Raw genomic sequence first — 230,686 nt, 5'->3', positions numbered from 1 at the left:
GCACTACGCCTTCATTGTTGAGATAGTTCACAGATGCGCTGTAGCGGGTATTGTCTTTTCCTCCGCTCATCGATAAATTATGACTATGGCTGATACCTGTGCGGGTAATGGCTTTCTGCCAGTTGGTAGAAGATCCGAGGTCAAATGCAGATGCATCGATATTATTATCCTTCAGGTATTTGCGATAGTCTGGTGCGCTGAGCACATCGTAGGTGTTCGACATCTTCTCCATACCGATATAACCGCTGTAGGATACCTGCGTAACACCTTCCTTGCCGCGGCGTGTAGTTACAATGATAACGCCATTGGCGCCCCTGGAACCATAAATGGCTGCTGCCGATGCATCTTTCAAAACATCGATAGATACGATATCATCCGGCGGTACTGCATTGATGTCGATGCCGGGTATACCATCCACTACGAACAATGGCTGGCTGCTGGCGGACAGGGAGGAGGCGCCCCGGAGACTGATGCTTATTTTACCATTGGGGTTGCCACCGGGCTTGCTGATCACCAGGCCGGCAACTTTTCCCTGCAATACCTGTACGGGATTGCTGATAATGCCTTTGTTAAATTCTTTAGGGGTGATGCTTACAATGGACCCGGTGAGATCTTTTTTCTGTGCAGCGCCATACCCGATCACTACTACCTCCGTGAGGGCGCTGGAAGATTTTTTCAGCTGCACCTCCATCGATGCTTTCACCGGGAGCTCCAGCGGTTCATAGCCTACATAGCGGAACAGGAGTGTGCCGCCGGCGGGCGCATCAAGTGAAAAGTTCCCTTTTTCATCGGTAACAGTACCGATAGCGGTGCCTTTTACCTGTACCGTAACACCCAGCAGTGATGCCTGGTCATCGGCGCCGGTAACATGGCCTTTCACGCGGATATTTTCCCATGCGGTGTTTTCGGGGATGATCACCACCAGGTGGCCATCCAGTTCTTTCCAGGCAAAGCCGCTGCCGGAAAGCACTTTATCCAGTACCTTTTCCAGTGGCTCTTCCGCGGCGCTGATGCTTACCCGTTGCTGCAGGTCCACTTTACGGTTGCTGTAGAGGAAACGTACATCCGACTGCCCGGCAATGCGGTCCAGTACCTTTTTTATTTCCGTATCCTTTACATGGATGCTGATGCGTTGGGAGTACCCGGTGGCTGCCACCTGCATGCAGGAAAGTAAAACAATAAAGAATGATAGCTTCATAATGATCAAATACTTGAGCATGGGCGTTCTTCGCCGGCATGCATCCGATTGGTTGACTTTTTCCATAAATTTGTGATGATAGGTGATACAATAGCAAGGCCCTGCCATCCCGTCCAAAGGGGCCGGCGCTTTGCTGATAAGCCTTCACACAGGGAATGTTCGTAGCATTTCCTGTGCTTTTTTTCATTGAACTGTTTACAGGTTTTCTAGTTCTTCATAACTGATTTTTAGGTGAACGTGCTAATAAATGATGATCCGCGTGCTTTGATTATCGAAATGGAATTCTTCTGTTAGTTGCAGGGCCTGCAGCGCCTGGGTAATGCTTTCAGAAGCAAAGGAGCCGCTGAATACATAGTTTTTCACTGTTTCATTACGAAATTCAATTTTAACGCCGTACCAGCGTTCCAATAGTTTGGCCAGTTGATCAAACCGGAGCGCTTCAAACTGAAGACGGTTGCTCACCCATGCCGTTTCCAGCAGGGTGCTGTCTGCAGCCGGTAAGGCAGCGGCTTTTGCCATTGCTACTTTTGATACCACTGGTTTTATTATTAATTTTTTTTCCGGAGATGCCAGTGCAGCAGTGCTGCCGATGGCCAGTTTTTCGTACGGGCGTAGCCGTACTTTCTGTTCCGGCGTTTTATCGAGATATACTTCCACTGCGCCTTCCAGCAGGGTAGTTTCATATTGTGCGTCTTCCGGGTAGGCTTTTACGTTGAAAGCCGTGCCGAGGGCATGGATGTTCATAGAGGCAGCATGTACCACAAAAGGGCGCGCAGGGTCTTTAGCCACTTCAAAGAAAGCTTCTCCATCCAGCCATATTTCCCGGGTGCGGGCATTCAGCCGGCAGGTAAGATGGCTGGAGGCATTCAGGTGCACGGTGGTACCGTCGCTGAGGCGGAAATGACGGCGTTCGCCGTTGCGGGTTTCCACCAGCTGTAATTCTTTCTGCCGGTAGGAATGCTGCCACAGGTGGTAACCTGCTGTGCACAGCAATCCGGCCAGGGTGGCGGCAGCTGCCCATTTCCACCAGGCCACGACCTTTACGGTTGTTTTACCGGTGTGCTCCGCTTTTGCCATCATCTCATTAAAAACAGCCGCCGGAGGCGCTTCCTGTTCCTGTACTGAATTCCAGTATTGTTCCAGCAAAGCAGCCTGCTGCTCCCATTCCGGGTGTTGCAGCAATAAAGCCGCCAGTTCTTCCCGGCCGCTTTCATCCAGTGTGCCGCTGAGTTTTGCCGTTATTAGTTCATCCAGGCGATGATGATGCATACGTGCTGTTTAAATGTTCCCAGGGAGAGAGACACGAAAAAGAAGGCGATTACCTACAGCCGGTAAAAATATTTTTTTCAGGGAACGGGGATTTTTGGGCCGCCTCCCCTGCTATACTGTTGCAAGGCTTCACGCAGGCGGCTGGTAGCGCGTACCAGCTGGGTTTCAACGGTGCGCGGGGAAATTTCCAGGAGCAGGGCTACTTCTTTATATTTAAATCCTTCCTCCCGGATCAGGCGGAAAATAGTCCGGCCCTGGGGAGAGAGGGTGGCGATGGCTTTATCCAGCCATTGCTGCATTTCCTTCCATTCCAGCTGAGGATGTACATCTCCGGCAAGCGGGGCGTTTTCTGCTTCCAGTTCCAGCCACTGGTGTTTCTGCTCATCGCGGTGATGGTTGTAGCAGCGGTTACGGACAGCGGTATATAAGTATGTTTTGAGATACAAAATTGATCCGCCTTCCCTGCGGTTTTTCCAGAGCTGCACAAATACATCCGACACAATTTCTTCCGCTGCTTCCCTGCTGATGGCCAGGTCTGTTGCAAAACGCACTAAACGGGGATAATAATGATCAAACAATTGCCGGAACGATTGCTGATCGTCCGCCTTGCAAACCGCATCCCACAGTACCTGTAAATCAATTGCTGGCATACTTCCTTATTAGACGAAAAACATTCCCCGTCAAAATAGCTAAATAATTAGGATTTTCAAGTGCTGAAAAGTAAAGATGACATAAAGCCGGCCCATCAGATGCCAAAAAGGCATCTGGAATAAACTGGAGATAAATTTGAACCGCTGGTTTATTATGGATAACTCAATTTCATTTCTTACGCATCAGGCGTCGAACGATAGGAGTTTATTAGATGCCTATTCTCAAACCGTTACCGGTGTAGTGGGTACTGCAGCCGGATCGGTGGTACATATAGAAGTACAGAAAAAGGTAAGCGACCAGCGAACGCGGGAAAGGCGTACGCAGGGAGGCACCGGTTCCGGCTTCATTATTTCTTCCGATGGTTTTATTATTACCAACAACCACGTAGTGGAAAACGCCGACAGTATTAAGGTGTCGTTTGTGGACGGCAGGCGGGTAAATGCAGAGATCAAAGGGGCGGACCCTTCCACCGATATTGCTGTATTAAAGATCGATGAAAGCGGGTTAAAGGCCATGCCGCTGGCAGATTCTTCTACATTGCAGGTAGGGCAGATCGCTATTGCCATCGGCAACCCGATGGGATTGCAATATACCGTTACCGCCGGCGTGGTAAGCGCATTAGGGCGTACCCTCCGGGCCAGCAACGGCCGGCTGATCGATAATGTGATCCAGACCGATGCGGCGCTTAACCCTGGCAACAGCGGCGGTCCGCTGGTGAACTCGCTAGGACAGGTAATTGGTGTGAACACGGCGGTGATCGCCTCCGCACAGGGGCTTTGCTTTGCCATCTCCTCCAACCTGGCCGCACAGATTGCCGGTCAGCTTATCCTCCATGGTAAGATCCGCAGGGCGCAACTGGGAATTGCCGCGCAGCCGGTAAACCTCAGCAGCAGGATGATTGCTGCCAATAAGCTGAACATCCACACTGGCGTATACGTGTTTGAAACCGTACCCGATGGCAACTTCTATAACAGCGAACTGCATATCGGCGATATCATTATCGCATTCGACGGCAAACCGGTAACTTCTGTTGATGACCTGCATCTTTTATTATCCGATAAACAGATCGGCAGAAAGATCCCCGTAGAGATACTAAGGGGTGGCAGGAAACAGTTAGTGGAAGTGATTCCCGGCGAAATAAAAAATTAATAGTGGCACCTGAAAAATGAGGCTGTTCCGGAGCAGAAACGCTCCGGGGCAGCTTTTTTTATGCCTGTCCGGAAAAAATATTTTATAAGTAAACAAACATTTACTTACTTTGCAATAATCAACAACCGTATGCGACCTAAAAATCTAGAGAAAGAGGAAGCCATCCGCACCATAGCCCTGCAGATCATCGCAGAAGAGGGACTGGAAAACCTCACCATGCAGAAGCTGGCGAAAGCGGCCAATATATCGCCCAGAACGATTTATATAAAGTATAGAGACAAGGAAGATCTCCTGATAAAACTATTTATAGAAGAAGTGCTGGAACCTTATGAAAAGGCGGTGCTGGAAAATTTTCATGCAGGTATGGATTTTGCCACGGGCATAAAAAAGCTGTGGCAAAACAGCTTCCGCTACCTGTCCCGCAACAGGACGCATTTTGCGTTGCTCCGGAACGGGAAAACATCTCCCCTGCTGAACAAAGCATACCAGCAGGCAAACATAGAACAGGGGCAATACTTTAAGCCTATCCAACAGTTCTTTAAACAACAGGAGAAACAGGGCATGATCCGCAACTTCCACCAGGATATATACAGCGCCCTGTTATTTGCACCGCTGCTGGAACTGGTCAGTGAATATTTTGATTACACAGAAAGACCCAGACAGATCATCACGGAAAAAGTGATACTCGATTGCTGTGAAACCGTGATCAGGGGAATGCTGAAATAAATAAAACAAACAACATGAGTATCATTCAACACAAAAAAATAGCCATTATCGGCGGAGGCCCCGGTGGATTAACCCTGGCCAGGATACTGCAGATGAACCATGCAGAAGTGAAGGTATATGAAAGGGATGTAAACAGGCAGGCACGCGTACAGGGCGCCACGCTGGATCTTCATGAAGAATCAGGACTAAAAGCACTGGAAGCAGCAGGACTGATGGACGCCTTCAGGGCCAATTACCGCCCCGGAGCCGACCGGCTGCGCATTGTTGATAAACACGCCACTATTATTCTTGACGATCACGAAAGCAGCGTGGATAAAGGATCCCGGCCGGAAATTGACCGTGGCCCCTTAAAGGAAATACTGCTGGACTCCCTGCAGCCAGACACCGTTGTATGGGATAGCCAGTTTGTATCCATGCAGCCACAGAGAAATGGCTGGCTACTCTCTTTTAAAAACGGCAGCAATGCTTACGCAGATATCGTGATCGCTGCAGACGGCGCCAACTCGAAGATCCGTCCATATATCACACCCATCAGGCCTTTTTACTCAGGCGTAACAATCGTGGAAGGCAGCGTATATGATGCTGCTACCACCTGCCCCCGCATTTGGGCCCTGGTAAAAGGCGGGAAGGTATTTGCATTGGGAGATGATAAATCCTTAATTGCAAGCACCAAAGGAAATGGCAGCCTGGCCTTTTATACCGGTGTGAATACAGATGAAGACTGGTATAAAACCAGCGGCATCAACTTTTCGGATAAAACACAGGTGCTTGTCTGGTTTAAAGCCACCTTTGCCGGCTGGGACAATATATGGCTGGAACTGTTTGAAAATGCCAATACTGATTTTATTCCCCGCCCTCAATACTGTATGCCCTTTGATCAAACATGGGAGGCGCTGCCCAATCTCACTATGCTGGGCGATGCCGCCCACCTCATGCCTCCCTATGCCGGCGAAGGCGTAAATATGGCCATGCTGGATGCACTTGAACTGGGCCAATGCCTCACCGGGGATGATTATCCGGATGTGCATGCAGCCATTGCTGCGTTTGAAAAACAAATGCGTATAAGAGCGGGCGAAACCGCGAGGATAACAATGGAGTCGACAACAGCATTGCATTCGCCGGATGCGATTGGTTTTATTGTGGGGATAGTGGGATAGCAGGATTTTCCTATCTTTATTTTCCCGTAAGAAAATAATGCTATGAAAAACTACCTGTTACCAGTTGCCATTATTATTCTACTGCTGGCTGCCTTTCAGCCGGCCCCCACCGCTAAGGACATCCTGATAAAGGACATAACCCTGATAGATGGCAACGGCGGCACGCCTCTAACGCATACGGATATACTAATTAAGGACGGCAGGATTGCCGCTACCGGCAAAAACTTACCTGCCGGTAACGCCACGGTGATCGACGGTCGCGGTAAAACCGTGATGCCTGCTATCATCAGCAGTCATGTGCATATTGGTATGATTAAAGGTAACGATAACAGTACCGATCCGTATACACGGGAAAATATATTATCACAGCTAAAAAAATATGCAGACTACGGCATCACCAATATCCTGGTGATGGGCTCCGACCAGCCCATGCTGTTCAGCTCCGGCCTGCGTGATTCTTCTGTGCATGGTTTGCTGCCCGGTGCACGCCTGTATTCCGCCGGCTATGGTTTTGCAGGAACAAAAGGCGGCCCACCGATGAAGTATGTAAAGCACCCCGCCACAGTAGCACAAGCCATTACTGAATTAGATAGTGTGGCGCTTGTAAAGCCAACGGTAATAAAAATGTGGGTAGATGATTTTGGCGGATCCACACCCAAAATGGACCCCGCTATTTACAAAGCTCTTATTAAGCGTGCACATACCCATCATATTCCCGTAGCATCGCATCTGTTTTACCTTGCCGATGCAAAAAACCTTGTGACCGGTGGACTGGACATCATTGCACACAGCATCCGCGACCAGGAAATTGACGCTGCCTTACTGCAACAGATGAAGGCCAGAGGCGTGATCTATATTCCTACCCTCTCGCTCGATGAATATGCGTATATCTATGCCCGTAGGCCTGAATGGATCAACGATCCTTTCTTCAAAGCATCCCTGGAACCCGGCGTGTATGAGATGATCACCTCGCCTGCTTACCAGGAAAAGCTGAAGAACTCGCCCTCCTATCAGCGCAATATCCATGCGTTTGAAACAGCGATGAAGAATGTAAAAAAGATTGCTGACGCCGGCATCATCGTTGCGTTGGGTACCGACTCCGGCGCACAACCGGTACGTACACAGGGATTCTCCGAGCATCTTGAAATGGAGCTGCTGGTACAGGCAGGACTTACTCCCCTGCAAGCCATTACTATTGCTACTAAAAATGCGGCTACCGCCCTGAAAATAAATCGAGACTATGGCACTATAGAAAAAGGTAAAACCGCCGATCTCATTATACTCAATGCCAATCCTGCACAGGATATTAAAAATACCCGGAAAATAGCCGCAGTGTATAAAGCCGGTGAGCAGATAAGCAGAGGTCCACTGCAACCATAGTGCGCCTGCGTACACCGGGTGTTCATTTTTGATACACGTTTTTTTATTTTTAAATATATAAGAAGATAAGCGTTAAACCCGTGCCAAATGGCACCTTCTTAGGATAAGCTTGTTTCAAAAAAACAACCATGAAACAATTTATCCCGCTGTTCTTTCTATTCTTATCAACTGTTCATCTGCAGGCACAGGTGGCTACAGACAATCCCCGCAAAACAAAAGTGGACAGTATTGTGCAATCTGCACTCCTTACTTTTATGCAGGACACCAGCCGCGTTAATGCGGAAGTTGGAGTGTATACAGGCGGACAAACCTACATTTACCGCTACAGTAAAACATCCCTGCCTGATATCCACACGCCTTATGAAATAGGTTCCATCTCCAAAACATTCACCGGCTACTTACTGGCAAAAGCAGTGGTAAACAAAAAGGTGAAACTGGAAGACGATATACGGTTTTACCTGAACGGAGATTATCCCAACCTCCAGTATAAAGGCCGCGCTATCCAGCTGAAACATCTTATCACACATCTTTCCGGGCTGCCCTTCCTGCTCCCCGACAACCGTGAGCTGTTCCAACAACCTGAAGATTCCATCCCGGGTATTATCAACGCGCAACAACAGGATTATTCTACTGCCGCTTTTCTGAACGACCTTCACCAGGTACAACTGGATACCGTTCCCGGTTATCATTTCAAATATTCAAATGCCGGTGCTCAATTGCTTGGCATCATACTGGAACGCATATACGGTATGTCGTACGGGGAACTGGTAAGAAAATTCATCACCCGCCCCCGGCACATGAAACATACTACCGCCCTGTTGCCTGATAATGCCGCCAAAGGATATAACCAGCGGGGCCGCATCATGCCTTACAATCCCCCTATGCTGGCTGCCGCAGGAGGCATTTATTCTTCCATAGATGATATGCTGCAATATATCCGGCTGCATGCAGATGAAACCGATCCTTCAGCGAAATTAACGCACCAGCCGGCCTGGGGTGATATGAACAACTTTGCCATCGGCTTAAACTGGCAAATGAACAAAACCGGCAACGGTTTGCGCAGGATCTGGCAAAGCGGCGGCACCTTTGGTTTTGCCAGTTATTGCGTAGTATACCCCGAACGGAACACGGGTATAGTGATATTAACGAATGAAGCGGATAAAACTGCTCAGGAAGCACTGGGGGTGGCAGCAGGGAGGATATTTGAAGGATTGGAGTAGGATGAGAAGGTCCTCTCTTTTCCGGATAGCTGCTTATGCCTGATATTCCGAATAAAAAGTGCTGTATCAGGCTACGGATCAATTTTGACAGCTAGCCAAAACTATGTATTTTTGGATAGTTCTGGCTAGCTGTCAAAATCGATCCGCAGCCAAAGCTGTCTAAGATCGGAAGAAGAAAAAGGTCCTGTAAAATAAGCCTGGCAAAGTAACACCCGTGTATTATTCCCCTTAAATGATACCGTTATGAAAACACTGTTACTCCTGTTCCTGCTGCTCCCCCTGATATCATCAGGCTTTGCCCCTGATACCGTTCCCTACTTTTACCTCACGCCTGCAGATGCTGCAAAAATACTGGGCCAAAACGCGCTCCTTACCCTGAAAACAGAAAAACAGGGACGCGATGCCGTAAAGTACCGTTGCGCTTTTACGGCCGTGGAATCAGACCCTGTTTCAGGCGAAACCGGCAACGTGTTTTATAACTATGAACAGTATGACTCCGAAGCCGCCGCACAAAAAACCTATACCGGCATCCTGGACGATAACCGCCGCAACGGCAACATACAACTGCTCAACAATACCGGCGATGAAGGCTTCTTTCAGAATGATGCAAACAATTTCCAGCTGATCATGGTAAGAAAGAGAGATAAAATTATCAGGATGAAAGTGAATGGGGTAAGCAGCACCACTTCTTTATCCGCATTGAAAGAAACCGTCAACAGGATTGCCGCCACACTGTAAAACCAAAACCGGACAAAAACTGTACAGAAACGAACATATGTAAAATATCTCCACATCAAAAACAATTGAAAAACGCGGGCTTATTTATATGGCATCGTTTTTACGATACCAGGCGCAGATCGCATTACCATGATAACAAACTTCTTCTGGTCCGCCTGGCGGAATTTAAAGCGGCACAGTGTGCATTCCTTTATCAATATAAGTGGCCTGGCATTGGGCATTGCCTGCCTGCTCCTTATTTTTTCGCTGATCAGATATCACCTGGGCTTCGATAGGTTTCATGCGAACAATGACAGGATTTACCGGGTCATTACAGAATTCCATGAAGATAAAATACGCTTCAACACCGGTACACCTTCCCCGCTGGGAGAGGCCTTCGGCCGCGACTTCGCCGTAGCCGAAAAAGTAGCAAGGATAGCAAACCTGGGGAAACGGGTGATCTCCACAGCGGGCGACAGGCGGTTTGAAGAAGAGGTAGCTTTCGCCGATCCCTCCTTTTTCGATATCATGAATTTCCCTTTGGCAGCCGGCGACCGTACCTCGTTGCTGAAAGCCCCTTTTACAGCAGCCATCACCCAACAGCTGGCAGGGAAATACTTTGGAACAGCAGACCCCATTGGCAAGATCATCCACCTCGATGATTCCCTGCAATTCACGGTAACGGCTATATTAAAAAACATGCCGGTCAATACAGACTTTCACGCGGAGATCTATGTTCCTTTTAATAACCTGGAAAACCACTCGCCCTGGATGGTGGAAAAAGACTGGTGGATGAGCGTGAATAAAGACATGCAATGCTTTGTGCTGCTGAAACCGGGTGTTCGGGCGGCAGATGTAAATGACAAAGTATTAAGTGCCATCTCCACACAACACTACAATAAACAAATGGCTGAGATGTTCCGCTTCAAGCTGCAACCACTTTCTGATATGCACTTCAATGCAGCGCTGAGAGGGGTCATAGAAAAGAAAAGTCTCTGGGCACTGGCCTTCATCGGTCTGCTGTTGATCATCACCAGCTGTATTAACTTTGTAAACCTCAACATAGCACAGGCTTTGGGGCGCTCAAAAGAAATCGGGCTGAGGAAAGTATTGGGAAGCCACCGCGGGCAACTGTTCCTCCAGTTTATGATGGAAACCGGCCTGACAGTATTCATGGCAATGCTGCTGGCTATCATTATTTCCCTGCTTGCCTTGCCTTATATCAATAACCTCTTCGATGTGAAGCTGAGTATCAGTAACGCTTATGACAGCTACCTGTTGCTGTTCCTGCCTGCGCTGTTTCTCCTGATCGTTTTCCTCTCCGGTGTTTACCCTGGTGTGGTCATTGCCGGTTTCCAACCGATACAGGCGTTAAAGAATAAAGTGATGCAGCATAAAGCCGGCAGCATGCCTGTGAGAAAAGGATTGGTGATAACACAGTTTGCTATTTCACAACTGCTTATCATCGGCACTATTGTGATCGCCAACCAGATGCGCTATTCAATGGAATCGGACCCGGGCTTCCGGAAAGATGCCATCGTGATGTTGCCCGTGCCTGAACATAGTTCCGCCAAAATCAGCACCCTTCGTTCCTTACTGGCACAAATCCCCGGCGTAGAGAAGATCACCTTCTGCGGAAATGCACCGGCGGCATCGGTAACACCATCTACCGGTATACAGCTGGCATCACGCGCAGAAAATGAAAAATTTGCCATCTATTACAAAGCCGCCGATCCCGGGTATCTCTCTACCTTTGGTATCCCATTACTGGCAGGCCGTAACCTCTACCCTTCTGATACCATCCGCGAATTCCTGGTCAATGAAACCGCTGTAAAAAAATTACAACTGCCTTCCAACAATGATGCCCTTGGCAAAAAAGCGACTATCAACGGCAGTACCGGGCTGATTGTAGGCGTGGTAAAGGATTTTCATAACCGCTCGTTTCATGAGCCAATAGATGCCATATACATGACTACTTCTATTGAAAATTATAATAACTGCGCCATAAAGGTAAACATGGCCAACTACGCATCTGTTGCCCCTTCGCTGGAAAAAGCATGGCAGGAAGCCTTTCCGCAACACATCTACAACTATACTTTTTTAGATGAAAGCCTGGCACAGCTTTACAAATCAGATACCATGATCCTCCGGCTTATCCGGCTGTTTACCATCATCTCCATTGCCATTGGTTGCATTGGTTTATATGGCCTGGTATCGTTTATGGCTGCACGAAGAACAAAGGAAATGGGCATCCGTAAAGTGCTTGGCGCCAACGTGGAAAACATCATATGGCTGTTTGGCAAAGAATTCATTTACATGCTCATGATCGCCTTTATCATAGCAGCGCCTTTAGGCTGGTATATGATGACCCGCTGGCTGGATACTTTTGCCTACCGTATTCATTTTGGCGCAGGCATTTTTGCAATGGCTATCCTTATTTCCCTTGCCGTAGCTATGCTAACGGTAGGATATAAATCCATACAAACGGCTTTAATGAACCCTGTTAAAAGTTTAAGGTCTGAATAACGGGATCCTGTTTTGTGCTCCGCTAACACAGGCGCAAACAAAACGGTCAGCTACCCCAAAACGGAGTAGCTGACCGCAGATAAATAACCGGGAATTACAATCCCTTTCCAAAATCCGGTGCGGCTTTATCATACCAGATCCTTTGCGAACTGAGCGTCGGCAAATCCTGCGCATTAGGCGTAAAGCCCTGCTGCTGCATAGCCGCATTCCAGTTGGTCCTGTTTACCTCCCCAGGATCTGTGAGCCAGAACCGGCGCGGAATCAGCTCATTAAAAGTTTCCCTGCCGTAATAGGCGGACCCGGTTTTAGGATACCCTGTGCGACGGCAAAACACGTATGCCTCATTAGCCTGGCGGTACATGCTCAGGAAAGCCTGTATATAAATCCTTTCCAGGTTATTAACGCCGTTGAATTTCACCTGCACATTATTCTGATAAGCTTCTATTTCTGCCTGCCCCGTACCCGTATAAGCTGTTGTGGAACCCGCTGCTACGGCAATGGCATTCATGGTTTGAATAGAAGATGCGATACCTTTTTTATACCAGTCTTCCGCTGTTCCCCTGGTATCCACGCCACCTGCATATCCTTTCTGGATAAACTCTGCTATATAAAAACAGGTTTCCGCGTAAGTAACGGGTACATCCAGGAAGTTGCCGGTAGCCTGGTTCAGCTTAGGAGAAAAGAAACGTCGGTTTATGGGAGAAATTAAATTGTATTTGGTGTACTGGCTAACAATAAATCCATTCCCGATATAAGCAGCTACGGTAGGATTAGTGGTCCAGTCGGCCGGGCCTCCCTGGTACATGATCAGCGGATCATTGGGATCAATGAAAGCCGGCAATGTAACATTATACTTCGCCAGAGAATCCTTATAACTGCCCACCAGGCCGTTCTTTTCGAAGTACACCGGCAAACGCGGGTCTGCGCTCTTTTTCATGAACGCCATAATGGAAGTGGTGGCATAACGGCGGCTACGGTAGTCTATATCCCCGCCATTACCAAATGGCGTATAAGTGCTGTTAAGATATTTTACCTGTGATGCATCGTCATTAATAGGACCGGTAGCATCTTTCATCACTTCCTGGAAAACAGCCTGGCATTTTGCCTTATCAGCATTCTCTAACCTGGCGGCTATACGAAGTTTAAGCGTATTAGCCAGCTTTACCCATTTAATCCAGTCGCTCTGGTAAAAAATATCCGATTGCCCGTAACTCACCTGTGCAGGAAGCGAATTATCAGAGAGCACTTTAATGGCGGCATCCAGCTGGGAAAGCCAGTTATTCATCAGCGTTGGCTGCTCATCGTATACGGGCCCGTATTTCGACTGGTAACGCCCTTCAATGGCCTCTGAATAAGGAATAGAGCCGTTCATATCCGTTACCTTCAAACCGTGAAGCACCTGTAATACATAGGTGACCATGGCGATCTTCTGGTACTGGTCTTTATTGGGCATTCCATCTACCTGCCTCCTGATCTCGAACAAATTAGGTAAGATCTGGAGATAGTAATTATTGTAACGCGTATTAACGTTGTTGGTAATTTCGTACGGACTGGAGGTAACATGCTGTGTAAAGCGCATCAGCTGCTCCATGCTTTCCCATACCCATTCTGTGCCCTGGTAGGTAATGATCTTATCTTCCGAATAGCTGAGCAGGAACTTTACATCCGGCTTCGACACCAGGCTTGGATTGGTATTGATATCTCCGAAATTTTTAGAGCAGGAGCCCGATCCCAGCAGCGCGAGTAACAGGCCGGTTCTTATATATTGATGCAATGTATTTTTCATGATCTTGATTTTTTGTTTTGTACAATTTATTTTTCCTTAGAAGCCAACCCTGATGGTACCTGCAATGGAGCGAACCATTGGCAGAAATCCTTCTTCCCCGGAGAACGCCGTATTATTGGAGTTGTTGGAAGCAGGATTGTAATTATAAGGCAGTGAATTGTACAGGTATAACAGGTCGCGGCCTACAATCGCCACGCTGAGATTGTTCAACATCAGTTTCTTACAGAGTGCCGGTGAAAACTGGTATGCTAAAGACACCTGTCTCAAAGAAATCCATGAATTCTTCTTGATCCAGTAATCGGCCACACCGGTGGAAGAAGAACCATAGCGGTAATAAAACTGCGGCGCATGGGTAGGTTCTACCAGTCCTTTTTCATAAGCCTGCTGGTAGGTCATGCCGCCAACATTTACCTGTTGCCCACCGGGCAGGGTCACCATCTGTCCTTTGGCAAATACGCCATCGGGAATAAGGCCATCATCGTAAGTTTGCTGATCGTACTTGCTGGTCCAGGTGATACCGCCATGATCCGCATCCCTGCCCTGCAGGGTATTGGGAAATACGCCGGTATGCGTGCCATAACGGTAGGTGAGCAATACAAAGTCGCCGCCAAATTTACCATCCAGTAACACGTTCAGCGAAATATTCTTAAACCGGAAAGTATTGCTCCATCCTGCGCGGAACTTCGCATTGATATCCCCTACATCCTGCAGGGTATTACTGCGGGCGGGGAAACCGGCGCGGGCATCGGAGCGCCAGGCCAGTTCAGGCTTGCCATTGTTGGGATCATCTATCGGGTTACCATTGGCATCAGTGGCCTGGTAAGCTTTTGAATGGATGGTAGTGCGAAGGGTACCGTAGGATTTTCCTACAATAGCCCAGGTGCTGATCTCTCCTACATTGGCTTTCAGATCGTACTCGGTACGGCCGGGATATAAGGATTTGATCAGGTTCCTGTTAAGCGAGTAATTGACACTGGTATTCCATTCAAAGTTTCTGGATTTCACCGGTGTTCCATCTACCATTATTTCCAATCCCCTGTTCTGGATATTACCGGCATTGATGATAATGCCTTCCAGGCCGGATTCCGGCGGGGTGCCTATATCCAGGATCTGGTTTTTGGTATTATCCTGGTAAACGGATACGTCGAAGCCTATACGACTTTTCAGGAAACGCATTTCTATACCCAGCTCTTTGGCTACTTTTCTTTCAGGCTTCAGATCGGGTGCCAGCCCGATAAATTTACCGGTAAGCGGATCAGGATAGCGGCTGTAGGTGGAAATAGGAAGATCCAGCCCGCCGGAAGAAGTATACCCGTTAAAGGCAAAGCCCGGGTTGATGGTGAATGGCTCGGTATCATTACCCAATCCGGCTATGTTACCTCTTAACTTACCAAAGGTGATCCATGCGGGCAGTTTAAATGTTTCGGAAAACAGCCAGGAAACACTAACGGCCGGGTACTGGTAAAAGAAGTTACCGGTGCCATTGGTATAGGTAAGCGCAGAGGACCAGTCGCCACGGAAAGTACCCTGTACAAACAGCTGGTTCTTCCAGGCCAGGTCCACGCTGGCATAAACGGAATTAAATGCTTTTTTGCTTTTCAGCCCGCCTTCCGCTTTGGGCTTTTCAACGGAATTGGCCAGGAAGTAGTTGCCTGGATAACTGAGCCCTCCTACCGTTTCGCTGTAGTTATAGGTGGTTTGGAAACGTTGTGTTTCACCGCCTATGTAACCGCTGAGGTCCAGGTCTTTGGTAAGGGTCTTATTCACGGTAGCCATCCATTTAAAGAAGTAGCTTTCTTTACTGGTATGTCCCAGGCCATACAAGCCGCCTGTAAAGTTTTGTCCCTGTCCCAGTTCCTTGTTTTCATTCCTGGTGTACAGGTTATTCACGTTACCTTCCAGTACCAGGTTGGCCCAGGGGGTAAGTTTTGCGGTAATGGCAAGCCGGCCGCGGATGGTTTGTTCATTCTGTAAATAATCATTTTCAAACAGGTTGAACCAGAACCGTGACTCGGGCGCCTTATTGGTTTCATTGGGATCCGCCGGATTGGGCGTACCGCCGAATGCACTGGTATAATGTTCTTTTTGCATCCAGTACCTGGTGTCGTAGTTACGGGGCAACAACCAGGTGAACAGTTTACCAAAGTTATAGGAAGCAAAGGCATCGAGGCCGCCGAGGCGTGGCGGGTTCCTTCCGGAGAAATAAGTATAGTTGGCGCTCACGTCGGCACTCAGGAACTTATTGATCACATGGGTTACACGCGCTTCTACGCTGTTTTTGAGCAGGTTGTTTTTGGCAACGATGCCTTCGCTCTGATCGCGGGTGTAAGACACGCGGAAAGTGGAGCGGTCGTTACCTCCATCCAGCGATATATTGGTAGCCGATCCATGACCGGTTTGAAAGGCATCGAGAAAGTTGTTGGGTTGCGCAACATACTTTGTGGGGGTACCGTCGTAGTTGATCACATCCTGCCCTGCAAAGCGCGGCCCCCAGTTTTCCAGTTCGCGCCCGATCTGCCGGTCGATATATGGCTTGCCGGTAGCCGGGTCGGTGGGGAACACTTTTGTTCTCCATTGCTCATTGGGTTTATAGTTGGGATCGCGGATATCGGTAAAGAAGCCGCCTACAGTACCGCCGCCGTATTCGTTCTGAAAATCGGGGCCGGAGTAAGGGTCAAATACATTAAACGTCTGGCTAACGTTAATGCCTAAACCTTTTCTTTCATGTCCTTTTTTTGTAGTGATGAGAATAACCCCGTTGATAGCGCGGGAACCATACAGGGCGGCGGCTGATGAGCCTTTGAGCACGGTCACGCTTTCAAAGTCTTCCATGTTCAGGTTTTTCAGGTCGTTACCAAAGTCGCGCCCCGTACCATTGAACGTACCGTTATCCATGATCACGCCATCGATCACGAAAATGGGCTGGTTGTTATTCCTCAGCGTAGAGTTACCGCGGATCACTATTTTGGTGCTACCGAAAAGGCCACCGGCGCCCTGGTCTATCTGTACCCCTGCTACTTTTCCCTGCAGGGCGTTCACCGGGTTCACTTCGTTGGTGATGGCCAGGTCGGCGCCTTTGATTTCGGTGGCGGCAAATCCCAGGCTTTTTTTGGCTTTGGTGATACCTAATGCGGTTACCACTACTTCTCCCAGTTGTTTGTTGTCTTCCACCACGGTTACATTAATGGCGGTTTGGTTGTTGATGGGAATTTCCTGTCGCAGGTAACCTATGGCATTAAAGATCAGCACTCCGTTGGCCGGCGCATTGATGGAATAATTTCCCGCCGCATCTGATACGCTGCCTGTTGTAGTACCTTTCAGAAGTACAGAAACGCCCGGTACGGCTTCCTTTTTTGTGGAAGTAATAGTTCCGGTGACTTTAATGTTTTGTGCGAAGCTTGCTAAAGCGCAACATAGGACCAGGTATAAAGAAAGTATTCCGCGCTTGCAGGAATGTAAACATGTCCACATACAGGTGAGTTTAAAGGTTGATAATATTTATGCTATGACCGACTGAATTGCGTGCGATTTGTTCACTTACTGAGAATGGTTGATTTAAAATAAACGGTTGATGATCTGCTCCTAACTATAATGGCTGAACTGGTTATTTGTTCGTAACAGTGAAACTGTTTGATAAATTTGTATACAATCGAAAACCACTGGTCAGCCGTCAGCTTTTATCTATTCACTCTAAAATACAATTTGTCATGATTACAACCAATTCCGGCCTGGAACTTTACTGTCCTTATCCCCGGCGTTTGCATCCGCTGGTACATGAAGCCGATGCGCATACCACTTCATGGGTCCATGCTTTTAATCTTGCAACAAACGAAAGCACCTGGAATGCCTATCACGATCAGAAGTTCACCTGGATGGTGGCCAGGATGTTCCCGGATGCGCCGCTTTTCTCCTTATGCGTTGCAAGCGATTTTAACACGCTGCTATTCCTTTGGGATGACCACCTGGATGCGCTGGCACCCAATGAATTCAACACCGGGTTTGAGCGCATGGCCTATCAGATGATGCAGATCCTGCAGGCAGGCAAAACCTTCACCCTGGAAACTGGCGGACCGCTGCTGGCAGCCATGAGCGATATCTGGCAACGGATGCGCCGGATCAGTACCCGCGCCTGGCAGGCCCGTTTTGCCCGCAGCCTGAAAGATGCCTTTACCGCTAATTTATGGCGTATGCAGCATGTGAACAAGGCGCATAATATTTCCCTGAAAGATTACATGCGCTTTCGTCCGCAGATCGGTGGCGCCAACTTTTTCCTGGAGCTGGCTACGCTGATGGATGCCATTCACCTGCCGGCAGACCTGCGCGTACATCCGCAGGTAAAAAGCCTGGGCCTTTACTGCAGCCGCACCATTTGCTGGGCCAACGACCTCTACTCCTTTTCAAAAGAATCAGAACTGGGCGATGAGCTCAACCTCGTGATGCTCCTGAAACACCATCAGCAACTCACACTGGAGCAGGCGGTAGAACAGGCTGTAAAAATCCACAACTCGGAGGTGGCCTTATTTAACAATACTGCCGATGTACTCATCGCTGTATGCGCTGCCGCTGTAAAACCGGTACTGGAACAGTATATCTTAACACTGGGACAAATGATGAAAGGCAACATCGACTGGAGTGGCATAGACACAACACGGTATCAGTATGTGTATGCGTAACTACCGTAGCAATACTTTGTTCACGGTGCTGTTCAACAATTTCAAATCAATAGGTTTAGAGATATATTCCCTGGCGCCAGCGCCCAGCATATCATCGATCGATTCCTGGAAGGCATCGCCGGATACGGCGATCACCGGAATATTTTTCAAAGCAGGTATATCACGGAGCTGCTGAAGGGTGTCTTTTCCGCTAAGTCCCGGCATATAACTATCTATGAAAATAAGATCCGGTTTTTCATCCATTGCTTTGTTAATACCTTCAGCCCCGCTTCCTGCCACTACCGTGGCAAAGCCAAGCCTGCGCAGAAAATTGGATAATACCAGCTGGCTCATCTCATTATCATCGATCACCAGGCTTTTCTGTCCTTTGTGCAGCGTAAGCTCCATCCAGCCTCCCTGCGCCTGTGCCGGCGCCTGGGCCACGGCCAGCGGCAACCGTACAATGAAGGCGGAGCCTTCACCTGGCAAACTGGTCACGGAGATCTTTCCGCCCATCATCTCCACATATTTCTTCGTGATCGGCAAACCAAGACCGGTTCCTTCAAATTCACTCTTTCCCGCTTTAAACGGCGTGAATAATGTAAGCAGGTCGGCCGCAGCAATACCGTTTCCCTGGTCTTTTACCACAAACTGCCACTGCGCTCCTTCATGTAAAACATCTATCGAAATCACACTGTTGGTGCGGGTGAACTTGATCGCGTTAAACAACAGGTTGTTCAGCACCTGTGTCAGCTTGCCTTTATCGGCCAGGATATAAAGCGGCATATCTTCGGGGATATCTGCCCTGATCTTCACTCCCCGCAGATCAGCGATATACTGGTATACAATGATCTTATCTGAAATAAGCTCCCGGATATTAAATGCTTCCGGATGGATGGCATGTGCTGCCCCGTCTTCTATTTTTGAGATGGCCAGTACATTGTTGATGATCTGTAAAACATTGTGCGTAGCGGAATACAGGTGCTCTATTTCCGGGCGGATATCGTTGTAACGGTCTTCCTTATGCACCTTCATCATCAGGTCCTGGCTGATCCCGTAAATCGCATTCAGCGGGTTACGGATCTCGTGGCTGGTTTCCCTTACAAAAATTGTTTTTTCGTCGGTAGCTTTTGTCAGCTTTATATTAAGCGTTTTCAGTTTTCTTACATACAGGAAGATAGTAGCCACATCCAGCAGGAGGATGGCCGGAAGCGTGATCCAGCGGATAATGAATTGCTGGTTATGGCTCATGGCCATGGGAGTAATAAATGTATAATAATAATTGATCTCGCAGGCAATTACAGACAATACAGCCACCACAATGCTGGCCGTTACCAGGGCGCGGGTTCTGAAGATCATGAGCGATGCGCCCAGCAGGAACAGGAACAACAGGTGCACTTCTGTTAGCATGCCCAATATGGCGCTGAAATAAACAATGGCGATATTGTTGATCGCCACGAAGGAAATACTGGCTAAAACAGGCTTATTTGCAGCATTCAGGAGCAATACGCCGAGGAAAAGACCGGCTTCTGTCCAGGCGGGGATCAAAAGATCCGTTTTCCCGGTGCCTGCATAACAAAGTATGCCAAATAAAAGACAAAGGGAGGTGGTAATTACAGAAAAAATATTGACCATCCTGGTCACCTTTGCCAGTGATTCCTCCTGGCGGAAGGTTCCGGTGTTCACAACGTGGTGAAAAAGCTGACGGATGTTCATATGGTTATATTTTGAGGGGCATTCCCGGGATAGCCGACAAATCAATACAGTTGTAAATCAGTATATCACATGCATAAATGTACTGCAATTTACGGATTATTTACATCTGCGGGTCCTTCACTTTCAGAAGACTGGCATTAATTGCTACCACTACGGTGCTCACTGTCATTAATACCGCGCCTGCAGCGGGGCTCAGCACGATTCCTTCCTTATATAACACGCCTGCCGCCAGGGGCAGCGCCACTATATTATAGCCTGTTGCCCAGGCCAGGTTCTGGATCATTTTCCGGAAAGTGGCCTTGCCGAAAAGGATCAGGTTTACCACGTCCTGCGGGTTACTGTTTACCAGTACGATCCCGGCCGTTTCTGCCGCCACATCGCTCCCGCTGCCGATGGCAATACCTACGTTTGCCTGGGCCAGCGCCGGGGCATCGTTGATACCGTCGCCGGTCATGGCAACAAATTCACCCTGCTGCTGCAGTTCCTTAATCTTATCCAGCTTCTGGTGAGGCAGCACTTCGGCAATATAGCTGTCCATTCCAAGCGCTTTACTCACCCCTGCTGCCACTACTTTGTTATCGCCGGTAAGCAGCACTGTTTTAATCCCGTTTTCCTTTAAGGTGGCAACAGCGCCGGCCGATTCCGGCCTTACCTGGTCTGCCAGCGCAATAAAGCCTGCCACGGCATTATCCCGTACCACGTACACCAGGGTTTCCCCCGCCTCAATAGTAGCAGTGGCAGCATCTTTAAATTGCTCCGCCACATAACCCGGGCTTACCACCTGTACTTCCTTCCCCGCAATACGGCCGGTAATTCCTTTACCGGTAAGTGCGGTGATATTTTCTGCGGCCGGCAGTGTAAGCTGCATCTCTTTTGCCTTAGCGGTAATACCGGCAGCAATAGGATGCTCCGAGCTTCCTTCGAGTGCGGCAGCCATACCCAGTACTTCTTCTCCCGAAATACCAGGCTGCAATGATTCAAACCGCGCCACTTCAAAACGGCCCACGGTGAGGGTGCCTGTCTTATCAAAAACAAGAGTGGTGATCTTCCTGGCATTCTCAAAATCGGTCCGGTTCTTTATCAGCAACCCATGCCGCGCAGACAGGGCGGTAGACCGGGCAATCACCAGCGGTACCGCCAGGCCCAGCGCATGCGGACAACAGATCACGATCACCGTTACCATCCGCTCAATGGCAAACGATAACTCCCGCCCGCTTAACCACCAGTATAAAAAAGTGGCGATACCAGCTAAAATGGCAATCACCGTTAGCCAGCGCGCTGCTTTGTTGGCCAGCAGCTGCGTTTTTGATTTGGATTGCTGGGCATCCCGTACCAGTTTTACTACCTGCGAAAGATAGGAATCCGCGGCGCCATGCGTCACGCTTACCTTTATAGCGCCGTTGCCATTAATGGAACCGGCAATTACTTTATCGTTGCGTTGTTTTTGTACAGGTTTTGATTCGCCGGTGAGCATACTTTCATTCAGCGAAGTACTTCCCTCTTCAATGGTGCCGTCTGCCGCCACTTTTTCACCCGGCTTTACCAGGATCACATCCCCGGCTTTCAGGGATGCTGTTTTTACATCCATCACATGATCCCCATGTACCAGGTGCGCTTCATCGGGCATCAGCTGTACCAGCAGCTCCAGTTCGCGCGAAGCGCCCATCACCGACTTCATCTCAATCCAGTGCCCCAGCAGCATAATGAGGATCAGGGTGGCCAGCTCCCAGAAAAAATCCATACCAGGCAAACCCAATACAGTAGCCACGCTGTAGATATATGCCACGGTAATGGCAAAACCTATCAGCGTCATCATACCGGGATCCCGCCCCTTCATTTCTTCCCACCAGCCTTTCAGGAAAGGCCATCCTCCATAAAGAAATATAACAGACGATAATCCCAGCAATACCCAGGCATCTCCGGAAAAAGTAAAAGTAATACCCAGCCAGTGCCGGATCATTTGAGAGAGCAGCATTACCGGCACTGTTAGCACCAGCACCACATAAAAACGTTTCCTGAAATCGGCGATCATCATGGCATGATGATCATGATGTCCGCCGTGCTGCATCGCTGCATGGTCGTGCGCTGGTTTCATGGTGTGGTGCTGATGTTCCATAATTCTATATTTTAGTAGCTTAACGTAATACCGGCCCCCAGCCCCATATCGCTGTCGTAATGCGTGGAGAAGGAAAAATTCCTTGTAACAATGTACCGGAACCCTGCCATATATTCTTTATCTGTATTGAGCATAAAGCCAAAACGCAGCCTCCTAGTAACAGGCACATCTTCCCTGGTTAACTGTACGCGTACCTTACCATCGGTATCCAGTGAGGCATCTGCTACAATCAGCATGGGTAAAGTATATTCCACGCCTATGTGCAACACCTGCCTGAAGTCTTTTGTATTCTTCTGCCCAAAGATGTTCTTCTCCGGTTCATCCATTTTGCGGTAACGCACATCCCAGCCGATGTAGGGGAACAACCACTGATTCTTACCAAGGTATCGCCCGAAGTGGCTTTCACTCTCGTAGCCATGACGGTCGTTCAATCCTACGCGCCAATCGGTAGACAAACGGTAACGGCTATTCGCTACAATAATCTCGCCATCGCTGCCGGTACTTTCCAGTCCTACGCGCGCCATAGGATATAACATGCGGTCGTCTTTCTTCAGCATGCGATAAGCTTTTACCGGGTCGGGCACTTCCGGGTTGGGCGGTGACTTTTCATAACTGAATACCCGTCCCATGCCGCTCATCATATGATAAAGAATGTGACAGTGGAAGAACCAGTCGCCGCTTTCTGTAGCAGCAAACTCAATCGTGTCTACCTCCATCGGCATAATATCCAATACCGTTTTCAGCGGTGAATATTCGCCTTGCCCGTTCAGCACCCGGAAAAAATGCCCGTGCAGGTGCATGGGATGCCGCATCATAGTGTTGTTGAACAACACGATCCGTACAATTTCTCCTTTCTTTATTAAGATCTTATCCGTTTCGGACACCACTTTATTGTTGATGCTCCATACATAACGGTTCATGTTCCCGGTTAGTTCAAAATGCAGCAGTTTAACCGGGCCCTCCGGCAGCGTTGTTTTCTCCGGCGCCCGCAGCATACCATAGTTCAGCGTTACAATATCGCCGGCGGTGCTGTCCATCTGCATATTATGCATATCATGACCACTGTGGTCTATGGGCTTATCGCTGCCGGTAATTTCAGGATACATTACAGTATTCATATCCATTACCTGGTTGCTCATCTGCATACCGGTGCTGGTATCGAGGTTTCCATTCATCTTCATCATATCGTTCATCATCTTCATTCCCTCAAAATATTTCAATCGCGGCAACCGCTTTGCCGGCATCTTCATACCCTGTCCCAGCCACAGGGAAGTAGAGCGGGTACGGTCTTCCGCGGTGGCAAGAAATTCATACTGCATATTATCCGGGATGGTCACGATTACATCATAGGTTTCCGATACGCCTACCAGGAGCCGGTCTACTTCCACGGGTTCCACATCGGCGCCATCGTTGGCTACCACGGTGAGTTTTCCACCGGCATAGTTCAGCCAGAAATAAGTGGAGGAGCTGCCGTTGATGATCCTCAGTCTTACTTTATCACCGGCTTTAAACTGTGGTTGTTCATCTGTTTCTTTACCGTTTGACAGGAAGCGCTCGTAATATACATCGCTCACATCCATGGCATTCATGCGTTTCCATTCATTGGTCACCTTTGTTTTGAAATGCCTATGCTGTATGGCTTCCGCATAGCTCTGTACTGATCCTTTTTTGATGGCGAACCAGTCGTTTGCATTATGCAGGTACCTGTTCACCGTATGTGGGTGCATATCTGTCCAGTCGCTCAGCAACAACGTATATTCCTTACCGTTATCAGGCTTACGTTCATGAAAAACAATGGCGCCGTACATACCGCTTTGTTCCTGGAACATGGTATGACTATGGTACCAGTAGGTACCATGCTGTACAACGGGAAAACGGTACAGGTGCGTTTCACCGGCTTTCACCGGTCTTGTGGTAAGATAGGACACACCATCGTACTGGTTGGGTAAAATAAGGCCATGCCAGTGGATGGAGGTTTCTTCCTTCAGGATGTTGTGTACATAGATCTCTGCCGTGTCGCCTTCTGTAAAATGGAGGGTGGGCCCGGGGATAGTGCCGTTAATAGCGAGCCCGTGGCTCATTTTGCCGGAGTAATGCACCACGGTATCACTTACATACAGATCATAGCGCACTACCCTGGGAGCGGTATTTAAAGAAGCCTGTGCAACAACCATACTGCACAGGCTCATCAATGTTATATACAGGAATACTGTTTTCATACTAACGGTTAAAAACTACTGAATGGTATCGCTTACTTTACCACAGGTCATCATCTGGCTGCCGTAGTAAGGGTTTTTAATTGCATTGCTATTACTTAGCCAGTAAGCTTTTTTCATGGGACAGTACTCCTGGTACACCGGCCGGGCAGAAAGCGGTACTGCTTTGGCCAGCAGGTACAGGTTATCAGAAAGTGTTTTGAAATGTTCCCGTTGTTTGCTGATGTCTTTTGCTTCAGCGATGGCTTTGGCATCGGACTGCAGCTTTGCTGCCAGCGGCATGTAGGCATCGTGAACAGCAGGCGGCATGGACGACATATCAACGCCGGCAGCGGCCTTTACAAACTCATCTGCTTTGACTGCAGCCGCGCCTGCATTACCACCGGTCAGTGCGTCTTTAATATTGTAATATAAAGAAAGCAAGGGAGAGAGTTGCGGGGAAACGGTTTTACCCTGTGCCATTCCGGGTTGCGTAAATGCGGCTACCCATACGATGCCTGCCAGTAATATCTTTTTCATGTTTGTTGTTTTTAAATACTGATAATGTCTTTCCTGTTGATGATGTAAAATTACGATGTAAAAAAAGCAGGCCTGTTATACAATTCATGCTATGTTTTATATAATTCCTATGCCAAAAATTATAAAATACTGCCTGCGTTCATTACATTTATGCGCACATGATTCAACCGGGGCATCCCCATACACAATACCACTATTATGAAAAAAACAGTTTTATTCCTGGCGGCAACGATGATAAGCTCTTTCAGCTTTGCCGATGTTCGTTTACCCAATGTTTTCGGCGATAACATGGTGTTACAGCGCGATAAACCGATCCCGGTATGGGGCTGGGCCGATAAGAACGAAAAAGTGACCATACAGTTCAACCAGCAGGTGAAAACCATAAAGGCCGGTAAGGATGGCCGGTGGAAAGTATTCCTGCAGCCTGAAAAAGCAGGCGGCCCTTATACCCTTACTGTAAAAGGCAGGAACAATATCAGTTTGAAGGATATTCTTATGGGTGATGTATGGATCTGCAGCGGGCAATCCAATATGGAGTTCCATGTGAACGGCGTTACCAACGCCGGTAAGGAAATAGCGCGATCCGCCAACCCTGCCATCCGGCATTTTTATTTACCGAAAGATATCTCGGCCACTCCTAAAGAAGATGTAAAACAAAGCGCCTGGCTGCCGGCTGCACCGGAAAATACGGGCGATTTCACCGCGGTGGGCTATTTCTTTGCCAAAGCACTGAACGAGCAGTTGCATGTGCCTATTGGCCTGATACATACTTCCTGGGGAGGTACCATCGTGGAAACATGGATCAGTCGGGAAGGACTGGCCGGCAGCGACGACTTCCGCGATATGATGCAGGGGCTTCCCACGTTGAACCTCGACTCTGCGGCTGTTGCCTCCAGAAACAGGCAGCAACAGATTATCCAATCGCTGCAGGGCAGCCTCCCCGATGCCGCTGCGGTAGCTACCTGGCCGGCACCCGGTACTGATGACCAGTCCTGGAAAAAGATGAAAGTGCCCACCTTATGGGAGCAGCAACAGCTACCCGATTTTGACGGCATTGTATGGTTCCGCAAAAACTTCCAGGTGGCCGAAGCTGATGCCGGTAAACCTGCAGAGCTGAGCCTGGGCACAATTGATGATAACGACGTTACCTATATCAACGGCACACAGGTAGGCAGCACCAAAGGCTACGATGCCTTACGCACCTATCATATTCCTGCCGGTATTTTAAAGGCCGGTAACAATGTAATTGCTGTAAAAATAGACGATAATGCCGGTGGCGGCGGGTTTTATGGAGATGCAGAAAGCGTATTTCTGCAGACTGCCGGTCAGAAACAATCCCTTGCAGGCGATTGGGCTTTCCGTGTGGAGAAGGCAATTACTCCGGGCGCCAGCGTGGGACCTAACAGCTACCCTTCTTTGCTGTTCAATGCCATGATCAACCCTGTACTGCCTTTTGCCATTAAAGGCGCTATCTGGTACCAGGGAGAAAGCAATGCCGACCGCGCCTACCAGTACCGCAAAGCTTTCCCGCTGATGATCAGCGACTGGCGCCGCTTGTGGAAGCAGGGCGATTTTCCCTTTTACTTTGTGCAATTGGCCAGCTTCAACTCCAATAACGGCAACAGCCAGAAAGGCAGCAAATGGGCCGAACTGAGGGAAGCGCAAACCCTTACCCTGCAGTTGCCCAATACCGGCATGGCGGTGATCACAGACGTTGGCGAGCCTAAAGACATTCACCCGAAAAATAAACAGGATGTGGGGAAACGGCTGGCAGCAGTAGCCTTACATCAAACCTACGGACAGGATAACGTTTTCAGCGGCCCCGTGTACCAGTCGATGCAGGTGAACGGCAACAAAGTAACCCTCAGCTTTACCAGCACCGGCAGCGGCCTGGTGGTGAAAGACAAGTACGGTTACATCCGCGGATTTGAAGTAGCGGGCGCCGATAAACAATTCCACTACGCCAAAGCCTTTACCGACGGCAACAAAGTGATAGTATATGCAGACGAGGTAAGCAGCCCTGTCGCTGTCCGCTATGGCTGGGCAGATGATAACCTGGAAGACAATCTCTTTAACAAAGAAGGTTTCCCGGCTGCGCCCTTCCGCACCGACAACTGGAAAGGCGTTACTGAAGACGTGAAGTACAGCGTAAGATAATCGCCTTCGGCGATGCGGATTTTGTCAGACTCAGGATTATGATGATCCTCAGTCAGACAAAATCCGCTAAGATCAGAACAGCAACGGCGCCGGCAATAGGTCAGTATCTTTTCCTGCGGCTACGCCGGCGAGGGCACGGATGAGTTTTCGTACCTGCGTTTCCGTTAACTCGTCGGTAATAAGGCCGTTGCTGCTTACTTTTGTTTTTACGGATGGAATTACAAGCTGCGCATCTGCAGCGATCTTTGATTCTATGATCAGCAGGGTGCCCAGCAGCGACTGGTGTGCCTTGTACCCGGAGGTGCCTGCTGTGATCAGCGCTACCGGTTTTTGCGAGAAGTGCATGGAAGATACCATCCAGTCGATAGCGTTTTTAAGTGTCCCAGGCACACCAATGGCATATTCAGGCGTGCATATCAGCACTGCGTCTGCTGCCGCCAACAGAGCACGGAAATGCTGCACCGGGGCTGGCGCAGCGCCGGGATCCATATCCAGGTCGGGGTTAAAGTGTGGTATATCAGTGAGGGTTTCCAGCTGCTGCACTGCAAATATACCTGCCGACAGCTCCGTGATGGCCCTGATAAGATGATGATTGGAAGAGGATTGCCGGGTGCTTCCGCAGATAGCCAGTAGTTTTATTGGTGCCGTCATATTGTGATCGTTCTTTGGCTGCAAATTAAGCGGATTCCCTTTGTTGGCCAGCCGCCGCGCATCGATTTTATTGATGTGCCATAGAGCCTCTTGCATCTCCCGGAGATTTTAAAAAAATATTCTCCGGAAAAAAAATATATTTGTCTGACTAGGTTCCTGATATCAACTAAGAGAGAATTCCATGTATAATGAAAATGAATTGCTGGCCAAAATCGCGGCAGGAGATGAAGCTGCCTTTAAACAACTTTTTGAACAACACCGGAAGAAGCTCTATCATTACCTGATCACTATCACCAAATCAAGGGAGGTGGCGGAGGAAATTGTCATTGATGTATTCCTGAAACTATGGACAGGCAGGGAGCTGATCACCAATATCCAGCATATGGATGCTTTCCTGTACAAAGTGGCCTACAATAAAGCCATGGACTTCTTTAAACTGGCGGCCAGGAATGCCCGTTTACAAAAGCTGGTACAGGAGCAAATGGAAGCCCACCAGGAGCAAAGCGCCGATTACAGCCTGCTGAACAACGAATGCCGGGAGATCCTGAACAATGCGTATAAGCAGTTATCGCCCCAGCGCCGCCTAATGATCACCCTCAGCCGGGAAAAAGGGATGACCCATGAAGAAATAGCCACTGAGCTGAACCTTTCCCGTAATACCGTTAAAAACACCATCTCCGACAGCCTGAAAATTATTAAGCAGTACCTGCTGAATAACCATATTACCCATTTTGTGTACTTATTGCTGTTGTCAGATTTATTTTTGGACTGATTAGTACTACCCCCTTCTTTTTGTCGTCATAGCAGTTATATAACTGACATATGTCGTCTAATCCGTTAAGACTAAAACTATTACTGCGAAAATACCTGTCCGGCGAATGTACTCCGCCGGAGCTGGAAGAATTCTGGGCACTGATGGGGGAACTGTCGGAAAACGACCTGGTATCGCAGGAACTGGCGGCGCTCTGGGAACGCACGCCGGAGCAGGCGCAGGAGCCTATGTGGGAGCAATTATACACACGCCTGCAGGGGAAGATGTGGGAAGGCGAAATTGATATGCTCAAAGTGATGACGGTAAAGCGTAACCCGCTCTACAAAAGAATGACCATAGCTGCTGCGGTGATAGTGGCTGTTTTCAGCGCCTGGTGGCTGCTGCCGGTTTCAAAGCCCACCCCAGTTGTTACCGCTGCGCTGCCTGCAGCACAGCATACCTCCAATAAAGTGATCAATCTTCCCGATGGCAGCGTGGTTACGCTGAATGAAAACAGCCAGCTGGACTATCCCCTTGCTTTTGAAGGCCGCAGCCGGGAAGTATACCTGAGAGGGGAAGCTTTCTTTAACGTAGCGCCGGATAAGAACAAGCCGTTCCTGGTGCATACCGGCGCTATTGTAACCCGTGTGCTGGGCACTTCCTTCAATATCAGGGCGGCAGGAGATAATTCTCCTATAGCCGTTACCGTTACCACCGGAAAGGTACAGGTACAGAAGGACGATAAAGCCATACTGGCCGAGCTGCTGCCAGGAGATCAGCTGATACTTGATAAAGCCGCCATTGCGCCGCTGGTCACCAAAGCCAATATGAAAGAAGTACTGGTCTGGAAAAAAGATGAGCCGGTATTTGAAGACGTTTCCTTTGAAGCAGCCATTCCACTGATCAACAAATATTATGGCATTGATATCCGGTTCAGGGATGAATCCCTGCGGACCAAAAAATTCACCGGAAATTTTATCAACGATCCCATGAAACAGGCGCTGGACGTGATCTGTGAGCTAACGCATGCTCAGTGGGAAAAAGGACAGGACAGTACTATCTGGCTGGATAAACGATTTTAAAAAAGGCTATACTAAGGACGAGTTAGTATAGCCGGTTGTTTTAAACATTTAGGTAAACATTTAAAAACTACCCAAAGGTATGAAATTTCTTATCAGGGGAAGGCTACGCCTTTTCCCAAAGCGAACGTTTGCGTATTATATGAAATTAAGTTGCTTACTCGCCTCTGCTTTTCTTTTCAGCATCAATATGCTGATTGCTGCTCCCGGCAAAGCGCAGCGATTGGAAGAAGTGGACGTTACCGTGAACCTGAAACGGCAATCACTCAGGGAAGGGATCCGGCAGATCCAGCAACAAAGCGCTTTTAAATTTGCTTATGTGGCCTCCCAGCTCTCTCCCTATGATAACATTACTATGCCGGCAGAACGCAGATCGGTATTGCAAACACTCAACCTCCTGCTGGAAAATACCGATCTTGCCTGGTCGCTGAACGGCAATACGGTCGTGATCACTGAAAAACGGGGCACTGATCCCCCTTTGCTATCCGCACGGGTGATCACTGTAAGCGGAAAGGTGACCGATGAAAAAGGCAACGGGCTGCCCAATGTAACCATTACCATCAAAAATGGTGGTGGCGGCACTATCACTGATGTCAACGGTCACTTCACCGTCCGTGTACCCGATGAAAAAACCATTATTGTTTTCAGTATGATAGGGTATGCTTCCGTGGAAATAGCCGCCGGCAGCAGCACGCCGCTGAATATTATACTGAAGGAAGAAACCCGTTCCCTCAATAACGTGATCGTAGTAGGATACGGTACCCAGAAGAAAAGGAATGTAACCGCCGCCATCTCCTCTGTGCCCATGGCCGAAATGCGCGACATGCCCATTTCCAATGTGGCCACCGGTATGCAGGGAAAAATCCCCGGCGTAGTGGTACAGCAAACAGGAGGCGCACCCGGCGCTACGCCAGCCATCAAGGTACGTGGCTTTGGTTCTATCACAGCAGGTACCAACCCGCTTATTGTGGTGGATGGAAACATTGTAGATGCCAGTATTTTCAGTAACCTCAACAGCACCGATATTCAAAGCATTGATGTACTGAAAGATGCGTCTTCCACCGCTATCTATGGTTCCAAAGGTTCCAACGGCGTATTGATCGTAACCACCAAACGGGGTAAATCCGGCAAAACCAAGTTTAACGCCGACGTATATACGGGGTTCCAGGAACTGTCCAAAAAAATAGATATCCTGAACTCACAGCAGTTCGCCGAGTTCTCCAAAGAAGCTTCCAACAACGCCTATCTTGATAATGTACCCGGCGCCAGTATATCAGACCCCAACAGCGTAAGGCCTTCTTCGTTCCTGCGGTACCGTTATCCCCGCGGCGACCTGTTCAGCTGGTTCAACTTCGATGATCCGCAGAAGGTAGCGGCCATGCCTACCTACGATTACCAGGATATGATTTTCCGTAAGGGAATGATCAACAACTACCAGGTAACCGCCAGCGGTGGCAACGATAATGCGCAATACCTGGTTACCGGCGGCTACCTGAAACAGGATGGTATCATTGAAAGGTCAACACTGGACCGCTACTCTATCCGCGCCAATGTAGACATCAACGTGTCTGAGCGCTTCAAGCTGGGCGCCAACATCAACCCGGTATATAAGATCCAGAATGATGTGAACAGCGATGGGCACTGGGCTGACAACGGCATCATCAATGCGGCTTTATCTTCCGTGCCTATGGCGCCTATCTGGAACGATGATCATAGCGCCTACTCCTCACAAGCTGCACTGGCCGGTCCTTATGGCTGGGCCGGCGTTACCAATCCGGTAGCCAATATCACCGAAAATCCGAATGAGCTGATCACCACCAATTTGCTTACCAATGTGTACGCATCCTATAACTGGAAAGATTTCACTTATCGCGCTACCGGTAATTTCAACGTGGGCTCTACCAGGAGGAGCAGCTATAAAACCTCGCGACTGCCATTGAACCAGCTGCTGCCGCCTACACAGGCAGTGGGAGCAGATTCTTCTGATATGACCACCAGCTGGTTATTTAACCAGACCCTCAATTATAGCAAAACTACCGGTTCTCATAATTTTGATGTACTGGTGGGCATGGAAGCATATAAACTTCAATACCAGAAGAGCACGGCCGTTGGTACCGCTTATGCCAACGATGTAGTGCCTACGCTGAATGCAGCCGGGTTACCAAGCAGTGTATATTCGTTCAAAACCGCCAATACCTCCACCTCCTACTTTGGCCGTGCCACCTATAACTACAAGGAAAAGTATATTGCCAATGTATCCCTGCGCGCAGATGGCTCCTCTATCTTCGGTACCCGGAACAGGTGGGGCGTATTCCCTGCGGGGTCTGTGGGATGGGTGGTTACGGAAGAACCGTTTATGAAAAACGTACCGGTGATCTCCAATGCCAAGTTACGGGTAAGCTATGGACTGGCAGGCAATAACCAATTCTCCGGCGACTATCCATATCTTGCTACGCTTGCTGCAGATAACTACAGCTTCAACAACTCACTGGTGAATGGCCTTGGCGCCGCTTCGTTAGGTAACTCCCAACTGGGATGGGAAAAAAGCAAACAGTTTGATGCCGGCGCCGACATCGGGTTATTCCATGAAAGGATCGTGATTGGCATCGACTATTATAAAAGAAATACCGACGGCCTGTTGCTGGCGGTAAATGTGCCTACCCTCACCGGTTTCAGCACAGCCATTAAAAATATCGGCGCCATGGAAAATAAAGGCTGGGAGTTTTCAGTTGCCACCCGCAACCTCACCGGCGCTTTTACCTGGAACACCAATGCCGCCCTTTCCTTTAACCGCAATACCGTAACAGCGCTGGGCCCTACAGGAGATCCTATCCGCAGCAATTCAGGAGTGAATGAAACTAATATCACCATCATCGGCAAACCGATTGGTAATATCTATGGATACAAACAGATAGGCATATTCCAGAACCAGGCCGACCTTGACAAATATCCGCACGATGCCACTTCCAGGCCGGGTGACGTGAAGTTTGAAGATGTAAATAAAGATGGAAAGATCACTGCAGATGACCGTACGATAATAGGTAACAGTCAGCCTGATTTTATTTACGGCTTAACAAACACTTTCCGCTATAAGAACTTCGACCTGATGGTGGCCATACAGGGGCAGCAAGGCGGACAAATACTGAATCTCAGCCGCCGCTTTTTTGAGAACGTGGAAGGAAGCCAGAACCAGCTCACTACAGTGCTGAACCGCTGGCAATCGGAAGACAAACCAGGTAATGGTATTGTTCCACGTGCCAACCAGCGCACCACCGGCAACAATAATGCTATCTCCAGCCGCTGGGTGGAAGATGCCAGCTACCTCCGCATCCAGAATATAAGCATCGGCTACCAGCTGCCGGAAAAATTATTGCAGCATATCCGGATACAACAAGCCAGGATCTATTTATCCGCACAAAACCTGTACACCTTTACCAACTACCTGAACTACAATCCTGAAGTAAGTAATTATGAAGGCGCTTTAACCAGCGGCGTAGACTATGGCCGGTATCCGCTTGCCAGAACATTTGTGGTTGGGGTAAATATTGGATTCTGATCTTGCTAAAAATTTTAAAAACATGCGTACAAATTATATATACATACTACTGGCAGCCGCGGTTTCATTCACTGCCTGCAAAAAGAGCTTTCTTGAGCAGCTCCCTCCTTCTACCGCCACTACCGAAAACTTTTATAAAACGGCGGATGATTTCAAAAATGCGCTCAATGCCAACTACGGCTCATTGCAGTCCGGCGGCGTGTTTGGCAACGCATACATATACGGCGATATTCCATCCGATAATAACTTCCCTGTGCCTTCCGGTTCTGTAACAGACCAGGACGAATTTGACCGGTTCTATATCAAAACCACCAACCCGTTTGTGGCCGCACGCTGGAACGATAGCTACAAAAGCATCTCCCGCAGCAACACCATCCTCTCAAGGATTACACCCATAGCCATGAACGATTCGCTGAAGAAACGCTTCAGCGCTGAAGCACAGTTCCTCCGCGCACTGGTGTACTTTAACCTGGTACGTTCCTTTGGCGATGTACCACTGGTAGTTACCGAAATTACCAACGCCGACCAGGCATATGAATACACCCGCGATCCAGCCGCCACTGTGTATGCGCAAATAGAAGCCGATCTGAAAGCAGCTGAAGCCGTGTTGCCGGTAAGCTATACCGGAGCCGACATAGGCAGGGCAACCAGCGGCGCAGCCAAAGCCTTGCTGGGAAAGGTGTTGCTCACACAACATAAATATCCCGAAGCCGCCGCAAAGCTCAAAGAAGTGATCAGCTCCGGCGCTTATGCCATACTGGATAAATACGCCGATGTATTTGATGTGGCAAAGAAAAATAATAAAGAATCCGTTTTTGATGTGCAATACAAATCCGGTGGTGTGAAGGAAGGCAATCCCCTGCCCAATTCATTTGCTCCTGAAAACTCCGGCAATGCCGTGATCATGTTTGGCGGCGATGGCAACAACCAGCCCACTCCCGATATGGAAAGCGCTTATGAAACCGGTGATATAAGAAAGAACTTTTCTATGGCCACTTCTTATGTAAATGCCAGTGGCGCCACTGTAAATTATTATTTTGTGAAGAAGTACTTTGATGTGCCTGCCACAAAAAATGATAATGGCAATAACTTCCCGGTGATCCGTTATGCAGATGTGTTGCTGATGTATGCGGAGGCTCTCAATGAAGTGGGCTACCAGGCCAGCGGCGAGGCTTTCACTTACCTGAACAGCATCCGTAAAAGAGCAGGACTTGGAGAAAAAACAGCCACCGATGTGCCTAACCAGGCAGCGTTCCGGCTGGCCATAGAAAATGAAAGACGCGTGGAGCTGGCATTTGAGGGGCATCGCTGGTACGACCTGGTGCGCACCGGCAGGGCCATCCCGGTACTTAACAGTAAAAAGGCACAGATCAGGTTGGTGGCAGATCTTACTGCCGATAATATGGTAATACCTGTGCCGCAAAGCCAGATAGACATCAACAGGGATAAGATCAAACAAAACAAAGGATATTGATGATACGTAAAACCGTTTTTACTTTTTTATGTTTAACAGCTGGTATGGGTAGTGCTTTCGCACAAACCAGCCAGCTGTTGGCTTATGTAGATCCTTTTACCGGCACTTCCAAAAGCACCACACTCACAGCCCTGGTACACGGCGCCGGCACCGAACAGCTGGCCAATACTATTCCTGCGGTAGGCACGCCGTTCGGCATGACCCAATGGACGCCACAAACGCGGCTCACCGAACAAAAATGCGTAGCGCCCTTTTACTATACCGATTCCCTTTTCACCGGTTTTCGTGGCACCCACTGGCTCAGCGGCTCCTGTACACAGGACTACGGCAGCATGACCGTTATGCCGGTTTGCGGGGAGCTTAAAACCGTTCCTTCAGACTATGCCTGCACTTTTGTAAACACCAGTGCAAAAGCAACACCGGCTTACTACAGCGTTCTGCTGGGGAGAGATAACATAAAGGCAGAAGTAACCGCCACTGCGCGCTGCAGCATGATGCAGTTCACTTTCACTAAAGACGATGACTGCTATATGATCATCCGGCCCAACAGCGACCGGGGTAAGGGCGCCGTGTACATCGACCGGCAGCGGAAGGAGATCTCCGGTTACAATCCCGCGTTCCGTATTTACCAGGGACAGGGACAACCCGCTGGTTTCAGCGGTTACTTTGTAGTGCAGTTTGAAGAAGGCTTCAGCGATGCCAAAGTATTCCGGGACAACAACATACTTGCTGCCGACAGCATCAGGGACCAGCCGGGCATTGGCAGTGCGGTGAAATTCAACGTGCATAAAGGCAGCGTGATCAGGATCCGCATTGGTACATCTTTCACCAGTATTGAAGCAGCACGCGACAATCTAAATGCAGAGATCGATCATTGGGACTTCAGCGCACAAACCGCCACAGGCAGTGATGTATGGAATAAAGCACTGGGCAAAATTGAAGTAACTGGTTCTTCAGAAAAAGATAAAAAGATCTTTTATACTGCATTGTATCATACCATGCAGCACCCGCGCTTGTTCAGCGATGCAAAGGGAACCTATCCCGCCTTTGCGCAATCGTACCAGGTGAAACAGCTGGCATCCGGTAACTACTACGATGATTTTTCCATGTGGGATATTTACCGCGCGCAACTCCCCCTGTACGAAATACTGGACACCGCACTGATCAACGACCTGGTGCGTTCACTGATCCTGAAAGGACAGCAGGGCGGATGGCTTCCCATTTTCCCCTGCTGGAACAATTACACCGCCGCTATGATCGGCGATCATGCCATTCCTTTTATTGCATCTGCCTATAACAAAGGGATCCGCAACTATGATATCAGGGAAGCATACCGGTTGATGCGGCAGAACGCTTTTGACACGGCCGCTACGGCCGACTATAAAGAAGGTAAGGGCCGCAGGGCTTTATCTTCTTATCTGAAGTATGGATATGTGCCTTTGGAAGATAATGTGCCGTATGCCTTTCACAGCCGTGAACAGGTATCCCGCACACTGGAATATGCATTCGACGATTACGCATTATCCACCATAGCGAAAGCACTGCACCAGCAAAAAGATTACGCGGCCCTGAAGAAGCGGGCCGGCAACTACGCCAATGTATTTGACCCGCAGCTGGGTGATGTAAATGGCCGCTATGCATCGGGCAAATGGTATGAACATCCCGACAGGGACAGGAAAATGTTTTTTATTACAGAGGGCACACCGCGGCAGTATGGATTTTATGTGCCGCATGATATCCCCGGGCTTATAAAACTAACCGGCGGCAGCAAAAAGTTTGAGGCGGCGCTCGACAGCCTTTTCCTGCAACAGCAGTACTGGCACGGCAATGAGCCGGGTCACCAGATCCCTTTCCTTTATAACTACGTAAACGCCCAAACGAAAACCATTGCGCGCACCCGTGAAATCAGGGCTATGGAATACGGCGTAGGGCCTGGAGGTTTATGCGGCAATGACGATGCCGGGCAGATCAGCGCCTGGTATGTGTTTGCCGCAATGGGCTTTTACCCGGTGAATCCGGTAGCGCCGGAATATGCCATTACTATTCCCGCGTTTGAACGTATTGTTATCCATACCGGCGCTAATACTACTACCACTATCAACGTGGATAACAAACGTATGCCGGCGTTTATTGGCGTCATTAAAAAGAATGGTAAAAGATACAGTACCACCCGCTTATTACATACCGATTTGATGAAAGGCGGCGTATTTGATATTTACCCTACCGATGACGGGCAGTAATTAATCGCAGCGGAAACTGCTCCACAGCGTATCCATTTGCTGCCAGATAATATGTGTGGCAGGCTGCGGGGAGATTTCAAAGAAAAGGGCCGTACGCTGCTGCGCTTCACAATTTCTTACATGTATGGTACAGTGCAGCGTCACAGGGCGCTGTACCATATAATTTAGCATCCGGATGCTGCCTCCGTAAGTATCCGCATCTCCAGCTGCTGTTTTTATTTTTTTGATACTTACAACGGTGGGTACCTGCTTTTCCGCAGGTATCCGGCGGCTGGTAATATTGCGGTTTACAAGGCCATTGTAGTAAGCGGTGAGATAGCTGTTTAATGTGGGAACATCTACTACCGGCCTGTCTTTCAGCCACCAGAGAAAGGCATACGACCAGTGCTCCGCGCTGGTACTGTCGCCCCAGCCGGGAGCAAAGCGGATATCTTCCACTCCTTTATAGCGGATCTCCGGCGCAAAATCTACCGGCACCTCAAAATGTTCGGTGCCCCATCCTTTAGGCTTATCCAGTTTATAAGGCGGTTGCCAGTTCACCGGGTCAAAAATATCCAGGGTATGTTTGATCCATTGTATACATTCGGTTTCATCTGCAATAGAAAGTGCCTCGGGGTAGCGGGAGCCATTGATACGCCTGCCGGGTTGCCGTGCAGCAATGAATTCCGCTTCGGTGTTACCGGCCAAAAGTAGGCGGCTTACCAGTTCCGTAGCATCCGGTATATAGGTATCGTACAGGCTGTTGCGGCGTTCCTTCAGCAACCAGGCAACATCTGTATCATAATACACGCGCACAGGTATACGTTGCAGGTACCGTTCGTTGCCAACTGCAGTATCCTGGCTGTTAAAAGGCGTAAGCGCGCGATACCGTTCAGGCCTTACAGCAGGCGTCCCGATTTCACGGGTCATTTTATCTATAATATAACCCGCATCTCCTACCTGTCCGTCGTTCGGTTTCTTGCGGATCACCCGCTGGCACCAATCCCATAGCCCAAACAGGTCTACAGGGCCGCTCACAGTAAAAACAGCTTTAGGATGTATGGGATATGCAGCCGGGAACTGTTGGGTTAATTCCGTATAGCGCAGGGCGATGTTACTGGCATAATCATACCCGGCCAATACAAATTTCGATGTATCCGCTTTGTATTTACCGGCTATATGCTGCAACACAGTACTGATGCGGTTTACGGCAGCAGTATCTGCATACAGGTATTCCTTCATGGAAACGAAAACGGTGAGCAGGTTGTTGGCACAGGCCACATTATGCAACTTTGTTTCCGGTACCAGGTTATCCGGCTGGTAAAAATTATACAGGATCACCACTACACCTTTTATGTTGTGGGAAAGCGGCTGTACAGCAAGATAAGCATTGCCGGTACTGTCTTTTGTATCAAAAATCACTTTCTCCGGGTACTGCGCATAAGCAGTTGCTGCAAAGAAAACAGTTATAAAAAACAGGGCAAAGAAACGGGTGAGCATGATCGGGTAATGTTTAATACAGAACGAAGCCTGCTTACAGCTAAAAAAATGCCGTAATTATCACAGCTGGTAACCAGTGATTTAGCCATTTGCCGGTTGTCCGTTTCCGGACCATGGTGTTCATAGGCGAACGCGGATTTTGTCTGACGCGGATTTTAACTGATTTTTATCATATTCCGGAAAAAAATTTCCAGTTATTTTTGCTAAATTAAAGTAACACCAAAACACCTGGACTATGCAATACTGTAGCAGAATTTTTTACATGATCTGCTTATTGATGTGCATCAATATAGCAGCAGACGCGCAAAAGAAAATCACGGGTATTTACAGCACTATGGACGATTACCTGTCTGGCCGGCTGAGTTACACCAAAGACAACGGCAATAAAGCGCCCAGGCTTCATTTGTACACACTGGCGCCAAAAAGTCACGTCACCCTTCAGCACAATGGCAAAGAAATTCACATCAACAAAAATGAAATATTTGCTTATCAGCTGACAAATGGCGATGTATACCGGGTAGAAGGTAATCATAGTTACCAGATACTGAATAAAAACCCGCAATTATTGCTCTATAAGAGAAAAATACCCACTTCTCCCAAAGCAGGCCCGGAAGATCAGTACAAAACATACTTCTCCGCTTCCAATGGGAAAATACAAACACTGACAGCCTGGAATGTAAAACAGGCCTTCCCTGCCCATGAAACTCTGGCAGATAAGATGGACGCCCTGTTTAAACGGGATGCGGAACTGCTTACCTACGACAGGTTCCGTGGCATGTATAAACTGGAATGGCTGGTAAAATAAATAATTAAAGCAAAACGCCTTCGTCTGATGACCGAAGGCGTTTTACTTTATTACTTTGCCGCTTTAAGAATAAAATCCACTATGGGTGTGGGATCGGGGAAACTGTGCGGATGATGTGCGAAACCCGGTTTATGCATCACCGTTATATTCCCTTTCAGCGCCTTTATTTTCGCTTCAAAAGGTAGCGTGTTCTCCCCCGGAGGCACGTCTGTATCCGCATCCGCCAGTACATGCAGCATAGGATACCCCCCTTTCACAATTTCTTTCGTTTTGTATAACGGGCTTCCTTTAAAGTTTATCGCAGCACTGTCGGACGTAAACCCATAATCCTTCCTGAAAGTTTCCCATTCATCCCGTTTGGACAATTGCTTTCTGAACTGGCTTCCCGGCCAGCTGCACAGGTCTAACACTGGATTATCTACATACACCGCCGCTACTTTGTCCGGGTTTTCAGCCGCCCAGTTGTATACATATACCGCTCCCCTGCTCATGCCTTCCATTACTGCTTTCCGCGACAAACCGGCTTTATGTAGCAGCGAATAATAGCCATTCCATAATTGTACAGCTTCCCTGTTGCCAAATAACTCAGCTACGTCGCAATACACTACATGATAACCTCTTTCCAGCAAGGCGATATCTGTTTGCGGCTCATGGCCCCAGAAACGTGCACGCCAGATCCACGGGTGACCCACAGCTGCAAATTTTGGCGCTACCACTTTACAGGCACGGCCCCTGAAATCAAAATCCGCACAGCGGTAACCGTAAAAGGAAGATATTTTTTTATTACCCGGTAGACGAGTGATAAGGTCAAAAGCAGTATCCCTCACCGGCTGCAGCACTTCAAAAAGTGTTTTGGCCATCAGCGTAGTGCCTTCCAGTTCAGGGTGAATACCGTCCGGCATCAGCCCCGGCTTACCAATCAACAGCGCGTTCAAATTTACCAGCTCCACCTGTTCATCATAAGCTACCTGTCTTACTTTAGGTAAGATCCGTTCCCTGATCACCGGGTCCCAGATCTGCGTGGTGTCTTTTACAAATGAAACAACCGGCTGCAACAGCAGGATACGCGGATGTGAAGGCAGGGCCCGGAGCATATGGATCATATCGCGGTAGTCCGCTTCATACTCATCAAGATGCACCCGGTTCACCAGCTTGCTGTCGTTCCCTCCGAGGTCAATCAGCACAATGTCCGGATTACTTGCCAGCGCTGCCTTAAACTGCTGGGTGCTCCGGTAAGGATAATCACCCTTTTTCAGCAAAGTGGTGCTGCTTACGCCATAATTGGTCACCTCGTAACCTGGCCCCAGCAACCTTCCCAGCTGGGCCGGGTAAGATTCCGTTTCAGGATGCTGCAACCGGGCGCCCGCGCAGATGCTTGCTCCCAGGCAGGCAATCTTTACCCGTTGCGCAAATGATGGCAGATGATAAAAAAAGAGAAGAAATAAGATAAGATACCTGGACCTCATACATAGCAATTAAACGTGGAATAATGAGGCGTTAAGATAATATTTACTTTTGTTATTCCACAGATCCTGTTACAGCTGTTGCAGCAACAGCTGGGGCGCCGGGTGCTGCTACGTTGAATTTTGAAATGGCGCTGCGTTTAAGATTCCGGGAAGTGATAACCGCCAGGTTATTCCTGAACACAGGATCCCCTACTATTGGAGTGGCAGTCCCTTTGCCGGTGGCGGGGCGGGCGCTTACATAGTAGCCGGAACGGGGAGCGCTTTCCACCAGCCCTCTTAACAATAGTTCATCGTATTCGCTCTGTATGGTGCTCAGGCTGGTCCGGTATTGCTGTTTTAATGTTCTCACTGAAGGTAACCGGTGACCAGGTAAATACTGGCCACCGGTGATCTTACTTTCAATGTTCGCTGCTATTTCTTCGTATTTATATTGTTTCATCTGTTTATCCGCTGTTAACCCTTTAAAAGCAGGCGAATTTTAACATCTAATTAAACAACACCTCATCTGCAAATACCCATCCCCTGTTTCCTTTTCCAGGATGCCAGCCGGGTATTTTCAGCAATGGATCCAGCACCAGTTTCACGCAGGAAACATGCGTAACGGGGAAAGTTCCCGCTACTTCCATGGCGGCGGCAGGATCATCTTTTTTCCCTGCTGCAGGAATAATTCTTTTTAACAGTTTCAGGTGTTGCGCATCCGGGCCACCCCATATTTCCAGTTTGGCTGGAGGGAAAATATACCCGTTAATATTTCTTAAGATGCCTACCGAAACTGATTGCAGGGGCACGGGCTGTTTAAACAGCAACATAGCTATCATCGGCTCTTTTACATAACCCAGCCATTTCTGGTTGCCCTGGTCTGTACCGCCTTTCTGCCCGTCGCATAAAGTTTTGGCGCCGGAACCGGCGTAGCTTCCATCCGGTTGTGTAAGCAACACCACACTATCGGGCGTATACGCAGATTTATAAAAATTGAACTGCACCGGGTCGCTCGCATACCAGCCTTTTTTACAGGCAATAGCGCGGATAGTGGTATTGTCCTGCAGCAGGAGGCTGTCTTTAAACAGTGGGGAGCTCACGCTGTCTGGCACAGATCCATCAGTGGTGTAGCGGATCTCCACTCCTTTAACAGGGTGCTTCAGCAACAGTTGTGCAGTACTGCGAAAAACCGGTGAAGTGTTTGCCAGCAAAGGCTGGTTCAGTTTCAGCGATTCTTTACCATCATCTTTAAATCCTTTGATAATAGCTACCTGTTTAAATGCAGCAGGCAGCTGATCCAGTTCTGCTGCACTAAGCGATGTGTTCCACAGGTACAGCTCCTTCAGTGCAGGCGCAGCTTTCAAAGCCAGCAACTGCTGAAAGGTAACGGGTGTACCCGACAGGGAAAGGCTTTCCAGGTGCGGCAGCTTTGCCAGGGCCGACAGCGTTTGTCCCTTTACGTTAGTAAAGCTGAGGTTCAGCACCCGCAGCTCAGGGAACTGTGCAATGATATTCAGATCAGCATCCTGTACCGGCATTTTCTGCAGGTGCATTTCTATGATCTGTTTTTTCAGCGGCAGTAATTCTTCGATCGACTTACTATTGAACTGGTCTTTATTATAGCAGTTCACCACCAGTGGCGCTGCATTCAGCGCTACTGGGTAGATAACGCGGTAATTGTTGTTCAGCTTTTGTACCAGTTTTTCATCTGCCGCAGCAAAATGATACACAGGAGCGGCCGAGGGGCCAGGCTGCAATATGGCAGTTGCCAGCAGCCGCAGGCTGTCGTGCGCCGGCAATGCAGCTACTTTCATTTTGAAATCGGCGCCGCCTTTGATCCAGTAATAGAGAAGGTCCGCCTCTTCCGGGGTGAGCTGTGGTTTGCCGGCAGGCGGCATATGTTTTTTTGCATCCAGCGGTAAATGAAGCCTTTCCATTAAGAGGCTCATTTCCGGTTTTCCGGCTACAAACAACTTACCGCTTTTTCCGCCTTTCAGCAATTGGGCTGGCAGTTCCATTGCCAGTTCTCCTTTCGCTTTACCTGCGTTATGGCAGTTCATACATTTTTCTTCCAGTACCGGTTTCACAAGATGTTCATATACCAGCGCCTGGTCAAAAGGCACCTGTGGCCCTTTGCCTGCAGGCGTTACAGGCGCCAGTACAAAATTTTCGCCATGCGTGATGTCGGCTCCGAAGTGCCCGGTGATCACCAGCAAAACGGTTGTGATGAGCACGCCGCCTTTCTGCAATACAGGCCGGTTTATTGGCGACTGGCCCAGCCAGAATAATAAAGAAGCCAGCCAGCACATACTTACGCCGCTCCATTTATGCCATTGTAAAGTGCCGCTGCCGTTATATCCTTCTTCACCTGATAAGAACAATCCCATTATAACGGTAACGGCTGCACTGAGCGCACCGGCAAGCAATAATGCACCGGCCAGCTGCTGTTTCCATGCTTCTGCTGCCGGCTCACGTAAACGGATAAACGTTAATACGCCCGCTACCAGGATCAGTACAATGGGAAAATGCAGCAACAAGGGATGCATCCTGCCCAGCACCTGTAACCAGGGTGGTAATACTACCCGGTTGCCAAAGATCAGTAGGAAAAGGATAAAAATATTGCCGGCAAATAACAGGCTACCGCCTGCGCTTTGCCACCTGGATGGCTGTTTCACGGTCATTATACCCTCCTGAGTTTATATGGATACACTTTCCCGGAAGCCCATTGCGCTACATACAGATTTTCATCGTCGTCCACACATACATCATGCGGGTGCACAAATATTTTTTCTGCCTGTTGCATAGGCTGCAGTTTCCCGTTGGTATACACCGGTGCGGTGCCGCCAATATTGGATACTACCTTATTGTCTTTATCCAGTATGGTTACAAAGCCGCTTGCGTTTGCATCCATATTGGGAGATCGTAACACGGCTGCATACAGGTGATCTCCTTTTATCACAGCGCGGCATACGCATGCACCGGGCAGGGCTATTACTTCCTGTAACTGCCCGTCGAGGCTGAAGCGTTTAAAGCAATTCCTTGTTCTATCGGTAACAATAAGCGTAGGCGTGCCTTTGCGACGGTCTACCACGATACCGTGGGCATTGTCCAGGTGTTCATCTCCCTGACCCCTTCCTCCAAAATATCCCAGCAGCTTTCCATTGCGGTCATAGCGCATTACATATTGTGCGCCATATCCATCTGCAATATAAAAATCACCGTTATCTGCTACTGTGGTTTCCGTAGGTACAAATTCCTCCTTCTTTTTATATACGCCTGTTTCAGCGGGATAGTCAATAGTGAGCAGGATCTTACCATCCATAGTGGTTTTGTATACCTGGTGTTTTTCGGTATCTGTGATGAAAAGATACTCGGTACCGTTTTCATTGCTCAGCGTAAGCCCGTGTGCACCGGGGAATTCATGGCCCCAGTTATCCAGCAGTTTGCCCGACTTATTATAAACAAGGATATTATTCTTTGTTTCGTTGGTAAGCAGGATGATGCGACCTTTTTTGTCCTGCACCATCTCATGGCAGTCTTTCACAGGGTAACGGCTGCTGTCGAGCGTGCCCCATTTGGTGTCCAGTACATAGCGCATACCATTATGCCCGTATACCGGTCCTTTGGGTTTGGCAAAAAGATCGCGGGAAATATAAAACGAGGCAGCTACTAACGCCGACGACTGTATGAATTTTCTTCTTTCCATTATAACAATATTTTATCAGGCCATTAATCCGGGGATTACCTTACCGGCTACGTCTGTAAGACGATAACGGCGACCCTGGTGTTTGAAAGTTAATTTTTCGTGGTCCAGTCCCATCAGGTGTAAGATGGTAGCATGGAAATCGTGCACATGCACCGGGTCTTTTACGATATTATACCCGAATTCGTCGGTTTCCCCGTAAACGATACCAGGCTTAACACCGCCACCGGCCATCCAGATGGAGAAGCAGCGGGGATGATGATCGCGGCCGTAATTATCGGCGGTCATCTTACCCTGGCAATAATTGGTTCTTCCGAATTCACCACCCCATATCACCAGTGTTTCATCCAGCAGGCCACGTTGCTTCAGATCGGTGATCAGCGCTGCAGAAGCACGGTCCACATCCTTTGCCTGCCCTGCCATTTCATTGGGCAGGTTGCCATGCTGATCCCATCCCTGGTGGTACAGCTGGATGAAGCGTACGCCGCTTTCAGAAAGCTTCCTGGACAACAGGCAGTTTGCCGCAAAAGTGCCGGGCACCAGGCAATCCGGTCCATACAGCTTAATGATATCATCTGATTCCCTGGAGAGATCAGTAAGTTCGGGTACAGCAGTTTGCATACGGTAAGCCATTTCATACTGCTGTATCTTGGTATTGATTTCAGGATCGCCAAATTCCTTATACGACTGATCGTTCAACGCGGCCAGCTGGTCCAGCATCTGGCGGCGGTTGGCCATATCAATGCCTTCCGGGTTATTCAGGTACAGCACCGGGCTTTCGCCGCTGCTGAACTGAACGCCCTGGTGGATGCTATCCAGGAATCCATTGGACCATAATTTGGAATATACCCCCTGCCCGTTTCCCTTACCTCTCGACAACAACACGCAGAAGGCAGGCAGGTTCTTATTTTCACTGCCCAGTCCATAGCTCATCCAGGAGCCAAAACTGGCGCGATTGCCCTGCTGGGCCCCTGTCTGGAAAAAGGTGAGCGCGGGATCATGGTTAATGGCTTCCGTGAACATAGAGCGCACAATGCAGATGTCGTCCACAATTCCTGCCGTGTGAGGAAACAGATCGCTGATCCAGGCGCGGGCTTCGCCATACTGTTTGAAATCGAAGTGCGAGCCTACCAGCGGGAACGACGACTGCCCCGAGGTCATTCCAGTTAAGCGCTGTCCCATACGGATAGATGCAGGCAGCTCCTGCCCCATCATTTCCCGCAGCTTGGGTTTATAGTCGAAGCTTTCCAATTGGGATGGCGCCCCGTTCTGAAACAGGTAGATGACCCTTTTGGCCTTGGGTGCGAAGTGCGGCATGCCCGGGATAAAGGGTGCTTCTTCCCCGCTGCTTTTTCCAAAAAGATCGGGAACCAGCAATGAGCCCAGCGCCAGGCTGCCCACGCCTAAACTCAGGCGGGACAGGAACTTGCGTCGGTTCATGTTCAGGTGATGTTCTATGAATTCGTTTTTCATCGGCCATTATTATGCGTGACTTTACGATCGTTATGTTTTTGAAAGTGTTTCTTCCATGTTATAAATGGTGGTGATCACCTGCATCATGGCAGCCCATGAAGCATTGTCCAGGTGCTCTGCCATCGGGTACTCACCATGTTTCAGCAGCTTCACCGCATTATCAGGTTGCTGTTTATACAGTTGTTGTTGCTGATCATAATATTTCTGCAGCAAATCAACTTCACGTTTCTGCGGTGTGCGGCAAACAATTAAACGGAATGCCTTTGTTATGTTGCTGGTAGTATTGTTATCCTTTTGCATAAGGCGGGAAGCCAATACCCTGGAGGCTTCCAGCACAGTGGGATCATTGAGCATGATGAGCGCCTGCAGGGGCGTATTGGTACTGGCGCGCTTTACTTCGCACTGATCGCGGTTGCTTGCATCAAAGATCATCATGGATGGTGGCGGCACGGTGCGTTTAATAAACGTATACAACCCTCTGCGGTAAAGGCTTTTGCCATGATCCTGCCGGTAAGTGGCCAGGATGCCCCTGCCGGAGGTGGCCATTTCCCAAAGGCCTTTGGGCTGGTAGGGCTTTACACTTGGGCCCCCGATTTCAGGTACCAGCAAACCGCTGCTTTTCAGCACCAGGTCGCGCACACCTTCCGCTGTAAGGCGGAACCGTGGCCCACGGGAGAGATAAATATTTTCAGGATCTGCTTTCAGTTTCTCTTTAGAGATAGTGGCCGACTGCCGGTAGGTGGTAGTCATCACTATCTGTTTCATGAGCCGTTTAATATTCCAGCCATGCCGCATAAAATCAACTGCCAGCCAGTCGAGCAGCTGGGGATTACTTGGCAGATCGCCCTGCATGCCGAAATCGCCGGTACTTTTCACGATGCCCCTGCCGAATATTTCCTGCCATTGCTGGTTCACAAAAACCCTTGCGGTGAGCGGGTTCCGTTTATCGAACAACCAGCCCGCCAATCCGAGGCGGTTAGCCGGGTACTGCTTTATATCAAACGGCAATACGGCGTGCGGTGTTTCGGGCTGTACTTCCAGCGTGGGGTTATCATAGTTACCACGGCCAAGGATATACGTTTTCCGCGTAGTATCCTTCTCGCCCATTACAGATACGATGAGGCGGTTGGTATCCTGTTTGTTGATGAAGCTGAGCACTCCTTTGAGATCTTCTTTGGTGATCTCCATATAAGGCGTTTTGGCGTAGGTTTCGGGGCCGCCCACCACAGATTGCAGGCCTACTTCCTTTACATTGTTGAAGAAGGCAAACAGCTCATAATATTCTTTTTGTGAGAAAGGATCATATTTATGATCATGACAATGCGCGCATTCTATCGTGATGCCCAACATACTTTTTCCAAAGGTATTGGTACGGTCTGTTACATATTCTATGCGGTATTCTTCATCTATTACGCCGCCTTCTTCCGTGATCTTGTGATTACGGTTAAAGCCGGAGGCCAGTAGTTGTTCGCGGGTGGCGCCGGGGATCATATCCCCTGCCAGCTGCCAGGTAATAAAATCTTTATAAGACAGGTTTTCATTGAAGGCATGAATCACCCAATCGCGCCAGGGCCACATGGTGCGGTAGTTGTCGTCCTGGTAGCCGTGTGAATCAGCATACCGGGCCACATCCATCCAGTGTACCGCCATTTTTTCCCCATAGGCGCTGTCGGCCAGCAGTTCGTCTACCATACGTTCATACCCTGCGTCGCTGGTATCTTTTGCAAAGCGGTCCATTCTTTCCGGCGACGGCGGCAGACCGGTAAGATCGAGGCAAAGACGTTTCAGCAATCTTTCATGATCTGCTGCAGGATTGGGTTCCAGCCCTTTTTCTTCCATGCGGGCCAATACAAAATAATCTATTTCGTTGCGCGCCCATTTCTCTTTGTTTACTTTGGGCAATGCGGGTGTTACCGGCGCGACAAATGCCCAGTGCGGTTTATATTTTGCGCCTTGTTTGATCCATTTCTCGATCAGCTTTATCTCGTAATTGCTCAGCGCCATATTGGTAGAGGGAGGCGGCATGCGCATAGAGGAGTCTGTGGTGCTGATACGCTGGTACAATACGGAAGCCATCGGGTTGCCGGGCACCAATGCGTGTGCTCCCGGTGTTTCCCGTAGCGCTTTATAGGCGCTATCGGCAATGTCAAGCCGCAGGCCTGCTTCTCGTTTATTGGCATCAGGGCCATGACAGGCAAAGCATTTATCAGATAAAACAGGTCGTATATCAAAATTGTAGTCTACAATTTCAGGTAATTTTTCCTGCTGATTTCCCGGTGCATCGCCATTATTGCACGCGGATAAAAATGCAAGGGAACAGATGGTGAGTCTGACACAACGTTGGAACATAACTTTCAGCAATTAATTGTGCACTGTCTGGTACCGGTTAGCATTTACCGGCAATTACTATAGCTATCTGGTTGTTTAATATTGGTAAAGATCGGGTTTAATCATTCATTATTTAGATAGTATTTTACCGTATGTTGGTATTTTATTACCATTATGTATATACATATCAATGAATTAATCAAGTGGGAGGATTGGAAAGGGAAGTACCTGAAACTGATAATGAGGGTCCGCGCCTGTTAAAAGAAACATCATTAAAATTGCAGCTTAGTCGGCGTAGGCAATTAACCCACTTTGCTTTTCCCTGGCGGCACGCAGCAATAGCAGCAGCTGCTGTACATCGGTATCGGCCTGCAGCGCTGGTTTCATGAGGATGGTATTTTCCAGTTGTTGTATAAGGGTATTGTTCCACCGGAAGTCGGTGTAGTAATCATACTGAGGCGGTATGATCTTCTTTTCTTTTAACAGCCCGAATGTGCGGCTGTCCAGCTCTCCTGCCTGTTCAAGTGATCCGGGGGAGCCTGGTGTTAGTTGTATGTCTGGTATTAAATAGAAGTCTAACATCTATACTTCTTTTAATTTTGCGATCCCGCACCAGGTTCCGTGGTGACTTACAGATACCGGCAAACACCTGCCGTTCTCACGGTGAAGGATATACGGTATTCCCATTTCATCTTTATAAAATAACTCCTTTGCTGAAAGCACCTGCTGCATAAAACCGGTGTAGTTACCGGCCACCTGCACATCTGTATAAACAGCTGTTTCCCGGAGCAGTAGATCACCGGTTGCGGCACAGGTATGGATATAATCATCAGTAACCTGGCTCTGATAATAATAGTTATGATTGTTGTGACAAATGGTACCGGTTATTTCTCCATAAACATGCTCCTGTTCTATACTACAGGTGAACTGTTGCGGGGCATATTTTCTTTCCCGGGTATTGCGGTGCACTATTTTGTAAACGGCTTCCTTACAGCTCCACAGCAGCCAGGTGACCAGCTCCGGTGCAGCCGCTTCGCGGATCATCCTGATTTCACAGGGATGAAACAATTTCTCCAGGAAGCCTTTGCGGTGAGTACGGCTTTCAACGGCAGCAGCCCGGAGATCGATAATGTCGTTGCCGATCATTTTTCACTTAGCTTTGTTTGCACAATATCAAAGGCCGCCTGCACATCCAGCATACGTTCCATCTCTTCATTCTGGATAACGATATCATATTTCTCTTCCACATCCAGTATCACATCTACCAGGTTAGCGGAATTAATTTTGAGATCTTTGATAAAATCAGTGGAAAGATCGATGGTTGCCAGTGCTTCCTGGTTTTTTGCATAGGGCCTCACTATTTCTCTTAACTGCTCAATGAATGTTTCTTTGTCCATGTTAGATTGTTTAAGGTTGCAGGTACTTTTGCAGAATGATACAAGCATTTACATCTCCAAAACCAAAGCTTGCTTTTGCTACTAAATTTATGTCTTTATACAATAGTTGTTCCGGAATTCTTTCCCGGTCTACCAATGCCTGGATATCAGGATGCAGGTCTTCGCAGTTGATATTGGGAGATACAAACCCTTCTTTCAGCTGTAAAGCCACTGCTACCAGTTCAATACTTCCCGAAGCGCTCAAACAGTGACCTACCATGGATTTCAGGGCATTGATATAGGGAAAGTCCTTCCCCTTTCGCTGAAGCGCGGTACACCAGTTCGCTATTTCTTCGGCATCTTTACCGGTGGCCGTAAGGTGACCATTCACCAGGTCAATATCACCCGGCTGCACGCCCGCCTGCTGAAGGGCGGCAACAATACAACGCTGCACGGCTGCAGGGTTGGGGGCCGTCATACTGCCGCCGTTACGCTGCCCGCCGGAGTTGATGTTTCCCCCGAGCACTTCTGCATAAATAACAGCTCCCCGCTCCAGGGCACTATCAAGCGATTCCAGCAACAGCGCTCCTGCCCCGCTGCCGGGAACAATGCCGCTGGCCGTAGCGCTCATGGGCCTGGACCCGGCCTCTGGTTGTTCATTATGTTTAAAGGTGCTTACTTTCATCGCATCGAAGCCTCCCCATATATAAGGGCCGCTATCGGCGGTACTACCGGCCAGCATGCGTTTGGCATACCCGTACTTAATACGTTCGTAGGCCAGCAGCACACTTTCAGCACCGGTGGTACAGGCAGACGAGTTGGTGGTTACCTGGTTGCCCAGTCCCAGCTTACCGCCCAGGAAAGCGCTGATGCCACTGGCCATTGTTTGTGTAACTGCGGTACTGCCCAAACGCCGTACCTGCAAATCATCTACCTTATAAATGGCTTCGCGGAATTTATCCACGCCGGAGGAACCGGCGCCGAAAATGGTACCGCTGTCCCAGTCGGGCGTATCGCCTGTTAACGGTAAGCCTGCATCGGCCCATGCCTGCATGCCGGCTATTACGCCGTAAATAATACCGGAACTGCTCAGCTGTTTTAGTTCCAGTTCTTCAAAATATTGTTGCTGCAAAGTAACAGGCACCTCCGGCATACCTGCAATCTGGCAGGAAAACTTCAGTGCGGCCAGTTGTTCGTCATAACGGATACCGGATCTACCTTTTTTGATCGCTTCGCTGAAAGCCGCTATGCCCGTGCCATTTGGCGCTACTACTCCTAATCCTGTTATGACAACCCTGTTATTCATTTTTATTTTTTGATGATCATGCCTTCTATCGTTCCGTCGCAAACCAATGCGCCGGCAGTATTATATAATTCCACGCGGCACTTCAGTTTATTAAACCGGAAATATATTTTTGTTGCCTTTGCCTTCACTGTTTCACCCGGGGCCACAGGCAGGTAAAAGTCGATATGCGCAGCCGTCATAGCCACCGTGGGTAACTGTTTACGTACCTCATCCTTCAAAAGATAGATACCTAAACAGGCCAGTCCTGTTTGCGCCATTACTTCTGTAAGCAGTACGCCCGGCGTAACGGGGTGCCCTTTAAAATGTCCTTTATAGCAGGGCATATCTGCACGGAATGTAAATATACCTGTTACTTTTTCCTCATCAATATATTCCAGTTCATCCACAAACAGGAAAGGCGGCGCATAGGGTAAATGCTGCAGGATCTCTTCTTTTGTCATACGCTAATGAATATGTGTGCCTCCGTCGACCGGTATTATAGCTCCATTGATCCAGGCGGCTTCGTCCCTGCATAGCAGGTATACTACATTTGCCACGTCTTCCGGTGTGGTGAGCTGCCGGAACGGGTTCTTTTCCCTGCTGTATTCCAGCAATGCGCTGCTGCCGGGAATTTTCCGCAACGATGCCGTATCTGTTACTCCCGCACGGATGCAGTTAGCTCTTATACCGTGCGGTGCAAATTCCAGCGCTATACTCCGGGTAATGGATTCCAGCGCCGCTTTTGCAGCCGATACGGCAGCGTAGTGTTCCATCGCCTTGTAACTGCCATCGCTTGTAAAAGAAAGGATACGTGCATCAGAGGCAAACAGTTGCCTGTGCAGGATATCGACTGCCCATTCATATAAGCTCACACCCATATTCCCGATGGTGGTATTGAAATCATCTGCATCGAGGTGGGGCAAGGCTTTAAGGTTTCCCCTGGCAATACTGTGCAGCAGGCAACGGATGCGGCTTTCGCCCATAGCGGTTTGCAACTGCTGCAGTACCTCTGCACGCTTTTCTGCATTCAGCACATCTGTATTGAATGTGAGCAGCTGTACCCCCATCGCCCTGATCTCTTCAAACTGCCGCCCGATACCAGCCAGCTCCACGCGGGTGTTGCGGTGTACAATACAGAGGTTCATGCCATGCGCCGCGAGTTTACGCGCCGACGCCAATCCCAGCCCGGAACTGCCACCCAATATTAATGCCCAGTATGATGAAAACTCCTTTACCATTGTAATAGTATTCGTTGCGCGGAGAAGCCGGGGCCAAAGCTCAGCATCAGTCCTTTATCGCCTTTGGGTAAGGATTGCTCCATGAACCTTTCCAATACATATAACACCGTAGCGCTTGACATGTTGCCATACTGCCGCAGAATTTCTTTGGTGTCGTCCAGTTTTTTTCCCATACTGCGGAACAGTTCTTCTACCAGGTTGATGATCTTTTTTCCGCCGGGATGAAAGATCAGGTGATCGATATCTGCGATGGTGAGATTATTTTTTGCGAGGAAAGGATGCACAATGTCGCCGAAGTGCGCTTCAATTTTTTCCGGCACTTCAATATCCAGTACCATTTTTAAACCGCTGTTGGAGAGATGGAATCCCATCAGGTATTCCGCATCAAAGAAATGATACATTTCCTCGGCGAGTATTTCGGGACCGTTGTCCTGCTCATGGGAAGAGAGGATAGCACAGGCGGCGCCATCGCCGAAAATAGCCGCACTTACAATATTGGCCATTGAAAAATCATCCAGCTGAAAAGTGGCAGTTGGTGATTCCACGGCTATTACGGCCGCTCTTTTACCGGGGTTTGCTTCCAGCATTTTTTTGGCGTAGATGATCCCGGAAACACCGGCCGCGCAACCCATTTCAGTAACCGGCAGGCGCACAATATCCTGGCGCAGCTGTAAAGCATTGACCAGGTATGCATCCAATGAAGGGATCATGATACCCGTACAGCTTACGGTAATGATATAATCGAGATCTGTTCCTTTCAGCCCGGCTTTCTCCAGCGCGCTTTGCAGGCAGGTACGGCCCAGGGCAATCATCTCCCGCTGGTAGATATTATTTTTTTCTTCAAAAGAAGTTTTTGTAAACACTTCCTCAGGTCCCATAATGGAATAACGTTTATCCACGCCGGCGCCTTCAAATATCTTGATCACCTTGCGGATAAATCTTTCTTCCTGGCCCTGCAGCCATAAGGATAAAAAGGGAATAATTTCGGCGGTAGTTCTTGAGTAAGTCGGTAGTGCTTTGGTGACAGTCTGAATTTTAACGCTCATATTTTATTGATTATCCATTGATACCGGAAGGCCCATTTCCATTTGAGGGAATACTGATCAATATTAAGTTCTGCGGATAAACGCTGTAATTCTTTCTTTTTAAATCCCCGCAGAATAGATACCAGTCCATCTTCCCTCACCATCCTGTTTAAATTGAACACGAAGCATACCAGCTGGAACAGGCGGTAGGCTATGGCGCTGCGGTGAAGGTCGTTGATCACTACTCCCCTGGCAGCCTGCCGGTAAAACATCTTGAGCAGCTCCCGGATCTCCGCTTCTTTAAAATGATGCAAGGTAAGCGTGCATAAAATAATATCATAGCGTTGTTCCCGGAAGGCGGGCCGGGTAATATCCTGGCAATAATACTCAATATGCGGATAATCTTTTGATAAATTCCGTGCATGCGTTACCGTAGCCTGGTTGGCATCAATACCAACCAGTTTTATTTTTCTTCCGGAAGAAAAAGCATCCGACAGCTGCCGCAGCATATCGCCGTTACCACAACCAATATCCGCGATGGTAATTTCCTGCTGCGCCGGGATATCTTTCAGTAAAGCCGCCACCCCTTCGCGGGTGATGCGGTTCCCTCCCAGCAGGAAATTGATCTGTGCAATTTTGTCGAGCGTAGCCTTCAGCAAATCTCCTTCCATGTTGAAATCGTCCATAATTTCAGCAGCATGGCTCCGGTGCCTTGTATCTACACGCATTCCGGTATTGCATTTAACGGTTTGCCATGGGTGCGCCTGATAATCCCGGGCAGCAGGCCGGGGAAGAGGATCAGTCCCTTCATCATAGTGGCAGAAAGCTTTTCATTACGGAACAACCGGGATAATACGCGGCCGGTGCGCATCCGGCCACTGAACATTTTATTCCAGTCTTTTATATATTGCTGTTCCATCTGCAAACGGTTACCTGCCGGCGATGAAAAATACGCCAGCACTTTTTCTGCCGCTATCCGGGCGCTTTGTATAGCCATTGCCATACCATTACCGCACAACGGGTGAATAAGACCGGCGGTATCGCCGATCATCAGGATATGATTCAATACTTTTTCCTTATCGGTAAAAGACACCTGGCTGATAGTTAAAGGTTTATCGAACAAGGGTGTGCTGTTTTCAAAAATGTCCTTTAAATGCTGGTTGCGATACAGCACCTGTTCCCGGTGTGATTCTATCTGCTTAAAATGCTTAAAGCTCTCGTAACTCACCAGGTAGCAGATGTTTAGGATATCATCTTCTACTTTTGATACCCCGCAATAGCCTCCGTCGAAGTTATGGAGGCCCACCATATCGGCGGGGAAGCTGCCGCGGTAATGCGATTTCACTGCCAGCCAGGGAGATTTTTCATTAAAGAAAGGACGGGAAAGCTTCCCATCGAGCGCCGCTCTTTTGCCATAGGCCCCCAGCACCACAGGTGCGGAAAAAACGCCATAGCCGTTGGTGTCAATGAAAAAACGGTCGTTCTCAAAAAACACATTGGTCACCGTGTCTTCAATTAATTCCACACCATTTGCGATCATCTTCTGCATCAGGAACTGGTCGAAGGTATAACGGCTTACCCCAAAACCTCCCAATGGCAGCGCTGTTTCCAGCGTTTTCCCGTAGTGGTCTGAAATAATTAACCGGTTGATCCGGGAAGGCTGTAATACCGAAGGGTCCGCATCCAGCGACTGCAGATATGGTAATACTTCGTTGGAAACATATTCCCCACATACTTTGTGTGAAGGATATTTGCTTTTCTCGATTACGGTTACCTGTAATCCTGCTTTCGATAAATGAATAGCGCTGGTGAGGCCCGACAGGCCTCCTCCTATAATAATGACATCTCTGGAACCCATACCCCTATGGTTAAAACAATAACAAGCTCCGACACAAGGAAGGAGCCCATCCCAATATAGCAAATTTATGGCCGAAATCAGTTTCATTAAGACCAGAATATTCTTTATGAATCATAGGTTTATAAAACTTAACATTGGCAATATTATTTAATTGTTAATTTTGAATATAAACATTTTTCTAAATAATATAATTGCTCCATGACTGATTCGAGTAAACCAACCGGCAAGCATCTCAAAAAAGAAGCCGGTGCAAAAGTAGCCGCCGTATTAAACGCGCTGAGCGATTTAAAAGAGAAACTGGGAGAAAAGAAATTTCTCAGGAATGTAAAAAAAGCCGCTAAAGCGATGACCGCGGGATTAACGGATAAACAAAAAGACCCTGCGAAGCCGAAGAAAAAAGCTGCTGCCAAAAAAGCAACTGCTCCCAAAGCCAACACTCCCAAAGCCGCCAGCAAAAAAGTGACGCCAAAGAAAGCTGCTTCCAAGAAAGCCGTCGCTAAAAAAGCTTAATCCTGCATCTGTAATTCCTGTAAGTATCTTTACTGTTCCCTTTAGAGGAACCGGCATTACTATGCCCTGAATGGTAGGGATACTTACAGGTTGGGCTGCCGTACGTAACGGTTCACATCATAATTTTTATTGTTCCACGCCATGCCGCCGGCTACCAGTCCTTCGTGGAGGAACCCTGTTTTTACCAGTACCCTTTCCGAAGCTGTATTACCCGGCAATACATCTGCCACCACTTTTTTCACCTCCAGGGCAGTAAAAATATATTGCACTACCGCCTCAATAGCTTCGGCCATATAGCCTTTGCCCCAATACTCCTGCACCAGCGCAAATACCAGCGGCACCGTATCTTCTGTTTCGTAATTATTGAAACCGATAAACCCGATCAACTCCGTTTTATTTCCAAGGGCAATGCCCCAGCGAATCCCTTCTTTATCAGTAAAACGTTTCTTAAAAAGATCGATAGCGGGGCGAACATCTGCCACTTCGCTCAATGGAATAACATGATAATAACGGGTAACCCGTTTATCCGTCAGCAGGTAAAACAGGTCCGGCTGATGCAAATGTTCAATTTCAACCAGGTGAAGACGGGGGGTAAACAAAACAGGAAAAATTTCCGGCAATAATCTCATATGTTGGCTGTCTCATTTAACGGCCTCAATATAAAAACAATTGCACCACTCCACCAAAAATGTTATCTGCGGCAGGCAAAAAAAAGTATCTTGTCCGGAAAACTTATTCCACGACATGTCACTATTCACTCAGCGTCCGGCGGCAGCATGGCTGACCGCAGGTATCAGCTTATGGGCTGTTACCGCCTGCGCACAATCCTACTCTTTCAATGAAAAAGGCATTTCCCGGCCCGTGCTGGAACATTACCTGGACCATGCAGTTACCATGACCGAATTCCTCGCGGTAGATCCTTACGCTTCCGATGCGCCTTATCCCAACAAGGAAGACGATATCCGCCTGATCCGTAACACCGGGGCAAAGTTCATTGGCCGCGCCATTTACCGCTGGGGAGGAGAAGCGGTGCTGAACAACAAAGACTACCTCGACAATGCCAAACGATTGGTAGAAGAGGTACACAAAAATGACCCGGATGTCATTTTCCAGGCAGCCCTTTTTGAACAGATCAGTGAGCAGGTAAATACCATTCCTGTTCCTGCATGGGCATTCAGGGCACTGGGACTAGTCGCGGAAAACCGGCATTTCCGTTATGCCGATATGCTGAACACCAAAGGCAAACTGGTGGATCACTGGAGCAAAGGCAACAGCGTGCCTGATATTACGCGCGTGGAAACCCGTCTGTGGTTTATGTTCCTGGCCGGTACTTATATGGAGGTGGGATGCGAAGCGCTTCACCTGGGGCAGATTGCCCTGATAGGCATGGAAGATCCACAGCTTACTGAATGGGCCGCTTTCCTGGAAAAAATACGGGCCTATGCAAAAACACATACCCGTCGCCATTGGGTATTGCTGGATGCCCATACGCCATCGGGCGGTATGGTGGCCAACGGTAAAAGCTTACTGGATTTCAATTCTTTCCCGTTGCGGATAAAATCGGTACCGGAACGGCCACAGGAAGGTATTTTGGCTGTTGGTTTTACAGATGCGCTTTACGGGAGAAGCAAAGGCGGTATTGCACCCAGTGGCTGGAAAGCCGTGTCGATGCCTTACCTGGTGGAGTTGGATAATTTTGGTATCAGCAACCATCCCGGTGTTCCGGATACCACTACCATTTATCCCTGGGGGTTTGATGAGATCAGCTGGTTTTACCAGCAACCGGAGCAATACCGCAACAACTGGCTGCGATATGCCCACCAATGGGTGGCAGACCATGACGCCAATGGCCATTTGCAGATGCCGGTAACAAGAGTGGTTACACTGGGCAGGAAACAACCCAGATTAAAGTACCGGGCCAATACCCGCTCCCCCCAATGCCCCGACGGGATGAATGATGAAGCCACCATTAAAGCTATCTGGCAGGCAGCAGATGCACGTAAAAAGTAAGGGACACCGGCGGTTACAATTAACCGCCGGTCGCTTTATTTTTGTTTCACAAACCTCATTTCCTGTGAAGTAGCCACAAATGCTGACTCCACCATCTGGTTTAATTTCGTTGTCACCACCAGGGTGTCTCCTCTCCAGGAAATTTTTCCGCCAATATCGATCACTTTCACGGTACCGCCGCCAGCCGAAGGATTTTCGACCATTCCATTACTGAAGTAAATGGAATCGGCGCCCACCAGTTTATAAGGACTTACTGCGCTGTAAGGCGCCATGGTCACCTGGAAGGGGACGTCCATATCGGTCAGCAGTTGTCCATCCACATACATCACCATCCTGAGCATGGTATCAATGGAATAGCTGAGCGCATTAAACCTGAACGAACTGCCGTCGATCACACAGGTGCCCTTGTTGTTGAATGTTGTATAATCACTGTAGGAAATGACTTTGGCATTGCCTTCCGACACGGTACTGGTGCCTGTCATGGTGGTACCTGCAAAATTCCAGTTGCCTTCAATTTTATTGTTGCCAGTTACGGGTGGTGTTGTGGGAGGCGGAGTTACGGGGGTAACGTTATCCGGTCCGGCCATTTCAAGGCTTCCACAGGCAGTAAGAACGGTAGCTAAAACCGCCACCAGGGTCAGGGATCTGTAAATGTTCATCTTCATAAGTTATTACACGGGATATTGTGCGCGAAGTTACATCAATTCACTTATCTGCAGGCTAATCTTTTATTAACTTATCATGCAGCCGGCTGACGCATTCGCATTTCATCAAAGAAAGGGGTTCTTCTTTCTTCCACGCATTTCGCGGCATAAAGGTACAAAGCAGCGCTCCAGGTTTGCCACTCCTGCCCTTTTGCAGTTCCATCCTGTGCTTTCAGCCATTCATTGAATCCATAATCTACCTTGCCGCTGCTGGAAATAGTGATGATCCTGGTAAGCTCCAGCAGTTTTTCTTCCGCCAGCCGGTACTTCTTTGCAGCCACCAGCGCGGCCACATAAAAGCCGCAGATAAAGGGCCAGATACCGCCGTTATGATATTCTCCCGGGAGATTAAAAAAAGCATAGCGTTCATGCCAGTCGCTATCGCCCGGTTTCGTATAGGGGAAGAAGTTAGGAGGCAGTTTCACGCCCAGCTGTCCGTTCTTTATAAGCTCAGCACATTCCTCTTCAATCCATGCCACCATGTCTGCCGCCCGTGTAGGTGCTGCAATGCCGGAAAGTATTGCCAGGCTGTTGCCCAGCAGATCGAACCTTTCGCTGCTCAGCACTTTGTAAGACCACATAGCATAATAGGGTTTGTGTTTCACCACCAGCCCTTCATGTACATGCCGGTGTTGTACTCCCCCGGTGACGGTAAATCTTCCCATGGCCTGTCTTACTTTTTCCGCCCGCTCATGATGCCCCAGGATACGGAGATAACTGTACACAAGGGTGTTTACAAACAGGCCGTAGCCCAGTACCCATTGTTCATCGCGCCAGTCGCTGGTAGGCTGCTGCGCTACCAGGTACCGGTCTGAAGGACTTTGATACTCCATCCACTGCAACGATCTGTTCACCGCCTCTTCGAGGAACTGTTCTTCTTCCGACAGCTTACGGTACATACCGGTTACCAGCAGGAAGAGCGGGGTGCAGTCGCTGGCGCCGAGGTCCTGTTTATCATGCACAAGGGAGGGAATATGCCCGTGCGGCGTCTGGTTTTTTGCCAGTGTTTCCAGCACCTTCCTGATACTTTTTATCAGCACATCGTTACCGGTAACGCCTATACCAAAAAAAGACAGCAACAGGTCCCGTGTATATGGCTCAGGGTATCCCCACCCGGCAGTGCGGGGAAGGCCCTGAAAAGGGCCGTTCACATTATGCAGTAATACCTTCAGTGCGGCATCCCTGGCTGCATTGATGGTTGACCAGGAGGAAGCTTCCATGTTTAACGGATATTAAGTTTTTCATGCATCAACTGGATAAACTGCCTTGCTATCACCCGGTAGTCAAAATTTGCGGTTATTCTTTTACGTGCTGCTTTACCCAATTGTTCCCTGTAGGCGGCATCTGTCATTAACCGCTGCAGGTATTGCCTGATATCATTTACATCTGCCCTGTAGTCTACCGTGCGTGGCGTGGAAAATACCACCTTCTGACTGGTAACAAAACCAGATTCTTTACCGACCATTACTTCGCTGGTTACGATTTCTTCTGCCACACCTGCCAGCAAAGCGGTTTCACCGTGTACCAGCGTATCAAGCATACCCATGGCGCGGATGCCGATCACCGGTTTTTCGCAGGCGCCTGCTTCTACCTGGGTCATCCCGAAGCCTTCCAGGCGTGAGGGCGCCACATAAATATCGCAGGCGTTGATGAGGTACGGCATCTGTTCCCGTGAAACGATACTGGTAACATATTTTACCTTATCAATCAGTCCCAGTTCATCTGCCAGTTCCAGGTCGGCTTTGTTTTGTTTGTTACTGCGTTCCTGGGGCCATACTTTGCAGATATACTTCCAGTTGTCCGGCACTTCGCCGCCTAATTGTGATAATGCATACATCACTTCCCTCGCGCCTTTTGAACAGGCGTCCCCGCCAATAGTAAGAAGCATCAGCTCATCCGGCGCCACGCCCATTGATTCACGGATGGCTTTCACCCCCGGATGTTGCTGAGACATTGGTATAAACCTGTTGGTATTACAGCCTACGGGCAATACGGCAATCTTATCGCCATTGATACCGTCCCTTATATACATTTCCTTAACCCACTGCGAGGTGACCAGGAGCAGCGGCAGCTGGTTTAACACATCGTGGTAGTTAGCAATATACCCATCGGCCACCAGCCACGGTACCGGCTGTACGCCAAACCGCTGCGGATGCAGCACCAGCTGCGGGCAATATCCCCAGTAACCTACCCCTACTACTACATCCGGCTTAAACCAGCTGTAATACCATTCCTTTTCCAATGGTGAATCGTAATGTACTGCCAGGGCATTCACACCTGCTTCCAGCAAACCCTGGTACAATAAGTTTCCCTGTGTTGCCAGTCCTCCTGGGGCTGGCGGATAATCAAATAATAAAAGCACTTTCATAACGCAACCGGTAAATTATTTAGCCACTGGTGGGCTTCCCCGCTGTTATTGAAACACCAGAACGATTCCGCCTGCGGCGTTGTGGCGGCCTCCCAGCTATCGGTCCTAAATCCATACGTTTGGGTAATCATCTCATATTTCCTTTGCCAGATATCTTTATCCAGCACATGATAAATGGTAGCTTCAGGTACTGCCTCGGGGAAATAGGACTTCAACCCGTCTTCATAAGCAAACACCCAAAGCTCCCCGGCACTGATACGGCCTTGCTGCCATAAGCGGATAACGGCGCCGCTTACTTCTTCATGGCGGAGATGCCGGGTATATTCCCCCTGCGGGTGATGGGTAATGACCAGGTCGTAATGTTGTACAGGCAATAAAGCAAGCACCTGGTTTTCCACTACCTCATCCGGCAAAGGTGTTTGTTCAGGACCATCATCCATATCCCCCATTACACCCTGTGCTCCATACAATTGTAATGCCTTAAAAAATTTAGGGGCTCTGTCCGGATCAGCCGCCCGGCACAGGCTGATGATGGTCCAGTTCCACTGCGGGTGAAACAGAATGCTGCCTCCCGCCCACAGAGTTTCGTCGTCCGGATGGGCTACTATAACTGCAACTGATTTCCTTTTGCTGGTGTGTGGGTTTTCTTCACGCATGTTCATAACAGGTTAATGAGGGTTCTTAAAGTTAACAAATCCCGGGCAGCTGCCCATCACTAAAAATTACTTATTACGGGGAATATTTATCATCTTACATAAAATTTTTACGGGAACATTTATGAAAAGAATTGTAGCATTATCTGCTTTCATAGCAGCAAGTATGGGATTAAAAGCACAAACAATGCAATGGTATAACGCTCCGCAGAAATGGTCGGCAGTTCACAACCGGATCAATGTGACCGTTGACCCCGGTACCGACTACTGGCAGGTAACACATTATGGCTTCATCCGTGATAACGGTCCTTTTTATTACCAGGAACAGGAAGGTGATTTTACGGCTACCGTAAAAATTTCCGGTCAGTATAAAGAGCTGTTTCACCAGGCCGGCCTGATGATCCGCAAGGATGCCAAAAACTGGATTAAAACAGGGATAGAATATGTAGACGGCGTGCAGAATGTAAGCGCCGTAGTTACACGTGAAGTATCCGATTGGGCTGTAGTACCGCGGCACGACAGCCCCAAAAGCATGTGGTTGAAATTATTGCGTAAAGGAGATTATGTGCAGATTGAATACTCTTTTGATAATAAGAAATTTGATATGCTGCGGCTGGCGTATTTCCCTCCTGGCGGTAAAGTGCAGATAGGACCAGTGGCGGCAGCACCGGGAAAGTTGCCTTTTGATGTGGTGTTTGAGGATTTTAAGGTGGTGGCGGAGAAGTGATGTGGGGGGCGGCAATAGGTAAACAGATAAAACACTGAACATGAAAATTTTTTCCGCAAACTATCTTGGAAAAATCTGCGGAGCACTACTCCTCTTCACCGCTAACGGCTACGCACAAACGCAGCGGCCCAACATCATATTCATCTTCTCAGATGACCATGCTTACCAGGCCATCAGCGCCTATGGCAGCAAACTGGTGCAAACGCCTAACATCGACCGCATCGCCCGCCAGGGTGCTGTTTTCAAAAACGCGCTGGTCACCAACTCCATTTGCGGTCCCAGCAGGGCTACCCTGCTTACCGGTAAGTACAGTCACATTAACGGCTATACGCTGAATGAGAAAAAGTTCGACGTGGAACAGCAACTGTTCCCTGCCCTGCTGCAGCAGAACGGCTACCAGATAGCATGGATCGGGAAGTGGCACCTGGGCAACCTGCCAAAGGGGTTCGACTACTGGCGTATCCTCAACAGCCAGGGCCAGTATTACAACCCGGATATCATCGGGCCTAATGATACCAGCCGCATTGAAGGATATGTTACCAATATCATCACCAACCTTTCTGTTAACTGGATAGAAAAACGGGATACCACCAAACCCTTTTTCCTGGTGGTAGGCGAAAAGGCCACACACCGCGAATGGCTGCCGGATATCCAGGATCTCGGCGCATATGATGATAAAACATTTCCCCTTCCGGCAACATTTAAAGACGACTATAAAAACCGTCTGGCCGCACAGGACCAGGATATGACCATCGATAAAACCATGCGCCTGAAAGAAGACCTGAAGGTACATGCCAATTACGAAAAAGGGATCTATGGCCGCTTTACACCGGAACAGAGAAAGGCCTACATCGATTATTATGAGAATAAGATCAGCAAAGAATTTGATGAGCAAAAGCTCTCAGGCGATGCCCTGGTGGAATGGAAATACCAGCGTTACCTGAAAGACTATCTGGCCACTGCAAAATCGCTCGACAGGAACATCGGCCAGCTGCTGGATTACCTGGATAAATCAGGTCTCTCAAAAAATACCGTAGTGGTGTATGCTTCCGACCAGGGCTTCTACATGGGTGAACATGGCTGGTTCGATAAGCGTTTTATTTATGAGGAATCACTGCGTACGCCTTTTATCATTAAATACCCTGGTGTAGTGAAGCCCGGCACTTCTATCGATCAGCTGATGCTCAACATCGACTGGGCCCCCACCTTCCTCCATATCGCCGGCGTAAAGGCGCCTGCCGATATACAAGGCACCTCCTTTTTACCGCTGCTGAAAGCGGATGGCAAAAATGTTTCCTGGAGAAAAGAAGCGTATTATCATTACTACGAATTCCCCGAGCCACATCATGTATACCCTCACTTCGGTATCCGTACAGAACAATATACGCTGGTCCGCTTCTACGGCGAGTCCAATAGCTGGGAACTGTACGACCTGAAGCAGGATCCGCATGAGGTAAATAATCTTTATGGCCGGAAGGGCTATGAAAAGCTCACTGATACCTTAAAAGCCCACCTGAAACAATTAATGGTACAATACAAAGACACGGGAGCACTGAAAATCCTGGCACAACAATAATTAAAGGTAGCCGCTCCCCCGCCGGTGCGGCTATCAAATCTTTTGACAATTAAGCCAAAAGGGCTATTTTTGAGCCCTGATTGCAGTTTTTACTGATGATCTGCGGGCTTGAATGTGCATCTGAAAAATATTCTTTAAGTTATTGATAAAAAGGAAATTAAAAACTTAAGGAACCGCATCAGCAACGATGCGGTTTTTTTTATGCACGTCTTAATCATTATACGATTATAATTAAATATGAAGACATACTTCCGACTTTTATCGTTTGCCAAACCTATTAATAAATTCGCCATACCCTATATCATCTGCACCCTGTTGTCTGTAATATTCAGCACACTGAACCTTGCGTTGCTGGCGCCTTTGCTGGAAACATTGTTTAACAAGGATCTGCACGAGACAGTAACTCCCATGCCGGACAACTATTTTGATATCTTCAAGGTTTTTAAGCATTATACCACCTCTGTTGCCAATCAGTACGGTAAGATCAAAAGCCTGGAATTTGTTTGCGCCTGTATCGCCGCCTCTGTTTTACTGGGCAACTTGTTCCGCTATTTCGCGGACCGCACTATGGAAAGCCTGCGTATACAAACCTTACTGAACCTGCGTAAAACAGTATTCAACAATGTAATGAACCTGCACCTGGGCTATTTCAGCAATGAAAGAAAAGGAGATATCATCTCCAAGATCGCTTCCGACGTGCAAGTGGTACAATACACCGTAACCGGCACTTTACAGGTATTGTTCAAAGAACCGGCCCAGCTGATCTCTTTCCTGGTGATCCTGTTCCTCATCTCCTATAAATTAACGCTGGTATCTATGCTGGTTATTCCGGTAGCCGGTTTCATTATATCCCGGATCGTGAAAAGACTGAAAGAACAGGCAACTGCCTCCCATCAAACCTATGGCATGATGATCAGTTACCTTGACGAGGCGCTGAATGGCATCCGTATCGTAAAAGCTTTTAATGCAGTGGGATTTATCACCGGCCGTTTTGATGAGCAAAACCGCCGCTATTCCAAAATAGCGCGATCCATGGCTAAAAGGCAACAGCTGGCCTCACCCGTTTCTGAAACACTCGGGGTACTAATGGTGGCCGGTATCGTGTTTTATGGCGGGTCTCTTATTATCAATAACCAGGGAAATATGGACGGATCCACCTTTGTGGTATATATCGCCCTCTTCTCCCAGATCATGCGCCCGGCAAAAGCTATTTCCACCGCATTCAGCAATATTCATTCAGGGATCGCGGCGGGCGACAGGGTACTGGAATTGATCGATCAGCAACCGGCTATTACCAATGCGCCAGATGCCATTACATTAAACGGTTTTACAGAGGAGATCCGTTTTGAAGGCGTTTCTTTCGCCTACGGCGAGAAGAAGGTGCTGGATAACATTACCATCAGCATACCCAAAGGCTCCACCGTGGCGCTGGTAGGCCCGTCGGGCGGCGGTAAATCCACGCTGATGGACCTGATCCCCCGTTTTATGGATCCCCAATCAGGTAGCATCCTGATAGATGGTAAAAACCTGAAGTCCGTTACCATGGAATCTTTAAGGGCATTAATGGGTGTGGTAAACCAGGAATCCATCCTTTTCAATGACACCATTTTCAACAATATTGCCTTTGCCAAGCCCTCTGCCACTATAGAGGAAGTGGAAGCTGCGGCCAGGATTGCCAATGCGCACGAATTTATCACTAAAACAGAAAACGGCTACGACACTAATATCGGGGATAAGGGCTCCAAGCTTTCCGGCGGACAAAGGCAGCGTATCTGTATTGCCCGTGCCGTGCTTTCCAACCCGCCCCTGATGCTGCTGGACGAAGCCACCTCCGCGCTAGACACAGAATCAGAGAAAATGGTGCAGGACGCGCTCAACAACCTGATGAAGAACCGTACTTCCCTGGTTATTGCCCACCGCCTCAGCACCATTCAAAATGCAGATATCATTATTGTACTTGACAATGGCCGGGTGGCCGAACAGGGCACCCATCAGCAACTGCTTGAACACAACGGCATTTATAAACGACTCATTGAAATGCAGACGTTTGGTAACTAAATAAAAAGGCCACCTGACGGTGGCCTTTTCTTATATCTTCTTAAGTTAGTTTAGTTACTCCGTTGTTAAATGGTGCCTGTACCCGTTGGAACAATAGGCAATTCCATGATGTAAAGTATCCAGGTAAACCCTGTAGTTGATGTTCTCATGTACACGAGAGTTAAAAGGATGATGTAAATGATAGCATACCGCTTTTAACTTCACTTTTTTCTGATAGAGCCCCGAGTTAATAAAACGTGCCGCCAGTTCAATATCTTCATGTCCCCAGCCTTTAAGCTCGTTGTTATAACCATTCACTTTCAGAAAATCGGCTCTCCAGAAAGCACAGTTACAACCGATCCAGTTCCGGGAACGCTGGCTCTTTTTTATCAGTAAAGGTGCCAGGAAAGGGATACGAAGCGAGTTGATCCGGTTCCTTACATTTTTACTGAAAGAAGATACCCGTTCAAATTGCCCGTTGTTGAGGTATTTCCTGGTAATCTCCTCCTGCAGTAACACCCGGCTGCCACGAATAAAGTATCCTTTTTCCGCCTCGCTGATATGGTCCCTGATGAAAAGCTCATGCATCACAATGTCGCCATCAATCTGGATGATATAGTCTGAAGAAGTACCGGTAATAGCCTGGTTGATGATGATCGTTTTGCGGAAACCCTCGTCAGGGTGCCAGAAATGTTTTACCGGGATAGTGGTTTTTCGTCTGAATGCTTCAACAACCTCCCTGGTAGCCTCTCCGGAGCCATCATCTGCTATAATGACTTCATCGGGGAGGACGGTTTGCACCAGTACGCTATCCAGCACCAGCTTCAATGCTTCCGGCCAGTTGTATGTAGTTACAAGTAAGGCCACCGACACTCTTTCACCCATATTAGTTAGATATAAAATTAATGTTTAAAAAGCTCATACTGTTAAGCTTCTCAAGTATAACGCCATTTTATCCCTAATTATTTTACTCCATTCCTTTCGTTGTGTGCACAGTATTTATCTTGTTATATGTGCATATAATCAAGAAAAGTGTAGGTTCTTCTCCATTAATAATCGGCCATTTATACTTTAAGCTAGCTTTGTAATTATAATAACGATCCAAAGCTTCAATAAGTTACAATTGCTACGGTACTTTCAATAAAATTGTGCCAATCTGGTTTTTATAGGAACTTATCATGACTTTTTCCGGATAATCAGTTTACAAACTACAAAAACATAATAATTAAATGCAATTTATAATTTAATTGCCAGAACGACATAATATTTTTTTTATGGATACATTGCCTACTGTCCGTTATCTATTTTTTTCACCAGTTCCTGTCGTACCACCTGTGGTATTTTGTCCAGCAACCTATAACGGGTAGCTTTCTCTATCTCCTCCACGGATGTCAGGTATGCGCTCCATCTTATATTAACATTATTTTTGTTTGGCGTGTTCACTGCAATGATACGCGTGTTTTTATTAATACGCAGCAAGTCGTTGTTTCCCTCTGGTAAAACCACCAATATTTTCCATATATGATCCGGCACCGTCACTTTACGGCCATCTATTGTTCTGGCCAGTCCCTTGCTGCCGGTGCCTCCGCTCCCATAGCTTCCCATGATCACGTATACCTCGTTGCCTTTCATTACCAGTTCACGGGTGTATTCTTCCAGGTTCTTCCATAAGTGCTGGTTATGGTTGGGCGCCTGGGGGATCATATTGGTCATGAGGAAAGTGGATTCATTGGCTGCACGAGTCGCGGTGCGGTCGCCGGAAGGACAATTATGCCCCCTGTCGAAGCCGCTGCCCATGTAGCTGGTTTGGGATACCTGGTACCAGCTGCCGGGAATATCGGCATCGGGCCGGAAATCATTGGCCCTGGACATTTTCCCGAGATCCTTACGCGATACGTGCCAGGAAACCCAGTTGGGCGCGCCCTTGTCGCGGTTATAAGACAACACGTAATACCCCTTATCCATCAGGTAATTATTGGCCATTACCAGCGATTCACCGGCATTGCTGGGGTTGCCCAGCAGCATATTGTCATCATCACCGCCGGCAGGCTTTCCCTCCGGTTTTGCCGGTATTACCTTTCCCCCGGCGGTTACCCTGAATATATCGAAGTTGATGCGGCTGTTGCCGGCATCTGTTTTACGGATATCAAAACGGATGGTACCCGTGCTCTTTGCGGTAAATGTGGCTGTTTTAAGCACGCCGGAAGTAACACTAACGGGATCACCAGCACGAAAATAGCTTTGTCCGTGGTTCACCGATGCCCATAGCTCCCAGGTGCCTGCTTTATCCATTCCGTAACCGGCATATCTCAGTGTAACCGTTACCGTTCCCTTTACCGGAATATCGAATTTCATTCCGGCCATACCATTACCACGGATACGCAATGCCTGCATGCCGGTTTTATGATCCTCCTCCAGGTTGCCGGTTACGGCATCCTTAAACTTCCAGGTACCGCTGGATAATTCCACGTCGCCACTGTTGTAATTTGTTTTGGAACCAGACTCAAAATCTTCTGCCAGTAAAAATATACCGGTGCGGGTTGTAGTATTCTTTTTGTGAGATGATTTTTTCGCAGGAGATGTTGGTTTGTCTCCGGTGATTTTTCGGGAACAGGTGGTCACCGCAAATGCAGCGATGATCAATATAACGATAATGGCTAAACTGCTGGATCCCTTTTGCTGCTTCTTTTTTTTCCTCTTCTTCTTTGACATAGAATGGTAACGAACAGTGGCGAAGATAAAGAATAAACAACAGAGAAGATCTCCGGTTTCCCCTGTTTTTTAACAACGCTTAATAAAAGGGTTGGAATAATACACTGGTCTTTTGTTTTATGCAGGTTACTCCGTTATTGGCCGGTGTGCGGGAAACAATCGTTTTCAAATATCCCGGTTACAGCGTATAGCCCCCGGGGTTATAGTGCCGCGAAAAACTTCATGAATTGCTCACACGCCTGCTATTGGAAGAACAGACTGAATATATCATGCCTGCATGCGGGAGGCTCACTTTCAGGGAAACGGAAGCATGCCATGTGATGAGTAGGATGAAAAAGAAGCCGGTTCTCAGTGCAGAACCGGCTTTCATCCTTAATGCGCTGTGGCGCTGCTGATCATATATTTCCACACAGCTGTAAACTCCGTGCCTAATGTTGATCCGTGTTTATCTTTCCGATCTATATCCGTTACAAGGATACTTTTTCCCGGACGTACCGGCATTCCCGGTTGCACCATGGTGGTATCGGTTACCGCCTGGTGGCTTACCGCACTTACATCTGCCACCTGGTACTGGTAATTAAACGGATCCTTTGTATGCAGGAAGGCATAATACCTGTTTGCCGGCGTACGACCCCGCTCCCGCTGCCAGTGAGCAGGAGCATTAAAATACTGCAGGTAATCCTGCGGACCGGAGAACATCAGTACGCCACGCAAGCGGAACTGTTTCCCGAAATACGCTGCATGACCCGCTCCCTGCGAGTGACCTGCGGCAATAACCTTATCCCACTGCACCTTTCCGTTGTGCACAAATTCACGCCAGCCTTTATCCTGTGCAGCCAGGTATACCAGCAGCTTTGTAACCCGGTTCACTAAGCTGTTGGCTGAATCCACTTCTACCTTATCACTCACAGCTGTACCAAACATAATTTCCTGGCGGAAATGATCAAAACAGGTACTGTCTTCACTTTTGGAACAGGCCGTTGTTATCACCGTATTTAAATAATCAGGGGTTATAACATAATAGCCCATTGCAGCAAAACAGCTGTCGATTGCCCGGAAATCAGCTGCCTTTCCATTGGTGCCGGGGATCATCACCAACAGCTGATGACGGTTATTACCTGCAGCGGGTTCTACAGCCAGATGTGGCGTGTGCACCATTCTCAGTCGTACCTGGGTTTCTCCCGGCGTTACAGCCCGGAACTTCACCTGGGCCTGTATTACAGCGGAAGAGAGCAGCGCGCTTAAAACAAGTACGTGGTATTTTATCTTGTGCATATGTAGAATATTAATGAGTGGGTGTTAAGATACAAATTTTGATCTTCTTTAACAGTACGGCTATACGTAAACCGGGATGAAAGAAAATTTATTCTGTAAATTAGTAGTATGATACCCTGGACGGAAATATTAATACGATTATTGCTGGCAGCGGTTTTTGGCGGCATCATAGGTTTGGAAAGGGAACGGAAGGATTGGGCAGCGGGCTTAAGAACACATATGATGGTTTCGGTAGGCGCTGCATTAACCATGATGGTTTCCGCTTACGGCTTTTCCGATATCCTGGGCCACCCGAACGTAGTATTGGATCCCTCCAGGGTAGCTGCACAGGTGATCAGCGGTATCGGGTTCATCGGCGCAGGCACTATTCTTTTTTTGAAAGAAGGCGTAGTACGCGGGCTCACCACTGCAGCAGGCTTATGGACGGTGGCTGCCATTGGCCTCGCTACCGGCGGAGGGATGTATTTTGCGGCCTTTATTGCTACAGCTATTGCCATTGTTATCCTGTGGCTGCTACAGCCGGTGGAGAAAAGATTCCTCAGCAGGTTTGAACAGAAAACAGTCCGCATCATTACTTTTGAACGGAGTAAATCCATAGAAATAACTGACAAACTGTTTCAAAACACTGCTCTGAGCATTACCTCCTGCAACATTGAGCAAACAGACGCCTTCTTCTTTATCACTATCCGTTTCAGAAGCATGGATAGAGCTATTGTTGGAAAGCTGATCGCCGATATACAGGCAGATGCCGGCGTAAAAGAAGTGTCCTGGAACAGTTAGCCTTATAAAAGAAAGCCGGCCGTAAATACGGTCGGCGGGATCCATCAACCTTTATCAATCAGTAGTGAAATGCTTCCCAGCCGGAAACGGTGGTGCGGTTACAGGTCATAGGCTGCGTACCGTTTTCGCAGGATATATACCGGCCGTTATTGCCCCTGAGCGAAATACTGCCATCTGTGTTCACTATCCAGTCAAATTTCTCCCAGTCGCCCACACTGGTACGGTTACACGTAATCGGGTTAACGCCGTTCTCCGAGGAAACATATTTGCCCTGGCTTTTCAGCGCTACTTTGCCGCCGCCGGCGTCTTCCACGGTAAACTGCTCCCAGGCCTGTGCGGTGGCACGGTTGCAGGTCATAGCCTGGGTACCGTTCTCACTGCTTACATAGGCATTGTTAAATCCTTTAAGGGTGATAGTACTGCCAATGGGCGCTCCACCGCCATTGTTGGTAATGGAGTATACTCTTACATAGTCTACATACATATTAGCGGGCAGTTTACTTTCATCGATCGTTTGCCCGGGGAAATCACCTCCCACTGCCATGTTGAGGATAATAAAAAACTGGTTGTGGAATTCTTCCGTGCTGTTGATATTGTTCTGGATATTGGCAGTTGCATACTGGTTGCCATCAAGGTACCAGCGGATGGAGCTGGCGTCCCACTCTACCGCATATACGTGGTAATCCGTAATAGTGGTGCTGGAAGTACCGCCATAGGAAACATGGCCGCCGGCGTCCCAGTGGATAGTGCCATAAATAGTACTGCTGGTATTTACCTGCTCCATAATATCAATTTCCCCGCATTTTGGCCAGCCAGCTGTACCAATGTTATTGCCCAGCATCCAGAATGCAGGCCACAGGCCCTGCCCGGAGGCCAGTTTAATACGCGCTTCAATGCGGCCATACTGAGTGGTGAAGTGACCTGCGGTGTTCATACGCGCGGAGGTATACGGCCAGCCGTTAACGGACTGCTTCCTGGCAGTGATCACCAGGTTGCCGTTGCTTACGCTGGCATTGGACGACTGGTAATACTGCTTCTCGTTGTTAACACCGGGGCCGGTTTCAAAAGACCATTTGGAAGTGTTGACACTGTTGCCGTCAAATTCGTCGGACCAGATCAGCTGGTAAGCTGCTGCTGCCTGCGCTGCTACGGCAGTAGCAGGCCGGGCATCCAAAGATTGCAGATTATTGGTTGTTTGCGCCTCTTTTTTACAGGCGGTGATGGTAACCATTAACAGGAAGGAACCTACGCCAATGGAGATCAGTTTTTCTTTCATGGAATTTACAATTAATAAAAAGGTGAACAAATAAGGCTAATGGATCAACGTGGAACTGATTTTATCTTATGGAGTAAATATGCTGTTTGTAACCGGGCTAACAAAATTCAGGGCTACGTCAAATATACTTCGTGGTGATTTACCTTACCCTTTCTGCTCCGGGTAAAGCAATTGATGCTACTTCCGTTCAAAGATCATTTCACTGAATACAGCTCCTCCCTTCACAAATGTGATACGGATACGGTTCTCCCCCTGAGGGAAACGGATATTTTTAAGGATCACCCCAGCGCCGGAAGACGGCACTTCCACATTTGTGGCGAGTGCCTTCCCGTTGCTGCTGACATTAAACTTTGCAGACGTACTATCTGCCTCTGTCTTTATTTTTACAGTAAGCGTATAGTTCCCGGCAGATGCCACCCACGCGGTATATTGCAGCCATTCGCCGTTTTCAATGTGAAACACTACAAACTCATTACTATCCTTTCTGATATCCACGCCATCATTGCGGTAGGCATAGCCGCGGTTTCCCTGCGTATTTACACCGGGCGTATAATGATAACTGGCAGTATCCAGGTCGTTATAGGCAAACTGGTTCCTGCCCAGGTCATAGTCCACTGCCCTGATCACGGCCCTGTCTTTTATGATATGTTCTTTAAAGGGAATTGCTTTACCCGAGCTCACCTGCCGGAACATGGCATCTGTCACATCTTTATGATAAATATTATTTTCCAGCCGGGTATTATTTACAAATTCCATCAGCGCCCGGTAAACTTCATCGGCAGAAGGCGCCGGTCCTTTGCCATTCCAGTAGTCAAGGATGGCCTGATACCCCGGTGTAAGCTTTATTTCCAGGGGGTTATTGATGCCCATCTTTTTCAGCTGCCACCATGCCCAGCCAATATTATTGCTTTCCACCATGGCGATGGTATTGGTAAACCAGTTATTGGAATTTTCCCCTGATTCCCCCAGCCATAACGGGATATTATATTTCTCCCTCAAATCCAGGAAACTCCGGATGGAAGATACCTGTGTGAAGTTGCCATATTTGTGAAAACTGATCACCATGTTACTGTCCCAGGCAGGTAAAATACCCTGGTAATTATTCCCGAAACCATTGCCTTCAATAATGATAATATGTTGCTGATCCACTTCCCTGATAGCTTTGGTGATATCTTTCATAAGTTGTTTCAGGAGAATATTCTTTGTTTCCTTTGTCCCTTTTTTATCTTCCGAGTCTTCAAATCCCCAGTTGGGCTCATTAATGATATCATAGCCACCTATCCAGGGCTCATTGGCGTAACGCGCTGCCAGCTTGCGCCATAAGGCAATAGTTTTATTCCTGTTAGCTTCGCTTTCCCAGAGAGATGGTTTTTCAGGGTGCCTGTCGGAAATAGGCAGATCGTTCCCCTGGCCTCCGGGTGCGGCGTGCAGATCAAGGATCAGGTACATATGATTGGCCTTGCACCAGTTCAACAGGGAATCAGTAAGTGCAAACCCTTTCTCCAGCCAGGTGTTTTGTCCAGGTACCGGCTCTTCGTCTACCGGCAAGGTATACAGATTGAAGTGCATGGGCAGTCGCACGGAATTAAATCCCCAGGCGGCCATGGAATCAATATCCTTCCTGGTGGTATGACTGCCAAGCCATGCGTCATAAAATGCCTGTGTTCTTTCCGGTCCTATCAGCTCCCGGATCTTTTCGCGTATCCTGTATTGCTGGCCGATATTACCGAGACGGAACATGTATCCCTCCTGCAGCATCCAGCCGCCTAGCCCCATTCCCCGGAGGATCACCTTTTCGTTTTTTTCGTTTACAATAAGAGGTCCGCGTGTTTTCAGATAGCCCTGCCCGTTGGCCCGGAGCATAACGGCAGATAATAAACTGAATGCTATAACGTGGAATTTTGGCAATGATGGCATGTATATACGTCTTTAAAAAGAAAAATAAGGATAGCCAAGATCTGTATTTAACCGGTAAAATTCATTTCCGGGACTACGTCATTTCTACTTCAACCAACATTAAAATATTGATTGTTAATCTATCTTCATTACTTCTTACCTACATCAGCAAAAAATTTTTACATTTAGCAAAACGCTTTTAAATGAAGCATTTGTTGTTGCTGGCCCTTTTATTCCACGGAAAAATATTATCAGCCCAGAATACGATCGGACTACCCGCTGTAGTGAATTTCAGCAAAGCCCAATACCAGGGAAATGGCCAAACCTGGGACATCGATGCAGACACGAGGGGTATCCTGTATTTCGCCAACAATGAAGGGTTGCTTACATTCAACGGCAACTACTGGAAGGGCTATCCTGTTCCCAACAATACCCGCTTGCGGGCTGTGAAGGTGGCGCCCGACGGGAAGATCTATGTAGGCGCGCAGGATGATTTCGGGTATTACCTGCCCAACAGGAACGGTGTCCTGGAATATACTTCTCTCAAAAAATATATTTCCGCAGGACAAACAGAATTTGCGGACATCTGGAACATTGCACTTTATAACAACGGCGTTTACTTCAAAAGCAATAATAAAATATTTGAATGGCGTAACCGGCGGATGCAGGTATACAATGCCCCCACCGAATGGAAAATAATGGGCAGCACCGCCGGGGGTGTATATGCACAGGATTTGCAGCAAGGCTTACTGGAACTGGTAAACGGCCGCTGGCAACCCGTTTGCGCCAATCCCAAACATATATTGATCACTGCTTTCCTGGAAGAAAAAAATGACACGCTGCTGGTAGCCACACTGAAAGACGGCCTTTTCCGCATTGTTAACCGGCAGCTGATCCCCCTGCCAACAGAAGCGGATGCCATTTTCAGGAGCAGCAGGATCTATTGCGCCATCCCGCTGGGCAACGGGCAACTGGCTGTAGGCACTTTCTCCAAAGGTTGTTTTATGATCAATGCCAACAACGGCAAAGTGATCCAGCAATTCAGCATGGATGAAGGCCTGCAGAATAATAATGTGCTCAGGCTGTTTGCCGATCCCCGCCATAATATATGGCTGGCACTGGACAATGGCATCGACCAGCTGCGGTACAACACTGCTATTAAACAGATATTGCCGGCCAAACATAACTCCCTTACTACCTATGCCGCAAAAGTATTTAACCGGCAGCTTTACATCGGTACGTCCGACGGGTTGTACAGCACTCCGCTGGATGCCGTAACGGATCTCAGCTATTCAAAAGGCAACTTCCAGCCGGTAGCCAATACCCGCGGACAGGTATGGAACCTCACTACGATTGGCTCCCACCTGCTCATGGCTCACCAGGAAGGTACCTTTGAGATCAGCGGCAACCAGGCCACCCCATTGCTGAAAGACCTGGGCTGCTGGGCATACCTGCCGCTTTCAGGCAAAATAATTACCGGATGTTACAATGGCCTGGCCCTGATCCGCTATAATAATTCCCGGGTGAGCGTTACCCGGCACCTGGCCGGCCTCTATGAATCGCTACGTTTCCTGGCGGCCGACGGGCAGCAACACATCTGGTCGTCGCACCCTTACCGCGGGGTTTACCGGTTTACCCTGAAGAACGATACCGCCGTGGATTACCGGCTGTTCACCCAAAAGGACGGGCTTCCCGCCACCAACAATAACTATGTTTTCCGTATCCGGCAACAGATCGTAGCCGCTACTATGAAAGGCATTTATGAATTTGAGGAAAGCAGCGGGCAATTTATCCCGGCCCAGGGAATATTTACACCGCTGAAAAATATACCTGTGCAATATCTTTCGGAAGACAGCAGCGGCAACATCTGGCTGGTGGCGGATAAAAAGCCCGGTGTATTAAATCCCAAGCAACAAACCCTTACCTGGTTTCCTGAGCTGGCAGGAAAAATAGTAAGCGGCTTCGAATTCATTTACCCGTTTAATGAAGAGAATATTTTTTTTGGCGGAGATAAAGGCATTTATCATCTCAATTATAAAAAATACTCCCGTCATAATGCCGGGCTGTCGGTGCTGCTTGGCCAGGTAAAAGCCAGCAGCCGCAAAGATACGCTCCTGTATGGAGGCTATCAAACCACAGAGCCGCTGCAACCGGTGGTATTGCCCAACGCATTTAACAGCTTCCATTTTGAATACACCGCTCCGCCTGCGGAACAGGGCAATCATATTACTTACAGCTATCAACTGGCAGGGTTTGATAAACAGCCTGGTGATTGGACGGTGAAAACAGAAAAAGAATATACCAATCTTCCTTATGGCGACTATACCTTCTCTGTAAAGGCAAAGGATAACCTGGGCAATATTTCGGCGGCTGCCAGCTATTCTTTTACCATTTTACCTGCCTGGTATCAAACCTATGCCGCCAGAGCAGTTTACCTGCTGTTACTGGCAGGCATGATCTGGTATCTTTACCGGCGCCAGCAAAAAAAGTTTGCTGCGCAGAAAGATATACATCAGCAGGAACAGCAGCATCTTATTTTCCAGCATCAGCTGGAACTGGAGAGAAATGAAAAACAACTGATCCAGCTGCGCAATGAAAAACTGGAATCAGATGTACAACATAAAAATAAAGAGCTGGCCACCGCTGCCATGCACCTGGTGCAGAAAGGCAAACTGATTTCCAATATCCGGGAAGAGCTGATACAAAGCGTAAAGAAAACCAATGACCCCGAAATGCTTCCTTCTTTCAAAAAAGTAATGCGGTTATTTGAAGAAGCAGAAAATAATGAAGAAGACTGGGCACAATTTGCACAGCATTTTGATGAAGTACACAACAATTTCCTGCGCACGCTGAAGAAACGCTATCCGGATCTCACCACTACGGATCTTAAGCTCTGTGCTTACCTGCGTATTAATCTTACTACAAAGGAGATAGCGCAATCCATGGGCATTTCCGTAAGAGGCGTAGAAACCAGCCGGTACCGCCTTCGCAAAAAACTCTGTATCCCCGGTGAAACAGGATTGTATGATTTCCTCACGAATATTACCGGGGAGTAGTTGTCGCCTCCCTGTAAAATCAGGAGAAGATAACATACACATCAGGCTAAGGGCGATAATTCTTCTTACTTTTGCGGAGAGTTTTTTAAACGATATATTATTTTGACCAGCGAACTTTCGAAATCGAAATACTTCTTTTTAATCCTGATCCTTGGCACACTTACAGCATTAGGGCCTTTTTCCATCGACATGTATCTTCCCGGGTTTCCGGCCATAGGAAAGGATCTGGGAGTAGATCCTACCAGGCTGGCCCTGTCGCTTTCCAGTTTTTTCATCGGCATCTCCGCGGGGCAACTGCTGTATGGCCCGCTGCTGGACCGGTTTGGCAGGAAGAAACCATTGTATATAGGGCTGGTGCTGTATGTGATCTCCTCTATTGGTTGTATGTACGTATCATCACTGAACGGGCTGATCGTATTACGCCTTGTGCAGGCCATAGGCAGCTGTGCCGCAGCGGTGGCTTCTGTAGCCATGGTGCGCGATCTTTTCCCGGTTAAAGACAATGCAAAAGTATTTGCGTTGCTGATGCTGGTGGTGGGTACATCTCCCATGATTGCGCCTACTGCAGGCAGTTATGTTACCAGCGCCTTTACCTGGCACGCAGTGTTCCTGGTATTGGGTATTATGGGTGCGCTGATCCTTACGGCTACTGTGCTCTGGCTGCCGGAAAGCTTCCAGCCTGACACGTCGATGTCGTTAAAGCCTGGTCCTATTATCAGTAACTTTCTGCAGGTGGTGAGCGAGCCACAGTTTTACACCTATACTTTTGCTGGCGCCGTTTCCTTTTCCGGCCTGTTTGCTTATGTATCGGCCTCGCCGCAGGTATTCATGGATATTTATAAGCTCAGTGATAAAGCCTATGGGTGGATCTTTGCGGGCCTCTCCGTAGGATTGATCGGCTCCAGCCAGGTGAACAGCCTGCTGTTGAAACGGATCAGCAGTCAGCAGATAGTACCGGTAGCACTGGTTTGTCAAACTATTACCGGGCTTGTTTTTATCATATGCGCCTGGAATAATTTCCTGTCGTTGCCCGGTATCATCGCACTACTGTTCATATACCTCTGCTGCCTGGGCTTTATCAATCCCAATACCTCCGCATTATCGCTGGCTCCATTCAGTAAAAATGCAGGCAGCGCCTCTTCGCTGATGGGCGCTACTCAAATGGGAATAGGAGCGCTTGCCTCTACAGTAGTGAGTTTATACAATACCCACACGGCAACGCCGATGGCTATTATCATGTGCGGCACATCGTTGCTGGCACTGTTCATATTGCTGATATGCCGGCGTAATATTAAAATGGCTGTAGCAGCAACGCCAGGCGCTGCTGCCATAGCGCATTAAACCAATACCGCGCCACCGTCGGCCACCACTACCTGCCCGGTGCTGAACCCGTTCTGCATAAGATATAAAAAGGTTTGTGCAATATCTTCCGGTTCGCCTACACGGCCCACCGGGAGTATGTTTGCCGCCTGCTGATACATGGTTTCACGGTCGGCGGCAGGCATTTCCGCCCAGAGATCGGTTTTTACAATACCCGGTGATACGGCATTTACACGTATAGGCGCCAGTTCCATCGCCAGTACACGGGTAAAGCCTTCCATAGCTCCGCAAATACAGGCGCCTGCTGCCCAGCCCTTTTGCGGCCGGAGGCTGGCAATGCCCGTGGTAAGCCCTATGGAGCCCCCGGGAAGTATATTTTTACTGCCATATTTCACAGCGTTGAACGCTCCCAGGAAACGTAACCCGAAAGCCGCCTGCATATCTGTACTGGTAAGATCCGACACCTGGCCAAAAGGAAAAGCACCGCCGGCGGTAAACACCAGGTGATCAAAAGTGCCCGACGTGGTAAAGAAATCGCGCACTGCTGCTTCATTGCCAAGATCCACGGCGAAGCCTTTGGCGGTGGCCGGCAAAGTGGTCAATGCCTTGTTAATCCGCTCCTGGTTACTGGAAACAATCACCACCGTTGCTCCTTCCGCAGCTGCTGCCTTTGCGGTAGCCAATCCAATGCCGGCCGAACCGCCCAAAAACAATACTTTTTTTCCTGTAAGATCCGTATTCATAAATATTATTTTTTATGAACACAAAATTCGGACGCCGGCGGCTGACCTCATTTAACAAATGGTAAAAAGTATCAGGAACGGCCATTCTTCCTGATCCTGCTGAGCGATTGCCGGGTAATGCCAAGAAAAGAGGCAATAGCGCTTAATGGTACGCGGGCTACGATATCCGGTTCCTTTTGCAGGAAGTGACGGTAGCGTTGCGAGGCATCCAGCCCCATATATTCATTGCGGGTCTGGATCTTTTCCAGCAGCCCCTGTTGGGTGATAGTATTTATTAACGCTTCCAGGTAAGGGATATCTTCGTATAGCCGCAACAGGTATTCCCTGTGCAACGCGATCACCCTGGCATCACAGGCAGCTTCCAGTGTGTAATCCGACGGTACATTTTTTGAAAAACTGTCGAGCACCGTGGCACACCTGTTCTCCTTCAGGAAAAACATGGTAATGTCTTCCCCTTCATTGGTACGTTTTACCAGTCGCACAACACCTTCACAGATAAAGAACAGCTCCCGCGCAATTTTTCCTTGTGCAAGCAGCACCGTTCCTTCCTTCACCTCCTGTACGCACAACCCGCCGGATAACAACTGCCAGTGCTCGCCCGGTATAGGATGCAGGTGTTGCAGAAAACGGAAAAAGGTATCCATACAGTTCATAGTGCGCAATTTCTTCACAATATTATAGATAGTATCTGACAATACCCGCAGTAGCGAAGGAAATTGTATCTTTAATATCTCCCAAAAAATATTTCAATGGCATATAATGAATTACTCGCAGACCGTGTACGTGAAATCCTTTCTGCCGCTACCGATAACATCATTGAAAAGCAAATGTTCGGCGGCCTGTGCTTTATGGTAAACGATAAAATGTGCGTGGGTGTAAAAACCGATAAAATAATGGTCCGTATTGACCCAGAAAAATCCGGAGAGGTACTGGAATCTGCTACCGGTGCGGAAGCAATGGTGCATGGCAACCGGGTAATGAAAGGATATATTTTTGTAGATGAAAATGAGTTACACACTAAAAACAACTACTGCACTGGATTAAAATGGCATTAGAATTTAACGTAAATGCTAAATCTTCCAGGAAAAAATAACCTGATAATGCCGGTCCGTCCCTGATTTGCTGCATTTTTTTCTATCTTTAAAACCACTGTAGCAATTTTAGGAACCTGATTTATAACCGGCATTATTCGATTACTTATGAACACATTTACGCTGATAACGGCTTTAGTTACCATTAGTGCATTAATTTCCTACATCAACAACCGATTCATCAAACTCCCCGGAACCATAGGCGTGATAGTGGTTTCGCTCCTGTTATCTTTACTGATTTCACTGACAGGTAAAATTTTCCCTGATGCTTTTACTTTTATCAAGGATGTGACCAATGGCATCGACTTTACCGGCACCCTGCTGGATGTGATGTTAGGTTTCCTGCTTTTTGCCAGCGCCCTGCATTTTGATTTCAATAAGCTGAAAGCGCAACGGTATCCCGTACTGGTATTGAGCACTGTGGGTGTAATAGGCTCTACTTTTATATTCGGATGCCTGCTGTACTGGGCCACTGAGCTGTTGCATATAGATGTGCCGCTGGTGTATTGCCTGTTATTCGGAGCGCTCATTTCACCCACAGATCCTGTAGCAGTATTATCTATCTTAAAAAAATCAAAAGTACCGCCTGCACTTGAAACTATCATTGGTGGAGAGTCTTTGCTAAATGATGGCACCGGCATCCTGTTATTTGTGATCCTTAAAGAAGTAGCAGGCCAGGCCGATACTCATGTGTCGCTATCGCATGCAGCTGCTGTGTTTTCACAGGAAGTATTCGGCGGTATTGTGCTGGGTGTTATCTCCGCCATTGTTGCCTACAGAACTATGAAACGTGTAGACGACTTCAATATTATTGTTATGGTGTCTTTATCTATGGTAATGGTGATTTCCGTTCTAGGCGCCATGTTACATGTGTCTATTCCACTGGCGGCCGTTTCAGCCGGTTTAATATTGGGCAACACCTCCCTGGGTACTAAAAATGCAGAAGAAATACAGCATTACTTTCACAACATCTGGAGCCTGATAGATGAACTGCTGAATACCATTTTGTTTGTAATGATAGGGCTGCAGATCGTGATCATGCCATTCCTGAAAAATTATTGGTTCACCGGCCTGATGGCCACTGTATTTGTGCTCATTGCAAGGGCGCTGAGTATCACTATCCCGGCTATTGTATTAAAACGCTCGCTGAAAACGAACTACAAAAGCATTGGTATCCTCGTTTGGGCCGGACTGCGCGGGGGTATTTCTGTGGCGCTGGCACTTTCGTTACCGGAGTCGCCATATAAAGAACTGATCCTCTCTGCCAGTTACTTTGTAGTGCTCTTCTCTATTATTGTGCAGGGCCTCACCCTAAAGAAAGTGGTGGACCGGATGATCTGAGCGGATTTTGTCTGACTCAGGATTATGATGATTATAATCCTGAGTCAGACAAAATCCGCGTGCGTTAACGGAGTAAGAACTCCTGCGACAGCACGAAGTCGGCAGAGCTTTTCCCTATATTTATTTTATACCTGCCTTTGTATAATTTCCAGTTATGTTGTTGTAAATCCCATTTTTGTAGCTCTGTTACGGGTATTTCAAGTATTGCAGTTTCTTCGCCGCCTTTGCTCACATGCACCCGTTTAAAGGCTTTCAGTTCCTTTACCGGCATACGTTCCATGTTAGGGTAAGTGATATAGGCCTGTAGTACTTCATCGCCATCAAATGGACCGGTGTTTTTAACGGATACGGATACACGGATAGTGTCTTTACTGCGGTATTCCTTTGCCGGCGCAGTATGCCAGTTATAATCAAACTTCGTGTAGTTGAGACCGTAGCCGAACGGATATGCCGCCTTTCCTTCAAAATAACGGTAAGTGCGGTTCTTCATACTGTAATCTTTATAATCCGGTAAGTCGTTCAGGGATTGATAAAACGTAACCGGCAACCGCCCTGCGGGCGAATATTTTCCGAAGATGATATCAGCGAGGGCATTACCTCCCTGTTCCCCGGGATACCATGCCAGGATGATAGCGTCTGCATAGGGAGCGATAGCGTCCACATCTACAGCGCTGCCTGCAGTGATCACTGCGATGATGGGCTTCTTATGCGCCTCCCTTAATTTCTTCATAAACAGGATCTGCGAACGGGGCAGGCTCAGCGTATTTTTATCGCCACCGGAAGGCGACAGGAAAGCATCGCCTTCTTCCCCTTCCAGCAAAGGTGTTAAGCCAATTACGGCTATGGTTACATCGCAGTTCTGCGAAGCCCAGATGCCGCCAAAATGCAGGGTATCGGTAAAGTCGCATCCCTGGTCGTATTGCATGGCCATACCTGGCCCGGCGGCTTTGGCTAAACCAGCAGCAAAGGTCACCATATTGCCCGATACGCCGTGATAATTGCCCATCAACGCTTCCAGCGATGCTGAGTTGGAGCCGGTTACCAGCATGGAGGCATATTTATCCCCGGTCAGCGGCAACACCCCCTCATTTTTAAGCAGTACCATGCTTTCACGTGCGGCTTCACGCGCCAGCCGGGCATGATAGTCGTTGTTTACACTATCTTCCCCATACCGGCTGTAAGGGCTTGCGGCCGGTGCATCCAGTAATCCCAGTTTAATGCGGGTACGCAGTGTAGCGCCCAGTGCACTGTCTACATTCGCACTGGTAAGCCATCCCTTGTTGATGGCTTTCATCACATCGTCCTGCAAAATATTGGCACAGTCCAGGTTTACACCTGCTTTTACCGCGGCCGCGGCTACTTCCTCACGGGTAGGAATGGCTTTATGGCGCAGCCAGATATCGTCCAGCGCCCAGCAGTCGGTTACTACCTGTCCGCCGAATTTCCATTCATGCCGCAGGATATCCTGCAGCAATGTGTTACCGGTGCAGCAGGGCTGACTGTTAACACGGTTATAAGCGCACATGACCGACTCTACTTTATCATCCACCAGTTTCTTAAAAGCATACAGATAGGTTTCCCGCAGGTCTTTCTCATCGACGATGGCGTTAAAGCTGTGCCGGTCGGCCTCGGGACCACTGTGTACTGCGAAGTGCTTGGCGCAGGCAGCGGTTTTCAGCATGCCCGGTACATCGCCCTGCAGCCCCTGTACAAAAGCGCCGGCCATGGTAGCGGTGAGGTAAGGATCCTCTCCGTATGTTTCCTGTCCCCGGCCCCAGCGGGGATCGCGGAAGATATTGATGTTAGGCGTCCAGAAGTTGAGTCCCAGGTATTGTACATGCCGGTGCTGTTGTACCGCGAGGTTATATTTAGCCCTGGCTTCTGTAGAAATAGTGTTGGCTACTTCCCTGGCCAGTGGCGCATTAAAGGAGGCCGATAACCCGATGGCCTGCGGATATACAGTGGCCTCTCCGCCCCTGGCAATACCATGCAGCGCTTCATTCCACCAGTTATAGGCGGGGATCTGCAAACGGTCGATGGCCGGGCTGTTGTAACCCAGCAGCGATATCTTCTCGGGAAGGGTAAGGGTACGCAGCAGGTCGTTCACCCGTTCATTCAGCGGGGCATCCGCTTTACGGAAGAGTGCCGGCCGCTGTGCCGCTGCATTTAAAGTAAATAAACACATTAAAGCGCTAAAAAAGAAGACCTGTTTTCTCCACATACTAAACCATTTTTTCTATAAGAGATGCTATGTTCCCCGCAAGTTATCATATAAAAAACATAATCGCATGGCGGTCTCGCCACAATGGTTTATTTTGTTTATTATCGTGAAGAAAATAATAAAATAGTATGACTAATTGGGAAAAGATCAGGGCTGACTACCCGGTATGTAATAACTGTACTTATTTTTTCACCAACGGCGGCGGACCGGTAAGCACTCCCCTTGTACAAAAGGCAACTGCGCTACTCACTGAGCTCAGTGAAAAAGGCCGGGGGGTAATGCCGGGATGGGATCAGCAGACCCGTGAAGTAAGAGGCCTTATCGCTGGCATGATCCATGCCCAAGCCAGTGAAATTGCCTTCATCACCAATACCTCCCAGGCTATGATCCTGCTGTATGGTATGTTCCCAAAGCAGTATGAGATCATCACCATGCGTGATGAATTTCCCAGCAGCTTTGTGGGTTGGATGCATAGCGGGAACACCGTTCAGTTTGTGGATAGTGACGAGCATAATGTGATCTCAGTGGCAGACATCGCCGCTAAAATCACACCTGCTACCCGCATCCTGATCACCAGCCATGTGATGTTCAGAACCGGCTTCCGTCAGAACCTGAAAGCTATCGGTGAATTGTGCAAACAACATCAGCTGATCCACATTGTAGACGCCACACAATCGTTTGGCGTAAACAATATTGATGTACAGGAATACAACATAGACATACTCATTTTCCATGCCTACAAATGGGTCGGCGCCGGTTATGGCGCAGGCGCCATGTATGTGTCACAGGAAATACTGGACCGGTATCCGCCGCAGGTGATGAGCTGGTACAATGTGGATTACGAAAAACCCGACTTTGACCTGGTACAGGACTATACAAAGTTCACTCCCAAAAAGGACGCCACCGTATTTGAAACCGGCACGCCGCCGTTTATCAATATCCTTTTACTGGGAGAAGCGCTGGAGTATATTCAACGTACGGGCGTTCCCGTTATTGAGTCCTATGTTCAGGAACTTATTGCATACCTGGGGCAACAGGCTGCAGCACATCATATCCCACTTCTCTCCGCTTACCCGGCTGAGCATCTTTCTGCAATACAGCTGCTGGAAATCACGCCGGAACAGAATGAAAAAATAGTGAAGAATAATATCCGGGCAAGGTATAAGAACAACCGGCTCACCGTAGCCCTTAACTGCTACAACAATAAAGCTGATATAGACAGGTTGTTCGCAGTGCTGGGAGAATAGAGCGGAGTTTGTCTGACTCAGGATCAGGATGATTATAATGATTAGGCTGAGGGTTTAACCTGTGCTTTGCTGTAATAAGCGAAATTAAAGTAATTAAGGGAGATATAAGACACGCTTACATCTCCCTTAATTATTATAAATAAAACGTAAAAAATAAAATCAAACAAATCAGTATAATCAACGTAATCAGTGAGTCAGACAAAACCCGCACACTCCCTTAAAAGTTGAAGTTATCCGGGTCCGGGCCTACTCTTTCTCCGCGATCCAGGGCATCTATCTGCTGTATATCTTCCTTGCTGATTTCAAAACTGAATAACTGCGCATTGGAAATCACCCTGTCCTGGCGGATACTTTTAGGAATGGTAACTACTCCTTTCTGCAGGTCCCATCTTAATACCAGCTGGGCTACTGATACTTTATATTTTTCCGCCAGTTGTTTCAGCAAAGGGACTTCAAATGCTTTACCCTGCATCAGGGGGCTCCAGGCTTCGAACTGCACATTGTTCTTTTTACAGAAATCAAGCAGAACGGGCTGTACCAGGTAAGGATGGAATTCCAGCTGATCAACCATCGGAATCACCTTTGCACTTTGGAACAGGTCTTCCAGCTGATGTTGCAGGAAATTGCTGACACCGATCGCTTTCACACGGCCATCTGCATAGAGTTTTTCCAATGCGCGCCAGGTTTCTTTGTATTTGCCTTTCACCGGCCAGTGTATCAGGTAAAGGTCGAGATAATCCGTTTTCAGTTTTTCCAATGAGGTCTCAAATGCTTTCAGGGTGCTGTCGTAACCCTGGTCGGCATTCCAGACCTTTGTAGTCAGGAAGATATCCTTACGGTCGGTCGCATTTTTCTCAATGGCAATACCTACCCCTTCCTCATTGCCATAGATAGCCGCGGTATCTATATGGCGGTAACCTACATCGAGTGCATAGGTTACTGAGTCGATCACTTCCTGGCCTTCCTTTGTTTTAAAAACACCTAATCCGAAATAAGGCATCTGCACACCATTCGATAATTGCACAGTACCGTTAATGTCTGTAATATTCATATAATGGAGGTTTATTTATTGTTTGAAATGCCCACCCGGCTGCGCGCCTGCCATCATGCCCAGGCATAAGCCGGGTAGGATGACAGGGCTCCGGTAATTCCTTCATCACACATTCAGTGCTTACAGATTTACAGCTGCAAAGTTACGGTGGAACAAAATAGGTGTATTGGTAAATATCACAGATATTTTTGTACAAATAAGAGAAAAAGGACCCGGGGACATTAACCCCCTGGTATTAGTTTATTATTTAAAAACATCTTATCTTTGCGGAGCAATTTTAAAAGTATATGAACAACTATCTCACATATCAGGCAGGCAGTCATGCAGCAACCGTAATCAGAGCGGTAATTGCAAGTACCCGCATTGTCTTAATTCAAGACGGGGAGGCAAATCCATCCCGGATATGAGAGGTTAATATATAACTCCTGAAATCTTTTCAAGGGGCCTCTTCATCCGAAGAGGCTTTTTATTTGCTTCCCCACGCTCCCGGTTCTTTTAGCAAACAATAACATTATGAGCAGCAACAGGAAATTTATTATTAAAGCATCAATGTCATTTACACGGCTGGCCCGGTAATGCAGACTTCCTGTTGCGTAAAGCAAAGGCCGCTCATTACCAGGTGAGCGGCCTTTTTTAATTCCTTTTAAAGAAGAAAATATGAAACGCTTAGCAGATTTTAGAAATATAGGTATCATGGCACATGTCGATGCAGGTAAAACAACGCTTACTGAACGAATGCTTTACTTCACCGGCTTCACACATAAATTAGGTAATGTAGACGATGGTAACACCGTAATGGACAGTGATCCGCAGGAAGAAAAAAGAGGTATCACCATTTCTTCTGCGGCTATCACTACCTACTGGAAACACGAGGATAATACCTGGCAGATCAATATCATTGATACGCCCGGCCATGTTGACTTCACCGCGGAGGTGGAACGCTCCCTGCGCGTGCTCGATGGCGCTGTAGCCGTATTCTGCGCCCGCTCCGGTGTACAACCGCAGTCAGAAACAGTATGGCACCAGGCGGATCGCTATCATATTCCCCGCATTGCGTTCATCAATAAGATGGACCGGCAGGGCGCCGATTTCCGGCGCGTTGTAGGCGACATACGTCAACGGCTAAACGCCAATGCACTGCCGGTGCAATTACCTATCGGTGCGGAAGACGACTTCAGCGGTGTAATAGACCTGGTTACCATGAAAGCGCTCGTATGGAACACTGCCGACGGCAAAACATATGAAACACAGGAAATACCGGCTGCCTTGCTGAACGAAGCCATTGAAGCGCGTAATTATTTACTGGAAGAATTATCGCTGCTGGATGAATCCCTGCTGGACAAATATGCTACTTCACCGGAAAGCATCGTTCCCCAGGATATTTACACGGCGCTGCGCAGCGCTACCATCCGCATGGAAGCCGTGCCCGTACTGGCGGGCGCTGCCTATAAGAACAAAGGCATTCAGCCCCTGCTCGATGCAGTAGCCACCTACCTGCCTGCTCCTTCAGATATTGGCGATGTAAAAGCCGTCAATTCAGAAACAGATGCGGACATAGCGATCCCCGTTAGCGAAAGTGCGCCGCTGGCAGCACTAGCGTTTAAGATCATCACCGATGACTACGTAGGGAGGTTAACGTTAGTGCGCGTGTATGCAGGTGTATTGCATAATGGCGACACCATATGGAACAGCCGCACCGGCCGTAAAGTAAGGATCAGCCGCCTGATGAGGATCATGTCTGATAAGTATGAAACCGTAGAAGCAATAGGCGCCGGCGATATCGGCGCGATAGCAGGACTAAAAGACGTAAAAACAGGCGACTCCCTTTCTCACCCGGATCACCCGGTACTGCTGGAACAAATCAGCTTCCCCGAACCGATGATCGGTTATGCGATAGAAGCAAAATCGGCGAAAGATAACGACAAACTGGGCGATGCCCTGAACAGGCTGCAGGAAGAGGATCCTACGCTCACGGTAACTGTAGATAACGCTACCGGGCAAACGATCCTGAAAGGCATGGGTGAGCTTCACCTGGAAGTGGTGCTGGAAAAACTGGCCACACAATATCACCTGGACATCAACAAAGGACAGCCGCAGATCGCGTACAAGGAAATATTTACGCAGGCGGTTACCCATCGTGAAGTGTATAAAAAACAAAATGGCGGCTCCGGTAACTTTGCCGACATACAGTTTGAATTATCACCCGGCGATGAACAGGCAACAGGTTTGGAGTTTATCAACGAAATTAAAGGCGGTGCCATTCCAAAAGAATTCATCCCTTCGATCAGTAAAGGCTTCGAATCGGCCATGCACAACGGCGTACTGGCTGGTTACCCGGTGAAGTCCATGCGGGTGAGATTACTGGATGGTTCCGTGCATAGCAACGACTCCCATGCACCGGATTTTGAACACGCTGCCATCATTGGCTTCAAAAGCATAGCTGCTAAAGCAGCTCCCCACCTGCTGGAACCCTGGATGAAGGTAACAGTTACCATGCCGGAAGAATTTACCGGCACCATTACCGGCGACCTGAACAGGCGGCGTGGGGTGATCAGGCACATAGAGATGGATGGGCCCGTGCAAACCATCACTGCTATGGTACCCTTATCAGAATTATTCGGGTATATAACGGTGTTGCGTACACTCTCTTCCGGAAGGGCGTCTGCTTCTCTCACATTCGACAGCTACCAGGTGGTATCCGGTAACATCACCAGCAATGTGCTGGCTAAATAAAATGAAAATGGTGAAGGTTATACTCCTTCACCATTTTTGTTAACAATAAAACCTTTTCTTATTTCAGTTCTTCATTACCACCATGAACATCCTGGTAAAATTTCTTTACAAACCTGCTATCGGGCAATGAATTCAATACGGCTATCAGCCATTTCCCATCTTTCTTCTCTACTTTTCCTTTATAATAACCAACAGACATCAGCTGTATCTGACCGTCTGTAAGGTCTGTCCAGAGATTACTGGCATACATGGTTACCCGCACGGTATCATTTACGGCCGGGTAAAACTGCATATTGGAAATGAGGTGCCTTGAGAGGAAATGACTGTTGCGGGTACTGAGTAAAGCGAATCTATTTTAGCAGTCCAGTTCTCCTTTCCCCTCAGCTTTACACCATCAATTTCTCCCCGGATGTTATCATCCATAAACTCTACGCATTTCGCCAGGTTTCCATTGTCGAAATGTCCACAAAAACCATAAATTACTTTTTCAATCTTTTGCTGGTCGCGGTATTCCAGTTCGTGAGGATCGGGCGCCGGTATTACAGCAACGGTGCTGTCGCCCACCGGCTTTTTTCCGGAGATGTGTGACAGGCAAGGAAGCCTGTGATGCCAAGAACAAGCGCAGTGGCTATCGGGAAAAATCTGGACATTTTATAAATTTTGTGATATAACAAAACAAACGCATAAATAGTTTTACTATATCACAAAACATCAGCTTATAACGGGCACTTCTGGTGATAATCGATCAGCTCAATCGGGGTATTGGCCAGCTCAATTCCTTTGTAGTAGGTTTCGATTTCATCCAGCACCTCTTCTACTTCCTCCACGGTTTTGAGGGTTACCAGCCGGGAACGGAACTGTTTGATATTCGGTAAACCTTTCAGGTAATTGGCATAGCAACCACGCATCTCGTTGATTCCCTGTACGGGGCCTTTCCATTCCACAGACAGGCGCAGGTGTTTCTTGCTTACGGCAATACGTTCTTCCAGGGTGGGCCCTGCCATGGTCCCGCCGGTATTCACATAATGTTTGATTTCCCGGAATAACCACGGATAGCCGATCACAGCGCGGCCAATCATGATTCCGTCCACACCATAGCGGTTCTTATACTCCAGGGCTTTCTGCGGGCTGTTGATATCCCCGTTGCCAAAAATGGGAATATGGATACGGGGGTTGTTTTTTACTTTGCCGATGAGGGTCCAGTCGGCTTCACCTTTATACATCTGGCAGCGGGTACGGCCATGGATGGCGAGGGCTTTGATGCCTACATCCTGTAACCGCTCTGCCACTTCTTCAATATTCTTTGAGTCGTCGTCCCAACCCAGCCTGGTTTTCACCGTAACAGGCAGTTTGGTAGCCTTTACACAGGCTGCCGTAAGCCGTACCATGAGGTCAAGATCTTTCAGTACACCGGCCCCGGCGCCTCTTCCGGCCACCTTTTTTACCGGGCAGCCAAAATTAATATCCAGCAGGTCCGGATTGGTAACATCAACGATCTTCGCCGCCATTGCCAGGCTGTCTTCGTCGCCGCCAAAGATCTGTATCCCCACGGGGCGCTCGTATTCAAAAATATCCAGCTTTTTACGGCACTTAATGGCATCGCGGATCAACCCTTCACTGGAAATAAACTCCGTATACATGAGGTCGGCGCCGGCATCCTTGCACACCGCCCTGAAGGGAGGATCGCTCACATCCTCCATAGGAGCCAGCAGCAAAGGGAAATCGGGAAGTGTTATGTTATCAATCTTTACCAAAATCTATAAATTTTCATGGCAGCCGCAAAGATAAAGAATTTATCGCCTCCGGCGATACGTGGATTTTGTCTGACTCACTGATTAAGATGATTTTGATGATTTGTCTGAGTTTTGCCCTGTGTTTACTTTATAGCGGATACTGTCTTTTACAGGATTACACTGGTGTATTAAATATCTCTCTTAATTATAATAAAATGTAAAAAATAAAATCAAACAAATCATCAAAATCATCTTAATCAGTGAGTCAGACAAAATCCGCGTTATTCGCAAAATTTGCTTACTTTTCGTTGGTATAATCTTTGGCCCCGCATCCTAAATCTTTCCGTATGCAGAAATTTGACGCAATTGTAATCGGATCTGGTCAGGGTGGAAACCCACTGGCTAAGAAAATGGAAGAAAAAGCCTGGAAGACTGCTGTCGTTGAACAACGCTATCCCGGCGGCACCTGCATTAATGATGGCTGTACCCCTACCAAGGCGATGATCGCCTGCGCAAAAGTAGCACATACCGTTTTTCATAGTAAGGACTGGGGCATTCACAGTCACGGGTTCATGGTAGACCTTCCATTTATTGTAGCCAGGAAAAACAATATCGTCACAGAATTCCGCGAAGGAACAATAAAAGGGTTACAATCAAAAAACGTTACCCTCTTTATGGGCACAGCCGCTTTCACGGGCAATAAAACCATTACCGTTACCGGACATAATGGAGAAGAAACCACCTTAACTGCAGATCATATTTTTATCAATACAGGCACCAAACCTTTTATTCCGCCTATACCAGGGCTGGCAGAAGTGCCTTACCTTACCTCCACCACCCTGCTTGATGAAGTAAGCATTCCCAAAGAACTGATCATCCTGGGAGGCAGCTACATCGCGCTGGAAATGGGACAGCTGTATCAGCGTTTAGGCAGTCACGTTACCATTATAGAATCCGCTTCCCAACTGGTATCAAAAGAAGATCCCGATGTGGCAGCCGTCATAAAAAAAATGCTTGAATCGGAGAATATGCAGATCCATACCGGTACACAGGCAACCCATGTATCTGTAAGCGGTAAGAAGATCAGCGTGGATATTACCACCGGCAATGACCGCGACACTATAACGGGCACGCATATACTGGTGGCCACCGGCCGTACCCCGCAAACCGGGGCGCTGCAGCTGCAGCAAACCAATGTGCTTACCGATGAAAAAGGATTCATCCAGGTAAATGACCGGCTCGAGACATCTGAACCAGGCATCTACGCACTCGGCGATGTAAAGGGCGGCCCTGCATTCACCCACATCTCCTATAACGATCATCTTATTATTTATAAAAACCTTTTTGAGAACGCCAACGTTGGTATAAAAGACCGGCAGGTTCCTTATTGCATGTTCACCGATCCTCAACTCGGCCGCATTGGTATCACGGAAAAAGAAGCGAGGCAGGAAGGCATCCCGTTTAAAGTAGCCTGCCTGGGCATGGATAAAGTGGCCAGGGCTATAGAAACAGGGCAAACAAGAGGGTTTATGAAAGCCCTCGTACACGAACATACTGATAAGATCCTGGGAGCTGCTATCATAGGCACAGAAGGCGGCGAGATCATGTCTATGTTACAAATGGCCATGCTGGGTAATATCACGGCCACGCAGCTACGCGAAATGGTGTTTGCTCACCCGCTCTATGCGGAATCATTGAATAATCTCTTTATGACACTGGAGAAACCCGCTCCATAATGAGCAATTTTTTCCACAATCTGATATATACAGGATGATTAAACTGGAGCATGTTTCCAAATTTTTTGGCCCGGAAAAAAAAGCGGTAGATGATATTTCCTTTGAAGTAAAGGAAGGTGAAACACTTGTGCTGCTTGGCACCAGCGGCTGCGGTAAAACCACTACCCTGCGCATGATCAACCGCCTGCTGGAAGCAGACAGCGGCCAGATCTTCATCAACGGACAGGAAATACAAGGATTGCCCGGAGAAATACTCCGACGCAACATTGGCTATGTACTGCAAAACACAGGGTTATTCCCGCATTATACGGTGAGCGATAATATTGGCCTCGTGCCTTCATTACTGCAATGGGATAAAGAACGTATCCACAACAGGGTTATCACGCTGATGGATAAACTTCATTTGCCGGCGGCCTACGCCACTGCATATCCGCAGCAACTCAGCGGGGGGCAGCAACAACGGGTAGGCCTGGCCCGCGCGCTGGCGGCAGATCCGCCGGTGCTTTTAATGGATGAGCCCTTCGGCGCTCTGGACCCGCTCACCCGTATCAGCGTCAGGAAGGAATTTAAATCGCTCGATGAAATCAGTCACAGAACCATCATCCTCGTAACACATGATGTGGAAGAAGCTTTTGAACTGGGGCATCGTATCTGCCTCATGAATGAAGGACGCATTCAGCAGTTAGGCACACCTGCTGAACTGATCTTCCACCCGGTAAATGATTTTGTAAGATCGTTCCTTGATCCTCAGCGGCTGCAGCTGGAACTGAAATCGCTGCGCATAAAAGATCTCTGGCAATGGCTGCCACCAGCCACCAAAGCGGCAGACGGGCAGTTAACCGCAGCCAGCACCTGCTGGAATGCATTGGAAGCTATCACACATGAACCGGTTACCGTGGTATATGAACAGGAACAAAAAATGATCGACGGGAATGGACTGATGGAGGCAATAGCCGCCTATAAAAATTAATATAACGGCATGGAATCCACCGAAACCTTATTTGATTTTATACAACAACAAGCCGGTAAACTACTGGAACAAACCCTTACGCATACCGGGCTTACCTTTATATCCGTGTTGCTGGCCGTGGCCATAGGCGTACCTGCCGGTATCCTTATCTCCCGGAAAAAAAGACTGGCAGCACCTGTGCTCGGCTTTGCCGGTGTGATGCAAACCATTCCCAGTATTGCGTTGCTGGGATTCATGATCCCATTGCTGGGCATAGGCCCCAAGCCAGCCATAGTGGCCTTATTTCTTTATGCACTGCTCCCTATTGTACGCAATACCTACACCGGTATCAGGGGAGTTGATCCCAACGTAACAGAAGCCGCTACCGGCATGGGAATGAGCCGGCGGCAAATGCTGCTGAAAGTACAACTGCCGCTCGCTATGCCGGTGATACTGGCAGGCATCCGCACGGCTACCGTGATCAACGTGGGGGTAGCCACACTGGCAGCGTATATTGCGGCGGGCGGGCTGGGGGAATTTATTTTCGGTGGCATCGCCCTGAACAATACCAATATGATGCTGGCGGGCGCTATCCCCGCTGCCCTGCTGGCGTTGCTGTTCGACTGGCTACTGTCGCTCCTGCAGCATATCAATATCCGCAAAGCCCGCAAAACATTATACGCACTGCCTGTTGCCTTCCTCCTTCTCTCTTCGTTCTATCTCCTGCCAAACACCTATAGCGGCAAAATGCTGGCAGGATTTACCCCCGAATTTATGGGCAGGAAAGATGGCGACCTCGGGTTGAAATCCGTATATGGCCTGCATATCCGCACGCTTGTGATCAGCGATATGATCATGTATAAGGCCGCCTATGAAAAGAAACTGGACGTGATAAGCGGCAGCAGCACAGATGGAAGGGTAAAAGCATTTGACCTGGTTGTACTGGAAGATGATAAACATATTTTCCCACCTTATTATGCAGCTCCTATTGTACGGGAAGAAACCCTGCAGAAATATCCTGAACTGGAGCCGGCACTCAATCTGCTGGTTGGTACAATTAATGATAGCATCATGACGGAATTGAACTATCGCGTAGATTATCTCAAACAAAACCCGGAGAAAGTGGCAAAGGATTTCCTGGTGGCCAAACAACTCTGGAAACCCGCCGGTAAAGGCGATAAAGGCAGCATCCGGATCGGCTCAAAAATATTTGGCGATGGCTACATTCTTGCCGCGATGTATAAAATGCTGATAGAAGGACATACCGGTCTTACGGCAGTTACCAAAACAGGATTAGGCGGTACAAAAATCGTATTCGACGCATTGGTAAATGACCAGATCGATATGTATCCCGAATATACCGGCACAGGATTGCTGGTATTACTCCAGGCGCCGCAACAGGTAACAGACAGTATTATCAGTGATAGCCGCAAAGTATATGACTATGTAAGCGCAGCATTTGCAAAACAATACCACATCAAATGGCTGCAGCCCATCGGTTTTAATAATACCTACGCATTGATGATGCGCAGAACAGCAGCACAGGAGCTCCATATCAAAACCATTTCGGATTTTACCAAATATGTGAATCAACAGTAATCACCTGTAATTATGTTACCGAAAGAACAATATGAAACAGTACGGCGGAGAAGTGAAAAGATATGCGCCCCGCTAAAAACGGAAGACTATGTAGTGCAACCGGTGGTGGATGTAAGTCCGCCTAAATGGCACCTTGGGCATACCACCTGGTTCTTTGAAACCTTCATCCTCCTTCCTAACGCTAAAGACTATACGGTATTTGATCCTCAATACAATTACGTATTCAACAGCTATTATGAATCTGTGGGCGCACGGGTGATCCGTACCAACAGGGGTAACCTGAGCCGGCCGGCCGTGGAAGATATTATGCGTTACCGGAAATATGTGGATGATGCCATGATGGAATTCCTGGAAGATGAACTGTCGCCCGAGCTGCAGGAGCTGTTTATTCTTGGTCTGAACCATGAAGAGCAGCACCAGGAACTGCTGTATACAGACATAAAGTATATCCTGGGACATAACCCACTGTTCCCTGCATACGATATACACCATAAAGATGTCCCGGTAGTGAACAATCCCGGGGATCCGTGGTTAAATATACGTGCTGGTATGTATGATATCGGGTTTGCGGGAGATGGATTTTGTTTTGATAATGAACTGGGCAGGCATAGTGTATACCTGGCAGACTATAAGATCAGCACCACACTGGTAACCAATACGGAGTATCTTGACTTTATCCAGGCCGGGGGCTACCAGGATTTCCGTTACTGGCATGCAGAAGGATGGGATTGGGTAAAGAATAACCAGGTGAGTACACCCATGTACTGGTATAACATCGATGGCAAATGGATGCACTATACCTGGCAGGGGCTGCAGCCTTTAATGCCCGATGCGCCTGTTACGCATGTGAGCTACTATGAAGCGGCTGCATATGCAGCCTGGAAAGGACAGCGGTTGCCCACTGAGTTTGAATGGGAGGTGGCTGCGCCACAACTGTCGTGGGGTTATCGCTGGGAATGGTGTGAAAGCGCCTACCTGCCCTACCCTGGTTTTGCGAAGGCGCCTGGTGCCATCGGAGAATATAACGGAAAATTCATGATCAGCCAGATGGTGCTGCGTGGTGGTTCTGAGGTCACTTCTCCCAACCATAGCCGCATCACTTACCGTAATTTTTTCCATCCTTCACTAAGATGGCAGTTTACCGGGATAAGATTGGCAGGATGATTGAGACACCGTTATGAAAATGATCCGGATCTCCAGAGATCTACATTCAGTACATCAAAAAATAGGTATGACTGTAATTCCAAGTGTACTTGTACCAGGCAGGCGTAAACCAGCCACAGGTATCTTCTATCATGATGTGGTGCAGGGCCTCAGCGCACCGCAGAAATATCTTGACCCGAAATATTTTTATGATGCAGCAGGAGATGCGCTCTTTCAGCAGATCATGCAATGCCATGAATATTATTTAACGGGTTGCGAAATGGAAATCCTTCGCGAACAATCTGAACAAATAGTACAGGCGTTACAGTTATATGCCGGCGAGTTTGACGTAGTGGAACTAGGTGCAGGCGATGCCACCAAATCCGTTCACCTGCTGCAACAGCTGATCAGTAACAATATCGACTATACGTATTTTCCGATCGATATATCCGCCAATGTAATTGCGCAGCTGGAAGCAAATCTCCCCGCACAGGTGCCCGGCCTGCAACTGCATGGCCTGAACGGCGAGTATTTCCATATGCTGCAGCAGGCCAATAAGGTAACCGCTAAAAAGAAAGTACTGCTTTTTATGGGTGCCAATATCGGCAACTTCAGTGTGAGCGCCGCCCGTAGCTTCTGCCAGCAGTTGCGGCAATACCTGCAGCCCGGCGACCTGCTGCTGACCGGCTTCGATCTTAAAAAACATCCGCAGGTGATCCTGAATGCCTACAACGATTCCGCAGGGATCACCCGTGCATTTAATTTCAACCTGCTGCAACGGATCAACAGGGAACTGTATGCAGATTTTGATGTATCAAAATTTGAGCACTTCCCCACCTACGATCCGGTTACAGGCGCCTGTAAAAGCTACCTGATCAGCCTGGAAAATCAGCAGGTGCATATCGGGGAAGATGTAACTATTACCTTCAAGGAAAATGAATCCATTTACATGGAAATTTCGCAGAAGTACAGCCTGGAAGAAACAGACCAGCTGGCAGCCTTTGCCGGCTTCAGGCCGGTGGCCCGCTTCTTCGACCACAAGCATTGGTTCACCGATTGCCTTTGGAAATGTATTTAAGATATGGCGCCCGGCATTGCCCGGGCGCTATTATTTCATGCGGAATGCATTAAGGCCAGGCATTCAGCATTCGCCTGAGCGTCACAATTTCACCGGTATGATAACTGGTGTGGTCCAGCAATAATACGGCTTCCCGGAACAGATGCTGTCCGCTGCCATGAGGGAAAGGAGCAAACAGGTCGTCGCTCTCCTCCACCAGCTCAATAAAAGCATGCAGATCCTTCTCTACCTGCTCCACACTGTGTTTCCAGGCAGCGTCGCTCCCGGGAGCTGTTTCTTCCGGCCAGTAATCCTTCGGCCACTCAATTTCTTTGTAATTGGGGTTCCTGGAGAAATCAAGGATATCGTACTGCGTGATCCTGATATGCTCTACCAGCTGCCAGATGCTGTATGGCATGCCCTCAGGCACTACTCCCCTGAGATTGGCAGGCAATTTCTTTACCGAATCGCTGAAAGTTACGTGTGCATTAGGTTTGAGCAGCATGTCCTTCAACGATTTTACCAACGGAGCTGTATTCATAAAGTAGTAATTTAGTTTTTAGCAGGATTCTTAAAACAGAAAGAAAATTAACCACCCAAAAATACTCCAGTAATCATCTTTCCATAATTGTAAATAAATTGTTAATCTGTTTATCTTATTAATAATTATTTAACCAGAACGACAATGTTTGGTATTGGTTAACAGAATGAGAATGGTTCAATGCGATATTGTACCAAATTAACCAATATCCTCCGCATGGCAAAATACTACGCATTAACGTTAACCGTATTGCTGATAGGAATTCATTTAACACTTTCAGCACAAAGAGAAATAAAGGGCCATGCGTATGATAAAGACACCAGGAAACCATTACCCGCAGCCAACGTGCTGCTTTATACCGCAGAGAGATCCGTTCTTATAGCACAAGGCATCACCAACGATGCGGGGGATTTTGTTCTCAAAAAAATACCTGTGGGCAACTACCGGCTCACGATCAGTTTTATGGGATATGATGCCGCCACCACACTTGTTATCATCTCGGAAAGGTCTGGCAAGGTGTTCCAGCTGGATCTCCGCAATTCAGGCCTGCAGCGCAATCCCATAAAGCTGAACAGCATTAATGTAAAAGTAAATAAATCGGCCTTCGCCATACGGAAAGATACGGTTGAATTCTCCGCCGGCGATTTCCAGACGGCAGAAAATGCTTCCCTAAGAAGCCTGCTGAATAAACTTCCCGGGATCACTATCGATGCGGAAGGTAATCTTTCTTTCCAGGGTACGGCCATAAAAACCATCCTGGTGAACGGGAGGCCGCTGTTCCAGGATGCCAGTGGCTCCTCAGGCAGTACAAAAAAAATCACTCAAACCCTCCTGGCAGATATTGTCGATAAAATACAGGTCATCGACCGGAAAAGAGTAGATGGGCTCATTGAGGGCGGCAAAGATGAAAAGGTGATCAACATCACTGTTAAAAAGGAATATAAAAAAGGGATCAATGGCACTGCCGGCGCGGGCTACGCTACCGGCAAGCGATACAGCGCAGCTGCCAGTGCAAACATGTTCAGGGATACCAAACAGGCAATGGTAATGGGTTATATCAATAACATCAATTCCTCCCGCGGCCCTTCCTCTACCGACGAAAACCTGAGCAGGGCGGAAGCCATGATGGGCGGTATTTCCCACAGGAACAATCTCAGCGCCAATCTTGCTACTGATATCTCCAAAAAAATAAAACTAAACGCCAATTTTGTGCACCAGGGCCATAACACGGACAACCACCAATGGCAGCAACGCGATAATATCCTTCCGGACAGTAACTTCCGGTATAACAATAACAATACCTCCACAAGCACTGCCAACCTGAACATCATGTTTGCCAACATGACCATACAGCCGGATGAAAAAAATTTTATTTCCGTAGATATGTCTGTCAACCGGCAAGCCAATACCTACAATGCCCTGAATAAATATATTTCTACCGGCGGAAAAAGTAATGACACCATCAATTTTGGTAACACCAGCAACAGGGAAAAAAGAAGGAACAGTAACTTCAATATAACCACACAGTATAATCATCAGTTCAGCCCAAAGGCAGGAAGCGTAAGCCTCTCCCTCAATGTTGAACAGAACAATTCCAAAAGTGATCAAAACAATATTACGCTGAATACCGTTGCTGCAGCGAACCTGGCGGATACGCTCAACCAGCAGGTGAACATGAAGATCAATGTACGGAAACTGATGGCCCGGGCTAACTACCAGTATCCGCTCTTCCCTTCTATATACCTGAATGTATCTTATAAGATCACCAACAACCAGACAAAAAATAACCAGGATGCATTTGACTTCGACAATGAAAAAAAAGGATATGATATTATAAACAATGATCTCAGCTACCGGTTTAAAAATGAGATCACTGAGCAATCAATAGGTACCGGCATCTTCCTTAATAAAACAAAAATACAGGGCCAGCTGAATATTGCCTATAACATCACTGATTCTAAAAGCAATAACTTCACTAACGGAAACAATTTCCTGCAAAAAATAAATTACCTGTCGCCCAACCTCTCCTTTTCCTATAAAATTGATAATTATAAAAGCCTGGATCTGAGAATTAACAGGGAAACACGTATCCCTCCGCCAAGTGTATACCTGCCGGTAGTATCTACCCGGAACCCTTTATATGTGCAACTTGGCAACCCGGATCTGAAGCCATCTATTTACAACTCCGCATCTTTGGGTTACCGTTCATTCAGCGTAACAGGAATTACCTTCAGTACCAGCATCGGCGGCGACCTACCCAATAACGCCATTTCACAATCGGTTTACTCTGATTCCGCCGGGCGGCAGATCAGTAAACCTGTAAATACAGAAGGCAACTTCAACATCAACCAGGACTTTTCAATAGGCAAACGGTTTAACAAACCTGCGGTAACGGTCAACTATTCCCTGTCCTATTATTTCAACCGCAGTAATTCGTTTATCAACCAGGAAAAAAACCGCACCAGCGATCTGACGGTCACTCAAATGCTGAACAGCTCCTGGATGTATAAAAAAGTGCTTGAACTGGAAGGATTTGTAAGCATGCTGTACATCAGCAGCGTTTATGCTATCCAGGATAATAAACACAGCGATTACCTGATGTATAATGTATCTCTCTCCGCAAATGCTTTTCTTCCGGCAGATATCAGTATCGGCAGCGCCGTTCTTTATTTTAACAACACCAGCCAGCACCAGCAGTTCGTGGTGCTCAACAGCTGGGTGGCTAAAACTTTCGGGAAAAACAAAAGCTTCCAGGCGAAACTTTACGCCTATGATCTCACCAGGCAAAATCAATCGCTGTTCACCATGCAATCGCCTACCTATATAGAACAGCAGCGCAACGCTGTTCTTACACAGTATTATATGCTGAGCCTTTCTTACTTCTTTGGTAAAAAAAGTAAGCTTTGATCGCCTTCGGCGATATGCGGATTTTGTCTGACGCGGATTTTGTCTGACTCAGGCAAAACCAGCTTAATTCGCCGGTTTTTCCAGTAATTTGAAAAACTGATCCAGCTGTGGTAATATCACGATCCTTGTTCTGCGATTCGCTGCCTTACCTTCTGCGGTATCATTGGAAGCTATTGGCAGGTACTCGCTCCGGCCGGCGGCAGTCATACGGGCTGGGGGAATGTTATACTGGTTCTGAAGCACACGAACCACAGAGGTAGCTCTCTTCACGCTCAGATCCCAGTTGTCGAGCAATACATTCGGACGGTAAGGCACGTTGTCCGTATGCCCTTCCACCATAAACTCAATATCCGGTTGGGCAATCAGCACCTTGGCCACTTTCCCCAGCACCTCCTTGGCTCTTTCATTGATTTCATAGCTACCGCTTTTAAACAGCAGCTTATCGGAGATATCTATATATACTACGCCTTTGTCCACTTTAATATTAATGTCTTTATCATCCATATTGCCAATGGCGCCCTTCAGGTTCATTACCAGCTGCATATTCAGGGAGTCTTTACGGGCAATGGCAGATTGCAGGTCTTTAATATAGGCGTCTTTAGCGCCGATGTTATCCAGCGATTTCTTGATGCTTTCAGCCTGGGAGTTGGAGATAACGGATAGTTCTTTCAGGTGATCCAGCATCTGGGAGTTATTGGTTTTCAGTTGCTCCTGTTGCTCGGTTAAATTCGTCACTTTTTCTTTGTAAGAGGCTGCGGCACGGGCAGCATCTTCTTCACAGGTTCTCAACTTACCGTATGTAGCCCGGTAAAGGCTATCGAGTTGCGCATTCCTCGCCTGCGACTCCCTTAATTTCCGGGGAGCAGAACAGGAAGCAAAAATGGTTACTAAAGCTACCGGCAAGGCTAATTGTGCTATTTTCATAAAATTACACTTTTTAATAATCTAACAATTAAGCATATATAAATAGAGGGGGATACAATGGAAAAGCAACCCCTCCATAGCAAATAGCAGGCCGAAGCCCCCCCTCAGTCCGTTAGAACATTGTTAGAATTCATAAGGGGATAGATGTTGACACATATAAAATATTATAGCCGTCGTCTTACAAGAAGCCTTATTCATAAAAAAAAGCTAATGTTTTCTAATATCTAAGTAACTTGTCCGGCAGAGTATACGCTGTATCTATTTTCTATTAATTGCTGAAATGTATGAGAAAGGTGGTTTCTTCGGGTCAACCAACAATAAAGGAAATTGCAAAAAGGCTGAACATCTCTGTATCCACAGTATCACGGGCATTACATGATCATCACAGTATTGGATTAAGAACCAAGACCAGGGTAAAGGAACTGGCCGCGGAGCTGAATTATGAGCGCAACCAAACGGCGATCTACTTCCAGCAGGGTAAAACATTTACTATAGGCATCCTTTTACCGGAACTGTCGGAAGCATTTTTTGCCAGCGCTATCAGTGGTATTGAAGACACCGCATACAGCAATAACTATACGGTATTGCTGGGTCAGTCGCACGACGATGAGGCCCGTGAAAAACAGATCATCCAGAGCATGAAACAGCACCGGGTGGATGGCTGTATTGTATCTATCGGGAAAAATACCAGCAACTATGAACATTTTGAAATGCTGCAACAGGCGCGCATCCCGGTAGTTTTCTTTGACCGTATTCCCGCCCTTCCCAATATGCATTCGGTGTCTATTAACCTGGAATCAGGCACCGTGCAGGCAGTAGATTTCCTGCTGAAACAAGGCCACCGCGTAATTGGTATGATCAACGGCCCCGAAACCATGGTGGCCAGCAAAGAAAGGGCTACCGGCTATATCAGGGCGCTGCAGAAACACCGCCTGAAATACGATCCCAAAATGATCGTCAATGCCGACCTCACTACCGCCGGTACGGAACAAGCCATGCAATACCTGTTGTCGCTCAAAAGAAAGGTAACCGCTATCGTTACTTTCAACGACTATGTAGCCATGGATGCCGTACAATATGCCCTGAAACAAAAATTGGAAATAAATAAGGATATAACTTTTGTATCTTACGCCAATACACCGGTAAGCGGGTATACGGCCTTCCCCCCTGCTGCATCTGTGGAGCAGTTCCCTTATGAACAGGGCCAGGCGGCTACTAATATGTTATTGTCACTCCTGAACGGGGAACATGCCTTGAATGATTATCAACGCACTATCATGGAGTCACAGCTGGTGATACACCACCGGTGAGGTATTATCTTATCGATAACCTTGCCACAGCTGTTCACCGTGGCAGGTTACTCGACTTCATTGTTCGCTGTCTATAATTGCTGCTTTTCCAGCTTAGTTCACTTTCTGATTAATTGCTACAACGATTCTACATGATTTTTTTGGCATTACATGTACGCAAACGCTTGCGTTATCCGCGCAAGCGTTTGCGTAACGCCTGTTTTCAGCTGTTTTGATCATTGTTGCAACATCCATCTGTTCAATACCTTCCCGTATAAAACAGTAAAGCGAAGATCACAGCCATGCTATGATCTTCGCTTTACTTAAAAATGAAAAAATTTATTTCAGGTTCGCATCAAAATAATCAGTGATCTTCTGCATCAGGTGAACCCTGTCTTTTCCCAAAACATTATGTAAATGCCCCGGGTAAACAAAATAATCTACCTGTACTTCATTGTCTACGCAAGCTTTCAGGAACTTCAGCGAATGCTGCCAAACCACAACATCGTCGTTGGTGCCATGTATCAGCATCAGTTTTCCCTGCAGATGTTTCGTTTGTGTAAGCAGGTTGGAGTTAGCATAGCCCTCCGGATTCTCCTGCGGCGTATCCATATAACGTTCGGTATACATCACTTCATACATGCTCCAGTCGATCACCGGTCCCCCGGCCACTGCAGCCTGGAACACTCCTGGATGACGCAGCATCAGCGATGTGGTCATGAAACCACCGAAGCTCCATCCGTGTACGCCCATTTTCTGCTGGTTAATATATGGCAACGATTTCAGGTAAGCCACTCCCTGTAGCTGGTCGTTCATTTCCACGGTGCCCAGCTGTCTGAAAGTAGCCTGTTCAAAAGCTTTTCCACGGTTATCGCTACCCCGTCCATCCATGGTAAAAATCACATAACCATGTTGCGCCATGTATTCATACCAAAGGTTGCCACTGTAAGGGTAAGTATTGCGGATCAGTTGTACATTAGGACCGTTGTACAGGTATACGATCACCGGGTATGTCTTGGTGGAATCAAAATTCACCGGCAGGATCAGTTTACCATACAAAGGTGTGCCATCGTCTGCTTTCAGGGTCACCTGCCTGATCTGCGGGCGCAGGAAATCTTTCAACGGGTCGGCCGCAGTGATTATATTTTGTTCAAACTTACCATTGGTTGCAGTTATTCCTGCCACATAAGGCGTGGTACCGGAACTGTAAGCATCCAGCACATAACTGCCATCTTCACTGGCTTGTGCATCGTGCCACCCTGCGGCTTTATCCAGCCGGGTAAGATCTGACGTTTTCTGTTTATAGCTGGTCTTATAAAGATGTTTTTCCATCGGGCTTTCTTTGGAAGCCGTAAAGATGATCTCGCTCTTCTTCGTATTAAAACCTGTTATTTCATTTACCACCCAATTACCTGCGGTAATCTGCCGCAGCTGTTCTCCCTTCGTATTATAGAGATAAAGATGATTATAGCCGCTTTTTTCGCTCCACCAGATAAACTGGTCTGGTGTGCCGGGAATAAAAGTCAGCGGGTGAGTAGGATGTACATATTTTGGATCTGTTTCTTCAAACAGCGTTTTTACCAGTTCACCGGTAACGGCGCTGTATTGGTTCAGCCATAAATGATCCTGTTCGCGGTTCAGCAGCGCTATGTATACGGATTGCTGATCGGGCGCCCATGTAACACAGGTGAGATAATGATCTGCCGGTCCGCCGGTTTTCAGGAAAATAGTTTTTTGGGTAGATGGCTGATAAATACCGAGTGTTACTTCGTGGGATTTACCACCTGCCATCGGGTATTTGATATTGGTATTACGCGCAGGGGTTACCGACCAGTCGATAACAGGATAATCATCTACCATCCGCTGATCCATGCGGTAAAAGGCCAGCTGATCGCCCTTCGGGGAGAAGAAAATACCTTTATCGATGCCAAATTCCTCGCGGTGAACGCTTTTTCCATTCACAATATTGATATCGGCGTCGTTGGTAACGGCCTGCACATTGCCTTCGGCAGTACGGATAAAAAGGTTGTTCTTTTCGGTCCAGGCAATCTGCCCTCCCTTGGGGCTCACGGTTACATTTTCCGCGTCCTCCGGTAATTCACACCATTGGCTGAACAGCATGCGCCCATTTTGCAGTTGTCCTTTATAAAGTGTATTGCCAATGGCAAACCAGGCGTTGGTAGCGGAGATCCATTGAAGCGGAGGTATGCCTCTCAATGGCCTGGAAGAAGATAATTGTTCGTTGAGGCGAGCTAGTGTAAGCAGGGTATCTGTTTTGCCGGCGGGAAGCGTCACTTTTATCCAGGCATAATTATCTTTTTCAGATAATACCCTTGTGTAGGCATTTTCGCCGGGAATCCATTCAAACTGTTTTAGCCGTTCAGGAGCCAGCTGCTGGCGGAGGCCATTGGTGGCTTCGGCCATTGTATACTGACGTTGCTGTGCATAGGTGTATTGCAGCCCGCCCGTTATCCATCCTGTCAAAAGCAATAGGAAAGCTTTCTTCATCCTTCTTTTTGGGGAGCTAAATTAAGGTTTTACCCGTTAAGCGCTCACAAGATGTTTTTTCACCCATTCCCGTTCTTCGGGTAGCAGGTAATCGGCCCTCTTTTCTGTGATCCAGGAGAATGTTTTTTTCACATCTGCTTTCACGGTGCGGAAACGGAACAGGAATTCCATGCCCAGCATCAGGTCTGTAAACCCGTTCTTGACGGTTTCTATGGTCATCCTGGCGTTGCTGCGTCTTTTTGATAACAATTCGGTAATGCGCGCAGTTACTGCCTGGATAGCGTTTTCGTCGGCATACTTATAAATTGCCTCCATCGCTTCAAACTTCAGTTGTCCCCGCATCAGGCAGCGGGTATAAAACATTGCTTCCTTCTCTTTCTCAATATCCGCGATAGCCGCAAAAGCCAGGCTTTTTACATCCTGCCGGTGATATTCCAGGAGCCTGCGCAATGCGGGCACACTTTTCTGGGTACCTACTTTATGGAGCAGCAGGGTGATATAATAGATGTCATATTCGTTCACGGTGCGCTTGAGCAGGTTCAGGGCCCAGTCTTCCACGGAAGGATGACGGGTGCCTCTCAGGGCCAGGAGCGCCGACCTTCGTATATTATTGTTAAGTGAAAGGGTATTGTTAAACAAGGGTTCCAGGTTAATATAACCCGGTATGGCCAGTCCGCGTTCAAGATCCTGCTGCATGGCAGTGATCATATCAGCATCCTGCTCTATCCGTATCCTGTCCAGCAAAAAACGTATTACTTCGGGATCGTTGGTATTCCTGGAAAGTTGAATGATAATAAAACAGGCGGCACGGCGCTTATCTTTGTCGGGCTCCTGCTCAATGTATTGATAAAGTAGGGGTATATAAGCGTGATTAGCGAGTTGTTCTGCTTCGCGAAGGGCCTGCCAGCTGATTGTCTGGCCGTTATGCAATTGATCTGAGCGGTCGCATATCCGGGCTACGAGGTTAGAAAGATAGTCAATCATCAGTAGTAATTTTGATCTGCTACCCCTGCATTTTCAATTATCATACCAACCTGAACAACGCTCCCGGAAAGCAGGGGCGCGGCGCCTTCAACAATTAACAGTTTTATGTTACATTTGCCCCTGTATTTTAGGACCGGTTATAGAACGTAAAGCATGCACATACTACTCAAGAACGTTAAGATCATAGCGCCTTCCTCTCCCTTGCACGGGCAGCAAAAAGATATTTCTATCCAGAACGGGATCATTCAGCAGGTTGGCACCAACCTCGAAGATGCCCGGGCAACGGTCATTTCAGGTAACAACCTGCATGTTTCCGCCGGCTGGATGGATGTTTTTGCTCATTTCTGCGATCCCGGCCAGGAACATAAAGAAGACCTGCAAAGCGGCATCAGGGCTGCTGCCACCGGCGGATTCACCACCGTAATGATAGTACCCAATACCCAACCCGCCCTGCATACCAAACCGCAAATCGAATACGTGCTGAGCAGATCCCGTCATTCGGCAGCCACGGTACTGCCAATTGGCGCAGCCACCAAAAACCTGGAAGGCGCCGGCCTTGCAGAAATGTATGAAATGCAGCAGGCAGGTGCCATTGCATTCTCCGATGGCTTCAAAGCTTTACAATCGCCCGGTCTTATGCTGAAAGCCCTGCAATACATTAAGGCATTCGACGGTACCCTCATACAACTGCCGGACGATCAAAGCATTTCTGCGCATGGACTGATGCACGAAGGCATCTATTCCACGCAGCTGGGAATGCCCGGTAAACCCGCCCTGGCAGAAGAACTGATTATTCAGCGCGACCTGGAACTGGCAAAATACACGGATTCACGGATTCACTTTACCGGCATCAGTACCCGCAAATCAGTGGAGCTGATCGCCGCGGCAAAAGCTGATGGTATCAAAGTTACCTGCTCTGTAACGCCTTACCATCTCTCATTAACAGACGCGCAACTCATTAATTACGATACCCACCTGAAGGTAAACCCGCCGCTGCGCAGTGCAGACGATGTAAAAGCCCTGCAGGAAGCCGTTTTACACGGCACTATCGACTGCATCGCTACACATCATACACCACAGGACTGGGACGCCAAGCAGGTGGAATTTGAATACGCAAAAAACGGAATGATCGGCCTGGAAAGCGCTTTCGGCGTGTTAAGGCAATACCTGCCGCAGCTCCCGCTGGAACAGCTGATCAATATGCTCACCACCCACCCGAGAAAAATATTCGGCCTGCCGCAACCGGCCCTGCAGGAAGGCGCCGCAGCCAACCTTACAGTGTTCGACCCGGAAACCAGCTGGCAGTTCACTAAAGCCCACATCGCTTCCCGGTCCAAAAATTCAGCGTATATTGGCGAGCAACTGAAGGGGAAAGTACATGCCACAGTGAATGGACCTGTTTTTCATATAAATAATTAATCTATATGCAGAAAAGTTCTAACCCGGGCCTGTTATGGGGCGTAGTGGGCGGTATATCACTGATATTCCTGAACGTTATCACCTACGTTGCCGGACCATCTGTATTGTTTTCCTGGTGGAACAGCGTATTGCAGCTGGCCGTTTTTATTGTCATTGCCATATTCGCCGGCCTTGAGGTAAAAAAACAGCAGGGAGGATATATCAGTTTCAAAGAAGCACTGAAACCTATATTTACAACGTTTATCATCGGAACGGCTATCCTTACCGTTTACCAGTATGTGCTCTATAAATATATTGATCCAAAGCTCGTGGATGCATTGAAAGATAATCTGCTGGAATCTACAGAAAAATGGATGCACAGATTCAAAGCACCACAGGATGAAATTGATAAACAGCTGGATGAATTAAGTAAAACCGACTTCAACGTCGGGATTAAAAAATCATTCATGGACTTCCTGAAAGGAATAATATTCTATTTTGCGATAGCAGCGATCATTTCACTGATCATTCGCAAAAAACCAGTTGAAAGACCACTACAATAATACTATTCTATAAAGATGAACATATCCGTAATCGTTCCTTTAAAAAACGAAGAAGAATCCTTGCCGGAACTTGCCGCATGGATCCAAAGAGTGATGAATGCCCACCACTTTACCTACGAGGTATGGATGGTGGACGATGGCAGTACCGACGACTCCTGGGCTGTTATACAACAACTGGCTGCGCAGAACCCTCTTATCAAAGGGATCAAGTTCCAGCGCAACTATGGTAAGTCGGCCGCCCTCAACGAAGGCTTCAACGCAGCACAGGGCGATGTGGTGATCACCATGGACGCAGACCTGCAGGATAGCCCCGACGAAATACCGGAGCTCTACCGCATGATCGTGGAGGAAGGCTTCGACCTGGTGAGCGGATGGAAAAAGAAACGTTACGATAATACTTTTACCAAAAACATTCCTTCAAAACTATACAACTACACTACTACCCGCATGAGCGGCGTAAAACTGCACGATATGAACTGCGGTCTTAAAGCCTATCGTAAAAAAGTAGTGAAATCAATAGAAGTATACGGCGAAATGCACCGCTATATTCCTGTTATTGCAAAATGGAACGGCTTCCGTAAAATAGGGGAAAAAGTAGTGGAGCACCGCGCCCGTAAATACGGTGTCACCAAATTCGGACTGGAACGTTTTATCAACGGTTTCCTGGATCTGGCCACCATTATGTTCATCGGTAAATTTGGTAAACGCCCCATGCACCTGTTCGGCGCACTTGGGTCCCTCTCTTTCTTCGTGGGTTTTGTAGTAGCCGCTTACCTTGCGCTGGCGAAAATATTCTTTGACAAGGTAAACATGACAGACAGACCCCTGTTCTATTTCGGGCTGCTTTGTATGATCATCGGTTCGCAGTTATTCCTCACCGGTTTTATCGGCGAGCTGGTAACACGTAATGCCACCGAACGCAACTCCTACCTGGTGGAAGAACGGATGGACCATACCAGCAATGTTACGGAGGAGGAATGGCAGTTATCGCACCAACACAACCGCAGACACTGATCCTCTCCTTCACATTTCGTATCTAATCTATGGCTAACAAAAAGAAAATACTTATTCTGGGAACAGCCTACCCTTTCCGGGGTGGGCTGGCTGCTTATAACGAGCGACTGGCAGAAGAGCTCCAGCAAACAGACGACGTGGAAATATGGACATTTACCATCCAGTACCCCAAACTCTTTTTTCCGGGGAAAAGCCAGTTCTCTACAGATCCCGCTCCGGCGCATCTGCGCATCAAAAGGCTGATCAATTCCGTAAATCCGCTGAATTGGTTAATTACAGGACGGGAGATCCGGAAAATGAACCCCGATATCATCATCACTAAATACTGGTTGCCTATTATGGGGCCTGCATTAGGTTCTCTCCTGCGACTGGGCAAGCGTAAACATACCAGGGTAATCGCCGTGCTTGATAACGTGGTACCTCATGAAAAAAGACCCGGGGATGTGGCCTTTACAAAGTATTTCCTGAAACCGGTAGATGCTTTTATTGCCATGAGCCAGTCGGTGCTCAACGACCTGCGGGTATTTGAACCGGTAAAGAAGGCATCGCTCATTCCCCACCCTATTTACGATAACTACGGCGCCCTTATCTCCAAAGAAGAAGCCCGTGCACAGCTGAAACTCATCCCGGGCAAAAAATACATTCTCTTCTTTGGCTTTATCCGCCAGTATAAGGGGCTGGACCTGCTGTTGCAGGCAATGGCAGACGAAAGACTGAAAAAGCTGGATGTACATGCCATTGTAGCCGGAGAATACTATGAAGACGCCACGCCTTACCTGGACCTGCTGAACAAATTACAACTGGGCGACCGGGTGCTGATGCATACCGATTTCATTCCCAACGAAGCCGTTAAGAATTATTTCTGTGCCGCCGACCTGGTGGTACAACCCTATAAAAGCGCCACCCAAAGCGGCATTTCACAGATCGCTTACCACTTTGAAAAACCCATGGTGGTAACCAATGTGGGCGGCCTCGTGGAAATGGTGCCCGATGGCATAGTGGGTTTCCAGGCAGAACCGGACCCGGCATCTATTGCTGCCGCCATCGAAAAATACTTCGTGGAAAACCGCGAAGCAGATATGGTGGAAGCACTCCGGAAAGAAAAACTGCAGTATTCCTGGGCGCGACTGGCAAAAGAAATTCATATTTTAGCAGCAGAAGGTTGAAAGCAGAAAGCAGAAAGCTATTGAAGCGACTAACAGTGTTAAAGAATATCTACAATTATCAATCGCTTCAATAGCTTTCCGCTTTCCGCCTTCCGCCTTCCGCTTAAAAACAAAGCAGCATGATTTACAGAAGCAAAGCTCCTTTACGTATAGGCCTTGCCGGTGGTGGCACAGATGTAAGTCCGTATTCGGATTTATATGGTGGCGCCATCCTCAACGCCACTATCTCCCTCTATGCACGCGCATCTATAGAACCGCTCCAAAACGGGCAGGTGGTGTTCGATTGCGCCGACAGAAGGGAAACAGCCACTTACGATGCCGTATACCCCTTGCCGTTAGACGGTAAACTGGATATCCTGAAAGGCGTGATCAACCGCGTGCAAAAAGATTATGGCTCCTTACCGGCTACCGGTTTTAAACTTACCACCTTTGTAGATGCACCTGCCGGCTCCGGCCTCGGCACCTCTTCCACCCTCGTGGTGGCCGTGCTGGGCGCATTTGCAGAATGGCTGAAGCTGCCGCTGGGAGAATACGACCTGGCCCATCTCGCCTATTCTATTGAACGGGAAGACCTGAACCAGGCCGGCGGTAAACAGGACCAATACGCGGCTACCTTTGGAGGCGTTAACTTCATGGAGTTTTATAAAGGCGATAAGGTGATTGTAAACCCGCTGCGCATCAAAGAAGTAAACCTCCACGAACTGGAAAATAACCTGGTATTGTTTTATACTTCTACCAGCCGTTTATCTTCCACCATCATCTCAGAACAACAAAAAAATGTTACCGATAAAAAAGATGATTCCATAGAAGCCATGCACCAGCTGAAAGAGCAGGCAATAATGATGAAAGAAGCACTGCTGCGGGGCACTATTGATAAGATCGGTGAAATCCTGAACTATGGCTTTGAAAATAAAAAGAAGATGGCCCATGGCATTACCAATCCCCAGCTCGATGAAATTTACGAAGCAGCCCGCAAAGCCGGCGCCAGCGGTGGTAAAATTTCAGGTGCAGGCGGAGGCGGGTTTATGATCTTCTATTGCCCGAAAAATACCCGCTTTGCCGTGGTAGATGCACTTAGCGGTTTTGGCGGAGATGTAAAACGATATACCTTTACCAATCACGGCATTCAAACGTGGAGCATTTAAGGTTTAACAAATCAAAAATTTCTGCTGATGAAACAATTCATTGCCAATAAGATCCGGGAAAGCATCACTGTGAAGGAAGCCATTTGCCAGGATGAGCCGTTGCTAAATACCATCAAACTGGTAGCGGAAGCGATTACGCACAGTCTTCAAACCGATCATAAAATCCTTTTTTGCGGTAACGGCGGCAGCGCAGCAGATGCGCAACACCTGGCCGCAGAATTTTCCGGCCGGTTTTATAAAGACCGTATGCCGCTGTATGCGGAGGCCCTGCATTGCAATACTTCTTATATGACGGCCGTGGGCAATGACTATGGGTACGACCAGGTATACGCCCGCATCCTGAAAGGTATTGGCCGTGAAGGCGATGTGCTGGTAGGCATTTCTACCTCCGGTAATTCTGCCAATATACTGGAAGCCATGAAAGTGGCAAAGGAACAGGGAATGATAGTGGTAAGCATGACCGGCAGTACCGGTGGAAAAATGAAAGAGGGAAGCGACTACCTGATCAATATCCCTTCTGCTGATACGCCGCGTATACAGGAGGCGCATATCACCGTAGGACATATCATTTGCGAAATAGTGGAAAACAACCTGTTTGGCGCATGACGGGAGAATGTATCGTACTCGCCGGGGGCCTCGGAACCCGGCTCAGAAGCGTAGTGGCCGACAAGCCCAAATGCATGGCTCCGCTGGGGCCGCATCCCTTTTTATATTACCTGTTGCAATACCTGCACAAACAAGGCATTCAACATGCAGTGCTATCGCTCGGTTACCTGTCTGACCAGGTGATCAGCTGGTGCAACAGCATATCGCTCCCTTTACGTGTATCCTTTACCGTGGAACAGGAACCGCTGGGCACCGGCGGGGGTATCATCAACGCCTTGCAGGCAGTGAAAGGCAACGAAATTTTCATCGTTAACGGCGATACCTATTTTGATGTAAACCTGGCGGCTTTCAATAATTTCCACCAATCGCATCAAAGCCCCCTGTCGCTGGCTCTGAAACCCATGCAACAGTTCGACCGCTACGGCAGCATACAGCTGGATGAGCACCAGCAGATCACCCATTTTCATGAAAAGAAATTCATGGAAGAAGGACTGATCAACGGCGGTATTTACCGGACCTCAGCAGGATTCCTCCAAAGCCTGCCACTCCCGGAGAAATTTTCCTTTGAAAAAGAAGTACTGGAGCCTGGCGCACAGGCAGGGAAATTATACGGCTATATCAGCAACACGTATTTCATTGATATCGGGATCCCGGAAGATTACGAAGCAGCAAAAAAAGTATTGGTATCATGACCCTATTCCTCGACAGAGACGGTGTAATCAACGATGAAATCCGCGATGGTTACGTACTCCGACCGGATATGTTTCACTTCAGCGAAGGCGTGTTATCAGCTATGCCCATACTCGCAAAACGCTTCGAGCGCATTATTGTGATCACCAACCAGCGCTGTATCGGCCGGGGACTGCTCACTACCGAAGGATTACAGGAAATTCATGCTCAAATGCGGCAGCAAATTGAAAGGAATGGCGGCAAAATTGACGCTATTTATTTTTGTCCCGATGCAGACAGCAGCAGCCCATGCCGTAAACCGGCCACTGGCATGGGGTTACAGGCTAAGCAGGATTTCCCCGACATTGATTTCAGTACTTCCGTGATGGTAGGCAATACCCTAAGCGATATGCAGTTCGGAAAAAGCCTGGGCATGCAAACCGTGTTCATCCCCTCTACCCGGCCTGAAACACCGTTCCCCCACCCACTGATCGATCAGCGATATCAAAACCTGCTGCAGTTTGCACAGGCTGTACAATAATTATAAGCCGCAACCGTATAATAGATATGGCAAAAAAACCATTACTGTCACTGCTCCTGGTCATTACCTCCCTGCTGGCGCTCGCCCAGCAGCCGGACGCGGCTGGAATGAAACAGCTGCTCCTTAACCAGGACACGCTAAAGGCACTCAGCGAAGATATCTTCAACGGGAAAGGCGACGATGGCCGGCAACGCGCTACAGAAGCATTTATCCCCCTGCTGGTAAGAACCCTGAAAACAAAATACTCTTTCCGCTTCAGGTTCGATTCCCTGAAAACAATATCTATCCAGTACCCCCAGGATAGCGCCTTCCGGATCTTTACCTGGGCCCTGGAACGTGAAAATGGCTTCTACCGGCATTATGGTGCTATACAGATGAATACCGCCGACGGACAGCTCAAGCTCTTCCCCCTGTTCGACGCCTCCGATTATATGACCAACACCGATACCATCAGCGATAATAAATCCTGGTTCGGTTGCCTATATTATAACATCGTTCACCGGCATTACTTCAATAAAGAATATTATACCCTCTTTGGCTGGGATGCCAACAATCCCCGCAGCCAGAAGAAAATAGTGGAAATGCTGACTTTTAAAAACGGTGTTCCTGTGCTGGGCGGACCATTTTTCAGTTTTGCAGAAGACAGCACTCCCAAACCTACCCGCAACCGCTTTATCATTGAATACAAAAAAGAAAGCACTGCCACGCTCAATTACAATAAGGAACTGGATATGATCGTGTTCGACCACCTCATCTCTGAAACCAATGAGCCCATGAAAAAATTCACCTACGTAACCGATATGGACTACGAAGGCTTTAAATGGCAGGCGGGTAAGTGGATGCATGTCAATAAAATTTTCCATGATGCCATCCCTCTGGGGAAAGGCGCTCCCACACCACAACCCCTGGACCAGAAGAAGAAAAGCATGACCCAGCCCAAATCGGCAGAAGATTTTCAACAGGAAACACCAAAGAAACCGGCAAAGAAAAAACAATAAACCCATCACATGGCAGCAACGGACAACGAATCAACATTTATCAGGGCTATAAGACTATTCAATACCAATGAAACAGACTGCTCTTTTGAAACCGGTAAGATCCAGACCCGGAACAAAATTGAAGCAAACTACTTCTTTTGCCAGACGGGCACGGGTGATCTCGAAAATATTCCCCACCCGGCTCCACGGCGGCAGTTTGTGGTAACGCTGAAAGGCCGGCTTAAATTCACCGTCACCAATGGCGATACCTTTATCCTGGAGCCCGGCATTATCCTCTTGGCAGAAGACACCAGCGGCCCCGGTCATACCTGGGAAGTAACGGATGGCAACGAATGGGAACGGATCTATATTCCCCTGGAACCGGGGAATGATCCTCATTTCATACGGGATGGTATTTAGCGCCGCCTTCAGCGGGGAAAATTGTCTTGGAACACTGATTTTAATGATTTCGCTGATTACACTGATTCTATTTTTAGCGTTTGAGGCCATCTTCGCTGCCATCTCCCAATCACTGAAAAATCCCAAAGACAAAATCAGCGTAATCAGCTAAATCATCATAATCCTGAGTCAGACAACCTTCGCAAAATTTCCCTTCCTGGCAAAAAAATTTCTTTAAAAGAACAATCATTCTCCTATATTTGCACTATAAAAGAGCGAACATTCATTTACCCACTACACTATAATGCAACTCAATCACTTAAACCTCAGCGTAAAAGATGTGCCGGCAACCCGCGCATTATTCGAAACCTATTTCGGCTTTACCTGCAACGACCAAAAACTGAACGATACCTTATCCGTTTTAAACGGCTCCGATGGATTTATCCTGGTGCTGATGAACCAGCGTATGAATGAGAGTGGAAATCATACTTACCCGGATGTTTTTCATATAGGATTTTACCTGGAAGATGAAACAGCGGTAAGAACAATGTGGGACCGATTGAAAAACGGGGGTATCGAACCGGAACAGGCGCCGCAGATCATGCGCAAAACCTTCGGCTTTTATTTCACTTTTGACACCTTTATGGTGGAGGTAACTACCCCCATCAAAGCTTAAAACAACAAACTTTATGCAATCCGGAATAATGGAAAAGCTTCCTATCGGCTGGTACCTGAAGGAGGCCGACTGCCTGATCACCCATTTCACCAATATAGCTTTTGAATCCTTTGGCATCAACAGGTTTCACTGGCAGGTATTGAAAAATATAGATGCACACGGCAAGATCAGCAAAGAACTCTACTACCACCAGGTAAGCCGGTTCCTCACTATGGCGGAACTGGACGAAGTACTGGAAACACTGCTCACCCGTAACTGGATCTGCCACACAAACGATCTTTATTCGTTTACGGATACCGGCAAACAGGAATATGCAGCTATTGAAGCCCTCCAGTTGAAAAACCGCGAAAAGATAATGGAAGGCATCTCAGAAGAAGAATATCTTGCCGCTATCAACTTCCTGGAAAAGTTGATCAGGAACCTGGGTGGTAAAGTATAATCATCTTACAAAACAAAAAAGAGGCTGTATCATAACTAACTTAATGGGTGTGAGAATCGCATATACGAAAATTTTCTCCACCCGGTACCCGAGTAAAATCGGGTAAAAGTTATTTATGATACAGCCTCTTTATATTTTCTGCAAAGCAGTTAGAATAATTCTCCCTGCGCACTTGCGGGCCCTTCTTCATTTGGATCAGGATCCTCATCTTCAGACAATAACTCAGCACTGATCAGGTCCTCCCCTGCAATCCTTGTTCCCACCGCCTTCCAGCCGGTTACTTCCACAAATTCGGAAAGATCGATTTCCTCTTCTTCCGGACTGCGTTTCTTACCCGTTTTCAGCAGGATAACAGGCTGGGTATGCGTAGTCACCATTTCCAGGTAATTATTCGCTCCCTCCTTGATGAAGTTAAATTTATTATTCAACGTCTGCGTTTCAATACGGAAACGTTTTACATTGAATTGCTTTTTATCGGCATCAAAGTAAATAGCCGTTACGGTCTTTTCCGGGTTGAACTTCTCAATATATACTACGTCGTTCGACTCATAACGGTTCGTAAGATCATAGTTCGTTAGCTCATAGGTACCGTTTTTAAAGGCAACAAAGATCTTGTCGTCTCCTTCAAAGGCTCCGATATATACCCCACGCTCTTCCGTATTCAAACGGCCGGTTTCTGTATCATACCAGATCTTCTGCCCTGCCAGGGTGGATACGCCTTTCTCTTTAAACTTCACACTGCGGATTGGGTATTTCGTTACCACGTTACCCATGGAATTACGTCCTTTGATAGCAATGGTTTCAAAGGCCATATCAAACTCCTTGTTACGCGCGCTGCAGTTCGGGCTCAGCTTGATGGTTACCACTTCAGCTTCCCCGTTAGGGTTAGCGGAAAAGTAATGCACCTTTGAATTCTTCTCTCCTTTATGCGCCAGGTCGTATTCCTTATCGCGGGTAACACCCGTTACATTGAAACGCTTGGCATAGCTTACTCCCGTTTTACCTTCTACATAGATCATGTTGTAAGTAGTACGCTCATCATTCTTGCGGAAAATGTCCACATGAATAATGTCCTTGCCCACAAAGGTTTTGTCGGCCACCTTGGTCACCAGCATTTTACCATCACGGCGGAAAATGATGATATTATCGAGGTCCGAACAATCTGCCACAAATTCATCTTTCTTCAAAGAAGTACCTATGAAACCATCTGCACGGTTCACATATATTTTTGTATTGGCAATTGCTACCTGCGCTACCTGGATATTATCAAATGTTTTGATCTCGGTTTTACGCTCGCGGCCCTTACCATACTTCTTTAGCAGCCCGTCGTAATATGCAACGGTATAATCGGTAAGGTTGGCCAGGTTGTTCTTCACTTCCTTGATCTCGGCATCAATACCTTTGATCTGTTCGTTCAGTTCATTGATATCCAGCCGGTAAATACGGCGTACGGGCTTCTCCGTTAGTTTCACAATATCCTCGCGGTTGATCTCCCGTTTCAGTTGTTTCTTATACGGCGTAAATCCTTTATCAATGGCGTTCAGTACGGTTTCCCAGTCCTTATGCTTTTGCTCCAGTTCCTTGTAGATCCCTTTTTCAAAGAAGATCTTTTCCAGGGAAGTATAGTGCCATTTTTCCTGCAGTTCCGCCAGCCTGATCTCCAGTTCCTGTTTCAACAGGTCTTTGGTATAATCGGTAGAAGCTTTCAGCAGATCTGATGCAGTGAGGAAATGCGGTTTATCATTTACGATCACACAGGCATTGGGCGAAATGGATATTTCACAGTCAGTGAATGCGTATAACGCATCTATTGTAATATCCGGGGAAATACCCGGCGCCAGCTGCACTTCAATTTCCACTTCCGCAGCGGTATTGTCCACTACTTTCCGGATCTTGATCTTACCGTTGTCATTGGCTTTTACGATGGACTCCATCAGCTGCGTGGTGGTGATACCATAAGGTACATCCTTTATCAGCAGCGTCTTTTTGTCTTTCTCTTCAATATGTGCGCGTACCCTTACCTTACCTCCACGCTTACCATCGTTGTAGTTGGCAATATCGATCATGCCACCGGTGGTGAAATCGGGGAAAAGTTCAAACTTCTTGCCACGCAGGTACTTTATAGACGCGTCTATCAGCTCTATAAAATTGTGTGGTAATATTTTGGTAGATAAACCAACGGCAATACCTTCTGCTCCCTGTGCAAGCAGCAGCGGGAATTTCATCGGCAGGGCCAGCGGCTCATTTTTACGGCCATCATAACTAAGCTGCCATGCAGTGGTTTTTGGGTTAAAGGCTACATCCAGTGCAAACTTCGACAGGCGAGCCTCAATATACCTGGCTGCTGCGGCATCATCACCTGTTCTTACATCTCCCCAGTTACCCTGGGTATCAATAAGGAGGTCTTTTTGTCCGAGGTTAACAATAGCATCACTGATAGAAGCATCCCCATGCGGGTGATACTGCATCGTTTGCCCGATCACGTTAGCCACTTTATTATAGCGGCCATCGTCCATTTCTTTCATGGCGTGCAGGATACGACGCTGTACGGGCTTCAACCCATCTTCCACGCTGGGCACCGCCCGCTCCAGGATTACATAAGAGGCGTAATCCAGGAACCAGCTCTCATACATGCCTCCCACGTGGATGACATTGTGCAGAGATTCGTCTGATGTTTTATTTTCCATATCCATGTATAATACACTTACGGTTTTACGTTAATCATTTTTTCAAAATCCTCCCTCCATATACGTACACTGTCTTTCTGTACATCCTCCAGGGAATTCAGTTCTATAAAGCAGCAATCAGTAACGGCTACCAGCTGATGCCAAACATTCACGGGCACTTCTACCCTTGCCGGCGCTGTTACTTCCGTGGTTACTATTTCCTGCCCATCTAATGCACACCAGTGAATGGCAGCCTTGCCGGTAAACAGGTACAGTACCTCCGGGTTTTTATGATCGCTTTTGCCTTCGTGATAATGCTGCCCACTGCTGCTTCCGGCATTCCGGTAGCATACCAGGAAATTACCCGTGCGGTTGCAGTCCCAGAAATAACCGCTGCCGCGGTCATCAGCGCCCATCAGCTCCAGTGGCGTTACCTTTATCATACGGTTGTTGGATTTTCAATGGTTTCACCCGGTTGCTTCACTTCAAAATCACGGATGGTTTTCAGATCGCCCCGGCTTTCCAGCTTACCTTCACGGATCAGCTCTTTCAATCTCCAGCCCAGGAACTGGTCCATCACAGGATATTTCAGTTTACCGGTTACCTGCTGTACTACCCTCCAGGCTTTTACAAACTCTTTTCCGCTCTGTGCCAGTAATTCCTTGTCATAAAACAAAGTAGGCTCGCCCTTGATCTTCTTACCACCTTCCAGTAAACGGATACCTGCATTCTCATTCATCAGCCGATGCCATTCATCACCATCCAGTTCATATTCCGCCAGTGAAATGGGTCGCGCCAGTTTCTTCGCCTTCAGAAATTCCTTTGGCAGTATCTGGTGCAGATGGGTAGGATAAAACACAGCGCCCTTCTCATTAAGGAAAGGCAGGTTGTTGAGGTAAATTATATGGATACGCCCTGCAAAGTCGTACAGCTGGCTTACCAGCCAGTAATACCCGCATACGTCGCGGGCGTTTTGCCCGGCCCATATCCATACTTCCAGTTCGCGGTCTTCCTTTAATTGTGCTTTCAGGGATTTGAAAAGATCAGCATCATCAGGATCGCCGGCTGCTTCTGCTGCATCGGGTGCTTCCCCTTCTGCAGGTGCTGCCGGTTCAATACCCGCCAGCTGCTGCCAGAACAGGCGACGGCCGGCACGGCCTTCTTTGGTGTCCAGGATAAATAACGGACCAACGGACAAATCGTCTTCAAAACAGCGGATCTCTCCGTTCATTTTCTCATCCATGGCTACCGCTTCCGCCAACACCGGCACTGAAGACTGACCAAAAACAATGTGTATTAAGCCCATATGCCTTTCTATACTGTTTCTTCAACTAAATCCTTTTCATACCGCAGGTTGTTGATGATAAACTCCTGGCGGGTCTGGGTATTCTTACCCATATAGTACTCCAGCAATTTCTGGATATGAATATCTTTTGATAAAATGATGGGCTCAATACGGATGTCTTCACCGATAAAACGGCCAAATTCCTCCGGCGAAATTTCACCCAATCCTTTAAAACGGGTGATCTCCGGCTTATTGCCCAGCTTCTTTACAGCCTTCTGTTTCTCGTCTTCATTATAGCAGTAAATAGTTTGCTGCTTGTTGCGTACGCGGAACAACGGCGTTTCAAGAATATAAACGTGACCGTTCTTTACCAGGTCAGGAAAGAATTGCAGGAAGAAAGTAAGCAGCAGCAAACGGATGTGCATACCATCCACATCAGCATCGGTAGCCACTACAATGTTATTGTAGCGCAGCCCTTCCAGTCCGTCTTCAATATTCAACGCATGCTGTAACAGGTTGAACTCCTCATTTTCGTATACCACTTTTTTAGTAAGACCAAAACTGTTCAGCGGTTTACCACGCAAGCTGAACACGGCCTGCGTTTCCACATTGCGTGACTTGGTAATGGAACCACTGGCGGAATCACCCTCTGTAATAAAGATAGTGGAATCCAGTCGGCGGGCTTCCTGTTCTGCCTTATCTTTACCGGTAAGCTCGTCGTTCAGGTGCAGGCGGCAATCGCGCAGCTTCTTGTTATGAAGGTTGGCTTTCTTCGCTCTTTCATTGGCCAGTTTCTTAATACCGGCCAGTTCTTTACGTTCACGCTCACTCTGCTCAATACGTTTCTTCAGCGCATCGGCAATGGCCGGGTTGCGGTGCAGGTAATCGTCCAGGTGTTTGGAAAGGAACTCCAGTACAAACGCCTTTACAGACGGTCCACCTTCATATACTACCTGTGAGCCAAGCTTGGTTTTGGTTTGCGATTCAAACACCGGCTCCTGTACCCTGATGGATATTGCCGCACAAATAGAGGCCCTGATATCAGTAGCATCATAGTCTTTCTTATAAAAGTCGCGCACCGTTTTCACAAACGCTTCACGGAAAGCCGCCAGGTGCGTACCACCCTGGGTGGTATGCTGCCCGTTTACAAAGGAATAATACTCCTCCCCATACTGGCTTTCATGGGTAATAGCCACTTCAATATCTTCTCCCTTCAGGTGAATGATGGGATAACGCAGATCCTCTTCGTTCGTTTTACGCTGAAGCAGGTCCAGCAAACCATTCTTTGAAATGTATTTCTTGCCGTTGAAATTAACGGTAAGCCCCGCATTCAGGAAGCAATAGTTCCAGATCTGGTTCTCCAGGAATTCCGGTATAAAACGGTAGTTTTTAAATACCGTATCATCCGGCGTAAATGTAACCTGTGTACCGTTAGGTTCAGTGGTAGCAGTTTCTTTATATTCCTTTACAAGCACCCCTCTCTCAAATTCGGCGGCCTTCATACGTCCGTCGCGGACAGATGTTACCTTGAAGTAGCTGGACAAAGCATTCACTGCTTTGGTGCCCACCCCGTTCAAACCTACCGATTTCTGAAAGGCCTTACTGTCGTATTTAGCACCGGTATTGATCTTACTCACTACGTCCACCACTTTTCCCAAAGGAATACCACGGCCAAAATCGCGCACTGTAACATGGTGTTCCGTTACCTTGATATCGACCTGCTTACCAAAACCCATGGTATGCTCGTCAATACAGTTATCCGTTACCTCCTTAAGCAGGATGTAAATACCATCATCCATGCTGGAGCCATCTCCCAGTTTACCGATATACATACCAGGCCGCAGGCGGATATGCTCCCGCCAGTCCAGCGACCGTATGGAGTCTTCCGTATAGGAAGCAAATAGATCTTTGTTATCCGTTTTGTCCGTATTTGCCATAATATATTATAATTTCCTAAATACTATTGTTTCACCGGGTCATCCAATGTTTTGCAAGGATACTAAATCTTTTAGCAAAATCGGATTGCTGGCAAAAATAAAGGATTCAGGGAATCATCCCAAGTATAAGTTATACACTATGCTTATTTTATTTGTTACCAATGTATTAAGACTGTTAAATTTTATATTTCCGGGAGATAATGAACAGTTTTGGGGATTTTCGGGAAGTATCACATGAAAATGGTATAAAAAATATAATGTGACTGGATCCTTATATCAAAAATTTCTTTATATTTACATAAGTCAACTATTTTAAGATATCCTAACCTATGTCCCTATGAAAATACTATTTCTACTCCTGCTTACTGCAGTTTTTCTGGCCGCTATTGCAGCTACCTACTTTATTAAAAAAGAACAGGATAACAGCATTGGAAATAAATTCCTTCGCCTCATCCGGAAATTTGATTCATGGCAGATGATGCGATGATCACATCATCTCTTTTCTGCAAACGGCTTTTATATAATATTTCATCACTGGTCGCATCAGCCTGGCAATAGCCATCAGGGAGTGTTATGTTCGGAACTTAACCATATTACCTATTAACCGTATAATCCCTATCCTATGAAAACTGGTCTCGTATTTAAACTTGCCTGTCTGTTGATTGCTGCTGTGGTATTGACTGTGCACCTGTTGTTCAAACCGAAAACAGGACAACGCTAAAAAAAATAATCAGGGACCTTATTGCTTCATAGTTGTATGAAACGGTAAGATCCCTGATTATCAATTACCTGTTGTAGTATTTATTGACGGCATCCGTACGGCTGCGCACGTGTAATTTTTCATAAATGTTATGTACATGCCGTCTTACTGTTTCAATGCTGATAAATAAGTTGCTGGCAATTTCTTTATACAGGTATCCTTTGGACAACTGGTCAAGGATCTCTTTTTCCCGCGTAGTCAGCGCCTCCAATGCTGGATTGGGCTTCGCCTGTTTCTGGAAAAATGCAACCACTCTCCTCGCTATCTGCGAGCTCATCGGGGAACCGCCGTCGTATAGGTCACGGATGGCTTCCAGTAATTCTCCTGGAGATGTTTTCTTAAGAATATAACCACTTGCTCCTGCTTCCAGCGCCATAAAGATTTTGTCATCATCTTCATACACTGTCAGCATCATAAACTGCATGTCGGGATGCTCACGCTTCAACTGTGCAATACATTCAATACCATTCATTCCCCCCGGCAGGTTGAAATCCATCAACACTACATTCGGCATCAACTGGGGGATCTGTTCCACGGCAGTTTCTGCATTGTTGAATGTCCCTACACAGGCATAACCGTCAGAACCATTAATCAGCAATTCCATAGCCGTGCGGATATCATGATTATCTTCCACTATCGCAATGGTGATAGTATCCATATTATCCTGGGACTTCTTCTTTGAATATACAGTCATTTTAAAGGAAATTATAACACTTAAATGTTATTAAAAACAAATGTATGTTAATTTAGTGGGATATCGAGAAAAACTATTGTGCCGTTGTTTGAGCTGATATCAGCGTTTCCGCCTACAGACATCATTCTCTTCTGGATATTCTTCAGGCCGTTGCCAAATAATCTAACCTTCTCCTGGTCAAATCCTTTGCCATTATCCTTGATCATTATCGTCATATTTTTATGCACCTTCACTTCCACAATTACTTCTGTTGCTTTTGCATGCTTCACTACGTTATGCAACGATTCTTTCACCGCTAAATAAATATTCCTTCGTGTTCCTCCGCTCAGCTTGATGTTCGGGATCACTTCGGGAATATAGAACTGGTGCGTGATGTGTGCATGCTCCAGGAACTCGGCTGCAAAGCTTCTCATATAAGCAATGAGGTTAGCCAGTGAATCGTTGGAGGAGCTCATTGCCCAGATGATCTCACTCATTTTGTCTACCATCTCTCCGGCCGTTTCTGAAATACGCTCCACTTCTCTCGTCTGCGAAGGATCCTGTATCTTTCTTTTGGCCACTTCGCTCAGCAGGCGGATAGTAGATAGCCCTGAGCCCAGGTCGTCATGCATATCGCTGGAAATACGCGCCCGCTCCTGGTCTACCGCCTGCTCTTTCTCCAGCTTCAGCTTCTCATGCCTTATCTTATAATCAAGGTACAAGGTGGAAAAATAATAGGCAATTCCCAGTAGCAACAGCAATAATAAAAACCGGAACCACAGCGATTGCCAGAAAGGAATTTTAATTACTATCTCCAGCGTGGTAGGCACCGTGCTCCAGATATCATCATTATTAGATCCTCTTAACTTAAAAACATAACTGCCCGGGTGCAGGTTCGTATAACGCGCCATCCGGAAAGTGCCGGCCTGTACCCAGTCTTCATCCGCGCCTTCCAACTTGTACTGCACCTTGTTCTTCAAGGGATTGGTATACTCCAGCGGCACAAATTCTATAGCAATCGTATTCTGGTTATACGGCAATTCAATTTTCGTGAGCAATGAAATCGCAGTGTCGGATTCATACGGCTTGTCCAGCACCTCCATACGGCGGATGATCACTTTTGCATTAGACAGATTGTCCCGGAAATTTTTTGGATAAAAACCGTTTACGCCACGGATACCGCCAAAAAATAATTCGCCGTCGATGGATTTATAAAACGCGCCTGTATTAAACTCGTTCGACTGCAACCCGTCCTCGTTGTTATAAGTAGTGATCTCATCTGTTAACGGGTTGATCTGCGATAGCCCCTTATTGTGGCTCACCCAGATCCGGTCTTTGTCATCCAGCAGCACACCATACATGTAATCGTTGATCAGCTTGGGATTATCGTAACTGTTGTAATGCTTCTTAATACGGCCCGCATCATCCAGGATGAATAATCCTTTGTTGGTTGCTACCAGCAACTCCTTGTGCGCATTTTTATTGATGGATTTAACGGTGGTACCGGAAGGAATGAATACGCTTCTCCAGCGCGAGTCGGCCACCCGCTTTACATACAGCGCCGATTTCGTACCCACGTACTGGTTACCCATATAGTCTTCGTAGAAGGCAGACAATATCTCATCCTTGAAATGATGTACCACTGCGGCTTCATGTCCTTTCTCGGTTTCGTCAAACATCAGCAGGTAACCTCCATAGTTAAAATATAGCTGTCCGTTAGTACGCTTGAACAGGAAAGGAAATGGAGCCTGCTGTGTAGGTAAGCCTAATGCGGTTACTTTCCCGGTCAGGTCAGTAAAGGATTTGGTTTGTACATTGAACAGCCCGATGTGCATGCCTGCAAAGTGCAGCCACAGCTGATCTCCGTTCTCCCGGCAAATAGCTCCCAGGTCATTTCCGGGAAACTTCCCGGGATATAATTCATTTGAAATACGCTCCAGGAATTTTCCCCCATCTTCATAAATATTCATTCCATCACGCATCAGTCCCACATACAGTTTACCATCATCATGCTTGTACACGGCCTGCACCATGTTATGGGTGATATAAGGAGAACGGTAAAGATTGAATACTTTTTTATGAGGGGAATATTTTTTTAATCCGTCACCATCTGTGCCTACCCACATATTATCGGCCACATCGCGGTAAAGCCAGGATACATCGTTGAATGAGCGCGTTTCAAATGTATTGAAGCTCACAATATGCCGCATAATTTCATTACGGGCAATACTGTAAATCAGCACGCCATCGCTTCCGCCGATCCATACATTGCCGTACTGGTCCAGTTCAGACACTGCCGGGATGAACGGCTCCCCTTTCTCGTTCTTCATATCAAAAACCAGGTCGCTGAATTTATTGCGTTGTTTATTAAACAACGTAATATGCCCTGCGCTGATAATGAGCATCGAATCTTTATTCAGGTTACGCAACAACGGTTTGCTGCCAACGCCCGGTAAACAATAGGTGGAGATGCGAAGGTTTTTAATGTTCAGGGAAAAGAGCTCTCCCTGGTCCCCGTTCATCCAGATGGTGTTCCCGTCTTTCATCACCGCGGAAGGCAATATGCTTCTTTGCAGGAACTGGGGCGGGTACAGGATGATACGGCGGGTAACATAAGTGGTATTGTCCAGTACATAGATGCCTTTCATCGGGCGCCATACCCACAGCGTATTGGTGGCCGTGTCTTCTCCCAGGATCACAAATTTCACATTGGTATCCCGCTCTGCGGCGTTTACAGCGGTGGTATCTTCAAACAGCCTGCTGAAGTTATTCTTGTATTTATCGTATACGCTGATACCGTTGTTATGGGCCAGCAGCAGTTGAGAGCGACTGTCTTTATAAAAAGAAAAGCCTTTGTATCCCTTCAGATCAAAACGGTTGATCACCGCACGGTTGCCTGTAGCGCCACGGGCTACCAGCTCCCCTTTCCCTTCACCGGCCTTATAGAGCGAGCTTGGTTTATAGCGGTACTCATTAAAGGTATAACCATCGAAGCGGTTGATCCCATCGCGGGTGGCAATCCACATAAATCCCTGGTCATCGCGGGTAATATCAAATACAGTGCTTTGAGAAAGGCCCTCATTAACGCTGTAACTGTCAAAAATGTATGGCTTGTCCTGTGCATGGAGCATTCCGGGGAATAGTCCCCAAATACAGCAGCATAGGATAAACATTTTTAAGCGATACGGTCGATGCACTGGAATATTGTTATTGTGTAAGCAGGTCAGGTAATCTGCAAATATATAAATCTGTGTCACACTTTGTAGCAATTTTGTAATTTTCTTCCCGGTAACAGATTGGGAATAAATGAAATGCTTTATGAATACAGTCAACGCAACATCCGGCCGGCCAGGCTCAAACATCCGTCAACGCTGCTTTGCACGTTATGCCTTATCCCTGCTGCGCCCGCTCCTGCCCGGATGCTTTGCACTATTATCTGCCTTCACACCCGCCGCCGCCCAACAGAATGCTGCCGGTTATCATATAAACATCCTTACAGCAACTCCGGTTCAAAGTATCAGGGGGCTTAGCGTAGTAACCGATGATATTGTATGGGCTTCCGGTACCGGCGGCCAGGTAGGCAGCAGCACAGACGGGGGCAGGCACTGGAAATGGGCCACGGTAAGCGGCTGCGACAGCTGCGACTGGCGTTCGCTGTATGCCTTTAACGATCGTAAAGCCATTGTATTAAATGCCGGCGCACCGGCGTTGATTTTTTTAACCGAAGATGGAGGCAATTCCTGGAAACAGGTATTCTATGATAACAGGCCAGGCATTTTCTTTGATGCCATGCAGTTCATTAACGAACAGGAAGGCATCGCCATCGGCGATCCGATAGATGGAAGATTTACTGTCATCCGGACACATAATGGCGGGCATAGCTGGGAAGCCGATCCTGTTGCCACTTTGCCCCGCGCCGCAGAAGGGGAAGCCATCTTTGCCGCCAGTGGCACCAGTATGGTATTACTTCCGGAAAATAACGTTTACTTTGCGACCGGTGGCCAGGTAGCGCGACTCTTTAAAAGCGGCGGTAACGGGGAGGCATATACGATCCCTTTGGTGCAGGGCAGCAGTACTACCGGCGTATTTTCCATTGCGTTCCGGGATGCGGCCAATGGCATTGCCGTGGGTGGCGATTATAAGCAGGATACCTTGCGTAAAGGCAACTGTATGCTCACTTCCGATGGAGGCCGCAGCTGGGAAGCACCCGCCACCCCGCCGGGCGGATACCGCTCCTGTGTAGCCTGGATCGGCCCGCAGCTGCTCATCACTACCGGTACTTCCGGCACGGATATTTCAACAGACGGCGGGCATCACTGGGAAACGATCGGGAAAGGATTCAATGTGGCGGCGAAAGCCAGGAAGGGTACAAAGGTATATGTGGCCCGGAAAGAGATCGGCGAATTGGTAAACCATTGATCCAAACAGTATTACAGGCTAACATCAATAAAAAGGTGCTCCTGGAAAGGTGCACCCACTAAAATAGGTTAAAGCAAAAAGTAAATTTATTGATATGAAGTTAATAAGTAATTCATTTACTTGCCGGGATTTTTTGCAAAGCTGCCGATTTACAGGATAAACGCCGGAAAAGGAGCATCTAACGCAAAAGGACCATCACTACTCTGATTTTTTTATGTAATTTAAGACCTCGGTAACGGATTACCGCGTATCCAGAAAAAGAGATTATGCAAGTTGAAACCTCGTCAAGTAAATACGGCGCCAAACATTATCCTGATGGGATCAGGGATTGGAAAAAAGAAGGAAATTATTTTTGTTTTTATACTACAGAAACGATTCTCGAAATAAGGGTGATCGCTGATAAGATCATTCGCTTCAGATATGCTGCTGAAGGCACTTTTCAAAGGGATTTTTCCTATGCCACCAGTGATACCCTGGAAGAATCGCCCATCGCATTCGGGATTAAGGAATGGGAAGAAACTTTCGAGATATATACAGATGAACTGAAAGTATTTATTGCCCGCGATAACCTCCGCATCACCATTTCAGACAAAGAAGGCAGAGTGATTAACCAGGACGAAATGGGGTATCACTGGCAGCACTACCTCCTCAAAGGCGGTAAGATCCAGTATTGCAGCAAGTTAGTACAGGAAGGGGAATGTTTTTACGGCCTGGGCGATAAGCCTACTGAACTGAACCTCCGCGGCAAACGGCTGGAGAACTACGGAACAGATGCCTATGGTTACCAGAAAGATACAGACCCGCTGTACCGGAACATCCCTTTTTATTACGGCCTGCATCATGGCATAGGCTATGGTATTTTCTTTGATAATACCTTCCGTACCATTTTCGATTTTGGTAAGGAAAGGGAAGATGCATGCAGTTTCTGGGCCCGGGGCGGAGAAATGAACTATTACTTTATTTACGGCCCCGACCTCCTGGAAGTGGCTGAATCGTATACAAAAATTACCGGTACGCCGGAACTGCCTCCCCTGTGGGCCTTGGGCTACCATCAATGCCGCTGGAGCTACTACCCCGACACCCGCGTGAAAGAGATCGCAAAAGAATTCCGGAAACGGAAGATCCCCTGCGATGTTATTTACCTGGACATCGATTATATGGATGGCTTCCGCTGCTTTACCTGGAATAAGGAATGGTTCCCCGATCCGGCAGGACTGATCAAAGACCTGGCGGCAGAAGGGTTCAAGGTAGTAGTGATCATTGATCCCGGCATTAAGGTGGATACCGACTATGCCGTATACCAGGAAGGCATCAAAAACAATTACTTCTGTAAACGCGCCGATGGCGCGCTCATGGAAGGAGATGTATGGCCCGGTAAATGCGTGTTCCCCGACTATACCAACCCCGAAGTACGGGAGTGGTGGAGCAGCCTTTTCAAAAGCCTGGCCGAAATTGGCGTGCGCGGCGTCTGGAACGATATGAATGAACCTGCTGTGTTTGAAATGGGCTCCTTCCCCGAAGATGTGCGCCACGATTACGATGGCGAAGAGGTTAGTCACCGTAAAGCACACAACGTATACGGCCATCTTATGAGCAAGGCCACTGCAGCCGGTATGAAGAAATACCTGATGCCCAACCGCTCTTTCCTCATTACCCGCTCCTGCTATGCAGGCGCCCAGCGCTGGTCTTCGGTATGGACCGGCGACAATGTTTCCAGCTGGGAGCACCTCTGGCTGGCCAGCGTGCAGTGCCAGCGTTTGTCCGTTTCGGGAATATCGTTCACCGGTAGCGATATCGGCGGTTTCATCGGTGAGCCCGATGGCGAACTGTATACCCGCTGGATACAACTGGCGGTTTTCCACCCGCTCATGCGTACTCACTCTGCCAGCAATGAAACAGGCTTTAACCAGGAGCCCTGGAGCTTCGGCGCTGAGTATGAAAAGGTGGTGACTAAATTTATTACGTTAAGATATAAGCTGCTCCCTTACCTGTATACCACCTTCTGGCAATATGCCTCTCAGGGCACGCCTATGCTGCGCCCGCTGGCTTTTGTTGCGCAAACGGATCCGGCCACGCACAACTGCTCACATGAATTTATGTTCGGCGATTCGCTGCTCATCAGTCATGTAAGCGAAAAAGGAATGCAGGAGAAAGGTGTATACCTCCCTGCCGGTAACTGGTACTATTTCTGGAACGACCAGAAATACACCGGCGCCAAAGAAGTAAAAGTAAAAACACCCCTGGATGAAATGCCGCTGTTTGTAAAAGCGGGCGCCGTGTTACCGGAATACCCGGAAATGCAGTACACCCAGCAAACCCCGGTTACTGAAATGCTGCTGCATGTTTACTTTGGGGAAGAAGAGGTAAAAAGCGTATTGTATGAAGACGCCGGCGATCACTACGGTTATAAGAACGGCCAGTATAATGTGATCCGCTTCAAGCAACGTTCTACTGCACAACAGTTTTATCTCAAAAAACAATTCTATATCAACTACGAAACCTCCTATAAAAATCATAGGATCATTATACATGGCCTGCCGTTCAAACCTACTACCCTGCTGGTAGACGGACAAGCCGTTGCCCTGTTGCCCGTAAACCTGCCGGCAGATAATACGGTGTCTTTCGTGGTACCAAGAAACTTTGAAGAAATATCAATGAAGTAGCTATAAACAACTAAAGTGGTAAAAAGAAAAAAGGCACTTCAGATAGAGATCTCGCGCCGGTTTCATAACCTATGCCAACTTTAGAAATATAAAAATAGATGCTAAATATCATTGTACAAAATGTTCAACTGCCGTAAATGGAGAATGAACAAAATGAATGACTCCTTAACATTGAATTAAGGGTCTGTAAAGCAATTATAACGGTACAAAGCCTGTAGATCCTTTATGAATAAGGGTTACATCATAGAAAATCAATTTAGCAAATAAACAAAAACATAAAGGCTCAAAGATGAACACTCATCCCTGAGCCTTTTTAATGTTGATGATTATTGTTTATGCTCAATAAAAAATAGACAGAAAGAAAATAGATGTCAATGCACAAAATACCAGGAAGATAAAAACAGCTCTGAAAAGGATTTCCATCTTATCGGTCGTATATTCTATTCCGTGTAGTTCCTGAGGATTTTCTGCGTGGTTGATACTTAGGCTTTTCATACAAACAAGTTAAAAGGATTTTGCAATAAAAGATTATTGGTGATTTACGGGTTCTATAAATCACATCCTTCAATGAAATTACATAAAAAAAGCTAAAACAGATAAAATCTTTTTGTTCATTTTAGCCTTCTTCCCGTTCATTTTAATCAGCTCTTCTTTTTATGCTTGCCGGCATTTTCATGCGGCAGCTGCAATGGCGCCTTCTTTACCGCCGGGGTGGCTGTTTCCGTGCTGTCGCCCAGCTCATCTGCGCTCACGGTTTCACCTCTTTTGTAATATTCCTTTACCATCTTCCCTGTTTCCTCATCATATAATTTCCATACCCCGTTACGAACGGAATTCCCCTGCCTTACAATCTCCGTAGGGGTTTCAGCGTTGGTGACCGGGTCAATGATCATGATCGTATCCCGCTGTCCTTCAATTTCTGTAGCCAGGAAAGCTCCTTCCTCACTGAGTTTCCCATTGGGGAAATAATATTTGCAATACCCGTCCAGCACATTGTTCTTATAGGTTTCTTCCGCCAGCAAATTGCCAATGGCAGAAGTCTTTTTCCATACACCCTCCTTACGGCCATTCTTATAAACGCCCTCCCAGGTATACCCCGGCTCACCCCGTAGCTCTCCCACTTCTTCTATCCAACGGCCCTGTTTACGGTTTTGCGCATCGCGCTGGTTCACTTTCGCCTGGGCCATTCCGTTGCTCCAAAACAGTAACAGCGACAAACATAAAAACAATACTCTTTTCATAGATAGCACTTTGCCACAAGTTAAATATTTAAAGCGTATAGTCACCTACGCGGATTTTGTCTGACTCAGGATTATGATGATTAGCTTGATTTTACTGTTTACTTTTTGAATGATTAAGGGAGATAAAGCGGTAAAATCCGCTTCCGTCTCCCTTATTCTTTTTAAAAAAATTCAAAAGTATAAAATCAAACTAATCATCATAATCCTGAGTCAGACAAAATCCGCGAAGGCGACGCCTTATTTATGCAGCTGTATATTGCCGATCCGCGTATCCTTGCCCCGCTCTACTTTCACACCGGTAACGGTGGTGTCCTGATAACCATTGGAAGCATTCACAAAAACGTTCCAGTCGTTGCCTGCTTTCAGGCCGCGCACCTTGTATTCCCCGCTTCTCCACGGCAGTGCGTATAAAGTATCGTTACTGCTGTTATAGATAGAAATCACGGGGTAGGCATCCCATGGGGTTACTTTGCCGGAAATGCTGCCCATTTTGAGAATGGTGAATACGTTAATGTAGGGTTTGAGGATGAATTTTCCATTCCAGGTTCTGATGATGGAGCGCTGTACATCAAAGTCAAGCCACAGCTGCAGGTTATCTGCACTCAGCTCATCCCATTCGTTATGGCGCACTCTTACAATGATCCTGGATTGTCCCGCGATCGATTTTACAGGATAGGTAACGCCATCTTTAACCAGTGAGTTCTGGTCGCCGATAGTGATACGGATACGTTCCATGGTTCCTTTCGCCACTATGCCGCCTGCCAGCAGCGTGTCGGCGCCGTTCCTTAAAGTCAGCAGGTCATAAACACCCGGGTTAATATCCAGTGAATCCCACAACTGGCAGCTATCCGGGCCACTGTTCCGGTCGTGGCGGTCTTCATCCCACCAGCAACGGTCCCTGTCGGACCAGTTGTCATCATCCGTTTTGCCGCAGGTATCCACCAGTACTTCCACACTGCGGATATCCAGTAATACCTTATCAAAGTACCCCGGATCATCTGATAAATAAAGACTTACTTTTTGCTTATTGTCCGGAACAGGCGTGGTAGATGTGGAATTATCCTTCTTGCAGGATACCACCAATGTAACAGCAGCCAACATCGCCATCACTAAACCAGGCCCCGGTTTGCGGAGGTAGTTTTTCATAAAAAGAACGGTTTTATGTAACTAAATAAAAATATGGACAAATTGATCTGGTTGAAATACCAATACCACATAAAACGTACCACCATCACCGGTTATTGCCAAAGGGATCAGATAGCTAATAGACTGCGGAAATAAAGTAAAGTTTAACCCCGTGCGGATTTTTTCTAACCTGGGATTAAGATGATTATGCTGATTAGCAGGAGGCTTTCTTTGGGATTTTATAAAGAACTTATTCTTTGTCTTTTATAAAGATGAAACAAAATAGAATCTTTAAAAATTATAAAGTATTTAATACATAGCTACCATCATAATAAAAAATTCCGGGGAGATAACAGCGAAAATATTTACTGCTATTCCCCGGAATCTTTTTTATAAAATTCAGTCAAACGAACTTACCAATTCCGCTCAATATAATCATCCCAACCTGGAAGACTAACCCGTTCGGCGGGGAAATTGTCTTGGAACACTGATTATGATGATTTTGAGGATTTCATGGATGTCTTGTTAATAGATTAAAAAATTAAGAGGCTGTCTCATAAATAAATGATGCAGCCTTTTTTTATTTACTAATTAGGGTCCATTTATCCACGTTGGTGGTTGATAAATATTTTGATTTTGGGGTATTTGCAGCCAAAATGATTGCCTATTTTTAATTTATGGCAAGAGGAAAATCATTAGTAGTGTCCTTTAAGAGCAATCACCAGTATCAGGGAATGCTCCTACCTCCTGATTTAAGTGAGCTGGTGGCTCAAAATCACCCTGTACGGGTAGTCAGCGATATTCTGGACAAAGTAGACATTGGGCAGTTAATGCAGCAGTATAAACCAGGAGGGGCAAGTAACTATCATCCCCGAATGTTGCTGAAGGTACTGGTTTTTGCATATATAAATAATATATATAGTAGTCGCAAGATAGAGGAAGCCCTTCATCAGAATATCAACTTTATGTGGTTAAGTGGCATGAGTAAGCCCGATCACAATACAATTAACCGATTCCGGGGCCAACGTCTTCAAAAAACCTTGCAACCTATCTTTACGCAGGTAGTATTACTATTATGTGAAGAAGGAGTTTTGAGTTTGAAAGAACTTTACACCGACGGCACAAAAATAGAAGCCAATGCAAACAGATACACTTTTGTATGGGGCAATTCCATAAAAAACAACAAGGCAAAAATGCAGCAGCAGCTGAATGAATTATGGCAATACGCTCAATCTATTGCTGCTGCCGAGTTAGATGACGATCACGATCCATCGGGCTTTGATAAAATTGCCAGTGAAAAAATTGAGCAAACAATAGCCACGATAAATGAGGCATTAAAAGACAAACCAATAGATAAAAAAATAAGGCAGAGATTAAACTATGCTAAGAAAAATTGGCCTTCTGCACTAGCGCGTTATGCCGAACAGGAAAACATAATGGGGGATGACAGAAGCAGCTATAGCAAAACAGATGAAGATGCCACTTTTATGCGAATGAAGGAAGATCATATGAAAAACGGACAATTAAAACCAGCATATAACCTACAGATAAGCACTAATAACCAATACATTGTCAATTACAGTCTTCATCAGAATACCACTGATACCAATACCCTGCAGGGGCATCTGAATATATTTAGACGCCAGTATGGGAAAATGCCTTCCAATATCACGGCTGATGCAGGATACGGAAGTGAACAAAACTACGAATGGCTTGAAAAAAAACGTATTACGGCCTATGTAAAGTATAATCATTTTGACCGTGATCAACATGGAAATAGCCGGAATAAAAACCCATATAGGACAGATAAACTTACCTATGATCAGGAAAAAGACAAATATATCTGTCCGTCTGGGAAAACGATGAAAAATATTGGTAGTCACCAGCATCTTACTAAGGCTGGCTTTAAGCAAACCATCACCAGGTATAAAGCTGGAAAATGTAATGGATGTCCATTACGGAGTGATTGCCATGGGCAAAAAGGGAATCGAATAATCGAGGTAAATCACAATTTAAACCGCTTAAAACGGCGAGCAGAAAAAAGGCTGAAAACCAAGCGGGGCATCGAAAAACGTAAGCAAAGATGCCATGACACCGAACCTGTTTTTGCTAATATCAAGCATAATCACCTATTTAAGCGATTTATGATGCGAGGGCTGGACAAAGTGAGTATTGAAGCCGGATTATTAGCATTAGCACATAATCTTCGTAAGAAGGCTGCTTAAAATGGCTGGCGAACCCTTGGTTTTTAATTTTCAAATCAAATTGACGGAAATATTATTATAAACGAAAGAAGCTGCCTCAATATTTATGAGACAGCTTCTTGGTTTTTATAAAAAATCAGCGAAATCATCATAATCATCATAATCAGTGTTCCAAGACAAAATCCGCCTCCGGCAACCTGCGGATAAGCCGAAGTATGGTTGCTCCCAAAGGAGGCAGACGCAAAGAAATCGTATAGTCCCTGCCGTTATATATCTGTTTAGTGGTCCGGATTACACCTGTGTTCAGCACGCCGCTGCCATAATACTTCGGTGCATCACTGTTTAATACTTCTTCCCACTCCCCTCCCACAGGAAGCCCTATGAGGTAGTTCTCACGCACTACGGGAGTCATATTAAGCACTACCAGCAGGATGTCATCTACTGCCTTTCCCTTCCGTGTATAAGCCAGCACACAGTTATCATAATCATTTACCGTGATCCATTCAAACCCCGCAGGATCGAATTGCTGCTCATACAAAGCGGTGGAACCTGTATAAAATTCATTGACCTCCTTTACAAACGTTTTCAATCCCTGGTGAGTGGCATGCTGCATCAGGTGCCAGTCGAGCTCCCCACGGTAATTCCATTCAGACGTTTGCCCAAACTCATCTCCCATGAACAGCAGCTTTGTACCGGGATGGGTATACATATAGCTGTATAATAAACGGAGATTCGCAAATTTCTGCCAGTCGTCGCCAGGCATTTTATACAGCATGGGCGACTTCCCATGAACCACTTCATCATGGCTCAGCGGCAACATGAAGTTCTCCCCGAACGCATATACCATACTAAAGGTCAGATCGTTCTGGTACCACTTCCGGTGAATGGGGTCCCTTTTGAAATAATCAATGGTATCATTCATCCATCCCATCATCCATTTCATCCCAAAACCCAAACCTCCCATAAAGGTTGGTCTTGATACCCCGTAATGCGAGGTGGAATCCTCTGCAATGGTTTGTACATCGGGAAACAGCGCATACACCGTTTCGTTCAGTTTCTTCAGGAAACTGATGGCTTCCAGGTTCTCATTGCCTCCCACTTCGTTAGGCTCCCAGGCGCCTCTTCCCCTGGAATAATCCAGGTGGATCATAGAAGCTACGGCATCTACACGTATTCCATCTACGTGAAACCGGTCGAACCAGAAAATGGCATTGCTCAGCAAAAACGACCGTACTTCATTCCTTGCATAGTTAAAAATATAGCTGTTCCAGTCCGGGTGATAGCCTTTACGCATATCCGCATACTCATATACATGCGATCCGTCGAACCGGAATAATCCATGCGCATCATACGGAAAATGGGAAGGTACCCAATCCAGTATTACGCCGATACCTGCGAGGTGGAACGCTTCCACCATTTCCATAAAATCCTGTGGCGTGCCATGCCTGGAAGTAGGTGCAAAATACCCGGTGATCTGGTAACCCCAGGAACCATCAAAAGGATGTTCCATCACGGGCATCATCTCCACATGGGTAAAGCCCATTTCCTTCACATACGGCACCAGCATTTCGGCTATTTCCTGGTAAGAATATACCCGCTCAGGATCAGCAGTATCCGGGCGGCGCCAGGAACCCAGGTGCACCTCGTATACGGCAAAAGGACGGTCCAATGCATTATTGTTCCGGCGGTTATCCATCCATTTCTTATCATCCCATTCATAATCCAGCGGGTATACTACGGACGCGGTTTTAGGGCGTACCTCCCAGTGATTGGCGTAAGGGTCTCCTTTGATCAGCTCTTCGCCGCTGTTGGAACGGATAAAATATTTGTAGAGGGCGCCGGGTTTCACCCCGGGCACAAAGCCTTCCCAGATCCCGGAGCTGTCCCACCGGGGGTAAAGGGTATGACTATAATGATCCCAACCGTTAAAATCACCCATTACGGCCACAAATGCGGCATCCGGCGCCCAAACGGCAAAGTATGTTCCACTGGCGCCTTCCACTTCTGTGGCGTGCGCCCCGAACTTTTCGTATAGCCGGTAGTGTGAGCCCGCCTGGAAAAGGGTAATATCACTGGAAGAAAACAGGGTGAATGGTTCTACATACTGTAAAGCGCGATTTGTATCTCCGGTCATAGTAACGTGTGAATTGGGTGTCTTGACTAACAAGATAGTTTAATTTTTGGGAAAATGACAGCAAGGATGAAACAGATATTTTCATGAAAACAAAAAAGGTGCCCCGTGGACACCTTTTTCAATTATATAGCTATTCCGGTATGCGGATTAGTACTTCTTACGGAACGGAGGCTTGCCACCACTGCCGAAAGACTCACGTCTGTCGCCACCGCTGCGGCTACCACCCGGGCGGCCACCTTCAGCGCTCCAGCTTCTTTTACGCGGACCGTAATCGCCACCGGAACGTGGACGTCTGTCGCCATCCTGTGACATCTCGATCCTCACACTGCGGCCATTATATTCCACTTTCTTGAAAGCTTCGGTTACTTTTGCCAGTTCATCATTCTCTACTTCAAAGAAGGAATAAACGCCTTTCAGATCGATACGGCCAATTTTATTGCCACGTAAACCGGTATTGTCACACAGGTAACGAAGCATATCGCCGCGGTTGAAATCGTCTACAGAGCCCAGGTTGATGAACAAACGGGTGAACTTGCCATCGCTTCTGCGTGGTCCTTTATCTTCCCCGATCGCACCGCGTCTGTCGTCTTTCGCGTTCAGATCCGGCGCATCCTGGTAGTATTCCAGGAACTGGTTGAATTCGAGGGAAGCAAAACGTTTGATCAGGTCTTCCTTGGTCATGGATGCAAACTCTTCGTTGATGCGCTCCATGTAAGGTTCAATCTGCTCTTCGTTTACTACTACATTATGTACTTTATGTACCAGGCCGAACAGTTGTTTTTCGCAAACTGCAAAACCATCGGGTACTTCAGCTTTCACAAATTTCTTCTGGATCACACGTTCAATCTGGCGGATCTTCCCGATATCGCGGCTGCTGATCACAGCAATAGAGATACCTGATTTACCAGCCCTTCCTGTACGGCCGCTTCTGTGGGTGTAGTTTTCCACGTCGTCGGGCAGGTCGTAGTTGATTACGTGCGTTACGTTGTCCACGTCAATACCACGTGCAGCTACGTCGGTTGCTACCAGCACCTGCAGCGCTCTTTCGCGGAAGCGTTTCATTACCTTATCACGCTGTTGCTGGGTTAAGTCACCATGCAGGGCATCCGCATTGTAACCATCCTTGATCAGTGATTCGGCGATTTCCTGTGATTCAATTTTGGTACGGGTAAAGATGATACCAAAAATTTCAGGGTTGAAATCCACGATACGTTTGAGGGCCGCGTATTTATCGCGCGGGCGCACTACATAGTATTCGTGCTCAATATTAACATTACCGCTGTTTTTGTTGCCTACGGTCAGTTCAAACGGATCTTCCATGTATTTCTTGGCGATACGGCGAACTTCCTGTGGCATGGTAGCAGAAAACAACCAGGTGGTTTTACCTTCAGGTGTGTTGGACAGGATACTGTTGATATCTTCCTGGAATCCCATGTTCAGCATTTCATCTGCTTCATCCAGTATAGCGTAGCGCACATTTTCAAAGTTAACCGCGCCACGGTCAATGATATCCAGTAAACGGCCGGGAGTAGCCACCACAATGTGTACTCCTCTTTTCAGTTCACGCAGCTGCTGAACAATGCTGGAACCGCCATATACCGCTACGATGCTCACATCGCCCAGGTATTTGCTGAAGTTTTTCAGATCATTGGTGATCTGCAAACAGAGTTCACGGGTAGGGCATAAGATCAGGCCCTGTGGTTTATTTATTTTCAGATCCAGTTGCTGCAACAGTGGCAGGCCAAATGCGGCAGTTTTACCGGTGCCCGTCTGGGCAAGACCTACGAAATCGCGGTCGCCTCCTAACAATACTGGTATTGCCTGTTCCTGGATGGGAGTTGGGGAAACGAAGCCCAGGTCCGTAATTCCCTTTAAAATAGGCTCTTGTAAGCCCAGTGATTCAAATGTAGTCATTGATTTGCATTAATCAAGCTCCGTCGGGAGCTGTGTATATAGCCTTTAGCAGTTAGCTATCAGCTGTTAGAAATATTATTTTCAGCTTTTAGCGGTTAGCTATCGGCTGTGTTGGTGGCTTCGGTCATTAACCGGCTACCAGTTCTCCTTCGAGGTCGTAGTCAAACGCTTTGGTGATGCGTACTTCCACGAAATCCCCTGGCTTCAGGCGTTTAGTGGTGTCTATGATCACCTCGTTATCTACTTCCACCGAATCAAACTCGGTACGGGCAAGGTATCTGCCTGCCTCTTTTTTGTCTACTATTACTTTAAAGATCTTCCCTACCTTCTCCTGGTTTTTTTCCAGGGAGATTTCCTGCTGTACTTCCATAATTTCCTGCGCCCTTCTCTCCTTTTCCTCTGCAGGGATATTATCTTCCAGCTCATAAGCGCTGGTGCCTTCTTCATGGCTGTAGGTAAATACCCCTACGCGATCAAAGCGCATTCTTTCCAGGAATCCTTTCAGTTCTTCCACATCGTCTTCCGTTTCACCAGGGAAACCGGCAATGAGCGTGGTACGTAAACAGATACCAGGTACTTTCGCACGGATGTCGTGTACCAGCTGCTCAATTTCCTCCCGGGTGATCTGGCGTTTCATTGCCTTCAACATGGCATTGGAAGCATGTTGCAGCGGCATATCGATGTATTTGCAGATATTCGGGAACTCGTTCATCACATCCAGGATCTCCATCGGGAACTTGGTAGGATAAGCATAATGAAGACGGATCCATTGCAGTCCTTCCACTCCGGCCAGCGCCCGCATCAGGTCACCCAAACGGCGCTGCTTATACAGGTCCAGGCCATAGTAGGTTAGTTCCTGCGCAATGAGCATAATTTCCTTTACACCGGATTTCACCAGCTTCTGTGCCTCTGTTACCAGTTCCTCAATAGGTTTGGAAACATGTCCTCCCCGCATCAGCGGGATGGCACAAAAAGAACAGGTACGGTTACAACCTTCTGCTATTTTCAGGTAAGCATAATGAGAGGGAGTACTCAGTAATCTTTCTCCAATCAGTTCTGCTTTATAATCTGCATCAAACTTTTTCAGGATCAGGGGCAGTTCCATGGTTCCGAACCAGGCATCCACTCCTGCAATCTCTGACTCCAGGTCGCCCCGGTAACGCTCACTTAAGCAACCCGTTACATAAACCTTATCCAGTTTACCGCGTTGCTTCAGCTCTACCTGCTCCAGGATGGTGTTAATCGATTCTTCTTTGGCCTTGTCAATAAACCCGCAGGTGTTCACTACAACAATGTTGTGGTCGCGTTTTACACTTTCATGCACTACATCGATTTCATTAGCCATGAGCTGTCCGCTCAGCACTTCTGAATCCACCATGTTCTTGGAACAACCAAGCGTAATAATATTAACCTTGTCTTTCTTTAAAGTTTTTGTCTTCAAGCGCGAATGTTTTAAACAAGCGGTCAATTATTGCTGAGCCGCTACCGCCACGAAGACACACAGACACTGATTGAATGTAACAGCAGACTTACTGTATGTGACTTGAGTCTTAGTGGGGGTTAAGGAAGGTGCAAAGGTAAAGAAAAGATTTGACAATCTGAAATTAATGCTAAGTAACTGTTGATTAGTTACTTAGCATAACGTTGGAACCAGGTTAGCCCAGCATCTGCATGGCCTTCTCGGCGCGCTCGCGGGCTTTCTGTCTTTTATAATGATACCACCATTTAGGCGCCATCTTGATCATAAGGTTATTCATTCCCCGCAGGCCCACCAGGTGATAAAGCCCATTGAGCTTGTTAAAGAAAGAAGGATCCAGGGCGCGGAGGCTCATCGCAAAACCGCCATCCAGGTACTCCATATGATGCCAGTAGCCGGCCGGCATAAACATGGTATCACCGTGGTTCAGTACAGCAGTGTATCCCTTTGCATGTTTCAGCGCCGGGAACTGGTCCTGATCCAGCCGCTCGTTCCAGTTCACGAAGTTGGCCGCGCTTTCTACGGTGAAAGGCATCCGGTAAATGAGGGGCGACTGGTTATTTTCCAGCAGCAACACTCTTTTACGGCCAATGAACTGGGTATGGAAAATATGCGAAAGATCTATATCGTAGTGCATATGCGCTACGGATCCCGCGCCTCCCACAAACAACATGGGATACTTTTTCAGGAATCCCGAAGCCAATTCATCCGGGAAAGTGAAATCTTCCACCAGCTGGGGGGCATGCTGAAAAATGTTGAACAGGAATATCCGGAGTGCCACCGGCCCCTGCTGTATCATATCGAGGTAGGCCCCGAAAGTAATGTAATCATCCGCTCCGTTTACAAGGGTATTCTCGTTGGCGCGCTCATTATTATATACCCCAACCGTCTTGTGCCCGACTATTGATTTGAAATAATCCCATGTCCACTTGTTGTAGGCCGGCCAGTGTTGGCTAAGTGCTGATGCCGGGATAATTACAGGTTTACGTGGATGGTAGTAGTTTTTCTTGAATTCCGCTGGTGTAATATCTTCAACTCGATCTATGTGCTGTACTATCATACTTACGAATTGTTAAAAGGGTACAAAAAGGGAACAATATTCAAATTTAATAAATGCGGTGTTATTTTATAACTACAAACGAAGCGCTTTAATGTTAATCAAAAAACGAGCCGGGCCCCTGTTGGAGCCCGATTGTTTTACCTAAAGTAAAATATTAAACAGGATTTATTCTGATTGATAAATAAACTTCACAACAACAAGTAAATCAGGAATTTATGTTAAACAATGAATCTACAAAAGATTCTTTATTAAACACCTGCAGGTCCTCCATTTTCTCTCCTATACCAATGTATTTTACCGGTATTTTAAACTGGTTGGCGATGGCGAGCACAACACCGCCTTTTGCTGTACCGTCCAGTTTGGTAATGGCCAGGGCTGTCACCTCGGTGGTAGCTGTAAACTGTTTGGCCTGTTCCAGCGCATTCTGCCCGGTAGAACCGTCCAGTACCAGCAGCACTTCATGTGGTGCATCCGGAATTACTTTCTTCATTACCCGTTTGATTTTGCCAAGTTCATCCATCAGGTGAAGCTTGTTATGCAAACGGCCGGCAGTGTCTATGATGATTACATCAACATTTTTTGCAGCGCCGCTCTGTACGGTATCAAAAGCTACTGCACCGGGATCGGACCCCATCTGCTGCTTTACAATAGGTACTCCTACTCTCTCGCTCCAGATGGTGAGCTGATCTACCGCCGCTGCACGGAATGTGTCTGCGGCGCCCAGCATCACCGATTTGCCTGCCTTCTTAAAGTTGTAGGCCAGCTTACCAATGGTAGTGGTTTTACCCACCCCGTTTACGCCTACCACCATGATCACATAAGGCTTTTTGTCTTCCGGTATATCGAAATCCCGGAAACCGCTATCGGGCGCATCCACCAGCAATGCTGCAATTTCTTCCTGCAACATCCTGTTTAACTCACTGGTTCCCAGATATTTATCTTTAGCCACCCGCTGCTCTATCCGGTCAATGATCTTTACCGTAGTATCTACGCCAACATCGGCAGAAACGAGGGCGTCTTCCAGGTTATCCAATACTTCTGTATCTACAGTGGATTTTCCTGCAATGGCGCGTCCTATTTTACCCAGGAAGCTCTCTTTTGTTTTTTGTAATCCCTGATCCAGATTCTCCTTCTTCTCCCTGGAAAATAGTTTATTGAAAAAGCTCATAATTAATTGGGCCCGGTATGTCCGGTTCTTTTTTGAGTTATCCGGCTGCTTTTGTGACAGCATTTGCAATAGGGTGCTAAAATACGTCTTTTGCGCGGATTTTGTCTTTTTCAGGATTATGATGATTTCGCTGATTTGATTACTTTGGATTTAAAAAAGATTCAGGGAGATATAAGCGGGTATTTGCTTATTATCCATTTATATCCTCTTTAATATCCTGTCTGGTATTTAATTCAATGATTCAAGAATCTGAAAGATGCAATCTCCCTATCTCTCTCAACTATCTCTCTCAAAAATTAAAAAGAAATTCAGGTAATCATCGTAACCATCATAATCCTGAGTCAGACAAAATCCGCACAAACGCAAAAAGCTGTCCTTTATCAGGACAGCTTTTCAGTATTATTAGTAAAGCCGAATTACTTTTGGTTCATGTGCTCCTGGATCTTGTCCTTGTGCACGATAGCTTCCTTAAAGGTGTATGCACCGGTTTTAGGAGAGCGTACGGCTCTGATAACTTTGGTCCATACCTTTGATTCAGCTGCTGCTTTAGCATCTTTTACTTTCGCGTTCTTTGAAGCTACTTTTGCCATGGTATTCTATTGTTTTTATGGTCTAATGGCTATTGGCAGTATACTGATACAGCCATTCACCATCAACAATTATTATTTGATTTCTTTGTGTACAGTCACTTTCCTTAAAATAGGATTGTACTTCTTCAACTCCAGACGCTCAGGAGTATTCTTCTTATTCTTGTTAGAGATGTAACGGGAAGTTCCGGGCTGACCAGAAGCTTTGTGCTCTGTGCACTCCAGAATTACCTGTACTCTATTACCTTTTTTTGCCATTGTGTATTACAAATTAAGTGAGTCTTAGAATTAGATTTCCTGACCAGCTGCACGCAATTCCTTCACAACTGCATACAAACCTCTCTTGTTGATGGTTCTCAAACCGTCAGCAGATACTTTCAATGATATCCATTTGTCCTCTTCTGCCAGGAAAAAACGTTTCTTTTGCAGGTTAGGAAGAAACCTTCTGTTTGTCTTAATGTTGGAGAAGGAAACATGGTGACCTGTAATCGGCTTCTTTCCTGTCACCTGACATACTCTTGCCATGATCTAAAAATTTAGGAATGCAAAAGTCCAATTTTTTTGTGGATTTTGCAAATATTATTAAATGAATTTATTCACAAATGCATAAAAGCCACCTGTAAAAAGTGCTTCCTTAAGATGTGAACACAATGCAAAAGATTGATAACCAAATAACTATATGGCAGATTTACATCTGTCTTTTGCCGGAATATTTTTTTACAACAGCACGATCAGGCTACGCAAAACGGCTCCCAATCTTACCGACTCCAATATTCTTTGCTGATCTGTTCCATGCTTCAGCAACGCCTCTTCATGGGAAGTAACGCACATTTCACAACCATTCAGCGCAGAAACCACCAGGCTCAGCAACTCGAAAAACTCTTTCCCAAGCACCGGGTTCGCCATAATGCTCATCCGGATACCTGCCGGGGTGTTCGTGTAAAACTCCTTGTTCACAAAATGCCTGAAACGGTAAAACACGTTATTGGCGCTCATAAGGGAAGTACAACTGATCACCTCTGCTATTTCCTTGTCTGTTGCCCCTTCCTGTACCGCCAGCTTCTCAAACGACGCCTGCAGCTCCACATGCTTCTCATTCACCGCTACAGCCAGCCCGATCAGATATGCTTCCTTCTTCTGCAGCGTAGGTGCTGCCAGCGAATTGGACACATTGATCTTCAGATCCTTCAGGTAACGCGCATCCACATTCACCAGGGATTGCAGTTTACCGGACACCGCACCTGCCGTTAATCCCACTGCCTCCAGTAACTGAACAGCCGTATCCTGATTTGTTGTTGCAAACATAATATGTAATTTTTTTATTTAATTATTTCACTACGGGGTAAAGCAATCCCGCAGGACCACTTCTCCCCCGTAATAAAACAGTAAATGACTTGATTAATTAAACAGACAGCGTAGCTTCACCCTTAGTCCAGTTGCAAGGGCACAGCTCATCTGTTTGCAGGGCGTCCAGCACACGCAGTACCTCTTTCACGCTACGGCCTACAGACAGGTCGTACAGGGAAACCCAACGTACAATACCCTGGGGATCTACAATATAAGTAGCACGGTAAGCCACTTTTTCATTGGCTTCCAGGATACCCAGCTCAGTGGCCAGGGATTTGGAAGTATCAGCCAGCATAGGGAACTGCAGTCCGCGCAGATCTTCATGATCTCTTCTCCATGCAGCATGTACAAACTCACTGTCAGTAGATGCTCCGATCAATACCGCATCACGATCCGCAAAATCCTGCGCATGTTTGTTAAATTCAGCTATTTCAGTAGGGCATACGAAAGTAAAGTCTTTAGGCCACCAGAACATCACCATCCATTTGCCGGAGTTTTTCAGTTCTTCTGAAGACAGTTCATAAAATTCTTTACCCTTTTCAATAGATACTACAGCCGTTTTTTTGAATTCGGGAAACTCTGACCCTACGGATAAAATAACATTTTTCATAATAACTAATTCTCTTTTTGATTTACAGACTAATGATTTTATTCTTTGACGGCGCAAAGATCACATTACATTCATTATTAATCAAATAGATTTTAAGAATGCGGCATTGAGTTTCTCTATATATATCGTTTTCCACTGCGGTAATACCGCTAACCGGGGGTGGCGTCTATATAATCAAAAAAAATGCTCCGGGCTTAACATTTTTATGCTATTTCTGTAACATTTTGGCACGTTATTTAGTTATATAGAAGGACTTTTTAATCGAATTAGCATGGAAATGAAGAAAAAATACTTTTTACTGGTGGTTATCACGATTGGACTTGCTTTGATCCCGTTTATTAAAAACAGCATCATTAAACACGATGAATTTGACGCTACCCGAGATCTGTTCATTTAGTGTTTAGCGGGTCCCATTGACCGTTTCTGAAAATCCCCCCAAAAGTGGGGTTGGGCTTTTATGTGCCGGCAAATAATGATGCAGCCGGGTTGCGCTCCCACCCCTTCAACTTTACAGCGGACATCCGCCTTTACACACACTTTATAGTTGATTTTCAAGCGATAAAAACAGATTGGGAGACAACCACGAATATTTTCGCCATTGTCTCCCAACCTTTTTCAAGTGTGTAACGGGATATAAATTTTTCCTCTCTGACCCTTATCCAGCCCAGGTTTACAGATCAAGTCCACCTCCTCTCCGCATCAAGTCCTTTTTCACTGCATGCCATAAGCAGGCGCTAGATATTCGCTACGCAACTTCTGTTCGTTTACTAAGCCACTCAGGTATTCTCACTGATCACATCTGCCAGGCTCCGGATACCGATCATTTTGGCGGAAGTATATCCTTCGGCATACTCCACTCCCACCATCTTACCAAGCATTTTCGCACGATAAATAACGCTGTCAAAAAAGCCGGAACCGGAAATATAGGTTTGCGGCTCATGGTCTTTCGGCGCAAGGAACTGTGAACTGAAGCTCTTGATCGCTTCCAGCTTGCGCTCCATTACGGGGGTAATATCTATTACAAAATCGGGTTGGTGATAACGGTCCTGCAGGAAGTGAAAAACCTGTTTAGGGCGCCACGCTTCCTGTGCCTGCCCATCTGCCGTAGTTTCTATTTTTCTTAATCCGGCAAGGAAACAACTGTCAGCAATCAGTTTGCCGGCCCTGCCATGATCAGGATGACGGTCATCCATTGCATTGGCCAGCACAATTTCCGGCCGGTACTTCCGGATGGCGGTAATAATAGTCATTTGCTCCATTGTATCATTCCTGAAAAAGCCATCGGCCAGCCCAAGATTCTCCCTTACTTCCAGTCCCATGATTTTTGCTGCGGCCTGCGCTTCCTGCGCCCGCAGTTCAGGAGTTCCACGGGAGCCCAGCTCCCCCCGGGTAAGATCCACAACGCCTACCTTCATTCCCTGCTGCGCATGTATCATCAGGGTGCCGGCACAACCCAGTTCCACATCGTCGGGGTGCACCGCTATAGCCAGTATATCTAGTTTCATATGCTGTAAATTCAGGTGCAAAGATGGGAAAATATTTACTCTTCTGAACTGGTGATAACGATCCCGGCTTTCCGGTCCATCACCTGGTATTTATCCTGCACCTCTTTATCAGAAATAACTCTAACGGAACGGAAGGTTTTCCGGTCCAGGGTCATCAAACCGGTTTCATTGGTGGGGGTAACGGGTTTACCGTTTACGATGAAGTAAAAGCTGCTGTCGTTGCCATACTTACGCAACAGGCTGTCGTATGCCGGGGATTCACTGCTCAGCAGCATATTCACCCTTTTGCGGGCAAAGGGTTTGGTTTCAATATATACCACACCGTTTTCTGCCTGGCTGCCATATTTCAGTACAGCTTTGGCGCCTTTGGCAATGGTGATCACCCCTATGCGGTCAGGCGATACCTGCCCTATAGCGGCCTGGTTCACCACTACGCTGTCCAGCACATACACCGGATCATCCCCGGCTACCTGTGCCATGGCTCCAACGGAAATAAATAATAAGCTGCTAAGTAAGATCCTTGCTTTCATAATATACCCTTTTCAAAACAGGCGAATATTACGAAGATAGCCCAATTAATTGTAGACGCGGTATTGCTGGTACATTTCCAGCTCCTGTACAATCACCTCGATGTCGTGGTCTTCCTGCTTGTCGTAGTCGCTTTTCAGGTTGCCTCCAAAAAAGAAAGCAACGGTTTGCCATACGCGGGCATTAAAGCCGCCTTTAAGCTCCTTGATAATTTCAAAGCAGTTCTGACCCGTTTCGCGGTCGATCAGTTTCATAAGTACTTTTCCCTGGTATACGGAGAGGTTTTCCAATTTATCGCCGAACTGGGCCTTGAGCTCCTTTTCTTTGGTGGCCAGGAAGGCTTTACGCTCTTTTTTATTCATGGTGGCCAGGCGGCTGTTCACATCTTTCAGCACCCTTGCTGCCGACCTGGCATAGGGATAAGTTACATATACCGCGTTCCGCAAACGGCTCCAGCGCTCGCGTTCCTTACGCAGGGCCTTCGGCATTTTTGCCACTACATCAAATATCGCCAGGGTGATCACCGGCACGGTATCCTGCCCCACTACAATGGCGTGCAATGGTATCACATCCGCCCCATGCGCCTCCTGGGCAATCGCAGCCCCGTGGTAAAGAGACAAGCCCAATACCAGGAACAGTGAAACGATGATCTGTTTAAAACGGATACGCATAGTTAACTTAACGTTGCTTACTGATAGAATGTTACCACAAGTTATAAAAAGATTTCAGATTCAGTGTTAACTAAAAAGTGTTAACGGACTGGCTTCATATGTAAGGTATTCACGGCGAAATGATCGATCGCTTTTTCCACCGCGGGAATGTCGTGCCCAGTGAGCGCGCATCCCATTACATGATTGCCCGCCCCGGGAATCGCCACAGCCTCCTTTAAGGAATCGGGCGTGCCCAGCTTTTTTTCCATCTCCAGGATGGCAGATACCCTCACGGTTCCATCCTGGTTCGCCTCATCTTTATAATAGTATAAATTGAGCACCGGCTGATGCACCTTTTCAAAGGTTGCGTCCACCATGCTGGACTCCAGCAGGTTTTGCAGCTGTACTACCGCTTCCAGGCGGTAATTATTATACCAGTACTTTGCTATTTCAGGGTTCTTGTCATCGCTGCGCCTGAAATCCCCTTTACTTACGGCCCTCGCCAGCTGCAATCCCCAGGGGTTATTGGCGAGGAAGGCCAGGTTGTCGTTGATAGCAATGTTGGGCGACATATTAATCATGGCATATACATCATTGGGATAGGCGGCGGCCAGCTTCAGCGCCAGCGTTCCGCCAGTGGAGGTGGTCATCAGGATCACCTTGTTGCCCAGCGCCTTGCCTATGCTCAATGCCTCTTCTGCATCTTTCCACAAACCTGCGGCCGTCATATGGAGTAACGGATCGCTGGTTTCTATCCCGTGCCCGTCGAGCCTCGACAGGAAAAGGTTGCATCCGTAGCGCGCGGCAAAATTGCGGTGCACGGGGTTTCCCTCTTCCTGGCTGGCGGAAAAGCCGTGCAGGTATACCACCGAATAAGGCGTTTTATGGAAACCGGTGTCCTGCCATACAATACGGGCTTCATTATCGGGCTTCAGTCGGAATGCCGCTTCTTTATGCTTTATATAGGCATCCAGGGCAGGGCCGGCGGCCGGTACCGCAGGTAAAACATGCTCGTACACCGGCACTCCCGGGGAGGGGCCGAGAAAATACACCACGGCAAGCGTGGCTATAAGGATCAGGGATATACGTAACCACCTAGGCATCATCAGGATATTTATTGGGGTTAAATGTAGAGAAGAATTCTGAAATGCTGCCTCCTGTGAAAGGATTTAACCAGGAAAAAATCCTTCAACAGCAATGCCATTGAAGGATTCTTTTTAAAAAAATATCCGGAGGTTATCTTCTTCTTACTTTCTGGTAGATGCTCATAGCGGTACCTACTATCATTACCACGATACCCAGCCATAGCACGTTGATATAAGGGAATATCAGCGCTTTCATCACGATATAATCGTTAAAGCTGGTGGCCTCTTTTATTTTCAGTTCTATTTTATTTTCCGCAGGCATGATCTTAGAGAACCTTACATTCAGGTTCAGCGGCGCCAGGGTATCTTCCACACTGTACTGGTAGCTGCTGTCGCGGATAAAATAGATAGGCTGCAGTTTAAAGTGATCATCTGTTTGCGTATATACCTCGAGCTCAGCGCCTACTGCCAGGTCGCCGCTCTGCGGAACATAGTTGCGGCTTTGCGGGTTCGTGTTCAGCCCTTTCAGCACAATGAACCCTTTGGAGAAGAATACGGAGTCGCCCTGCTTCATTTCATGGGTCACATAAGGCGTGGTATCTGCCTGGGCTGCCTCATCGCGGTTAGGCGCGGCAGACACATAGGTAAAGATATCCCTTGTGAGGTAATGCCTGGAAGCCGGGTTGGAAGAAAGCGCATTTTCCTTTTTATTCACGAAAGCATCAGGATAAAGGGTGAAACGCTCCAGCGCTTTGCCGGTTTGTTTATCCTTTTTCTCATAATGCACTACATAGTATGTTTTAGGATCTCCCTGTGCCACAGAATCACCTGTATAGGTAACATGATATTCTCCCATTTCCACCGGTACATCTTTTGGCAGCATGATATTCTCCCTTGGATTCTGTTTGCTTTCCTTTGTAAAAATACCATCGCCCAGCATCTTCATACGGTCCAGTGAAATCACTTCCATTTTGGCAGAAGAGATCAGCACGCCCAGCAACACCATACCAAAACCGATATGGGCCACAGAAGCGCCTGCATTTTTCAGCTTGCCTTTCAGGCCGGAGAAGATATAGAAGAAGTTGCCCACAATAGCATAAATACTGGCAAATAACATCAGGTAAATAGCAGTGAGGAAGCCGGCGCCATACTTATCATAAGTGATAGTGCCTTTCCAGGCTACCAGCCCGGTCAGCAGTAAGGTAACCACGGTAGGTACCAGCAGCTTTTTGGAGATCTCTCCACGGGGAGTATCCTTGTAGCGCATATACTGTACAATGGCGGTTAACACGCCAAGTACAATGGCGATCCAGATCTGGATCTTGTTATAATGGAAAATACTGTCGGACGGCGGCGCTATATCATTCATATTGAACAGCGATTTCAGACCGGTTACGCTCAGTAATTTATTCCAAACCGGAATAGAGGTGGTGAAGGTGATCTGGATACCTGCAATCAGCAGGATCAGGGAACCTACAAACAGCCAGAACTCGCGGGAGTAGCTGTTCTCTTCTTTCTTTACAGAAGGAATTTCCTTTCTGCGTATGATCAGCAGAGCGATAGAAGGAACGGTGAACACCAGCATGGAGAACAGCAGCTGGGCAGTCATTCCCATATCTGTAAAGGAGTGTACAGAAGTATCTCCCAATACCCCGCTCTTTGTTAAGAAAGAGGAATACAGGATCAGTACGTAGGAAATAAAGAAGAAGAAGAAGGTGGATTTCAACGAGTGCCCGGTGGCTTTGTAAGCCAGCAGTGTGTGCACGCCTGCTACCATGGTAAGCCAGGGTACCAGTGAGGCATTCTCTACGGGGTCCCATCCCCAGTAACCACCGAAGTTCAGTGATTCATATGCCCAGGCGGCGCCCATCATGATACCGGTTCCCAGCATCATTACGGCAAAAAGGCTCCATGGCTGCACCGGTTTTACCCAGCCGGTATAATCTTTTACCCATAAGCCTGCAAAGGCAAAGGCAAAAGGAATGATCATGGAAGCAAAACCCAGGAACAGTACGGGTGGATGTATCACCATCCAGTAGTTCTGCAACGTAACGTTCAATCCATTCCCATCGTGGATATGCTGCATATAGTCCGGCGTCTGGAATATTGGCGCAGCCTGGTTTTCGGCCGCCTGCCTCAGCAGCATGAAAGGATTGCTGCCCACTTTATAGCCCAGGATGAAAATGCCCAGCAGCATACTGGCCATGATCAGCTGTGCCAGGGAGAAAATTGTCATTACCGGCGCTTCCCAGTTTTTGGAAGTGCGGATCAGGATAACCCCCAGGATACTGTTCCAGATGCTCCAGAGCAGGAAACTTCCTTCCTGGTCGGACCAGAGACTGGATAACAGGTATTGGATGGGCAGGTCGCGCGAGGTATTGCGCCAAGCGTATTTATATTCGAAATAGTGATTATACAGGATGAAGTACAGGCAGCTGAAAACACCTATCACGGCGGCCGACTGGATAATAAAGGACCAGCGGGCCAATTTTTTCCATGAGTCCCTGAACAGCGGTTCTTTTCCTTTAGCTACATTATAATAAGCCACGGTGGCTACCATAGATGCTACAAATGCCAGTATGGCAAAGAAGTGGCCCAGTTGGCCTGGCAGTAAATGTTCCCCTACAAACTTCATAAAATTCCTCTGAGAGATATAAATATTGTGGCATGGATTATCCGGCGATGGACAATCATATCATATAGCTATTACAACTGTTTGTTGCTTACAGCAACCTGGTCGTCCTTATATTTGGACGGGCACTTCATCAGTATTTTACTGCAGTGAAATTCATTGCCTTCCATTTTACCTGTGAGCACAATGGATTCGGCCTTTTCAAAGTCGGTAGGTTTGGCGCCGTAGAAAACTACTTTGTGGGATTCCCCGGTTTTATCGTGGACATAGAAGCTAAACAGGTTGGCATCTTTGATCGGATCGTAGTTCATAGCTTTTAAGGTATCGAGCGTACCAATTACGTGGAACTCTTTTCCTTCTTTCTCGCGGGCTGTTGCAAAAGTTTCATAGGTACTGAAATCACCCACCATAGTCACTATCACTCCAATTGCCACCGCAATCACCACCAGCAGAATAATATTTGTTTTTTTCATATGAAAATTATCTTCCCTATTGATTAGACACAAGCTGCAAAAACCCTTTACCAGCGCAACTTCAACACCTCCTCCCTTTTTGCCTTATTTTATTTGTTTCCGATTAATCGGCAAAATTAAGTCAAAATGACCTTCTTCCGGCAAAATTTATATAAAAGGCAATTCTTTTTATGAGAAGGGAGGCTGTAAGTAAACATAATCCTATCTTTGCGCGGAATTTAGAAAAGTACGACTTTATCATGGCAGATTTATCTCAATTTGACCCTAACTCGGTTGGCCTGCTGTCCAACAACGTTTTTGGCTTGCCTTTTTCCGAAGAAGAGGCAAGACTGGTATTATTACCTGTTCCCTGGGAAGTAACCGTTTCTTATAATAATGGTACCGCCCGCGGCCCGGAACATATTTTCAGGGCTTCTTTCCAGGTAGACCTGTACGATGCAGATGTGAAAGACGGCTGGAAACAGGGTTTCTATATGCGGGAACCAGACAAGCACCTGCTGCTCCGCAGCGATTACCTGCGTAAGGAAGCAGAGCTGTACCTGAAATTCCTGACTGAGGGGGGAGATATTTCTGAAAATGAGTTCCTGAAAAAGACACTGGTAGATGTAAGCAACGGCACCAGGGCCATGAATGAATGGGTATACACCCAAACCAAAGCCCTGCTGGAAAAAGGCAAGCTGGTGGGCCTTGTAGGCGGCGATCATAGCACGCCGCTGGGCTTCTTCAAAGCCATTGGCGAGAACAAAGGCGAATTTGGTATCCTCCAGATAGATGCACACTGCGATCTGCGCGATGCATACGAAGGATTCAAATACTCCCACGCTTCCATCATGTTCAATGCGCTGGCAGAAGTACCGCAGCTCTCCAGGCTGGTACAGGTAGGGATCCGCGACTACTGCGAAGAAGAAGTGGATTATATCAATAACAGCGAAGGCCGTGTTGTAACCTTCTTCGATAAACAAATTAAGGAAAGACAATTTGAAGGAGAATCCTGGAAAGCTATCTGCGACAGTATTGTAGCCACTTTACCGCAACAGGTATACATCAGTTTTGATATCGATGGCCTCGATCCCAAATTATGCCCGCATACGGGAACCCCGGTGGCTGGCGGATTCGAAGCAGAACAGGTATACTATCTTTTCAAAAAAGTACTTGAAAGCGGCAGGAAACTGATTGGCTTCGACCTGAATGAAGTAAGCACTTCACACGATGAATGGGATGCCAACGTAGGCGCCCGTGTGCTGTTCAAACTTTGCAACCTGCTGATCAGTTCAAATTCCTAATCTCACATTCCTGCACATGCATAGTTTGCGCATCCTGCATCCGAATACCCCCAGCAGAATCCGGTTATTACCGGTAATGCATGGGCTTACCGGCATACTGTTCCTGTTTAATGCGATTGGTATTTACCGCAGTCCGCAGCCAAACTGGTTCCTGGCAGTGTTCTTTCTTGTAATAGGGATCGCCTGTATCGGCTTTCCTTTTACCATGAGAAAGTTTAGGAAATTTACCGAGGCCAATACCGTAGCCAGGATGATAGAAGCGCTGATCTGCTTTACCGGCAGTTTGTACTTTCTTTCCCACCTGAACCCGGTTACCGCCTTGCTGCTGTTCCTCGTAGGCGCAGGCCTGGCCTATGTAGGCTGGATGGAATACCGCATTTTCCAGCCCTCTTATGTAAAAATGGATACCACCGGAATTACCCTCCCGGGCACCTTTTCCAAAAGGCTGGTTGGCTGGAACGAACTGAATAACGTAATTTTGCGGAACGACCTGCTTACGATCGATTTTAAAAATAACAGGATCCTGCAACTGGAAGTACTGGATGAACCAGGCGCAGCAGAAAGGGAAGCCCTGAATAACTTCTTCCAAAGCAGGGTGCAATAAACAGTACATAAAAACAAAAAATGCTGAAACAAACACCTTACATATTATACTCAGACGGTAACGGTAATATTTTTGAAGATACCTCCATGTACGTAACCGGCCGCAGCGGCTGGGATGCATGGCCGGTAGAAGCAGATGAATGGATTGAATTACCGGAAGGAGGTAATTTGTATGAGTTGCCCGGCCGCCGTGGGATCGGTATTAACGCTGCCACCGGCGATATGCAGCTGTGCGATAAAGGATGGGCCGTAGCCGCCTTCATACCGCCGGCGCATACCGGCTTTTACCTGGCTGCCTACGAAACCATGCCGGACGCGCCTACCCTGCCACTGTTCTGCTATACCGCAGTAGGCTGGCTGGATGGTAAATTTTATGTGCCTGCCACCCGCATTGAAGCAGACATCCGCCAGGAATGCGCAGGATTTGACGATAAAAAAGTGAAACAGGGCGTAAAAACCCTGGTAGAAGCATACCCTCATAACAGGCTGGTACAACATCTTGCGGAAAACTGCGCGCTTACTTATGAGTGCCCTGCCGCCCGTAATTATTTTATGGGAAGATGGGAATGCCCTATTCCTTCTTCTCCTGCATGTAATGCCAATTGCGTTGGATGTATTTCATTCCAGCCGGAAGAAGAAAGCATTGTTTCAACGCAGGACCGTCTCCGTTTTAAACCAACTGCAGAAGAAATTGTAGAGTACACGGTACCTCACCTGGAAACAGCGCCCTTCCCTATCGTGAGCTTCGGACAGGGCTGTGAAGGCGAACCCCTGCTCATGTGGGAAACCATCCGCGAATCCATCCTGGAAATACGTAAGCATACGCCTAAAGGCAGTATCAATATTAACACCAACGGCAGTAAGCCCGATGCTGTAAGAGCGCTTTGCGAAGCGGGTTTGAACAGCATCCGCGTAAGCCTGAACTCTGCCCAGGAAAAATATTACACCCCGTATTACCGTCCTAACAACTACGTTTTTGAAGACATCATTGAAAGCCTGAAAGTGGTGCGTGAATTCGGCGGCTGGACCTCCATCAACTATTTCGTGTTCCCGGGTATGACAGATAGCGCAGATGAATACGAAGCATTGCGCAAACTGATCCGGGAAACAGGGCTGAACATGATCCAGTGGCGCAATTTCAATATTGATCCCGACTGGTACCTTGGTAAGCTGGGTATCACGGAAACAGGAGAATGCTTAGGTGTAAAACAACTGCAGGAGTTAATCCATGAAGAGTTCCCGGATCTGAAGTTCGGTTACTTCAATCCTCCTATAGAGCGTATTACCGGCGATTATATGAGCGATTTTGCGCATTGAAAATAATACAGATAATAAAAAGAAGCTGTCTCATAAATAACTTTTACCCGATTTTACTCGGGTACCGGGTGGAGAAAATTTTCGTATATGCGATTCTCACACCCATTAAGTTAGTTATGATACAGCTTCTTTTGTTTCCGGTTAGGCCCTGCCCTGTATTATTAAAATACAAATATTCTATATATATTAGCCTGACCAATACACTATCACCTACCTATGGAACACCTGCAAAAGCGCAACAACATTGCGATACGCATAGAAGAATTGCAAAAAGATGTAGAGCAAAGTAACCTCCTCTCCCGTGAAGCCGTAACGGCAATTAAGAAAGTTTTTAACGTGGATGCAGTCAATGACAAATACGCATATGAGCCGGCAGTAAAAGACGACATTGCCACAGCCTTAACAGCCTTTGCATTGGTTGCCTGGAACAAAGACAGGGACCTGGGCAGCGCCACCACACTGGTGAAATGTGCACTGGGCCTGTATATTTCTGATGAGCTGCGCCAGAATATCTGGGTGTATGAAAAACAGCTGGAAGAACTGTACGGGAAACATGTAGGGCAGGACATCTGTTATTTTTGTGCAGGCGCGCCACATGATAATAACAGCGCACTGGAAAAGAAATTATATATAGAGAAAGACCGTTCCAATTACATTGTTGCCCGCAAGGTAAAGTTTTCTGTACTGGAATTAAAGGTACCGCGTTGCGGCCGCTGTGCCAATGAACATGATACGCTGGCTAATAAATATCACTTCACCTGGGCAGGCATAGCGATACTGTTTGTTGTTATCGGCGCCTTCACCGGCGGTCTGATCATCTTTGGTTTGCTGGGCGTAGGTATCGGCTACCTGGTAGCAAGGTATGTTAAAAATTACCTGAAGCAGGAAGATATCAAGGAGAATAATGATGATATAATCGGCCTGCACCCGCAGGTGGCACCGCTGTTGGAAGCAGGATGGTCGTTTGAACAACCGCAGGCCTGATACCGTGATTAATACAGCGCTCACCTGGTAATTCTTAAAAAGGGCTGCGGGCACTGCACTACAGCGCTTACTGGCCGGAGGACGCCCTACTTTAGTTCCTCCGCAAAACGGTATTGCCTCGCATACGCGGAGGGCGACATTCCCGTTACTTTTCTGAACACCCGGTTAAACGTGATGGGATTATTATATCCGGTAGCATAGGCTACAGCCGCAATGCTGTCGAAATCGCCATTAATGATATTTTTGCAGGCCACATTGATCCTGATCTCATTCAGAAATTCGAGGTATGTTTTGCGCGTATGTTTTTTAAAGTATTTGCAGAAGGCATAAGTGGTAAGATGCGCAACACCGGCAATTTGGCCCAGTGATATATTTTCCGCATAATGCTCCAGGGTGTACTGGTAAATATCATTCATCCGCAATCCCTCCGATTCGCTGTAAGAGTGTCTGGAAAAGCCGGTGGATAAAGACTTCCAGTCCTTCACCTGTTTGGAGAAATACACCAGCATTCCTACAAATGCCAGCAATCTTTCTGCTCCGCTGAGCCGTGCAATCCTTAAAATATCTGCAGCTGTTTTCTCTGCATACTCTGCAGGCAATTGCAAACTGTTTGCCGTGAGTTGAAGGAACTTCCTTACGGTGTCCATCTCTTTCAGTGAAAACAAGCCCTGTAAGGCATGTTCATGATCAAAAAAGATATGGATAGCGTGAATATTCTTCTCCTGTAAATTCTCAAAATAACGGGCATCCCCTTTAAACATATGGGGCTGGTTGGCGCCAATCACGTAAATATCTCCCGCTTTGAACGGCTGGGTATAGTTTCCGGCAATCAGGGTGCCTTCCCCTTTTATAATAAGTGTTACCTGCGCCTCCTTATGACGATGCAGGTAGTTATAGAAGTAAGGGAGTATATCTTCCTGTATCACTACAGCACCTTCATCGGCAACGGGGACAGTAAATTGAATTACTTTCATTAACCAATTTTACTACTTTATCTGCAAAATTAGGAATAATGTGGCAATAATGGTAAAGTGTTGGACAATATCTCAAATTCCAGGCAGTTATGCCAGCCTGGTATCATTTACTTCTTTCCTGTCCACCCCTATCTTCTTCTGCAACCACAAAAAACCGCCTCCCGACAACACACATCCCAGCGCCGTAATACCCCACCAGGGCTTAAACCCAAGATGCTGCACCACGAAAGCCCCCGTGGTAGGCGATACTATATTGGCCAGGGAATAGGAAATGGTATAGAGCGCAGCATACTGCCCCCGGTTATGGTCCCGGCTCCTGCCGATCCAGAAACTGTTCATAAAAGGCAGGCAGAACATCTCCCCGAAAGTGATCACCACCATAAACACCACTGCCAGCGCCCATACCGGCGGCAGGAAGCAAAGCAGCATATAGGAAAAACAAACCATCATAGCGCCCCGGGCCACAAAGGCCAGGTTAGGCATTTTCCCGTCGAGGCGGTACACCATCACCATTTCCACCAGCGCAATCAGGATCCCGTTCACCGACATATTGAGCCCGATGGCCCATTCCTCCAGGTGCATTACTTCCTTGAAATACAGGGGCACAATACTGGAGAACTGGAACAGGCAGATGGCGTTCACTGTGGCAAACAGCAGGAACCACAGGTAAATATGATCCCTCCATACCTTATCTTCTTTCTTTACAGCGGTTTTAACCGCTTTAGGCGGCGCAGGTACCGGTGGCAGGAAAATCCGCATCAGGATGGCGGCCAACATACAGGTAAAGCCATCCACCCAGAACAGAAGCTGGTAGCTGAAGCTGGCCAGGATACCTCCAATGGCAGGGCCTACCGACCAGCCAAGGTTCACTGCCAACCGGTTCAGGGCATACGACCGGGTCCGGTTTTCCAAGGCGCTGTAGGCGGCAATCGCAATACTGTTGGCCGGCCGGAAGGCATCGCCCACTGAGCTCATCACAAATACGCACACACATATTTGTTCAAAGGTGCGCATCTGACCCAATAAAATGAATAATAATCCGTTAGAGAAAAGACTCCAGAACTGTACCTGGTAGAAACCGATCTTGTCGGACAGCCATCCGCCCAAAAGGGCGCCAACAATGGCACCGGTACCAAAACAGGCCATTACCAGGCCTGCCTGGGCAATGCTGAAGTGAAGATGCTGGGTAAGATACACGGTCATAAAAGGAATGACCATCGTGCCACTCCTGTTGATCAGCAATACAAGCGACAACCACCAGGTAGCGGGAGCAAGACCGGTATAAGCATTTTGATAAAGACGGATCGTTTGCCGGACAAGGTTCATAAAATCGGTGAAAAATATTTTCCTGTAATTGGATTAACAGCACAGTTTTTGCAAAGATCCGGAATTCATCTTTTGATGAGTCATTATTTTTTCTGGATCAAAACATTAACTTTGGTCTAAACACGCGTTCAACAAGGTTATCATGGAGGAAAAAAATGGTAAAAAGAATATACAGGCATTAGGGATCACTATCGGCGTACATGCATTGCTGTTAGTGGCGCTGGTATTTGCCGGTTTTTCCGCTCCTCCGCCCCTGCCCGACCAGGATCTGGGCATGGAAGTGAACCTTGGTACTTCAGATGATGGCATGGGGGATGAACAACCACTGAACCCCAACCCGCCCAGTGCGGCAGCCCCTGAGCCCGCAGCTGCGGAAAGCCCGGCAGCTACAGCGCCCGCCAACACCGAACCCCAGCAGGATATTGCCACCCAGGATGAGGAAGAGGCGCCGGAAATAAAAAAACCGGAAAAACCTGTAGAGAAACCAAAAGAAATTCCAAAGAAATTAGAACCAAAACCTGTTAAACCAACAAAGAAACCTGTAGAAACACCGCCGGCGCCAAAACCGCCAACACCAAAGCCTAAAGCCGTATTTTCAGGCGGCACAGGCAACAGTGCCAATAGTGGTAACAGCGCCAATGGCTCCAACAATGCCACCGGAGAAGGCAATACCGGCAAACCCGGCGACAGGGGCCAGTTGGGAGGCAACCCTAACGGCGGCGGATATACGGGCGGTGGCCTCGGCGGCGGACGCTCAGATTTCCACCTGAACGGAAGAAGCCTCATAGGCAGGCCACAGGTTACTTACGACGGCACTGAAACAGGCTATGTAGCCATCAATATAAAAGTAGATCAAAAAGGGAATGTGACATCTGCCACCTTTAGCATGAAAGGATCTACCATCAGTAATCCCCGCCTGATAGAGATAGCCAAAAAGGCTGCCTCCAGCGGACAACTGAAATACAATGCTAACCCCGACGCACCTGAAGAACAGTTTGGGGTAATACGCTTCTTTTTCAAAGCAGAATAATATATACAGGTTTAAAAGAAGCTGTTTGTTTTACCGGGGCAGGAACTGATCCGGAACAAAATAGCTTCATCTGTAAATCAGACCGCTCCTACATCTCTACCTATGACTGAAACAAAAGACAAGAGCAAGCTTTTTGTGCCATTTCGAGAAACCTATTTTTTATCGCCAACGATGATTGTAAAACTTAACCGTATCTTTTCCGGCACTGCAATATTGCTTGTGCTGATGCAGGCCGCTGTGGCACAAACTTTCCCAGGTTACAACAACAGTAACTATGCGGGTATTTACGGCGTATTCTCCAACCCGGCCAGCGCCGCCGGGTATCGCTATAAATGGGATGTAAATATTATCGGGGCAGATGTAAATGCCGGCAACACTTATGCAAGCTTTCCCAAATCCGTATTGTTCAATATCCCCGATTCGTTTGTACGCAACCGTGACTACTTCCTCGATGAAGGCGCCAACAGGAAACAAATGGGCTGGGAAATGGCCGAAATTGCGTTACCATCTGTATTATATGCTATCGATGAAAAACAATCCGTTTCCTTTGTATGGCGCATGCGCAGCAGCAGCAGCGGTGGTAACATCACCACTCCCATTGCCAATTTCTTCGGGGTTGACTTTCCCAACCCGGGTTATCTCAACAGTAACCTGAGTATTCCAGGAGCTGGCGTTTCTTCGCATATATGGCATGAGCTGGGCTTCAGCTATGCACGCACCATTAAGGAAACCTATAGCGGCCGGTGGAAAGCTGGCGTTACCCTGAAACTGCTCAGTGGCGTGGCGGCAGGCTATGCTGCCGTTAAAGACGTAGACTTCCGGCTCAACTCATCCCGTAATGCCGCTATCACCAGCGGTACTTTGTACTACGGCTATAATAAAGAAATGGACGACTGGCAGTCGCCCGCGCAAAAAAACCTTCAGCTGTTCCAGAATAACGGTATAGGCGCAGACATCGGCGTGATCTATGAATACCGGCCCGATAACGGTGGCTTTGGCGCCTATGAAGGCTCCGATGCAGATGATTACAAATTCCGTATAGGCGCTTCCGTTACCGACATCGGCAGGATAAAATATAACAGGTCTCCGGTCAATACAAACCTCAGCCTGGTAAAAGATAATGTGGATCCGAAAGCCATCCAGTATAAAAAAAATGAAAGCTTGCAGCAATATGCCCGGCGGCTCAACAATTACTTCACGCCAATCGGGACCGACTCTACTTTCAACATGATGCTGCCTACCGCCCTGAACCTGATGGGAGATTACAACATCGACAGCCGCTTCTTTATCAGCGCTCATGCGGTAATCGCATTAACGGCAGGAAACAGGGACATCTCAAAAACGTATGCACTAACACAATTCAGTATTACGCCACGGTACGAAACCTACCTTTTCGGCGCCTATATGCCATTCACCATTAACCGCAACGGCCAGGCCGATGTAGGGGCCGGTATACGCATAGGCCCGCTCCTGATCGGCTCCGGCACAATTTTTACCAACCTCTTTCAAAGACATATCGATCGTGCAAATGCTTTCGTAGCTTTGCGCTTAAATTCAAGCATGTTTGAACGGGGCAACGGTGGTGGCTTATTTAAAAAACGTAACAACCAGTTGGATTGCCCGGTAGTTAATAATTACTGATATGGCCTCTTACAAAGAAACGCTGGACTATCTCTATGCACAGCTGCCCATGTTTACCAGGGTAGGCGCCAGCGCGTTTAAAACAGATCTGCATAATACCATTGCATTACTGGATCAGCTGAACCAACCGCAAAAACATTTTAAAACTATACATGTAGCCGGTACCAACGGTAAAGGATCTTCCAGCCATATGCTGGCTGCCATTTTCCAGCAGGCCGGTTATAAAACGGGACTATATACATCTCCCCACCTGCTGGATTTCAGGGAACGTATCCGCATCAACGGGCAAATGGTGCCTGAAGATTTTGTAGTTGACTTTACAGAAAAAATGCGTACCCACATCACCAACATCCAGCCTTCTTTTTTTGAACTCACCGTAGCCATGGCATTCAGCTACTTCCATCAGGAAGCAGTGGACATTGCCATCATTGAAGTGGGCCTTGGCGGCCGGCTGGACAGTACCAACGTGATTATTCCTGAACTATCGCTGATCACCAATATCAGCTATGATCATAAAAATATTCTGGGAGATACCCTCCCGCAAATTGCCGCTGAAAAAGCCGGGATCATCAAAGCCGGCGTACCGGTAGTGATCAGTGAAACACAGTCGGAAGTACAGGATGTGTTTATCAATACCGCTAACAAACTGGGCGCTCCCATCCACTTCGCCGACCAGGAATGGCTGGAAGCCTCCGGCGCCATTGAAAGCAACCAGTTCACTATAACGTTACTGGATACACGACAACAACAGATGCGCCGTTTACAACTGGACCTGAACGGGCGGTACCAGGAAAAAAATGTAATGGGCGTACTGTCTGCCGTAAAGATATTACAGCAAAACGGCTGGCATATTACCTGGGACCACATCACGCACGCGCTTTCCCATGTAAAAAAACTAACGGGCCTCCGGGGGCGCTGGGACATCATTCAGCGGCATCCGCTCACTGTCCTGGATGTAGGTCATAATGAAGCCGGCATCCGTGAAGTGATGCAACAGCTGGGCCATGTTAATTACCAGCAGCTACATATTGTAACAGGATTTGTGAAAGATAAAGAAGTAGAGAAAGTGCTGCCATTGTTCCCTCCTACTGCACATTATTATTTCTGTAAGGCACAGATCCCCCGTGCGATGGATGAAGTGGCCCTGGCGGAAATGGCCGCCAACAGCGGGTTACATGGCCATGCATACCCTTCCGTGCAGGCAGCATTGCAGGCAGCCAGGCAACATGCGCAACCGGATGATATGATCCTTGTTTGCGGCAGCTTTTTTATTGTAGCAGAGGTGATGTAATTATTTCATTGTCATTTTACCGAGATACAGCAACGCGTAAAAGATACAAGTGGTATGCAGGCTGTGTACTATCTTGTTGTCCAGTAACAGTTGCTGTAACTCTTCCAGTGGCATGATCACCACTTCAATTTCTTCATTGTGATCCAGTTGCTGATCCTGGACCTTTACTCCTCCCGTTGCCAGGAACATATGCGTGTAATTATTGCTGGAAGCGGTATTGGGAGCAATGGTGCCAAGCGATACCCATTCCTTGAACGCATAGCCGGTTTCTTCCAGCATCTCGCGTTTCATAGCAAATAAAGGGTCCGGGTCTGTGGGATCCATAGTACCACCGGGGATTTCAAGCAATGTTCTGCCCACTCCCTGCCGGAACTGCCGGATCATGATCACCTGCCCGTCTTCCCGCAGGGCCATCCCGTTTACCCAGTTGTTATATTCCAGTACATAATAAGGTGCAACAATTTTGCCGGTGGGCGTTTCGCAGGTGTCGATGCGTGCTGTAAGCCATGCGTCTTTAAAAAGATATTCCGACGACAATAATTTCCAATCCATATTCATAATAACAATGCTTTACCAGTCCATTCGTTCCTTCAGGCGCAGGATATGCTCCAGGTGGTGTTTTCCATGCCAGGAATAATTGGCGGCATGGGTTTTCAGGTTATGCCGGGTGCCATTGGCCGGGTGTATAAAAGTGCGTTCCCATTCACTTTCTGTCAGATGTTCCATCAGGCTTACCCAGCGTTGATGCAGCGCATGTAACAGGGTAATGGACACATTAATGGGCGTAAATTTTACGTCCGGCAGTTCCGCCCACAGCTGTTCCTCGTAGGGTTTTATTACCGGCTGATCTTCCGTGAGCGCCAGTTTCATACGGGTATACCCGTTCAGATGACTGTCTGCCAGGTGGTGTACCACCTGCACTACCGTCCATCCATCGGGTCGGTAAGGCGTTTGCAGCTGGAACTCGTCCAGGTGCTGCACCGCAATTTCCACCAGCTGGGGCAGGTAACGGATGTCGTTGATAAAACCGTGCAACATTTCCGGGGTATAATCCGGTAATGCTTCAAAGCGGCCGATAGGATATTTAAGTGATTCCATGATTTATTCTTCGCGTAAATCTTTCCCTGTCAGGTGGATGAACACATCTTCCAGGTTTGCTTTCTTCACTTCTTTCTTCCTTTCAAAACCGGAAGAAACCAGTTTGTCGATCAGCGCATCCGGTGAGTCGATGGCAATGATAAGACCACTGTCTACAATAGCACAGCGGTCGCACAGGAACTCCGCTTCATCCATATAATGCGTGGTGATCACCACGGTAGTGCCCTGGCGTTGCACCTGCTGGATAAGGTCCCACAAGTTGCGGCGGGCCTGCGGATCCAGGCCGGTAGTAGGTTCATCCAGGAATATGATCTGTGGCTTATTGATAAGGGTGGTAGCAATGGAAAAGCGTTGTTTCTGGCCGCCGGAAAGCTCCTTGAACTTTGCTTTGGCCTTATCTTCCAGGTTAAACATCGCCAGCAGCTCCATTGGTTGCACGGGTTGGTTATATAAGCCGCCAAACATTTCGATGAGCTCTGTAAGGTTTAGCCCTGGATAGTAACCGGAGCTCTGGAGCTGTACGCCGATGATCTTCTTGATATCATTGGGGGCTTTATCGAGGTCATAACCTCCCACCATCACTTTACCGGATGTTTTCTCCCGGAGGGTCTCAATAATTTCCAGGGTGGTGGATTTACCGGCGCCGTTAGGCCCCAGCAGGCCAAAGATCTCTCCCTCGAACACCTCAAAGCTGATCCCTTTTACCGCGGTAAATTCCCCGTATTTCTTCACCAGGTTACTTACCTCAATGATCTTTTTCTTTTCCATGGGGCCAAATTACAGAAAGAATGCGAGAAAAAGGAAGGGGACAGCTTGCTGCTGTCCCCCATCTTTTTAAATTACTGTTTGATAAACACCTGTGTAAAGAAGGTGATCCTCCCTTTATCCGCGGTGCCGATCCCTATGAGCGTATAATCGCCCAGCATATTTTTACGGTGCCCCGGGCTCTTGATCCAGCCGTTTACTACAGCTTCTGCATCAAGAGTACCATAAGCCACATTCTCAGCGGCACTGGCTACGCGGCCCATTTTTTTAGACACGTTGGCTACCCGTTCTTCAAATCCTTCATGACCGAAACCGGTGCTGCCGTTAGCCATATCCCGGCTGTGGCGGCGGGCCTGCTGGCTGATGGTGGCATCCAGCTGTAAGGGCTTCAGGCCTTTGGATGCACGGAACTTGTTGGTGTAATAAAGGATCTGTTCATCCATGCCGGCGCCTGCATTACTGCTGTCTGCCGCATGAGTGGCACGTGAACACGCGCTAACCTGGATAACGGCCAACAGGGCTACTAATAATGCAATGATCCGCAGGTTCTTCAAAATCAACATAGCAATTAAATGGTTAATAATTAAAAATGAATAAAGAATAATAATATGACTATTAAAATCGGGCCAGGTTTATCAAGCCTGGCGCCGGAAATTAAAAACGGTGCACAGGGGATCTTTTGTATCCGCCGTGCACCGTTTTTTATATTATTTTTTTACGCTTATTCGTTGATGATCCGCTGCCAGGTGTCCATCATGGTTTTGGAACCAATAAAAATGGCCATGCGCTGGTGCAGCTGTACAGGCTTCAGTTCCAGCAGCCGTTGTTTGCCATTGGCCATCGCCACGCCCCCCGCTTTTTCCATGATAAAAGACATGGGATTGCATTCGTAACAAAGCCTTAAACGTCCGGCCGGATATTTACCAAATGCCGGGTACATGAATATACCACCCTGGATGAGGGTACGGTGTATTTCAGCCACCATACAGCCCACGAAACGATGACGGTAGATCCGGTCGTTTTCGTTCCTCGCCATGAAGTAATCGATCGACTTACGGGTTTTGGCTTCGTACAGGTGGTAGTAGCCTACGTTTACAGAGAAAATATCACTGTCGGGCGGGCATTTCAGGTTGGGGTGCGACAGGCAGAATTCCCCGATAGACGGATCCAGGGTGAATCCCTGTACGCTGCGTCGGGTAGCATACACCATCATCGTGGAAGATCCGTAGATGATATAGCCTGCGGCGATCTGCCGGGTGCCCGGCTGCAGGAAATCTTCCAGCTCACATTCCGATCCCTCCGGGGTAAGCCGGCGATATACGGAGAAAATAGTACCGATGGATACATTTACGTCTATATTACTGGAACCGTCCAACGGGTCCAGTAATACCACGTATTTAGACTTTCTGGAATGTTCATCGTGGAAAGGGATGAAGTTTTCATTTTCTTCCGAGGCCACGCCACAGCAGTAAATACTGGTTTCCAGGGCATCAATGAACTGCTCATTGGCAAATTCATCGAGCTTCTTTACTGACTCCCCCTGCACGTTGGTTCTGCCGGCTTCCCCCAGGATATCAGCAATACCGGCCTTGTTTACTTCCACATTTACCCTTTTAGCAGCGAGACCGATATCACGCAGTAAACCAGATAACTGACCAGTAGCGCCCGGGTAATTCCGTAACTCCTGGATGGTAAATTCATCCAGTGTCATTACTTTTTGCTTAAGATTCATAACGTTAGGTTGTACGGACGAAATTAGGCAATTGAAATTATTTTAACAGAACTGTCATTTATCTGCAAACAGATTTTAAAACAATTCTAAACTTGTCTTACTTTGCCGAATAATTTTTTAAAAGAAGATAAACTATCATATGAAGGTTTTCAAGTTTGGTGGCGCAAGTTTAGAAAGTGTTGAACGTATCCGGCAGGTGGCTCAGATTGTACAGTCATTCCCGGACGAAAAACTCCTCATTGTTATTTCTGCAATGGCTAAAACCACCAACGAGCTGGAAAAGGTGGTACAGAACTTTTTCCAGCGCAAAAGGGAAATAGCCGCACAACTCCTGTATAATATCGAGCAACAACACATAAATGTAGCCGAAGCTCTGCTGGGCACAAAGGAGCATCCGCTGTTTACCCAACTGCAGCAGTTCTTCACCGAGGCGGAATGGACGCTGGGTGAAAAACCTTTACGCACTTACGATTACTACTACGACCAGCTGGTGAGCCTGGGCGAACTGCTCAGCACCGCCATCGTAAGCGCCTTTTTTAACAGCATAGGCCTGCATAATACCTGGCTGGATGTGAGAGACGTTTTCCGTACAGATGATAACTTCCGCGATGCCAATATCGACTGGACCTATACCCAGCGCCAGGTAACCGAAAAGGTGGTACCCCTGTTCAACAGCACCAATATTGTGATTGCACAAGGCTTTATAGGCAGTACCGACCAGAACGAAAGCGTGACCCTGGGCAGGGAAGGCAGTGATTATTCCGCCGCCGTTTTCGCCAACATGCTGGACGCGGAAAGTCAAACCATCTGGAAAGATGTGGAAGGACTGAAAAATGCCGATCCCAAACTGTTCCCCAATACCGTAAACATACCGGAGATCAGCTACGGGGAAGTGATAGAAATGGCCTACTATGGCGCCCAGGTGATCCACCCAAAAACCATTAAGCCGTTACAGAACAAACAGATCCCGCTGCTGGTAAAGTGCTTTCTCGATAAAAACCTGCCTGGTACCGTAATTAAGGAAACCGCTGATATAAAACAGCTGCCTCCTATTATTGTGCTCAAAAAGAACCAGGTATTACTGAACATTACCTCCAAAGACTATTCTTTTATTACAGAAGATAAGATCAGCGATATCTATGAGATCTTTCACGGGCTGAAGGTGAAAATTAACCTGATGCAGAACGGGGCGATCAATTTCTCCTGCTGCATAGACAATAACCCGGAGAAGATAGAGCTCCTGATCAAAACCCTCCATCAACAGTTCAAGATCGTTTATAACGAGGGGCTGGAACTGCTTACCGTACGCTACTACCAAAACGGCCTGCTGGAGGAACTGAGCGACGGCCGCACTATATTGTTGGAACAACGTTCGCCCGCTACCATACAGCGTTTGCTCAAAAAATAAATTTATCCAGTAAAATTATTCCCCCCTTTCGTGCAACTTTTTTCGTACCCGTTCGTCTTTAGTAAAATTGTGGTATGAAAAAAGTTGCTATCGTTTTAAGCCTGAGTACCGTAGTAATGCTGATCATTGCATGCGGAGGGACAATGGTCAACCGTGGCTACCTTTCCGCCAGTAACCCGGATGAATTGCCTATTTACCTGATCACCCTCGGAAACTTCAGGGAAACACCCGCCTGTTCCACTGCCCCATCGTCGTGTGTAATGAACGAAACAGGAAATATGCCCCTTGGTAAAATACAGGACGTGTTAAGATCGGCGCTTCAATACTATCAGGAAAACTGCAGCAGGAAATAACAGCCCCTTTTTTGGGAATCAGCTTTTGAGAATTTTACAACGGAAACGATAGTATGAGAACAATCATCGTAGCCCTGGGAATGCTTTTTGTGGTTGCGCACCCTATCCTGGCACAACAACCCAACTCCACAGGAAAAATTACACTGACAATTACAGACCACGAAGGTAAGCCGCTGCCCTTTACCAGCGTAATGGTGAGGAATATAAAGGATTCCACCCTTGTGAAGGGGGAACTGAGCACTGCCACCGGCAACTGCGCCTTTGAAAAAATACCATACGGCCATTATTTCATACAGGCATCCCAGATGGGATATAATACCACTTACAGCAAAAACTTCCAGCTCAGCGCCACCCATAAAGCCATTACCCTGGACACGATCCGGCTGCATACTTTAGGTAAAAACCTCCAGGCAGTTAATGTAACCGCCCAGAAACCGTTTATTGAAAGTTCTGCCGGCAAAACAGTGATGAATATTGAAAACAGTGTGAGCGCCGCCGGTAACACCGCCCTGGACCTGCTCCGCCGCGCCCCGGGCGTACAGGTAGACAACAACGAAAACGTAACCTTGAAAGGGCAGAGCGTAACCGTGATGATCGACGGTAAACTGACCTACCTGAGTGGCGAGCAATTAACCAATCTCCTTAAAACAACACCCGGCGAAAGCATCGCTTCTATTGAAATACTGACCAGTCCTTCCGCCAAATATGACGCCTCCGGTAATGGCGGTATCATCAACATAAAAACAAAAAAAGGAAAAATGACAGGGATAAACGGTAACGTGAACGCTACCCTTACCCAGTCGAGATACGGCCGCTATGGCATTTCCGGTAACATTAACTGGAGAACAGAAAAATTCAACCTGTTTGGTAATTTCGACCAGGGCGACTATCCCCGGCAGGTGACCCGTGAATACAAACGGAACGTAAAAGAAAGCGACGGCAGCTCCACCTATCTCCAGCAGAACATATTCCAGCGCAACCGCTTTAAGAATAATTACCTGAAGGTGGGAATGGATTATTTTATCAATGATAAACAAACCATCGGCATACTGGCCAATGGTTATAAAAACGCCTTCACCAACCAGATCTACAGCGATGCAAATCTTGGCCGTATCAATATGCCGGCAGACTCCATCGTGAACTCCCTTACCACCAATGATAATAAATTCGATAACATTGCGCTCAACCTGAACTATAAAGTGATCCTGGACACTGCCGGCGGCCGGGAGATCAGCTTTGATGCCGACTATGCCCAGTTCAATAACCACCGCCTTATGCAGCTGAACGACAGTTTGTATGATGCTAAAACACAGTTGAACCGCAATCCTAACAGTATCCGTACTACAGGCGGCACGCAGGTAATTATCAAAAGCCTCAAGGCCGACCTGAGCTGGCCCCTCGGAAAAGAAGGTAAACTGGAAGCCGGCGCTAAAACCAGCTTTGTAACCACCACCAACGTGTTGCAGTTTGACTCCTTATATCATGGCAGTTATAAACCATCCCCTTCCTTAAGCGACCGTTTTAACTACGAGGAAAATATTTATGCCGCTTACGCCACTTACAAAAAACAAATAAAGAAAACGAACATGCAGCTGGGCCTGAGGGTAGAGAACACCGAATCCAACGGTACTTCCTACACAACGGGCACCAATGTGAAACGTTCCTATACCGACTTCTTTCCCAATATTAACATCGAACAAAAGCTGAATGATAAAAACAAGGTAAGCCTGGCGATGTCGCGCAGGATAGAAAGACCGCAATACGGGCAGCTGAACCCGTTTATGTTTTACCTTGACAAGTACACCTACTTCAGGGGAAACCCTTACCTGAGGCCACAGTACAGCAATATTGCAGAACTGGCCTATACGTTTAAAGACAAGTACATTGCCACCTTCCGCTATAGCCGGATCAAAGACATGATGGAAGAATTCATTACCCAGGATGATAGCACCAAAGCCTCTATCAGTACGGAGCGGAACTATGATAATACAGATATCTACAGTATCCTGTTTACCTTACCGTTCCAATTTACAAAGTGGTGGACCAGCGATAACAATGCAGATTTTTCGTATAACAAATACCGCTTTGAAGATCCCACCACCAATGATCCTTACTACCGGTATAACTTTAACTACTATATCAGCAGCACCAATACTATTACGCTTCCTAAGGATTTTAAGGTAGAAGTGATGGGGTATTATAACTCACCTTTTATATTCGGTATTTTCAGGGGCTACGCGCAGTATAACCTGAACCTGGGCGTTCAGAAAATGTTCCTGAATAAAAACGCTACGGTGAAATTAAGTTATAACAATATCCTCCGGAATGAAAGCTATCGCGGGGCCGCAGAATTTGCCAACCTGAATATGAGCATTTTCAATACCTGGCAGTTCCGCACGGTAAATCTTTCCTTCAGCTATAAGTTCGGCAGCGCCACCATTAAAGCGGCCCGTGAAAGAAAAACCGGTACCAGCGATGAACAGAACAGGGCGGGTTAAACAAGGATCCGCATCATTTGCTGGATCAACGCCATCATAGCAGTAGGATATACACCCAGCCCTATTAACAGTATAGTTAAGATACCCAGGGTAATATTACCGGCCATGGGCAAGGCCGGTACCACCGTTGTTTGCTGCCCTTTTGCGGGCACGGCAAACATAGCCGCCACCAGCCTGATATAATAGTATAACCCTATCACACTGTTGATCACCAGCATAAACAGCAGGAACCACTGGTGCCCGTCCACCCCCGCCAACACTACGTAAAACTTGCCGATAAAACCCGCTGTAAGCGGGATGCCTGCCAGTGATAACAGCATGGCCGTAAATACGGTGGCCACCCAGGGATAGCGCCAGAACAGCCCCCTGTAATCAGCAATCGTTTCTGCATCCTGCAAACTGCTCGACATAACAATCACCACCCCGAAGGCGCCGATACTGGTAATAAAATAAGCCACCAGGTAAAAGGCCAGTGCTTCCAGCCCGGTTTGCACCCCCGATAAAAAAGCCACGAGGATATAGCCCATATGCGCAATGGAAGAATAAGCCAGGATACGTTTAATATTTTGCTGGGTAAGCGCCAGCCAGTTGCCGGCAAACATAGAAGCCACCGCTATAATAGCTACAATCCACCACAACATCGGGTAGTCGTTACCGTGAATATCCTGGTAAAAACGGATGAGCAGCACCAGCATGGCCCCTTTGGAAACAGTGGCAATAAAAGCAGCCACCGGCAGCGGCGCGCCTTCATAAATATCCGGCGCCCACATATGAAATGGAACAATGCCGAGTTTAAAGCCCACACCTATCAGCATCAGGCCAAAACCTGCCATCACGCTCACCGGCAGGTAACCAGCTTCCCGCAAGGCAGCGCCTATGCCTGGAAAATCCATGTGGCCCGTGAAGGCATATACCAGCGCCATACCAAACAACAGGAAAGCCGAAGACAAAGCAGCCAGCATCAGGTATTTAATGCCCGCTTCATCAGAGCGCTCACGGGCACGGAGATACGCGATCAGGCCGTACAAACTGATGCTCAGTATTTCCAGTCCAAGGAACAACGACATGAAATGGCGGCTCACCACCAGTACCAAAGCACCTATGGTAGCCAGTAACAGGAGGATATAATACTCCTCCTTCCGCTCTTCCCTTTCCTCGAAATAGTTAAACGATAACAACAGGATTATAAACCCCGAAACCAGGATCAGCCCGGAATTAAAAAGGGAAAATTCATCGATAACCAGTAAAGGTGGCACCGGGTGCGGAATATATTTGATGGCAGGGATCACCGCTGCCATAGCCATACCGAAAGCAATGAGCGAAAAGCTGTATACAATGCGGTGATTGCGCCAGGCCGCTACCAGCAACATGGCTACCACCGCTGCAGCGCACAGGGTGATCAGCGGACCAAGACTTAAAAAATCAGCGAATGACATAGTCGATGTTTTGGGATGTATTCAATACCGGTTGCGGATGGAAGCCCAGCCAGCATATCACTATTACCAATGCTATGATGATCACCAGCTCACGCCCGTTCAGATCGGGCATGGCATACTGCCGGTCGCAGGGACCGAAAAAAACTTTCTGCATAATACGCAGCGAGTACGCCGTTGCCACCACCAGGCCAATAGTAGCCAGGATAGTAAACACGTGACTGGCCTGCCAGCTGCCCAGCAACACCAGGAACTCCGCTACAAAATTGCCCAGTCCGGGCAAACCCAGGGAAGCCATTACAAAGATCATGGCGGCGCTGCCCATCATTGGAAGCCGTAGCCACAAGCCGCCCATCTGCCGCAGGTTACGGGTATGTATACGCTCATACAATGCCCCGGCAATGATAAACAATGCGCCGGTGCTGATACCATGCGTGATCATCTGCATCACTACCCCCTGGTACGCTATTTCATTGAAAGCAAAAGCGCCCAGCAGTACAAAACCCATATGGCTTACACTGGTGTACGCGATCAGTCTTTTCAGATCAGTTTGTGCATAAGCGAGCATACCTCCATACAGGATACCAGCCACTCCCAGCAGCATAGCCACCGGCGCTATATCAGCTGCTGCTATAGGAAACAACGGCAATACAAAACGGAGTATACCATAAGCCCCTGTTTTCAATAGCAGTCCTGCCAGTACCACGCTCCCTGCCGTCGGCGCTTCTGTATGCGCATCCGGCAGCCAGGTGTGAAAAGGCACTGCCGGCAGCTTTACAAGAAAAGCGATCAGGAAGCCCAGCATCAGCCAGCGCTCCATGAAAGGCGTCATAGGTGTATTCAGTAATTCAAAATAATTAAACGTGTATACGTTGGTGTTAGCTTTGTGTACAAAGTAAAGACCGAGTATGGCCAGCAGCATCAGCAGCCCTCCCGCCTGGGTAAACAGGAAAAATTTATTGGCTGCATACTCCCTGTGCTCATGTCCCCAGATCCCAATCAGGAAATACATGGGTATCAGCATCATCTCCCAGAAAAAATAAAATAAAAAAAGATCCATGGTAAGAAAAACACCCGTTATACCACAAAGCACAAACAACAGGTTGAAGTGAAAGAACCCTACCCTGTTCTGTATCTCCTTCCAGGAGATCAGTACAGCCAGCGCTCCCAGGAAAAATGTAAGCGCCAGCATCAGCATGCTCAAACCATCCATGGCCAGGTGCAGGCTGATACCGAAATGCGGTACCCAGTCCATCCGGAACTGGTACCACCAACGGCTGTTACTGTGCGTATGTTCCAGCCATATCCCGGTGATAATTCCCAGGTTCACCAGCAGGCTGCAAAGAGCTATCCAGCGGCTGGCTGCATGGCTTTTCACGCCCGCTACCCACGACAATAACGCCGCGCCAAAAAGAACCAATATCAATACCAGCAATATCATAACTTTTCGTTTAATCGTTCCGGTTATAAGTAGATCCGCCAGATCAGTACAGATAATATAGCTACTGCTCCAAGTACCACGCTTAGTATATACCATCGCAGCAAACCGCTCTGCGTACGTGCAAGCACGTTATGGCACCATTCCATAAATGCTCCCAGCCCGGTGTAGAGCGTATCTATAAGATCCCTCCTGTTGATGCGCGACAGGTACACAAAAGGACGCACCAGCAATACATTGTACAATTCATCAAAATCCCATCCCCTGCTCCAGTAACCCCGCAGCCACATGATGGCAGGCATTTCCAGAAAATCGGACATTCCTTTGGGATGCTTCACCACCCAGGCATAGGCCAGCCCGATACCACTCAGCGCCAGCAAAGCCGACAACGCCTGCGAGGTCCATTCCATAGCAAGGCTTTCATGCAATACCGACACCGCAGGCAATACCGGCTGCAACCAGTTACTGAACAGGGTTACATGTCCCATGGTATGAGGCAGCTCTATAAAACCCGCCACCGTGGATAATACAGCCAGTATATACAGGGGGATCATCATACTATTCCCCGGCTGATGATGCACCTTTGTTTTCTCTTCCCCGTAAAATACCAGGAAGAACATACGGAAGGTATACATGCCGGTGAGCAGCGCACCCAGCAGGGCTGCCAGCCAGAGGCCAACATGGCCGCCCGCGGCAGACCAGGATAACCAGATGATCTGGTCTTTGCTATAGAATCCCGCCGTTACAAAAGGGATAGCTGCCAGGGAAGCACAACCAATTAAAAATACCCAGTAAACGCCTCTCAGCCGGTTCTTCAGCCCTCCCATCTTAAACATGTCCTGCTCATGATGCAACGCCACAATGATGGCTCCTGCCGCCATGAACAATAGCGCCTTAAAAAAAGCATGTGTAACAAAATGAAATACGGCGGCCGACCAGGCGCCACAACCCAGCGCCAGGAACATATACCCGATCTGGCTCACTGTGGAATAGGCCAGCACTCTTTTGATATCCGTTTGTACCAATGCGCTGAAACCAGCCAGTATCAATGTAACAGCGCCTATTACAGCAGTGATGGTTTGGGCTGCCGGCGCCAGTTCAAATAAAGTATGCGTACGGGCAATAAGATAAACGCCGGCAGTAACCATAGTTGCCGCATGGATCAAAGCGCTCACCGGTGTTGGCCCTGCCATGGCATCAGGCAACCAGATTTGCAGGGGCAGCTGCGCAGATTTGCCAACGGCGCCTCCCAGCAACAACAGGGCTATTACGGTGATCATGCCGTCGTTCACTGACCATACATGTGTACTGTTTTCCAGTATGCCGGGAATGCTTAAAGTACCGGTATACTGGAACAACATGAACAAGGCGATGGCCATAGCAGTATCGCCTACCCTCGTTACGATGAAAGCTTTCCGCGCTGCATACCCGTTGGCCGGGTCTTTATACCAGAAACCGATAAGCAGGTAGCTGCAAAGCCCTACACCTTCCCAGCCTAAATACAGGAGCAATAAATTATCAGCCATCACCAGTGTCAGCATTGCGCCTACAAATAAATTCATACAGGCAAAGAAGCGGGCATAATCCGGTTCGTCATGCATATAACCGGAAGCATATACATGGATCAGGAACCCCACTATAGTGATCACCAGCACAAATACCACCGACAAGGCATCCATCCTGAAATCGAAGCCCGTTTTAAAACCGCCTGCTTCCAGCCAGTTGCCGGCATGCTGTACAATAGCCTGTTCTCCGTTTGCGCTAAACTGCATAGCAATAATTATGGCTATCACTGCAGCTAACCCGATACTGCCGCACCCTGTTACGGTAACGCCTATACGGCTAAACCGCTTCCAGCCAGCCATAAGCAGAAGCGCACTTATAAAAGGTATGAGTGGTATGAGTGCAGGAAACATAGAATTGAATATTTTATCCGTTCATTTTTGCCGCTTCGTCGCTGTCCAGTGTTTTGAGCTGATGGTATAATTGTAAGATCAATGCCAGTCCTACCGAAACTTCAGCTGCCGCCATCGCCAGTATGAAGATGAACATCACCTGTCCATCTGCTGTGCCCCAGTGTGACGAAGCCACTACAAAGGCCAGTCCTGCCGCGTTCAGCATGATCTCCACCGAGAGCAACATAAAAATAATGTCGCGGCGAACCAGGATACTGATCAGTCCCAGCACAAATAAAACGCCGGCGAGCAGCATGCCCGCTGTGGTAGGATGTACTATCATGATTGATCATTTTCAAGGAACCGGTGCAATGTTTTCTCTTTCTGCCGTCCTAAATGATAAGCGCCCACAATGCCCGCCATCAGCAGCATCCCGGTAAGCTCCACTGCCATGATATAAGGCCCGAATAAAGCAATACCAACTTCTTTGGGATTCACCATCTTCACTTCTGATACCGGCTGATGGTTCTGCAATACCAGGAAAACAAGCTCTCCCAGCAATATGATACAAAGCAGGGAAGGAAAGATCCAGATACGCGGCTTCAGCCACAGCTTTTCCTGTGCTGCGGATTCCTTCCCGAGGTTCAGCATCATTACAAAAAAGATGAGCAATACCATAATGGCGCCAGCATATACAATCACCTCCAATGCAGCCATGAAAGGCGCTCCATAGAGATACAACACCACTGCTACGGCCAGTAAAGACACTACCAGGTACAGCAAGGCGTGCATAATATTATACCGGGTGATCACCATCACTGTAGCCAGTATTGCGATGAACGCAGCGATATAAAATGCAGTCCCCATCATGGTATCAGGCTTTTAATATCTACCGGTGGTTCTTCCTGTTGCGCATCCCCTTTATCCTTTCCACGGATGGCTATACCGGCTACATTGTAATAGTTGTATCCTGGGTACTTGCCTTCGCTGTTGATGAGCAGGTCTTTCTTTTCATATACCAGGTTCTGGCGGTTATATTCTGCCATTTCAAAATCGGGTAACAACTGTATCGCGTAAGTTGGGCAGGCTTCTTCACAGAAACCGCAGAAAATACAGCGGGAGAAATTGATCCGGAAAAATTCCGGGTACCTTCTGCCTGCCTCATCTTCTGTTGCCTGCAGGGAGATGCAGTCGACCGGGCAGGCCGCCGCACAAAGGTAACAGCCCACACAGCGCTCGCCTCCATCCGGATCGCGGGTTAACGCAATGCGGCCTCGCCAGCGGGCCGGCAACGGCGCCTTCTGCTCAGGATACTGAAATGTTTCCCGCTTATGAAACATATGCAGGAATATCAGCCACATACTTCTTACCAGACTAAACATGTTCGTTGTTTTAAGAATTTAACCACAGCTTAATGGCAGCTGTTACCATCAGATTCAGGATCGATAAAGGAAACAATACTTTCCAGCCATATTCCATCAGCTGATCATACCGTGGCCGAGGCATGGAAGCACGGAACAGGATGAACAGCATTATAAATGCAAATGTTTTTATCACAAACCACAACACCGGCGGTAAAAATGCAGGGCCAAGCCATCCGCCGAAATAAAGCGTTACCAGCATACCGGAAATCAGCGTTACGCCCAGGTACTCACCAATGAAAAACATACCGAACTTCATTCCTGAATATTCAGAGTGGAATCCTGCCACCAGTTCGCTTTCTGCTTCAGGGATATCAAAAGGCAACCGGTGCGTTTCCGCTACGCCTGCTACCAGGAAAATAAGGAAACCGATGAACTGCGGAATGACAAACCATACTTTCCGCTGCGCCTCCACTATTTCACCAAGATTGAAAGAACCGCTCAATACCACCACTCCCATCAGCGCCAGTCCCATAAATACTTCATAGCTGATCATTTGCGAAGCCCCGCGCATGGCGCCCAGTAAGGCATACTTATTATTGGAAGCCCAGCCGCCCAATACCACGCTGTATACGCCCAGTGATGACATGGCCAGGAAAAACAACAGTCCTATATTCAGATCCGCCACTATGATACCGGGTGCAAATGGTATCACCACAAAGCTCATGAGCACACTCAGCATCACTACCCCGGGTGCAAATACAAACACTACTTTATCAGCGAAAGGCGGGATCCAGTCTTCCTTAAAAAACAATTTTATCGTATCTGCCAGCACCACCAGCAGCCCGAAAGGCCCGGCCCTGTTGGGGCCATAGCGGTCCTGCCACAGCGCAAGCATCCGGCGTTCCACCCAGATAAGCCCCGCCGCCGTATTTAACAGTGCAAAGAGCACCCCGCCTATTATCCACCAGAAGTTTATCATAGCATTATACTTTTATCAGTTGCGGCGCCTCTGAAATCTGCATGCCCGGAAGGCCTACAGGGATCCCGGCGACGCCTTCCTGTAATGTATCGTTAACGATCACCGGCAACGTGTAGTGATGCCCGTTATCCGTAAAATGTAACAGGTGCCCTTCAGTAACCTGCAGCCGTTTGGCATCTTCGCTGTGCAGCATGATGTAAGGTGCAGGAATGCGCTCGGCAATACCAGGTGTATGTATGCTCAGCTCCTCCGATCCGAAAATATGATAGAGTGGCACCAGTAATAAATGTTCCCTGAGCGGCAGGTAAGGTTCCGGCACCTCGGTATAAAACGGCGTATGCCCGTTAACGTGAGGCTCAATAAGCCGCCGGCCCGGGTTGCCGTCATGCAGCGGTCCTCCTGTTTCTACCTGGAATTTGTTTACAGATTGTACAGAATTCCATCCCGGCGCCCAGAAGAAGGGGATCATGGAGGAAGGCGGTTCTCCCCGGTATCCTTCCATGGTGAACGACAATGCGGTATCCATATCCTGTGGCGGCCGTGGCTCGCTTACATTAACATTTGCCTGCATGGCTGTACGGCCACTGAAGCGGTGCGGCTCCCGTGGCACCTTCTGACCGGCAATACGGAAACCGGCGTGCGGAGCAAGTGTATCAATACCTTCAAATACTTTGTAGCTGCGGGCAATATGATCTACCACATCATCCAGATGTTCCAGTGCAGATAAAGTCGCATGCCCGGTTGTATTTGCTATCTGTAATAACCAGCGCCAGCTTTCCTGTACCGCGGAATCGGGAGAAAACACCTGGAAGAAGCGCTGGGCGCGGCCTTCATTATTTACCAGCGTACCATCTGACTCTGCAAAGGTGCCTGCTGGCAGAATAATAGTAGCCTTTTCAGCAGTGGGATTATAGAGATGATCGAGCAGGATCACATCTTTTACTTTGCCGAAAAACTGCTCCGCGCGGTGCTGGTTTAACCTGCGGTACAGGTCATTTTCGAGCACGATCACCGTTTCAGCTTCGTCGTTGAGGGCGCGGTCCACCGCCGATTCCAGGCGATGGCCACCCAGCATTTCAAGTCCTGCGCTGTTGCATTCCGGCACCGTATAGGTAAGCATGGCATCAATGCCCATGTCGTGCAGCGACCATGCCACGTTGGCTGCAGCTTTGATGATGGCTTCACTGCCGCCGCCATAGCCTGCAATAATAAGCGGGTTCTTCGCCGTTTTCAGCACCGCTGCTATTTCTCCGGCAATAGCTTTTCCCTGCTCGGACATTCCTTTTACTTCCGGCATTTTACTGCTCAGCAGGTGACTAACACCGAAGCCTATACGGGCAATGTTGTCCGGTGCGGTATGATAGGCTCCTTTTGCCAGTTCATCCAGTTTTGTTTCCTGCACGTTTAAAATATACAGGGGGCCTTTGTTGTCCTGCACGGCTTCCCGCACTGCGGCATCCTGCCAGGCAGGCATATGGATCTGATTGATCACTTCCGCTACCGGGATGCGGCGGATAGCCTGCCGTACCGACAAAGCCAGCATCGGTGCCGTGTTGGTAACGTCTTCACCGAGAATAAGCACCACATCTGCCGCAGCCGCATCCTGCAGGGAAGCGCTGCGTACCGGCCCCTGTTGCAGTATCTTTAAGGAGAGGGACACCAGGTCATGATCTGCTGCGGACACACCGAGGTAAAAGTTTTCTGCTCCTACCAGTTCCTTCAACACAGCGTTTGATTCCAGTGAGGCCCGTGGTGAGCCGATACCGATTGTTTTTCCCGGCTTCATCCGTTGCTGTACATGCTGCAACACAGGGATACCGTTTGCTTTATCCAAGGGCCCATGATACACCATGGGCGTTTTGATCCGTTGTTTGCTGTTTACAAATTCGTAGCCGTAACGGCCACGATCGCAAAGAAAATAACCGTTTACCGCGCCATTAAACCGGTTGGTGATCTGCCGCACTGCACCATAGCGCTCACCGGCAATGATATTGCATCCCAGGCCGCAGCCCTGGCACACAGAGGCAGCGGAGGTAAGGTCCCATTTACGGGTGTAGTGCTGCTTCAGGGTTTTATCTGTAAACACACCGGTAGGACAAATTTCCGCCAGGTTGCCGCTGAACTCACTTTCCAGCGTGCCCTCCTGCTGCCTGCCAAAATACACATGGTTGTGAGCGGCAAACACATCCAGGTCTTTTCCCCCTGCAAAATCTTTATAAAATCTTACACAGCGGTAGCACTGGATGCAACGGTTCATTTCATGATTGAGGAATGGTCCGAGATATTGGTTGTTATAAGTTCTTTTGGTGAAGTGATAGTCACGGTAAGAGTGGCCCGTCATCACTGTCATATCCTGCAGGTGGCAGGAGCCGCCCTCATCACATACGGCGCAATCATGCGGGTGATTGGTCATCAGCCAACCGATCACATGCTCCCTGAAATTGCGGGCATCCTTATCGTCGATGGATAAACGAAGCTGGTCTTTTACCGGCTCCATACACGACATGATGATTTTTCCTTTTTTATCTTCCTCGTCTTTGAACACCTTAACGGCGCATTGACGGCAGGCCCCTACTGCACCCAGGGCGGGGTGCCAGCAAAAGTAAGGAAGGTTTAGCCCCAGCGACAGGCAAGCCTCCAGCAGGTTTTTGCCTTCCTTTACTTCGTAGGCTTTATTATCAATGTGTATGATTGGCATATGGACATTTTTTTTCTTTGATGTGTTGTTCAAAATCCTCCCGGAAATATTTCAGGGCGCTTTGCAGGGGCTCCATAGCGCCGGGCGCCAGTGCGCAGAAAGTATTCCCGGGGCCTAACAACCTGGTATGCATTTCCAGTTGCGCCAGGTCTGCATAAGTCCCTTGTCCCTGTTCCATTGCGTATAATATCTTTTCTGTCCAGGGCAGTCCTTCGCGGCAGGGTGTGCAAAAGCCGCACGATTCCTGCGCAAAGAAATGCTCCAGGTTATGTACAAACCCCACCGGGCAGGTGCGGTCATCCAGTATCACCATAGTGCCGGTACCCAGGCGGCTTCCCGCGGCAGCTACTCCTGCGAAGTCCATTTTCACATCGAGGTGGGCATCGGTTAAGAAATCAGTTGAAGCACCTCCGGGCAGCGCACCGCGGAACCGGTATCCCGTTTTCATGCCGCCCGCATGTTCCTCCAGTAATTCCCGCATAGTAACGCCCATAGGTAGTTCCCAGGCACCGGGCTTGTTTACTCTTCCGCTTACACCGTATATTTTCGTACCCCCGTCGGCGGTATAGCTCAGTGATTTGAACCAATCGCTGCCCTTGCTGAGAATATGCGGTATGTAAGACAATGTTTCCACGTTGTTGACAATAGTAGGTTTTCCAAACAGTCCGCTTACCTGCGGGAACGGAGGCTTAGCGCGGGGTACGGCGCGTTTGCCTTCCAGCGAATTGAGCAGGGCGGTTTCTTCTCCGCACATATACCTTCCCACGCCTGTATGCAATTGCATTTCCAGGCTGTAATTTTTACCGAGTATATTTTTACCGAGATAACCAGCGGCATAAGCATCTGCAATAGCCTGGCTCATGATGCGCGCGGCATCCTTATAGGCCCAGCGCATAAACACGAAGCCCTGTGTAGCCTGTATGGCGTATGCTGAGATGATCATTCCTTCCAGCAGCTGATGCGGGTTGCCTTCCAGCAGCCAGCGGTCTTTAAAGGTGCCGGGCTCCATTTCATCGGCGTTGCAGATCAGGTAGCGGGGGCCGGTTACTTCTGCAGGAACAAAGCTCCATTTCATACCGGTGCTGAAACCCGCTCCCCCACGGCCTTTGAGGTTGGCATCCTTCACCCTGCCTGTTACTTCAGCAGGCGTCAGCTCCTGCAACACCTGGCGTAATGCGGCATAGCCGCCCACTGCTTCATACTCCTTCAGGTGAAGGGGCGCTCCGGATGCGGGGATATGTTGTGTGAGCGGTTTTTCCATCTTTATAAATATTGATCCAGTATTTGTGGAAGGGAAGCTGTTGTCAGATCCCTGTACAGGTCGTTGTCGATGATCATGGCCGGTGCGTGGTCACAGGTACCCAAACAGGCGTTGGGCAACAAGGTGAAGCGCTCATCCGGCGTTGTTTGTCCGTAGCTGATCTGCAGCAGTTCCATCAGTTGCTGTTTAATTTCCGTATAGCCCATCACGTAGCAGCTGATACTATCGCACAGCAGGATCACGTGCCGTCCTACCGGGCGCCGGAAAATGAGGTTATAAAAAGTAGCCACGCTGTCTACTTCTGCTGTGCTCATTTCCAGTATAGCGGCAATATCTGCCACGCTTTCATCAGACACCCAGCGGCGTTGACCCTGTATAATTTTCAGGGCTTCAATACAGGCTGCCTTTTTCACAGGCACCTGCTGTATTTCATGCGTGATCTGTTCTATTTCAATAGCAGAAAGCATATGTTGTTGTATTATCTGTCAATATCTGCAAGTACATAATCCATTCCTCCGAGTATCGATAACAGGTCCGCCACGGTGTACCCGCGGCTGATCAGCGGAATCATCTGCATATGCGGGAAAGACGGCGTCCGTACCCTGGTGCGGTAGGAAGCCGTGTTACCATCGCTGATAAGGTAGTAGCTGTTCCATCCTTTGGTGGCTTCTGTGCATACAGCAGCTTCCCCGGCGGGTATTACCGGTCCCCAGCTTACGTTGAGGAAGTGATGGATAAGTGTTTCGATATCCTGCATGGTGCGTGCTTTCACCGGCGGGGTAGCCAGCGGGTGATGCGATTTATAATCGCCTTCCGGCATGTAGGCCACGCATTGTTCAATGATGCGCAGGCTTTGCCGCATTTCTTCTACCCGTACTACTGCACGGTCGTAACAATCGCCGTTGTGCGCCACCGGTATTTCGAAAGCAAAATTTTCATATCCGCTGTATGGCCGTTTCTTGCGCATATCCCATTCCAGGCCACAGGCCCGCAGCCCGGGGCCCGTTACGCCCCATTCAATGGCTTCTTCCTGCGTATAGATGCCAATGCCTTTTGTACGGGCTTTAAAAAGATAATTCTTCATGACCATGCTGTCGTATTCCTTCAGCTGCTTCGGGAAATAACTGATAAAATTTTTCACCAGCTGGTCCCAGCCATTAGGAAGGTCCTGCGCAACGCCGCCGATGCGAAACCAGTTGGGATGCATGCGGCCGCCGCAAATGGCTTCTATGATCTCAAAAACACGCTCACGGTCGGTGAACATATAGAATACCGGCGACAGCTGCCCCAGGTCCTGGGCAAAGGTGCCATACCACACCAGGTGGCTGGCAATACGGAACAGTTCACAGAGCATGATGCGGATCACCTGGGCACGCAGCGGCACGTCTATGCCTCCCAGCTGCTCAACAGATAACAGGTAGGCCAGGTTATTATTCACACCGCCGAGGTAATCCACGCGGTCGGTGTACGGAATATAGGTATGCCACGACTGGCGCTCTCCCATCTTTTCAGCGCCACGGTGATGGAAACCGATGTCGGGTACAGCGTCTACAATATCTTCGCCATTCAGCTGGAGAATAATGCGCAATACACCGTGGGTTCCCGGGTGTTGCGGACCGATGTTGAGGAACATAAAGTCGGCGTCCTCGCTATGGCGTTTTAAGCCCCATTCTTCAGGTTTAAAGCGCAGGGCCTCCTGCTCCCTGTCCTGCTTCTCATCATAGAGCTTAAACGGCCCCATTTCAGTAGCGCGTGCGGGGTGCTCCTTACGGAGCGGATGCCCCTCCCAGGTGGAGGGCATAAGAATGCGTTTCAGAAGGGGATGGCCATTGAACCGGATGCCGAACATATCATACACCTCGCGTTCATACCAGTTGGCGGCCGTCCAGATGGGAGTAATACTATCCAGCGCCGGGTATTCACCGTGGAGACCGGCCTTGATGCGCAGGAATTCGTTTCTGTCGAAGGAAAAAAGTGTGTAAACAACGGTAAAGTCGTAGGGTTTATGCCCGTTCTGCTGCCGTTTATACGCACGCTCATCAATGGCCGTGAGGTCATAGAGCATGCGGTAGGGCATTTGTATTTCAGATTTAAGGAACTGTAGTACGGCCACAATATGCTCCTGTGGCGTCCAGAAGGTGGGCGTCCCATCCCGTGTAACCTGAGGTTCGAAGGTGATATCACCAAAACGGGAGCTTAATTCCGCTGCAATGCGCTCTGGCATGGCGTATTAAGTTTAGATGGGGATAAGATAAATATTGCGGTCTTTTCCGGTTCAATCTTTCATATATCCGTTAATGTTAGTAAGGTTCATCATATCTGGTCGGGTGTTTTAAACTGGGTCATCTGTTGCCGTTTTTCATACAGGGCATCTTTCATGGATATCTTTTCCGGCCGTACCACGCCCTGGTCGCCGATCACCCAGCTGAGCGGCCGTTTCTCTTTCCCTACGCTGTCGCGCAGCATCACGAGGCCGGACATAAATGCATCGGGGCGTGGCGGACAACCAGGCACGTACACATCTACCGGCAAAAATTTATCTACTCCCTGTACCACGCTGTAGATGTCGTACATACCACCGGAGTTAGCACAGGAGCCCATGGATATTACCCAGCGGGGCTCCATCATCTGCTCATACAAACGTTGAATGACGGGCGCCATTTTTATGAATACGGTGCCTGCTATGATCATAACGTCTGCTTCGCGGGGAGTACCTCTGATTACTTCCGCGCCAAAGCGCGCCATATCATACTTAGGGGTCATAGCGGTAGCCATTTCTACAAAACAACAGGAAAGGCCAAAGTGAAAGGGCCAGAGTGAATTTTTTCGTCCCCATGCCAGCAGGCTTTCTACAGAAGTGAGCATCACACTCTGCTGTATCACTTCTTCCATAGAAGTATTGCCGGATATTTTACCCGTTACATCATTTGCGTTGGTTAGCCACCATTTCATATAAGAGTTGATTTACTGCATCATAAAATCAACATGCTATTGCTACATCAGTGCCTGTGGTGCTGGAGTCTTAATGTCCGTGTAACCGTTAACGTTAGTGGAGTTTTTCTTCCGCATTTTCTTATATGCGCGTAAAATTCTTTTACCATCGGGCCCGAAGTCCAATGCGCCGTTACGCCATTCGTAAATAAGTACAGCCAGTAATATAAAGATGAAAACAGCAACGCCCAGGAAGCCGGCCCAGCCAACTTCTTCATAGGCAATTGCCCAGGAGATAATTAAAACTGTTTCAATATCGAAGATAACGAAGAGCATCGCAACCAGGTAAAACTGGGAAGGAAACCTCAATCGTGCAGAGCCGGTGGAGATGATACCGGACTCATAGGCCTCGCCGGTGGCACGGTCTTTATGCCGTTGCCCCAGCACATAGGAAAGCCCCAGTATGATACTGATGAGTACCACAACGATAGCGCCATATGCTAAAAATGGCCAGATGGGAGTGATGTCAGAAACAGCGCTTTTCAAAGTGTTCGCCCTCCGAGCGATTTACTTAAAAGTCCGTTTTGCCAGTCTGTCTGATAAAAACCAGTAGTCTGCTTTCCAATCTACTGAACATGTCTGTTAGGTAATGCTAGTCTGTAAACCGCGAATCAAGAGGGAACGCCGGGTATGAGCCCGGTTTCATAACGTTTCAACTGCCGCAATACGGTAAAGACTATATGAAACTGAAGTTACAAAAAATACAACGATTAAACAAAGATTAAAATGCGATACTCAGGTATGAGTGCCTGTAATATAACATTCAAGACTGGTAATGATGTGCTGCTGATCGTCAATAATAAACTTCACCACGTCCCCTATAGAAATCAAACCCACCAGCCTGTTCTGCTGATCCACCACCGGCAGGTGACGGATCCTTTTATCTGTCATCAGTCCCATACAGTCCTCGATAGAATCATCTTCAGTAACTGTGATAGGCCGCTCTGTCATGATTTCACGGATCAGCGTTTCCTTGGAAGCACGTCCCTTCAGGATCACGCGGCGGGCATAGTCACGTTCAGAAAAAATTCCCATAAAATGTTCATCTTCATCAACTACAGTCAATGCACCGATATTATGGTCAACAAGGAGCTGAAGGGCTTCAAAAACAGTATTGTCGGGGTTTATGGAAAATACTGCATGACCCTTAACCTGCAGGATGTTACGTACCTTTCCCATGGCAAGACTTTTAGAATAGTAAATAAATGAAAAACCACCATTCCTAAGTTACCAATTTTGAATGTTAAAAGCAAGGCAGCGAAAATAAATCGTTTGTGTAAATAGTACGCAAAGGATTTTGTCTGACTTAGGATTATGATGATTATAACAAACTCAATACACCCTTCACCGGAGCAGCTGCTTCCTGGTGCAGATCGAACACTACAATTTCATTGGCGCCTTTTTTCAGCCATGGTGCAGGACAGTACAGGTTCTTCTGTGGTCCTATTTCCCAGTACCGGCCCAGGTTGTGGCCATTTACCCAAACAATCCCTTTCTTATAACCAGACATATCGATGTAGGTATCGCCGGTTTTATCGAGGTTAAAAGTGGCTTTAAAAAACTGCCCGGGCCTGGTGGCGTTATTGGAAGATGCGCTCAGTTCCTGCACAAACTTTTCTGTCATAGGCAAACCATACACCTCCCAGTTCATTAGCGTCATACCATTAAGGACCACACGATCCGTGATGCCTTTACGGTCTATCAGCGCATCTGCAAAGTTAATGCGGCCCATTCCTTCTACCAGGATCTCCAGTACAGGATTTTTCACATCGCTTACCGGCAGGTCAATTGTTCTTTCTCCAAGACGGCGGTCTATTTTCCCGATATATTTGCCATTGAGGAATACAGTAGCATAATCATGCAGGTCCTTTATAGTCAGCTTACCGCTTTTATGCCCTATCAGTGTGGTTTTATACACCATAAAACCATAGTCCTGCCCGTAAGCCTCAAATGGCTTTGGCTGCGGGGATTTAACCGGCTGAGGCAAATGGTCCCAAACGGAAGTAAAAGGGCTGAGATTAAATTCAGGGATGGTAATTGCGGGAACAGGTTTGGGAATAGCTGGTAATTTTTTGCCCTTCGGGAGATATGAACCGATCAGTTTACGCAGCGCTTCATACTTAGGCGTAGCACTTCCCTGTTCATTGATAGGCGCATCATAGTCGTAACTGGTTACGTCCGGCTCATAACCCTTTCCGCCGGAATTGGCGCCGGCAGTATACCCGAAATTGGTCCCCCCGTGAATTACGTACAGGTTAAAGGAGCGTTTGGTATCCATAAGGAACTTCACTTCCTTAGCAATACCGTCTATGCCCGGCCGTTGCCATTGCTCGCCCCAGTGGGTTAACCAACCAGGGTAAGATTCGCTGCTGAAGGCAGGTACATTGGGATTTTGTTTTTTTGCAGCCGCAAAATCAGCTTCAGAGCCGCCGGAGTCCAGCCCTATGGCTGCGCCTTCCACGCCGCCGGCTTCCAGCATATAGGCGGTGGCGCCATCTGCTGTATAGAATGGTACATTGATGCCATTCTTCACCCACATCTCTTTCAACGTATTTAAATATTCTTTGTCGTTGCCGTAGCTGCCATATTCATTTTCAATCTGCACCATTACAATTGGTCCGCCATTGGTTACCAGCAGCGGTTTTATTTCCGCAGCCAAATGGTTTACATAAGTAGTTACCGCAGCTATATAACGCGGGTCCATGCAACGCACTTTTATATCCGGTGTTTGCAGAAGATACGGTGGCAAGCCTCCAAATTCCCATTCAGCGCACACATAAGGGCCTGGCCGCAGCAGTACCCACATGCCTTCTTCCTGCGCTATCTTAATAAATTCTGCGATGTTGTGATTACCGGTACTGAAATCAAACTGCCCTTTCACGGGCTCATGATAATTCCAGAAAACATATGCAGCAATGGTATTACAACCCATTGCCTTTGCCATCTGGATACGATGACGCCAGTATTCATGCGGAATACGGGCCGGGTGCATTTCCCCGCTGATCATCTGGAATGGTTTTCCATCCAGCATAAAATCAGTTTTACTCAATGCAAAAGAATGTTTGCTTTGCGCCTGCACTGCCTGCCCCATCCAACAGGATAACGCCAGCATGCCGCTTAGGATTACTTTCTTCATTGTTCAGATAAATTGCAGATAAGCGTCCAAAGTACGCCAAAAAAAATTGATTCCGGGTACTTTTTGCATGCTTGCTGCTTTCTTATTGAACACTGATGTCGGCCACAACTGCCCGGTGGTCTGAAGCATAAGCTTTCAGCACTTCATCATACCCTGTAATACTACTGTATCGGGTTACAGAAAAACGGTTTACCGGCGTGGTCATAATGTAATCGATGGTACGGCCGGGATTATCGGAAGGAAAGGTGAAGGCACATTGCTGCAGGCACCCTGGGCTCATAAAGCTGCGCATTATATCTATAGTGCGGGAGCCGGGAACGGCGTTAAAATCACCGCCAAGGATCAGCGGCAATGAAAGCCCCGCCACTATCTTTTTAATCTCCGCAGCCTGCAGTAAACGACTGTCTTCCTGTGCCAGGTGATCCAGGTGGGTGGCCGCAAAGTAAAACTCATGATCCTCTTTCTTTACGCGGATCATGGCTATGGTCCGGAACTCGCCGCCCACGTCTGCCGCTACGGGTAAGGCATATCGCTTGCTTTCGAGGATCGGGAAGCGCGACAGCACGGCGTCTCCATACTCCCCTCCTCCCACATCAATGGCTTTTGTAAAGTACCATTCCATACCGGTAAGCCGGGCCAGTTCCTGTGCCTGATGCACATGAACACCGGTACGTCTTGTATACACGTCTACCTCCTGCAACGCCACCAGGTCCGGTTTTTCCCGGTTAATGATCCTGGCCAGGGCTTCCAGGTTGGCAGACGCCCCGGTGGAAGCGCGGGCGCCGTAAATGTTGTAAGTCATCACTCTTACCATTGTTTTGGGACGCACCGGCTCCCCCGGTGTGGCACTGTCTTTATCAGACCTGCTACACGAAAGCATAACGCCTGCCAGGCATAGGAACCATAGAAATTTCTTTATCATAGCCTTACTCTGTTGATCAGAATGCGTTGATCTCCGCCATATTGGTCAGGTAACTATCGCCCTGGCTGGCATCGACCGTTAATTTTACAAACCTGGCTTCGTGTGCATACGCCAGGTAAACTGTGCTCACTTTATCATTGGCCAGGGTAAAGCTTTCTGAATAGGTCCAGTTGTTGCCATCTGTGCTCAGCTCCACGATAATGTTTTTGGGATTACCTGTAGCCTTTACTTCCCCGGTATTTTTGTCTGTTCTTCCGGTGATGCTGATGCCATGGATCTTCCTGCTCTCCTGCATGTCTACCATAATATAATGCGGTGGTCCGGGCTTGGCAGCTTTCCATTGTGTGGACCAGAAAGTATTTACATCACCATCAAATGCATGAATAGCATGACCGTTGGTAGCGCCCTCTCCGGTTGGCTCTTCAGAGGAGAAGCCGGTCACTTTCCATTTGCTGCGGTCTATAGCAGGAAACGGATTGGAAGCATAATGCCCGTTGATCAGGAAATAAGCGGTGCGCAGCTTTTCGTTTACGTTCATATTCGTTTCAATGGTTACCGGCAGCAGGTAACTGCCTACTCCATCCAGTTTATCCACATGCACTACCAGGTTTAAAGGAGCCGTACTATACCTGCCGGCAGGGATTACTGCGCTGGACTGCTCCAGTTCATAGCTGCCTTCCGGCAACATGGGATAACTGGTGAAGTTGTTACTGTTGAAGTGATCTATGAGCGAGGCATCCACACTGAACTTTACCGGGATATCTGATGCCGGTGAATGCGGGCCTCCGTAGCAGGCGCCATACACAATGCTGTCTGCTTTTCCGGATATCTCAAATGAATATACAGCGGGAGAAGTAACCGCCTGCGGCATGTATACCACGGCAGTGCTGTCGGAAATATCTCTCAGTTCCATACTGTTGTTCCGGCAACTACTCCAGGAAGTGGCCGCAGCAAGGGAGCATATCAATAACTTTATTTTCATCTTCATAAAATTGATCATCAGGAAATAAATTACCATCCGGGATTCTGTACCAGCTTCCTGTCGCGGTCTATTTCCGATTGAGGAATAGGGAACAGGTAATAATTCTTCAGGAAAACCCTTCTTTCAAATACAGTTCTCTGGTAAAACACGAGATCCGTAAGTTTGGTACCTGCATCAACGTTCATCCCGTAGAAGTTGCCGCCATCTGTTTGTTCGGCGATCTTCCAGCGGCGGGTATCAAAATACCGGAGGCTTTCCAGCGCCAGCTCCACTCTTCTTTCATGCCTGATCTTTGTGCGCATGGTGGCTTGTCCCAAACCAGCAGCAACATCCGGTAATCCTGCCCTGTTACGGATCTCGTTCAGGTATTTCAGGATGTCGGGGTTACCCGGTTCATACTCATTCAATGCTTCTATGTAGTTGAGCAATATTTCCGCGTAACGCACCAGTACAAACGGCCGCGCCACGTATTGGGAGATCCTCGGGTTGCTGTCCGGGTGCACATTTTTCCTGGCTATATAGCCGGTACGGGGAAAATCCCAGGAACCCTTTTTACCGGTGTTACCTGTGAAATACGTTTGTATTACTTTATCCCCTTCACTTTTATTGATCCAGAGGCTTCCGTTATAACTAACATTCACATAAAAGCGGGGCTCCCTGTTTACATACATGTTGTAAGTCCCGGCAGTAGTGTATTTGGTCGCAGCAGTAGAAAATCCTGTTTCCACATAGCCTGATCCTGCTTCATAAATGCCTTTCCCGTTCTCCATTTCAAATTCATCCACCAGCTGTTGTGTAACGGCAACTGCCGCGTATCCACTCGCTAAACGCGGTGTTACAGAACGTTCCCAGTCTTTCAGGTTGTTCGTAGTCCTGGCAAAGATCACTTCTGAATTCCACGGGTCCAGGAATACATCGCGGGTAGACAAATAAGGATCAAAAGTTCCGCTGGTATCATTCTTACGGTACAGGGCAAAGTTGAAACCGGTGATCACATCGCGGGCGGCATCGGCAGCACGCTTCCATTTTTCACGGTCGTATTGTGAGCTGATGAGTTGTTTACCATCCAGGTTGCGAAAGCCGGCATAGTCTGCATTGCCATTGAATTGCGGGCTTGCCGCCAATAGTAATACGCGGCTTTTAATGGCTTTACAGGCGGCTTGTGTAGCACGGCCATAATCGTTTTCACCCTGTGCAGTAAAGTGTTTGGGTAATTTCTGCGCAGCAAGATCCAGCTCTGAAACAATATAGTTCACGCATTCGTCGTATGAATTGCGCGGTTTCTGCATTTCTTCATCCGTAGGCAGCAGGTCGCCTGCAATGGGAATATCGCCCAGTATAATAGCAGGTCCGTACTGGCGTATGATGCCATAATAAAAGAATGCGCGCAGGAAACGGGCTTCAGCTTTATACTGATCAATAAGATCCTGCCCATTGGGAAGCGCCAGTATTTCCTGGTTACCGTCAATATGCTGCATAAAGTAAGTAGCAGAACGGATGCCCTGGTAAAACTTCGTCCAGTTATTCATATAGTCTGAAGCGGCGCTCCAGTTGCCCAGATTCATGGGATAGGTGTTGTAGCCGGAGCCTGGCCTGTCGTAGGTGATATCTGCGTCATCGGAGCAACCTTCCCATGCGGAGGTATTGCGGTAAGCTTCATTGGGAATAGTGATGTAGATATTAGCGAGGTATTCTTCGGAATATCTTCTCCGGTTAAATACCTGTTCAATGGTAATACGATCGCTGGGTACCTGGTCAAGGAATTTACTGTTACAGGAAACCGTTAGCATGGACGCACTCACCAATAAAACGTGTGCGATCTTTTTTATTTTCATCGGGAGAGAATTAATAGTTTTGGAATGATCGTTTCTTATCAGAAGTTGACAGCAACCCCGGCAGAATATGATTTGGTACTTGAATAGGCCGCGCCCCTTCCGTTTCCTACTTCTACGTCCCAGAGTTTGAACGGCGAGAAGGTAAGGATGTTAACTCCCTGCAGGAAGATGTTGGCGGATTTGAGTTTGATACGTTTCATCCAGGCATCGGGCAGGTTATAGCTCAGCTGCAGTGTTTTCAGACGGATATAATCGCTGTTCTTAATCCACCAGGTACTGGCTGCATAGTTGTCGTTCAGCGAACCGGCCATCAGGCGGGGATAAAAAACATCCTGCTTTGGATTTTCTTCTGTCCATCGGTCGTTGATATTACTGAACAGGTTGCCCCTGCTGAGGCCCTGCTGGAAAGGCATGGTGCCTTCGCCGTTCAGCAGCACGTCTACATGGGCTGCGCCCTGGAAAAGCGCTGAGAGTGCAAACGCTTTATACCCGAGTGTAAAACCGAAGCCGTATACAATTTCAGGTACATCGCCATAGCCGATGGGCGCCTGGTCGTAAGAGTCGATCACACCATCGCCGTTAATGTCTTTGTATTTAATATCGCCGGCGCGTACATCGCCTGGCTGCCGTGGTGAGTTCTGCACTTCTTTGTCGCTTTCAAAAAGACCCAGCGCAATATAACCGAAGCGTTGTCCTACGCGGAGCCCTTTGCGGTCAAGCCATGGGTATTTCCAGCTGGGATCATCGTTCTCCACCACTTTGTTCCTGTTATAGGTGAAATTGCCCAGCAGTTGCAGGGAGAAGGCGCCGATGCGGCGGTTATAGGTCACAGAAGCATCTATCCCTTTATTATCGATCACCCCTACGTTTCCAAACGGTGCGTTGATCATACCTATATAACCGGGCAGGGATTTGCGGCGCAGGAAAATGCCGCTGCGGTATTCCCGGAACAGATCTACCTGCAAAGTGAGGTCGTCGTGCAGCAGCCCTATATCAAAGCCCAGGTTGGTTTTGCGGGAAGTTTCCCATTGTACATCCACGGCGTATTCTCCAATTTCCTTACCGGTAAATTTCTGGTTGATGCTCTTACCAAAATAATAATCGCTGGTATTGGCCACCGTAGCCAGGTAGGCAAACCTTCTGCCATCTATGTTGCTGTTACCTACAATACCGTGCGAGAAGCGGATCTTGAAAAGTGATACTGTATTTTTTATACCGGAGAAGAAATTTTCTTCAGATACGACCCAACCTAAACCGGCGGAAGGGAAAAAGCCATAACGGCTATCGGGATAAAAGTTTTCCGACCCGTTATAACCAAAGTTCACTTCTGCAAAATACCGGTTGCGGAAGCCATAGGTGAAACGCCCTGCCAGCCCCTGGAAGCGATAAGGTAAAGATGTTTCCAGGTCGCCGGCATAAGTATTGGCCTTATCACTGCGGTTGTAGAGCAACATACCGGATACATCGTGTTTGCCGAAGCTCCTGTTATAGTTCAGGCCAAGCTCAGAATAAAAGGTGCGCTCTCCCTGGTTGCTTTTTGTATACTGTAGAAATTCGGTGCCTATAGCCACCTGGTCGTAGGTAAGGTTTCCATCGGCATCACGGCCGTTGGCCAGCCATGTATCGGGTATTTTCGTATAGCGGTTACTGGTATAGTTATAGGCATCAAATGAAAACATACCGGTTACAGATAATCCTTTTGTAAGAAAAGGCAGCTCCTGGGTAAGCCGCAGGTTGGAATATACCTGGCTTCTCCATTGGTTGGCATAGCCGCCCTGGGTAAGACTTGCCCATGGATTGGATAAACTGCCGGAGCGTATGTCTGCCACCTTACCGTCGGGGTAGCGGGTAGGGATCTGTACCGGCGTCATAAAATATGCATCGGTAAAAATTTCCGACACTCCGGTAGTAGGCAGGTTCACATTGCTCAGGTAGCCCTGTATTCCCAGCTTAACGGTAGTGGTGGAAGATGGTTTCAGCGTAATGTTGGAGGTAACATTATAACGCTTCAGGAAGATAGAAGAGTTATATTTCGTGAGCTCATCTGTTTTATACATTCCAAGCTCATCGTAGTAACCAAGACCAATATAGTACACTGATTTTTCCGAACCGCCGCTGATATTTGCATTTGCATTCCTCACTTTTCCGTTGTTACGAAAAAGCTCTGCAAACCAGTCAACATTCGGATACAGGTAAGGATCGCTGCCATCGGCTGTTTTCTGTATGGCTTCGTCGGAATATACCGGTGCGCTGCCACGTGTGGTCAGCGCTTCATTCGATAATTTCATATAGGTAGGTCCATCGGCAAAGGAAGGCAGTTTGGTAAACTGTGTGATGCCTTCTGTATAACGCAGGTTATATGCAGGCTTTCCCGGCTTACCGCTTTTTGTGGTGATGAGGATAACGCCATTGGCGCCACGTACCCCATACACTGCTGTAGCGGATGCGTCTTTAAGCACAGAAAAACTTTCAATGTCTTCGGGGTCTACATTGGAAATACTCCTGGGCACTCCGTCTACGAGGGTAAGCGGAGCACTGAACCCCTGTGTAAAAGTAGAGATGCCACGGATATAAATATTGGCGTCATTGTAACCTAATTCCCCGCTGCGTTGTACAGATACCATACCGGCCACACGGCCGCCTAATGATTGTGTAAGATTGGATACCGGCTGCTTCAGCTCCTTTGGTGAAATAGTAGCCTGTGCTCCTACCAGGCTGATCTTTTTCTGTTCTCCAAAACCTACTACTACCACTTCTTCCAGGGCTGAAGATGCTTCCTGCAATACCACGTACATTTTTTCCCGCTGATGCACAGGGATCTCCTGTTTGCGGAACCCGATAAGACTGAATACCAGTACCGCATCATCATCTACCGATAAAATAAATCTCCCGTTGGCATCAGTACCTGTGCCCAGGCGGGTACCTTTAACAGCAACAGTTACACCTACCAATGGCTGGCCGGTGGAATCTATCACGATACCTGTCACCTCTCTTTGGCCTTCTGCCAACTGGTTGGTAACTGGCAGCTGTTCTTTTGCAGCCACTGAAATATTCTGGCCCGATGTTCTGAACTGCAGGCCGGTACGGTTTTCTATGTCCTGCAACAACCTTGTTACAGCTACATTTTTGTAGTCTACCGTTAACTTCTTTCCAAAAGCTTCGAGCGATTTGTCGTACAGAAAACGGAAAGTGGTTTGTTTTTCAACAGCACGGAAAATGGTTGTCACTGTTGCATCTTTCAGCTGGATGGTAACAGTTTTTGTTTTCGGGTCCTGCACCTGCGCGTGTAAAGGCGACATATAAACGGCTGCCGCCAGGAATGAGCACAGGATGACCCTCACGGCCTTTTGCAGGCCGCGTGAAGCGGATAATAAAATTAGGATCATACGTTAGGTTTTGTTAGCGTAGTATGTATTAAACAGGATTAAAGCGGTTTACTTTTTATTGATACGGATTATATTTCCCTGGCGATGATATTGCAAATGATAAATAAAACAGATGGACTCCAGTACTGATTCCAGCGATGTATTGGTCTGTTGCCCGGACAACACATGCCGCCCTGTTTCCGGCGCATCCAGCATAATGCGGACGCTGTACCACCTTTCCAGTACAGTAGTTACTTCTGCCAGCGTAAGGTTATTCATATTGATAATTCCCTGCTGCCATGAATTCATATTATGCGGCTCTTCCCGGAAGCTGGCAAACTGGTTGGCGGCGCTGTCGTAGCTGGCTTTGCTTCCTTTACCGAGCACCATCTCCTTCCCTGCCGTCGCTATTACTTTTACCTTTCCGCTGGCCACGCTTACTACCAGTTTTTCACCGGGATAACGCTTCACATTAAACGAGGTGCCCAATACTTTCGTTTGTACGTTACCGGTATGTACAATAAAAGGTGTTTGCCTGTCGGGATGTATTTCAAAAAACGCTTCCCCTTCCAGCATTATGTCCCTGGAGGCTGTTGCATATTCATCGCTGTAACGGATAACGGACCGGGCATTTAGCACAACCACAGAACTATCTGGCAGGGCTATACGTTTTATTTCGCCGTCGGCTGCTGCAATGGTGGTATACACCGGTTGATGGCGTGGCCATAAAAATGCCAGTCCAAGCAAAAGCAGCAGCATGGCGGCATACGGCAACCAGCGACGGAAGTAACCGTATTTCACCGTTGTGCGTTTTTGCACCGCTGCTTTTACCACTTTACTTTTTAACCCGGCAGGCAAGGGCTGTGACTCACTTTGCAGCCATTCTTCCGCCGGCATTAATACACGATGGTCCTGCTCTTCAAGTAACTGTAAAAGCAACAGGAGCTCCTCTTGGCTGGCGGTATTATGTTGTACTTTATCTATCAGCTCCTGCAACAGGCCGGCGTCACGTTTTATCATATATACAGTTAACTTCTGTCTATATATACACTAAAAAAAGAGGGGCTACTTAGTGGAAGAAAAAAAATTATTTCAGAAAGAACAAGATCAGTAAGATGATATAGGAATCTTTCAGTTCAGCCTTTATTACTTTGAGACTGCTATGAATGTGGGATTCTACAGTACGTACGGAGATGCCCAGTTTGTCGGCGATTTCGCGGTGCGACAATCCTTCTTCCCGGCTCATCCTGAAAACTGCGCGCTGCTTATCTCCCAGCGAATCCAGCACATCCTGGTACTGCCGGTACAGCTCATTGTAATCCAGCCGCTGTAAAATTCCGTCTGCCGGTTGCAGCAATGCATTTTCCGGGTCTGTGGTCATCAGCCGGCGGTTCACTTTATTACGGATAAAATTCAGGATATGATTCCTGGCAATAGTGAATAGCAATACCTGCACATCAGCAGTCTCATCCAGTTTGCTGCGGAAGTGCCAGAGCTTGAGGAAAATATCCAGCAATAATTCCTCTGCATCTTCCTCAATCCCCACCTTTTTCCTGCAATAGCCCAATACCTTTGGCCCCAGCAGTTCCAGCAGGGAGCTGAGCGCTTCTTCATCGCCTTCACGGAAGCGACGCAACAGGAATGGTGAAATAGAAGTAGTAGAATTGTCCATGCAGGAGACAAAATTAATAAGCCATTGTTAACGTAAGGTTATGATATGATTAACAGCCTGTGGTCGATTACTTTTCATTGTTCGTCTGGTGGAATTCGTCCATCAATATTAATAAAAATAATCCTTGGGAAGAAAGAAATTTCAGCCGGGAGCCCCGGGAAAAGTATGTGGATTTTTTTGGAGGGGAACAGGTTTTTCTGCCTGATAAAAAAACAAAGGAAACCGGTGATCAGTGCCGGTTTCCTTTTGGGTTATTTAAATATTTCCTTTTTTAAGTTCCTTCACGGCATAATCACATGCCCGCGCAGTAAGCGCCATATAAGTGATAGAAGGATTCACGCAGGAAGAAGAGGTCATGCAGGCGCCGTCTGTTACAAACACATTTTTGGCGGCATGTACCTGGTTGAAACCATTGAGCACAGATGTTTTAGGATCGCGGCCCATACGTGCAGTACCCATTTCATGAATACAATGTCCCGGCGGAGGGGCGCCGTCGTAGCCATGTACATTTTTCAGTCCTGCCGCTTCCAGCATTTCTATCGCACTGGCCTGCATATCCTTGCGCATGGCCATCTCGTTCTCTTTAAATTCACAGTCGATGTCAAGCGTGGGCAGCCCGTACTTGTCTTTTTTATTTTTATTCAGCGTTACTTTATTCTCAAAGTACGGCAGGTGCTCGCCCCAGGAGCCTATTCCCATTGTCCACTTACCAGGTTCGCCCTGGGCTTCTTTCAGCTGAACGCCGATGCCTTCCATACTTGTGCCACGGCCTCTTCCGGCGCCGCCCTGGTAGCCAAATCCACGCACATAGTCTTTTTGCATGGTATTGGCGTTGGTGTTGCGGAAACGCGGAATATAGATACCGTTTGGCCTGCGGCCGCTGCTGTAGTATTGGTCTTCAAACCCGTCATAATCGCCGCCGGCGCCTACACCGTAATGGTGATCCATGAGGTTATGTCCCAGTTGACCGCTGTCGTTGCCAAACCCGTTCGGGAACCTGTCGGATACTGAATTGAGCATGATCCAGCTGGTGCCCAATGTAGATCCGTTCAGGAAAATAATATCCGCATAATATTCTACCGTTTGCAGGGTATGTGCATCCATTACTCTTACGCCGGTAGCTTTGCTTTTATCTTTATCATATAATACTTCCAGTACAATGGAATCCGGGCGCAGGGTCATATTGCCGGTTCTGGCTGCCGCCGGCAGGGTAACGCCGTTGCTGCTGAAATAGCCGGTGAACGGGCATCCGCGTGCGCACAGGTTACGGAACTGGCAGGGGCCGCGATCTTTTAATCCTTTGGTAAGATGTGCAGCGCGGCCAATGGTAATAATACGGTCGTTGTATTTTTCTTTGATACGCGCCGCTACATGTTTTTCGAGGCAGTTCATTTCCATGGGTGGCAGGAACACGCCATCGGGCAGCTGTGGCAGGCCTTCCGCCTGGCCGCTCACGCCAATATATTCTTCCACATATTTGTACCAGGGAGCAATATCTTTATAGCGGATGGGCCAGTCAACACCATGGCCATCTTTTGCATTGGCTTCAAAATCCAGGTCGCTCCAGCGGTATACCTGGCGGCCCCACATGAGGGAGCGGCCACCTACATGGTAGCCACGCAGCCAGTTGAAAGGTTTTATTTCATTGTAGGGATTTTCATTATCATTTACCCAGTACTGTTGTGTAGCTTCATCAAAAGCGTAGCAGCGGCTCTGGATGGGATGATTTTCCCTCATTTCGTTGGAAGTATGAAGATGATGTGGAAACTCCCAGGGAGCTTTCATAGCGGTAGTGTAGTCCTTGACATGCTCTATATTACGCCCTCTTTCCAACACCAACGTTTTCAGTCCTTTTTCGCTCAGCTCTTTGGCGGCCCATCCACCGCTGATGCCGGAACCTACCACGATGGCGTCATAAGTGTTTTCCTTCTCTGCCCTGATATTAAGATTCATGTTGTTGTGTATTGAAGCTAAAAGCGGCCAGGGATCAGCTTTTCAAAAGCTATCCCTGACCGCTACGTACTTATTGTTTCTTTAAATATTGCCTTTCTTTAACTCTTTTACGGCATAATCTACTGCGCGTGCAGTTAAGGCCATATAAGTGAGAGAAGGGTTTACGCAGGAGGCAGAGGTCATGCAGGCGCCATCTGTTACGAATACATTCTTCACAGCGTGCATCTGGTTAAAGCCATTGAGCACGGACGTTTTAGGATCGCGGCCCATACGTGCAGTACCCATTTCGTGAATGGCCATACCCGGATAGGATCCGTTGTCGTATGTTTTCACGTTTTTAATACCGGCTGCTTCCAGCATTTCTGCAGCATCGTTCATCATATCTACGCGCATTTTCTTTTCGTTCTCCTTGAACTCTGCATCAAATTTCAGCACCGGCTGGCCCCATGCATCTTTCACAGAAGTATCCAGGGTTACCTGGTTAGCTTCGTATGGCAGGCATTCTCCGAAACCGCCCAAACCAATGCTCCACTGACCTGGTTCGGTGAGCATTTCTTTAAAGTCTTTACCCACACCCATTTCAGCGATACCGCGACTCCAGCCGCTGCGGCTGGCGCCACCCTGGTAACCGAATCCGCGGATGTAATCGCGTTTATCACTGCCGATGTTACGGTAGCGGGGAACGTAGATGCCGTTGGCGCGGCGGCCGAAATAGTATTTATCCTCGTATCCTTCTGCAGTACCGGAAGCGCCTGTACGGAAATGGTGATCCATCAGGTATTTTCCCAGTACGCCGCTGTCGTTACCCAATCCGTTGGGGAAGCGGGATGAAGTGGAGTTCATCATTACAAAGGTGGAGCCCAGGGTAGAACCATTGATGAAGATGATTTTCGCGTAGTATTCCACCATTTCTTTGCTGTGCTTGTCGATCACCTTTACACCGGTGGCTTTTCCCTGTTTCTCATCATAAATAACAGAATTTACAATGGAGTCAGGGCGCAGTGTAAGGTTACCGGTGGCCATCGCGGCAGGCAATGTAGATGATTGGGTGCTGAAGTAAGCGCCAAACGGGCATCCGCGGCTGCAGAGATTACGGTACTGGCATTTCTCACGGCCGGGAAGCGGTTGCGTGATGTTGGCCACGCGTCCCATGGTGATGATACGGCCTTTGAATTTTCCTTCAACGGCAGCCTTTACATCTTTTTCCACGCAGTTCATTTCCATGGCTGGCATAAACTGGCCATCCGGCAGTTGAGGTAGCCCTTCACGGGTACCGCTGATACCGGCAAATTTCTCAACATAGTCATACCAGGGAGCAATGTCTTTATAACGGATAGGCCAGTCAACCGCAATACCGTCTTTCAGGTTGGCTTCAAAATCAATATCGCTCAGGCGGTACGACTGCCGGCCCCACATAATGGATTTACCACCCACGATATCCGGGCGGTACCAGTCGAAACGTTTTACTTCATTATATGGACTTTCGGAATCGTTGATCCAGTATTTTTCGTTGTGCTCACTGTATGGATAGTCGCGGCTCAGTTTAGGATGTGTTTCCCGCTGGTCTACCGTAATACGGCCACGGTGTTTAAATTCCCATGGATCTTTGGTAGCTGTTTCATAGTCTTTCACGTGTTCCAGCGGCTTGCCACGATCCAGCATCAGTACTTTTAAGCCTTTTTCTGTCAGTTCTTTGGCAGCCCATCCACCACTCACGCCAGAGCCGATAACAATGGCATCATAGGTGTTTTCTGCCTGCGCTTTTATATTCAGGTTCATTTTAATGAGGATTTAAAAAGTAAGAAGAAGATTACACTGCCCAGGCCTTTTCTCCCTTGGTATAAGGAGTGCAGCCTTCGTATTTACCCGGAACCGGAACATAACGCAACGCTTTGGTGGCGCCTGGTTCGGAGGTGAAATACCCCAGCAGGGTTAATTCTTTCAGGTACTGGAAGTAGTGAGTTGGATCTCCTTCTTTTTTGTCTTTGCGCTTGTTGTAGTCTACGCGCTCTTTTTCGATCCCTGTGAGGAGCTCTGTGCGCTGCTCGGGGGTAATATCCATGAAGCCTTTTTTGAATTGCTTCTTACTTGCCTCATCAATTTTTGACAATCCATCCAGGAATATCTGCTGGTCTTCCTTCTTGTAGCAATCGTTCATCATAACAATGATAAAGTCTTCTACTTTGGCATCCTTCGCGCCAGGAGTACTGGTTTTGGGTATGATGGTTTCCGCTATCTCCGCCAGCAAAGCTTTGGTTTCCGGCTTTTGCAGATCGTAATTCTTAGGAGCGGATCCTGTACAGCTTTCCAGGGCTGATAACGTGGAAGCGGAAATGGCGGTACCCAACAAAATAGCCACATTCCTTATTGCGTCTCTTCTGTGCATAAATAGTAAATTGATTTGACCTACGAACAAGTTGGAAAAAATTCTTCTAAAAACCAAATAAAGAAGGATGAAATATCAGCCGGCGCTGAAAATAACAGGGAATAAAAAAAGATGGGTAGATGTAAGCCAGTTCTGCGACTTCCATCTACCCATCGGCCTGTACAGCATAACGGCTGTTACAGGATGTATTTTCCTTTATCGTCTACCAGTACTACCGGTAAACGGTGGTGTTTTTCGAAATAATCATAAGCTGTTCTCAGTTCCGCCCAGAATTGTTTGGAAGAACTGTCGGTCAGCGAAAAAGTGCCCAGGTAGTTCATAGAGCCCGGGTTACCGAATTTAACGGGGAATACGTGTACCGGTATAAAATCTTGTCCTGCATTCTTGGCATTCACCGCTAAAATATACACCTCGTCGATGAATTCATCGGTTAAAGGAATACAGCCAACAGTGATACAGTTACCATGGATATAGATATCGCCGCCCGGGTTTTTCTGATCACTCAGGATACGGTCGGAGAAATTGGGATAATTGATGCCCAGGGACAGGTGGTAATTGCTGTTCGGGTTAAAATCGTTGATATAGTAGAAGCCTTCCGGTACCTGCCGGTCGCCTTCTTTGCGTTTGGGCCCCATTTTACCGGAAAGCGTGCATACCCGGTAAGACTTAAACAAGCGGAAGGTATCCTGGGGATTATTCTTCACCCATATTTCCATTTCACTGTCCAGTTTAAAGGAACGGACAAACATATACTTCGCTGGGTAAACAAGCCCTTTCTTTTCGAACTCCTTTTTCAGCAACTCTTCCTTTTCACGGTATGCCTCTCCTACTTTGGGAAACATTTTCTGGTTGTCGAGGAAAGATTGCTGGGCAAAAACTTTACCGGCACCCAACATCATCAGGACGATTACAACAAGTCGCTTCATAAACTATTCAACAAAATTTTAATATTTAAACCAGGTTTATATAAGCAAGATAAAACAATAACAGGGCAATAATAAAATATATTATCATACTCACTTTCCTGTTGGCTACCTTCAATATATAGTGTGTATGCCCCTGGTAGATCAATATAGCCGTAAAGGCCTGGAAAATCCCACCCAGCAGGAACAATACACCGAACAGCGTTTGCATCCTCATAAAAACGGAACTCTGATTTTAATATTGTAAAGTTAAGCGTTTATTGCTTTACTGTAGCTTTATCCATTCCAGTTTTACGGTTGCCTCATCCATACCGGAGCTGAAAGTGGCGCGCACAGGGTATTTCCCGCTATAGGCGTAGGTATAGGTATTGGTAACCACCCTGGAAGTATTGGGACTGCTGATGTTTTCTGTAAGCACATTGTGAGCTGAGAGGCCGCCGGCGCCTGCTTCCATTAAAATGGCCAGCTCAGGGTGTTGTTGCTGGGGGTTTTGTTTACGGTCGTAGGTGTAGCTGACAGAAGACGTATACACGAACTTGCTATACCCCGGCTGCCTGCCATAGGTATCCATTCTTTCTACGTCACCGTCCTGGTTCCATGTGTACTGCAGGTATCCGCTGTTTTCCCAGGCAGCTTTGGCGGCATTACGGCCAAACTGGTAACGCCGGGCTATTTTACCGCCTTCGTCATATGCCAGGGAATCATAGGCATACATGGCATTATCCCGGAAGTAGCTGATCTTCGACACCTTGTCGTTGTTATACTCAAACGACAGGTAAGGATCGCCTGTTACGGCTTTTTCATCGGCAGCCGACAGGCACTTTACCAGGCGGCCATTTTCATATACCGGCAGCTGTATGTCGCTGTAGGTACCATTTTCCGACTTATGCAGCTGTATAATCCTGCGGATAGACTTATCTGCGTTGTATTCCAGCAGGGTTTGCCCGGCCGGGGATATCACCTTATGCAGGTATGTTTGCTGATCGCCCCCGTTACGGAGTGCTGAATGGTTGCCCTCGCTACGGAAAGCAGTAAGGATGGTGAACGATGTCACCAAAGTGGCATAGATAGCCCCCCGGGCTATGGAAGTTGTGAGCATAGGTTATAAATATTAAATATAAATATACTATATAAAAATCAATAAAGTGTGGCTAATATGGCAAAAGATGCAATATATACGCGCTTTTTAAAAGAATGGTTTTAAATAACAAATCATTTACATATTGTTAACATTCGCATATATGTTTTGGCCGCCTTCTGCGGATTTTGTCTGACTCAGGATTATGATGATTTCAATGATTTTTCTGAGTTTTTCTTTTGGATTTTTAAAGAACCGGGAGAGGTGATACCGCTTCTCTTATTGTAATTGTAAGATCAAAATGCAGATATTAACATACACAACGTTTCTAAAAACAGAAAGGGAGATATAAGCGATCCCGCTTCTATCTCCCTCTCATTCTAAAATCAAAAGGTGGTCAAATCAAAATATCAGTACCCTATTCACAGCTTTTAAGCTCAAGGGAGATATAAGCGAAAAGATCTTACTCATATCTCCCCGTAAAAATCCAAAAGAAAAACTCAGAAAAATCATTGAAATCATCATAATCCTGAGTCAGACAAAATCCGCAGAAGGCGACAAAGGAGAGTTACAAATTCCCCCGCAGCGCCTGTTCTCTTTCAATAGATTCAAACAACGCCTTGAAATTGCCCTTACCAAAAGACTGCGCGCCCTTACGCTGAATAATTTCAAAGAAGACAGTAGGCCGGTCCTGGATAGGCTTGGTGAAGATCTGCAGCAAATATCCCTCATCATCCCGGTCTACCAGTATGCCTAACTTTTGCAACGGCGCTATGTCTTCATCGATCTTGCCTACACGGTCCAGCAGCGTTTCATAGTATACCGGCGGTACGGTAAGGAACTCTACGCCCCTGTTCTGCAGCTCTGTCACCGTGTGCACAATATCATTGGTGGCAATGGCCACATGTTGTACGCCCGGTCCGCCGTAGAAGTCGAGGTATTCTTCGATCTGCGACTTTTTCTTACCTTCTGCCGGCTCATTGATCGGGAATTTCACACGGCCGTTACCGTTACTCATCACTTTACTCATCAGGGCAGAATACTCCGTGGAAATATCACTGTCGTCGAAAGAGATCAGGTTTCTGAAACCCATTACCCGTTCGTAAAATTCTACCCAGGTATTCATCTCGTTCCAGCCCACGTTGCCCACACAATGGTCTACATATAACAGGCCGGTTTCAGTTGGCCGGTAATTTGTTTTCCATTCCTTATAGCCTGGCATGAATAATCCTTTGTAGTTCTTTCGCTCTATAAACAGGTGCACTGTATCGCCATAGGTGTGAATACCACTGCGTACTACCTCACCGGATTCATCTTTTTCCGCCACAGGCTCCAGGTAAGGCGTAGCGCCGCGCTTTACAGTTTCTTCGTAAGCGGAGCGGGCATCGTCTACCCATAGTGCCAGCACTTTCACGCCATCTCCGTGTTTGGCTACGTGACGGGCTATTTCCGTATCAGGGAACAGGGAAGTGGTAAGCACAAAGCGCAGCTTATTCTGCACCAGTACATAAGATACCCTGTCTTTCACCCCGGTTTCAGGACCGGCATAAGCCACCGGCTGAAAGCCAAAAGCAGTTTTGTAATAATGTGCCGCCTGTTTGGCATTGCCTACGTAAAACTCTACATAGTCGGTACCATTGAGAGGTAAGAAATCCTGCTGACCGGTTAAGTTGTCTGCATTCACTAATGCTGTTTCCATAACATTCAATTGTTTTGGTTTTATAAGTTGGTTGGTTTTTGTTTAATCGTTATTCTGCCCAGCTCATTACATAGCTGCCGTCTTCAATGCCCAGTGCAGCTTCCGTGATCTGCAGCGGGTGAAAAGTATCTACCATCACAGCCAGTTCTTTTGTTTCCTTAGCACCGATGCTTTTTTCCACTGCACCCGGGTGTGGCCCGTGCGGAATACCCGCGGGATGCAGGGTGATCATTCCCCGTTCCACATGTTTACGGCTCATAAAATCGCCGTCTACATAATATAACACCTCATCGCTGTCGATGTTGCTATGGTTATAAGGCGCTGGTATAGACAGGGGGTGGTAATCAAACAAGCGGGGGCAAAAAGAGCATACCACAAAGTTGTTGCCTTCAAAGGTCTGGTGTACCGGTGGCGGCTGATGTACCCGCCCGGTGATCGGTTCAAAATCGTGGATGGAAAAGGCAAACGGGTATTCGCATCCATCCCATCCTATCACATCAAACGGATGGTGTTTATAATGTATCGGATAAATTACCCCTTTCTTTTTAATGCGGATCAGGAAATCGCCTTCCTCGTCAATGGTTTCCAGCTGCTGCGGCTGCCGGATATCCCGTTCGCAGTAAGGAGAATTTTCCAGTAGCTGGCCATATTTGCTCAGGTATCTTTTCGGATAACGGATAGGGCTAAACGATTCCACGATAAACAGGCGGTTGCCATCGCTGTTGAAAGTGATCTGGTAAATAGTCCCGCGGGGAATCACCAGGTAATCGCCATAGCCGAACTCCAGTTGCCCGTACTGCGTTTTCAGCACGCCGCTGCCTTCATGTACAAAGATCATTTCATCGGCATCGGCATTTTTGTAAAAGTATCCTTCCATACTTTTACGGGGAGATGCCAGTACTATATGGAGATCACTGTTTACCAGCACGGCTTTGCGGCTTTCCAAAAAATCATCTTCCGGCTTAATATTGAAGCCCAGGAAACTACGGTGCTTCAGCATCTTCTCTTCCGCCACTTTTGGTGCAACGGAATAAGGTTCATCTACTTTCACGATCTCCGTAGGCGGGTGACAGTGATACAACAGGCTGGAGTGGGAAGAAAAGCCTTCCGTTGAAAACAACTGTTCCGAATACAGCTGGCCGTCCGGTTTACGGAACTGGGTATGGCGCTTATGCGGTATCTGTCCGAGTTTATAATAATGTGGCATGACGGGTGGTTTGAAAAAATTGTTCCGGTGTATGATTAAAATTGAATGGTGTATGATTCCTTGTACCGGTGTATGATCTATATTTTTACATACAGTGCAACCTGCAGATGGCAGCTGAAAACTTGAATACACATGCGCAGGAATAGCAACTGAATACTATTACAAAGTTACGGTATATAACACATGAAGAATGGCCGGCAGCGGCCGTTGGGAAAGGTTATGCCAGAGTCGAATCCATGGCAAGCGTGGCCATGAGGAAGTAGTAGTTAAGCTGACTATTGCTTGTATATTTCAGTGAAATGGACAAGTGGCAATTGTTTAGGTGACTAAGGTAAGGAAAAACTGCGATTCCAAAACATTTTTATACCGGGTGATGATCAGCGGGAATAATAAAGCATCTTTTTTCCGGAGATAAATAACCGGAAAGCCTCCTTTTAATCTCACTCTTTTTTACATGCTCACGGAGTTAATAAGTCAAAATATTGTCATTCAATCATTATTATTTAAAATAAAGCTAATCACAAAATCGCAAATACAGGCATGCAATTTTGAATATATTTTTAAATTATCTTTATAATTACAAAGAAAAATCAACAAAAAAGCATAATTTTAAAACATTTCTAAAAATAGCCACTGCACTTTTATTTACCAGCGTAATTATAGACTTTTGTTACATAATCGTCATATTTCAATAGTGATACCGTTTTATACATACCAGTTCTCTTCTGTTTCTGCCTCCAGGCAGATAGCGGGCACTATGGCGACCACGACCACCACTATTACAACCCCACTGCGGGGTTAGTTTTCACATATGATCCAACGACCACAAGGGTGGTACATAACCGGGAGGACCCGGACTTATCTACGTATAAATTCTCCATATGCAAGTATTAAAATTTGGCGGCACTTCAGTAGGAAGCGCCAAAGCAATAGAACAGGTTTGCAAAATCCTTCAGCAATATAAACCTGCCGGTAAATATGCTATCGTGGTATCTGCACTCGGCGGAATAACGGATAAGCTTATACGCTGCGGACAACTGGCAGAACAAGGCAACGAAGACTATAAAAATGTTATCCAGGAAATTGAAGCACGGCACCTGGATACTATCCGCGAGCTATTCCCCATTACCGCGCAAAGCGGGCAAATAAGCCAGCTGAAGAAAAAACTCAACGCACTCGAAAACCTGTGCGATGGCATCTTCCAGGTGGCGGAACTGAGCCCCCGTACCCTCGATAAAATAATGAGCTACGGCGAGCTCATGTCATGCGTGATAGTAGCCGAAAAATTAAAACAGCAGGGGTTCTCCGCTTCCTGTAAAGACAGTCGCGAACTGATCGTTACCGATAACAACTTCGGCCACGCCGCCGTTAACTTTGTTGCCACCAATCACCATATTACACAGTTCTTTGCACAGTCGCCCGCCGACTATGTAGTATTTCCCGGCTTCGTAGCGGCTACTCCCGATGGCGAAACCACTACCCTCGGACGCGGCGGTTCCGACTATACCGCCGCCATTATTGCCGCTGCGGTAAACGCATCCGTACTCGATATATGGACAGACGTAAGCGGCATGATGACCGCCGACCCGCGCATCGTATCACAGGCCATTCCCATCTCACATATCTCCTATGTGGAAGCAATGGAGCTATCGCACTTCGGCGCTAAAGTCATTTATCCCCCCACCATCCAGCCGGTAATGAGCAAACGCATTCCCATCTGGATCAAAAATACCTTTGCCCCGGAAGATCATGGTACCCTTATACAGGATAGTGCCGACCGCAACTTCCCGGTAACAGGCATCTCCGGTATCCCAAACATTGCACTGCTTACCCTCGAAGGAAGCGGCATGGTGGGCATCCCCGGGTTCTCTAAACGCCTGTTCGAATCCCTCCTACGGGAACGGATCAACGTTATTCTCATCACTCAAAGTTCTTCTGAGCACTCTATCACCGTAGGCATTCATGAAGCAGATATGCTGAAAGCCAAAACAGCGGTCGACAGTGAGTTCTCGCAGGAAATAAGTGAAAAAAGCATAGAGCCCCTCCTGGTGGAAAAAGACCTCTGCATAGTGGCCGTAGTAGGTGATAAAATGAAAAACCATCACGGCACCAGCGGTAAGCTCTTTGGCACCCTGGGCAGGAACGGTGTTAACGTAAGAGCTATCGCACAGGGATCTACCGAAAAAAATATCTCCGCTGTGATCAACAAAGCCGATATCAAAAAAGCGCTGAATGTAATGCACGAAACCTTTTTTGAAACACCGCTCAAACAGGTGAACCTCTTTATCGCCGGCGCCGGCAACGTGGGCAGTAAACTGCTGGAACAACTGGAACAACAGCAACACTACCTTCAGCACGAACTGGGCCTTCAGATCAGGGTAACCGGGCTGGCCAACAGCCGCCATACCCTCATCAGCGACACCGGTATCAACCTGCGTACCTGGCGCGAACAACTGGAACAGGCCAAACATATCAGCACCGCTGATTTTGTACAGCAGATCAAAGCCATGAACCTCCGCAACAGCGTATTCGTGGATAATACCGCCAGCAGCGACATTGCAGCGGTTTACCACGAGTTCCTCCAGCATGGCATCTCCGTAGTGACCTGCAATAAAATTGCCTGCTCATCGGATTACGCCTATTATAAACAACTGAAAGACCTGGCCCGCAAATACAATGCTTCCTTCCTGTTTGAAACCAATGTTGGAGCAGGACTACCGGTCATCAATACACTGAATGACCTGATCCGCAGCGGCGACAAAGTACACAGCATAGAAGCCGTATTATCCGGCAGCCTCAACTTCGTGTTCAACCATTTCCTGAATGGCACCAGTTTCCGCGAAGTGGTGAAAGCAGCGCAGGATGAAGGCTACACTGAACCGGATCCGCGTATCGACCTCAGTGGCAAAGATGTAATGAGAAAGATCCTCATACTTGCCCGTGAAAGCGGCGCTGCCATTGAAATGGACGAAATCACCAATTACTCGTTCCTCCCCGATGAATGCCTCAATGCACCATCCGTGCCTGCTTTCTACGAGCAACTGGACGTGCATGCCAGCCATTTCCAGGGATTACGCAAAGCGGCAGATGCAGAAGGAAAACGCCTGAAGTTCGTAGCCCGCTATGTAGATGGTAAAGCTTCTGTAGGCCTGCAAAGCGTAGCTCCCGATCATCCGTTCTTTAAACTGGAAGGCAAGGATAATATCGTGCTGTATACCACCAGCCGGTATAAAGATCAGCCACTGATCGTAAAAGGCGCCGGCGCCGGTGCAGACGTTACCGCTTCCGGCATATTTGCAGACATCATCCGGAGCGCAAGGCTGTAAACTTTCCATGAATTCAGTTGCAATCCTGACAATCAATTATTAAATTAAACTAACTTAAAGGTGATATGGACAGTATAAAAGTATTTGCGCCGGGAACAGTGGCCAATGTAGCCTGTGGCTTTGATGTGATAGGATTGGCGCTGAATGCGCCCGGAGATGAAATGATCCTCCGGAAAAGCAGCCAGCCAGGCGTTCGCATCACCGCCATCCACGGTGCAGACCTCCCGCTGGAAACATCCCGTAACGTTGCCGGAGTTGCCGTTCAGGCCCTCCTCCAAAAATACGATCATCCGGATACCGGCATAGAAATAGAGATCTTCAAAAATATTCACCCCGGCAGCGGTATCGGCTCCAGTGCCGCCAGCAGCGCCGGCGCAGTGGTGGGCGTAAACCACCTGCTGGGAGAGCCGTTTACCAAAAAACAACTGGTGAGGTTCGCCATGGAAGGAGAAAGACTGGCCTGCGGTTCCGCTCATGCCGACAACGTGGCGCCCGCCATCCTCGGCGGTTTTACACTGGTAAGAAGCTATCGCCCGCTGGACATCACCACCCTGCATACGCCGGAGCATTTATGGGTAACCGTTATACATCCGCAGATAGAAGTAAAAACCTCCGACGCGCGCGAAATACTGAAACAAAAGGTGCTGATGACAGATGCCATCCGTCAGTGGGGCAACGTAGGCGCGCTCGTAGCGGCACTTTACCAGGATGATTATGACCTGATCAGCCGCTCGCTCGAAGATGTGATCGTGGAACCTATCCGTTCCATCCTCATCCCGGCGTTTCACGAATTGAAACTGAAATGCAAAGAAGCCGGCGCCCTCGGCGGCGGTATATCCGGATCCGGTCCCTCTGTTTTTATGCTCAGCAAAGGAGAAGAAAATGCCCGCAAAGTAGCGGCTACAATGGATAGCGTTTACGCACCGCTTGGCGTGGATTATAAGATCTACGTTTCCCAGATTAACACCGCCGGTGTAAAAGTGATTGACTAACTTATTAACAACGTTTTATTCATGCAGTATTTCAGCTTACAGAACAAGCAGCACCAGGTAAATTTCGAAACAGCAGTAGTACAGGGATTGGCACCGGACAAAGGATTGTACTTCCCGGAACAGATACCGGTACTGGAAAAAGAATTCATCACTAACCTGCACCAATATACGGACCACGAGATCGGACTAAAAGTAATCCGCCCGTTCATAGGCGACGAAATACCCGAAGAAGCATTAAAGAAGATAGTAACAGACACTTTACACTTTCCCTTCCCGGTACAAAAAGTAACCGGTCATACCTACGCACTTGAATTATTCCATGGCCCTACCCTTGCATTCAAAGATGTAGGCGCACGCTTTATGGCCGGCTGCCTCGGTTATTTCCGGCGCAACAGCACCACACCGGTAACTGTGCTGGTAGCCACTTCCGGCGATACCGGCGGCGCAGTGGCCAGTGGATTTTACAACGTACCAGGTGTGGAAGTCGTGATCCTCTACCCTTCCAATAAAGTAAGTACGCTACAGGAAAAACAACTTACCACGCTCGGCAATAATATCCATGCCCTGGAAATACAAGGTACTTTCGACGACTGTCAGCAACTGGTGAAAACTGCCTTCCTTGACAGCGAGCTCCAGGCCCGGCGCCCGCTTACCAGCGCCAACTCCATTAACGTGGCCCGCTGGCTGCCCCAGATGTTCTACTATTTCCTGGCCTATAAGCAAATGAAAGCAGCCCATCCGAAACTGGTGTTCTCTGTGCCCAGCGGCAACTTCGGCAACATCTGCGCAGGTATGATGGCTGCTGCCATGGGATTGCCGGTGGCGCATTTTGTAGCAGCCACCAATATCAACGATACCGTGCCCCGCTTTATGGAAAGCGGTAAATATGAACCGGGTAAAGCATTTCCTACGCTTTCAAATGCCATGGATGTGGCAGATCCCAGCAACTTTGTACGGATCCTGGAACTGTTCGGTAACAACCTTCCCTCTCTCTCGGAAAAGCTGACCGCCTACAGCTTTAACGATAAACAAACCGCGCAAACCATGGAACAGGTATGGAAAGAAAACCATTATATGCTGGATCCACACGGCGCCGTGGGCTTCATGGGACTGCAACGCTACCTGGAACGCTCACCGGAACTGACAGGCGTTTTCCTGGAAACCGCCCACCCGGTAAAATTTGAAGATACCGCTCCTAAGTCTATACGGGAAGAAATATATACACCCGCAAAAGTGATGTCTTTATACGGTAAAGAAAAACAAGCCACCCTGCTGGCGGCAGACTACCCCGCTTTCAAAAACTGGTTAATGCAATAAGGATTCTGTAGTTTTGGCGCCAGTATGAAGTATTTACCTATCCTCCTGTTATTTGCGGGTGCGCAGGCATGTAACAATGCCGGCACCCGGCAGCAGCAAGCTGCCAGTCGCCCGGACTCTGCGTTGTACAGCGATATTATCCGGCCGGTAACGGATTCCATTTCCCGGTTTCCCAATCATCCCGACCTGTACTACCACCGCGCACTGCTGCTGTTTAATACCAACCCTGCACTGGCGCAGACCGACTTTGAAAAAGCGGCTTCACTTATGCCGGGAAACACCGACTACTGGGCAGGCGCAGGCGAAGCCGCCCTGATCGTGAATGATTTTCAAAAGGCTGCCGCCAATTTCCGGAAAGCACTGACCACCGCTCCCGGCTATACGTACCTGCAATACCGCCTGGCAACCGCCCTCGTGGAAAATAAACAATACACAGAAGCAGACAGCCTTGCCAACGTGCTGGCAGAAACGGCGGATGCCCGCGATAAGGCATACTACCTGAAAGCCCGCATGGCGGAAGACAAACAGGACACTACAACGGCTATACGTCATCTGACCGCTGCCATCCGGGCCGCCGGGAACCAGCCCGAATTTGAAGCCGTAATGGAACTGGGCGACCTGCTCCGGGCCAGGAAAGCTACTGCAGCCCTCGATTATTACCAGCAGGCATGGCAACTGGACACTACCAACGCTTACCCATTATATGAAGCCGCACAGTTCCAGGAAGAACTGGGCAACCAGCCGGCAGCACTCAGCGCCTATCATAAATGTATAGTGGCAGACCCCGGATTTGCGCCCGCCTACCTCGCACTGGGAAAAATATACAGCAATAAAAAAGACTGGAAAACAGCCTATACCTATTACAACCTGGCAGCCAAATCGGCCCCAACGGACGCATGGGCATATTATTACCGCGCTACCGCGCAGGAACAACTGGGTAATAAAAAACTGGCTGTGGAAGATTATACAAAAGCTGCTTCCTTTAAGAAAGATTTCAGCGAAGCAAAAGCAGCACTTAAAAGATTGAACCCGTAATTACTTAAATTTACATCATTCAAAAATAGAGCATTTGGAACAACAACCTGTTTTAGTGGCGCCATCTTTACTGGCAGCGAACTTCCTCGAACTGGGAAAAGAAGTGGATATGGTGAACCGCAGCGAAGCCGACTGGTTCCATCTCGACGTAATGGATGGGCGTTTTGTGCCCAATATCAGCTACGGCCTGCCCGTAATTGCACAGATAAAGAAAAAGGCACAGAAACCATGCGACGTGCACCTCATGATCGAAGAACCGGAAAAATACGCAGCTGATTTCAAAAAAGCGGGGGCTGATATACTCACCGTGCACTTTGAAGCATGTATCCACCTGCACCGGAATATACAACAGATCAAAGGATTGGGTATGAAGGCAGGCGTTGCATTAAACCCCCATACACCCGTTGGCCTGCTGGAAAACGTGATCAGGGATATAGATGTAGTGCTGATTATGAGCGTGAACCCCGGGTTCGGCGGGCAAACGTTTATTGAACAAACCTATCAGAAGATCCTGCAGCTGCGCCAGCTGATCACAGACAATCATGCACATGCGCTCATTGAAGTGGATGGCGGCATCAGCACGGATAACGCCGGGCAGCTCATCCAGGCAGGCGCCAACGTATTGGTAGCCGGCAGCGCTATCTTCTCGGCTGCCGATCCCGCAAAAACCATTCATTTGCTCAAGACAGGTGCGCAATAATTTCTTTTGACAGCGGCTTCGTCAGATACCCTGTAACAAAGCTGTAAGCGTTCACACGCTCCTTGTCTTTTTCATCTATGGACGAAGTCAGTACAAAAATCCTGATCTGCTTCGGTAACTGATCCTGGAACACGGCATATTCTTCCAGGAACTCCCAGCCATCCATCACAGGCATATTGAGATCCAGCAAAATAAGATCCGGTAAGGCCTGTACATCTACTGCATTTTCGCGGAGAAAATCCAGTACATCCTGTGCATCTGAAAATACACGGATATGACTACTGATAGCCTGACGTTCAATCATGATTTTCGCAATCTGCTGGTGAATCGGGTCATCATCTACAATAAAAATCGTATTGATTAACTTCATAAAGGGGGTTTATTCTGACCTAAAAGTAATAATAAATTTGGTTCCCTCTCCGGGATGGCTTTCTGCCCTTATACTACCACCCATCGCTTCTACCTGCGTTTTAGTGATAAACAGGCCAATCCCCTTTGCATCCTTATTCTTATGAAAGGTTTTACGGAAGCCGAAAAGCTTGTTGCCAAAACGCTCCATATCTATCCCCACCCCATTGTCTTCCACGCTCAGGATAATGTTATCATTTTCCTTCCAGCTTCGCAGATGTAATGCAGGCGTACGTTCAGGCGAGCGGTAACGGATAGCGTTGGTAATAAAGTTTTGTAAGATGCTGTCGAGATATACCCGCGGGTATTCAATCACCGGCTCCTCATCAAAATCATAGGTGATCCTGATGTTGCTGGTTTCAATATCCACCAGTAAAATATCCCTTACCTTTTGCAGCCGGTCGGCAAACAACAGCTTCTCTTTCTCCACGTTCACATCCTTCCTGATCTGCACTACTTCTACCAGGTCATTCAGCGTTTCATCGATCTTCTTGATCACCTCATGTACCATCCCCAGGTAAAGATCCCTTTCCTGCTGGGCGGCAGCTTCATTATGCATCTGCATCAAAGCCTTCAGGTTGGCAATAGGCGCCCGGAGATTATGGGAGGTAATGTGAGCAAAATCTTCGAGTTGCTTGTTCTGGTTCACCAGGTTCTTGTTCAGGTTCGACAGCTGTTCATTCGCTTTCCTCAGCTCCTTCTGCATCTTACGGCTGTCGGTGATGTCGCGCATAAACACGGAAATGCCCCCATCCTGCATAGGAGTAAGCAGGAAGTCGTACCATTTATCGACCCCGGGGAAATAAATACCGAACGACTGCGAAGCCTGCTGCTGGATACATTCCTGCAGTCGTGCATAGAACACGGTGCCGCTCAGCCGGGGAAACACTTCGAAAATATTGCTGCCTATTGCCATAGGGTGCCCTATCATTTTCTCCGCCTTCCGGTTCAGGAAGTTCAGGTTACCTGTTTTCTCCATGGCGGCATAACCCATATCAATGGTATCAAAGAAAAGCCGCATCAGCTCTGTATTCCGGGTGAGCGCATCCCTTATTTCCAGTTGCTCGGTAATATCCTGTATCACGCCGTACATACGTACCAATCTTCCGTCTACATAACCAGGCTGACCAATGGACCGTACCCTTTTCACTTGCTGGCCTGAAGTAATGATAGTGAGCTGCGCATCAAATGGCTTCCCTGTTTCAATACATTGCCGCATCAGCATTTCAAGTTGTGCCCTTGCTTCCGCAGTGTAGTATCCCATTGCCTTTTCAAGATCAACAGGAGTATCCGGGGGGCAGTCGTGGATGTGGTACGACTGGTCCGTCCACCGCACTTTACCGCTGTCCATGTCCAGTTCCCAACCGCCTATTTTACCCAGGGTGCCTGTTTGCTGCAGGAACTCCTGGTTCTTCTTGATCTCCAGCTCCTGCAGTTTCTTATCGGTAATATCATTCACCAGCGCCACCACTATCATCTCCTTGTCAACCGGCTCTACCACGGGAAATACGGTAAGATCCAGGTACACTTCCCTCCCTACGGTAGTCCAGCGTTTGTCCTGCGAAAAATCGATCCGCTTCTCCACCCGCAGCGATTTATGCTGTTCCAACGCCTGCACAAACAGTTTGTCCAGTTCAAACATAGTGGCCAGCTGATCGTTCATTACGTTAAAAGGCTGGCGGCTGGCGGGGTGTGGCGAATTAAAGAAGAAGCGTTGTGTTTGGTTGATCCGGCGGATAAAGCCGAAATTATCAAACTGAATATAACCGATCGGCAGGTTCTCAATGATATTGTCGAGGAGCCTTTCGCTTTTCTGAAGACTGAGCTCTGATAGTTTTTTTTCTGTGATATCATCCAGTATCAGGAAGATATTGTCCATATTCCGCTGTTGGTCTGTAAGCGGGAATATGGTAGCTTCAAAGTATACGGGATAAAGCCTGGTAATATTTTCGTGGTGTTTCTCCCGGTAGCTGAGCAGTATTTCGCGTTTGATGGTTTTCCCCGTTTTGCGGGCTTCTTCAAACATCCCTGCAAGCCCGTTAAGCCGGTAGAACGGATCCTCCAGCCATTTATAACCGGGATCAGTAAAGAAAGCGTGGTTGTCGCCCCAAATCTCGCGTTGCCGGCTGTTCATATCCATGTTATCGCCTTCCGGTGAAAACTGCTGTAGCCCCAGGGGAAGGTTTTCCAGCACCTGGCCGTAGTAGGCTTCGTTCCGGGTACGTTTGATCTCTGTGAGTTTGCGGGTAGTGATATCGATGCCGATAAGCATGCAGTGTGTGAAAACGCCCGCTTCACTGAAGAATGGAGTGATCCCTGCTTCCAGCCACAACGGTGTATCTTCGGCGTCAATGAAAAAACAAAGCTGATCCTGCACCGGCTTTCCTTCCGTCAGGGTTTTCCACAGGTATTGCCAGTGTTCCGTATTGGCGGGCCGGAAGAGCGCGGTAAACAGTTGGCCGGTAAACGGTCCTTCCAACGGCTGCAATGCAGCTACCACCTGCGTGTTCACCGCAGTTACCCCACCTGCCGCATCTATGGTAACAGAGAGTGCAAAGGCATTAATAGCGGTTTCAAGATGCTGTAAGTGGCTGTAATGCTGTTCCAGCATAACTACATTCATATGATGGCAGAATCTAAAATCGTTGTGTCAGGAAACACCTAAAGTAGGCATTATATAACAAAAAACACTATCGGACGGGTAAAAGTAATAAAATGTTGGGTAAAGGTCAATTCCCTATAAATGTAGTATTAACAAGGGAAGCAGTGAATCAGGCTGGTCATTTATCCACCTGTTGTGGATTTTCAGTTTTCTGAAATTGTTAAACGATCAATATCTTTGGGATAACTTATGATATTATTGTTTTTTAATATCATAGATAGAAATTTCGATTATCATGGGTTCGGGAGTAACAAGCCTGTAAAGCATTTACAATATTCCGGTATTGAGAATGAAGTGATCGTGGCTTCTGCTCATCGCTATCCTGGTAAAGCAAGAGAGTTGTGTATAACCGCCCAGGGAAAGGGTTTTGGCGTAGTTACTGCCACAGCGGACATGGCAGTAGCCTTACCGGGAGTTGTATCAGCTTACACTTCGCTGCCTGTTATTTGGGTTTCTTTAGATGGTGGTTTAACAGGTAATGCTGATAAAGATATCGCCGCTAAAGCAGCACCTTCAAACAGAACGGGTACAGAATTTAGTGATAGCTTAACAATTACGTCTTCCAGGTTATACAAGATTTAAATATATTCGGATTGAAAAATACCGATCATTTCCTGGACAATTAAACCTTAGAATCATTGACTGAATCCATTATCAATTTAGACAGTATTAATCCCATTGAGTTTTTCGGTGTTAACAACGGAAAGCTCGATCTGCTGAAAAAGAAATTCCCATTGCTTAAGATCCTGTCCAGGGGTACCCAGTTAAAATTGAGTGGGGCACCGGAAGAAGTGGCTACAGCGGAGGAAAAAATCGGTCAGATCGTTAAATACCTGGAGCGGAACGGGAACCTGACGGAGAACTATTTTGAACAGATTCTTGGAGATGAAGAAGGCACCAAAATCGACAACTTCAGCGAGCGTAACCCTAACGAAGTATTGGTGTTTGGACCCAACGGCAGAACCGTAAGGGCCCGTACAGCCAACCAGAAAAAAATGGTGGCGCTGGCGGAAAAGAACGACATCATTTTCGCCATAGGTCCTGCCGGTACCGGTAAAACCTATACCGCCGTAGCCCTGGCGGTTCGTGCGCTCAAAAACAAGGCAGTTAAAAAGATCATTCTAACCCGTCCTGCGGTGGAAGCCGGCGAAAGCCTGGGGTTCCTCCCGGGAGATCTCAAAGAAAAGATCGATCCATACCTGCGGCCATTGTACGATGCGCTGGATGATATGATCCCTGCGGAAAAGCTCAGTTACTACATGACCAACCGCGTCATTGAAATTGCGCCGTTGGCGTATATGCGTGGACGTACCCTGGATAATTCCTTTATTATCCTCGATGAAGCGCAAAATGCCACCGACCTGCAGATCAAGATGTTCCTAACCCGTATCGGCGCATCTGCGCAGGCCATCATCACCGGTGACCTTACACAGATAGATTTACCAAAAAATCAGCAATCCGGTCTGGAAAGGGCTACCCGTATCCTTCGTAATATCGATGGTATCGGACATGTAGAACTTGATGAGGAAGACGTGGTAAGACACCGCCTCGTAAAAGCCATCATCAAGGCTTATGAAGCCAATAAAGAAAAATAAGGCATTTTGATATCCAGCTATTTTTGATATCCGGTTACCTGCCCGGCCGCAAACAGCCACCAGGCGGGCAACCAGGTATCAAAATAACAATAATCTAAATATTTAACTCTTTGTTAACGGCGATTGCCGTAAGTTCACCTGTTTTTATCCAAGGGAAACATTCAGTCTGAAGCCTGTGAATGTGCTGAGCTATAGTTGATCGACTTTGCAGTATTGAAGTTTACCCCTATTTTTGTTGTGATATATTATAATTTATCGACCGCATGACCAATTTTTTTCGAATCATGACACTGGCATTGATTACAACCTTGCTGTTAGGCAGTTGTAAGAAAAGGGCTTCCCCGGAAGAGGTGGCGCTGGCGTTTATGCATGCGATTCAGGATTCGAACTACGACCAGGCCAGGGATTATGCCACAAAAGAATCCCAACAGGTACTACAGATCTATGCCATCTTTGACGGCCGCCGCAGCGGTGCTGAAAGAGAAAAAATTAAAAACGCCCATATCGAGGTAGTCAATATCGAAGAAAACGGCGATAAAGCAGCGGTTACTATACTCAATTCCTCCGCCCATCAGAAAGAGGTCCTGCAGATGGTGAAAGAAAACGGTCAATGGAAAATTTCCCTGACCTTCGATAGCATCATCCCGAATTACACACCTCAAACCGGTGGTAACGCAGCCCTGGACTCTACTACCGTACCTGCCGATAGCGCACCTGCCAACGGCCTGACGGTGCCGGGGAGCTGAATAATTACCTGTTCTTTTGTATTTTACACAAAAAGGAAAGGATAATTTTTAGCTATTAACGGCTAGTTCCCTTAATTTTGCCACGCATTAATGATGCGGATGTGTGGCTTATTCCTGTTTTTACTTACCGGAAACCTGACCATATCTTCATGAAAAGTGAGGTGAGTACTTTATTCACTTTTCAACATTAATCCAATATTGAACAATAAACCTTAAAGTAAAGTAGATTATTATGATGACAAATCCCTGGCACAGTGTAAGCCCCGGCTCTGAAGTGCCAAATGTTGTAAATGCAATTATTGAAATTCCAAAGGGATGCCGAGCTAAATATGAACTGGATAAAGAAAGCGGTTTGCTGAAACTGGACCGGGTCTTATATTCTTCTGTATATTATCCTGCCAACTATGGCTTTATTCCGCAGTCTTACTGCGATGACCATGATCCGCTGGATATCCTGGTGATCTCCCAGATAGAATGCGTGCCCATGTGTATCATAGACGCCAAAATAATCGGTGTAATGCAAATGATAGATGGCGGCGAAGCTGATGACAAGATCATCGCAGTAGCAGCCAACGACATGAGCGTAAACCACATCAACGATATCACCGAATTACCTCCTCACTTCATTGATGAAATGCGCCATTTCTTCGAAGAGTACAAAAAACTGGAAAAGAAAACAGTTGTGGTGGAAGAATTCCAGAATAAGGAAAAAGCTAAACAGATTATCCTCCAATCTTTTGACGACTACCGCAAGATCTTCAAACAAAGCTAGATCATCGCGGATTTTGTCTAACTCAGGATGATGATGATATAATGATTTCAGGAGTCTTTATCCTGCATTTTGTTGTTATACACGGATTTGCCTGACTCAGGATGATGATTTTGCTGATCATTTTTTTAATTATATAAGGGAGATAAAAAAGGATAAATTCCATTTTTATCTCCCTTACCTATTTTAATAAACCAAAAAATAAAATCAAACTAATCAATATAATCAGCGTAATCAGTGTTCCAAGACAAAATCCGCGGAGGCGATCCTTAAAAATACCGCTTTATAATGCGCAGGTGATGCGTGCGCAGCCCAGAATCCGCATTGATGATCCCCTCATTGTCTATCGGGTCTATACGCACTTTACCGGAGGAATGAATGATTTCATGATCGTTCAGCAAAATGCCCACATGCGTAATCCTGCCTTCCTCGTTATCAAAAAATGCCAGGTCCCCCAGGCGCGCTTCCTGCAGGAAGTCTACAATATGTCCCTGGGTAGCCTGCTGATACGCATCCCGCAAAAGCGGGACACCAGACAATTTAAATACCTGCTGGGTAAAGCCGGAACAATCCACTCCAAACACACTTACGCCTCCCCAGAGATACCCGGTATTCAAAAACTGCATTGCGGTGGCTTTTAATGCCTCCATATCCTTATTGACAACATGGGTAAGCGAAAGCGGATTATCCTCAAATTTTACCGTAATATTTCCCCATTGCGTGGCAGTATCGTTGTTGCCCTTCACCAGGCAGCCAAATGGCACCAGCATGAGCCTGCCGTTCATAGTAACCCGGTTTACCCAGCCGGGAAAATAACCCGTTGCCGGCGCCAGGTACAGCGCCTCTTCCACCGGTTCCAGGTGAGCGGCTGTAGCCCAGCCAGAGTAGCCGTCGTATTGATTTGTTACCTTCACCCAACCGTCGGCAGCCGTTTCAATAATTTCCACCCCGGCTCCCCACAGCAACTGGGAGATCATCTCGCTTTTATGTGAAGCAGTACTCCTTAATGGCGCAACTGGCACAATGACAATAGCGTATGGCATATTAATTGTATAAATCCGTTTTATTATTCAATAATCTTATGCGCTGAATGAACTTTTTCTGCTTTTGTACGTAAATATAAAGTAATAAGTTTATGCAACAACAGTTAACCAATTTATCAGACAAGGAGCTAATATCACGCGCCAGGAAACAACTTGACCGCGAGGCAGAAGGGGTATTGATGGACAGGTATAGTCATTTACTGGTTGCTATTACCATTCCTTATCTGAACAGCCAACCGAATCTTGACCCCAATGTTGTTTTTCCTGCCCTGCTGCAAAGATTAAGCGCCAGCCTTAAAACACAAACCATTTATAAAGTCAATGAATGGCTGCTGCATATACAAAAAGGTTACATAGGGAAACCTGAAAAAAATACCCCCTTCTATCCATCCCGCGACGGAAGAGACCTGCTGCATATCGAGAATATGGTCGACAAAGCCGCAACCAACATCATTGACCGCCAGGACCTCATTGTACGGCTGGAACAGGCGCTCCAGCGCTTAAGTGCCGACGATAATGCACTCATCACGCAATTCTATCTCGAAAATAAATCCTTTGCCGACCTTACAGCTGCCACCGGACTTTCCCGCGAAAAGTTAAGATCGCAACTCAAAGCCGCCAAAGGAAAACTTGCCAAGCTATTTATGAACCAGGGATATGTTAAGTAATAAACCGAATAATGACAAAGTACTGAAGATCTTTTCTGCTATCCGGTGCCTCAGCAGGGATCAGCTGCCCCGTTATATGGAAGGCAGACTGACCGACGTGGAAAGACACCTGGTGGAACAGCATCTTACCGACTGCGACCTGTGCTACGACGCATTAAATGCATTGGAAAAAGAAGAAGGTACCGAGAGATACCAGGACTTCACCAATAAGCTTCAACGCTACGTACAAAACAGTATACAACCCGTTTCACATGTACAAAAGGTGGCGCAGTATACCCGCAAGGAAAAGAACAAGGAGCATATGCTCACCTATTTCTGGATCGTTGCTTTTATTGGCTTGGGTATAGGCAGTGTGTATGTATTGCGCGGGCATATGCGGAATCAGCCATCCGTACGGATTATGGCGGCATCGCTACCCAAGAAAGACTCCGTAGAGGAACAAGTAGCCACCGGTGTTCCACTGGTTACGGCCGCACAGAATGATCCGGTTCCAGCGCCAGCACCCGCAACTACGGCTGCAGGAACAGCTGCAAAACCAGTTGCAACCCCGGCTCATGTTGACTCTGCCGCACTGAAAAGAGCAGCAGCGCTAAAAGCCCAGCAAAAGAAAGCTGCGGCAGACAGCATCAGGAAACAAACCCTCCTGCAAAAACAAGCCGACTCACTTAAAAAGGACGCCGCCGATAAAGCTGCTGCCCAAGCAAAAGAAGAGGAAAAAAAACCGGAACCCAAGCCTGAACAGAAGCCTGAACAGAAGCCTAAAGAAAAAGAACAGGCCCCGCCACCGGAACCAGTTAAAAAAGAAACATCCCCAACTGCGGTAAACAGTGACGAATATCTGTACAAAGCAGCAATGGTATACCAGCAACAGGGCAACCTTAACGAGGCTATCGACAGGTACAAAAGAATCGAATCTGTTAGCTCAGGCAAATACGTGGAAATGGCCCGCTATCAACTCGCTATCTGCTATCGCAGCAAAGGCCAGGGTGGCAAGGCCCGCCGCATGTTCAGAGAAGTGATCAGGATGAATGGCTCCCTGAAAAATGCCGCCCAGCAGGCATTGGATAGTATGTAAAAAATAAAATATCAATATAATTATGGATTTTTGCAAATGCTGCATCTCATATGCAGCATTCTATTTATTAGCCTGTGACTAATCCAGATATACAACAACTAACAGACCAGGAACTACTGCAACGGTTCAAAGCTGATAATAACAGTGATTGGATAGGTGTGCTGTTTGACCGCTATGCCCTGCTTTTGCTGGGTATGTGCATGAAATACCTGAAGAACGAAGAAGATGCACGCGACGCCGTGCAACAGATCTTTCTCAAGATGTTATCCGACATCAACAAACATGAGATCCAGTATTTCAGGGCCTGGATTTACCAGGTAACAAAAAATTATTGCCTGATGCAGCTCAGGCAAAAACATATGAAATACAAGGAAGAAATTTCCGACAAACATATAGGCGGCATGGCCGCTGATCAGGAAGATAAGCAGGTATACCAGGAAAAGGATATCTTGCTGGAAAATATGGGGCAGGCAATGAACCAGCTGAGCCCAGAACAAAAGATCTGTGTGGAACTGTTTTACCTGCAAAAGAAATCCTATCAGGAAATTGCCGATCAAACCGGGTATAGCCTCCTCCAGGTAAAAAGCTATATTCAGAATGGAAAAAGGAACCTGAAACTTTTATTGGAAAAACAACAACGCGCAAACAAAAGTTAATTTGCATCAATAGTGATATGAACGAGCATTTCAACGATATCTTTGTAACTACTGGCTGTCCTACGCAACAGCAGCTGCTGGACTATGTGCAGGGCAAGCTGTCTGCTGAAGAGCAACATGAAGTGGAAATGCACCTGTCTGATTGTGAGCTTTGCAGCGATGCATTGGAAGGGCTGGCTGCCATAAAAGATAAAGACAAAATTCCCGGGTGGATTATTGAAATGAAATGGAGCCTGCTGAAGAAATTACACAAACGCTACAGGGCCAGGAGAAAATCAGAAAATTATATATCCCTTGCCGTTATTATTGTCTGCATCCTCTTCTTACTGCTCGCATTGTTCTGGGCATACCATTTCTCTGTAAAACATTAGCGGAGGGGAATGCGTTCCCCTCCATAAAAACTAATACAACTTCTTATCCCCCTTTTCTTTCCATCTCCGGAAAACATTCAAAGCTTCAGGATCGGGCAACGCGATCAGCGGAATCTTTTTATCTGCATGATCTTTTTCTATCTCCCGGTAAATAAACGAATCATCAAAATCTATAGCGGCAGCATCTTCTTTTGTATTGGCATAATATACGCGCTGCGGCCTGGCCCAGTAAATAGCACCCAGGCACATGGGGCAGGGCTCACAGGAAGTAAATATTTCACAATCGTGTAACTGGAAAGTGCCCAGCTTTTTGCAGGCCTCCCGGATTGCCACTACTTCTGCGTGGGCAGTAGGGTCTGTATCTGTAAGCACCTGGTTCCATCCCTCTCCCACAATTTCATCACCCCGTACCACCACCGCGCCAAAAGGACCGCCATCGCCGTTGTCCATTCCCTTACGCGATAAGGCAATGGCATGCTGCATAAATCTTCTTTCTCTTTCTCCCGGCATACTTTAAGATTTTTGATCTGCTCAAATTTAACGAAAGCTGACCACACATAAAAAAGCCCCGCGAAGAATCGCGGGGCTTATCGTTAACTATGTATCGTCGTATTTAGAATTACTTGTTTCTGATTACTACTACGCCATCAAACACATCGATCAGCACTGGTTTGGATTTATCAATATCCCCTGCAAGTATCTTCTTACTTAACAGGTTAATGATTTCCTTTTGTATGAGGCGTTTCAGCGGTCTTGCACCAAACTGCGGATCGTAACCCTGTACAGAAAGATACTCAAGCGCATAGTCTGAAAATTCCAATATCATGCCATTTTTAGCTACCATATCCTTCAGTTGCTGCAACTGAATGTTAATTATTCCCTTAATTTCATTTCTCATTAAAGGCTGGAACATGATCACCTCATCTACCCTGTTCAGGAACTCGGGACGGATGGTTTGTTTCAGCAGGGACATCACTTCATCTTTCGTTTTATCTACTATCTCTTCTCTGTTGGTATCGTCAATGCTTTCAAAATTTTCCTGGATAATATGGCTACCCATGTTACTGGTCATGATAATGATGGTGTTTTTGAAATTCACCACGCGGCCTTTGTTATCGGTTAACCGGCCGTCATCCAATACCTGCAACAAAATGTTAAACGTATCCGGATGGGCTTTTTCAATTTCATCAAGCAGCACTACTGAATATGGCTTACGGCGTACGGCTTCTGTAAGCTGACCGCCTTCATCATATCCAACGTATCCCGGAGGGGCTCCTACCAGGCGGCTCACGGAGTGCTTTTCCTGGTATTCGCTCATGTCTATACGTGTCATCATGTTTTCATCGTCAAACAGGTATTCAGCAAGCGCTTTCGCCAGCTCGGTTTTACCAACACCTGTAGTTCCAAGGAAGATGAATGAACCGATGGGTCTGCGCGGATCCTGTAATCCTGCGCGGCTGCGGCGTATAGCATCGGATACCGCTATGATGGCCTCGTCCTGTCCTACTACGCGCTGATGCAGTTCCTCTTCGAGATGCAGCAATTTGTCTTTTTCACTCTGCATCATTTTGGATACGGGGATGCCTGTTGCTTTGGCTACGTTTTCCGCAATATCTTCCGCATCTACTTCTTCTTTAAGAAGACGTTTGTGATTCGCTGATATTGTATTCAGTTCTTCTGTCAGATCTGTTACCAGTTTTTCCTGTTCCTTTACTTTACCGTAGCGTATTTCCGCTACCCGGCCAAAATCACCGTTACGCTCTGCCTGTTCAGCTTCCAGCCGCAGGTTTTCAATAGCCGATTTTGCATTCTGGATCTGGTCCACCACTTCTTTCTCTGCCTGCCATTTTGCTTTGAACGTATTCCGTTCTTCTCCCAGTCTTGCTATTTCTTCTCCCAGCTCACGTAACTTATCTTCATCATTTTCCCGTTTGATCGCTTCTCTTTCAATTTCCAGCTGGCGGATCCTTCTTTCCAGTTCATCCAGCTCTTCCGGCATGGAATTCATTTCCAGCCTCAGTTTCGCTGCACTTTCATCTATCAGGTCAATGGCCTTGTCCGGTAAAAAACGGTCTGTTATATAACGATGCGATAATTCTACCGCAGCAATAATTGCTTCATCTTTGATGAGTACGTGATGATGGCTTTCATACTTCTCTTTCAGTCCGCGTAAGATGGAAATCGCATCTTCTACGGAAGGCTCATCTACCAGTACTTTCTGGAAACGACGCTCCAGGGCTTTATCTTTCTCAAAATATTTCTGGTATTCGTTGAGGGTAGTTGCACCAATGGCACGAAGCTCACCTCTTGCCAGGGCTGGTTTCAGGATGTTGGCAGCATCCATGGCGCCTTCCATAGCACCGGCGCCTATCAGCGTATGGATCTCATCAATAAAAAGTATGATCTCTCCATTGCTTTCCGCTACTTCCTTTACCACGCCTTTCAATCTCTCTTCAAACTCACCGCGGTATTTGGCGCCCGCCATTAAAGCACCCATATCAAGGGCGTATATGATCTTTGATTTCAGGTTCTCCGGTACGTCGCCGTTGATGATCCTGTGGCCTAATCCTTCTACAATGGCTGTTTTACCCACACCGGGTTCACCCACCAGGATAGGATTGTTTTTAGACCTGCGGGAGAGGATATGCAGTGTTCTGCGGATCTCTTCATCGCGGCCTATCACCGGGTCGAGCTTTCCTTCCCGGGCCATTTCATTCAGGTTCTTGGCGTATTTCTGCAGCGTATTGTACTGGGTACCACCGGTTTGGGAATTCACAGTTTCGCCCTTGCGCAGTTCCCTGATAGCGGTTTTCAGCCCTTTCTCCGTAAGACCTGCATCTTTAAGCAATTTAGCAGTATCGTCGTTACCACCCAGGATGCCCAGGAGCAGGTGCTCTACGCTTACAAATTCATCTTTAAATTCTTTGATGGCCGCTCCGGCCCGGAGGATCACGTTGTTGGCATCACGGCTCAACGTTTGACCGCCTTCCCCGCCTGCCATACGCGGGTATTTATTGATCTGCTCATTTAACTTGTTGTTTACAAATGAAGTATTTACATCATTCTTCTTCAACAGGTATTCAATCGGGCTGTCTTCATCTTTTAATAAAGCTTTGAGCAGGTGCCCTGTTTCAATAGACTGATTCTGATTATTAAAGGCCAGTTGCTGGGCCTGTTGCAGTATTTCCTGCGATTTTATAGTGAAATTATTCAAGTTCATATCTGCTTGTTTTTCTCCTTTTTTGATGTTATCAAACGTCCCCTGGTAACAACAAAGCGTGATCCAATGTTGTGTCTCCGGAAATTATGACATATAAGCGAAAGGATTACTGCATTTTTAGCAGAAAACTAGCTAGCTAACTGCAATTTTTTCATTAAAACCGCTGTTTTACTCCCATTCTTTTACCAGCTGCTCATTTCTGCTGATCCATTCATTTATGGCTGCATCTTCCCAACCATCTGTATCTGCCAGCGCTCCCATCAGGGAACCTAATTGCCCGCTGTTCAACCGGAATTTCCGGAAAAAGTTAACGGCTACGGTATCGGATACACTGAATTCATTATTGGTAATAGTTTGTATTTTTTCTGTATTGGCAATAGTTTGTACTTTTTCTGTTTCCCCAAAACTTTTCCGGATCTTCCTGGAAACGTAACTGATAGCGGGCAAACATCCAATGCGGCGCCCAGCCGGTTGCTTTTCATCGATGGTACGAAGTAATGACCGGGCGACCAGGAAAAAATGAATAAAATATTTACATCTTCTTTAAAATCAATATTTTACCAATATCTATTTATGTGTTTAAACTTACATCCCCTGTTTATTCTTACAGGAATCAAACAACCCGGCAGGCTCCGTTGTTATAAAAGTCCCTGAAGTACAAACTGTACATTTCCTGCTTACGGCCGGATGATTCAGCGTCAAAAACTGGTCACCAATTCTTCATCACTAAACCCTACAATTATGTCTTTCGATTTACTGGAAAGCGCTAAAAGTATCTTCAACAGCAATGTCGTTAGTCAGGCTTCCTCACAACTTGGAGAAAGTGAAGGCGGCATTCAGAAAGCCATCAGTGGTATCATACCGGTTGTGTTAACCGGCCTTCTCAACAAGGCCGGGTCCTCGGGAAGCGCCGGCAGCCTGCTCGACCTTGTAAAAGGAGCAGCAGGCGACGCCAATCCATCCGCCGTTTCCGGTGCGCTGCAAGGCGGTGCGGGAGGATTGCTCAGTAAAGGCGCCGACCTGCTACGCAGTTTGTTCGGCGACAAGGTGGGTGCTATTACCGGCATGTTATCTTCTTTCGCCGGTATCAAGGAATCATCCGCCAATACACTGCTGCAATCGGCCGCTCCGGCCACACTTGGCACGGTAGGACAATACGCAGCTCAAAACAACCTCTCACCCAATTCCTTCCTTTCCCTGCTTGATTCACAAAAAGATAAAATACTGGGCGCCATACCCGGCGGGTTAAATATTGCCGGCATACTGGGCCTGGCCAATATTGGCGATCTGGGAAAAAAATTAGGCAGCCTGCTTCATATGGACACAGCTACCACTACAGGCGGCGCTGTAAACATCCGGCCGGAGGCAAAATCCGGTGGCAGCAGATGGATATGGTCATTGCTGCTCATCCTGGTGGCTATCATCCTGCTATGGTACCTGATGCGCGGCTGCGGCGGTAATAAACGCGATAGCGTACCTGCTACCGACAGCGTTACTACCAGCCAGCTGGCAGATTCAGCTACTATGACCGTTACAGAAGGCGGTCCGGTGATAACGCGTGAAAGCATCAAGGTAACGCTGCCCGACGGTGTTGTGCTGGACGCATACAAAGGCGGTATAGAAGACCAGCTGGTAGTATTCCTTAAAGACGACAGCCGCCCTGCAGGTAAAGATGTATGGTTTGATTTTGATAATCTCAACTTCAAAACCGGCAGCGCAGAGCTTACAGAAGAAAGTATGAAACAGGTAGGTAACATTGCGGCTATCATGAAAGCCTTCCCCAAAGCCAAAATAAAAATTGGAGGCTATACAGACCGCACCGGCGACAGCACTGTTAATCTTCGTCTTTCCAAAGAACGCGCTGAGTCTGTAGTTACTGCATTGAAGAAGAGCAATACCAACGCCGCGCAGTTACTGGGCGCTGAAGGTTATGGCTCACAGTTTGCAAAGGCTGCCGCCGATGCGCCTGAAGAAGAAAAGAAAAAGGACCGGCATATTTCGGTAAGTGTACGCGAGAAATAACACCCGCAAAATACGGAGAGGCTGCCTCATTATTGAGCAGCCTCTCTTTATTTGTGTAATACCCGAAGGAGTTTATCGTTTCTCAATCTCGCTTTTTACTCTTTCACCAACACCAGCCGGCTCCTGTCAGACTTCAGTATAGTAGCATCAAACTTTACCAGCTCCGGGTAATCTGCCGCCGGGAATGTTCCTGCTTTACGTTCTACTTTTCGTATATACTTTAGCGTATTCCCTCTGATGCTCACCGCAGCGCTGTAGCTGCCAAATTTAGCGGTTAAAGCTACCGGCGCGGGCAGTGATTCCGGCTTATATCCCGCCGGTAATGTGATGGTTACGCTATCCACATCCCGGTAGGCAAAATCAAACTGGATATCCGACTTACGGCTGGCGTCTGCTTCCAGTTTCACGCCGCCCCGTGTAAGTATATTGGGAACCAGGAACATTCGTTTACCCGTTACCGTTGCATAATTATTTCCTTTGATCCCCAGTTTTTCTTCAATGGAAGGTATTTGCGTTTCCAGTTCTGTACAGTTATAATTATTGACATCGTAACTGGAGAGGTTTAATCCTTTACGCAGTTCCTGCAGCTGCTTTTCCCGGCTCAGCGAATGCAGCATGTCATGCAAATCATCCTGCTGAAGCCCGCTGTAAATGGTGGTAGCTTTAATATCAATATTTCCTGCACTGTCAATCACAGCGTCTACATGGCGTAACTGTTCATTGCTGTCCATTCCATACACCGGGGTATGGATTAATTTACTTTCCTGCGCATCCACCAGCAATACCGGCCGGTTGTCGGTAAAACTGCCCAGGTAACCCGTAGGCACTGTATTACTGGTACATTCCAGCCAGGTGGTGTCTTTTGCATCCGGCACACAAAGAATAACATGATTAAATTGTGCAGATGGAAAGTCTTCCGGCAAGGTATGCTCATGCCTTCCTGCTTTTACCAGCACACAATTTGACCTGATCCCGGCCTCTTTCAGCAATGCCATCATGTAATTCGACAATGCCTTACAATCGCCATAGCCATTTGCTGCCACAGATGTTGCATCAAAGGTTTGCCATCCTCCTATTCCCAGCTGGATACTGATATAGCGGTTATTTTGCTGCAGGAATTTATACAGCACCCTGATCTTTTCACGGCGACTGCTGATCCCATCTGTCAGTTCATGTACTTTTGCTTTGATGTTATCAGGCAGTACATCCCGGCCTTCATTCAGCTGGTATACAAAGTTCCCAAAATCCTTCCAGGTGGTCATTTTGCCTTTATAACGCCCCATCTCAAAATCAGTTGGAGCCAGGAAAATGCTGGGGGTACGCTGGTATAGTTCCACCGCGTAATCTTCATGTTTGAGGGGCGCCAGCTGGTTAACCTCCCAGGTAATGGCTTTGCTGCCTTTCTCTGTAGTGATTACCGGTTTGCCTTCATAACAATAACTGCGGTAGCGCAATTCATAGTTCTCAGGGAAAATGATGGTAAGCCTGCCCTTTTCTACAGCTGTTGAAATATTATCCTGTGGCTGCCAGTCCGGTATCCAGTTCATTGTGTTGAAACGCATTTCTATTGAGTACTCCACCGTATAGGGGTATACGTTATAATAGAAATTGTGCAGTTTTGCACGGGCATCAGACATCAGGTTGCCATCCCCTACGGCGCTCACATCGCGGATCTCGCTTTGTTTCAAACGTTTCAGCAGCCGGCCCTCGGCGTCATACAATGCACCACTGATGGAACGGATCTCCCGCAGCTTATCATAGTAGGCCTCAAGGCTCATTTCTTCCGCACCCGATTCATCCAGCACGGTGACTACCGTATGTGATACCAGGCGGATATCCGTCAGATCGTTTACTTTCACCATCTGCTCGTCGATCCTTTTTACCAGGTGCGCGTTTTTCTTCAACGAATCGGGAATGGCCACTGCGGGGTAGACCGGGTCGCCGGCCCATACTGATGATACTGCAACCAGGAACAACAGGGTACTAAATATTAACCGCTTGCGCATATCTTATTTTTTCTTTTTTAAGACAATCTGTTCTGCTTCCTTCTTTACCACCAGGTCATAAAAATCGCGCAGTGTGGCATATTCTTCCGGATCAAAATTGGCTTTATTCAATTTTACGCGACAACGCAGCTGTATATGGTTTTCTGTTTGCTGGATAAGGTACTGGAACTGTCCCTCATTTTCATTATACTTCGCCATGGCAGATTTAGGTAATTCATCTACCACATATCCTTCCGGCACATCCAGGTTAAAGGAATATACTTCATCATATACGCTGTTCATCTCCACCGGGAACTTACGTTCCATCGCCTTGAAAGGATTGCTCTTGTATGCTTCAGACAGGAGGGGGTTGATGTATATCACATCTCCCTCGCCTACCGGCAGTTTGAAATCATACTTCACCATTACGGGCGATTCCAGTTCTTTCAGATCCTCTATCGATTTATTCTCCAGCTCTATATCCCCCGTATATGATTTTGTTATCTGCTTAAAAAACTCATCGGCACTTTCTTCTTTTACTTTAGTTCTTATTTTATAGGAACCGAAGTAAGTAGGCCGCTGCATGAAAGTTCCGCTTATCATGCCATTTTCTATCTTCCCAAGCATCACACTGGTAAATTGCTGTTCTTTCAGGGAATCAGCTCCCAATATCACCGGCGATGCAAAATCGTCCATGGCCCTTGCTGCACCGTTATAGCATTCCGCAGGCAATTTTCCGAAGCCCATAAGAGGTCTTGAGGCATCCAGCTTAATGTATTCTTCCCCCAGGTTCACACCGGCGATCACATAGTTAAAGTGGGTATATAACGGGTAGAACTGGTATACATATCCATTGTTGCGGGTACTCAGCAACAATGGCGTGGCAAACAGGCCGGCTTTCTTCAGCATAGCCACCAGCAGCATGTTGATGTCGGACACGTTCCCGTTCTTTGAATTAAAAACGGTTTTGAGCGATTTGTCCATCCATAACGCGCTGTGATCTGTACAGGTATAGTTATCGCGTACCCATGTATATATCTTCTGTACTTTTTCCTTATCCGTTTTGGCATCTTTTACCAGTTCGGCCACCTGGTCGGAAAGGAAACCATTGTTGGCGTTCAGTACGCCACCCAGATCTTCATCCTTCATCAGGTCTTTCATCAGCTCCTCCCAGGTGCTCTGTACCGGCTTACGGGGCTCTCCCGGCCAGTTGTAAGCGGAT

The 230,686-nt window shown here is 47.7% G+C and carries 189 protein-coding genes and 1 pseudogene (2 of these 190 only partly in view); 74 read left to right on the top strand and 116 right to left on the bottom strand.

Translation table 11 applies throughout. The features are described 5' to 3' along the window. From FN124_RS13460 to FN124_RS13450, 3 genes are all read right to left on the bottom strand, one after another. Positions 1–1,198, bottom strand: the 5' portion of a protein-coding gene (locus tag FN124_RS13460) for a TonB-dependent receptor (protein WP_185937187.1). The gene continues 1,973 nt to the left of window position 1, outside the view; only the first 1,198 of its 3,171 coding nucleotides appear in the window; it begins with the start codon at positions 1,196–1,198; its stop codon lies beyond the left edge, outside the window. A gap of 240 nt (positions 1,199–1,438) precedes the next feature. After that, positions 1,439–2,467 carry a FecR domain-containing protein gene (locus tag FN124_RS13455; protein WP_142685223.1) on the bottom strand — a complete coding sequence of 343 codons (1,029 nt, stop codon included), beginning with the start codon at positions 2,465–2,467 and terminating at the stop codon, positions 1,439–1,441. Positions 2,468–2,544: 77 nt separating this feature from the next. Further along, a complete protein-coding gene (locus tag FN124_RS13450; RefSeq protein WP_142685222.1) occupies positions 2,545–3,117 on the bottom strand; it encodes an RNA polymerase sigma-70 factor in 573 nt (190 codons plus the stop codon). A gap of 154 nt (positions 3,118–3,271) precedes the next feature. Here FN124_RS13450 and FN124_RS13445 point away from each other — a divergent pair, with 154 nt between their 5' ends. The 7 genes from FN124_RS13445 (at position 3,272) to FN124_RS13415 (ending at position 11,993) form a co-directional block, all read left to right on the top strand. Further along, on the top strand, positions 3,272–4,267 hold the full coding sequence (locus FN124_RS13445) for a S1C family serine protease (RefSeq protein ID WP_142685221.1): 996 nt from the start codon (positions 3,272–3,274) through the stop codon (positions 4,265–4,267). 129 nt (positions 4,268–4,396) lie between these two features. Further along, positions 4,397–4,993, top strand: a complete 597-nt coding sequence (locus FN124_RS13440) for a TetR/AcrR family transcriptional regulator (RefSeq protein ID WP_142685220.1) — start codon at positions 4,397–4,399, stop codon at positions 4,991–4,993. 14 nt (positions 4,994–5,007) lie between these two features. Further along, positions 5,008–6,150, top strand: a complete 1,143-nt coding sequence (locus tag FN124_RS13435) for an FAD-dependent oxidoreductase (RefSeq protein ID WP_142685219.1) — start codon at positions 5,008–5,010, stop codon at positions 6,148–6,150. A gap of 42 nt (positions 6,151–6,192) precedes the next feature. Further along, positions 6,193–7,530: an amidohydrolase family protein gene (locus FN124_RS13430; RefSeq protein WP_142685218.1), complete on the top strand. Its 1,338-nt coding sequence runs from the start codon at positions 6,193–6,195 to the stop codon at positions 7,528–7,530. Positions 7,531–7,658: 128 nt separating this feature from the next. Next, positions 7,659–8,750, top strand: coding sequence for a serine hydrolase domain-containing protein (locus tag FN124_RS13425; RefSeq protein ID WP_142685217.1), 1,092 nt, complete (start codon positions 7,659–7,661; stop codon positions 8,748–8,750). Between the two features lie 243 nt (positions 8,751–8,993). After that, complete coding sequence (locus FN124_RS13420; RefSeq protein WP_142685216.1) at positions 8,994–9,488, top strand: hypothetical protein; 495 nt, start codon at positions 8,994–8,996, stop codon at positions 9,486–9,488. 180 nt (positions 9,489–9,668) lie between these two features. Next, positions 9,669–11,993 carry an ABC transporter permease gene (locus FN124_RS13415; protein WP_221887771.1) on the top strand — a complete coding sequence of 775 codons (2,325 nt, stop codon included), beginning with the start codon at positions 9,669–9,671 and terminating at the stop codon, positions 11,991–11,993. Positions 11,994–12,087: 94 nt separating this feature from the next. On the opposite strand, the gene FN124_RS13410 is transcribed toward FN124_RS13415, so the two are convergent. Continuing rightward, positions 12,088–13,779, bottom strand: a complete 1,692-nt coding sequence (locus FN124_RS13410) for a SusD/RagB family nutrient-binding outer membrane lipoprotein (RefSeq protein WP_142685214.1) — start codon at positions 13,777–13,779, stop codon at positions 12,088–12,090. Positions 13,780–13,815: 36 nt separating this feature from the next. Continuing rightward, on the bottom strand, positions 13,816–17,250 hold the full coding sequence (locus tag FN124_RS13405) for a SusC/RagA family TonB-linked outer membrane protein (protein ID WP_142685213.1): 3,435 nt from the start codon (positions 17,248–17,250) through the stop codon (positions 13,816–13,818). Positions 17,251–17,486: 236 nt separating this feature from the next. Between FN124_RS13405 and FN124_RS13400 the strand changes: the two genes are divergently transcribed. Then, complete coding sequence (locus FN124_RS13400) at positions 17,487–18,452, top strand: terpene synthase family protein (RefSeq protein WP_142685212.1); 966 nt, start codon at positions 17,487–17,489, stop codon at positions 18,450–18,452. On the opposite strand, the gene FN124_RS13395 is transcribed toward FN124_RS13400, so the two are convergent. The 4 genes from FN124_RS13395 to FN124_RS13380 form a co-directional block, all read right to left on the bottom strand. Further along, on the bottom strand, positions 18,453–20,147 hold the full coding sequence (locus FN124_RS13395; protein ID WP_142685211.1) for an ATP-binding response regulator: 1,695 nt from the start codon (positions 20,145–20,147) through the stop codon (positions 18,453–18,455). A 100-nt stretch (positions 20,148–20,247) separates the two neighbouring features. Next, a complete protein-coding gene (locus FN124_RS13390; RefSeq protein WP_142685210.1) occupies positions 20,248–22,263 on the bottom strand; it encodes a copper-translocating P-type ATPase in 2,016 nt (671 codons plus the stop codon). Between the two features lie 11 nt (positions 22,264–22,274). Beyond that, positions 22,275–24,482 (bottom strand): multicopper oxidase domain-containing protein, encoded by a 2,208-nt coding sequence (locus tag FN124_RS13385; RefSeq protein WP_142685209.1) that lies wholly within the window; start codon positions 24,480–24,482, stop codon positions 22,275–22,277. A 15-nt stretch (positions 24,483–24,497) separates the two neighbouring features. Next, positions 24,498–24,998 carry a DUF3347 domain-containing protein gene (locus tag FN124_RS13380; protein WP_142685208.1) on the bottom strand — a complete coding sequence of 167 codons (501 nt, stop codon included), beginning with the start codon at positions 24,996–24,998 and terminating at the stop codon, positions 24,498–24,500. A gap of 198 nt (positions 24,999–25,196) precedes the next feature. Here FN124_RS13380 and FN124_RS13375 point away from each other — a divergent pair, with 198 nt between their 5' ends. Beyond that, positions 25,197–27,155 (top strand): sialate O-acetylesterase, encoded by a 1,959-nt coding sequence (locus FN124_RS13375; RefSeq protein WP_142685207.1) that lies wholly within the window; start codon positions 25,197–25,199, stop codon positions 27,153–27,155. Positions 27,156–27,227: 72 nt separating this feature from the next. Here FN124_RS13375 and FN124_RS13370 read toward each other — a convergent pair whose 3' ends face one another. Continuing rightward, positions 27,228–27,902, bottom strand: coding sequence for an NADPH-dependent FMN reductase (locus tag FN124_RS13370; RefSeq protein WP_221887770.1), 675 nt, complete (start codon positions 27,900–27,902; stop codon positions 27,228–27,230). 85 nt (positions 27,903–27,987) lie between these two features. On the opposite strand from FN124_RS13370, the gene FN124_RS13365 reads away from it, so the two are divergent. The 5 genes from FN124_RS13365 (at position 27,988) to FN124_RS13345 (ending at position 36,906) form a co-directional block, all read left to right on the top strand. After that, positions 27,988–28,578, top strand: coding sequence for an RNA polymerase sigma factor (locus tag FN124_RS13365; protein ID WP_142685206.1), 591 nt, complete (start codon positions 27,988–27,990; stop codon positions 28,576–28,578). A 50-nt stretch (positions 28,579–28,628) separates the two neighbouring features. Next, entirely contained in the window at positions 28,629–29,639 is a 1,011-nt protein-coding gene (locus FN124_RS13360) for a FecR family protein (protein WP_142685205.1), read from the top strand. A gap of 139 nt (positions 29,640–29,778) precedes the next feature. Continuing rightward, a complete protein-coding gene (locus FN124_RS13355) occupies positions 29,779–33,192 on the top strand; it encodes a SusC/RagA family TonB-linked outer membrane protein (RefSeq protein WP_142685204.1) in 3,414 nt (1,137 codons plus the stop codon). A gap of 22 nt (positions 33,193–33,214) precedes the next feature. Continuing rightward, the gene (locus tag FN124_RS13350; RefSeq protein ID WP_142685203.1) at positions 33,215–34,666 is read left to right on the top strand and encodes a RagB/SusD family nutrient uptake outer membrane protein; all 1,452 of its coding nucleotides are present in this window, start codon (positions 33,215–33,217) and stop codon (positions 34,664–34,666) included. Next, positions 34,666–36,906, top strand: a complete 2,241-nt coding sequence (locus FN124_RS13345; RefSeq protein WP_142685202.1) for a GH92 family glycosyl hydrolase — start codon at positions 34,666–34,668, stop codon at positions 36,904–36,906. Before FN124_RS13350 ends, FN124_RS13345 begins: the two co-directional genes overlap by 1 nt. Here the strand turns inward: FN124_RS13345 and FN124_RS13340 are convergent, their stop codons facing one another. Then, on the bottom strand, positions 36,907–38,385 hold the full coding sequence (locus FN124_RS13340; RefSeq protein ID WP_142685201.1) for a hypothetical protein: 1,479 nt from the start codon (positions 38,383–38,385) through the stop codon (positions 36,907–36,909). It abuts the gene before it with no gap. A gap of 262 nt (positions 38,386–38,647) precedes the next feature. Here FN124_RS13340 and FN124_RS13335 point away from each other — a divergent pair, with 262 nt between their 5' ends. Beyond that, positions 38,648–39,190, top strand: coding sequence for a hypothetical protein (locus FN124_RS13335; RefSeq protein WP_142685200.1), 543 nt, complete (start codon positions 38,648–38,650; stop codon positions 39,188–39,190). Positions 39,191–39,240: 50 nt separating this feature from the next. On the opposite strand, the gene FN124_RS13330 is transcribed toward FN124_RS13335, so the two are convergent. From FN124_RS13330 to FN124_RS13260, 15 genes are all read right to left on the bottom strand, one after another. Then, positions 39,241–40,656, bottom strand: coding sequence for a GDSL-type esterase/lipase family protein (locus FN124_RS13330; protein ID WP_142685199.1), 1,416 nt, complete (start codon positions 40,654–40,656; stop codon positions 39,241–39,243). Between the two features lie 52 nt (positions 40,657–40,708). Further along, on the bottom strand, positions 40,709–41,095 hold the full coding sequence (locus FN124_RS13325) for a GntR family transcriptional regulator (protein WP_142685198.1): 387 nt from the start codon (positions 41,093–41,095) through the stop codon (positions 40,709–40,711). A gap of 46 nt (positions 41,096–41,141) precedes the next feature. Beyond that, entirely contained in the window at positions 41,142–43,316 is a 2,175-nt protein-coding gene (locus FN124_RS13320) for a c-type cytochrome domain-containing protein (protein ID WP_142685197.1), read from the bottom strand. Continuing rightward, on the bottom strand, positions 43,316–44,341 hold the full coding sequence (locus tag FN124_RS13315; RefSeq protein ID WP_142685196.1) for an NHL repeat-containing protein: 1,026 nt from the start codon (positions 44,339–44,341) through the stop codon (positions 43,316–43,318). Before FN124_RS13315 ends, FN124_RS13320 begins: the two co-directional genes overlap by 1 nt. A 15-nt stretch (positions 44,342–44,356) precedes the next feature. Continuing rightward, positions 44,357–45,811 carry a DUF1501 domain-containing protein gene (locus tag FN124_RS13310; RefSeq protein ID WP_142685195.1) on the bottom strand — a complete coding sequence of 485 codons (1,455 nt, stop codon included), beginning with the start codon at positions 45,809–45,811 and terminating at the stop codon, positions 44,357–44,359. Positions 45,812–45,841: 30 nt separating this feature from the next. Beyond that, on the bottom strand, positions 45,842–48,160 hold the full coding sequence (locus tag FN124_RS13305) for a PSD1 and planctomycete cytochrome C domain-containing protein (RefSeq protein WP_142685194.1): 2,319 nt from the start codon (positions 48,158–48,160) through the stop codon (positions 45,842–45,844). 264 nt (positions 48,161–48,424) lie between these two features. After that, positions 48,425–48,721: a hypothetical protein gene (locus tag FN124_RS13300; protein WP_142685193.1), complete on the bottom strand. Its 297-nt coding sequence runs from the start codon at positions 48,719–48,721 to the stop codon at positions 48,425–48,427. Then, entirely contained in the window at positions 48,722–49,285 is a 564-nt protein-coding gene (locus FN124_RS13295) for a 4'-phosphopantetheinyl transferase family protein (RefSeq protein ID WP_142685192.1), read from the bottom strand. Next, positions 49,282–49,536, bottom strand: a complete 255-nt coding sequence (locus FN124_RS13290; RefSeq protein WP_142685191.1) for an acyl carrier protein — start codon at positions 49,534–49,536, stop codon at positions 49,282–49,284. Before FN124_RS13290 ends, FN124_RS13295 begins: the two co-directional genes overlap by 4 nt. Before the next feature lie 10 nt (positions 49,537–49,546). Next, the gene (locus FN124_RS13285) at positions 49,547–50,821 is read right to left on the bottom strand and encodes a beta-ketoacyl-[acyl-carrier-protein] synthase family protein (protein WP_142685190.1); all 1,275 of its coding nucleotides are present in this window, start codon (positions 50,819–50,821) and stop codon (positions 49,547–49,549) included. A gap of 2 nt (positions 50,822–50,823) precedes the next feature. Next, positions 50,824–51,261, bottom strand: a complete 438-nt coding sequence (locus FN124_RS13280; protein WP_142685189.1) for a 3-hydroxyacyl-ACP dehydratase FabZ family protein — start codon at positions 51,259–51,261, stop codon at positions 50,824–50,826. Between the two features lie 3 nt (positions 51,262–51,264). After that, positions 51,265–52,038 carry an SDR family oxidoreductase gene (locus FN124_RS13275; protein ID WP_142685188.1) on the bottom strand — a complete coding sequence of 258 codons (774 nt, stop codon included), beginning with the start codon at positions 52,036–52,038 and terminating at the stop codon, positions 51,265–51,267. Beyond that, positions 52,032–53,084 carry a type III polyketide synthase gene (locus FN124_RS13270; protein ID WP_142685187.1) on the bottom strand — a complete coding sequence of 351 codons (1,053 nt, stop codon included), beginning with the start codon at positions 53,082–53,084 and terminating at the stop codon, positions 52,032–52,034. Before FN124_RS13270 ends, FN124_RS13275 begins: the two co-directional genes overlap by 7 nt. After that, positions 53,081–53,791: a methyltransferase domain-containing protein gene (locus tag FN124_RS13265; protein ID WP_142685186.1), complete on the bottom strand. Its 711-nt coding sequence runs from the start codon at positions 53,789–53,791 to the stop codon at positions 53,081–53,083. The genes FN124_RS13270 and FN124_RS13265 overlap by 4 nt, the downstream gene beginning before the upstream one ends. Next, positions 53,782–54,921 carry an NAD(P)/FAD-dependent oxidoreductase gene (locus tag FN124_RS13260; RefSeq protein WP_142685185.1) on the bottom strand — a complete coding sequence of 380 codons (1,140 nt, stop codon included), beginning with the start codon at positions 54,919–54,921 and terminating at the stop codon, positions 53,782–53,784. The genes FN124_RS13265 and FN124_RS13260 overlap by 10 nt, the downstream gene beginning before the upstream one ends. Positions 54,922–55,119: 198 nt before the next feature. Between FN124_RS13260 and FN124_RS30890 the strand changes: the two genes are divergently transcribed. Further along, complete coding sequence (locus tag FN124_RS30890) at positions 55,120–55,431, top strand: histone-like protein 2 (protein WP_185937185.1); 312 nt, start codon at positions 55,120–55,122, stop codon at positions 55,429–55,431. A gap of 83 nt (positions 55,432–55,514) precedes the next feature. Here the strand turns inward: FN124_RS30890 and FN124_RS13250 are convergent, their stop codons facing one another. After that, entirely contained in the window at positions 55,515–56,060 is a 546-nt protein-coding gene (locus FN124_RS13250; RefSeq protein WP_142685184.1) for a GNAT family N-acetyltransferase, read from the bottom strand. 115 nt (positions 56,061–56,175) lie between these two features. Between FN124_RS13250 and FN124_RS13245 the strand changes: the two genes are divergently transcribed. Then, entirely contained in the window at positions 56,176–57,441 is a 1,266-nt protein-coding gene (locus tag FN124_RS13245) for a hypothetical protein (protein ID WP_260607417.1), read from the top strand. Positions 57,442–57,476: 35 nt separating this feature from the next. On the opposite strand, the gene FN124_RS13240 is transcribed toward FN124_RS13245, so the two are convergent. The 4 genes from FN124_RS13240 to FN124_RS13225 form a co-directional block, all read right to left on the bottom strand. Then, on the bottom strand, positions 57,477–58,100 hold the full coding sequence (locus FN124_RS13240) for a hypothetical protein (RefSeq protein WP_142685183.1): 624 nt from the start codon (positions 58,098–58,100) through the stop codon (positions 57,477–57,479). Positions 58,101–58,180: 80 nt separating this feature from the next. Then, entirely contained in the window at positions 58,181–59,365 is a 1,185-nt protein-coding gene (locus tag FN124_RS13235; RefSeq protein WP_142685182.1) for a glycoside hydrolase 100 family protein, read from the bottom strand. A 2-nt stretch (positions 59,366–59,367) separates the two neighbouring features. Beyond that, the gene (locus tag FN124_RS13230; protein WP_142685181.1) at positions 59,368–60,513 is read right to left on the bottom strand and encodes a glycosyltransferase family 4 protein; all 1,146 of its coding nucleotides are present in this window, start codon (positions 60,511–60,513) and stop codon (positions 59,368–59,370) included. Beyond that, positions 60,510–61,169, bottom strand: a complete 660-nt coding sequence (locus FN124_RS13225) for a PIG-L deacetylase family protein (RefSeq protein ID WP_142685180.1) — start codon at positions 61,167–61,169, stop codon at positions 60,510–60,512. Before FN124_RS13225 ends, FN124_RS13230 begins: the two co-directional genes overlap by 4 nt. Before the next feature lie 121 nt (positions 61,170–61,290). Here FN124_RS13225 and FN124_RS13220 point away from each other — a divergent pair, with 121 nt between their 5' ends. The 3 genes from FN124_RS13220 to FN124_RS13210 all read left to right on the top strand — a co-directional run bounded on the left by FN124_RS13220 (position 61,291) and on the right by FN124_RS13210 (position 65,527). Then, complete coding sequence (locus tag FN124_RS13220) at positions 61,291–61,893, top strand: DUF1349 domain-containing protein (RefSeq protein WP_260607416.1); 603 nt, start codon at positions 61,291–61,293, stop codon at positions 61,891–61,893. A 40-nt stretch (positions 61,894–61,933) separates the two neighbouring features. Then, positions 61,934–63,469 (top strand): sulfatase family protein, encoded by a 1,536-nt coding sequence (locus tag FN124_RS13215; protein ID WP_142685179.1) that lies wholly within the window; start codon positions 61,934–61,936, stop codon positions 63,467–63,469. Between the two features lie 237 nt (positions 63,470–63,706). Next, positions 63,707–65,527: an ABC transporter ATP-binding protein gene (locus FN124_RS13210; RefSeq protein WP_142685178.1), complete on the top strand. Its 1,821-nt coding sequence runs from the start codon at positions 63,707–63,709 to the stop codon at positions 65,525–65,527. A 54-nt stretch (positions 65,528–65,581) separates the two neighbouring features. Here the strand turns inward: FN124_RS13210 and FN124_RS13205 are convergent, their stop codons facing one another. The 3 genes from FN124_RS13205 to FN124_RS13195 all read right to left on the bottom strand — a co-directional run bounded on the left by FN124_RS13205 (position 65,582) and on the right by FN124_RS13195 (position 69,493). Beyond that, entirely contained in the window at positions 65,582–66,391 is an 810-nt protein-coding gene (locus tag FN124_RS13205) for a glycosyltransferase family 2 protein (RefSeq protein ID WP_142685177.1), read from the bottom strand. 402 nt (positions 66,392–66,793) lie between these two features. Beyond that, positions 66,794–68,218, bottom strand: a complete 1,425-nt coding sequence (locus tag FN124_RS13200; protein ID WP_142685176.1) for a DNA/RNA non-specific endonuclease — start codon at positions 68,216–68,218, stop codon at positions 66,794–66,796. A 372-nt stretch (positions 68,219–68,590) separates the two neighbouring features. Continuing rightward, on the bottom strand, positions 68,591–69,493 hold the full coding sequence (locus FN124_RS13195) for a BPSS1187 family protein (protein ID WP_142685175.1): 903 nt from the start codon (positions 69,491–69,493) through the stop codon (positions 68,591–68,593). 108 nt (positions 69,494–69,601) lie between these two features. Between FN124_RS13195 and FN124_RS13190 the strand changes: the two genes are divergently transcribed. Further along, the gene (locus FN124_RS13190; protein ID WP_142685174.1) at positions 69,602–70,273 is read left to right on the top strand and encodes an MgtC/SapB family protein; all 672 of its coding nucleotides are present in this window, start codon (positions 69,602–69,604) and stop codon (positions 70,271–70,273) included. Between the two features lie 58 nt (positions 70,274–70,331). Here FN124_RS13190 and FN124_RS13185 read toward each other — a convergent pair whose 3' ends face one another. Together FN124_RS13185 and FN124_RS13180 are read right to left on the bottom strand one after the other, a co-directional pair. Next, the gene (locus FN124_RS13185; RefSeq protein WP_142685173.1) at positions 70,332–71,549 is read right to left on the bottom strand and encodes a family 16 glycosylhydrolase; all 1,218 of its coding nucleotides are present in this window, start codon (positions 71,547–71,549) and stop codon (positions 70,332–70,334) included. Positions 71,550–71,726: 177 nt separating this feature from the next. Next, positions 71,727–73,466 (bottom strand): cellulase family glycosylhydrolase, encoded by a 1,740-nt coding sequence (locus FN124_RS13180; RefSeq protein WP_142685172.1) that lies wholly within the window; start codon positions 73,464–73,466, stop codon positions 71,727–71,729. 182 nt (positions 73,467–73,648) lie between these two features. Between FN124_RS13180 and FN124_RS13175 the strand changes: the two genes are divergently transcribed. Next, positions 73,649–76,501: a triple tyrosine motif-containing protein gene (locus FN124_RS13175; RefSeq protein ID WP_142685171.1), complete on the top strand. Its 2,853-nt coding sequence runs from the start codon at positions 73,649–73,651 to the stop codon at positions 76,499–76,501. A gap of 102 nt (positions 76,502–76,603) precedes the next feature. Continuing rightward, the gene (locus FN124_RS13170; protein WP_142685170.1) at positions 76,604–77,842 is read left to right on the top strand and encodes a multidrug effflux MFS transporter; all 1,239 of its coding nucleotides are present in this window, start codon (positions 76,604–76,606) and stop codon (positions 77,840–77,842) included. Here FN124_RS13170 and FN124_RS13165 read toward each other — a convergent pair. Continuing rightward, complete coding sequence (locus FN124_RS13165; protein WP_142685169.1) at positions 77,839–78,564, bottom strand: SDR family oxidoreductase; 726 nt, start codon at positions 78,562–78,564, stop codon at positions 77,839–77,841. The two genes, FN124_RS13170 and FN124_RS13165, sit on opposite strands and share 4 nt — an antisense overlap. Positions 78,565–78,635: 71 nt before the next feature. After that, positions 78,636–79,217 carry a Crp/Fnr family transcriptional regulator gene (locus FN124_RS13160; RefSeq protein ID WP_142685168.1) on the bottom strand — a complete coding sequence of 194 codons (582 nt, stop codon included), beginning with the start codon at positions 79,215–79,217 and terminating at the stop codon, positions 78,636–78,638. A 96-nt stretch (positions 79,218–79,313) separates the two neighbouring features. Between FN124_RS13160 and FN124_RS13155 the strand changes: the two genes are divergently transcribed. Next, on the top strand, positions 79,314–79,619 hold the full coding sequence (locus FN124_RS13155; RefSeq protein ID WP_221887769.1) for a TfoX/Sxy family protein: 306 nt from the start codon (positions 79,314–79,316) through the stop codon (positions 79,617–79,619). A gap of 144 nt (positions 79,620–79,763) precedes the next feature. Next, positions 79,764–80,996 carry a cation:proton antiporter gene (locus FN124_RS13150; RefSeq protein WP_142685167.1) on the top strand — a complete coding sequence of 411 codons (1,233 nt, stop codon included), beginning with the start codon at positions 79,764–79,766 and terminating at the stop codon, positions 80,994–80,996. 64 nt (positions 80,997–81,060) lie between these two features. Here FN124_RS13150 and FN124_RS13145 read toward each other — a convergent pair whose 3' ends face one another. Then, positions 81,061–83,217 carry a glycoside hydrolase family 3 N-terminal domain-containing protein gene (locus FN124_RS13145; protein ID WP_142685166.1) on the bottom strand — a complete coding sequence of 719 codons (2,157 nt, stop codon included), beginning with the start codon at positions 83,215–83,217 and terminating at the stop codon, positions 81,061–81,063. A 128-nt stretch (positions 83,218–83,345) separates the two neighbouring features. Here FN124_RS13145 and FN124_RS13140 point away from each other — a divergent pair, with 128 nt between their 5' ends. After that, a complete protein-coding gene (locus FN124_RS13140) occupies positions 83,346–84,464 on the top strand; it encodes an aminotransferase class V-fold PLP-dependent enzyme (RefSeq protein WP_142685165.1) in 1,119 nt (372 codons plus the stop codon). Between the two features lie 217 nt (positions 84,465–84,681). On the opposite strand, the gene FN124_RS13135 is transcribed toward FN124_RS13140, so the two are convergent. Beyond that, positions 84,682–85,515: an aldo/keto reductase gene (locus tag FN124_RS13135; RefSeq protein WP_142685164.1), complete on the bottom strand. Its 834-nt coding sequence runs from the start codon at positions 85,513–85,515 to the stop codon at positions 84,682–84,684. Between the two features lie 657 nt (positions 85,516–86,172). On the opposite strand from FN124_RS13135, the gene fusA reads away from it, so the two are divergent. Continuing rightward, positions 86,173–88,248: an elongation factor G gene (fusA, locus tag FN124_RS13130; RefSeq protein ID WP_142685163.1), complete on the top strand. Its 2,076-nt coding sequence runs from the start codon at positions 86,173–86,175 to the stop codon at positions 88,246–88,248. Between the two features lie 58 nt (positions 88,249–88,306). Here fusA and FN124_RS13125 read toward each other — a convergent pair whose 3' ends face one another. From FN124_RS13125 to dusB, 3 genes are all read right to left on the bottom strand, one after another. Further along, the gene (locus FN124_RS13125) at positions 88,307–88,540 is read right to left on the bottom strand and encodes a hypothetical protein (protein WP_142685162.1); all 234 of its coding nucleotides are present in this window, start codon (positions 88,538–88,540) and stop codon (positions 88,307–88,309) included. Beyond that, a complete protein-coding gene (locus FN124_RS13120) occupies positions 88,519–88,812 on the bottom strand; it encodes a hypothetical protein (protein WP_142685161.1) in 294 nt (97 codons plus the stop codon). Before FN124_RS13120 ends, FN124_RS13125 begins: the two co-directional genes overlap by 22 nt. Before the next feature lie 152 nt (positions 88,813–88,964). Then, positions 88,965–90,002 (bottom strand): tRNA dihydrouridine synthase DusB, encoded by a 1,038-nt coding sequence (gene dusB, locus FN124_RS13115; protein ID WP_142685160.1) that lies wholly within the window; start codon positions 90,000–90,002, stop codon positions 88,965–88,967. A gap of 326 nt (positions 90,003–90,328) precedes the next feature. Here dusB and FN124_RS13110 point away from each other — a divergent pair, with 326 nt between their 5' ends. The 5 genes from FN124_RS13110 to egtD all read left to right on the top strand — a co-directional run bounded on the left by FN124_RS13110 (position 90,329) and on the right by egtD (position 96,486). After that, positions 90,329–91,717, top strand: coding sequence for a mercuric reductase (locus FN124_RS13110; RefSeq protein WP_142685159.1), 1,389 nt, complete (start codon positions 90,329–90,331; stop codon positions 91,715–91,717). Positions 91,718–91,751: 34 nt separating this feature from the next. After that, positions 91,752–92,687 carry an ABC transporter ATP-binding protein gene (locus FN124_RS13105; RefSeq protein ID WP_142685158.1) on the top strand — a complete coding sequence of 312 codons (936 nt, stop codon included), beginning with the start codon at positions 91,752–91,754 and terminating at the stop codon, positions 92,685–92,687. 9 nt (positions 92,688–92,696) lie between these two features. Then, on the top strand, positions 92,697–94,265 hold the full coding sequence (locus FN124_RS13100; RefSeq protein ID WP_142685157.1) for an ABC transporter permease/substrate-binding protein: 1,569 nt from the start codon (positions 92,697–92,699) through the stop codon (positions 94,263–94,265). A 12-nt stretch (positions 94,266–94,277) separates the two neighbouring features. Then, entirely contained in the window at positions 94,278–95,429 is a 1,152-nt protein-coding gene (egtB, locus tag FN124_RS13095; RefSeq protein ID WP_142685156.1) for an ergothioneine biosynthesis protein EgtB, read from the top strand. 67 nt (positions 95,430–95,496) lie between these two features. Then, positions 95,497–96,486 (top strand): L-histidine N(alpha)-methyltransferase, encoded by a 990-nt coding sequence (egtD, locus tag FN124_RS13090; RefSeq protein WP_142685155.1) that lies wholly within the window; start codon positions 95,497–95,499, stop codon positions 96,484–96,486. A gap of 49 nt (positions 96,487–96,535) precedes the next feature. Here the strand turns inward: egtD and FN124_RS13085 are convergent, their stop codons facing one another. Beyond that, a complete protein-coding gene (locus tag FN124_RS13085; protein ID WP_142685154.1) occupies positions 96,536–97,006 on the bottom strand; it encodes a DinB family protein in 471 nt (156 codons plus the stop codon). A 216-nt stretch (positions 97,007–97,222) separates the two neighbouring features. Between FN124_RS13085 and FN124_RS13080 the strand changes: the two genes are divergently transcribed. Then, entirely contained in the window at positions 97,223–99,913 is a 2,691-nt protein-coding gene (locus FN124_RS13080) for an outer membrane beta-barrel protein (protein WP_185937184.1), read from the top strand. Between the two features lie 63 nt (positions 99,914–99,976). Here the strand turns inward: FN124_RS13080 and FN124_RS13075 are convergent, their stop codons facing one another. Next, positions 99,977–100,837 (bottom strand): OmpA/MotB family protein, encoded by an 861-nt coding sequence (locus tag FN124_RS13075; RefSeq protein ID WP_142685152.1) that lies wholly within the window; start codon positions 100,835–100,837, stop codon positions 99,977–99,979. A 284-nt stretch (positions 100,838–101,121) separates the two neighbouring features. Between FN124_RS13075 and FN124_RS13070 the strand changes: the two genes are divergently transcribed. Beyond that, positions 101,122–102,147 carry a LacI family DNA-binding transcriptional regulator gene (locus tag FN124_RS13070; RefSeq protein WP_142685151.1) on the top strand — a complete coding sequence of 342 codons (1,026 nt, stop codon included), beginning with the start codon at positions 101,122–101,124 and terminating at the stop codon, positions 102,145–102,147. 318 nt (positions 102,148–102,465) lie between these two features. Here FN124_RS13070 and FN124_RS13065 read toward each other — a convergent pair whose 3' ends face one another. Continuing rightward, complete coding sequence (locus FN124_RS13065; RefSeq protein ID WP_142685150.1) at positions 102,466–104,634, bottom strand: S9 family peptidase; 2,169 nt, start codon at positions 104,632–104,634, stop codon at positions 102,466–102,468. Positions 104,635–104,670: 36 nt separating this feature from the next. After that, entirely contained in the window at positions 104,671–105,618 is a 948-nt protein-coding gene (locus tag FN124_RS13060) for a hypothetical protein (protein ID WP_142685149.1), read from the bottom strand. A 153-nt stretch (positions 105,619–105,771) separates the two neighbouring features. On the opposite strand from FN124_RS13060, the gene FN124_RS13055 reads away from it, so the two are divergent. The 12 genes from FN124_RS13055 (at position 105,772) to FN124_RS13000 (ending at position 115,211) form a co-directional block, all read left to right on the top strand. Further along, entirely contained in the window at positions 105,772–107,037 is a 1,266-nt protein-coding gene (locus FN124_RS13055; RefSeq protein ID WP_142685148.1) for a dihydroorotase, read from the top strand. Positions 107,038–107,042: 5 nt separating this feature from the next. Further along, complete coding sequence (locus FN124_RS13050) at positions 107,043–107,579, top strand: DUF4199 domain-containing protein (RefSeq protein ID WP_142685147.1); 537 nt, start codon at positions 107,043–107,045, stop codon at positions 107,577–107,579. A 15-nt stretch (positions 107,580–107,594) separates the two neighbouring features. Further along, positions 107,595–108,593, top strand: coding sequence for a glycosyltransferase family 2 protein (locus FN124_RS13045; RefSeq protein ID WP_142685146.1), 999 nt, complete (start codon positions 107,595–107,597; stop codon positions 108,591–108,593). Between the two features lie 29 nt (positions 108,594–108,622). Then, positions 108,623–109,759, top strand: a complete 1,137-nt coding sequence (locus FN124_RS13040) for a glycosyltransferase (RefSeq protein WP_142685145.1) — start codon at positions 108,623–108,625, stop codon at positions 109,757–109,759. Positions 109,760–109,878: 119 nt separating this feature from the next. Beyond that, the gene (locus FN124_RS13035; protein WP_142685144.1) at positions 109,879–110,904 is read left to right on the top strand and encodes a GHMP family kinase ATP-binding protein; all 1,026 of its coding nucleotides are present in this window, start codon (positions 109,879–109,881) and stop codon (positions 110,902–110,904) included. A gap of 27 nt (positions 110,905–110,931) precedes the next feature. After that, positions 110,932–111,510: a D-sedoheptulose-7-phosphate isomerase gene (locus tag FN124_RS13030; RefSeq protein WP_142685143.1), complete on the top strand. Its 579-nt coding sequence runs from the start codon at positions 110,932–110,934 to the stop codon at positions 111,508–111,510. Beyond that, positions 111,507–112,202, top strand: a complete 696-nt coding sequence (locus FN124_RS13025; RefSeq protein ID WP_142685142.1) for a nucleotidyltransferase family protein — start codon at positions 111,507–111,509, stop codon at positions 112,200–112,202. The genes FN124_RS13030 and FN124_RS13025 overlap by 4 nt, the downstream gene beginning before the upstream one ends. Further along, positions 112,199–112,720, top strand: coding sequence for a D-glycero-alpha-D-manno-heptose-1,7-bisphosphate 7-phosphatase (locus FN124_RS13020; RefSeq protein WP_142685141.1), 522 nt, complete (start codon positions 112,199–112,201; stop codon positions 112,718–112,720). Before FN124_RS13025 ends, FN124_RS13020 begins: the two co-directional genes overlap by 4 nt. A gap of 26 nt (positions 112,721–112,746) precedes the next feature. Next, positions 112,747–113,718: a hypothetical protein gene (locus tag FN124_RS13015; protein ID WP_142685140.1), complete on the top strand. Its 972-nt coding sequence runs from the start codon at positions 112,747–112,749 to the stop codon at positions 113,716–113,718. 9 nt (positions 113,719–113,727) lie between these two features. After that, entirely contained in the window at positions 113,728–114,117 is a 390-nt protein-coding gene (locus FN124_RS13010) for a cupin domain-containing protein (protein WP_142685139.1), read from the top strand. A gap of 283 nt (positions 114,118–114,400) precedes the next feature. Beyond that, a complete protein-coding gene (locus FN124_RS13005) occupies positions 114,401–114,772 on the top strand; it encodes a VOC family protein (protein WP_142685138.1) in 372 nt (123 codons plus the stop codon). A 13-nt stretch (positions 114,773–114,785) separates the two neighbouring features. After that, positions 114,786–115,211, top strand: a complete 426-nt coding sequence (locus FN124_RS13000) for a MarR family winged helix-turn-helix transcriptional regulator (RefSeq protein WP_142685137.1) — start codon at positions 114,786–114,788, stop codon at positions 115,209–115,211. 149 nt (positions 115,212–115,360) lie between these two features. Here the strand turns inward: FN124_RS13000 and FN124_RS12995 are convergent, their stop codons facing one another. Genes FN124_RS12995 through FN124_RS12980 form a run of 4 tightly spaced genes read right to left on the bottom strand, consistent with a single transcriptional unit; the run spans position 115,361 to position 121,099 of the window. Next, complete coding sequence (locus FN124_RS12995) at positions 115,361–117,898, bottom strand: DNA gyrase/topoisomerase IV subunit A (RefSeq protein ID WP_260607415.1); 2,538 nt, start codon at positions 117,896–117,898, stop codon at positions 115,361–115,363. Positions 117,899–117,915: 17 nt separating this feature from the next. After that, positions 117,916–118,320: a hypothetical protein gene (locus tag FN124_RS12990; protein ID WP_142685135.1), complete on the bottom strand. Its 405-nt coding sequence runs from the start codon at positions 118,318–118,320 to the stop codon at positions 117,916–117,918. After that, the gene (locus FN124_RS12985) at positions 118,317–119,183 is read right to left on the bottom strand and encodes a DUF1835 domain-containing protein (RefSeq protein WP_142685134.1); all 867 of its coding nucleotides are present in this window, start codon (positions 119,181–119,183) and stop codon (positions 118,317–118,319) included. The genes FN124_RS12990 and FN124_RS12985 overlap by 4 nt, the downstream gene beginning before the upstream one ends. An 8-nt stretch (positions 119,184–119,191) precedes the next feature. After that, a complete protein-coding gene (locus tag FN124_RS12980; protein ID WP_142685133.1) occupies positions 119,192–121,099 on the bottom strand; it encodes a DNA topoisomerase IV subunit B in 1,908 nt (635 codons plus the stop codon). Positions 121,100–121,436: 337 nt separating this feature from the next. Between FN124_RS12980 and FN124_RS30885 the strand changes: the two genes are divergently transcribed. Next, complete coding sequence (locus tag FN124_RS30885) at positions 121,437–121,586, top strand: hypothetical protein (protein WP_185937183.1); 150 nt, start codon at positions 121,437–121,439, stop codon at positions 121,584–121,586. Positions 121,587–121,884: 298 nt separating this feature from the next. Here FN124_RS30885 and FN124_RS12975 read toward each other — a convergent pair whose 3' ends face one another. Then, positions 121,885–122,553: a response regulator transcription factor gene (locus tag FN124_RS12975; protein ID WP_079468073.1), complete on the bottom strand. Its 669-nt coding sequence runs from the start codon at positions 122,551–122,553 to the stop codon at positions 121,885–121,887. Between the two features lie 47 nt (positions 122,554–122,600). After that, on the bottom strand, positions 122,601–125,663 hold the full coding sequence (locus tag FN124_RS12970; protein ID WP_185937182.1) for a sensor histidine kinase: 3,063 nt from the start codon (positions 125,661–125,663) through the stop codon (positions 122,601–122,603). Positions 125,664–125,850: 187 nt separating this feature from the next. On the opposite strand from FN124_RS12970, the gene FN124_RS12965 reads away from it, so the two are divergent. Both FN124_RS12965 and FN124_RS12960 read left to right on the top strand, forming a co-directional pair. Then, positions 125,851–126,951, top strand: coding sequence for a WD40/YVTN/BNR-like repeat-containing protein (locus FN124_RS12965; RefSeq protein ID WP_185937181.1), 1,101 nt, complete (start codon positions 125,851–125,853; stop codon positions 126,949–126,951). Between the two features lie 266 nt (positions 126,952–127,217). Beyond that, on the top strand, positions 127,218–129,614 hold the full coding sequence (locus FN124_RS12960; protein ID WP_142685130.1) for a glycoside hydrolase family 31 protein: 2,397 nt from the start codon (positions 127,218–127,220) through the stop codon (positions 129,612–129,614). 641 nt (positions 129,615–130,255) lie between these two features. On the opposite strand, the gene FN124_RS12955 is transcribed toward FN124_RS12960, so the two are convergent. Together FN124_RS12955 and FN124_RS12950 are read right to left on the bottom strand one after the other, a co-directional pair. Beyond that, positions 130,256–130,855, bottom strand: a complete 600-nt coding sequence (locus tag FN124_RS12955; protein WP_142685129.1) for a toxin-antitoxin system YwqK family antitoxin — start codon at positions 130,853–130,855, stop codon at positions 130,256–130,258. A gap of 237 nt (positions 130,856–131,092) precedes the next feature. Further along, a complete protein-coding gene (locus FN124_RS12950; protein ID WP_142685128.1) occupies positions 131,093–132,001 on the bottom strand; it encodes a DUF4382 domain-containing protein in 909 nt (302 codons plus the stop codon). 656 nt (positions 132,002–132,657) lie between these two features. On the opposite strand from FN124_RS12950, the gene FN124_RS12945 reads away from it, so the two are divergent. Beyond that, positions 132,658–134,205 (top strand): IS1182 family transposase, encoded by a 1,548-nt coding sequence (locus FN124_RS12945; RefSeq protein WP_142683762.1) that lies wholly within the window; start codon positions 132,658–132,660, stop codon positions 134,203–134,205. A gap of 142 nt (positions 134,206–134,347) precedes the next feature. Here the strand turns inward: FN124_RS12945 and glgB are convergent, their stop codons facing one another. The 16 genes from glgB to FN124_RS12865 form a co-directional block, all read right to left on the bottom strand. Beyond that, positions 134,348–136,318 (bottom strand): 1,4-alpha-glucan branching protein GlgB, encoded by a 1,971-nt coding sequence (gene glgB / locus FN124_RS12940; protein ID WP_142685127.1) that lies wholly within the window; start codon positions 136,316–136,318, stop codon positions 134,348–134,350. Between the two features lie 147 nt (positions 136,319–136,465). Next, entirely contained in the window at positions 136,466–138,232 is a 1,767-nt protein-coding gene (locus FN124_RS12935; RefSeq protein ID WP_142685126.1) for a DEAD/DEAH box helicase, read from the bottom strand. Positions 138,233–138,359: 127 nt separating this feature from the next. After that, positions 138,360–139,673, bottom strand: a complete 1,314-nt coding sequence (gene rimO, locus FN124_RS12930) for a 30S ribosomal protein S12 methylthiotransferase RimO (RefSeq protein ID WP_142685125.1) — start codon at positions 139,671–139,673, stop codon at positions 138,360–138,362. A 214-nt stretch (positions 139,674–139,887) separates the two neighbouring features. Beyond that, complete coding sequence (locus FN124_RS12925) at positions 139,888–140,769, bottom strand: cupin-like domain-containing protein (protein ID WP_142685124.1); 882 nt, start codon at positions 140,767–140,769, stop codon at positions 139,888–139,890. A gap of 205 nt (positions 140,770–140,974) precedes the next feature. Then, entirely contained in the window at positions 140,975–141,937 is a 963-nt protein-coding gene (gene ftsY, locus FN124_RS12920; protein WP_221887768.1) for a signal recognition particle-docking protein FtsY, read from the bottom strand. Positions 141,938–142,353: 416 nt separating this feature from the next. Continuing rightward, complete coding sequence (locus FN124_RS12915) at positions 142,354–142,527, bottom strand: DUF4295 domain-containing protein (protein ID WP_142685122.1); 174 nt, start codon at positions 142,525–142,527, stop codon at positions 142,354–142,356. A gap of 72 nt (positions 142,528–142,599) precedes the next feature. Continuing rightward, positions 142,600–142,782 carry a 50S ribosomal protein L33 gene (gene rpmG / locus FN124_RS12910; protein WP_079468086.1) on the bottom strand — a complete coding sequence of 61 codons (183 nt, stop codon included), beginning with the start codon at positions 142,780–142,782 and terminating at the stop codon, positions 142,600–142,602. 30 nt (positions 142,783–142,812) lie between these two features. Further along, the gene (rpmB, locus tag FN124_RS12905; protein WP_089759466.1) at positions 142,813–143,049 is read right to left on the bottom strand and encodes a 50S ribosomal protein L28; all 237 of its coding nucleotides are present in this window, start codon (positions 143,047–143,049) and stop codon (positions 142,813–142,815) included. Between the two features lie 192 nt (positions 143,050–143,241). Beyond that, the gene (locus tag FN124_RS12900; protein ID WP_142685121.1) at positions 143,242–143,829 is read right to left on the bottom strand and encodes a carboxymuconolactone decarboxylase family protein; all 588 of its coding nucleotides are present in this window, start codon (positions 143,827–143,829) and stop codon (positions 143,242–143,244) included. A 97-nt stretch (positions 143,830–143,926) separates the two neighbouring features. Continuing rightward, on the bottom strand, positions 143,927–144,481 hold the full coding sequence (locus FN124_RS12895; RefSeq protein WP_142685120.1) for a peroxiredoxin: 555 nt from the start codon (positions 144,479–144,481) through the stop codon (positions 143,927–143,929). Positions 144,482–145,257: 776 nt separating this feature from the next. After that, a complete protein-coding gene (gene bshB1, locus FN124_RS12890; RefSeq protein ID WP_142685119.1) occupies positions 145,258–145,986 on the bottom strand; it encodes a bacillithiol biosynthesis deacetylase BshB1 in 729 nt (242 codons plus the stop codon). 35 nt (positions 145,987–146,021) lie between these two features. Continuing rightward, complete coding sequence (locus FN124_RS12885) at positions 146,022–146,516, bottom strand: hypothetical protein (protein ID WP_142685118.1); 495 nt, start codon at positions 146,514–146,516, stop codon at positions 146,022–146,024. A gap of 45 nt (positions 146,517–146,561) precedes the next feature. Beyond that, complete coding sequence (locus FN124_RS12880) at positions 146,562–147,185, bottom strand: DUF4294 domain-containing protein (protein ID WP_142685117.1); 624 nt, start codon at positions 147,183–147,185, stop codon at positions 146,562–146,564. Positions 147,186–147,265: 80 nt separating this feature from the next. Then, complete coding sequence (locus FN124_RS12875) at positions 147,266–148,267, bottom strand: alpha/beta hydrolase (protein WP_185937180.1); 1,002 nt, start codon at positions 148,265–148,267, stop codon at positions 147,266–147,268. A gap of 133 nt (positions 148,268–148,400) precedes the next feature. Continuing rightward, complete coding sequence (gene ccsA, locus FN124_RS12870; RefSeq protein WP_142685115.1) at positions 148,401–150,884, bottom strand: cytochrome c biogenesis protein CcsA; 2,484 nt, start codon at positions 150,882–150,884, stop codon at positions 148,401–148,403. A gap of 71 nt (positions 150,885–150,955) precedes the next feature. After that, on the bottom strand, positions 150,956–151,354 hold the full coding sequence (locus FN124_RS12865) for a cytochrome c maturation protein CcmE domain-containing protein (protein WP_142685114.1): 399 nt from the start codon (positions 151,352–151,354) through the stop codon (positions 150,956–150,958). A 239-nt stretch (positions 151,355–151,593) separates the two neighbouring features. Between FN124_RS12865 and FN124_RS12860 the strand changes: the two genes are divergently transcribed. The 4 genes from FN124_RS12860 to FN124_RS12845 all read left to right on the top strand — a co-directional run bounded on the left by FN124_RS12860 (position 151,594) and on the right by FN124_RS12845 (position 155,541). Then, positions 151,594–152,637, top strand: coding sequence for an agmatinase family protein (locus tag FN124_RS12860; protein ID WP_142685113.1), 1,044 nt, complete (start codon positions 151,594–151,596; stop codon positions 152,635–152,637). Between the two features lie 16 nt (positions 152,638–152,653). Further along, positions 152,654–153,241, top strand: coding sequence for a hypothetical protein (locus FN124_RS12855; protein WP_142685112.1), 588 nt, complete (start codon positions 152,654–152,656; stop codon positions 153,239–153,241). 20 nt (positions 153,242–153,261) lie between these two features. Next, positions 153,262–154,557 carry a radical SAM family protein gene (locus FN124_RS12850; protein WP_142685111.1) on the top strand — a complete coding sequence of 432 codons (1,296 nt, stop codon included), beginning with the start codon at positions 153,262–153,264 and terminating at the stop codon, positions 154,555–154,557. A 216-nt stretch (positions 154,558–154,773) separates the two neighbouring features. Next, a complete protein-coding gene (locus tag FN124_RS12845) occupies positions 154,774–155,541 on the top strand; it encodes a hypothetical protein (RefSeq protein ID WP_142685110.1) in 768 nt (255 codons plus the stop codon). 86 nt (positions 155,542–155,627) lie between these two features. Here FN124_RS12845 and FN124_RS12840 read toward each other — a convergent pair whose 3' ends face one another. Both FN124_RS12840 and FN124_RS12835 read right to left on the bottom strand, forming a co-directional pair. Next, entirely contained in the window at positions 155,628–156,515 is an 888-nt protein-coding gene (locus FN124_RS12840) for an AraC family transcriptional regulator (protein ID WP_142685109.1), read from the bottom strand. A gap of 87 nt (positions 156,516–156,602) precedes the next feature. After that, on the bottom strand, positions 156,603–157,841 hold the full coding sequence (locus tag FN124_RS12835; protein WP_142685108.1) for an MFS transporter: 1,239 nt from the start codon (positions 157,839–157,841) through the stop codon (positions 156,603–156,605). 142 nt (positions 157,842–157,983) lie between these two features. Between FN124_RS12835 and FN124_RS12830 the strand changes: the two genes are divergently transcribed. From FN124_RS12830 to FN124_RS12820, 3 genes are all read left to right on the top strand, one after another. Then, positions 157,984–158,871 (top strand): hypothetical protein, encoded by an 888-nt coding sequence (locus tag FN124_RS12830; protein ID WP_142685107.1) that lies wholly within the window; start codon positions 157,984–157,986, stop codon positions 158,869–158,871. A gap of 171 nt (positions 158,872–159,042) precedes the next feature. Next, positions 159,043–160,512: a DUF5723 family protein gene (locus FN124_RS12825; RefSeq protein WP_142685106.1), complete on the top strand. Its 1,470-nt coding sequence runs from the start codon at positions 159,043–159,045 to the stop codon at positions 160,510–160,512. A 1-nt stretch (position 160,513) separates the two neighbouring features. Next, positions 160,514–161,803, top strand: coding sequence for a bifunctional folylpolyglutamate synthase/dihydrofolate synthase (locus tag FN124_RS12820; protein WP_260607414.1), 1,290 nt, complete (start codon positions 160,514–160,516; stop codon positions 161,801–161,803). Here FN124_RS12820 and FN124_RS12815 read toward each other — a convergent pair whose 3' ends face one another. From FN124_RS12815 to fbp, 5 genes are all read right to left on the bottom strand, one after another. Beyond that, positions 161,804–162,361, bottom strand: a complete 558-nt coding sequence (locus tag FN124_RS12815) for an NUDIX hydrolase (protein WP_260607413.1) — start codon at positions 162,359–162,361, stop codon at positions 161,804–161,806. A gap of 12 nt (positions 162,362–162,373) precedes the next feature. After that, positions 162,374–162,901 carry a YfiT family bacillithiol transferase gene (locus tag FN124_RS12810; RefSeq protein WP_185937179.1) on the bottom strand — a complete coding sequence of 176 codons (528 nt, stop codon included), beginning with the start codon at positions 162,899–162,901 and terminating at the stop codon, positions 162,374–162,376. A gap of 3 nt (positions 162,902–162,904) precedes the next feature. After that, positions 162,905–163,669: an ABC transporter ATP-binding protein gene (locus tag FN124_RS12805; protein WP_142685103.1), complete on the bottom strand. Its 765-nt coding sequence runs from the start codon at positions 163,667–163,669 to the stop codon at positions 162,905–162,907. Positions 163,670–163,740: 71 nt separating this feature from the next. Continuing rightward, the gene (locus FN124_RS12800; RefSeq protein WP_221887767.1) at positions 163,741–164,229 is read right to left on the bottom strand and encodes a CAP domain-containing protein; all 489 of its coding nucleotides are present in this window, start codon (positions 164,227–164,229) and stop codon (positions 163,741–163,743) included. Between the two features lie 158 nt (positions 164,230–164,387). Next, positions 164,388–165,398, bottom strand: a complete 1,011-nt coding sequence (fbp, locus tag FN124_RS12795; RefSeq protein WP_142685102.1) for a class 1 fructose-bisphosphatase — start codon at positions 165,396–165,398, stop codon at positions 164,388–164,390. A gap of 139 nt (positions 165,399–165,537) precedes the next feature. On the opposite strand from fbp, the gene FN124_RS12790 reads away from it, so the two are divergent. From FN124_RS12790 to FN124_RS12780, 3 genes are all read left to right on the top strand, one after another. Next, the gene (locus FN124_RS12790; RefSeq protein ID WP_142685101.1) at positions 165,538–166,806 is read left to right on the top strand and encodes an aspartate kinase; all 1,269 of its coding nucleotides are present in this window, start codon (positions 165,538–165,540) and stop codon (positions 166,804–166,806) included. 74 nt (positions 166,807–166,880) lie between these two features. Further along, the gene (locus FN124_RS12785) at positions 166,881–167,159 is read left to right on the top strand and encodes a hypothetical protein (protein ID WP_142685100.1); all 279 of its coding nucleotides are present in this window, start codon (positions 166,881–166,883) and stop codon (positions 167,157–167,159) included. A gap of 53 nt (positions 167,160–167,212) precedes the next feature. Next, the gene (locus FN124_RS12780) at positions 167,213–169,657 is read left to right on the top strand and encodes a TonB-dependent receptor (protein WP_142685099.1); all 2,445 of its coding nucleotides are present in this window, start codon (positions 167,213–167,215) and stop codon (positions 169,655–169,657) included. On the opposite strand, the gene FN124_RS12775 is transcribed toward FN124_RS12780, so the two are convergent. The 29 genes from FN124_RS12775 to FN124_RS12635 form a co-directional block, all read right to left on the bottom strand. Continuing rightward, a complete protein-coding gene (locus tag FN124_RS12775; protein ID WP_142685098.1) occupies positions 169,654–171,093 on the bottom strand; it encodes an NADH-quinone oxidoreductase subunit N in 1,440 nt (479 codons plus the stop codon). The genes FN124_RS12780 and FN124_RS12775 overlap by 4 nt on opposite strands. Then, complete coding sequence (gene nuoM, locus FN124_RS12770) at positions 171,080–172,531, bottom strand: NADH-quinone oxidoreductase subunit M (protein ID WP_142685097.1); 1,452 nt, start codon at positions 172,529–172,531, stop codon at positions 171,080–171,082. The genes FN124_RS12775 and nuoM overlap by 14 nt, the downstream gene beginning before the upstream one ends. Before the next feature lie 23 nt (positions 172,532–172,554). After that, complete coding sequence (nuoL, locus tag FN124_RS12765) at positions 172,555–174,444, bottom strand: NADH-quinone oxidoreductase subunit L (protein ID WP_142685096.1); 1,890 nt, start codon at positions 174,442–174,444, stop codon at positions 172,555–172,557. A 13-nt stretch (positions 174,445–174,457) separates the two neighbouring features. Then, positions 174,458–174,766 (bottom strand): NADH-quinone oxidoreductase subunit NuoK, encoded by a 309-nt coding sequence (gene nuoK, locus FN124_RS12760; protein WP_079468113.1) that lies wholly within the window; start codon positions 174,764–174,766, stop codon positions 174,458–174,460. After that, a complete protein-coding gene (nuoJ, locus tag FN124_RS12755) occupies positions 174,763–175,293 on the bottom strand; it encodes an NADH-quinone oxidoreductase subunit J (RefSeq protein WP_260607412.1) in 531 nt (176 codons plus the stop codon). Before nuoJ ends, nuoK begins: the two co-directional genes overlap by 4 nt. Beyond that, positions 175,290–175,805 carry an NADH-quinone oxidoreductase subunit NuoI gene (gene nuoI, locus FN124_RS12750; RefSeq protein ID WP_142685095.1) on the bottom strand — a complete coding sequence of 172 codons (516 nt, stop codon included), beginning with the start codon at positions 175,803–175,805 and terminating at the stop codon, positions 175,290–175,292. Before nuoI ends, nuoJ begins: the two co-directional genes overlap by 4 nt. Before the next feature lie 10 nt (positions 175,806–175,815). Further along, a complete protein-coding gene (nuoH, locus tag FN124_RS12745; protein ID WP_142685094.1) occupies positions 175,816–176,766 on the bottom strand; it encodes an NADH-quinone oxidoreductase subunit NuoH in 951 nt (316 codons plus the stop codon). Positions 176,767–176,770: 4 nt separating this feature from the next. Further along, positions 176,771–179,464, bottom strand: coding sequence for an NADH-quinone oxidoreductase subunit NuoG (gene nuoG / locus FN124_RS12740; RefSeq protein WP_142685093.1), 2,694 nt, complete (start codon positions 179,462–179,464; stop codon positions 176,771–176,773). After that, a complete protein-coding gene (gene nuoF, locus FN124_RS12735; RefSeq protein ID WP_142685092.1) occupies positions 179,445–180,725 on the bottom strand; it encodes an NADH-quinone oxidoreductase subunit NuoF in 1,281 nt (426 codons plus the stop codon). Before nuoF ends, nuoG begins: the two co-directional genes overlap by 20 nt. A gap of 2 nt (positions 180,726–180,727) precedes the next feature. After that, positions 180,728–181,192: an NADH-quinone oxidoreductase subunit NuoE gene (nuoE, locus tag FN124_RS12730; RefSeq protein ID WP_142685091.1), complete on the bottom strand. Its 465-nt coding sequence runs from the start codon at positions 181,190–181,192 to the stop codon at positions 180,728–180,730. Between the two features lie 11 nt (positions 181,193–181,203). Beyond that, positions 181,204–182,949, bottom strand: coding sequence for an NADH-quinone oxidoreductase subunit C/D (gene nuoC / locus FN124_RS12725; RefSeq protein WP_142685090.1), 1,746 nt, complete (start codon positions 182,947–182,949; stop codon positions 181,204–181,206). 89 nt (positions 182,950–183,038) lie between these two features. Beyond that, the gene (locus tag FN124_RS12720) at positions 183,039–183,677 is read right to left on the bottom strand and encodes an NADH-quinone oxidoreductase subunit B (protein ID WP_142685089.1); all 639 of its coding nucleotides are present in this window, start codon (positions 183,675–183,677) and stop codon (positions 183,039–183,041) included. Positions 183,678–183,719: 42 nt separating this feature from the next. After that, the gene (locus FN124_RS12715) at positions 183,720–184,202 is read right to left on the bottom strand and encodes an NADH-quinone oxidoreductase subunit A (RefSeq protein ID WP_142685088.1); all 483 of its coding nucleotides are present in this window, start codon (positions 184,200–184,202) and stop codon (positions 183,720–183,722) included. A 249-nt stretch (positions 184,203–184,451) separates the two neighbouring features. Beyond that, positions 184,452–184,895 (bottom strand): CBS domain-containing protein, encoded by a 444-nt coding sequence (locus tag FN124_RS12710; protein ID WP_142685087.1) that lies wholly within the window; start codon positions 184,893–184,895, stop codon positions 184,452–184,454. 142 nt (positions 184,896–185,037) lie between these two features. Continuing rightward, positions 185,038–186,852 carry a glycoside hydrolase family 35 protein gene (locus tag FN124_RS12705; RefSeq protein WP_142685086.1) on the bottom strand — a complete coding sequence of 605 codons (1,815 nt, stop codon included), beginning with the start codon at positions 186,850–186,852 and terminating at the stop codon, positions 185,038–185,040. An 82-nt stretch (positions 186,853–186,934) separates the two neighbouring features. Beyond that, a complete protein-coding gene (locus FN124_RS12700) occupies positions 186,935–187,774 on the bottom strand; it encodes an endonuclease/exonuclease/phosphatase family protein (protein WP_142685085.1) in 840 nt (279 codons plus the stop codon). Positions 187,775–187,790: 16 nt separating this feature from the next. After that, on the bottom strand, positions 187,791–188,756 hold the full coding sequence (locus FN124_RS12695; RefSeq protein WP_185937178.1) for a BT_3987 domain-containing protein: 966 nt from the start codon (positions 188,754–188,756) through the stop codon (positions 187,791–187,793). Positions 188,757–188,785: 29 nt separating this feature from the next. Then, on the bottom strand, positions 188,786–190,591 hold the full coding sequence (locus tag FN124_RS12690; protein ID WP_142685083.1) for a RagB/SusD family nutrient uptake outer membrane protein: 1,806 nt from the start codon (positions 190,589–190,591) through the stop codon (positions 188,786–188,788). Between the two features lie 38 nt (positions 190,592–190,629). Continuing rightward, positions 190,630–193,977 (bottom strand): SusC/RagA family TonB-linked outer membrane protein, encoded by a 3,348-nt coding sequence (locus FN124_RS12685; protein WP_221887766.1) that lies wholly within the window; start codon positions 193,975–193,977, stop codon positions 190,630–190,632. Positions 193,978–194,025: 48 nt separating this feature from the next. Continuing rightward, positions 194,026–194,976, bottom strand: coding sequence for a FecR family protein (locus tag FN124_RS12680; protein WP_142685082.1), 951 nt, complete (start codon positions 194,974–194,976; stop codon positions 194,026–194,028). Between the two features lie 67 nt (positions 194,977–195,043). Further along, positions 195,044–195,628: an RNA polymerase sigma-70 factor gene (locus tag FN124_RS12675; protein WP_142685081.1), complete on the bottom strand. Its 585-nt coding sequence runs from the start codon at positions 195,626–195,628 to the stop codon at positions 195,044–195,046. 255 nt (positions 195,629–195,883) lie between these two features. Further along, positions 195,884–197,581 carry a GMC oxidoreductase gene (locus FN124_RS12670; protein ID WP_142685080.1) on the bottom strand — a complete coding sequence of 566 codons (1,698 nt, stop codon included), beginning with the start codon at positions 197,579–197,581 and terminating at the stop codon, positions 195,884–195,886. Positions 197,582–197,662: 81 nt separating this feature from the next. Beyond that, positions 197,663–199,360, bottom strand: a complete 1,698-nt coding sequence (locus FN124_RS12665) for a GMC oxidoreductase (protein ID WP_142685079.1) — start codon at positions 199,358–199,360, stop codon at positions 197,663–197,665. Positions 199,361–199,391: 31 nt separating this feature from the next. Next, entirely contained in the window at positions 199,392–199,967 is a 576-nt protein-coding gene (locus FN124_RS12660) for a gluconate 2-dehydrogenase subunit 3 family protein (protein WP_142685078.1), read from the bottom strand. A 176-nt stretch (positions 199,968–200,143) separates the two neighbouring features. Next, the gene (locus tag FN124_RS12655; RefSeq protein ID WP_142685077.1) at positions 200,144–200,893 is read right to left on the bottom strand and encodes a L,D-transpeptidase family protein; all 750 of its coding nucleotides are present in this window, start codon (positions 200,891–200,893) and stop codon (positions 200,144–200,146) included. Positions 200,894–200,918: 25 nt separating this feature from the next. After that, on the bottom strand, positions 200,919–201,107 hold the full coding sequence (locus FN124_RS12650) for a hypothetical protein (RefSeq protein WP_142685076.1): 189 nt from the start codon (positions 201,105–201,107) through the stop codon (positions 200,919–200,921). A 48-nt stretch (positions 201,108–201,155) separates the two neighbouring features. Continuing rightward, positions 201,156–201,989 carry a hypothetical protein gene (locus tag FN124_RS12645; RefSeq protein WP_142685075.1) on the bottom strand — a complete coding sequence of 278 codons (834 nt, stop codon included), beginning with the start codon at positions 201,987–201,989 and terminating at the stop codon, positions 201,156–201,158. Between the two features lie 547 nt (positions 201,990–202,536). Further along, a complete protein-coding gene (hppD, locus tag FN124_RS12640) occupies positions 202,537–203,667 on the bottom strand; it encodes a 4-hydroxyphenylpyruvate dioxygenase (protein WP_142685074.1) in 1,131 nt (376 codons plus the stop codon). 49 nt (positions 203,668–203,716) lie between these two features. After that, positions 203,717–204,874, bottom strand: a complete 1,158-nt coding sequence (locus FN124_RS12635) for a homogentisate 1,2-dioxygenase (protein ID WP_142685073.1) — start codon at positions 204,872–204,874, stop codon at positions 203,717–203,719. Between the two features lie 881 nt (positions 204,875–205,755). On the opposite strand from FN124_RS12635, the gene thrA reads away from it, so the two are divergent. The 5 genes from thrA (at position 205,756) to rpe (ending at position 212,244) form a co-directional block, all read left to right on the top strand. Next, positions 205,756–208,200: a bifunctional aspartate kinase/homoserine dehydrogenase I gene (gene thrA, locus FN124_RS12630; RefSeq protein WP_142685072.1), complete on the top strand. Its 2,445-nt coding sequence runs from the start codon at positions 205,756–205,758 to the stop codon at positions 208,198–208,200. Between the two features lie 65 nt (positions 208,201–208,265). After that, entirely contained in the window at positions 208,266–209,192 is a 927-nt protein-coding gene (locus FN124_RS12625) for a homoserine kinase (RefSeq protein WP_142685071.1), read from the top strand. Positions 209,193–209,213: 21 nt separating this feature from the next. Beyond that, complete coding sequence (gene thrC / locus FN124_RS12620; RefSeq protein ID WP_142685070.1) at positions 209,214–210,509, top strand: threonine synthase; 1,296 nt, start codon at positions 209,214–209,216, stop codon at positions 210,507–210,509. 24 nt (positions 210,510–210,533) lie between these two features. After that, positions 210,534–211,544 (top strand): tetratricopeptide repeat protein, encoded by a 1,011-nt coding sequence (locus tag FN124_RS12615; protein ID WP_142685069.1) that lies wholly within the window; start codon positions 210,534–210,536, stop codon positions 211,542–211,544. Positions 211,545–211,578: 34 nt separating this feature from the next. Further along, positions 211,579–212,244, top strand: coding sequence for a ribulose-phosphate 3-epimerase (gene rpe, locus FN124_RS12610; protein WP_142685068.1), 666 nt, complete (start codon positions 211,579–211,581; stop codon positions 212,242–212,244). On the opposite strand, the gene FN124_RS12605 is transcribed toward rpe, so the two are convergent. Together FN124_RS12605 and FN124_RS12600 are read right to left on the bottom strand one after the other, a co-directional pair. Next, positions 212,225–212,614, bottom strand: coding sequence for a response regulator (locus FN124_RS12605; RefSeq protein ID WP_142685067.1), 390 nt, complete (start codon positions 212,612–212,614; stop codon positions 212,225–212,227). The two genes, rpe and FN124_RS12605, sit on opposite strands and share 20 nt — an antisense overlap. Positions 212,615–212,623: 9 nt before the next feature. Further along, positions 212,624–215,275: a PAS domain-containing sensor histidine kinase gene (locus FN124_RS12600; protein WP_142685066.1), complete on the bottom strand. Its 2,652-nt coding sequence runs from the start codon at positions 215,273–215,275 to the stop codon at positions 212,624–212,626. Positions 215,276–215,503: 228 nt separating this feature from the next. Here FN124_RS12600 and FN124_RS12595 point away from each other — a divergent pair, with 228 nt between their 5' ends. The 4 genes from FN124_RS12595 (at position 215,504) to FN124_RS12580 (ending at position 218,427) form a co-directional block, all read left to right on the top strand. After that, entirely contained in the window at positions 215,504–215,896 is a 393-nt protein-coding gene (locus FN124_RS12595) for an AIR carboxylase family protein (protein ID WP_142685065.1), read from the top strand. 56 nt (positions 215,897–215,952) lie between these two features. Beyond that, positions 215,953–216,909, top strand: a complete 957-nt coding sequence (locus FN124_RS12590) for a PhoH family protein (RefSeq protein WP_142685064.1) — start codon at positions 215,953–215,955, stop codon at positions 216,907–216,909. A gap of 263 nt (positions 216,910–217,172) precedes the next feature. Next, complete coding sequence (locus FN124_RS12585) at positions 217,173–217,655, top strand: DUF4878 domain-containing protein (RefSeq protein ID WP_142685063.1); 483 nt, start codon at positions 217,173–217,175, stop codon at positions 217,653–217,655. Between the two features lie 232 nt (positions 217,656–217,887). Beyond that, positions 217,888–218,427: an inorganic diphosphatase gene (locus tag FN124_RS12580; protein ID WP_221887765.1), complete on the top strand. Its 540-nt coding sequence runs from the start codon at positions 217,888–217,890 to the stop codon at positions 218,425–218,427. Positions 218,428–218,693: 266 nt separating this feature from the next. Here FN124_RS12580 and FN124_RS12575 read toward each other — a convergent pair whose 3' ends face one another. After that, positions 218,694–219,467 (bottom strand): C40 family peptidase, encoded by a 774-nt coding sequence (locus FN124_RS12575; RefSeq protein WP_142685062.1) that lies wholly within the window; start codon positions 219,465–219,467, stop codon positions 218,694–218,696. A 92-nt stretch (positions 219,468–219,559) separates the two neighbouring features. On the opposite strand from FN124_RS12575, the gene FN124_RS12570 reads away from it, so the two are divergent. The 4 genes from FN124_RS12570 to FN124_RS12555 all read left to right on the top strand — a co-directional run bounded on the left by FN124_RS12570 (position 219,560) and on the right by FN124_RS12555 (position 222,237). Then, positions 219,560–220,135: a sigma-70 RNA polymerase sigma factor region 4 domain-containing protein gene (locus FN124_RS12570; RefSeq protein ID WP_142685061.1), complete on the top strand. Its 576-nt coding sequence runs from the start codon at positions 219,560–219,562 to the stop codon at positions 220,133–220,135. Continuing rightward, positions 220,125–221,210 (top strand): tetratricopeptide repeat protein, encoded by a 1,086-nt coding sequence (locus tag FN124_RS12565; protein WP_142685060.1) that lies wholly within the window; start codon positions 220,125–220,127, stop codon positions 221,208–221,210. The genes FN124_RS12570 and FN124_RS12565 overlap by 11 nt, the downstream gene beginning before the upstream one ends. Before the next feature lie 74 nt (positions 221,211–221,284). After that, positions 221,285–221,866, top strand: coding sequence for an RNA polymerase sigma factor (locus tag FN124_RS12560; protein ID WP_142685059.1), 582 nt, complete (start codon positions 221,285–221,287; stop codon positions 221,864–221,866). Positions 221,867–221,883: 17 nt separating this feature from the next. Next, positions 221,884–222,237 (top strand): anti-sigma factor family protein, encoded by a 354-nt coding sequence (locus tag FN124_RS12555; protein ID WP_142685058.1) that lies wholly within the window; start codon positions 221,884–221,886, stop codon positions 222,235–222,237. A 30-nt stretch (positions 222,238–222,267) separates the two neighbouring features. Here FN124_RS12555 and FN124_RS12550 read toward each other — a convergent pair whose 3' ends face one another. The 3 genes from FN124_RS12550 to FN124_RS31760 all read right to left on the bottom strand — a co-directional run bounded on the left by FN124_RS12550 (position 222,268) and on the right by FN124_RS31760 (position 225,908). Next, positions 222,268–222,747, bottom strand: a complete 480-nt coding sequence (locus FN124_RS12550) for a nucleoside deaminase (RefSeq protein WP_142685057.1) — start codon at positions 222,745–222,747, stop codon at positions 222,268–222,270. A 109-nt stretch (positions 222,748–222,856) separates the two neighbouring features. After that, entirely contained in the window at positions 222,857–225,457 is a 2,601-nt protein-coding gene (clpB, locus tag FN124_RS12545; RefSeq protein ID WP_142685056.1) for an ATP-dependent chaperone ClpB, read from the bottom strand. A gap of 340 nt (positions 225,458–225,797) precedes the next feature. Further along, positions 225,798–225,908, bottom strand: coding sequence for a hypothetical protein (locus FN124_RS31760; RefSeq protein ID WP_221887764.1), 111 nt, complete (start codon positions 225,906–225,908; stop codon positions 225,798–225,800). A gap of 290 nt (positions 225,909–226,198) precedes the next feature. On the opposite strand from FN124_RS31760, the gene FN124_RS12535 reads away from it, so the two are divergent. Then, positions 226,199–227,479 carry an OmpA family protein gene (locus tag FN124_RS12535; RefSeq protein ID WP_185937177.1) on the top strand — a complete coding sequence of 427 codons (1,281 nt, stop codon included), beginning with the start codon at positions 226,199–226,201 and terminating at the stop codon, positions 227,477–227,479. 95 nt (positions 227,480–227,574) lie between these two features. Here the strand turns inward: FN124_RS12535 and FN124_RS31900 are convergent, their stop codons facing one another. From FN124_RS31900 to FN124_RS12525, 3 genes and pseudogenes are all read right to left on the bottom strand, one after another. Next, positions 227,575–227,922 (bottom strand): DUF3858 domain-containing protein, encoded by a 348-nt coding sequence (locus tag FN124_RS31900; RefSeq protein ID WP_512745573.1) that lies wholly within the window; start codon positions 227,920–227,922, stop codon positions 227,575–227,577. A 924-nt stretch (positions 227,923–228,846) separates the two neighbouring features. After that, a pseudogene (locus FN124_RS31755) lies at positions 228,847–229,341 on the bottom strand (DUF3857 domain-containing protein); the annotation flags it as partial. Positions 229,342–229,488: 147 nt separating this feature from the next. Then, positions 229,489–230,686 carry the 3' portion of a DUF3858 domain-containing protein gene (locus tag FN124_RS12525; protein ID WP_185937176.1) on the bottom strand. Its footprint extends 833 nt past the window's final position, so 1,198 of the gene's 2,031 nt are visible here — the last part of the coding sequence; its start codon lies beyond the right edge, outside the window — the gene reads right to left on this strand; its stop codon occupies positions 229,489–229,491.

The sequence above is a fragment of the Chitinophaga polysaccharea genome, from assembly GCF_902150045.1.
GTDB classification, from domain to species: domain Bacteria; phylum Bacteroidota; class Bacteroidia; order Chitinophagales; family Chitinophagaceae; genus Chitinophaga; species Chitinophaga polysaccharea_A.
This window is presented reverse-complemented; position numbering and strand designations above follow the sequence as displayed.

Bases quoted from the DNA above. Each gene is read 5' to 3' on its own strand.
- FN124_RS13455 (WP_142685223.1), bottom strand. From the start codon at position 2,467: ATGCATCATCATCGCCTGGATGAACTAATAACGGCAAAACTCAGCGGC.
- FN124_RS13450 (WP_142685222.1), bottom strand. From the start codon at position 3,117: ATGCCAGCAATTGATTTACAGGTACTGTGGGATGCGGTTTGCAAGGCG.
- FN124_RS13445 (WP_142685221.1), top strand. From the start codon at position 3,272: ATGGATAACTCAATTTCATTTCTTACGCATCAGGCGTCGAACGATAGG.
- FN124_RS13440 (WP_142685220.1), top strand. From the start codon at position 4,397: ATGCGACCTAAAAATCTAGAGAAAGAGGAAGCCATCCGCACCATAGCC.
- FN124_RS13435 (WP_142685219.1), top strand. From the start codon at position 5,008: ATGAGTATCATTCAACACAAAAAAATAGCCATTATCGGCGGAGGCCCC.
- FN124_RS13430 (WP_142685218.1), top strand. From the start codon at position 6,193: ATGAAAAACTACCTGTTACCAGTTGCCATTATTATTCTACTGCTGGCT.
- FN124_RS13425 (WP_142685217.1), top strand. From the start codon at position 7,659: ATGAAACAATTTATCCCGCTGTTCTTTCTATTCTTATCAACTGTTCAT.
- FN124_RS13420 (WP_142685216.1), top strand. From the start codon at position 8,994: ATGAAAACACTGTTACTCCTGTTCCTGCTGCTCCCCCTGATATCATCA.
- FN124_RS13410 (WP_142685214.1), bottom strand. From the start codon at position 13,779: ATGAAAAATACATTGCATCAATATATAAGAACCGGCCTGTTACTCGCG.
- FN124_RS13405 (WP_142685213.1), bottom strand. From the start codon at position 17,250: ATGTGGACATGTTTACATTCCTGCAAGCGCGGAATACTTTCTTTATAC.
- FN124_RS13400 (WP_142685212.1), top strand. From the start codon at position 17,487: ATGATTACAACCAATTCCGGCCTGGAACTTTACTGTCCTTATCCCCGG.
- FN124_RS13395 (WP_142685211.1), bottom strand. From the start codon at position 20,147: ATGAACATCCGTCAGCTTTTTCACCACGTTGTGAACACCGGAACCTTC.
- FN124_RS13390 (WP_142685210.1), bottom strand. From the start codon at position 22,263: ATGGAACATCAGCACCACACCATGAAACCAGCGCACGACCATGCAGCG.
- FN124_RS13385 (WP_142685209.1), bottom strand. From the start codon at position 24,482: ATGAAAACAGTATTCCTGTATATAACATTGATGAGCCTGTGCAGTATG.
- FN124_RS13380 (WP_142685208.1), bottom strand. From the start codon at position 24,998: ATGAAAAAGATATTACTGGCAGGCATCGTATGGGTAGCCGCATTTACG.
- FN124_RS13375 (WP_142685207.1), top strand. From the start codon at position 25,197: ATGAAAAAAACAGTTTTATTCCTGGCGGCAACGATGATAAGCTCTTTC.
- FN124_RS13370 (WP_221887770.1), bottom strand. From the start codon at position 27,902: ATGCAAGAGGCTCTATGGCACATCAATAAAATCGATGCGCGGCGGCTG.
- FN124_RS13365 (WP_142685206.1), top strand. From the start codon at position 27,988: ATGTATAATGAAAATGAATTGCTGGCCAAAATCGCGGCAGGAGATGAA.
- FN124_RS13360 (WP_142685205.1), top strand. From the start codon at position 28,629: ATGTCGTCTAATCCGTTAAGACTAAAACTATTACTGCGAAAATACCTG.
- FN124_RS13355 (WP_142685204.1), top strand. From the start codon at position 29,779: ATGAAATTAAGTTGCTTACTCGCCTCTGCTTTTCTTTTCAGCATCAAT.
- FN124_RS13350 (WP_142685203.1), top strand. From the start codon at position 33,215: ATGCGTACAAATTATATATACATACTACTGGCAGCCGCGGTTTCATTC.
- FN124_RS13345 (WP_142685202.1), top strand. From the start codon at position 34,666: ATGATACGTAAAACCGTTTTTACTTTTTTATGTTTAACAGCTGGTATG.
- FN124_RS13340 (WP_142685201.1), bottom strand. From the start codon at position 38,385: ATGCTCACCCGTTTCTTTGCCCTGTTTTTTATAACTGTTTTCTTTGCA.
- FN124_RS13335 (WP_142685200.1), top strand. From the start codon at position 38,648: ATGATCTGCTTATTGATGTGCATCAATATAGCAGCAGACGCGCAAAAG.
- FN124_RS13330 (WP_142685199.1), bottom strand. From the start codon at position 40,656: ATGAGGTCCAGGTATCTTATCTTATTTCTTCTCTTTTTTTATCATCTG.
- FN124_RS13325 (WP_142685198.1), bottom strand. From the start codon at position 41,095: ATGAAACAATATAAATACGAAGAAATAGCAGCGAACATTGAAAGTAAG.
- FN124_RS13320 (WP_142685197.1), bottom strand. From the start codon at position 43,316: ATGACCGTGAAACAGCCATCCAGGTGGCAAAGCGCAGGCGGTAGCCTG.
- FN124_RS13315 (WP_142685196.1), bottom strand. From the start codon at position 44,341: ATGGAAAGAAGAAAATTCATACAGTCGTCGGCGTTAGTAGCTGCCTCG.
- FN124_RS13310 (WP_142685195.1), bottom strand. From the start codon at position 45,811: ATGAAAAACGAATTCATAGAACATCACCTGAACATGAACCGACGCAAG.
- FN124_RS13305 (WP_142685194.1), bottom strand. From the start codon at position 48,160: ATGTTCCAACGTTGTGTCAGACTCACCATCTGTTCCCTTGCATTTTTA.
- FN124_RS13300 (WP_142685193.1), bottom strand. From the start codon at position 48,721: ATGTTAGACTTCTATTTAATACCAGACATACAACTAACACCAGGCTCC.
- FN124_RS13295 (WP_142685192.1), bottom strand. From the start codon at position 49,285: ATGATCGGCAACGACATTATCGATCTCCGGGCTGCTGCCGTTGAAAGC.
- FN124_RS13290 (WP_142685191.1), bottom strand. From the start codon at position 49,536: ATGGACAAAGAAACATTCATTGAGCAGTTAAGAGAAATAGTGAGGCCC.
- FN124_RS13285 (WP_142685190.1), bottom strand. From the start codon at position 50,821: ATGAATAACAGGGTTGTCATAACAGGATTAGGAGTAGTAGCGCCAAAT.
- FN124_RS13280 (WP_142685189.1), bottom strand. From the start codon at position 51,261: ATGACAAAAGAAGAGATCCTGCAGCATTTACCCTATGCGCCGCCTTTC.
- FN124_RS13275 (WP_142685188.1), bottom strand. From the start codon at position 52,038: ATGGTAAAGGAGTTTTCATCATACTGGGCATTAATATTGGGTGGCAGT.
- FN124_RS13270 (WP_142685187.1), bottom strand. From the start codon at position 53,084: ATGAGCGTTAAAATTCAGACTGTCACCAAAGCACTACCGACTTACTCA.
- FN124_RS13265 (WP_142685186.1), bottom strand. From the start codon at position 53,791: ATGCGTGTAGATACAAGGCACCGGAGCCATGCTGCTGAAATTATGGAC.
- FN124_RS13260 (WP_142685185.1), bottom strand. From the start codon at position 54,921: ATGGGTTCCAGAGATGTCATTATTATAGGAGGAGGCCTGTCGGGCCTC.
- FN124_RS30890 (WP_185937185.1), top strand. From the start codon at position 55,120: ATGACTGATTCGAGTAAACCAACCGGCAAGCATCTCAAAAAAGAAGCC.
- FN124_RS13250 (WP_142685184.1), bottom strand. From the start codon at position 56,060: ATGAGATTATTGCCGGAAATTTTTCCTGTTTTGTTTACCCCCCGTCTT.
- FN124_RS13245 (WP_260607417.1), top strand. From the start codon at position 56,176: ATGTCACTATTCACTCAGCGTCCGGCGGCAGCATGGCTGACCGCAGGT.
- FN124_RS13240 (WP_142685183.1), bottom strand. From the start codon at position 58,100: ATGAACATTTACAGATCCCTGACCCTGGTGGCGGTTTTAGCTACCGTT.
- FN124_RS13235 (WP_142685182.1), bottom strand. From the start codon at position 59,365: ATGGAAGCTTCCTCCTGGTCAACCATCAATGCAGCCAGGGATGCCGCA.
- FN124_RS13230 (WP_142685181.1), bottom strand. From the start codon at position 60,513: ATGAAAGTGCTTTTATTATTTGATTATCCGCCAGCCCCAGGAGGACTG.
- FN124_RS13225 (WP_142685180.1), bottom strand. From the start codon at position 61,169: ATGCGTGAAGAAAACCCACACACCAGCAAAAGGAAATCAGTTGCAGTT.
- FN124_RS13220 (WP_260607416.1), top strand. From the start codon at position 61,291: ATGAAAAGAATTGTAGCATTATCTGCTTTCATAGCAGCAAGTATGGGA.
- FN124_RS13215 (WP_142685179.1), top strand. From the start codon at position 61,934: ATGAAAATTTTTTCCGCAAACTATCTTGGAAAAATCTGCGGAGCACTA.
- FN124_RS13210 (WP_142685178.1), top strand. From the start codon at position 63,707: ATGAAGACATACTTCCGACTTTTATCGTTTGCCAAACCTATTAATAAA.
- FN124_RS13205 (WP_142685177.1), bottom strand. From the start codon at position 66,391: ATGGGTGAAAGAGTGTCGGTGGCCTTACTTGTAACTACATACAACTGG.
- FN124_RS13200 (WP_142685176.1), bottom strand. From the start codon at position 68,218: ATGTCAAAGAAGAAGAGGAAAAAAAAGAAGCAGCAAAAGGGATCCAGC.
- FN124_RS13195 (WP_142685175.1), bottom strand. From the start codon at position 69,493: ATGCACAAGATAAAATACCACGTACTTGTTTTAAGCGCGCTGCTCTCT.
- FN124_RS13190 (WP_142685174.1), top strand. From the start codon at position 69,602: ATGATACCCTGGACGGAAATATTAATACGATTATTGCTGGCAGCGGTT.
- FN124_RS13185 (WP_142685173.1), bottom strand. From the start codon at position 71,549: ATGAAAGAAAAACTGATCTCCATTGGCGTAGGTTCCTTCCTGTTAATG.
- FN124_RS13180 (WP_142685172.1), bottom strand. From the start codon at position 73,466: ATGCCATCATTGCCAAAATTCCACGTTATAGCATTCAGTTTATTATCT.
- FN124_RS13175 (WP_142685171.1), top strand. From the start codon at position 73,649: ATGAAGCATTTGTTGTTGCTGGCCCTTTTATTCCACGGAAAAATATTA.
- FN124_RS13165 (WP_142685169.1), bottom strand. From the start codon at position 78,564: ATGAATACGGATCTTACAGGAAAAAAAGTATTGTTTTTGGGCGGTTCG.
- FN124_RS13160 (WP_142685168.1), bottom strand. From the start codon at position 79,217: ATGAACTGTATGGATACCTTTTTCCGTTTTCTGCAACACCTGCATCCT.
- FN124_RS13155 (WP_221887769.1), top strand. From the start codon at position 79,314: ATGGCATATAATGAATTACTCGCAGACCGTGTACGTGAAATCCTTTCT.
- FN124_RS13150 (WP_142685167.1), top strand. From the start codon at position 79,764: ATGAACACATTTACGCTGATAACGGCTTTAGTTACCATTAGTGCATTA.
- FN124_RS13145 (WP_142685166.1), bottom strand. From the start codon at position 83,217: ATGTGGAGAAAACAGGTCTTCTTTTTTAGCGCTTTAATGTGTTTATTT.
- FN124_RS13140 (WP_142685165.1), top strand. From the start codon at position 83,346: ATGACTAATTGGGAAAAGATCAGGGCTGACTACCCGGTATGTAATAAC.
- FN124_RS13135 (WP_142685164.1), bottom strand. From the start codon at position 85,515: ATGAATATTACAGACATTAACGGTACTGTGCAATTATCGAATGGTGTG.
- fusA (WP_142685163.1), top strand. From the start codon at position 86,173: ATGAAACGCTTAGCAGATTTTAGAAATATAGGTATCATGGCACATGTC.
- FN124_RS13125 (WP_142685162.1), bottom strand. From the start codon at position 88,540: ATGCAGTTTTACCCGGCCGTAAATGATACCGTGCGGGTAACCATGTAT.
- FN124_RS13110 (WP_142685159.1), top strand. From the start codon at position 90,329: ATGCAGAAATTTGACGCAATTGTAATCGGATCTGGTCAGGGTGGAAAC.
- FN124_RS13105 (WP_142685158.1), top strand. From the start codon at position 91,752: ATGATTAAACTGGAGCATGTTTCCAAATTTTTTGGCCCGGAAAAAAAA.
- FN124_RS13100 (WP_142685157.1), top strand. From the start codon at position 92,697: ATGGAATCCACCGAAACCTTATTTGATTTTATACAACAACAAGCCGGT.
- egtB (WP_142685156.1), top strand. From the start codon at position 94,278: ATGTTACCGAAAGAACAATATGAAACAGTACGGCGGAGAAGTGAAAAG.
- egtD (WP_142685155.1), top strand. From the start codon at position 95,497: ATGACTGTAATTCCAAGTGTACTTGTACCAGGCAGGCGTAAACCAGCC.
- FN124_RS13085 (WP_142685154.1), bottom strand. From the start codon at position 97,006: ATGAATACAGCTCCGTTGGTAAAATCGTTGAAGGACATGCTGCTCAAA.
- FN124_RS13080 (WP_185937184.1), top strand. From the start codon at position 97,223: ATGGCAAAATACTACGCATTAACGTTAACCGTATTGCTGATAGGAATT.
- FN124_RS13075 (WP_142685152.1), bottom strand. From the start codon at position 100,837: ATGAAAATAGCACAATTAGCCTTGCCGGTAGCTTTAGTAACCATTTTT.
- FN124_RS13070 (WP_142685151.1), top strand. From the start codon at position 101,122: ATGAGAAAGGTGGTTTCTTCGGGTCAACCAACAATAAAGGAAATTGCA.
- FN124_RS13065 (WP_142685150.1), bottom strand. From the start codon at position 104,634: ATGAAGAAAGCTTTCCTATTGCTTTTGACAGGATGGATAACGGGCGGG.
- FN124_RS13060 (WP_142685149.1), bottom strand. From the start codon at position 105,618: ATGATTGACTATCTTTCTAACCTCGTAGCCCGGATATGCGACCGCTCA.
- FN124_RS13055 (WP_142685148.1), top strand. From the start codon at position 105,772: ATGCACATACTACTCAAGAACGTTAAGATCATAGCGCCTTCCTCTCCC.
- FN124_RS13050 (WP_142685147.1), top strand. From the start codon at position 107,043: ATGCAGAAAAGTTCTAACCCGGGCCTGTTATGGGGCGTAGTGGGCGGT.
- FN124_RS13045 (WP_142685146.1), top strand. From the start codon at position 107,595: ATGAACATATCCGTAATCGTTCCTTTAAAAAACGAAGAAGAATCCTTG.
- FN124_RS13040 (WP_142685145.1), top strand. From the start codon at position 108,623: ATGGCTAACAAAAAGAAAATACTTATTCTGGGAACAGCCTACCCTTTC.
- FN124_RS13035 (WP_142685144.1), top strand. From the start codon at position 109,879: ATGATTTACAGAAGCAAAGCTCCTTTACGTATAGGCCTTGCCGGTGGT.
- FN124_RS13030 (WP_142685143.1), top strand. From the start codon at position 110,932: ATGAAACAATTCATTGCCAATAAGATCCGGGAAAGCATCACTGTGAAG.
- FN124_RS13025 (WP_142685142.1), top strand. From the start codon at position 111,507: ATGACGGGAGAATGTATCGTACTCGCCGGGGGCCTCGGAACCCGGCTC.
- FN124_RS13020 (WP_142685141.1), top strand. From the start codon at position 112,199: ATGACCCTATTCCTCGACAGAGACGGTGTAATCAACGATGAAATCCGC.
- FN124_RS13015 (WP_142685140.1), top strand. From the start codon at position 112,747: ATGGCAAAAAAACCATTACTGTCACTGCTCCTGGTCATTACCTCCCTG.
- FN124_RS13010 (WP_142685139.1), top strand. From the start codon at position 113,728: ATGGCAGCAACGGACAACGAATCAACATTTATCAGGGCTATAAGACTA.
- FN124_RS13005 (WP_142685138.1), top strand. From the start codon at position 114,401: ATGCAACTCAATCACTTAAACCTCAGCGTAAAAGATGTGCCGGCAACC.
- FN124_RS13000 (WP_142685137.1), top strand. From the start codon at position 114,786: ATGCAATCCGGAATAATGGAAAAGCTTCCTATCGGCTGGTACCTGAAG.
- FN124_RS12995 (WP_260607415.1), bottom strand. From the start codon at position 117,898: ATGGAAAATAAAACATCAGACGAATCTCTGCACAATGTCATCCACGTG.
- FN124_RS12990 (WP_142685135.1), bottom strand. From the start codon at position 118,320: ATGATAAAGGTAACGCCACTGGAGCTGATGGGCGCTGATGACCGCGGC.
- FN124_RS12985 (WP_142685134.1), bottom strand. From the start codon at position 119,183: ATGGGCTTAATACACATTGTTTTTGGTCAGTCTTCAGTGCCGGTGTTG.
- FN124_RS12980 (WP_142685133.1), bottom strand. From the start codon at position 121,099: ATGGCAAATACGGACAAAACGGATAACAAAGATCTATTTGCTTCCTAT.
- FN124_RS30885 (WP_185937183.1), top strand. From the start codon at position 121,437: ATGAAAATACTATTTCTACTCCTGCTTACTGCAGTTTTTCTGGCCGCT.
- FN124_RS12975 (WP_079468073.1), bottom strand. From the start codon at position 122,553: ATGACTGTATATTCAAAGAAGAAGTCCCAGGATAATATGGATACTATC.
- FN124_RS12970 (WP_185937182.1), bottom strand. From the start codon at position 125,663: ATGCTCCATGCACAGGACAAGCCATACATTTTTGACAGTTACAGCGTT.
- FN124_RS12965 (WP_185937181.1), top strand. From the start codon at position 125,851: ATGAATACAGTCAACGCAACATCCGGCCGGCCAGGCTCAAACATCCGT.
- FN124_RS12960 (WP_142685130.1), top strand. From the start codon at position 127,218: ATGCAAGTTGAAACCTCGTCAAGTAAATACGGCGCCAAACATTATCCT.
- FN124_RS12955 (WP_142685129.1), bottom strand. From the start codon at position 130,855: ATGAAAAGAGTATTGTTTTTATGTTTGTCGCTGTTACTGTTTTGGAGC.
- FN124_RS12950 (WP_142685128.1), bottom strand. From the start codon at position 132,001: ATGAAAAACTACCTCCGCAAACCGGGGCCTGGTTTAGTGATGGCGATG.
- FN124_RS12945 (WP_142683762.1), top strand. From the start codon at position 132,658: ATGGCAAGAGGAAAATCATTAGTAGTGTCCTTTAAGAGCAATCACCAG.
- glgB (WP_142685127.1), bottom strand. From the start codon at position 136,318: ATGACCGGAGATACAAATCGCGCTTTACAGTATGTAGAACCATTCACC.
- FN124_RS12935 (WP_142685126.1), bottom strand. From the start codon at position 138,232: ATGACTACATTTGAATCACTGGGCTTACAAGAGCCTATTTTAAAGGGA.
- FN124_RS12925 (WP_142685124.1), bottom strand. From the start codon at position 140,769: ATGATAGTACAGCACATAGATCGAGTTGAAGATATTACACCAGCGGAA.
- ftsY (WP_221887768.1), bottom strand. From the start codon at position 141,937: ATGAGCTTTTTCAATAAACTATTTTCCAGGGAGAAGAAGGAGAATCTG.
- FN124_RS12915 (WP_142685122.1), bottom strand. From the start codon at position 142,527: ATGGCAAAAGTAGCTTCAAAGAACGCGAAAGTAAAAGATGCTAAAGCA.
- rpmG (WP_079468086.1), bottom strand. From the start codon at position 142,782: ATGGCAAAAAAAGGTAATAGAGTACAGGTAATTCTGGAGTGCACAGAG.
- rpmB (WP_089759466.1), bottom strand. From the start codon at position 143,049: ATGGCAAGAGTATGTCAGGTGACAGGAAAGAAGCCGATTACAGGTCAC.
- FN124_RS12900 (WP_142685121.1), bottom strand. From the start codon at position 143,829: ATGTTTGCAACAACAAATCAGGATACGGCTGTTCAGTTACTGGAGGCA.
- FN124_RS12895 (WP_142685120.1), bottom strand. From the start codon at position 144,481: ATGAAAAATGTTATTTTATCCGTAGGGTCAGAGTTTCCCGAATTCAAA.
- bshB1 (WP_142685119.1), bottom strand. From the start codon at position 145,986: ATGAAACTAGATATACTGGCTATAGCGGTGCACCCCGACGATGTGGAA.
- FN124_RS12885 (WP_142685118.1), bottom strand. From the start codon at position 146,516: ATGAAAGCAAGGATCTTACTTAGCAGCTTATTATTTATTTCCGTTGGA.
- FN124_RS12880 (WP_142685117.1), bottom strand. From the start codon at position 147,185: ATGCGTATCCGTTTTAAACAGATCATCGTTTCACTGTTCCTGGTATTG.
- FN124_RS12875 (WP_185937180.1), bottom strand. From the start codon at position 148,267: ATGCCTAGGTGGTTACGTATATCCCTGATCCTTATAGCCACGCTTGCC.
- ccsA (WP_142685115.1), bottom strand. From the start codon at position 150,884: ATGAAGTTTGTAGGGGAACATTTACTGCCAGGCCAACTGGGCCACTTC.
- FN124_RS12865 (WP_142685114.1), bottom strand. From the start codon at position 151,354: ATGAAAAAAACAAATATTATTCTGCTGGTGGTGATTGCGGTGGCAATT.
- FN124_RS12860 (WP_142685113.1), top strand. From the start codon at position 151,594: ATGGCAGATTTATCTCAATTTGACCCTAACTCGGTTGGCCTGCTGTCC.
- FN124_RS12855 (WP_142685112.1), top strand. From the start codon at position 152,654: ATGCATAGTTTGCGCATCCTGCATCCGAATACCCCCAGCAGAATCCGG.
- FN124_RS12850 (WP_142685111.1), top strand. From the start codon at position 153,262: ATGCTGAAACAAACACCTTACATATTATACTCAGACGGTAACGGTAAT.
- FN124_RS12845 (WP_142685110.1), top strand. From the start codon at position 154,774: ATGGAACACCTGCAAAAGCGCAACAACATTGCGATACGCATAGAAGAA.
- FN124_RS12840 (WP_142685109.1), bottom strand. From the start codon at position 156,515: ATGAAAGTAATTCAATTTACTGTCCCCGTTGCCGATGAAGGTGCTGTA.
- FN124_RS12835 (WP_142685108.1), bottom strand. From the start codon at position 157,841: ATGAACCTTGTCCGGCAAACGATCCGTCTTTATCAAAATGCTTATACC.
- FN124_RS12830 (WP_142685107.1), top strand. From the start codon at position 157,984: ATGGAGGAAAAAAATGGTAAAAAGAATATACAGGCATTAGGGATCACT.
- FN124_RS12825 (WP_142685106.1), top strand. From the start codon at position 159,043: ATGATTGTAAAACTTAACCGTATCTTTTCCGGCACTGCAATATTGCTT.
- FN124_RS12820 (WP_260607414.1), top strand. From the start codon at position 160,514: ATGGCCTCTTACAAAGAAACGCTGGACTATCTCTATGCACAGCTGCCC.
- FN124_RS12815 (WP_260607413.1), bottom strand. From the start codon at position 162,361: ATGAATATGGATTGGAAATTATTGTCGTCGGAATATCTTTTTAAAGAC.
- FN124_RS12810 (WP_185937179.1), bottom strand. From the start codon at position 162,901: ATGGAATCACTTAAATATCCTATCGGCCGCTTTGAAGCATTACCGGAT.
- FN124_RS12805 (WP_142685103.1), bottom strand. From the start codon at position 163,669: ATGGAAAAGAAAAAGATCATTGAGGTAAGTAACCTGGTGAAGAAATAC.
- FN124_RS12800 (WP_221887767.1), bottom strand. From the start codon at position 164,229: ATGTTGATTTTGAAGAACCTGCGGATCATTGCATTATTAGTAGCCCTG.
- fbp (WP_142685102.1), bottom strand. From the start codon at position 165,398: ATGAATCTTAAGCAAAAAGTAATGACACTGGATGAATTTACCATCCAG.
- FN124_RS12790 (WP_142685101.1), top strand. From the start codon at position 165,538: ATGAAGGTTTTCAAGTTTGGTGGCGCAAGTTTAGAAAGTGTTGAACGT.
- FN124_RS12785 (WP_142685100.1), top strand. From the start codon at position 166,881: ATGAAAAAAGTTGCTATCGTTTTAAGCCTGAGTACCGTAGTAATGCTG.
- FN124_RS12780 (WP_142685099.1), top strand. From the start codon at position 167,213: ATGAGAACAATCATCGTAGCCCTGGGAATGCTTTTTGTGGTTGCGCAC.
- FN124_RS12775 (WP_142685098.1), bottom strand. From the start codon at position 171,093: ATGTCATTCGCTGATTTTTTAAGTCTTGGTCCGCTGATCACCCTGTGC.
- nuoM (WP_142685097.1), bottom strand. From the start codon at position 172,531: ATGATATTGCTGGTATTGATATTGGTTCTTTTTGGCGCGGCGTTATTG.
- nuoL (WP_142685096.1), bottom strand. From the start codon at position 174,444: ATGTTTCCTGCACTCATACCACTCATACCTTTTATAAGTGCGCTTCTG.
- nuoK (WP_079468113.1), bottom strand. From the start codon at position 174,766: ATGATAGTACATCCTACCACAGCGGGCATGCTGCTCGCCGGCGTTTTA.
- nuoJ (WP_260607412.1), bottom strand. From the start codon at position 175,293: ATGATGGGGACTGCATTTTATATCGCTGCGTTCATCGCAATACTGGCT.
- nuoI (WP_142685095.1), bottom strand. From the start codon at position 175,805: ATGTTTAGTCTGGTAAGAAGTATGTGGCTGATATTCCTGCATATGTTT.
- nuoH (WP_142685094.1), bottom strand. From the start codon at position 176,766: ATGATAAACTTCTGGTGGATAATAGGCGGGGTGCTCTTTGCACTGTTA.
- nuoG (WP_142685093.1), bottom strand. From the start codon at position 179,464: ATGCCAATCATACACATTGATAATAAAGCCTACGAAGTAAAGGAAGGC.
- nuoF (WP_142685092.1), bottom strand. From the start codon at position 180,725: ATGGAAAAACCGCTCACACAACATATCCCCGCATCCGGAGCGCCCCTT.
- nuoE (WP_142685091.1), bottom strand. From the start codon at position 181,192: ATGCTTTCTGCTATTGAAATAGAACAGATCACGCATGAAATACAGCAG.
- nuoC (WP_142685090.1), bottom strand. From the start codon at position 182,949: ATGCCAGAGCGCATTGCAGCGGAATTAAGCTCCCGTTTTGGTGATATC.
- FN124_RS12720 (WP_142685089.1), bottom strand. From the start codon at position 183,677: ATGAAATGGTGGCTAACCAACGCAAATGATGTAACGGGTAAAATATCC.
- FN124_RS12710 (WP_142685087.1), bottom strand. From the start codon at position 184,895: ATGGGAAAGGTACGTAACATCCTGCAGGTTAAGGGTCATGCAGTATTT.
- FN124_RS12705 (WP_142685086.1), bottom strand. From the start codon at position 186,852: ATGAAGAAAGTAATCCTAAGCGGCATGCTGGCGTTATCCTGTTGGATG.
- FN124_RS12700 (WP_142685085.1), bottom strand. From the start codon at position 187,774: ATGATAAAGAAATTTCTATGGTTCCTATGCCTGGCAGGCGTTATGCTT.
- FN124_RS12695 (WP_185937178.1), bottom strand. From the start codon at position 188,756: ATGAAAATAAAGTTATTGATATGCTCCCTTGCTGCGGCCACTTCCTGG.
- FN124_RS12690 (WP_142685083.1), bottom strand. From the start codon at position 190,591: ATGAAAATAAAAAAGATCGCACACGTTTTATTGGTGAGTGCGTCCATG.
- FN124_RS12685 (WP_221887766.1), bottom strand. From the start codon at position 193,977: ATGATCCTAATTTTATTATCCGCTTCACGCGGCCTGCAAAAGGCCGTG.
- FN124_RS12680 (WP_142685082.1), bottom strand. From the start codon at position 194,976: ATGATAAAACGTGACGCCGGCCTGTTGCAGGAGCTGATAGATAAAGTA.
- FN124_RS12675 (WP_142685081.1), bottom strand. From the start codon at position 195,628: ATGGACAATTCTACTACTTCTATTTCACCATTCCTGTTGCGTCGCTTC.
- FN124_RS12670 (WP_142685080.1), bottom strand. From the start codon at position 197,581: ATGAATCTTAATATCAGGGCAGAGAAGGAAAACACTTATGACGCCATC.
- FN124_RS12665 (WP_142685079.1), bottom strand. From the start codon at position 199,360: ATGAACCTGAATATAAAAGCGCAGGCAGAAAACACCTATGATGCCATT.
- FN124_RS12660 (WP_142685078.1), bottom strand. From the start codon at position 199,967: ATGCACAGAAGAGACGCAATAAGGAATGTGGCTATTTTGTTGGGTACC.
- FN124_RS12655 (WP_142685077.1), bottom strand. From the start codon at position 200,893: ATGAAGCGACTTGTTGTAATCGTCCTGATGATGTTGGGTGCCGGTAAA.
- FN124_RS12650 (WP_142685076.1), bottom strand. From the start codon at position 201,107: ATGAGGATGCAAACGCTGTTCGGTGTATTGTTCCTGCTGGGTGGGATT.
- FN124_RS12645 (WP_142685075.1), bottom strand. From the start codon at position 201,989: ATGCTCACAACTTCCATAGCCCGGGGGGCTATCTATGCCACTTTGGTG.
- hppD (WP_142685074.1), bottom strand. From the start codon at position 203,667: ATGGAAACAGCATTAGTGAATGCAGACAACTTAACCGGTCAGCAGGAT.
- FN124_RS12635 (WP_142685073.1), bottom strand. From the start codon at position 204,874: ATGCCACATTATTATAAACTCGGACAGATACCGCATAAGCGCCATACC.
- thrA (WP_142685072.1), top strand. From the start codon at position 205,756: ATGCAAGTATTAAAATTTGGCGGCACTTCAGTAGGAAGCGCCAAAGCA.
- FN124_RS12625 (WP_142685071.1), top strand. From the start codon at position 208,266: ATGGACAGTATAAAAGTATTTGCGCCGGGAACAGTGGCCAATGTAGCC.
- thrC (WP_142685070.1), top strand. From the start codon at position 209,214: ATGCAGTATTTCAGCTTACAGAACAAGCAGCACCAGGTAAATTTCGAA.
- FN124_RS12615 (WP_142685069.1), top strand. From the start codon at position 210,534: ATGAAGTATTTACCTATCCTCCTGTTATTTGCGGGTGCGCAGGCATGT.
- FN124_RS12605 (WP_142685067.1), bottom strand. From the start codon at position 212,614: ATGAAGTTAATCAATACGATTTTTATTGTAGATGATGACCCGATTCAC.
- FN124_RS12600 (WP_142685066.1), bottom strand. From the start codon at position 215,275: ATGAATGTAGTTATGCTGGAACAGCATTACAGCCACTTACAGCATCTT.
- FN124_RS12595 (WP_142685065.1), top strand. From the start codon at position 215,504: ATGATATTATTGTTTTTTAATATCATAGATAGAAATTTCGATTATCAT.
- FN124_RS12585 (WP_142685063.1), top strand. From the start codon at position 217,173: ATGACCAATTTTTTTCGAATCATGACACTGGCATTGATTACAACCTTG.
- FN124_RS12580 (WP_221887765.1), top strand. From the start codon at position 217,888: ATGATGACAAATCCCTGGCACAGTGTAAGCCCCGGCTCTGAAGTGCCA.
- FN124_RS12575 (WP_142685062.1), bottom strand. From the start codon at position 219,467: ATGCCATACGCTATTGTCATTGTGCCAGTTGCGCCATTAAGGAGTACT.
- FN124_RS12570 (WP_142685061.1), top strand. From the start codon at position 219,560: ATGCAACAACAGTTAACCAATTTATCAGACAAGGAGCTAATATCACGC.
- FN124_RS12565 (WP_142685060.1), top strand. From the start codon at position 220,125: ATGTTAAGTAATAAACCGAATAATGACAAAGTACTGAAGATCTTTTCT.
- FN124_RS12555 (WP_142685058.1), top strand. From the start codon at position 221,884: ATGAACGAGCATTTCAACGATATCTTTGTAACTACTGGCTGTCCTACG.
- FN124_RS12550 (WP_142685057.1), bottom strand. From the start codon at position 222,747: ATGCCGGGAGAAAGAGAAAGAAGATTTATGCAGCATGCCATTGCCTTA.
- clpB (WP_142685056.1), bottom strand. From the start codon at position 225,457: ATGAACTTGAATAATTTCACTATAAAATCGCAGGAAATACTGCAACAG.
- FN124_RS31760 (WP_221887764.1), bottom strand. From the start codon at position 225,908: ATGTTTGCCCGCTATCAGTTACGTTTCCAGGAAGATCCGGAAAAGTTT.
- FN124_RS12535 (WP_185937177.1), top strand. From the start codon at position 226,199: ATGTCTTTCGATTTACTGGAAAGCGCTAAAAGTATCTTCAACAGCAAT.
- FN124_RS31900 (WP_512745573.1), bottom strand. From the start codon at position 227,922: ATGTTCCTGGTTCCCAATATACTTACACGGGGCGGCGTGAAACTGGAA.